We start from the raw sequence: 174580 nt of genomic DNA on the forward strand, positions 1-174580 counted from the left end.
CGGAGTCGTCATCGGCGGCCTCCCTCGGGGCGGGGATGTGGTGGCGGGCATGGACGGGTCGCACCAGCTCATTGGCGACGAACCCGACGACCAGCAGCCCGATCATGATCAGGAACGAGGTGTCGTAGAGCTGCGCGCCGTGCTTGCCCGCCGCCTTCTGGCGGTCCGCGATCCAGTTGACGATCAGCGGCCCGAGGACGCCGGCCGTGGACCAGGCGGTGAGCAGCCGGCCGTGGATGGCGCCGACCTGGTAGGTGCCGAAGAGGTCCTTCAGATAGGCGGGAATCGTCGCGAAGCCGCCGCCGTAGAAGGAAAGGATCACCAGGGCGCAGACGATGAACAGGGGCTTGGAGGAGTCCCCGAACTGCGAGATCAGCAGATACATGATCGCGCCCACGCCGAGGTAGACGCGGTAGATGTTCTTGCGGCCGATCAGGTCGGACGTGGAGGACCAGCCGATCCGGCCCGCCATGTTGGCGGCCGAGAGCAGCGCCACGAAGCCCGCGGCGGCGGAGACCGACACCGGGGTCGAGGTGCCCGCGAAGAAGTCCGTGATCATCGGGGCGGCCTTCTCCAGGATGCCGATACCCGCGGTCACGTTCATGCAGAGCACGACCCACAGGCACCAGAACTGCGGGGTGCGCACGGCGCTGTTCGCGGACACCTGCACCCCGTCGAGCGGCGCGGGTCCGGCCTTGACCGGCGGTTTGTCGTCGCGCGGCACCCGCACCAGCAGGACGCCGAGCGTCATGAAGACGGCGTACGACAGCCCGTGCACGAGGAAGGCGAGCGCGATGCCGGAGGAGTCGGAACCGAAGGACTTCAGCATCTGCGCGGACCACGGCGAGGCGATGAGCGCACCGCCGCCGAAGCCCATGATCGCGATGCCGGTGGCCATGCCGGGCCGGTCCGGGAACCACTTGATCAGGGTCGACACGGGTGAGATGTAGCCGATGCCGAGGCCGATGCCGCCGACGAAGCCGTAGCCGAACACGATCAGCCAGTACTGCTCGGTGGCGGCGCCGAGCGAGGCGATCAGGAAGCCGGTGGAGAAGCAGACCAGGGCGACGGTCATCGCCCAGCGGGGTCCGTTGCGCTCGACGAGGGTGCCGCCGAACGCGGCGGACAGGCCGAGCATGACGATGCCGAGCTGGAAGGGCAGCGCGCTCTGGGTCCCGCTGAGGCCGAGCGCGGATTCGAGCGGCGGCTTGAAGACGCTCCAGGCGTATGCCTGGCCGATGGAGAGGTGGACGGAGAGTGCGGCGGGCGGGACGAGCCAGCGGCTCCAGCCGGGTGGCGCGACGGGGGGACTCATGATCCCGGACGATAGGAAGCGGTTGCCCGGTTGTGAAGCCGTTCGACACCAACTCGTCGACGGTATGCGGTGAGCGGTATCCATCGCGCGACGAACGGTCGGCCGGCCCCCACGGCGGTCCCCCGAGGTGCTGCGCGAAGCCTTGCCGCCCCAAGTTCCATACTGTAGACAATATTTCGTCGACAGAGTTCGGCAGTTCCTCGGTACCCTCGACCGAACGGAGCGAGCCACAGTGAAAGTCGCCGTTCTCGGCGCCGGTGCGATCGGCGCCTACGTCGGCGCCGCGCTGCACCGCGCCGGCGCCGATGTGCACCTCATCGCCCGTGGACCGCATCTTGCGGCCATGAGGCAGCACGGAGTCCAAGTCCTCAGCCCGCGCGGCGACTTCACCGCGCACGCCCATGCCACCGACGACCCGGCCGAGGTCGGCCCGGTCGACTACGTACTGCTCGGCCTGAAGGCCAACTCGTATGCGGCGTGCGGGCCGCTGATCGAGCCTCTGCTGCACGACACCACGGCGGTGATCGCCGCCCAGAACGGCATCCCCTGGTGGTACTTCCACCGGCACGGCGGCCCGCACGACGGCCACCGTGTGGAGAGCGTGGACCCGAACGGCGCGGTCAGTGCGGTGCTCGCGCCCGAACGGGCCATCGGATGTGTCGTGTACGCCGCGACGGAGCTGGAAGGACCGGGCGTCGTACGGCACTTGGAAGGAACCCGGTTCTCCGTCGGCGAGCCCGACCGCACCCTCTCCGAGCGGTGCACGGCGTTCAGCGAGGCCATGACGGCCGGCGGTCTCAAGTGCCCGGTCGAACGGGATCTGCGCAACGACATCTGGCTCAAGCTGCTCGGCAACATCTCCTTCAACCCGATCAGCGCGCTGGCCCGCGCGACGATGCGGCAGATGTGCCTGCACGGCGGCACCCGCAAGGTCATCGAGATCATGATGACCGAGACGCTCGCGGTCGCCGAGGCGCTGGGCTGCGAGGTGGGCGTCTCCATCGAACGGCGGCTGGCCGGCGCCGAGCGCGTCGGCGACCACCGCACCTCCACACTCCAGGACCTGGAACGCGGCAAGCCGCTCGAACTGGACGTACTGCTGGCGGCGGTCGTCGAGTTGGCGGACATCACCGGCGTCGAGGTGCCCACCCTGCGCACCGTCCACGCCATCTCGGACCTGCTCGCGCTGAGGAGCGCCGCATGAGGAAACGTGAATCGAAGATCTACGCCCGGCTCACGCACCCCCTGGTCCGTGACGCGCGCGACGAGCCCTTCCGGCGGGCCACCTGGGACGAGGCCCTGACCCGCGCGGCGGCGGGACTGAGCGCCGCCCGCGGCGCCTTCGGCCTGTTCTCCTGCGCCCGCGCGACCAACGAGATGAACTACGTGGCCCAGAAGTTCGCCCGGGTCGTGATGGGCACGAACAACGTCGACTCCTGCAACCGCACCTGCCACGCCCCGAGCGTCGCGGGCCTGAGCGCCGCCTTCGGCTCCGGCGGCGGCACCTCCTCGTACGCGGAGGTCGAGGAGACCGACCTCATCGTGATGTGGGGCTCCAACGCCCGCTTCGCACACCCGATCTTCTTCCAGCACGTGCTGAAGGGGATCAGGAACGGCGCCCGGATGTACGCGGTCGACCCGCGCCGTACGTCCACGGCCGAGTGGGCGGAGAGCTGGCTCGGTCTGAACGTCGGCACCGACATCCCGATGGCGCACGCGATCGGCCGCGAGATCATCCACGCGGGCCTCGCCAACCACGCCTTCATCGAGCGGGCCACCAGCGGCTTCGAGGAGTACAAGGCGCTCGTCGAGCCCTGGACGCTGTCGCTCGCCGAGAAGGTGACGGGCGTACCGGCGGCGGCGATACGGCAGTTGGCGCACGCGTACGCCCGCGCCGAGCGCGCCCAGCTGTGCTGGACCCTCGGCATCACCGAGCACCACAACGGCACCGACAACGTCCGCGCGCTGATCAACCTGACCCTGCTGACCGGGCATGTGGGCCGCCACGGCTCCGGACTCCAGCCCCTGCGCGGGCAGAACAACGTGCAGGGCGGCGGCGACATGGGCGCCATCCCCAACCGCCTCCCCGGCTTCCAGGACATCCTCGACCCGCAGACGCGGCTGAAGTTCGAGTCCGCCTGGGACACCGTCATCCAGCCGCACTACGGGCTGAACCTGACGGAGATGTTCGAGGCCATGGAGGAGGGCACGCTCAAGGCCGTCTACTGCATCGGCGAGAACCCGGCGCAGTCGGAGGCCGACAGCGAACAGGCGGTACGGCGGCTGGGCGCCCTCGACTTCCTCGTCGTGCAGGACATCTTCCTCACGAAGACCGCCCAGTTGGCGGACGTCGTGCTGCCCGCGACCGCCGGGTGGGCGGAGACCGAGGGCACCACCACCAACAGTGAGCGGCGGGTGCAGCGGGTGCGCGCGGCGGTGACGCCGCCCGGTGAGGCCCGCGAGGACATCGACATCCTCTGCGACCTCGCCGCGCGCCTCGGGCACGACTGGAAGTACGCCGACGCCGAGGCCGTCTGGAACGAGCTGCGGTCGGTGTCGCCGGACCACTACGGGATGACGTACGAACGACTGGCGGAGCACCAGGGCATCCAGTGGCCCTGCCCCGACATCGGGCGGCTCGAACCCACCTATCTGCACGGCAGGTTGTGGGCCTCGGACCCCGCCGAGCGCGGCCGGCTCGCGCCGTTCGGGATCGTCCAGCACGACCCGCCCGTGGATCTGACGGACGAGGAGTATCCGATCCGGCTCACCACCGGGCGGCGGCTCGACTCGTACAACACCGGGGTGCAGAGCGGCGGCTTCGCCTCGCCGCTGCGGCGCGGCGAGTATGTCGAACTCTGCCCGGAGGACGCCGAGCACTACGGGGTCGTGGTGGGCGAGGAGGTCCAGGTCTCCTCGCGCAGGGGATCCGTCGTGGCACCCGTGTGGATCGACACCGCGCTGCGGCCCGGCCTTGCGTTCATGACCATGCACTTTCCCGACGAGGTGGACACCAACCAGCTGACGATCGAGGCGAACTGCCCGATCGCGGGGACGGCGGAGTTCAAGGCGTCGGCCATCCGGATCGAGAAGCTGCCGGTCGCGACTCAAGTGAGGTGATGTGGTGGATCTGCACTTCGGTGACAGCAAGCCGACGGACGAGGAGCGGGCGGCGATCGACGCGCTGCTCGGTCCGCCGGAGTCCTCGTGGGAGGGCGCCGCCCGCGAGGAGATGAGGTCCGCCGACCTCAGGTGGGCGCGCGGCGGCCGGGAGGCACGCGAACGCCGCGACCTGCTGTTGCCGGGGCTGCACGCCGTCAACGACCGGATCGGCTGGATCAGCGAGGGCGCGCTCGACTACCTGTGCCGCCGGCTGACCGTGCCACCGGCGGAGGCGTACGGGGTCGCGACCTTCTACGCGATGTTCTCGGTGAAACCGCGCCCCGCGACCGTGCTGCGCGTGTGCACGGACCTCGCGTGCGCGGCGGAGGGCGCGGCGGACCTGTGCGCCGGGGTCGAGGCCCACCTCGGGCCCGGCAGCGGCGTCGGCGTCGAGCGCAGCCCCTGCCTGGGGTTGTGCGAGCGCGCTCCGGCGGCCCTCGCGGTCAGGGCGGGCGATCCGGTGCGTACGGCCGTGTCGGCGCCCACCACCGCCGCGCGGGCGGCACAGGCGGCGAGCGCCCCCGACTCGGCGCCCGAGGAGCCGCCCGCGGCCTTCGCGGTGCCCCAGGCGGGCGACCCCTCCCTCGTGCTGCTGAGCCGGGTCGGTGTGGTCGACCCCGCCTCGCTCGACGACTACCGGGCACACGGCGGGTACGCCGCGCTGCGGCGGGCCTTCGCACTCGGGCCGGCCGGGGTCATCCGCGAGGTCACCGACGCGGGCCTGGTCGGGCGCGGCGGCGCCGCCTTCCCCACCGGCCGCAAATGGCAGGCCACGGCGTCCCAGCCCGACCATCCGCACTACCTGGTGTGCAACGCCGACGAGTCCGAGCCGGGCACCTTCAAGGACCGGGTCGTCATGGAGGGCGACCCGTACGCCCTCGTCGAGGCGATGACCATCGCGGCGTACGCCGTCGGGGCGCACAAGGGATACCTCTATGTGCGCGGCGAGTACCCGCGCGCCCTGGGCCGCGTGGAGCACGCCATCGGGCAGGCACGCGCGCGCGGCCTGCTCGGCGAGGACGTCCTCGGCCAGGGGTACGCCTTCGACATCGAGATCCGGCGGGGCGCGGGCGCGTACATCTGCGGCGAGGAGACCGCCCTGTTCAACTCCATCGAGGGGTACAGAGGAGAGCCGCGTTCCAAACCGCCCTTCCCTGTGGAGAAGGGTTTGTTCGGCAAGCCCACTGCCGAGAACAACGTCGAGACCCTGGTGAACGTCCTGCCGATCCTGACGAGGGGGGCCGAGGCGTACGCGGCGATGGGCACCCCGGGCTCCACCGGCCCGAAGCTGTACTGCGTGTCGGGCAGCGTGGACCGGCCCGGAATCTACGAACTGCCGTTCGGGGCGACGCTGGGCGAGCTGCTGGAGTCGGCGGGCGTGCGCGAGCGGCTGCGCGCGGTGCTGCTCGGCGGCGCGGCGGGCGGCTTCGTACGGCCCGACGAACTCGACATCCCGCTCACCTTCGAGGGCACCCGGGCGGCCGGCACGACCCTCGGCTCGGGTGTGGTCATGGCCTTCGACGACACGGTCCCGCTCCCCCGCCTCCTGCTGCGCATCGCCGAGTTCTTCCGCGACGAGTCGTGCGGGCAGTGCGTGCCGTGCCGGGTCGGGACCGTGCGGCAGGAGGAGGCGCTGCACCGGATCGCCGAGCGGAGGGGCGCCGCGGCGGCCGACGACATCGCCCTGCTCAGGGAGGTGGGCCGCGCGATGCGGGACGCCTCGATCTGCGGTCTCGGGCAGACCGCGTGGAACGCCGTGGAATCCGCGATCGACCGCTTGGGAGCCTACGAATGACCGCGATACCGCTGGGAGTGCCGCGTCGGCTCGTCGAGTTCACCCTCGACGGGCAGGAGGCCAGGGTTCCCGAGGGCTCGACGATCCTCGACGCCTGCCGGGCGGCGGGCAAGGAGGTCCCCACCCTCTGCCAGGGCGACACGCTCGCCCCCAAGAACGCCTGCCGGGTCTGTGTCGTCGAGCTGGAGGGCGCCCGGACCCTCGTCCCGGCCTGCTCCCGCAAGGCGGAGGCGGGCATGGAGGTACGGACGGACACCGAGCGCGCCCGCCACAGCCGCAAGGTCGTCATCGAGCTCCTCGCCTCCTCGGTCGACTTGTCGACCACTCCGGAGGTGGCCGGGTGGATCAAGGAGTACGAGGCGAAACCGGACCGCTTCGGCCCCGACGCGGCGCGCCTCGACGAGGAACCGAAGATCGACAACGGCCTCTACGTCCGCGACTACGACAAGTGCATCCTCTGCTACAAGTGCGTCGACGCGTGTGGCGACCAGTGGCAGAACACCTTCGCGATCTCGGTCTCCGGGCGCGGTTTCGACGCCCGGATCGCCGTCGAGCACGACGCGCCGCTGACCGACTCGGCGTGCGTGTACTGCGGCAACTGCATCGAGGTGTGCCCGACGGGGGCGCTGTCGTTCAGGTCGGAGTTCGACATGCGGGCGGCGGGTACATGGGACGAGTCGGCGCAGACCGAGACGACGACGGTGTGCGCGTACTGCGGTGTGGGCTGCAACCTCACCCTGCACGTGCAGGACAATGAGATCGTGAAGGTCACCTCCCCGCACGACAACCCGGTGACCCACGGCAATCTCTGCATCAAGGGCCGCTTCGGCTACCAGCACGTACAGAACCGGGACTGATCAGGACATGGGACGAGTCACGGAACGACGCAAGGTGATCCGCATCCGGGACGGGGCCATCTCCACCCGCCCCGACACGCTCGTCGCGGAGGAGCCACTGGAGATCCGCCTCAACGGGAAACCGCTCGCGATCACCATGCGCACCCCGGGCGACGACTTCGCGCTCGCGGCGGGCTTCCTCGTCAGCGAGGGGGTCTTCGGCCGGGCCGACGAGGTGCAGAACATCGTCTACTGCGCGGGCGCCACGGTCGACGGGTCGAACACGTACAACGTGGTGGACGTCCGGACCTCGCCGGGCGTCGTGCTGCCCGACATCACGCTGGAGCGCAACGTCTACACGACCTCGTCCTGCGGCCTGTGCGGCAAGGCGAGCCTGGACGCGGTCCGTACGACGGCCCACTGGGCCATCGACGACGGCGCCGACGCTCCCCCGGTCCGGCTGGAGCCCGCTCTCCTCGCCGGCCTCCCCGACCGGCTGCGCGCGGCACAGCAGGTCTTCGACCGGACCGGGGGTCTGCACGCCGCGGCCCTGTTCACGGAGGACGGCGAGATGCTCGACGTACGGGAGGACGTGGGCCGGCACAACGCGGTCGACAAGCTGGTCGGGCGCGCCCTGCAACGCGGCGACCTGCCGCTCTCCCGCACGATCCTGCTGGTGTCGGGCCGGGCCTCCTTCGAGCTGGCGCAGAAGGCGGTCATGGCGGGCATCCCCGTACTGGCGGCGGTCTCGGCACCGTCCTCACTGGCGGTGGACCTGGCCGTCGAGACCGGTCTGACCCTGGTGGGCTTCCTGCGCGGCCCCTCCATGAACGTGTACGCGGGCGAGCACCGCATCGCCCTGCGGGCCGCGGCCGCCCAGGGCTGACCGGCTCCCCGCGGCACGGCGGCGGGGCCCCGACCGGCGGGGAGCGCCCCCTGCGCCGTAGGGGCCCCGCCTCAGCCCGCCGCGACCGGGCTCAGGGCTCCTCGGCCCGCGCCGGGTCGGCGAGGGGCGCGAGCGGGGCGAAGGCGGTGATCAGGGGCGAGCGCCGACTCGCCGCCCAGGCGAGCAGCACCTCGTCGCGCTCCGCGTCCGGCACCGGTACGTAGGTGATGTCCGGGCGCGAGTACTGCTCGGCGACGGATTCCGGTACGAGCGTGATCCCGGCCCCGCTCGCCACGGACTCGAACTTCTCTTCGATGGTGCGGATCGGCGGCTCGCCGGGACGAGGGTCGGCGTACCTCAGGCGCGGTTCGTCCGCCAGGTCGGCCAACGCGAGTTCCGGTTTGCCCGCGAGCCGGTGGTCGGCGGGGAGCATCGCCACGCGCGCCTCGCTGAACAGCGGCAGCAGCGTGAGGCCCTGCTCGCGGATCGGGCGGCGTACGTAGGCGAGGTCGACGGTTCCGTCGAGGATCAGCCGCTCCTGGTCGTCCCATTCGACGCGGCGGGCGAGCGCCTCGACGTCCGGATGGGCGGCCCCGAAGGCGCGCAGGGCGCGGGTCACGACGATGCCGGCCCGGAAGCCGACGACCAGTCGGCGCGGTCCGCCGGCGGCCCGGCGCACCCGGAGCCTGGTGGCGTCCGCGGTGGCGAGCAACTGCCGTGAGTCGTCGAGGAGTTGCTGCCCGGCCGCCGTCAGGGTCACACCATGGCTGTCGCGTTCGAGGAGCCGTGCACCCAAGTCCTTCTCCAGGGCACGGATCTGACGGCTCAGGACCGGCTGGGCGATGTGCAGCCGCTCCGCCGCGCGGCCGAAGTGGAGCAGCTCGGCGACCGCCACGAAGTAGCGGATCTTCCGCAGGTCGAGGTCCATGGCCGCCCCTTCCGTCATCGCGGTGGCGATGCCTTCAGGGTATCGCCCCTGACGAAGGGCACCGCGGGCATCGGGGACTTCGGCCACCGGTGTTCACCGCCGGGGAGTCCCTGCTGCTGGAAGAGCCGGCGAACACGGACATCGACCGGGCCCGGCGCTTCCTGGACACCGGGCACGACCGTGGCGGCCGGCCTGTGCTGGGCGAGGGAGTCCCTCACCCGCGCACCGGCACTGGAGCCGGCGCCGATCCGGGTCGACGTGGTCTCCCCCGGCGTGGTCCGCACCGCACTGTGGCGGGAGCTGCCGGAGGCCGACCGCGAGGGCCTGGTCGCGTCCGCCGCGCAGTCGCTGCCGGTCGGGCGGACCGGGGAGCCCGAGGAGGTGGCGCAGGCCCGCCGCTACCGGGATCCCCTGTTCCGCTCCGCGCCTCAGCCCGCGCTGAAGTGCACCTGCGCGCTGGTCACGACCGTGCCCAGGCGAGGGAAGTCGAGGCGGACCGACGCCTCGTGTTCGGGTGCGGTGAGGGCCGCCATCGCGTCCTCGGCGAACACGAGGTCGTAGCCGAGGTCGCCGGCGGCGCGGGCGGTGGACTCGACGCCGAGGTTGGTGGCGATCCCGCCGAAGACCAGGGTGGAGATGCCGCGTTCCCGCAGCCGCTCGTCGAGACCGCTGCCCTGGAACCCGCCGATGGTCCGCTTCACGACCTCGAGGTCACCCGCCACCGCGAGCCCGGCGACGAGTCCGCTGCCAGGCGGCTGTTCGGGCAGCCCGGGCCGCTCGCCCCGGACGAGCACGACGAGCGCGCCCGCCTTGCGGAAGGTGGCCGCCAGCTCCTCGGCGGCGGCGAGGACTTCGGTGCCCTTGCGGGGTTCCACGGGCAGTCCGACGATGCGCTCCATCAGATCCACGAGCACCAGGGCGGTGCGCGTGGGGTCGAGGGCGAGCCGGGGTTCGGTTTCGGGTGCGGTCATGACGGAACGTTAGCCTTCATCAGCCGTCCGTACCGGAAATCCGGATCAACAAGCCCGTGAACTGCTCCCGCTCGGCCTTCGAGAGTGGTGAGAGGAGCGCGTCGTTGGCCTCGCGCGCCGCCCGCTCGCAGCGCGCGAGGAGGCACGCGCCCTCCTCGGTGATGGACACCGCGTTCTTACGCCGATCCCTGGGGTCGGGTTCACGCAGGACCAGGCCCGCGCCCTGCGGAGAGCACCACGTGATCCCACATCTTCAGGCCCTCGGCCGCCAGCGCCTCGGCGACGAGGGCGCGGCCGCGGGCGGCGGTGCGGCCGAGGAGCCAGCTAAAGAGGGCGCGGATGGCCGGAGCAACCTGGGGAAGGTGGTGCTGCGCCCCTGACAGCCACGTTCGGATTTGGCGTGAACACGACCGGTGCTCGCTTCTTGTGGGGCCGCTGAGAGCCCAAGTAGCGTCTGCGGTATACACATTGGACGTCCGATGTCGGATGTCGAATGTCCAGATCACCCCGGTTGCCCAGACACACGAAGGGCAGGTCGCACCATGTCGGCACGTCTGCGCGCACGTCTCAGATCGACCCTGACCGCCGTCCTCACGGCCGCCGCACTGTGCGTGCTCGCGCTGCCGAGCCCCGCGAGGGCCTCCGCGGCCGACGCGTCCGGTCCGTCGGGTGCGTCCGGTGCGTTGTTCGAGCAACAGGTGCTCTTCAGGGCCTCCCAGGATCCCGGCTACGCCTGCTTCCGCATCCCGGCCGTCGTGCGGAGCACGCACGGCACTCTGCTGGCGTTCGCCGAGGGGCGCGTGCACGACTGCGGCGACGCGGGTGACATCGACATCGTGGTCAAGCGGTCCACCGACGGCGGCCGGACCTGGGGACCGCTCCAGGTCGTCAACGAGGGGGCCGGCGACACCCACGGCAACCCCGCCCCGATCGTGGACCGCGAGACCGGTCGCATCGTGCTGGCGGAGACGTACAACACGGGCCGCACGGACGGGCGCAGTTGCGACGTCCCCTGCGACCGCACCCCACATCTCCAGTACAGCGACGACGACGGCCTCAGCTGGTCCGCACCGCGCGACCTGAGCGCCGAGATCCTCCCGCCGAACTGGAACTCCTGGTACGCCACCGGCCCCGTGCACGGCATCCAGCTGACCCGTGGCAGGCACGCCGGGCGGCTCGTCTTCGGCGTCAACACCGAGACCTGGGACGGCAGCCGGGTCACGGCCAACAACGCCGCCCTCATCACCAGCGACGACGGCGGCGACCACTGGAGGGTCGGTGCGAGCGACTCCTGGCCGATCGCGGACGACGGCACCTTCCGTCAGAAGCCGTCCGAGCTGACGCTCACGGAACGCGCCGACGGGTCCGTCCTCGTCAGCGGGCGCGAGCAGGACGGCACCGACCTCGGCCACCGCACCCAGACCGTCAGCCGCGACGGCGGTGACAGCTTCACGGCGCCCTTCCGCGACCTCCCCGGCCTCTACGCGCCCCAGGTCCAGGGCTCCGTACTCCGCCTCGGCGACCGCATCCTGCTGGCCTGCCCCGGCGACCCCGACCGCCGCAGGACCATGATGATCCGCTCCTCGTACGACGGCGGGCGGACCTGGGACAGCGTGGACCGCGGCACGGTCGTGACCACCGACTGGTCGGGCTACTCCGACCTGGTCGGGATCGGCGGCGGCGCCGTGGGACTGCTGTACGAGGGCGGCGCGGTCGACGCACGCGACGAGATCCGCTTCGCCCGCTTCACCGAGGACTGGCTCACCCCGCGCCGCGGCCCCGACCCGACGACCGACGACCTCGCCCGGCACGCCGAGCCGGCCGCGGTCCTCGGCGGCGCCCAGGAGACGGCGGGCGTGCGCGGCGGCGCGCTGGAGTTCGACGGCGCCGACGACGCCGTACGCCTGCCGTATCAGGACCGGCTCCCGCTCGGGACAAAGGACTTCACCGCGTCGCTGTGGTTCCGCTACACGGCCACCGGCGGGGAGCAGCCGCTGCTGTGGATGGGCGGGATCGGGACGACACAGCCGCAGGTGTGGATGCGCGCCGAGCCCGCGTCCCACCGGATCACCGCGCTGATCACCGCCAGGAGCGGAGCCGCGGCTGCGACCTCCGTCTCCGTCCGCACCGCGAGCGCCTACAACGACGGCCAGTGGCATCATCTGGCCCTGCGTCGGGGCGGCGGACTGCTCACGCTCTCCGTCGACGGTACGGCGGTCGGCGCCGCGGACGTGCCCGGGTCGGTCAGCCGCAACTCGCCGTTCGGGGTCCATGTCGGGCAACGGATGGACAGCCGGGCGTACTTCACCGGAGCGATCGACGAAGTACGCGTCTACGACCGGGCGTTGAGCGACGAGGAGCTGTCCGCGCCGCCCTCCCGGGAAGTGACCCGGGACACCGTCCTGTATCTGCCCATGGACCGGGTGCGCGGCGGCCACTAACGTCCCGTCCGTGCCCGACGACGCACGAGCACGACGACGGCGGACCGGGGCCGGCCTCGGTGTCCTGCTCGCCCTGGTCTGCGCGGCCGTGCTGCTCACCGTCCTCCCCGACCACGACCGGGAGGGCGGCGGCGCGTGCACGGCCCGTACGCTGCGGTCCTGGAGCGCGGACGCGCGGCTCACGGGCGAGTTCGCGCGGTACGGCGACGACGCGAGCCGTGTCGACGACTGGACCGGCGGCGACGGCACGCACTCGGTGCGGCTGCCGGACGGGCGGGTGCTGTGGCTGTTCTCGGACACGTATCTCGGCCAGGTGCACGGGCCGCCGAACCCGGTCGGCGAGTCGTACGCGTGGCGCGACACGGGCGCGCCCCTGGTGCGGAACTCGGCCGTGGTGATGTCGAAGGACGGGCGGCTGGAGACGACACTGCCGACGCCGGTGTTCCCCGACCCCGGGCCGGGACGGTGGCGGTGGCCGGTCGCGGCCCGTGTCGAGCCCCGCTCCCCCGGCTCCTCCGAACAGGTCGTCCGCGTCCTGCTGTGGACCCGTACCGCCGGCCAGGCTCCCTGGATCTACGGCGTGCCCACGTCCACCGAGGTCGCCACGCTCGCGCTGCCCGACCTGCGGCTGGAAGGCATCGCCACGGTCCTGGACCAGAGTTCCGTGGCGGATCCCTCCCGGCGGGTACTGTTCGGCACCTCGACGGTCGACGCGGGCGCGTGGACGTACGTCTTCGGCGGCGACGACGGCCGGGCCGCCTTGCGCCCCGCCTCGCAGGCGTACGTGGCGCGGGTGCCGCGCGGCCGGCTCGGGCAGCCGGCGGCCTGGGAGTACTGGGACGGCGGCGGATGGGCGGTGCGGGCACGGCCGGGGCCGGTGCTCGGGGACGAACGGCGCACGGGGGTCGGCAGCGCGTTCACGGTGGTGCGGGACGGCGGGACGTACGTCCTGTTCACGATGGCGGCGGGCACCGCGGGGCTCACGACGATCACCTCGTACTGGGCGTGCGCGCCGACCGGCCCCTGGCACGGGCCCACCCGGAGTTTCAGTCCGTCCCTGCCGCAGGGGCAGGTGGCCGCGTACAACCCGCAGGTGCACGCGGCGCTGAGCGACGGCGACCGGCTCGTCCTGAGCTATGACGTGAACTGGCTGGACACGACGGGCGGTGTCTCGGCGCAGGCGAACCTCAGTCGGAACGTGGCGCTGTACCGACCGCGATTCGTGACGCTGCGGCTGGGGGATGCGGGGCCGTAGCCGCCTCGGGGTCGTGGGCGCGGCGCTTGGCGATCACCGCGCACACCATCAGCTGCATCTGATGGAAGAGCATCAGCGGCAGCACGGCGAGCGAGGCGTGCGCGCCGAACAGCACGCTGGCCATGGGAAGCCCCGAGGCGAGGGACTTCTTCGAGCCGGCGAACTGGATCGCGATGCGGTCCTCGCGGTGGAAGCCCAGCGCCCTCGCGCCGTACCAGGTGAGCGTCAGCATCACCGCGAGCAGCACGGCCTCGACCGCGAGCAGTCCCGCCAGTCGCACCGCGCTCACCTGGTGCCATATGCCCTGCACCATGCCCTCGCTGAACGCGGTGTAGACGACGAGCAGGATCGAGCCGCGGTCGACGTAGCCGAGGACCTTCTTGTGGCGCGTGATGAACCCGCCGATCCAACGGCGCAGCACCTGCCCGGCGAGGAACGGCACCAGCAGTTGGAGCACGATCTTGACCAGCGAGTCCGCGGAGAACCCGCCGCCGCTGCTGCCCAGCAGTGCCGCGGCGAGCAGCGGGGTGACGACGATGCCCGCGAGGGAGGAGAAGGAGCCGGCGCAGATCGCGGCGGGCACGTTGCCGCGGGCCATGGAGGTGAAGGCGATCGACGACTGGATGGTCGAGGGGACGAGTGTGAGGAAGAGCAGACCGGTGTAGAGGTCGTGTGTCAGGAGCACCGGTTCGAGGCCGCGGGCGGCCAGCCCCAGCAGCGGGAAGACGACGAAGGTGCAGGCCAGGACAGTGACGTGGAGCCGCCAGTGCTTGAGGCCCTCGACCGCCTCACGGGTGGAGAGCCGGGCCCCGTAGAGGAAGAAGAGGAAGGCGATGGCGGCCGTGGACGCACCCGACGCGACGTCGGCACCCGTACCCCTTGCCGGGAGCAGGGCCGCCAGGCCCACTGTCCCGAGCAACAGCAGGATGTACGGGTCGATCGGCATCCAACTCGGCCACTGCAGGCGTTTCACGGTGCTCCACTGCTCAGACGTCGTACGGGGCGGCCCCGGGGCAAGGGGTCCCGGGGCGGGTCGTGCCCTCTCCATCGTCCTCTTCCGGCCCGCGATCGGGAATCCGTCATACCGTTCTGACTGTCATCGCGATCCGCGATAACGTGGAGGTGTGTACGACCCCTCCCAGCTGCGTACCTTCCTGGCGGTGGCCCAGACCCTGAGCTTCACGCAGGCCGCACGGCGGCTCGGGCTGCGCCAGTCGACCGTCAGCCAGCACGTGCGCCGCCTGGAGGACGCGGTGGGAAGGCAGCTGTTCTCGCGGGACACGCACTCCGTGGAGCTCACCGAGGACGGCGAGGCGATGCTCGGCTTCGCGCGCCGCATCCTGGCGGTGCACGAGCAGGCGACCGCCTTCTTCACGGGCACCCGCCTGCGCGGCCGGCTGCGCTTCGGCGCCTCCGAGGACTTCGTCCTGACCCGGCTCCCGGAGATCCTGGAGGGCTTCCGGTACGACCATCCGGAGGTGGACCTGGAGCTGACGGTCGAGCTGTCCGGCACGCTGCACGAACAGCTCGCGGCGGGCAGGCTGGACCTGGTGCTGGCGAAGCGGCGGCCCGAGGATCCACGCGGCGAGCTGGTCTGGCACGACCGCCTGGTGTGGATCGGCGCGGAACGCCTGCGGCTCGACCCCGACCGCCCGGTCCCCCTGATCGTCTACCCGCCCCCGGGCATCACCCGCGCCCTCGCCTTCGAAGCCCTGGAGCGCCAGGGCCGCGCGTGGCGCATCGCCTGCACCAGCGGCAGCCTGAACGCCCTCGTCGCGGCGGCCCGCGCTGGCCTCGGCGTGATGGCCCACTCACGCGGACTGATCCCTCCGGGCCTCGTCCGCGTCCCCGACCGCGCGGGCCTGCCGGAGCTGGGCGAGGTCGACTTCGTCCTGGTGCACGGGCAGCGGCGTACATCCGCGCAGGGCGCGGCGGACGCCCTCGCCGCCGCGATCCTGGGAGGCGGGGACCGCCTGCTCAGGGGCGGCGGCCCCAGCGGGTCGGTCTCGCGTACGTGAGCTGCTTGACGCGGCACGGGAACGGGGTCGTCTCGACGTGCTGGACCCCTTCGAGGGTGCCGAGACGGCCGCTCAGGTAGGCGTAGAGGCCCGCCGTGTCACGGGCGACGGCGGTGACGACGATGTTGGAGGGGCCGGCCGTCGCCGCGGCGAAGGCGATCTCGTCGTGGGTGGCGAGGGGCTCGGGGTGGTACTCGACGTCGACGTACACGGCGCCGGAGGCGAGCAGCGTGGCTGGACGGTGCTGGTGCCGGGCCTCGTGCTGGTCGGCATCGGCACGGGCTTCGTGTCCCCCGCCATCGCGGGCGCCACGCTCGCCGCCGTACCGCCGGAGCGGGCGGGCATGGCGGGCGGCGCGGTGAACACGGTCCGCCGGCTGGGGTACGCGCTCGGGGTCGCCGTCTTCGGCACGGTGCTGACCTCCCGCATGCAGGACACGCTCTCGGGCGACGCGGCCCACACCCTGGCCGGTGGCGGCGCCGGGGCACTGCGCGGCCTCTCCGAACACGCCCTGCGGGCCGCGTTCGCCTCGGGGTTCGACTCGGCGTCGGTGGCGGCGGGCGTGACGGGGATGGTCGCCGGGGCGCTGGTACTGGTGTTGGTGCGGACGCCGCGCGCTGTGACGGACACGGCCGAGGCACCGGCTGAGCGGGCGACGGCGTCCCGCGCATGACACCGGTGAGGGCCCGGTCATGACACCGGCGGAGCCGGTCCCGGAGCCACCGGGACCGGCTCCGGCGGTAGCCGCACAGCGCGGAATCAGAGGTTCCGCGTCCGGTATCCGGCGCCCCGTGCCCCGTAGGAGGGTCGTACAGATTCCGTGGAGATTACGGGACCGAAACCTACGGAACCGTACGGGATTCTGTCCGGCCCTTCCCCATGTGCGGGCATTTTCTCGGCTGACCTGTGCCTATGCCGCACACACCCCCGCCACGGCACCCCTCCCGCCCGACGGCGCGGTGGGGTAGCTTTCACGGCGCTGTGCGGAGCGCCACTAGGAGCGGGATTGCGCGAGTTCACCAACCCTCCGTTGGCGTCGGCGCCGCCGGTGGGCGGCCTGGCCGACGTCGTCTTCGACCATGCCCAGGAGGACCCGCTGCGGGCCGCGTTCGGCCGCAAGGACGAGAACGAACAGTGGCGCGATGTGACGGCCGCCGAGTTCCGTGACGAGGTCCTCGCACTGGCCAAGGGACTGCTCGCCCAGGGAATCCGATTCGGCGACCGGGTCGCGATCATGTCCCGTACCCGCTACGAATGGACACTCTTCGACTACGCGTTGTGGACGATCGGCGCCCATGTCGTCCCCATGTACTCGACGTCCTCGGCCGAGCAGGTCTTCTGGATGCTGCACGACGCGCAGGTGTCGGCCGCGGTGGTCGAGCACGAGGACCACGCGATGACCATCGCCACGGTGATCGACCGGCTGCCCCAGCTGCACAAGCTCTGGCAACTGGACTCGGGCGCGGTGCAGGAGCTCTACGAGGCGGGCGCGGGCATCGACGACGAGGTCGTGCACCGGCACCGGCGCGCTGTCACCCCCGAGTCGATCGCGACGATCATCTACACCTCGGGCACCACGGGCCGCCCCAAGGGCTGCGTCATCTCGCACGCCAACTTCATGGCCGAGGCGAGCACGGTCATCGGGCTCATGGAACCGATCTTCACCTCCAAGCGCGACAACGCGGCATCCACCCTGCTGTTCCTGCCGCTCGCGCATGTCTTCGGGCGGATGGTCCAGGTCGCGGGAGTCCTCGGGAAGGTCAAGCTGGGCCATCAGCCGCAGATGCACGCCGCCGTGCTGCTGCCCGACCTGGCCGCGTTCCAGCCCACGTTCATCCTCGCGGTGCCGTACATCTTCGAGAAGGTCTTCAACGCGGCCCGCCGCAAGGCCGAGAAGGACGGAAAGTCCGGACCCTTCGAGAAGGCCGTGGAGGTCGCGGTCCGCTACGCGGACGCGATCGAGGCGAAGGCGTGGGGGATCGGCGCCGGGCCGTCGGCGAGCCTGCGGATGCAGCACCAGTTCTTCGACAAGGTCGTCTACACCAAGATGCGCGCCGCCCTGGGCGGCCGGGTCAGACACGCGGTGTCGGGCGGCTCCGCGATGGACCGTCGGCTCGGGCTGTTCTTCGCCGGCGCGGGCATCCAGATCTACGAGGGATACGGGCTCACCGAGACCACCGCCGCCGCGGTCGTCACCCCGCCCGAGCGGACCCGGTACGGGACGGTCGGCCAGGCCATTCCGGGCACGACCGTGCACATCGCGGACGACGGCGAGATCTGGCTGCACGGCGACAACATCTTCAAGGGCTATCTGAACGACCCCAAGGCCACCGACGCCGCACTGCACGACGGCTGGCTCGCCACCGGCGACCTCGGCACCCTCGACGAGGACGGCTTTCTCACCATCACCGGGCGCAAGAAGGAGATCCTGGTGACCTCCGGCGGCAAGAGCGTCTCACCGGGTGTCCTGGAGGAGCGCGTGCGCGACCATCCGCTGGTCGCCCAGTGCATCGTGGTCGGCAACGACCGGCCCTACATCGCGGCACTCGTCACCCTCGACGCCGAGGCCGTCGAACACTGGCTCCAGATGCGGGGCAAGACGCGGCTGTCCCCGTCCGACCTGGTGCGCGACCCGGACCTGGAGACCGAGGTGCGGCGGGCGGTGGTCGCCGCGAACACCCTGGTCTCACAGGCCGAGTCGATCCGTACGTTCCGGATACTGGCGAACCAGTTCACCGAGGAGCACGGGTTGCTGACGCCTTCCCTGAAGTTGAAGCGGAAGGCGATCGAGAACGCGTACGCGACGGAGGTGGAGGCGTTGTACCGGGCATGAGCCCGCCGCAACGCCTCGGTCCGGCTAGTTGATGCTCACCTTGAAGATCTTGTCCGAGCCGTCCGCCGCCCCTCCGTTGTTGTCGCAGTTGGTGGTGGAGAGCCAGAGCTGATCGGCGCCGGGCACCTTGGTGACCGTGCGCAGGCGGCCGTAGGTGCCGACGTAGTACGCCGTCGGTGTGCCGACGTTCTCCGTGTCGCCGGTGATGGGGATGCGCCACAGCCGTTCGCCGCGCAGGGACGCCATGTAGACGACGTTACGGACGATCGCGATGCCGCTGGGTGATGCCTCGGAGACGTTCCAGGTCGCCTTCGGGTTGGTCATCCCGGAGACGCTGCAACTGCCCTCGCAGGTCGGCCAGCCGTAGTTGGCGCCCGGTTTGATGAGGTTGAGTTCGTCCTTGGAGCTGTTGCCGAACTCCGCTTCCCACAGGCGGCCGTTGCGGTCGAAGGCGAGGCCCTGGGGGTTGCGGTGCCCGTAGCTGTAGACGTAATTGCCGAACGGGTTGCCGGGCGCGGCCTTGCCGTCCGTCGTCATCCGCAGGATCTTGCCGTTCAACGACGTCTTGTCCTGGGCCAGTTCGGGCGTCTGGGCCTCGCCGGTGGAGACGTACAGATAGCCGTCGGGGCCGAAGGCGAGGCGTCCGCCGTTGTGGTAGCGGTTCTTCTTGATGCCCTGGAGGAGGATCGTGTAGTTGGTGAGGGAGCTGCCGTCGTAGGTCATGCGGACGACGCGGTTGCCCTCCGAGGCCGTGTGCATGAAGTACACGTAGTGGTTGGTGGCCCACTTCGGGTCGACGGCCACGCCCAGCAGGCCGCCCTCGCCGTTCGTGGTGACGGCGTTCGGCACGGTTCCGACCTGGGTCCTCGTGCCGTCCTTGGTGACCTTCCAGACCCGGAAGTCGTCCCGCTCGGTGACCAGCGCCGTCTGTCCGTCCGGCATCCAGTACGTGCCCCAGGGGATCGTCCAGCCACTGGAGACGGTCCCGATGGACGAGGGGACCCCGCCGTCGGTGGCACAGGCCTTGGTCGTGAAGGTGACCGTGTTGCTCTGCGGCGACACGTTGCCGGCCGCGTCGCGCGCCACCACGTTCAGCGTGTACGGGCTGTTGCAGGCGAGCCCGGTGAGTGTGGTCGACGTACCGGTGACGCTCTTGTAGACCGTCGTGTCGCTGCGCACGTCGTAGCCGACGACCGCCTTGTCGTCGGTCGAGGCGCCCCAGCTCAGGTCGGCGCTGGTGGCCGTGACGTTCGAGGAGGTGAGGGTGCCGGGCTGGGTGGGTGGGGTGGTGTCGGAGCTGGGCCGGGTCGTGCAGTCGACGACCGGGCTGGCCTGGGAGGCGTTGCCGGCGGCGTCGCGGGCGATGACGGTGAGGTTGTAGGTGGTGTTCGGACTCAGGCCCGTGAGCACCTTGGAGGTCACGTCACCGGCCGCCTCGACGAGCTTGTTGCCATGCTCGTAGAGGTCGTACGCGGCCACGCCGACGTTGTCCGTGGAAGCGCCCCAGGAGAGGGTGAGGGCGTCCTCGCCGATGGCCGGGCAACTCGGCTGGCCCGGCCGCGAGGGTGCCTGGGTGTCGGCGGCGGCACCGACGCTGACGCGGTCGAGGTTGGGGCCGCCGTTCGCCGTGGTGGCGGTCGCGCGGATCTTGTTGGAACCCGCGTTGAGCTGGACGTTCACACTCTTCGTCGCCCAGGTGTTCCAGTCGGTGGTGGCCGGGAAGGAGACCCCGGAGGCGACGACCGTGCCGTTGACGGAGAGGTCCATCGGGCGGTCGACGCTCGTGCCGTTGGCGTAGCGCAGGGCCAGCGAGGAGGTGCCCGCCGTGGCCGCGCTCACCGTGAACTCCACGTACGAGCCGGTGATGTTGGTGTAGTCGACGAAGCCGGTGCCCGTGTAGCCGGTGTGGTTGGTGGCGACGGCGCCCTGCGAGATCGTGGCGTCCTCGGCCTGGTAGTCGGTGGCCGCCTGCGCCGCCGTGCCGGTCAGTGCGACGAGCGGCACGGCCAGGGCGAGCGAGAGGCACCAGGGCAGCGCTCTGCTGAGTTTCATGATGTCGTCCCCTCAGCCCGTGTACTGGGCGAAGACCTTGAGGTAGTCGTACGGCTGCTGCGACACGCCGCTGCAGGAGTCACCGTCGGAGCCCGAGCCGCAGGCCCGGTCGCGGTTCACTGACCAGTAGGTGAGGCGCCCGATGTGGTGCTGCTGGGCGTAGGCGAGCATGGTCTTGAAGTCGGCGACGCGGACCCGTTCGCCGGAGTCGTCGGTCTTGCCGTTCATGGACGACAGGCCGATGTGCGCGTACGCCGTCGCGTCGCTGTATCCATAGGCCGACTTGACCCGTGCCTTGAGGCCCTCCATGGCCTGGGTGGTGAGCGTGCCCATGTTCGTGGCGGCACCCCCGAAGTCGAACGGCATGATGCACCAGATGTCGTTCGCGAGGCCCGAGGCGGCGCCACGCTTGATCATGTCGACGCCGGTGGAGTCCGGGCCGCTCGTCGTCGTGCCGAAGGTGATGATCGTCTTGAGCCCGGGGTTGCCGGCCTTCACGATCTTCAGCGCGTCGATCACCCGTTGCCGGACCGTGGCGTTGCTCCACTCGGTGTTCTCGATGTCGATGTCGATGACCTTGAGGCCGTAGGCGTTGACGACCTTCTGGTAGGCGCCCGCGAGCGCCGAGGCGCTGGAGCACTTCTCGCCGAGCTTGGCGCCGCTCCAGCCGCCGATAGAGACCACGACGTCACCGCCGGCCGCGCGGATCGCGTTGATCTTCGACTGGTCGTTGCCGCCGGTCAGCGGGCGCGAACCGTCCCACTTCGGGTTGCAGGAGCCGTCGGAGAGGACGAAGGCGAGCGTGAACCACTTCACCCCGGTCGCCGACATGACCGCCGTCGGGTTCTGCGGGCTGCCCCAGCCGAGGTACTCGTAGGGCGCCACCGCCATGCCGGGTGAGGCCGCGGCGGTCTTCAGGGCGGTGCTCACCGGCTTCACCCGGATCAGGCGCGTCTCCCCGGGGCGCAGGGTGGCGCTGTAGGAGTCGGCGATCGTGCCCTTGTGGGAGCCCGACCACAGGTCCGTGACGTCGCCGGAGCCGGTGAAGCCGACCTGCGACCAGTTCACACCGACCGTGGAGTTGCCGGACGTGCCGGTGTTGAAGAGGGCTACGACGTACTGGCCGTCGCTCTCCTTCTTGCTCCAGACCTGCTTGACGCCGCTGCTCACGATCCGCTTCGCGGCGACGCCGTCCTGGTCGACACCGATGAGGCGGTCGTTGGTCAGCATCGGCTTGTCGACGGAGTCGAGGTTGGTCAGGTCCGTGCCGAGGAGCAGGGGCGCGCCCGCCATCGCCCACAGGGTGAAGTGCGAGCGGCGCTGGTCGGCGGTCAGGCCCGCCTGGTCACCGTTGCCGATCTCCAGGGAGTCCAGGTCGTTCCAGCCGCCGGGGCCGGCGTACTGCTGCCAGTTGGCGGCCGAGGTGAAGCGGGCGGAGACGTGGGACCAGTCGGTCAGCGGATAGCCGCTGCCGTTGTCGCCCGAGCCGCAGTAGCACTCGACATCGCCCTGGGTGCGCCAGCTGTTCGCCAGGGACTTCCAGGTGGAGGCGCCCGCGATGGGCAGGTTGTTGGAGAGGGCGAAGGTGATGGGCCGGCCCGTGGCGCGCAGCGCCTTGTCCCAGGCCTGGACGTCGGGGATGTCCGCGCTGCCCACCCCGTCGATCTTCAGGTAGTCGACTCCCCAGGAGGCGAACTGCTTGGCCCACGAGTTCACGAACTCCTGGGCGCCCGGCTTCCCGTAGTCGATGTAGTACATGTTCTTGCAGTTGTAGTTCTTCTCGGTCTTCGAGGTGTCCGCGATGTCGGCCGCGTGGTACGAGGTCCCCTCGATCGGTGTGTTCCTGGTGACGGCGTTCTTGGCGATGCCCGGCGTCACGTAGAAGCCGAACTTCAGCCCTTTGGAGTGGATGTAGTCGGCCAACGCCTTGATCCCGCCGGGGAATTTGGCGGTGTCGACGCTCCAGCGTCCGTAGGAGTCGACGGTGAACCCGTCTCCGTCGCACTTCTGCCAGAAGTCGTCGAGGTTGACGTACACGAAGCCGTGGTTCTTGAGCCCGCTCGCGACGAGCGCGTCGGCCTGGGCCTTGATCTTCGCCTCGGTCGGCCATCGGCGCACGAAACTCCAGCTGCTCCAGCCCATGGCGGGGCGCAGGGCCTGGCCGTTGTCCGAGTACGTGGTGACGGTGGCCGCCGGGGTGGCGTACGACGTGCCGATCCAGGCCTCGTCGATCCGCAGCCGCTTGTAGCGGGTGGTGTCGGTGGACGCGGCCCAGGTGGTGTCGACTTCGAGGCGTACGTATCGGGCGTTCGCGGCGGTCAGGTCGATCCCCTGGATGCCCCGCCGACTGGCGAGCTGACCGGTCTTGACCGCGCTGCCCCAGGTGGTCCCGTCGTTGCTGAGGAACACCTTGTAGTCCTTGATGCGTGCGGACTGCTCGGTGTCGGAGCGCGCGTAGGCGACGGAGTCCTCGCGCTGGTTGAGGCCGATGTACTGGACCTTCTTCGCGCTGCCCAGGTCGAAGGTGAGGTTGACGGGCAGCGTCTTGTTGCTGTCCCAGTAGGAGAGGTAGTTGCCGTCGCCCGCTGCCGCCGCGCCGTGACCGCTCGCCGAGGCGCTCGCGGACATCGTGACGCCGGACGCGATGCCCTGGCGGCCGGCCGTGGTGACCTTGAAGACGGTGTCGTAGGGGTCCCAGTTCGCCAGGCCGTTCAGGGTGAGCACGCCGCCCGACTGGGACCACGAAACAGCCGCTCCCGTACGGAGGTTGGTCACGGAGGCGATGCGGTATCCGTTGTCGCGGATGCGCAGGGTGCTGGTGCTGGGCGGGGTCAGTACGTGGATGTACTGGAGGTCGGGGTCGGTCTTGCTGACCGTGGTGACACCGTGGGCCCCGTCGTTCCAGAAGCCGGGCTTGAGGCCGCCGTACATGTAGCCGCCGCCCTCGGTGCCGTGCAATGACTGCCAGATGGGGCCGAGATAGGAGTTGGCGAAGTTGTTGAAGGCCTCCTGGTTCGTCGGGAACTTGCCGTTGACCTGCGCGGTCTCGGCCATCAGCGCCTTCACGGAGGAGCCCGCGTTGGTGATCAGCCGGCCGAGGGTGAGCATCTTGTCGACGGAGGGGTTGGAGCCGTCGTACCACCACGCCCCGCTCGACGGCAGCTTGAAGTCCGCTTCGGCGAGACGGGGTTGGGCCGTGTAGACGGCCTGGGGGTAGTCGTAGGACGGGGTCATGCCCGTCTTCTGCTCATTGCTGATCATGTCCATGATCGGCGTGTCTTCGTTGTTGTTGCTGAGCGTGTAGTTCGGGCGCTTCTGCTGGATCTGCGCGTAGAGGTCGTGGCTCTCCCAGTACGCGTTGTCGTTGTCGATCCAGAAGCCGCCGAGGTCCGGATAGCGGTCCATGACCTCGAAGAAGTTGTCGTAGCTGAAGCGGCCGAAGCCGTCGCGGGTGGTGAGGTCGACGTCGGTGCCCTTGTAGGCGGAGTACGCGGCCGAGTCGAGCCACTCGTGGCCGCCCTCGTCGTGCCACTGGGGGTCGTCGGTCATGTAGAGGATGACCTTGAGGCCCTTGGCCTTGGCGGCGGTGATGAGTTCGCCGAGGAAGTCCCGCTTGGTGGAGCAGCTGCCCGGGATCTTCGAGGGCCAGGGGCGGGCGTAGCCGAGGCGGCTGTGGAAGGTGGCGAGGACGAGGTACTGGGTGTGCAGTTTCTGGGCCTCGTTCACCCAGTAGTCGGGAGTCCAGCCGCCGTTGGTGACATCGTTCTCCCAGGCGGTGCAGCTGGTGTGGGCCGGGGCGGTGCGTTCGCCCCAGTGCAGGAAGAGTCCGCCGACGGAGCCGCGCAGAAAGGCCTGGCGGGGGTTTTCGAGGTCAAGCGGTTTCACACCTGTGTGCGGGCGCTGCACGGCGGTGGCCGCCGTCGCCGTGCTCTTGGCCGGCGTACCGCAGTTCTCACTGGAGCCGCTTGCGGAAACCCGCAGCGCGCCGCCCGAGGTGTTGTGACTGTCCGTCAGGCAGTAGCCGGTGACGTTCTGGAAGCCCATGTCGTGGGGCGAGCTGCTCCCCCGCTGGGCCGTGAACCGGGTGAACCTGATCCCGTTCGCGGCGTTCGCGATGACGGCCGGGCGTCCGTCGTCGGCCGCGTACTTCACCGAGCTGTCCGTGAAGCTGACGTTGTCGGCGTTGTGGACGTACCAGCCGTAGGCGGGCCGGGTGCCGATGGCCTTCGGGTTGTAGTCGCCCGGGTCGTTGCTCGGCACGGCGGTGGACATGGTGCCGTTGCCGCCGGGGACGGTGATGTCGACGTTGGTGAAGGTGACCCCGTTGATCCGGTGCCCGCTCTCGCCCCACAGCGTCGGGCTGAAGGACGGACTCACCCCGGTCGCCGTGATGTTGTCGTACGTGACATCGCTGATCGAGCCGACGCCGGGACTGTTGCCGCAGCGCTTTCGGGTACCGATCTTCTGCATGATCGGCGAGCGGACACCGGTCATGGTGATGTCCCGGTAGTGGACGTCGGAGATCTTCGCGCCGTCCATGGAGACCATGCCGAGACCGGACTTGTCGGAGCCCTCGATGCGTATCTTGGCGAACTGGTAGTCGGAGAAGTCTCCGCAGGTCTCGGACCCGAACATCAGGGCGTTGCAGCACACCGCCGACAGATACGAATCGCTCACCCGCACATGGCCGTTGGGGAGCTTGGCGCCGAGCGCGTAGTCGCTCTTGAAGACGAGGGCGTCGTCGTTGGCCCTGATGGTGGCGTTCGTGACCGTGACGTTGGTCGTGCTGATGATGTTCCAGCCGTCGCGGTCGCTCGCGGTGTCGATGGTCAGGTGGTCCGAGGTGACGTTCGTACAGCCGTTGATGAGGGCCGCGAAGTGGCCGCCGCGACGCAGGGTGAGGCCGTCGCCGAGACGCAGGCCGTCGCAGCGGGTCAGCGAGAGGATCTTGTCGGCCTCACCGGACTTGGGGTTGCCGGTGATGAGGTTGCCGAGGCCGTCGATGGCGCCCTCGCCCACGAAGCCGATGTTCTTCAACTTGTCGCCGTAGATCATCGCGTTGTGGAAGTGGCTGTGCCCGTAGTCCTGGTAGGCGTCGTTGGGGTTGGCCTCGGGCGGGTCGTAGGTGTCCGCGCTGGAGCCCTGGAGCGTGGCGCCCTTGTCCACTTGAAGAGTGACCTCGCTCTTCATGTGGATGGTGTTCTTGGACTTGTACTGGCCGGCGGGGAAGCGGACGGTGCCACCGCCGGCCGCGTTGGCGGCGGTGATGGCCTTGTTGATGGCGGGGCTGTCGTTGGCGGAGCCGTCGCCCTTGGCTCCGTAGTCGTGGACGTCGAAGACGGCGGCGTGGGGTGCGGTGGTGGACGTGGGTGCCGTGGTGGACGTGGGTGGGGTGGCGGTCCGGGGGGCCGCGAGGGCCTCGGGGTGGGTCAGACCGAGTACGACGGCGAAGGCGAGGAAGACGCTCGCCGCCCAACTCCGCTTTCTCATGGGTGGTTTCATGGAACGGCTCCTCATACCAGTTGGTAGCCGCGCAGGTTGGTCAGCAGCAGGTAGCAGTCCTGCAGAGACCCGGAGGTGTCGCCGAGGGACCGGTAGATGCCCCACTTGGGGCGCACCCGGTCGGCGAGGAAGGTGTCGACGCCCGTCCTGGACTTGTCGATGATCGTGGTCGAGCCGCTCTTGAGGATCCAGCGGACCGAGCCCGACGTGCCGTCACCGACCTTGATCTGGAAGTCGACGTCCGTCCACTTGTCGTGCAGCGGATCGAGGTCCGTACGGCCGATGAGGATGTCGTCGATGGCGAGCTTCAGCTCGATGGTCTGCACGCCGTTCACCCGGCGCAGCGACTGCACGACGATCGGCGAGGTGCCGGTGCCCGGCTGCTTCATCTGCATGATGTGTGTGAAGGTCGTGGTCGCCTTCAGCGAGCTCGGGATGTACATCGAGTACGTGAGCCGCCAGGTCTGCCCGGCGGTCCACTTGAGATAACTGCTGCCGCTCGTACGCAGCCCGGTGACCTCCTGGCGCTGACGGTCGGTGGAGGTGTCCCGGTCGACGGTGTGCATGTTGAAGCGCCAGTTGTCGCCGGTGGCGAAGATGTGCGGCGCTCCGGCGGGATGCGAGTCCGCGCGGTCGTCCTCGATCGTCTCGAAGGCGCCGAGCTTGTCGCCGCTCGCCGAGGGGGACCACTTCAGCTGCCAGGAGGCGGCGTGGGCGGCGGTGGCCGTCGCCGGGATGCCGACCGCGGCTCCGGCGGCGCCGCCGAGCGCCGCGCCGAGCAGGGTCCTTCTGGTGGTGCTCATGGCTGACTCACCTCGTCCTGAGTGGGTGGGCTGTGAGCTGTTCGTTCATGATCAGAAAGGCGCCGAGGCCGTGGAAGTCGTTCGTGGCCCGGTCGCGGGCGATGTAGTACGCGTAGTCGCCGACATTGGTGCCGATGGAGATGTCGGTGAGGTTGGTGCGGCCGTCGGAGCCGACCGACATCCTGGCGAGGACGCCCTGGTAGCCGCGTTGCGCGACGGTCGCGTAGTGCGGGTCGAGGTATCCCTGCTGAGCGCCGCGGGAGAGGGCGTAGGTGAACATGCTGGAGCAGGACGTCTCGGTCCAGTTGTCGCTGCGGGCGCCCTTGTCGATCACCTGGAACCAGCGGCCGGTGGCCGGGTCCTGGTACTTCTCAAGACCGGCGGCCAACCTCCTGAAAATTCCCACGAGTTGGGGCCGCCTGGAGTGGTTGACCGGGATCGCGTCGAGCACGTTGACGATCGCCATCGCGTACCAGCCGACCGCCCGGCACCAGTGCTCCGGGGCGAGGCCGGTCGCCGGGTCGGCCCAGCCCGCCGTCCTCGACTCGTCGTAGGCGTGCTTCAACAGGCCGTTCGCCACCTGGAGGTGGTTGCCGTAGACGTAGAGCTGCTTGGCGGCCTCGTCGTTCGCGTAGGTCGCGTCCCCGAACTCCTTGCCGTACTCGACGAGGAACGGGTTCACCATGTAGACGCCGTCCGACCAGAGCTGGTGGGCCCGGCTGCTGGTGTCGGCGTGCCAGAAGCCTCCGTCGGAGGTCCGCGGGTAGGTGTTCAGCCGGTTCCGGATCTTCAGGGCCGCCTTGCGGTAGCGGTCCTGGCCCGTCTCGTGGTGCAGGATCGTCAGCAGCCGGCCCGCCTGCATGCTGTCGAGACTGCTGAAGCTCTGGCCGATCGAACCGTCGCTCGACACGAAGCGGTCGACATAGCTCTTGATGTAGGTGAGATAGCGGGCGTCGTGCGTGCGCTGGTACGTGAGGTACTGGCCGTAGAGGTACAGCCCGACCGGGTACGACCAGCCGCCGATCGTGCTCGGGGTGTAGCGGGCCATGGTCGAGTCGATCAGGGCGACGGACCAGTCCTGTGCGGCGGCGGGCCTTCCCGCAGGCGCTTGGGGTAGAGGTGCCGGGGGTGCGGTGGCGGCCACCGTGGTCAGGCCGGCGGTGGTGAGCACGCCCGCCATCAGCGCTGCCCGCAGTCGTCGTCTCATGTTCCTCCCTCTCGGTAGGCGTAGGCGGAGTTCCTGAGCGGGGCCTCGTCGACGAGCGCGCGGACGAGGTGGTGGTCGGGTGCGTGGCGGCAGGCCGGGTCGGTGCGGGAGGCGTCGCCGGTGAGCGCGTACGCCTGGCAGCGGCAGCCGCCGAAGTCGGTCGTGCGCAGGGCGCAGCCGCGGCAGGGGTCCGGCATCCAGGCCTCGCCCCGGTAGGCGTTGAAGGCCTTCGACTCGCGCCAGATCCAGTCGAGCCGGTGTGCACGCACGTTCGGCGCGTCGAGTGCGGGGAGTGTCGCGGCGGAGGGGCACGGGAGCGCGGTGCCGTCCGGGGCGACGGTGAGGGAAACGGCGCCCCAGCCGCCCATACAGGGTTTCGCGGTGGCGTCGAGCAGGTCCGGGGCGACCCAGACCAACTCCAGGGAGCCGGTGAGTTGTTCGCGTCGGCGGCGCACGGTGACGCGAGCCTGTTCGACCTGGTCCCGGGTCGGCAGCAGGGCGGCGCGGTTGCGGGCGGCCCAGCCGTAGTACTGCGTGTGGGCGAGCTCGATCCGGTCGGCGCCCCAGGCGAGGGCGAGCGTGATCAGGTCGTCGACGGCGTCGATGTTGGCCCGGTGCAGCACGACGTTCAGACCGAGTGGCAGCCCTGTCGCCCGCACCAGCCGTGCGGCGCGCTCCTTGGCGGTGAACGCGCGAGCTCCCGCGATGAGTTCGGCGGCCTGGGCATCGGGGTGCTGTACGGAGAGCTGGACGCTGCGCAGTCCCGCGTCCAGCAGCTCCGCGAGCCTTCGCTCGTGCAGGCCCACTCCGCTGGTGACGAGCTGGGTGTAGAGGCCCGCGGTGTCGGCGGCGGCGACGATCCGGGTGAGATCGCGCCTGAGGAGGGGTTCGCCGCCGGACAGGTGGGTCTGGACAACGCCCAGGTCAGCGGCTTGACGAAAGACGTCGGTCCATTGTCCGGCGGTCAGCTCTCTTGACCGACTGATCAGTTCGACGGGGTTGGAGCAATACGCGCAGCGCAGCGGGCAGCCGTGGGTGAGTTCGGCCAGCAGGGCCCAGGGGGGATCGACGGTCGCGGTCATCGCAGCCAGCCCTTCTCGTGCAACGCCGAGAGGAATCGGGGCACTTCGTCGGCGACCGGCGCGCCGGGAAAGCGTGCGGCGAGCGCGGCGACGATCTCGGGCACCTCGCGCCTGCCGTCGCAGAGCCGGACGACACTCCCTGCGTGGCCACGCAGGACGACGACGCGTTCGGGCATGAGCAGCAGGTCGGTGTCGCGGACGTGGTCATGACGGAGCATCACGGAACGGGCGAGAACGGGACGCCAGGTCACGGCGGGCCTCCTGCGGGGCCGGGCACCACCGGGGGGTCCGTCTGCGCGGGCGCACCGGGGTGGCGGGCCGGGACCTTGGTCGGCATCGACGCGCCCGAGGTCCGCGCCTGCGCCGTCGCGCCCGAAGCCCCGGAAGCCAGGTCGCCGCCGGCTAGGTTCCGCGCGGCGCGGGGGCACCCCTGCGCGGGCCCGCACGCATGCGAAGTCGCCACCGGATCCGCCAGACTCGCGGAGGCGCCTCCGGCCGAGACATCCCCTGACGCCGACTCGGACACGAGGGGTGAGGCATCCCCCGGCGCGCCCTCGGCCACCAAGGGCAAGGGATCCCCCGGTACACGCTCGGACACCAGGGGCAACGCATCCCCCGACACAACCTCGGACACCAAGGGCAACGCGTCCCCCGGCACATGCTCACACACAAGGGATGAAGCACCTCTAGGCGCGCCCTCGGACACCGAGGGCAACGCACCCCCCGGTACACGTTCAGGTCCGAGGCCCGCGGCATCCCCCGGCGCACCCCCGGTCACGAAGAGCGAGGCATCTCCCGGCGCACCCCCGGACACGAAGAGCGAGGCATCTCCCGGCGCACCCCCGGACACGACAGACAAAGCATCCCCCGGCGCACCCCCGGACACGACAGACAAGGCATCCCCCGACCTCCCGTCCAACGCGCCCGTCGGCGCCGAGTCGCTCGCTCGGTCCACCGCGTCCAGGAGCGCCCACAGCACCTCGCACTTGAACGTCAGCGCCGCGACGGCCCGTTCCTGCTGCTCACGGGTGCGGGCCCAGCCCTGGACCAGGGCGAGCGCCTCCTCGCTGTCACGGCCGCCCTGCCCGATGCGGGTACGGAAATACGCGAGCCCCTCTGCCTCGATCCAGGGGTAGTACCGCTCGAACGCGGCGATCCGCGTGCGCATCAGCCCCGGTGCGGACAGCTCCGTGAGGGAGGCGGCGACCGCGTCGAGCGCGGGGCGCAGGCGGCAGAAATTGACGTAGCCCTCGACCGCGAGCCGGACGCCGGGCAGCACCCGGGCGGTGTTCCACAGCGCCGGCCGTTCGAGGCCGGCGGCCTCGCCCAGCCGCAGCCAGCGTTCGATGCCGCCCCGCCCGACGGCCGTGCCGTCGTGGTCCTGGATCCTGCGGACCCACACCCGCCGCAGTGCGGGATCGTCGAACTTGGCCAGGATCAGGGCGTCCTTGACGGGGATGTGGCGTTGGTAGTGGAAGCGGTTGATGATCCAGCGCCGCAGCTCGGCCTGGGTCAACTCGCCTTGGTGCATGCGGATGTTGAAGGGATGACGGTCGTGGTAGCGGTCCTCGGCGACGGCGCGCAGCCGCTCGGTGAACTCGGCGGTTCCCCAAGGGGCCGCGGCACCGTCGTCGCGCGCCGGTGTCGCGGTCATGGTTCGACAACCGTGGGGCTAGGCCGTACGTGCCAGGTGCGGCCCGGCGGTGGCCCGTTCGGCCACCGGGCCCAGGCGGTCGCCAAGGGCGTACGCGGTGACCTCGAGGGCGGTCTCGACGACCAGATACCCGGGGGTCTCCCAGACCCTTTCCTCCGATGTTTCCCGAATGGCGTGCTCCGCGCGACGGCCTTCGAGGGCGCTCATGTTCATGTGCGCGTACCTGCTTTCCTGATGGGTGGGGGGTGTAGAGCCCAGACAGGCGCTGGTGTTCACATGCGTGCACCGGGTTCATGAACCCGTTCGGTGACGCCCTACAGAGTGGTCGGATGACGGAACTCGGTCAATGGTCCGGACCGATAAGGTCGGATCCATTTCCGGCCAATCTCCGACCCTCACCAGGAATCCACAGCGAATCCGCCGGTCAGGAATGCATAACGACCGGTGATCGTTGACCATGGGAGTACCACCCGACGACTTAAGGATCAAAAGCTCGTGAGCAAGGTCCCCCCGATCATCCTGAACAACGGCGTCGAGATGCCGCAGCTGGGCTTCGGTGTCTGGCAGGTCCCGGACGACGAGGCGGAGCAGGCCGTCGCCACGGCGCTGGAGTCCGGATACCGCAGCATCGACACCGCGGCGATCTACGGCAACGAGGAGGGTACGGGCAAGGCCATCGCCACCTCCGGCATCCCCCGCGAGGAACTCTTCGTCACCACCAAGCTGTGGAACAGCGACCAGGGGTACGACTCGACGCTCCGCGCGTTCGACGCCTCCCTGGAGAAGCTCGGCCTGGACTACCTCGACCTGTATCTGATCCACTGGCCGCTGCCGACCCGGGGCAAGTACATCGACACGTACAAGGCCTTCGAGAAGCTCTACACGGACGGCCGGATCAAGGCCATCGGTGTCTCCAACTTCTACCCGGAGTACCTGGAGCAGCTGATCGAGGCGACGTCCGTCATCCCGGCCGTCAACCAGATCGAGCTGCACCCGCACCTCCAGCAGCACGCGGCCCGCGAGTACCACGCGCAGCAGGGCATCGCCACCGAGGCCTGGTCCCCGCTCGGCTCGGGCAAGGGCCTGCTGGAGGTCCCCGCGATCGTCGCCATCGCCCAGAAGCACAACCGCACTCCGGCCCAGATCGTGCTGCGCTGGCACATCCAGCTGGGCAACGTCGTGATCCCCAAGTCCGTGACCCCCTCCCGGATCAAGGAGAACATCGACGTCTTCGAGTTCTCGCTCGACACCGAGGACATCGCGGCGATCAGCGCGCTGAACGAGGACCGTCGCCTGGGTCCCGACCCGGCGACGTTCGACATGGGCTGAGCCCGGCCCCCATGGGCTGAGCTGCCCTGATCCCGCCGCCGGCCCGGACGCGCACCGCGTGTCCGGGCCGGCGGCGTTTTCCCCCGCACGCGCCGACGCGCTTCTCCACCCCTCTGCGGCGGTTTCCACCCTTGGACCGGACCAACTCGGCCGGAGGACTTGACGCGCTCATGCAAGAGGGCCACCTTGTACGGCAACCCGGTAAGGAAACTTTCCTAACAGAAGGGTCCCCCACAGTGCGCTCTCGAACACTGACCCTCGCGGCCGTCGCCGGCGCCGCGCTCCTCGCCACCGCGGCACTCCCGGCCAGCGCGTCGGGCTCCGTCACCCCCCGTTCCGCCCAGGAGGGTTCGGTCAGCGCGGCCGACCTGCTCGCCAAGGTGACATCCTGTTCGCAGATATCGAGTGGCAAGTACAAGACCGACGACGAGACCTCGGCCACCGTCCCCGTGTGCGGCAAGAACGGCGCGGTGTTCTGGAAGGCCGACATGGACATCGACTGCGACGGTCAGGTCACCGCCAAGTGCAACGGTGACGCCGACCCCTGGTTCCAGGACGACACGGCGTTCCACCAGTCCAACGGGAAGCCGCTGCGCGCCGAGTCACTGCCGTATGTCGTCGTGCCCAGCACCAGCAGCATCTGGAAGTACACGAGCTACGGCATCAAGGGCGGCGGTGTCGTCGCCGTGATCTACAACAACAAGGTCGAGTACGCGGTGGTCGGCGACACCGGGCCCACGAAGATCATCGGTGAGGCGTCGTACGCCACGGCGAAGGCCCTCGGCATCGACCCCGACCCTGCCACGGGCGGGGCCGACTCCGGCGTGACGTACATCCTGTTCAAGAACTCCCAGGTGTCGCCGATCGAGAGTCACAGTGCAGCGGTGTCGCTCGGGGACTCGTTGGCGAAGCAGTTCCTGCAGAACAACTGAGGCCTCCGCAACGACTGAGGCCTCCGCGACAATCAAGGTTGCCGCTACAACCGAGGCGCCCGCGGGTCCGACGTCAGTTGGGCTGGCCGATCGGACGTACCACCACGGTGTTCACATCGACGCCCGAAGGCTGTCCGATCGCCCAGACGATCGACTCGGCGAGCTGGTCCGCCGTCAGCAGATGACCGGGTGGCAGACTCCCGTAGCTGTCCCAGAACGGGGTCTCCACCCGGCCCGGCGAGATCAGGGTCACGCCGACACCGAACTCGGTCACCTCGCGGCGGGCGTTCTCCGCGAGCCCGGTGACGGCCCACTTGGTGGCCCCGTAGATGTTGCCGGGGCCGTGGACATGGCCCGCCACACTCCCGACCAGCACGATCCGGCCCTGCGTCTCCTTCAGGGCGTCGATGGAGGCCCTGATCAGCAGCGCGGGACCCAGCACATTGGTCAGCACCATCTCGGACCAGCCCGCCGGGTCACCCTCGGCGACGGTGTCGTGCGTGGCGAAGCCCGCGTTGGCCACAACGGTGTCGAGGCGTCCGAACTCCTTGAGCGTCAGCTCGACCGCGGCGCGCACCTGGTCGTACTCGGCCGCGTTCCCGACGACCGTCAACAGGCCCGGTGGACGCCCGAGTTCCTCGGCGAAGGCACGTAGCCGCTCCGCGCCGCGGCCGGTGACCGTGACCCGGTGGCCGGCGTCGAGCAGTCGCCGCGCGACCGCGGCGCCGATGCCGCTACCGCCCCCGGTGATGAGCGCGACAGGTGAGTCGGTCATGGATACCCCCGTATGTGTGCGACAACGAACGGGAGTACATCACTTGAAGCGCTCTCGAAGTCAAGGCCGGCACCGCCGGCCTCCCTCAACACGTCCGCCGGTAGGACACGTCGGGCAGATATCGGCGCCACTCGGCCCGGGTCGCCCCGCCCCCCGTCCGGGCGCAGACATCGCCCGCCGCACGGGTTGGCGTCAACTGCGCCGAGCGCAGGGGAAGATGAGCTGTCGCGATGCGCAACTCCGTTGCGTCCTTGGTGAATCCGATCGCGAGAACTGGCCCGTCACCGGTGGGCAGACTCGCCCCCTCCAGTCGCGGGGATGCAGTCTCCCACACGCGGACCGAGCCGTCGGCCCGGCTCGCGGCCAGCAGCGAGCCGTCGGCCGAGAAGGCCAGGGCGGGCCGCTCGACGGTGGAGTCGGCGGCTGCCAGGACGGCGATCCGGTGCTGTCCGCCCGCGTCCCACAGGGTGAGGCGCCCTTGGGTGTCGGCGGCGGCCAAGTAGCGTCCGTCCGGGCTGAAGACCGCGGTCGGCAGGAGATCCTCGCCCTGGAGTCCCTGTCTGCGCCCGCCCGTCGCGACATCGATCAGGACTCCCTCGGCGGTCACGACCGTACGCCCCGCCGGGTCGATCGCGGCGGGGCCTTCGCTCCTTCGTCCGACGACGTGGGAGACGGGGTGCGCGCCCTGACGGGTGACGAGGATCCCGTCGCGGGTGCTAACGGCGGTGTGCACCGTGCCGTCCGCGGCGACGGCACGCACCGCGGGCCGCACGGCGGGGTCGGCCGGCTGCCCGTCGGCGTCGAACGCGGCGTCGGTCCGCGCCTTCTTCCGCCACGCCGGGCCGATGAGCCCGTGCAGCGAGAGGGTGCGTACGACTCCCGCCTGGGAACCTTCGCGGTAGCGCACCACGCCCTCGCGCGGGTCGAGCCGGATGTCGGTGACGGCGGGGGTCTCGACGGGGAACGTGATGAGCGGTCGGCGCGGCCCGCCGTCCGCCGGGGCCGGGCTGTCCGTACGCCACAGGGCGAGGCCGGCCGAACCCCAGGTAAGGACATAGGCACCCGTGGGGTCGAACTCCACCGAGTTGACGCCCTCCCCGGGCATCGGCAGCAGGGGACGTTCCCGGTCGGCGTGGAAGTCCCAGGTGACGACGCCGTCGGCGGTTCCGGCGGCCAGCGCGCGGTTGTCGGGGGTGAAGACCGGCTCGTCCGAGCGGCACAGGAGCCGCTGGGTCCGCGCGGGCGGCTCGGTCGCGACCCGGCGCCGCTCGACGACGTCCCAGACGCGCAGTTGTTCACCGTCGTGGGTGCACCAGGCGAGAAAGCGGTCGTTCGGGCTCAGAACCGGCAGCGGTCCGTCCCCGTCGCCTCCTGGATATCGGAAGAGGACCCGCTCCCGTCGTACGTCCCACACCTCGACCGTGGCCCGCTCGTCTCCGGTCCCCCGCCCCTCGCGCCGTACGACGAAGGTGCGTCCGCCCGGCCCGAACGCCCCGCCCGTGTCGGTCCAGGATCCCGGCGCGACGCGGTGGCTCTCCCCGTTCGTGAGGTTCCTGACCGTCGCGCCGTCGCGGCCGCGGTACGCGATCCAGCGGGCGTCGGCGCTGACATCGATGATCCCCTCCGAGAGACCGGGCAGCGCGACCTCGCGCAGGCGCCGCTGACGGCGTACGTCCCACTGAACCGCCTTGTCCCGTACCACCGTTGTCAGAATCCGGCCGTCCGCGCCGAGCCAGTGCGGCGCGTCGGGGGCGCCGAGCCGCGCGGGCTCGGTGAAGGCGGCCTGGTCGCTCTGGGCGGCGGCCGTCCGGACCGCCTCACGGGTCTCGGGCAGGTCCGCGGTGCGCCAGGCCGCGAGCGCGAGGCGCATCGCCGTGCGCGGATCCGTCGTCCGGAGCGTGTCCGCGAAGGCGGCGACCCGCCGGGCCTGCGCCTCGTCCCGCTGCCGTGCGCTGACCCCGCTCTGCCGCCAGGCGCTCGCACCCGCGACGACGGCGAGACAAAGCAGCACGGCGAGGGACACGGTCAGACTCCGCAGACGGCGGGCCGCGCGGGCGGCGGCACGACGACCCGACTCGTACGCCGTCACGCTCGCGGACAGGAAGTCCCGCTCCAGTCGGCTCAACTCGCCCCGTTCGGAGCCGAATTCCTCGCGCGCCGCCGTCAGTCGCACCCCCCGGTAGAGGGCTCCGGCGTCCCGGTCCAGCTGCTGCCAGGTACGGGCCGCCTCGGTGAGCCTGCGGTGCAGCCGCAGCCGTTCGCGGTCCTCGTCCACCCAGCCGCGCAGCCGGGGCCAGGCGCTGATCAGGGCCTCGTGCGCGAGGTCCACGGTGTCGCCGTCCACCGTCAACAGGCGTGCCTTCACCAGCTGTTCGAGCACCCGCGCCGTGGTGCCGGAATCCCCCAGCTCCTCGCGAACGACGGGCCGCCGGGTGTCCTCGGCCCCGTCACCGGGGTTCACGAGCCGCAGCAGCAGCGCCCGTACCGCCGCCGCCTCGACGGGGGTACAGCGCGCGTACATCTCTTCCGCGGTGTGCGCGACGGCGCCCTGGACGCCGCCGATCGCCTCGTACGCGGCCAGGGAGAGGGTTCGGGCGCTGCGGCGCCGCCAGATCTCGCGCAGCGCGTGGGCCATCAGGGGCAGACCGCCCGGCTCGTCGGCCACGTCCGCCACGACGCGTGCGGTGAGGGCGCGTTCGACGACGACCCGTCGCGCGACGGCCGGCCGGACGACCGCCTCGCGCAGCCGCTGCGGGGTCATCGGCCCGACGAGCAGGGTGGAGTCCCGCAGCGCCTCGGCGAGCGGGCCGTGTTCGGCACACCGTCCGTAGAAGTCGGCGCGGACCCCGATGATCACGCGCAGTCCGCTGTCCGGGTCCAGCGCCGTGAGCAACCGCTCGATGAACAGGGCCCGTTCACCTGGGTCGGCGCAGAGCGCGAAGAGCTCCTCGAACTGGTCGATGACGAGCAGGGTGTCGCCGGGCGCGTCGTGCGGGACGAACAGCGCGCCGTGGGTGCGGGCCGGGTGGGCGCCGGGGGTGAGGATGCGGATGGCGGCCGGGGCCGAAGGGTGAGTGGCGGACAGCGGGGCGGGGACGGCGGGCGGAGCGGGCTCGGTGGCCCTGGTCCCGAACTCGGCCATGGTGCCGCTGCGTTGCCCGGGGAGCGACACGCGCGTCCGCACCGCGGCGGCCGGCTCCGTTTCCCTCGTGTCGGCCGAGGTGCGCAGCGCCGGTATCAGCCCCGCCCGTAAGAGGGACGACTTGCCGCTGCCCGAGGCGCCGACGACGGCCGACACCCGCCTGCGGCCGACGAGTCGCAGCAGTTCCGCGATCAGGTCGTCGCGGCCGTGGAAGCGGTCCCGGTCGGCGGGCTCGAAGCGGGCGAGTCCCGGGTACGGGCCCTCGGCGTCGTCCGGTGCGGGCGTGCCCGCCTCGTCCGCGAGCGCCGCGCGCCAGCGCCGCTCCCACCCGGAGGTGTCCCCTCCGCACGCGCTGACGTAGGCCAAAAGCACCGGCAGTGTGGGCAGTTTCCCGCCCGCCGCCGCGGCGGACAGTGTGGGCCCCGAGTAGCCCGCCCGGCGGGCCATCGCGCGGTAGGTCGGGGCGCCCGCCTCGTCGCGGAGCCTCCGCAGCTCGAAGGCGAACCGCGCCACCGCGCCCTGCGCCGGATCCAGCGGCTTCTCTCGGCGTCCCACCGGTGACTCCCCCCGTCCGCGGCGGCCCGATCCGTCGGCACCGCTCCCCACCTGCATTGATAGGTGCCCCGCGACGGGGCTGCCCATCAATCGTCCGGCGGCTGGACTCGACCGTGCACGTCCTCGGGGCCCCCGCGAAGGGGACCGCGAGGCATCGACCACGCGCCGGAGTCAGCCATCGCCACCACACACACTTCCAGACCGCCGCTCGCCCCCGCACGGTTGTCGTCGCCCACCCCGCACACCCCACGGACGGTGTACGCCCCCGTCCTGCTCTCGCTCTGCCTCGGACTGTGGGGCGTTCGGCGCGGCGGCACCATGTGGCGGGACGAGGCGGTGACCTACGACATGGCGCGGCGGTCCCTGCCCGGTCTGTGGTCGACACTGGCCGATGCCGACGCCGTACACGGTCTGTACTACCTGCTCATGCACCTGCTCTTCGAGGTCACCGGCGGGCTGGACCCGCTCCTGGTGCTGCGGCTCCCGTCGGTCCTCGCCACGGCCGCGGCGACGGGAACGCTGGCTCTCCTCGGACACCGGCTGGCCGGACCCCGCGTGGGTCTCCTCGCCGGATCCGTCTTCGCACTGCTGCCGCAGGTCCAGCGGTACGCGCAGGAGGGCAGGTCGTACGCGATCGTGTGCGCGCTGGTCGTCTGGGCGACGTATCTGCTGGTGCGGGCGGTGGCGAGCCGGGACGGCCGCACCTGGGTCGCGTACGCCGCGGTGCTGGTGGCCGCCGGGCTGCTGCACGAGTTCGCCGTGCTGGCGCTCACCGCGCACGCGGTCGCCGTGCCGCGCGGCGCCCGCCGGGCCTGGGCCGGGGCGGCGGCGCTGGTCCTCGTCACGGTGGCGCCGCTCGCCATGCTGAGTACGCGGCAGTCGGATCAGGTGTCGTGGATCGGCAGACCGGGCGCCGGTGAGCTCGCGGGGTTCGCGGGAACGGCCGTCCTCGCCCTGGCCTGCGCGGCGCTGTGCCGCAACCCCACCGCGCGGGTGCTCCGGGGCGTCCGGCTGCCCGCTCTCGCGCTCGGGCTCCTCGTGCTGCCCGCCCTGCTGCTCCTGCTGGTCTCGCTGGTCACCCCCCTGTATGTGGACCGGTATGTGCTCTACGGCCAGAGCGGCACCGCCCTGTTGACCGGCGCGGCGCTGGCCCGGCTCACCCGGGCCCGGCGGACCCGCGCGGCGGCGCTGGCCTGTGCGGGCGCCGCCGTTCTCGCGCTGCTCCCCGTCACGCTGCACCTGCGGACACCGCAGAGCCGGGTCGACGACGTGGGCGCGATCGCCCGGGCCGTGGCCGAGGCCGGTGCGCCGGGTGACGGGGTCCTCTATCTGCCGGCGCGGCGCCGGGTGTGGTCCCTGCCCGACCCCGGGGCCCTGCGCGGGCTGCGCGATCTGGCCCTCGACCGCGCACCGGCCGCCTCGCACACCCTGTACGGCACCGAGGTTCCGGCGCCGGTCGTCCGCGCCCGCATGATCACGGCGACCCGTGTCGTCGCCGTGAGCGATCCCGCGGGGCAGCCGCTCGACGCGACCCCGGGGGAGATCGTCAAACGGCGGGTCCTGGCCACGTACTTCGAGCAGTGCGGCACGCGCCGGGTCCAGGGTGCCCGGGTCACCGTGTACGCCCGCCCCGGCACCTGCTGACCGGACGGGGACTACTCCGGCTTCACCGCGACGTGCACGGTGTGCGCGGTCAGCAGGAAGACGTCCGGCCGGTGGTACACGCTCGCCTTGTCGTCCGGGTCGAGGAGACGGTCGAGGGTGGCGAGGTCGTCCGCGTCGAGGCCGGGAGCGAGGAAGGTGCGGCGGTGGGTGAGGGAGGTGACGACGAAGGCGCGTGTCTCGTCCGAGAGCGGGGCGGGGAGGTCGACGAGGAAGGTGCGGGTCGCGGTGTGGCGCAGGCCGACGGCGGTCATCAGGGCGGGCCAGTCCTCCGTCTCGGCCACCGCTCCGGGCAGTTCGTCCCGCATCCGGCCGAACCACTCGTCGTGGACCGCCTCGACACGGGACTGGAGGCCGGGGCGACCGATGCCGATGTCGCGCGGCAAGTAGCGCGTGGGCAGGCCGCCCTCCATGAGGGCGAGGGTGCCGCCGGGCGCGAGGGCGCGCGCGAATCCGGCGAGCGCGGCGCGCTGGTCGCCCACGTGGTGCAGGGACCTGCTCGCCCACAGCAGGTCCGCCGGGTACTCCAAGTCGCCCAGTCCGCTGCCGAGTTCGGCTCGCAGGGTGCTGAACCGGTCGCCGAGGCCGAGCCGGTCGGCGCGGGCGCGGGCCCGCTCCAGCAGGGGTTCCACCTCGTCCACGGCCACGACCCGCGCCGTGGGGAAGGTGTCCGCGAGGAGACAGGAGATGACACCGGGGCCACTGCCCGCGTCCACGATCAGCCCGGTCTCGGACCGCTGGTCCCGCAGCCAGCCCGCCGCCTCGGTGTAGAGCGGGCTGAACAGCTCCGCCTCCTGCTCCAGCATGGGGATCATCTCGGCGAAGTCCACGTGGGTGTGGTCATGAGCGTGCTGGGCGCTCTCGTGGTCGTGGTGGTCGTGTGCCATGGTGGTCCGCCTCTCGTCCGGGTGCGTGCACAGCGTGCTCCTCGGCTCCCGGAAACAGCCAACGATGTTGCGCAAACGGCAAACCCGGCCGCGGAAAAACCTGATGCGTCCGAAACGGTCCGTCCCCGAGCATGACCCCATGGACGACGAGATGGTGGAACGGTTCCTCGAGGACGGGTTCGTGAAGATCGAGGGCGCCTTCCCGCCGCGCGTCGCCGAGAGCTGCGCCCGGCTGCTGTGGAAGGAGACGGGGTACGACCCGGACGACCCCGGCACCTGGAAGGACCCCGTGCACTGGGTGAGCAGCATGGCGCAGGGTCCGTTCGCCGCCGCGGCGAATTCCCCCGCGCTGCACCAGGCCTTCGACCTTCTGGTCGGCGAGAGACGCTGGGAGCCGCGCTACGCGCTGGGCAGCTTCCCGCTGCGGTTCCCGCACACGCAGGAGCCTGACGACGCGGGCTGGCACATCGAAGGGAGCTACCTCCCCGACGGTGAGGCTGAGGCGCTCTATCACTCCAATCTCCGCTCGCGGGGCCGGGCCCTGCTGATGCTCTTCCTGTTCAGCGAGGTGACCGAGGCCGACGCCCCGACCCGTATCAGGGTGGGCTCGCACCTCGATGTGCCGCCGGTCCTGGAGCCGTACGGCGAGGCGGGGGCCTCGTTCCTCGAACTCGGTCCGAAGGTGGCCGCGGCCTCCGCACACCGCCCGCTCGCCCACGCCACCGGCCGCCCCGGCGACGTGTTTCTCTGCCATCCGTTCCTGGTGCACGCGGCGCAGCCGCACCACGGCACGCGCCCGCGTCTCATGGCGCAGCCGCCGCTGTGTCCGGCGGTGCCCTACGAGCTGGAGCGGGCGGACGGCGACTACTCGGCGGTGGAGTTCGCGATCCGCCGGGGGCTGGCCCAGGAGGCCTGACCCCCGGCGGATCACCGGGCCGGGCGCCCTACAGCGGCGGATACGCGTTCGTCATCAGCTGCTGGAACTGCGCCGAGAACCAGTGCCCCGACAGCGGGGCGTTCGGCAGCGCGCCGGACATGTTGTTGTTGTTCCGGGGGTTGCCCGTGTAGGTCGGGTCGCACATCCGGTCGAAGCCCTTGCCCTCGTCGTTGGCGATGGCGGAGCTGGAACCGTCGGACTCGCCCGGGGGCTTCATCCACACATAGGCGTCGATCCCGGTGGCCGGGGAGGCCTGCGGGCGCTCGCCGAGCCCGGCACCGGCCTGGTTGCACCAGTTCCCGACGTGGATACGGCGGTCGTAGCGCCCGCCGTCGACGTAGGTGTCGACGCTGGTCGTCGCGCCGGGGCCGGTGGGCCGGGCGGTGCCGCCCCAGCCGTTCCTGGAGGTGTCGATCAGCATGCCGATGCCGGAGTTGAAGCCGACCGACACGAGCTGGGTGCGGAAGGCCTGGGCGAAGGACAGCTCGTCGACATAGCGGTTCCAGTCGACCCACTTGGACTGGCGGACGGAGGCGCCGTTCACCGAGTCGTTGATGGTGAAGTTGTTCTCCTTCAGGGCGCTGTAGTTCGCCGTGTTGGTGATGAACCCGGCGACGTCGTCGACCGTGGCGCCCTCGCTGGTGGCCGCCTGCTTGAACAGGGTGGCGGACGCTCCGAAGTTGTCGTCCCAGCCGATCCAGCCGTGATGGCCGGCGTCGAGGTAGTTGTAGACGTTCGGGATCGCGCCGAGCTTGGCGAGCGCGTAGCCCACGCCCTTCACGTAGTTGCCGTTGGCGAGCATGGTGTCGCACTGCGGGGTGGCGGTGGCCCGGCTGCCGGTGTTGGTGACGAGGTTCGGCAGCGAGTCGATCTCGAGGGTCGTGACGATCCGCAGCGAGGCGTACTTGCTGTCCGCGAGGATCGCCGCGATCGGGTCGATGAACTGCGTCTTGTACTTGTCGATCTCCGTCGGGCCGAGCTCTCCGTTGGAGGCGAGGGCCGCGCAGTCACGTCCGGGCAGATCGTAGACGACCAGCTGGACGACCTCTTCGCCGCTGCCCTTCTGCGCGAGCGCCGCGTCGAGGTGGGCCCGCAGGCCCATGCTGCCGCTGGCCCCGTTGATCGCGGCGATCCGGTCGAGCCAGACACCGGTGGGCTGGTTGGAGATCCGGCTGCCGCCGGTCTCCGCCGCCGCCTTCGCGGACCACTCCGGGTTCACGTACACCTTGGCACCGGCGTACGGGTTGTCGACTCTCCCGGAGGGGTCACTGCCCCCTCCGCCGCCTCCGCCACCGCTTCCGTCGTCGACGTTGCAGGTCACCCCGTCAAGGGTGAAGGAGGTGGGCAGCGCGTTGGTGCCGCTGTAGGAGGCGTTGAAGCCGAAGCTGACCGAACCGCCGGTGGCCAGCGTCCCGTTGTAGGTCTCGTTGGCCGCGGTGACGGCGGTGCCGCTCTGGCTGATCTTCGCGTTCCAGCCCGAGGTCACCTTCTGGTTCCCGGCGTACGCCCATTTCACCGCCCAGGAGGTCTTGGCGGCGCTGTTGTTGGTGACAGTGACGGCGGCGGTGAAGCCGGTGTCCCACTGGTTCTGCACCTTGTAGTCGACGGTGCAGGGGATGGCGGCGATCCCGGCGGGGTCCGCGGGAACGGCCGCCACGGCGGTTCCCGAGGCGCCGGCGAGCAGGACGAGCGCCCCTAAGAGCGCGGTTTTGGTACGGCTCATGAGTGCGGGTTCCCATCTCTTCTTGTGCGGGTGTCCGTTGACTTCTTGCGCGGGTGCGCGTCTGGTTCCCGCGCGGGTGTACATCTGGTTCCTGCGCGGGCGCGCGTGTGATTCCCGCGCCGGCTATCCGTTGAGGGCGCGCAGATGATCACGCAGCCCGGCTCCGTACGACGTGGGAGTGCCGTCGTAGTCGGAGATCAGGGAGGGACCGGAGGAGCAGTCCCAGGTGTTCCAGGTCCAGCCGAGGTAGGAGAGCCCCCGGTCGTCGAACCACTTCATCGCGGTGTCGACGAAGCCGTGGGAGCAGGTGTTCTCGCCGATCTCCCCCGCCACGAGCGGGACTTGGGCCGCCACCGGGGCGAGCGTCGAGTTCCAGCAGCTCTCACTGGCGCACGTGTTGAAGTTGTAGGTGTGGAAGGCGGCGACGAGGTTGCCCGTCGGATCGCTCGGCTTGTACGTCAGCCACTGGCTCAGGTCGTTGGAGTACGCGAGCCCGCCGGCCAGGATCAGGTTCCTGGCGCCGGTGCCGCGCACCGCGTCGACCAGGTCCTGCATCCCGGCGACCTCGTAACCGATGCCCGGGCAGCTGCCGCCGTCCTTCCAGCAGGCCCACGCCTGGGCGGTCGTGGAGGTCGCGCGGTCCGGGTAGGGCTCGTTGAACAGGTCGAAGGCGACGGCCTGGTCGTCCTTGAACGTACTGGCGACCGAGGACCAGAACGCCGGGCTGTACTGCGCGTCCGGCATCGGCTTCTGGCAGGTGGCGTGCACGTCGGAGCAGCCCGCCGAGTTTCCGGTGTACTGCCCGTAGTTCCAGTGCAGTTCGACGAGCGGGGTCATCCCGTGCGCCTCGACCTTGGCGACCAGGTCCTTGACGGCGGAGATGTAGTTGGCGCCCGCGTACTCCGGTTTGATGTTGGACAGGCCGAGCCAGCACTCCTCGTTGAGCGGAATGCGGACCGTGTTGGCCTTCCAGTCGGCGATCGCCTTGACCGAGGCGTCGTCGACCGGGCCGTCGAAGATGCCGTAACCCTGGACGCACATGAACTCGCCGCCGGAGCGGTTGACGCCGAGCAGCCGCCGCGTCGTGCCGTCGGCGTCGACGAGCTTGTTCCCGGAGACGTGCAGCTCGGGTGCCGTACCGGTCGTGGGCGGCGGATCCGTCGGAGGCGGCTGCGTGTCCACGTTGCACGTGGTCCCGTTGAGCTTGAACGTCGTGGGTACGGCGTTGCTCCCCGACCACGAGGCGAGGAACCCGGCGCTGACACTGGCCCCTGAGCCCAGCGAGCCGTTCCAGCTCTCGTTGGCCGCGGTGACCGTCGTGGCGGACTGGGACCACTTGGCGTTCCAGCCCTGGCCGACCTTCTGACCGTTCGCGAAGTCGAAGGTGAGACTCCAGCCGCTGAGCGCTGCCCTGTTGTTGGTGATCTTCACGGCGCCCTGGAAGCCGGTGTCCCACTGGCTCGTGACGGAGTAGTCCACCGTGCACGCGGGTGTGGCTCCTGAAGCCGTGACGACCGGCGCGATCGCGGTGCCCACGAGGGCCACCGCGGCGCCGACCACTAAAAGTCCTGAACGCGGAGGGTGTCGCATGAGCGACTCCTTGCAGCTCGGGCGCGTCGTGACGGACGCGTCGACTGATGGAACCGCTCCCACTGGTGCGGATGAAGTTAGCGCCAAGTGTCGGTAAAGGACAGAGGCGTCGCACTGTTGATCAATCGAACAATTTCGACTCTTCAAGCACCTTGACCCCTTCGACCCCCCTCTCCAATATGGGAGCGCTCCCACTGGTTCAAGGCTTGTTGCTGCTCCGCCCCCACTTCTCCGAGCCGCAAGGAGGAACCAGGACATGCACCCAAGCTCACGAAGCAGACGCCGGAGGGCCCGGCGGCTGTGGACCGCCGTGGTGGCCGCCCTCGCGCTTCCGCTCACCATGCTCACGAACGGATCGACTCCCGCCCAGGCGGCGGGAGTTCAGTGCAGCGTCGACTACAAGACCAACGACTGGGGCTCCGGCTTCACCGCGGATCTCACGCTCACCAACCGGGGCACGGATCCGGTCAACGGCTGGAACCTGACGTACGACTACGCGGGCAACCAGACGCTGACCAACGGCTGGAACGGGACCTGGTCGCAGGCCGGCAGGACGGTCACCGCGAAGAACGCCTCCTGGAACGGGACGATCGCCGCCGGGGCAGCGGTCTCCACCGGTGCGCAGTTCACCTACAGCGGCACCAACACGGCGCCCACCTCCTTCGCGATCAACGGCACCACCTGCACCGGCGCCCACCAGCCGCCGGTCACCGTGCTGACCAGCCCGGCCGCGGGCGCGGTCTACACGCAGGGCGACGCGATCCCGCTGGCCGCGACCGCGGCGGCCGCCGACAACGCGACGATCGCCAAGGTCGAGTTCTACGACGACACGACCCTGCTGGGCACGGACACCAGCTCCCCCTACACGCTCTCCACCTCCAGTTTGACCGTGGGCAGTCATTCACTGGTGGCCAAGGCGTACGACAGCCTGGGCGCCTCCGCGGCGTCCACGCCGGTCGGCATCACGGTCGCCTCGGGTCCCGCCGTGGTGGCCTCGCCGACCCAACTCGGGGTCCAGCAGGGCAAGTCGGGAACGTTCGCCGTGCAGCTTTCGAAACAGCCGGCCGCGAACGTGACGGTGACGACCGCCCGTACGGACGGCAATACGGGGCTGTCCGTGACCGGCGGCGCCTCGCTCACCTTCACCCCGGCCAACTGGAGCACGGCGCAGAACGTCACCCTCACCGCCGACGCCTCCGGCACCGGCGCCGCGACCTTCACGGCCTCGGCGACCGGGTACGCCAAGGCGACGGTCACCGTGACGGAGCTGGCCGCGTCGAAGGCGTACGACGCGCGTTTCCTGGACCTCTACGGCAGGATCACCAACCCGGCGAACGGCTACTTCTCGCCCGAGGGCATCCCGTACCACTCGGTGGAGACGCTGATCGTCGAGGCGCCGGACCAGGGTCATGAGACGACGTCGGAGGCGTACAGCTATCTGATCTGGCTGCAGGCGATGTACGGGAAGGTCACCGGCGACTGGTCCAAGTTCAACGCCGCGTGGACGACCATGGAGACGTACATGATCCCCACCCACGCCGACCAGCCGACGAACTCCTTCTACAACGCCTCGAAGCCCGCGACCTACGCGCCGGAACTCGACACCCCGAACGAGTACCCGGCCAAGCTCGACACGGGCGTCTCCGTCGGCTCGGACCCGATCGCGGCCGAGCTGAAGAGCGCGTACGGCACGGACGACGTGTACGGCATGCACTGGCTCCAGGACGTCGACAACGTCTACGGCTACGGCAACGAGCCCGGCAAGTGCGAGGCCGGACCGACCGCGACCGGACCGTCGTACATCAACACCTTCCAGCGCGGCGCGCAGGAATCGGTGTGGGAGACCGTGCCGCAGCCGACCTGCGACGCCTTCAAGTACGGCTCCACCAACGGCTACCTGGACCTCTTCACCGGGGACTCCTCGTACGCCAAGCAGTGGAAGTACACCGACGCGCCGGACGCCGACGCGCGGGCCGTGCAGGCCGCCTACTGGGCCGACGTGTGGGCCAAGGCGCAGGGCAAGGGCGGCGAGGTGTCCACGACCGTCGGCAAGGCGGCGAAGATGGGCGACTATCTGCGCTACGCCATGTACGACAAGTACTTCAAGAAGATCGGCAACTGTGTCGGCCCGTCGACCTGTGCGGCCGGCACCGGAAAGGACGCCTCGCACTATCTGCTCTCCTGGTACTACGCCTGGGGCGGCGCGACCGACACCTCGGCGGGCTGGGCCTGGCGCATCGGCTCCAGCCATGTCCACGGCGGCTACCAGAACCCGCTGGCCGCGTACGCGCTCAGCTCGTACGCGGACCTGAAGCCCAAGTCCGCGACGGGGGCCGCCGACTGGCGGACCTCCCTCACCCGCCAGCTGGAGTTCTACCGCTGGCTGCAGTCCAACGAGGGCGCGATCGCGGGCGGCGCGACCAACAGCTGGGCGGGCCGTTACGCGACCCCGCCGGCCGGGACGCCGACCTTCTACGGCATGTACTACGACCAGCAGCCGGTGTACCACGACCCGCCGTCCAACCAGTGGTTCGGCTTCCAGGCCTGGTCCATGGAGCGGGTCGCCGAGTACTACCAGCAGACGGGGAACGCGAGCGCGAAGGCGGTCCTCGACAAGTGGGTGTCCTGGGCGCTGTCCAAGACCACGATCAACCCGGACGGCACCTACCAGATCCCCTCCACGCTCCAGTGGTCCGGCGCGCCCGACACCTGGAACGCGTCAAGTCCCGGCGCCAACACCGGACTTCACGTGACCGTCGCCGACTACACCAACGACGTCGGTGTGGCGGCCGCGTACGCCAAGACCCTGTCGTACTACGCCGCCAAGTCCGGCAACGCCCAGGCGAAGACGACGGCGAAGGCACTCCTCGACGGCATGTGGAGCAACTACCAGGACAGCCTGGGCATCGCCGTCCCGGAGACCCGCGCCGACTACAACCGCTTCGACGACACGGTCTACGTACCGAGCGGCTGGAGCGGCAAGATGCCGAACGGCGACACGATCAACTCCGCCTCGACCTTCACCTCGCTCAGGTCCTTCTACAAGAACGACCCGAACTGGTCGAAGATCGAGGCCTATCTCGCGGGCGGAGCCGCGCCCTCCTTCACGTACCACCGGTTCTGGGCCCAGGCGGACATCGCCATGGCCATGGGCTCGTACGCGGAGCTTCTCGAATAGCCCCCGCCGGGCGCTCCGCGGGTCGGGCGGTACCTGAGCTGCGGGCCGGTTGTGGCTGGTCGCGCGGTTCCCCGCGCCCCTGACGGGCGCGAGGCCCAGGACCGCGCCTCTCCGGGCGCCCGAAGCTCCGCGTGCGTGGTCCCGTCACCTGACGACGGGACCACCTGGCCGGGCGGCCCCCACCCGCACTGGGGGCCGCCCGGTCGTCATGCCCTCCTTCAGAGAGGACCCCACCGTGCGAAGAACCCGCATCCTCACGGCCGTACTGGCCCTCGCCGCAGGCTTACTGGCGGGCAGTCCGCCCGCCCTCGCCGCGAGCACCCCGACAACGACGCTCGCCGCCGACACGTACACCTGGAAGAACGCCCGGATCGACGGCGGCGGCTTCGTCCCCGGCATCGTCTTCAACCGCTCCGAGAAGAACCTCGCCTACGCCCGCACGGACATCGGCGGCGCCTACCGCTGGCAGGAGTCGACGAAGACCTGGACCCCGCTCACGGACTCCATCGGCTGGGACCGGTGGGGCCACACCGGGGTGGTCAGCCTCGCGTCCGACTCCGTCGACCCGAACAAGGTGTACGCGGCGGTCGGCACGTACACGAACAGCTGGGACCCCGGCAACGGTGCCGTACTGCGCTCCGCCGACCGGGGCGCGAGCTGGCAGCGGACGGACCTGCCCTTCAAACTGGGCGGGAACATGCCGGGCCGGGGCATGGGCGAGCGCCTCGCGATCGACCCCAACAAGGACAGCGTGCTGTACCTCGGCGCGCCGAGCGGCAAGGGTCTGTGGCGGTCCACGGACTCGGGTGTCACGTGGTCGCAGGTGACCAGCTTCCCGAACGTCGGCAACTACGTGCAGGACGCGACCGACACGAGCGGCTACGCCAGTGACAACCAGGGCATCGTGTGGGTGACCTTCGACGAGTCCACGGGCACCTCCACCAGCGCCACGCAGACGATCTACGTCGGGGTCGCCGACAAGGACAACGCGGTCTACCGCTCGACGGACGGCGGCACGACCTGGTCACGGCTCGCCGGGCAGCCCACCGGCTACCTCGCCCACAAGGGCGTCCTCGACGCCACGAACGGCTACCTCTACCTCGCCTACAGCGACAAGGGCGGCCCGTACGACGGCGGCAAGGGCCAGCTGTGGCGGTACGCGACCAGGACCGGGACCTGGACGAACATCAGTCCGGTCGCGGAGGCCGACACCTACTACGGATTCAGCGGACTGACCGTCGACCGTCAGCATCCGGGCACGGTGATGACCACGGCGTACAGCTCGTGGTGGCCGGACACCCAGATCTTCCGGTCCACCGACAGCGGCGGTACCTGGACGAAGGCCTGGGACTACACCTCGTATCCGAACCGCTCGAACCGCTACACGATGGACGTGTCGTCCGTGCCCTGGCTGACCTTCAACGCGAACCCGTCACCCCCCGAGCAGTCCCCCAAACTCGGCTGGATGACCGAGGGTCTGGAGATCGACCCGTTCAACTCCGCCCGGATGATGTACGGAACGGGCGCGACGATCTACGGCACCGAGAACCTCACGAACTGGGACAGCAACAGCCAGTTCACCATTCGGCCCATGGTCCAGGGCCTGGAGGAGACGGCCGTCGACGACCTGGCCTCTCCGCCCTCCGGGGCCTCCCTCCTCAGCGCCCTCGGTGACATCGGCGGCTTCCGGCACACGGACCTCACCAAGGTGCCGTCGATGATGTACACCTCGCCGAACTTCACCACGACGACGAGCCTCGACTACGCCGAGACCAGCCCGAACACCGTGGTGCGCGTCGGCAACCTCGACTCGGGCCCGCACATCACCTTCTCCACGGACAACGGCGCCAACTGGTTCGCGGGCACGGACCCTTCGGGCGTCAGCGGCGGCGGTACGGTCGCGGCGGCATCCGACGGCAGCCGTTTCGTGTGGAGCCCGGTGGGCGCGGGCGTGCAGTACGCGACCGGCTTCGGTACGTCGTGGTCGGCGTCGGCCGGGATCCCGTCCGGCGCGATCGTGGAGTCGGACCGGGTCGACCCGAAGACCTTCTACGGGTTCAAGTCCGGCAAGTTCTACGTCAGTTCGGACGGCGGTGCCACCTTCACCGCCTCCGTCGCCGGCGGCCTGCCGAGCGGTGACAGCGTGCGCTTCAAGGCGCTGCCCGGCACGAAGGGCGACGTGTGGCTGGCCGGCGGCGCGAGCGACGGCGCGTACGGGCTGTGGCACTCCACGGACGGCGGCGCGAGCTTCACCAAGCTGTCGAACGTCGACCAGGCCGACACCATCGGCTTCGGCAAGGCGGCGACCGGCGCCTCGTACCAGACGCTCTACACCAGCGCGAAGATCGGCGGGGTGCGGGGCATCTTCCGCTCGACGGACAAGGGCGCGAGCTGGACCCGCATCAACGACGACGCCCACCAGTGGGGTTGGACGGGCGGCGCGATCACGGGAGACCCGCGGATCTACGGACGCGTGTACATCGCGACCAACGGGCGCGGAATCATCTACGGCGACAGCTCCGACACCGGTGGCGGGGGTGGCGGCACGGATCCGACGCCCCCGCCGACGGGCGCCTGCGCGGTGAGCTACAAGATCACCAACCAGTGGTCGGGCGGCTTCCAGGCCGACGTGGCGCTCACCAACACCGGCACCACCGCCTGGAGCGGCTGGTCCCTCTCCTGGGCCTTCGCGGACGGACAGAAGATCACCCAGGCCTGGAACGCCGACGCCACCCAGTCGGGCACGACGGTCACGGCGAAGAACCTGGCCTGGAACGCGAACGTGGCAACGGGCTCGTCGGTGAGCTTCGGCTTCACGGCCGGCTGGACGGGCGTGAACTCCACACCCACAACCTTCAAGCTGGGAGATCAGGCCTGCTCGGTGAGCTGATCCGAGAGGGTGGGGCGCGCGCCGACCTCGGCACGCGCCCCTTCTCTCTGCTGCGGACCTACGGCGTGTAGACCGTCGGTCGGGGCGGCGTCGGCATCCCGTCGCCGAGGAAGAAGCTCGGGTGCGGGGGTTGGTTGTACGCCGTGTTCTGCCAGGCCAGGGCGGTGCGGTACTGGGTGTCGTGGAGGAGGGTGGTGATCCTTGTGGTCGTCTCGTACGGGGTGGAGTAGATCCTGAGGGCCGTGTTGTCGGTCGTCGGCCAGACGACCTCCTCCCGCCAGTCTCCGAGAATGTCGCCGGACAGTGACGGAGTCGCCTTCGTGCTGTTGTTGGAGTGGACGCCCGAGCCGGTCAGCAGACGGGTGTCGGACGCGGTGCCGTACTTGTCGATGTGGGTGTCGTCGAGGAGTTCGCGGACGGGGTCGCCGTCCCACCAGGACAGGAAGTTGATGCTGCCCGGCTTGCGGGTCGCCACCACCGTGCCCTGCGGGTTGCGGACGCCGTCGGCGTGCGAGGACCAGGACTCGGCGCCCGCGCTGCCCGCCCAGATGTCACCGGAGACGCCTCGGCCGTTGTCGCCGTTGGCCGCCGTGGACCAGAGGATCGCGCCCGTCTTCGCGTCCGCCATCCAGGACGCCGGTTTCGAGGAGTCCTCGTCGACCTTGAACTCCTCCAGGCCGGGGCGGGACGGGTCGAGGTCGCCGACGTGCATGGCGTCCCCGTGCCCGTTCTTAGTGGTCCACAGGCCGTTGCCGTTGTCGTCCACGGCCATCGAGCCGTACACGATCTCGTCCTTGCCGTCCCCGTCGACGTCCGCGACCGACAACTGGTGGTTGCCCTGACCGTCGTATCCCTTGCCGCTGTTGGTCGAGGAGTTGGTGTCGAAGGTCCAGCGCCGGGTGAAGGCGCCGCCCCGCCAGTCCCAGGCGGCGATGACGGTACGGGTGTAGTAGCCGCGCGCCATGATGAGGGAGGGCCGGGAGCCGTCCAAGTAGGCCGTTCCCGCGAGGAATCGGTCGACCCGGTTGCCGTACGAGTCGCCCCAGGAGGAGACCGTGCCGCGCGCCGGGACGTAGTCGACGGTGCCCATGGCGGCGCCCGTCTGCCCGTTGAACATGGTCAGGTACTCGGGCCCGGACAGCACGTATCCGCTGGAGTTCCGGTAGTCGGCGGAGGAACTGCCGATCACCGCGCCCCGGCCGTCCGTCGTCCCGTCCGCCGTCTTCATGGCGACCTCGGCCTTGCCGTCGCCGTCGTAGTCGTACACCTGGAACTGTGTGTAGTGCGCGCCCGAGCGGATGTTCCGGCCCAGGTCGATGCGCCACAGACGGGTGCCGTCGAGCTTGATGCCGTCGATGACGGTGTTGCCGGTGTAGCCGGACTGGGAGTTGTCCTTGGCGTTGGTGGGCTGCCACTTGAGGACGAAGTCGAGCTGGCCGTCCCCGTCGAGGTCGCCGACGGAGGCGTCGTTGGCCTCGTAGGTGTAGGCGACTCCGTCGGGAGTAGTGCCGCCCGCGGGCGGGGTGAGGGGCACGTCCTTGTATCCGGTGCGGAACTGGACGGCGTGGACGGAGTCGGCCTGCTCGACGCCGTTCACGATCGCGCGCACCGTGTAGTCGGCCTGGGCGGGCGCGCCCGAGTGGAAGTAGTTCGTGGAGCCGGTGATCGGCGTCGGGTTGACCAACGTACCGGCCCGGTAGACGTTGAACGACACGTCGTTCGGGTCGGTGCCGAGCCAGCGCCAGCTGACCAGGTTGCCGCTGTCGGTGTGGACACTGACGACGCCCCGGTCGAGGGCCTCCACCATGGGGGTCCCCCCTGTTCGAGCGAAGCCGAGAACTTGGGGGAGGGCGGTGGCCGCCTGCGCCGTGCCGGTGCCGAGGGCGGTGAGCCCGGCGGCGATCAGGGCGGCCGTGGCCACCAGGGCCGAGCCGATGGCGCGTCTGCGGTGCTGCCTGTGCGGGTGCTGCACGATGGTTACCTCCTGGGAGGACAGACTGCTTCTGTTCCCTCAGTTGCCGCCGTGCGCAGGGGAGTTGCCGCCTTGGGGCGTCTGTGTGCGGGCGCTCACTACGCGTACAGGCGGGCCAGTGCCGCCACCGTGCGCGCGATACGCTCCCGCAGTTCGGCGGGCTCCAGGACCTCGATGACCGCGCCCCGTCCGAGGAATGCGTCGTGGGCCTGGTCGATGGACTCGATGGGGACGATGGCGCGCGTCCAACCATCCTTGTCCACACGACCGTTGACCTCGACCGCCCGGGCCGCCGGGCCGGTGAGAACGGTTCCCGGCGCGATCCGGATCACGGCCTCGGCGCCGTGCAGCCGGTCGTGGAACTCCTGCTGGTACGCCGTCCAGTACGCGGCCAGGTCGAATGTCTCCGGGCGGCTGAACTCCTCGTCGGTGGAGGTGAGTTCGATGATCTGGTCGACGCGGAACGTACGCGGCCCTGGGCCCGCGACGACGTACCAGCGGCCCGCCTTCAGGACCAGGCCGTACGGTTCCAGGCGGCGCCGCACATCGGTGGGCTCGCGCCAGCGGCGGTACAGGACGTGCAGCACCCGCGCGTTCCACACGGCGTCGGCGACGGCGGGGAGGTACGGGGTGTCGTCGGTGTCCGCGTACCAGCCGGGGGCGTCCAGGTGGAAGCGGCCGCTGATCCGGTCGGCGTGCGCGCGCAGGTCGCGCGGGAGGGCGGCGCGCACCTTCAGCTGGGCGGCGGCCAGGACCGGGCCGAGGCCCAGCTCGGCGGCGGGGCCGGGGACGCCGGCGAGGAAGAGGGCCTCGGCCTCTCCCTCCGTGAGGCCGGTGAGACGGGTGCGGTAGCCGTCGAGGAGGCGGTAGCCGCCGGCGTGCCCCGCGTCGCCGTACAGCGGGACGCCCGCCGCGCTCAGTGCCTCGACGTCCCGGTAGACCGTGCGCACCGAGACGTCCAGTTCCTCGGCGAGGTCGGCGGCGGTCATCCGGCCGCGGGTCTGGAGCAGCAGGAGGATCGAGACGAGTCGGCTGGACTTCACTGACACAGGATGTCAGTGAAGTCGGCCTAGCGTGCGCGTCATGGCTTCCACGACCTTGCCGAACGCCTCGGACTTCCGGGAGAAACTGCTGACCGTGCCGCCGCCCATCGAGGTGGCGGGGCGACGGATCAAGCGCTACCACGTCACCGCGGACCCGGCCGGTATCGCACCCGACGTCGAGGCGGCGGCGTACGCGATGCTGCCGAAGCTGCTGCCGGAGCCCGACGGCACACCGCCCGCGACCTTCGTCGTACTGCACCGGGGCGGCGATGACGGCGCCTACCTCAACGCGTACAGCTGGGTGTGGGACAACGTCCTGCACTTCCGCGGCGCGTCGGCGGGCCAGCCGGTCCTTGGCTGCCCGGACCGGGACCCCACGCACTTCATCACACCCGACGTCCCCTGGATCGGCTGCGTCTGGGAGCTGCCGCCGATCCTGCACGAACGCGATGCCTGGGTGCGGCACATGCTCGCGCCCGACGCCCCCGACCTCGACGCCTACCTCGCCGACTCCCTCCCCGAGGGCACGACTGGAGACCGCTCATGAGCAGCCCGCACGACTTCGACTTCTTCCACGGTGAGTGGGACGTCCACCACCGGCGTCTGACCGACTTCCTCGACCCCGAGAGCGGCTGGGAGGAGTTCGGGGCCACGAGCCGCTGCTGGAGCCTGTTCGAGGGGGCCGCGAACATCGACGAGATGACGGTGCCCGGTCAGGGCTGGCAGGGGCTCACCCTGCGGCTCTTCGACCCGGCGGCGCGGGTGTGGTCGCTGAACTGGTCGTCGAGCCGCAGCGGGAAGCTGTTTGCGCCGGTGGTGGGGCGGTTCGGGTCCGACGGGCGCGGTGAGTTCCACGGCGACGACACGCACGACGGGAAGGACGTGCGGGTGCGGTTCGTGTGGTCGGGAATCTCCCCGACCACGGCCCGCTGGGAACAGGCCTTCTCCGTGGACGGGGAGAAGACGTGGGTGACCAACTGGGTCATGGAGTTCGCGCGGCGGGGATCTTCCTGAACGCGCGGAGGGTGAACTGCGGGTCGGGGCGCGGGACTTCCTGATCGGGCAGCCCTTCGAGCAGCGTGACGAATCGCTCGGCCAGCGGGTCGTCCGCGGCGATCTGGGTGAACCAGCCGCGGCGCAGGTCCGCCACCGTGCTGCGCGGGCTGCGGCCCTGGCCGTGGCCCCGGAAACGGGCCCGGCCGGCCGGGGTGAGGCCGTGCTCGACGGCGTACGCCTCGACGTCCTCGGTGCCGTCCTGGGCGGGGCGGCGCGGGCGGGAGGCGAGTACGGCGTCGATGTCGCTGCCCACGTCGTGTGCGGCGGCCTTGTCGACGGTGGTGACGTACACCCCGCCCGGGCGCAGGACCCGCGCGCACTCGGCGACGATGGCGCGGACGTCCTCGGCGCCGTCGACCAGATGGAGCAGCCAGACGCTGGTGACGGCGTCGAACGAGGCGTCGGGGAAGGGCAGTCGACGGCTGTCGGCGTGGACCACCGAGCCCGGGAGCCGTGCCGCCGCCATCCGGGCCATGCCCTGCGCGGCGTCCGCGCCCGTCACCCGGAGCGCCGGGCGGGCGGCGGCGAGGCGACGCGTGACGATTCCGGTGCCGCAGGCGACGTCGAGCAGGGCCTGTACGCCGTCGGGGACGAGGCCGAGTACGGCGTCCGCGGCAGCCGCCGCTCTGGGCTCACCGCCCCTGCTGGCGTCGTATGCGTCGGCTTCTTTGTCGTAGTCCAGCATGTGGATCAGTGTGCGCCATGTCCCGGAGCGAGTGCCTCCACCCTGCGGGCGAGCTTGAGGTCGAGCTCGGTGACGGCGCCGCCGACGCTGTGGGTGTTCACGGTGAGGGAGATCGTGTTGTAGCCGAGGGTGAGGTCGGAGTGGTGGTCGAGCTCCTCCTGCACCTGGGCGATGTGTACGACCATCGCGGTCGCGGCGAAGTGGGAGGGGAGGCGGTAGGAGCGGGCGAGGTGGTCGCCGTCCAGCGACCAGCCGGGCAGCTCCGCGAGCTGATCCTCGATCTCCTTCTGCGACAGGGGTTCGACGGGCATGGCCTCGCTCCGTTCTTCTTGCGGTGGGGTGCGGTGGGGACTGTTCCTCAGCCTGCCACAGTCCCCCGACCAGGGCTCTCCGGCGCCCCGGCCCCATCTCCGGGGGCTTCGCCCGAAAGTCCCGGCCGTCCGGCGTTCGAGGGCCAGGTCCAGGCTCCATCCACGGCGTTCCTCGGTTACGGTCGGCGTATGTCCCTCGTCGCGTCCGGTCCGGCCAGACCCTCAACCCACCCCGGCGGCAAGGGCGTCGGCCCGCTGCTGCGCGGCTGGCGGGAGCAGCGCCGGGTCAGCCAGCTGGAACTGGCGCTGCGGGCCGACTCCTCGGCCCGCCACATCAGCTTCATCGAGACGGGCCGCTCCCGCCCGAGCGAGGAGATGGTGCTGCGGCTGGCGGAACACCTCGACGTCCCCGTACGGGAACGCAACGCGCTGCTGCTGGCCGCCGGCTACGCGCCCCACTACCCGGAGACCCCCCTCGACGACCCCTCGATGGACGCCCTGCGCCAGGGCATGGAACGGCTGATCCAGGGCTACGAGCCCTACCCGGCGCTGGTGGTCGACGCCACGTACACCGTGCTCGCCGCCAACCGTGGCATCGCCATGCTCCTGGAGGGCGTCCGCGAGTCGCTGCTCACGCCGCCGCTGAACGCGATGCGGCTGACCCTCCACCCGGAGGGCCTGGCGCCGCGGATCCGCAACCACCGCGAGTGGCGCGACCATCTGCTCGCGCAGATGGAACGGCAGATCGCCCTGGACCGCTCCGAGCCACTGCGTGCCCTCTACGAGGAGGTGGCGGCCTACCCGGTACCGGAGCAGGAACAGGGACAGGGGCACGGAAGGGAACTGGACGGCGGCGTCGAGCCCGTTCCCTGTTTCGCGCTCCCCCTGCGGATCGAGCACGGCGGGTGCGTGCTGTCCTTCATCTCCTCCATCTCCACTTTCAACACCCCGATGGACGTGACCGTCGCCGAGCTGGCCATCGAGACGTTTCTGCCCGCGGACCCGGCGACGGTCAAATACCTTCAGTCACTGGTCTCTTGACGGAGCGTCGTCGATCCGTTTGAGTGGTGGCTTCGGCGCTTGGGGAGGGCGTGGCGTGAGTGAGCGGCGGGCTGCGCCCACCGTGGGGCAAGTGGTGCTCGGGCGGCGGCTGCAGGAATTGCGGGAGGCCACCGGGCTGAAGCGCGAAGAGGCCGCGCGTGTCCTGCGTGTCGCCCCGGCGACGGTGCGGCGGATGGAGATGGCCGAGGTCGCCCTCAAGATCCCCTACCTCCAGGTGCTGCTGACGACGTACGGCGTGGCCGACGCCGAGGTGGCCGCCTTCGTCACGCTCGCCGAGGAGGCGAACCAGCCGGGCTGGTGGCAGCGATTCCACGATGTGCTGCCGGACTGGTTCAGCATGCATGTCAGCCTGGAGGGCGCCGCCCGTCTGATCCGCTCGTACGAGCCGCACTTCGTGCCCGGGCTGCTGCAGACCGAGGAGTACGCGCGCGCCGTGCTGGAGGCGGGGACGGTGGGCCAGACGGGGCCCGAGGCCATCGAGCGGCATGTGACGCTGCGCATGACGCGGCAGCAGCTGCTGCTGGGGCGCGAGCACCGGCCCCACCTCTGGGTGATCATGGACGAGACCGTGCTGCGGCGTCCGGTGAGCATCCGTGGCGAGGTCATGCGGGACCAGATCGACCGGCTGCTGCGGGAGATGGAGAGCGACGACATCTCCGTCCAGGTCGCCGAGTACGCGAGCGGCCCGCACCCGGGGACGTACACATCCTTCGCGCTGTTCCGCTTCGCGGAGCCGGAACTGCCCGACATGGTCTACAGCGAGTACCTGACCGGTGCCCTCTACCTCGACTCGCGCGCCGAGGTGGCCATGCACCTGGAAGTGCTGGACCACATGTCCGCCCACGCCGCCTCCGTGCCCCGTACCAAGGAGATCCTGCGGGAGATCCGGGACTCCTACTGAGAAGGGTCCTTACGCCGCGCCGCCCCGCGTCTCCCTCTCGTCGTCCACGATCTCGGCGTCCACCACACCCTCCTCCTCCGCCGCCGTGGTGTGCTCGGCGGCCGGCTCCTCCCGGGGCGTCTGCTGGGCCTGGGCGTACATGGCCTGGCCCATCCTCTGGCTCACCGAGGCCAGATTCTCGACGCCGCCGCGCAGGGCGGTGGTGTCGGTGGCGGAGTCCTCCAGGAGGCGCTTGAGGCCGGCGATGGCCGACTCGACCTCGGGTTTCGTCTCGGAGGGGATGCGTTCGTCGTTGTCGCGGAGGAACTTCTCGGTCTGGTAGACGAGTTGTTCGGCCTGGTTGCGGGTCTCGGCGGCCTCGCGGCGCGCGCGGTCCTCCTCGGCGTACTGCTCGGCCTCGCGCATCATGCGGTCGATGTCGTTCTTGGGGAGCGCGGAGCCGCCCGTGACGGTCATCTTCTGTTCGCGCCCGGTGGCGAGGTCCTTCGCGGAGACGTGCATGATCCCGTTGGCGTCGATGTCGAAGGCGACCTCGATCTGCGGGACTCCGCGCGGCGCGGGCGGCAGCCCGGTGAGGTCGAAGACGCCGAGCTTCTTGTTGTACGCGGCGATCTCGCGTTCGCCCTGGTAGACCTGGATACCGACCGAGGGCTGGTTGTCCGCGGCCGTGGTGAAGATCTCCGAACGACGGGTCGGGATCGTGGTGTTGCGCTCGATGAGCCTGGTCATGATGCCGCCCTTGGTCTCGATGCCGAGGGACAGCGGGGTGACGTCGAGGAGCAGGACGTCCTTCACGTCCCCCCTGATGACACCCGCCTGGAGGGCCGCGCCGAGCGCCACGACCTCGTCCGGGTTGACACCCTTGTGCGGGTCCTTGCCGGTGAGTTCCCTGACCAGGTCCGTGACGGCGGGCATCCGGGTCGAGCCGCCGACCAGGATGACGTGGTCGATCGCGGCGAGCTTGACGCCCGCGTCCTTGACCGCCTGGTGGAAGGGGGTCTTGCAGCGGTCGAGCAGATCGGCGGTCAGCTCCTGGAACTGGGCGCGGGTCAGTTTCTCCTCGAGATGCAGGGGGCCGTCGGCGGTGGCGGTGATGTAGGGCAGGTTGACGGTGGTCTCGGAGGAGCTGGACAGTTCGATCTTGGCCTTCTCGGCGCCCTCGCGCAGCCGTTGCAGCGCCATCTTGTCGTGGCCGAGATCGATGCCGTACGAGGCCTTGAAGCGCTGTGCGAGGTGCTCCACGATCCGCTGGTCCCAGTCGTCGCCGCCGAGCCGGGTGTCGCCGTTGGTGGCCTTGACCTCGATGACGCCGTCGCCGATCTCCAGGAGCGAGACGTCGAAGGTGCCGCCGCCGAGGTCGAAGACGAGGACGGTCTGCTCCTCGCCCCGGTCGAGGCCGTAGGCGAGGGCGGCGGCCGTGGGCTCGTTGATGATCCGCAGCACCTTCAGGCCCGCGATCTCGCCCGCCTCCTTGGTGGCCTGGCGCTGGGCGTCGTCGAAGTACGCGGGCACGGTGATCACGGCGTCCGTGACGTCCTCGCCGAGGTAGGCCTCCGCGTCCCGCTTCAGCTTCTGCAGGACGCGCGCCGACAGTTCCTGGGCGCGATAGCGGGTGCCGTCGACGGAGCCCTTCTCCGGGAAGCGCCAGCTCGCGTCGCCCATGTGGCGCTTGACCGAGCGCGCGGTGCGCTCCACGTTCGTCACGGCCTGACGTTTGGCGACCTCGCCGACGAGCACCTCGCCGTTCTTGGCGAAGGCCACCACGGAGGGGGTGGTGCGCGCGCCCTCCGCGTTGGTCACGACGGTGGGGTCGCCGCCTTCCAGGAGGGCCACCACCGAGTTCGTCGTACCGAGGTCGATCCCGACCGCACGTGCCATGTCCGTCCCCTTCCGCCAGGGCGCTGCCCACCTTCAAGCACAAAACTTGAGTGCGTTCTTGTCAATGGGGCGGACATGACAGCGCCGCGGGCCCTGCGCGGGGACCGCGGCGCCGTACTGCTCCCGGACGTCAGCCCAGCTTGGCCGACAGGGTGATCGTCGTGCCGGTCAGCGCCGCGCTGACCGGGCAGTTCTTCTTCGCGTCCTCGGCCGCCGCGACGAAGCCGTCGTTGTCGAGGCCCGGCACCGTCCCCTCCACCGTCAGATGGATGCCCGTGATGCCCTCACCGGGCTGGAAGGTGACGTCGGCGTTGGTGACGAGCTTGGTGGGCGGGGTGCCCGCGCCCGCGAGGGCGTGCGACAGCGCCATGGAGAAGCAGCTGGAGTGGGCGGCGGCGATCAGCTCCTCGGGGCTGGTCTTGCCGTTGGCGTCCTGCGCCCGCGACGCCCACGTCACCGGCTGCTGGCCGATGCCGGAGGAGTCGAAGGTGACGACGCCGCTGCCCTCGAGCAGGTTGCCTTCCCACACGGTGTGCGCGGTGCGCGTGGTTGCCACGATGATTCCCTTCGATGGGGTCCCGTTTTCGGGGTCCGTGCGCACCATCCGATCACACCTGCACGCAACTCACCCAGAATGACGGCTCACCAAGTCCGCGAAGACGGCTCGACGCGGCCGCGAGGGTGGTTCACCGCACCCGGAAGACCGGTCCCCGCGCCGTGAACGGGAGCCGCGCGCCCTGCGGAATCAGATACGCGTGCTCGCGCCGCACCCGCAGCACGTCGCACCCGCCGTCCGTGATGACCAACAGCGGCGCGCCCGGCGGGAAGTCGTCCGCGCGGTGCAGCAGATCGATGCCGGGCTGCAGCACCGTACCGCCGCGCCCGTGCACCCGTACGCGACCGGCGACCTCGGTGACCGGGAGATAGCCCGCGTCGTGCGGCGCCGCGTCGCAGAACACCACCCGCACAGCCGGTACGTCCCGGGCCTCGGCGTACGAGGCGATGGCGCCCAGCGCCTTGCCGAGCAGCATGCGGTCCATGGAGCCGGAGGTGTCGAGGACGACGCCGAAGGTGCAGCGGGCGATCTCCTCGGGCGGGAAGTACCGTCCCGCGCGCGGGATGTCGGGGGTGGACGCCTGACGGCGCGAGGGGCGCGCGTACGTCCGTACCGGCTCGGGGCGGGGCACGAACTCGTCGAACCAGCGGGCCAGGCGGGCGTCCCAGGGCAGCGGCGGATGGTCGAGCGCGCGGATCTCCTCGACCAGACCGCCCGGCAGATAACCCCGCTCCAGCTGCTGGTGCAGGTCGAGGCCGTGGCTCAGCCCGCGCCGGTAGAGCTCGTCCAGGTCCACGTAGTCGCGCGGGGAGCCGAGCGGGGCGCCGAGGATGTCACCCATGCCCTTGCCGCGCAGCGTGGACAGCCGGCGCATCCGGCGCAGGTCCTTCGCGATCCGGTCGTACACCTCCTCCGCCGAGAGGTCCTTCAACTCCGCGTCGTACAGGAGCCCTTCGGGCATCGTGCCGACCTGCATCTCGCACAGCCAGCCGTTGATGACGTAGTCGGCCGCGATGTTGAAGAGGTACGGGTCGCGGGGGCCGCAGCGGTCGCCGTGCCGCAGGGCGGCGTGCAGCATCTCGTGGGCGAGGACGAACCGCCATTCCTCGTCCTTCAGTTGACGCAGCGGGTTGATGTAGATCTCCCCCGCCTCCGCGTTCACCGCGGCGACGGAGATGCCGTGGGCGCGGGCCAGTTCGGCGTCGGCGACCAGGGTGATACCGGCCGCGACGCCGCCGAGCAGCGGGTAGGAGGAGATGAACCAGCTCAGCGCCCGCTCCCAGGGCTGGAGCCGGGTGGGCCCGCCGCGCATCGAGCCTCGGCGGCCGCCGGCCACGTCCATCGCCGTGGCGACGGTACGGGTCAGGGCGTGCGCGAACTCGAGCTGCCAGTCCGGGGCCCGGCCGCCCTTCCAGGTGTCCCACGGCACCAGCAGCTGGTCCGGCTCGCCGCCGGCCGTACCGCAGCGCTCGTACGGGGCCGGAGTGCCCTCGCGCCGCCAGCGGGCGGCGAGTTGCTCCTCGTCGCCGTCGGGGTAGCCGGGCGGCAGGTCCTCGGGGGTGAGGCCGATGGGGAAGCCGAGCAGGAAGCGGTTGACGACCGCGCAGCGGGCGGCGAGGGCGTGGCGGTCGGGCTGTTCGCGCGTCTTCGGCGCCGCCGGGACATGGCCGAAGCCCAGGTGGATGACGGCGTGCGCGACCGCCCAGGCCCACTCGACGGGCTCGGCGCGGCGGGTGGGGTGGACGTGCAGCACACCGTTGGAGTCGACTCGGACGAGACCCTCGCGAGGCGAGTCGGGGCAGTCCTCCTGGCGGCAGGTGCTGAAACCGACGGCGGCGAGCGCCCGGTTGGCCCGCACCAGCCGCATGCCCTCCGCGAAGGCCTCCGCCGCCAGGTCCTTCTTCGGCTGTCCCTTACCGCGGCTCGTCGGGGTCCGGCTCACTGTCGCGCCTCGACCAGCCGGGGCATGTCACGGGCCGCCTCGACCAGGAACCAGGCGGGCAGGAGGGGATTGCCGTCGGTGTCCGGGGCGATGACGCCCTGTGCGACCTCCACGGAGATCTCGGCGAGCTGCACGAGCAGCGACTTGGCGCGGTACGCGGTCTGCTGTCCGCTCGCCGAGAGGTGCTCCTTGCTGGCGGGCAGCTCCTTGACGAGCCGGCCGCGGAAGGACTCGGCGAGGTAGTAGAGCAGGTCGCGGTCCTCGGGGCGGTGGGGCCAGCGTGCGTCGCCCTTGACGATCGCCTCGATGCCGAACCGGCTGCGCACGATCTTCACGTAGCCGCAGAAGGCGACCGCGTGCGCGGGCGTCAGGGTGCCGTGCGCGATCACCTTCAGGGTCGGCTCGTCGAGGGCCGGCCCGAAGGAGTGGAGCGCGTCGGAGAGCATGTGCCAGGAGCGGGGCGTGGAGAACGGCTCCTCGGTCTTCGGCGGCTTGGACCACAGGTGGTCGGGCCGGTCGGTGAGGTGGTCGACGACCCAGGGGTGAATGCCGTTGCCGGCGGCCCAGGCGAGCCAGTCCTTGGAGGAGGCCTCCAGGTGCACATGCGTGAGGCGGTTGATCAGCGCGGAGGCGATCGGGCGGGCCAGCGCGTTGTCGGTGGCGCGGTTGCCCGCGCCGATCACGATCGAGCCCTTGGGCAGCTCGTAATTGCCGATGCGGCGGTCCAGGATCAGCGAGTAGAAAGCCTTCTGCACATCCGGCGTCGCCGCGTTCAGCTCGTCCAGGAAGAGGCAGTAAGGCTCGTCCCTGGCGATCGCCTCCGGCGGGCAGAACACCGAGCGCCCGTCGCGGATCTGCGGGACGCCGATCAGGTCCTCGGGTGCGAGCTGGGTGCCGAGCAGGCTGACGCACTCCAGTCCCAGCGACTCGGCGAACTCCCTCACCAGGGAGGACTTTCCGATGCCGGGGGCGCCCCACAGGAAGACCGGCCGCACGGTCGCGAGACCGAGCAGCAGTTCCGGTATCCGGGCGGGGGTGACGGTCACGACTGCCTGCACGCAGCATCCTCGGGGGTCGGGAAGTGCCCCGCGGGTGCGCGGTGCTCCATGCGAACAGTGTGTGCGCGGGGCTCGCCGACCGCAGCCCATTTTCCGCCGCCACCGACCGCGGCCCGTTGTCCGCCGCCTCGGTCCCGCCCTGGCCGTGGCTCAGGCGGCGCGCTCGTCCGCGGGCGCCGCCAGCGGCACTTGGGGGCCGTCGCACTCGCGCAGCCAGCGCCGCAGCACGCGGTGCACCTGCTCGGCTCCCACGAGATCCGCGTCGTCCTCGACCGGCACGGACAGGGCCACCGGTGACAGCAGGAAGGGGCGTGCCTGGGCCCCGCCGAGTCCGCCGTGCGAGCCGATCTGCTCCTCGAAGGCGAGGACCTCGCCCTCCTGCGGGTCGTACGAGGAGTTGACCATGATGTCGGCGACGTGCGGGAAGGCGTGGGTACGTCGTACGGCGTCGGCGGCGCCGGGGCCGAAGTCGGCGAGCGGGCCCTGACGCACGTCGTCGAGCTTGTCGACCGGTACCTCCGCGCCGTTCGCGCCCAGCACGAGTCCGCCGTACTCCTCGCTGCGGACCAGCACGAAGCCGACGCCGGGGTGGTTGGCGAGGGTGGACAGCAGCGCGGGGTGGCGGCGGTCGATCTCCTCCCGGCTCATCCGGTGCGGCACGTCGGGGAAGGAGACCAGGCCGAGATTGCCCGAGGCCAGCACGATGGGCTCGGAGCGGCGTGAGGGACGGTGACGCTCGCCACGCTCCTCGACGGGTCTGCGCAGCGCGGCCCGTACCGCCGCCCGCGCCTCGGTGCCGCTGTGGGTGCGCTGCGCCTTGCGCGGCACGGGCAGCCCGCACCCGGCCCGGACCAGGTTGCCGAGGCTCAGGCCGTAGCGGGTCAGGAAGGTCTCGCCGGGGCTCTGCCCGTGGTCCGACAGCACCACGATCCGGTAGGGCCGCGGGGCGTGTTCGGCGACCTTGGCCACCAGGGCGAGGGACCGGTCGAGGCGCTCCAGGACCTTCTCGGCGTCCCGGCTGCGCGGCCCGGAGTGGTGGGCCACCTCGTCGTACGCCACCAGGTCCGCGTAGACCGCGTTGCGCCCGGCGAGCATGTCGCCGATCACCGCGGCGACGACGACATCCCGCTCGACGACGGTCGCGAAGGCCCGCACGAGGGGGTACAGCCCGCCGCGCTTGACCCGGGGCCGCCGCTTCTTCATCCGGGCCCACGAGGACTGGCCCATCTCACGCAGCACCTCGGCGACGAAGGACATGGCCGTACGGACGGCGTTGGCGGGGTCGCTGAAGTAGGCGAAGTAACCGGAGCGGGAACGGTTCTCCCGGCCCCTTCGCGCGGCGATGGACAGCACCAGGGCCAGCTGGTCGGCGCCACCGCTGAAGAGATTGCCGCGGCTGGCGCCGTCGACGGTGAGCAGGCCTCCGTCGCCGGTGTACTCGATGGCCCGGCGCTGGAGTTCGGCGGCGCTGGAGGGCCGGTTGCACACCATGACCTCGTGCGTGTCCTTCTCGTACCAGCGGAAGGCCGGCACGTCGTGGTTGCTGCCGTGCAGGATGCCGAGCTGGCTGGCGCCGGTCTGGCTGGACCAGTCGGTGCGCCACGGGGTGAGCCGGTGGGTGGGGCAGCCGCCCTCCCCGGGGCCCTGGAGCCACTGCGCGACGGTGGGCATCAGCCCCTTGCCGACCGCTTCCCGCAGCACGTCGTGGCCGACGCCGTCGAGCTGGAGGAAGACGGCGCCGGGGGTCGAGGGCCAGGCCCGCCCGTCACCGCGTCTGCGGCGCCGGTCGGCGAGCCGGTAGAGCCTGCGCCGGTAGGCGTCGTCGTCCCGCACGGCCAGGGCGCCGCCGGTGGCCGAGGCGACCGCGGACATCACGGCGGCGACGACCACGGCGGTCTCGGGCGCGGCCTCGCCCTGCCCGGAGGGGTTGATGCGCAGGGCTATCAGCAGCAAGGACCCGTTCAAGAAGAAGACGAGCAGACCCAGCACGAGGGCGGGCACCAGGAGCAGCGCCCGTACGAGCAGGGGCCACACGAGCGAGGAGAGCAGACCGAAGACGGCCGCGCCGGCCCCGGCGGTGACGGCGATCCGCGTGGCGCTGTCGCCGTTGCTGGACTCCAGCTGGAAGTCGGGCAGCACACCGGCGAGGACGAGCATGGTGACCGTGGACACGGCCCACACCGCGATGCTCCGCCACACTCCGCTGAGAAGCCGTCGCCAACGCCTTCCGCCCACGCCCTGTCCACCTCACGTCCCGGCCCGCCCGGTGCGCGAGGCCTGCTCCCACCCTGTCACAACGGTCGAGCGGCCCGCGGTGTCCCCTTCAGCGGCCGTCGTAACCCGCGGTCGGCATCGACAGGCGGCGGTGGACCCGGGCCTTCATCTGGGCGTCGTACGACGGTTCCGCGCACCCGACCGTCTCGATCCGTACTCCGCGGCGGGCGCACTCGGCGGTGAACTCGTCCACGGAGGCGAGGGCGCGCTCCAGGACGCGGTGGCTCGGCGCGACGAACAGGTCGACGAGGCCCGCCTCGACGTCCGCCCACAGGGTGCGGTGGTCGGGGCGCAGACCGCGGACGAGGAGCTCGCGGGTGACGACGTATCCGCGCTCGGCGGCCCAGCGGGCGCACATCGCGTACTGGCTGCGGGAGTCCACGAGGAAGGGGTCCGCGTCGAGCTCCTCCAGGGGCGTCAGGCTCGCGATGGCCGTGACGCGGACCACGGTCGGTACAGCCGGCACGGTCGGCACCGCGGAGGCGCTGCGCGCGTGTCCCATGGCGTCCCCCTCACCTCCGGGTTTCGCCGCCGACCCTACTCCTGCACGTAGGCTCGGGGGGAGTCGCACGGAGGAGGCAAAGAAGTGCCGGTGGAGATCACCTGGTGGGGGCACGCCACTTGCACGCTGGAGGACTCCGGCACACGCGTCCTCACCGATCCGCTCTTCGCGCGCCGGCTCGCGCACCTGCGGCGCAGGCGCGGGGCGCCGCCCCCTCCCGAGGCGGCGGTCGCGGACGTGGCGCTGGTCTCGCATCTGCACGCCGACCATCTCCATCTGCCCTCGTTGCAGCGGCTCGCGCCGGGCACGCCGGTACTGGTGCCGAGGGGCGCGACGCGTGTGGTGCCGGCGCTGCGCAGGCTGGACCATCTGCGGTTCGTCGAGGTCGCGCCCGGGGATCTGACCCAGGTCGGCGATCTGGTCGTACGTACGGTGTCGGCACGGCACGACGGGCGGCGACTGCCGGTCGGACCGCACCGCTCCCCCGCGCTGGGCTTCGTGGTGGAGGGCGAGGCGCGGACGTATTTCGCCGGGGACACCGGGCTGTTCGAGTCGATGGCCGAGGAGGTCGGACCGGTCGACGTGGCCCTGCTGCCGGTCGGCGGGTGGGGCCCGTTCCTCGGGGAGGGACACCTGGACGCGGGGCGGGCAGCCGAGGCGCTGGCCCGGCTGATGCCGAGGAGCGCGGTGCCGGTGCACTACGGCACATACTGGCCCATCGGCATGGACAGCGTGCGCCCCCATGAGTTCCATGCGCCGGGTGATGAGTTCGTGCGCCTGGCTGGGGAACGTGCGCCCCTGGTGGCGGTGCACCGGCTCGAACACGGCGAGAGCGTGCGCCCGGAGGTCGCGCGGTGACGCCTCTGACCGCCATGGGCGCGGCCCCCGCGATATTCCTGTCCGCCAAGAGCACCACCCCCGCCCTGTTCCTGTCCGCCGCGGGCGCGGCCGTGTCACCCGAGAGCACGCAGCAGGCGATCGGCTATCCGTCGCTGTTCGTGCTGGTGCTGATCGGCGCGCTGGTCCCGGTGGTGCCGACGGGCGCGCTGGTCAGTTCGGCGGCCGTGGTGGCCTTTCACGAGACCGCGCCGTTCGCCCTGCTGCTGGTCTTCGCGGTGGGCTCGCTCGCGGCGTTCCTCGGTGACGTGGCGCTCTACTGGCTCGGCCGGCGCGGCATGGAATCCAAGAACGGCTCGCGGTGGCTGGAGGCGATCCGGGTGCGCGCCCCGGAGGACCGCCTCACCCAGGCCCAGGAGAAGCTGGACGACCACGGTGTCGCCGTCCTCGTCCTGTCCCGCCTCGTCCCGGCGGGCCGCATACCGGTGATGCTCGCCTGCCTGCTGGCGAAGATGCCCCTGCGCACCTTCGCCCGCGGCGACATCCCCGCCTGCCTCGCCTGGGCGGCCACCTACCAGGTCATCGGCATTCTCGGCGGCTCCCTCTTCGACGAGCCGTGGGAGGGCGTGGTGGCGGCGGTGGTCCTGACACTGGCGATCAGTGCGGCGCCGGGGGTGTGGCGGAGGGTACGCGGGACCGCCCCTCGGTAGGCACCCCCACCGCCGTCACCCCAGGACCCGAGAACCCCCCACCGCCAGATCCCACAGATTCCCCCGCTCAAGACCCACCCGCTCCCAAGCCGCCTTCACCCGGGTCAACGGCTCCAGCACGGGCTCCGCGGACAGCACGAACGTCCCCCAGTGCATCGGCGCCATCCGCCGAGCGCCCACGTCGACGGCCGCCCGAACAGCCTCTTCCGGGTCGCAGTGGACGTCACTCAACCACCACCGGGGGTCGTACGCCCCGATGGGAAGCAGGGCCAGGTCTATCCCCGGGTACCGCTGCCCGATGGCCGCGAACCAGTGCCCGTACCCCGTGTCCCCCGCGAAGTAGACCCGCTGTCCTTCCGGCGCCGTCAGCACCCAGCCGCCCCACAGCGTGCGGCAGGTGTCGGTGAGACCGCGCTTGGACCAGTGGTGCGCGGGGACGAAGTCGAAGCGCACGCCGTCGAGTTCGACCGCCTCCCACCAGTCCAGCTCGGTGACCCGGGTGAACCGCCGGCGCCGGAACCAGCGCCCGAGCCCGGCCGGCACGAACACCGGTGTCTCGCGCGGGAGTCGGCGCAGGGTCGGCGCGTCCAGATGGTCGTAGTGGTTGTGGCTGATGACGACCGCGTCGACGCGCGGCAACGCGCTCCAGGCCATGCCGACCGGGGTGATCCGGGCCGGGGTGCCGAGGATCTTGCGGGACCAGACCGGGTCGGTGAGGACGGTGAGCCCGCCTATGCGGATCACCCAACTCGCGTGCCCCGCCCAGGAGACGGCGACGGTACGGGTGCCCACCCGCGGCAGCGGACCCGGTTCGAAGGGCAGCTGCGGAATGTCGGCGAGCCCCTCGGGCCTCGGCCGCAGCGCCCCCTCACGGGCGAACCGCGCGAAGGCCCGCAGTCCCGGCAGCGGCGCGGTCAGCCGGTCGACGAACGACCGCGGCCACGCACGGCGCTCACCGAGCGGACGGGGTTCGGCGAGAGGTGGGGGCTCGACGAGCGGACGGAGGGGAACGGCCAGTGAGGAACGCCCCGCCGTGGGGGCCATGGAGGACGCCGGCTCCTCGGCGTCCTGCGTGTCCGTGGACACGGACGTGCTCATGGATATGCACGTGCTCGTTGATATGGACGTGCTCGTGGACGTACCCGTGCTCGTGGTCGACTGGGACTGCTGCGTCATCGAGGAGGCTCCCATCGCTGAGCGTCGTCACGGAGATCGTCGAACGCCGACCCCAAGAGGGTCAACGCGCGTTGCACCTGTGGCAGTTCCAACGGTGAGGGTGAACTGAGGCATTCCGCCCGCTCCTCGTCGGTGGCGCCGAGCAGCGGTCCGGTCGCCAACCGCACGCGCAGCGCCTCGAGATCGTCCCCGAAGCGGTGGCCGCCCGGCGCGGGCATGCCGAGCCGGGCGGTGAGGAAGTCCTCCAGTTCCTGTGCGTCCCCGACGCCGAGGGCGGTCAGCGCGGAGCTCAACGGGCCGAGATCCACGTACAGATGCCGACCGGCCTGCGGCGGCCGTGCGAGGGCACCCGACCCGATCACCGCGCGGTGCGCGGCGAGAGCCACGCGCGCGTGCAGGCGTACGGCGGCGGTCAGCCGCTCGGTGACCGCGTCCGGCTCGCCGAGCGCGTACGCGGCCGCCGCCGCGACCGGTTCGGCGACCCGGGCGCTGAGCACGGTGAGCACGTCGAGGACGCGGGCGCGCAGCCGAAGGCCCTCGTCGGTGTCCGGGAAGCGGGCGACGGCGGCCGGCCAGCCCTGCGGCAGGAAGGCGCCCGCGAGGTCCGTCAGCACGGTGACCTCGCCGGGGAGCATCTCGGCGGGGCTGAGCAGCACGGTGTCGTGCGGCCGGTGCAGGGTGTCGCGCCAGGTCTCGTCGCTGACCACGTGCAGTCCCTCGCCCACCGCGGCCTCCACGGTCTCGTGCACCACCTCGGGCGGTGCGACGGTGGCGGTGGGGTCGTCGGCGACGGAGAGCACGAGCAGGCGCGGGTCGCCGCCCTCGGCACGGACCCGGCGGACGGTCTCCAGGAGTGCGTACGGATCCGGCAGGCCACCGCACTCCGCGGGCGTCGCCGCGTGGAACACGGACCGGCCCAGGAGGCGGACCTGCGGTGCCCACCAGGCGGCGCAGGGGCGCGGCACCAGGACGTCGCCGCCGAGTGCGCCGGTCAGCGCGAGGAGCAGCGCGGGGGCGCCGGGGGCGGCGACCACCCTGTCGCGGTCGGCGGCCAGGCCACGCCGGGTCCAGTAGCCGCAGGCGGCGTCGAGGAGCGCAGGGCCGCCGCCGGAGGGCTCGGCGTGGGCGTGGCCCGCCGCGTCGGCGAGCACGGCGCGCAGCTCGGCCAGTACCGGCAGGCCCTGATCGGGAAGGGGCGGACCGTAGCGGACCGGACCGTGCCCTTCCGGAACCGTCCGCCGCATACGTGCCTCCGTGCAGTCCGTGGTGCCGTGCCCTGTCGTTACCCGGGCTCCCGCCCGGCCATGGGCGCCCGGCCGGGTTGCGCCCGTCACAGCGTCAGCGGTGGGAGGAGCCCTTTTGGCGCAGCCGGTGGGCGGTCGCGCCCAGCGCGCCCACGATCAGGACGCCGCCGGTGATCAGGGCCGGGACGGAATCGGTGAAGGTGCCGCCTTCGCCGCCCTGTACTCCGTACTGGGAACCGGTGGGGCGCTCTTCGGTGTCGTGCCCCGTGCCGGTGTCACGCCCGGTGCCGGTGTCGTGAGCCGCACCGGTCTCGCGCCCGTCTCCCGTGTCATGAGCCGCTCCGGTGTCGTGCGTCGCACCGGAGTCGTGCGTCGCACCGGAGTCGTGCGTCGCACCGGTGTCACGACCCGTACCCGTGTCACGCCCCGTACCGGTGTCGTGCGTCGCACCGGAGTCACGACCGGCGCCCGTGTCACGAGGCGCACCCGTGTCACGAGGCGCACCGGTCTCGCGCCCCGTAGCCGTGTCACGCCCGACACCTGTGCCCGTGCCGAGGCCGTTGCCGATGCCGTTGCCCGTGCCGTTGCCGATGCCCGTACCGGTGCCCGCGCCCGTACCCGTGCCGGCGGCGCGGGACACGGTGTACGAGGCGTTCCACGGCCGCTCCTGGCCACCCGGGGCGACGGGGCACACGCCGTTGACGCCCCATTGGGCCTCACGGTCCCCGGCGACGGAGTCGCTGTTGAACTGCTCGCCGGCTGCCGCTCCGGATCCTCCCACCAGTCCGGATCCACCGGATCCAGCGTCGGAAGTCCCACCCGCCGGGACGCGGGCCGTCCCGCGATACGAGGTGGCGCCGCCCGTCTTCTCGTCGCCGCCGGTGACCCGGTGCAACTGGACCTTGCCCCCCTCGAAGCCCTGGGAGCGGGCGTCGATGGACTCGGGCGGGGTGCCGCCGATCGCGTCGCAGGTGACGGAGATGGAGAGGAGACCACCGGGGCCCACGGAACGGGGATCGACCTCCGCGCCCGGATCCGCGGACGCGGCCGTGGCGGCCGCCCCCAGGGCGGCGCAGGCCAGGGCGGTGGCGGACAGGACACGGACGGTACGGCACATGGGTCGGGCTCCTTCGGACAGACACTGTCTGAAGGGGGCACGGCCGTCGCGCCCCCACCCCATCCCAGCCCGCCCCGGCGCGCGGCGCGCGCGGCCGGACACCATTCGCGCGACACGGACGCCCGAGCGGGTGACGTGGGTGACAGCGGCGGCTCGGCCGGCCGGGTCAGTTCGACAGGGAGGCGAGCTCCCGTTCCAGGCCGCGTCCACGCCTGTCCACGACGGCCGAGGCCACGTCGGACAGTTTGCGCTGGGTCGCCTGCGAGACACGGCGCAGTACGCCGAAGGCCGCGTCCGCGTCGCAGCCCAGTACGTGCATGACGATCCCGCACGCCTGATCGACGACGGGCCGGGTGCGCAGCGCGGCGCCGAGCTGGTCGAGCTCGGTGAGCGCGGCCCGGTAGGAGCGGTCGCGGACCAGGCAGGTGACGGCGAGGTCGCCGAGCGCGCGGGCGGGTCCGTGCGGGGCGTCCTCCAGGGCGCCGGGCCGGAAGCTGTAGAGGCTGAGGGCCACGGTCAGCCCGGAACGCCGGAAGGGAATCGTCACGCTGGAGCGGACACCCGAGTCGAGGGCCATCGCGCGGTACGCCGGCCAGCGCTCCTCGCGCAGCAGGTCCGCCGAGTCGACGGGCTCACCGCGTTCCAGCGCGGCGGGGATCGGACCGTCTCCGGAGCGGAGTTGGACCGAGACGAGTGCGGCGAGGTCGGGGTGGGTGACCGCGGCGGGGCGTTCCGGGCCGCCCTCGGAGACCAGGCAGCTGGCGCCGCAGCAGTCGGTGGTGCAGCGGGCCGCCTGCTCGGCGAGCTCCGACAGCCGTCTGCCTGGAAGCGTGGATTCCGGCGACCGCGTTCCCAGGTGTCCGAGTCGACCGCCTCGATCGTTGTGACCGTGTTGTTCAAGTCGCCCCGCATCCGGCATGGTTCACCCCTCCTCCCTCCGCGCCTTCCCGCTCACCTGCGCGGAAAACAGGCCCGGTGGGTTACACCCCCGCCACACCCGGAACCAATCCTTCGGGTTACGTTCATCGCATGGCGCAGACGGACGAATTCGGTGAAGAACTCGCGGATTTCGTGCGCCGCGTGGCGGAGCTCAAGGCGGCTCGATCGGTACCGGCCGACGACCTGCCGACGGTGCTCGACGCGGCGATCTTCGAACTCGACCATGTGGCGGGCCAGTTGTGGCCCTGGTACGAGAGTCTGTCCTCGTCGGGCCCGTCCGGGGTCGTCTCCGTCGACCGTCAGGAGCAACAGCTCCTCAAGGCGCTCTTCCAGCGGGTGCCGGTGCCTGTCGCGCTGGTGGACCGCGAGACGGTGGTGCGCAGGCTGAACTTCGCGGCATCCTCGTTCACCGGCGTACGGGCCGGCTACGCGACGGGCCGGCCGCTCACCGGTTTCCTCGCGCACGCCGACCGTGCCGCGTTCCGCTCGCAGGCGGCGGCGGTGGCGCGCGGCGAGGGCGATCGCAGTCTCACCGTGCACCTCCAGCAGCAGCCCGCGGTGCCGGTGCGGGCGACGCTCACCGCGGTGCGGCCCAGCGGCGAACCCCGCACCGCCGTCCTCGTCGTCCTGCAGCCCGCGGACAGCCGGGTGCCGTCCCCCGAGCGCGTGCCCGGACCGGTACCGAACCTGACCGAGACGACCCGGCACGCGGCGCTGATGGACCTGGTGGACGCCATGACCACGGCGCTGCTCAGCGGTCCGGTCGGCGATCCGTCCGGGGTACTGGAGCGGGCGGCCGGGGTGCTGCACGGGCGGTTCGCCGACTGGGTGGTGGCCGACCTGGCGGGAACGGCGCGGCTGTCCCGTACGACGGTGCTGGCCCCCTCCGACAGCGTGGAGGCGGCCCGGGGCGTGGCCGCACAGGATCCCGCCGGGTGTCCGCTCGTCGTCGAGGCGGCCCGTGGCGGATCCACGGCGCTGCCGGTGCGCCCCGAGGATCCGGACGCCTTCGGCCGCGACACCTCGGGCGCCGCGATCCTCGTACGCGCGAACGTGACGTCGCTGCTGTGCGTGCCCCTGACCACCGCGCCCGGCCCCGTACAAGGCGTGCTGACCCTGTTCCGCAGCGGCGCGCGCCGGGCGTTCTCGATGGCGGAGGCCCAGGCGGTGGACATGATGTCCCGCCATCTGGCCCTGGCGATGAGCGTGCCCCGGTAGGGCTACGCCGCGTCGCGCATCACCTGGTCGCGCAGCCGATGGCAGCACCGGCTGATCAGCCGCGACACGTGCATCTGCGAGATCCCGAGTTCGTCGGCGATCCGGCTCTGCGTCATGTCGCCGAAGAACCGCATGTAGAGGATGGTGCGTTCACGCTCGGGCAGGGCCTGCAGCCGGGGCTTGACGGCCTCGCGGTCGATGACGACGTCGAGCGCGGGGTCGGCCGAACCGAGGGCGTCGCTGAGCGAGTAGCCGTCGTCGCTGCCGGAGACCTGGGCGTCCAGGGAGAGCGCGGTGAAGCTCTCCAGGGCCTCCAGGCCGGCCCGGACGTCCTCCTCGCTCATCCGGGCGTGCTCGGCGATCTCGGCGACGGTGGGCCCCCGGCCCGAGATGGTCCCCGAGAGTTCCTGGACGGCGAACCGCACACGGTTGCGCAGGTCCTGGACGCGGCGCGGCACGTGCAGGGTCCACATGTGGTCGCGGAAGTGCCGTTTGATCTCGCCGGTGACGGTCGGCACGGCGTAGCTCTCGAAGGCGTTGCCGAGCTCGGGGTCGTACCGGTCCACGGCCTTCACCAGACCGAGCGCCGCGACCTGGCGCAGGTCCTCCAGGCTCTCACCGCGGTTGCGGAACCGGCCCGCGAGCCGGTCCGCCATCGGCAGCCAGGCCTCGACGATCTGCTCGCGGAGCGCGTCGTGCGGCCGGCCCGGAGGGAGCGAGGCGAGCCTGCGGAATGCCTCCGTGGTGTCGGGGGCGTCGTCGTGCGAATGGTGTTTCGCGCTCACTTGGTTTCGCATGGTGCGTCGCAACTCCCTTGCAGGTGCCTTGGGTTGGACGGTCACCGTGGGAGCGCACGGGTGCGTCGAACGGCACACCCGTGGCGAGGACTTCCCCGCTCCCACGGACGTGCCTCCTGTCCGAAGCACTTGAATTCCGCCTGCCCCGGCCTGTGCGGGGCAAACACTCGCGCCTGTCGGCGCCTTGGGCTCAGGGAAGGGCGAGCAGGTATTCGATCGCGGCGCGCAGCTCCTCGTCCTGGAGGAAGGCCTCGTAGTTCCGTTCCTGTGCCAGGCGGCCGTCGAAGCCCCGTACCGTCCGCAGTGCGGCGCGCGTCGCGGGGGTGAGGGTGCCGATCCGGGCCAGGGCTCGCAGCGCCTCTCCGAAGAGCCAGTAGTCGTCGCCGCCGTCGGCGATGGGCAGGACGAACTCCGCCAGGACGGAGATGCTCGGCTCGGGCTCGCCCGTGCCCGACCAGAGGGCGAGCGCGGCCTCGATCCGGCGAATGCCGTCGGTGTTCTCCATGATGTGCCGCACCCGGTCGGCGTACGGCGCGGCCGCGGGACCGAACTCCGTCAGCAGGTGGACGGGCCCGTAGTAGGGGCCCTCCTCGGTCAGCACCGCGTCGCCGATGAGCCGCAGTGCCGCCGTACGGTCTCCGCCCATCTGCGAGGCGGCCCACGCCACGTTCCACTGGTATTCCGGCCAGTTGAGCGGCTCACAGGCGCGCAGGGCGGGCTCGGCGGACGCGGCGCCCGGCCCCATCGCCGCCAGCACCTCGACGATCGAGAGCGAGCCGCTCTCCTTGTCCAGCAGCGCCACGACCTCCGGCAGCGCGGGCAGCCCGTCCGGCCCCCACGCCTTCAGGGCCTTCAGGAAGGCGCCGGTCAGCGGGCCGTGGCCGCCGTAGTGCGTCGCGTGGTGCCGCATCACTTTCCGCAGGCCGGACAGCAGGACGCCGACATGCGCTCGCAGCGGAACCAGCACGGCGTCGACGTCCGGAAGGCGCGGGTCGCTGACGCAGTAGCCACGTCCGTAGTGCTCCCGATAGGGCTCGTAGAGCCGTTCGACGAGCCCCGGCATCGCGCGCGGGTCGCCGATCCGGGTGAGCGCCCAGCGCGCGTAGTCACCGACGGTCCCCTCCAGGCAGGGGTCCTTCCCCGGGTCGTCGAGCAGCATGGCGAGCCGGTCGGCGTACCGGGCCGACTGCCGGCCGAGCACCGCCAGAAGGTGCGCCGCCCGCAGACGCACGGGGTCGGCCCGGTCGTCCAGCAGCCGGCCCGCCACCGGCAGCAGCGCGGGCGCCGCGGACGGCCTGAGCACCAGCAGCCGCCATGCCTCGTCCAGCACCGCCTCGGACAGTTCGGTGTCTCCGGTGCGGGCCGCCGCGTCGGCCAGCCGGACCACGAAGGAGGCGGCCGTCCGGGCGTCGTGGTCGAACAGCTCGACGGCCCAGGTGACGACCGCTCCACAGCTGAAGGGTTCCTCGACGCCCACGACGTACCAGATCTCCTCGAACCTGGGCCGTACGGCGAGGTCGGAAAGCGTCTCCAGCAGCAGGTCGATCCGCCGGACCGGCTCCTGCGGGTCGAGCTGCGCCCAGGCGATCACGGCCGCGACCTTCATGACGGGCTCGCCGTCACGCAGGACGCCGTCGAGCACCGCCCGCGCCTCCTCGACCGACCGGGCATCCGCTTCCGCCGCGGCGGCGGCCGCCCATCCCAGCTGCAGCAGCACCGGCAGACGCACCGCCGGGTCCGTCTCGGCCCGCCACCGCTCCAGGAGCGGTACGACACCGTCGGCGAGCGCAATGGCCTCCCGCCGCACATCGGGGTCCGGGTCCGCCAGCAGCGCCAGGACCGCGCCCTGGTGGCGGCTCCACGCCGCGGGCCACCCCTCGTCCACCAGGTCCGGCCGGGCCGTCCTGGTCGCGTGCGCGAGAGCCACCAGCAGTCCCACGAGGTCGACTCGTGCGCCCGCCCCCGGATCGGCGGCGAGCGCCACCACGAAGGGCAGGGCCGCGGTCGCGGCGGAGGGCACCCGGCCGTCGCCCGCGAGCAGGCAGTCATAGAGCGGGTGGCAGTACTCCTCCGTCGCGGCCCCGCCCGCGAGCGCCAGCCGCCGCAGCGCGCGAGGCACCTCCTCGACCGGATGCCGGGGCATCCCCGACTCGAGCCGGTCCCACGGCACCGCGTCCAGCGCCTCGAGCGATATCCCCGTCACTTCCACCCCCATGACCTCGGAGAACCGGTTCTCCGGCGGACATCATGCCGCCTGGCGGTGGAGCTCGTCGTGCCGTTTCCCACGGACGTGTCGACCCCGGGACGACGAGATGAAACACGAACTGCGGGGCCTGCTCAGGTCGGGTCACCCCACCGGACCGAGGACTGGCAGGCGGTACTGGACGCGGGCGGCACCTGGGTCGACCGGCAGGTGCGGGTGTGCGAGCAGGGGCCCAACACCCTGATCACCGGCCGCAAGCCGGGCGAGCTCAAGGCATTCGACGAGGCGTTCCTGGACGCGTTCGCGCGGCAGGCCGCCTGACGGAGTGTCCGCCCTCTCGGAATCCGGCACCGTCCGGCGCGCCTCGGTTCACCGGCGCCGACGGGGACCGAGGAGCGCCGGGTGTGGGCGGCAACGACGAGTGCGGGCGGCAACGGCTGTGCGGGCCGGGCGAGTTCGGCCCGACGTCGTCACTCGTGTCCCCCTGACACCCTCCTGACGCCCCGACCCGTCATGTCGCCCCGACCCGTCGTTCAGCGCTCCGCCGCGAGGCCCCGCTCCCGGGCACCCTCGCGTGTACGGCCCGGGGCGACGCGGCGGCGCGGATGGCGGCGCAGGTACTCGCCCTCCAGCTGCGCCATGCGCATGTTGTGGGTCCGCAGGGCGTCGTTCGAACCGTGCAGCAGTGTGTCGTGGCGGGTGCGGTGGATCGTCTCCAGCTCTTTCATCAGCTGCTGGTCGTTCAGCCGGTCCGGGTCGACTCCGGTCATGGTGATACCCCGCTCGTCGTGTCCTGCGGCGCGGTCCGGGCAGCCGCCGGGCAGGCGCTGCCGTGCGCGGCGCCCGAGCGGCGTCCGGGAGGGAGCCGTGGATCTCGCCGTCCTCCCTCCACTCTACGAACTTCCGGGCCCCCGGTCCTCCGGGAAGCACCGGACGACCGGGACCGGGACCGAGTCCCGGCGGGCCCGAGTCGTAGCGGACCCGAGCCCTACCGGGCCCGCTCGACGCGCCGCTCGTCCCACACCGGCTCCGCCGTCTCCCGGATCCTGCCGTCCGAGCCGAAGACCAGATAGCGGTCGAAGGAGCGGGCGAACCAACGGTCGTGGGTGACCGCGAGCACCGTCCCCTCGTATGCCTCCAGGCCCTCCTGGAGCGCCTCGGCCGACTCCAGGTCGAGGTTGTCGGTGGGCTCGTCCAGCAGCAGGGCCGTGGAACCCTCCAGCTCCAGCAGCAGGATCTGGAAGCGTGCCTGCTGGCCGCCGGAGAGCTTCTCGAAGCGCTGCTCGGCCTGGGCGGTCAGCTCGTAGCGGCGCAGCCGGGACATGGCGGCGCCCCGGTCCTGGGAGTGCTCGCTCCACAGGATGTCGAGAAGGGTGCGGCCCTGGAGCTCCGGGTGGGCGTGCGTCTGGGCGAAGTGTCCGGGTACGACGCGCGCGCCGAGCTTCCACTCGCCCGTGTGCGCGACGGTGTCACCGGCGAGCAGGCGCAGGAAGTGCGACTTGCCGGAGCCGTTGGAGCCGAGCACGGCGACCCGCTCGCCGTAGAAGACCTCCAGGTCGAACGGGTTCATCAGCCCGGTGAGCTCAAGTCCCTTGCAGGTGATGGCCCGTACGCCGGTACGCCCGCCGTGCAGACGCATCTTGATGTCCTGCTCGCGCGGGGGCTCCGGCGGTGGGCCGGCCTCCTCGAACTTCCGCAGCCGGGTCTGCGCCGCCGCGTACCGGGACGCCAACTCATGGCTGATGGAGGCCGCCTGCCGCAGATTCAGCACGAGCTTCTTCAGCTGGGCGTGCTTCTCGTCCCAGCGCCTGCGCAGCTCCTCGAAGCGGGCGAACCGCTCCTGTCGCGCCTCGTGGTACGTCGCGAAGCCGCCGCCGTGCACCCATGCGTCGGCGCCGGTGGGGCTGGGCTCGACGCTGACGATCTTCTCGGCGGCGCGGGACAGCAGCTCCCGGTCGTGGGAGACGAAGAGAACGGTCTTGCGGGTCTCCTTGAGCCGCTCCTCCAGCCAGCGCTTGCCCGGGACGTCGAGGTAGTTGTCCGGCTCGTCGAGGAGCAGTACCTCGTCGGTGCCGCGCAGCAGGGCCTCCAGCACCAGCCGCTTCTGCTCTCCGCCGGAGAGGGTGCGCACCAGTCGCCACTGCGCCTTCTCGTACGGGACGCCGAGCGCGGCCATCGTGCACATGTCCCAGAGCGTCTCGGACTCGTAGCCGCGTACCTCGGCCCAGTCGGAGAGTGCCTGCGCGTAGCGGAGCTGGGCGGCCTCGTCGTCCACGGTCATCATGGCGTGCTCGGCCGCGTCGACGGCCTTGGCGGCCTCCTGTATGCGGGGCGACGCGACGGAGACGAGCAGCTCCCGCACGGTCGTCTCGTCTCGCACAGACCCCACGAACTGACGCATCACGCCCAGGCCGCCACCCACGGTGACGGTGCCGCCGTGCGGCTTCAGCTCTCCAGAGATCAGCCGCAGCAGGGTGGTCTTGCCCGCTCCGTTGGGGCCCACCAGTGCGACGACGGCCCCTTCCCCCACCCGAAACGACACATCGCCGAGCAGCGCCCTCCCGTCGGGAAGGTAGTACTCAAGATGCGCGGCTTCGAGATGTCCCATGGGGAGGCATTCTCCGGCCACCCGGCCCACGGAGCAAACGCATATCCCCCGGCTCTCCTCGCCCCCGCCGCCCCTGCCCGTCCCGTCCCTCTGGGGCTCCGCCCCAGACCCCGCCAGGGGCGCGGGGAACCGCCCGACCAGCCCCCACCCGCCCGCAGCCGAAAACCTACCCGGGGGGCTGGGGGCGGAGCCCCCAGGCTGGGGATGGGACGGGCAGGGGCGGCGGGGGCGAGGAAACGGCGGTTCGGCGGGTACGGGGAGTTCATGACCGTCACCCCGGACATCGACCTCACCACCCGCCCCCCGCACCACCACACCCTCCGCAACCACTTCCTCGCGGCCGACTCCCGCCTCTTCGAAGCCATCGCATCCCGCCACTGGCCGGGCTGCGACCCCCTCCTGCCCAAACTGAGCCGCAGCGCGAACCACGGCCTGCTGTGGTTCGCCACAGCGGCGGCGCTCGCAGCGACCCGCACCCCCCACGCCCGCCGAGCCGCCGCGACCGGCCTCGCCTCCCTCACCCTCGCCTCCGCCACGATCAACACCGTGGGCAAGCGCTCGGTACGCCGCCCCCGCCCACCCCTCGCCCCGGTCCCCCCGGCCCGCCGACTCAAGCGCCGGCCGATCACCACCTCGTTCCCCTCGGGCCACTCCGCGTCGGCCGCCGCCTTCGCCACGGGCGTGGCACTGGAGTCGCCCGGCTGGGGCGCCGCGGTGGTGCCGCTCGCCACCGCCGTGGCCCTGTCCCGCATCTACACCGGCGCCCACTTCCCGAGCGACGTCCTCGCGGGCGCGGCACTGGGTACGGCAGCCGCGTACGCCGTACGAGGCCTTCTCACCCGCCGCCACCGACCGTGACCCCTCCGGACACCTCACCCCTGTCAACGCCCGAGCCCCACCACGCGACTTGTCCATATAACAAGACATGGGTCTCACCATGCGACATGCAGGCGTACGGTGATGCGCAACCGACGAGACGACGCGAAGGGGAATCGGTCATGTCGAAGTCGCAGGAGACCGCCGTCTACACCCACGGCCACCACGAGTCCGTACTGCGTTCGCACACCTGGCGCACGGCCGCCAACTCGGCCGCCTACCTGCTCGGCTCGCTGAAGCCCCACATGAAGATCCTGGACATCGGCTGCGGTCCGGGCACCATCACCGCCGACCTGGCGGAACTGGTCCCCGAAGGCCACGTCACCGCCGTCGACCACGCCCCGGGAATCCTGGACCAGGCCCGCGCCGTGGCCGCCGAACGCGGCCTGGACAACGTCGATTTCGGGGTCGCGGACGTACACGCCCTGGACTTCCCGGACGACACCTTCTGCGTGGTCCACGCCCATCAGGTGCTCCAGCACGTGGGCGACCCGGTGCAGGCGCTGCGCGAGATGTACCGGGTCACCAAGCCGGGCGGTTTCATCGCCGCCCGCGACGGGGACTACTCGGCGATGGCCTGGTACCCCGAGGTACCGGGCATGACCGACTGGCAGGGCCTGTACCTGCGCGTGGCCCGAGCCAACGGGGGCGAACCGGCGGCCGGACGCCGTCTCAAATCGTGGGCACTGGCGGCCGGCATCAGGAACATCACGGCGACGTCGGACACCTGGACCTTCGCCACCGACGACGAGCGGGAGTGGTGGGGCGGGCTGTGGGCCGATCGCACGCAGGCCTCCGCGTACGCGGAGCGCGCCACGGAGGGCGGACACGCGACCACCGCGCAACTGCTGGCCGTTTCGGAGGCGTGGCGGGAGTGGGCACGGCAGGAGGACGGCTGGTTCTGCGTCCTGCACGGAGAGATTCTCTGCCGAAAGGAAGCGTGATCCGCCCGCGCTTCCCTTCGGCGCCGGATTCAGCGGGTGCGGCTCAGCGCACGATCGCCGTCTCCACCAGCAGCCGCGCCGCCGCCGCGATCGACTCCGCGTCGATGCCCGCGGCGTGCAGTTGCTCGGCGGGGGTCGCCGAACCCGGCATCGTACGGACGGCGAGGCGGACCAGGCGCGGCACCGGACGGCCGTCGAGGAAGGCGTCGAGGAAGGCGTCGAGGATCGCGTCGCCGATGCCGCCCTCCTCGCGGTGGTCCTCGACGGTGACGAGGCAGCCGGTCTGTTCGGCGGCCTCGCGCAGGGTGTCGCGGTCGACGGGCTTGACCGAGTAGAGGTCGATGACCCTGACCTGGATGCCCTCGCGGTCGAGCGACTCGGCGGCGGCCAGCGCCTCGTGCAGGGTGACGCCCGCGGCGACGAGCGTCAGCCGGTCCTCGTCACCGGCGCGCAGCACCTTGCTGCCGCCGACGGGGAACTCCTCGGTGGGGCTGTAGATCACCGGGGTCTCCCCGCGTGAGGTGCGCAGATAGCGGATGCCCTCGCGGTCCGCCATCGTGGCGACGAGCTTGGCCGTCTGGTTGGCGTCGCACGGGTAGAGCACGGTCGTGCCGTACAGCGCCCGGAACATCGCCAGATCCTCCAGGGCCATCTGCGAGGGGCCGTCCTGGCCGATCGAGACGCCCGCGTGCGAGCCCACGAGGTTGATGCCGGAGCCGCTGATCGCCGCCATCCGGATGAAGTCGTGGGCCCGGGTGAGGAACGCCGCGAACGTGGTGGCGTACGGCACCCAGTCGCGCGCGGCCATACCGACGGCGGCCGCGACGAGTTGCTGCTCGGCGATGTAGCACTCGAAGAAGCGGTCGGGGTGCTCCTTGGCGAAGAGCTCGGTGCGGGTGGAGTCGCCCACCTCACCGTCCAGGGCGACGACGTCACCACGAGCCGTGCCGAGGGCGGCGAGCGCCTGTCCGTAGGCGTCGCGGGTGGCGACCTTGTCCCCGGTGTCGTAGCGGGGCAGTTCGAGGTGGCCGGAGCGGACGGCGTGCAACACCCTTGCCGGGGGCGGATGTTGAACCTCCACGTGCAGGTTGCGCACTCCGCCGAGTTCGGCGATCGCCTCCTCGGCGTCCGGCAGCGGTTTGCCGTGCAGGCCCTCGCGGTCCTGGACGGACTCCACGCCCTTGCCCTTGAGCGTACGGGCGATGATCACGGTGGGCTGTCCCGCGGTGGACTCGGCCTCGGCGTACGCGCGGTCGATGGCGTCGACATCGTGTCCGTCGATCTCCACCGTGTGCCAGCCGAAGGCCCCGAACCGGCGCGCGTACGCGTCGAGGTCGTGGCCGTGCCGGGTCGGGCCGCGCTGGCCCAGCCGGTTGACGTCGATGATCGCGACGAGGTTGTCGAGGTGCTCGTATCCGGCGTGCTCGGCGCCCTCCCAGACGGATCCCTCGGCGAGTTCGCTGTCGCCGCACAGCACCCACACCCGGTAGCCGGTGTGGTCGAGACGTTTGCCGGCCAGTGCGACGCCGACCCCGACGGGCAGCCCCTGACCGAGCGAGCCGGTGGCGGTCTCGACCCATGGCAGCCGTCGGGGTGTCGGATGCCCTTCGAGGCGGCTGCCGAGCCTGCGGAAGGTGAGCAGTTCGGACTCGCTGATGGCCCCGGCCGCCCTGTACGCGGCGTACAGGAGCGGTGAGGCATGCCCCTTGGAGAGGATGAAACGGTCATTGCCGTGATGCCGGGGGCGCTCGAAGTCATAGCGCAGGTGCTTGGCCAGCAGGACCGCCATCAGGTCGGCCGCCGACATCGAGGACGTGGGGTGCCCGGATCCCGCGGCGGCGGCAGCGCGCACACTGTCGACACGCAACTGCTGTGCCAGTTCCTTGAGTTGACGGGTTTCCATGGCGTTCACAGTGGTGTTCATGACTCTCCTTCCGGACGGCTCGCGAAGTCGCAGAGGGAACCGGCCGGCCGTGCCGGTTTCCGGCGAGGGGGCCGGACTGCGGGATGCCCAGGGGTCGGGTCGCGTGGTCCCGGAGGTACAGCGCCTCGGGCAGTCCGCGGAAGCCGTGCGCGTACTCGGCGACACCGGGCACGGGCAGCAGCTTGTTCACGCCGCCGACGGCCAGCACGAAACGATCGTACGTCAGCGTGGTGACACGGCGTGGCTCCAGGATGTCGGCGGCGACCTGGGGCAGCAGGGACAGATACAGAAGGTAGTCGGTCCGGTCGCGCAGGGTGACGGCGGCCTCGTGCCGGGTTCACGGTCTCGCCTCCGTCGATGTCGCTCGTACCTCGTGCGGGGCTTTCCGCGTCCCCGTGGTCGGGGCGCCCGAACCCGGGGGCTCCGGTGTTTCCTCCTCACCCCCGGGCTCGCTCCGCCCTCCGCAGGAGACGTCCGAATCGATCTCGCCCTCCGGCCTGCCCAACTAAGCTCGTCCGCATGGAGATTCTGGGAGCCACGTTGCGGATCTGCGTCGACGACCTGGAGGCTTCGGTCCCCTTCTACGAAAGACTTGCGGGTGGGCGGGCCCTGCGGTTCGAGCGCGGCGGTGTGTCGGTGGCGGCGGTGGGCTGTTTCCTGCTCATGAGTGGACCCGAGGCCGATCTGGAGGTCCTGCGGAAGGTCTCCGCGACCATCGCCGTCAAGGACGTCGAGGACGCGCATCGGGTGCTCAGTGAACTGGGCGCGCGAATTCTGGCGGGCCCGGTGGGGACGCCGGCCGGGCGCAACCTGATCGCCATGCATCCGGACGGCGCCGTGTACGAGTACGTCGACCGCGGATCCCCGACCCCCTGACCGCCCCTCGGGACTTCACCCCGAACCCTGGTGTCGTCGTCGACTGCGGGCGCCTGGGCCAGGGCCTGTCCGGCCCTAGTCGGAGGACGGGCGCATGCGGAAGTCGTAGTGGGGTGGGAGTGGCTCGTCCGTCAGGCGGGTCCACAGGGCGGTGACGGTCTCCGCCCCCTCCCGCAGGTCGGCGACCTCGAACGCCTCGTCGAAGACGGCCCGCGCCCCGTCCCGGTCCCCCTCCGCGAGGAGCAGTTCCACCTCGAACAGACGGAACCGGCCGCGCGCCCGCGTGGCGGGCCGCAACCGGTCCCAGACCCGCCGCGCCTCCCCCGTACGCCGCACCGCGAGCAGCGCCCCCACCGCCTCCCGCCCGAGCGCGGCCGTGGCCGCGGTCCAGGCCGGACCCTCGTCACGCCGCTCCTGGCACAGGTCGTCGAAGGCCTCGGCGTACCGGTCGGCGGCCCGTTCCCGGTTGCCGGCCTCCTGGTCGGCGACGGCCAGACACCGCAGCAACGGCCAGAGCGACGGGGCGAGTTCGAGCGCCCGCTCCCAGCTGCGCACGGCCTGCGCCAAGTCCCCGGCATGCCACTGCGCGACGCCGAGGTGGTACTCGGTGAGCGGTTTGGCGGGCGCGGTCTCCAGCATGTCCCGCCAGTGCGGAGCGACCAGGCTCTCACCGGGTGGCCCGACCCGCCGTGGCTCCGGGAAGGCGCCGGTCCGCAGGAGTTCCACCCAGGGTGCCTGCGGCTCCCCCAGCGTGGACTCGTCGAACGGCGTCCCGGCCAGCTTGTGGGAGGCGCGCAGCACTTCGAGCGCACCCCAGCCGGACCCGACGGCCAGCACCTCACCGGGCTCGGTGTCGGCGTACGGCAGCCACGCCTCGTACGCCGCGTCGACGTCCCTCCGCGGCAGGACCTCCGACAGCCGGCGCTCCGTCTGCGCGCACGCGAGCGCCCAGTCCGCCCCGTGCACCACCCCCGCGTCCGTCGCGAGCGGCCCGTACGCCTCCAGCCACGACACCTCGCTCTCCGCCTCCAGCCGGACATGCTCCAGCTGGGTACGGGCGAGCCCGGCCTGGATCTCGCAGTAGCCGCCGGTGCCGGGTTCGGTGAGCCATTCCTGCCAACGCCGTCCGCCCGGCCCTGAGCCCCAGACGAACAGCTTGCGCCCGCGCAGCACGTCGGTGGAGGTCTGCACGAGCCCGTCGCCCTTGTCGTCGAGCGCGGCGATCCAGCGGCGCTGCCCGTCGGGCACCTCGTAGAAGTAGTCGGCGGGGAACACGCTGCGCGGCGGATACGTGCGGTCCACCCCCTCGTGCTCCGGTACCGGCACCCTCCGCAGCCGCCGCTCGTACCCGAAGTGCCAGGCCTCGTCCGCGGGGGCCAGCACCCGGCGTTCCTCGGGGACGGCGATGTTGGACCACCAGTACAGGGGCGCGGGCCTCTCGTGCGGATTGCGGACGCGGACGCCGACATGGAGGAAGTCTGATCCGTCCGGGAGCCACAGATCGACCTGGAAGGGCATGTCGCGCAGCCTCTCCCACTCCCACAGGCGGAGCATCTCGCCGCCGTCGGGGGCGGGCACCCGGGCGGCGTGCACGGGGGCGCAGGACAGGGTGGTGTGACCGGTCGCGCCGATGTTCCACTCGATGCCGCCGGAGAACCAGGCTCCGTTGAGGGCGAAGCAGGCGGGCTGCACCACCGGGTTGCGGTAGAGGAGTTCGCGCTGCGAGGGCTTGTGGAACAGCGAGACCACCCGGCCGCCGTGGCCCGGCAGCACCACCGCCCGCAGCCGGTCGTTCTCGATCACGATCGTGTCGATCCCGCGCGGCTCGCGCCGTCTGTCGTATCCGTCCCGGATGCGCTCGGGCAGGACGCTCCGCAGCGGCTCGTAGCGGATCTGCCGGGCCATGTCGCGCGGCAGGTCGGCGCTCTCGCGGTCGTCGATGCGGTGTGTCTCGTCGAGCGGCCGCAGGGGTGGCAGCGGGTTGTCCGGGCCCAGCTCCGCGACCGGCAAGGTCAGTACGTCACGTCGGATCGTCGTCACGATGACCATGGAACAGCGACATCGACCACCTGACCAGGGTGTCCGCTCGTCAGGATCCGGTCAGGATTCCGCAAAGGCGACGACGACGCCGGTACTCGAGGGGAGGTCCGGCTGGAGGGGAGGTTCAGCTCGGCGGGAGCATCTCCGAGGTGATCGCCCATCGCTCGTGGTCGCGCCAGGCCCCGTCGATGTAGATGAAGTCCGGCGAGAACCCCTCGAGCCGGAATCCGCAGCGCCGGGCGAGGGCGATCGAGGCCGCGTTGCGGGGCTGGACGTTGATCTCCAGGCGGTGCAGCCCCATCGCCCCGAAGGCGTACCGGACCACGAGCCCGAGCCCCTCGGCCATCAGCCCGCGCCCCGTGGCGTGTGCGAAGGCGCCGTAGCCCAGCGCCCCGCACAGGAAGCCGCCCTCGACGATGTTGTTGATGTTGATGAAGCCGGCAATGGCCCCGTTGTCCCGTTCGCAGACCAGGAATCCGGCCTTCGTACGGTCCTCGATGAGCCGCCCCGCGTAGGCGGCGTAGGCGTCGACGCTGCGGGGCGGGAAGAGCCAGGGCTGGTGCAGTGCCTTGCTCTCCCGGGCCCGTGCGGTGAACTCGGCACCGTCCTCGTAGGTGAAGTGCCGGATGCCCACGCGGGGGCCCTCGGCAAGATAGGCGGAGGCTTTCTCAGGCATCCCGACACAGTACGCGACGGCGGCCGTCACGCCAGGCCCTGGAGGAGCGCCGGCTCCTCCAGCGTCAGGGTCCCCGCGTCCGCGTCGAGTTCGGCCCGTACCCCGAAGGGAATCGTCAACGCGCCCTCGCTGTGTCCGAATCCGAACTCCTCGACGACCGGCACCCCGAGCCCGCCGAGCCGGTCGGTGAGCATCGTCCGCACGCGCTCGTACGGCGAGCAGCGCGACCAGGAGCCGAGCAGGATCCCGGTGACCCCGTCCAGCCAGCCGGCCCGCAGGAGTTGGGTGAGCGCCCGGTCCAGGCGGTACGTCTCCTCGCCGACGTCCTCCAGGCAGAGCAGGCCGCCGCGCGCGGAGGTCCGGGCGTGCGGGGTGCCCAGGTCGGCGGCGAGCATGCTCAGGCATCCGCCGAGCAGGACACCCGAGGCGCGGCCGGGCACGAGCGGTGCCGCGCCCCCGCCGGACTCGATCACCCGTACCGTCTCCGGTTCGAAGAGCGTCGCCCGCAGGTGTTCCTGTGCCCGCTCGTTCTTGACGAAGTCGACGGCGGCGACCATCGGCCCGTGCAGCGTCGCCAGCCCCGCCCGGTTGGCGAACGCCTCGTGCAGTGCCGTGATGTCGCTGAAGCCGAGGAGCACCTTGGGCCCCGCGGCCCGTATCGCGTCCCAGTCGAGGAGGTCGACCATGCGCTGGACGCCGTAGCCGCCGCGGGCGCAGAGCACCGCGACCACGTCCGGGTCGCACCAGGCGGCCTGGAAGTCGGCGGCCCGGTCGGCGTCGGTGCCCGCGAGGTAGGCGAACTCGGGGTGCCGGTCCAGGACATGGGGTGCCACGACGGGGTCGAGGTCCCAGCCGCGCAGGATGTCGAGGCCCGCGGCCAGCCGCTCCTCGACCAGGGGCCCGCTGGGTGCGACGACGGCGACGCGGGCCCCGGGGGCGAGACGGGCGGGACGGGTCAGGGCTTTCACTGGGTGGACTCCACGATCGGTGGGACGGATCCCGTCGGCGCCGCGACAGGCTCTTCCTGGGCGGTGAGGTGCAGGGTGGGGATGCCGGGCGGACGCAGGCCGAAGACCTGGGCGTACAGGGAGAGTTCGGCCTCGAGGGCCCGCACCATGGTGTCGGCCCGCCGGAACCCGTGGCCCTCTCCCTCGAAGGTGAGATAGGCGTGCGGTACGCGTCGCCCGGTCGACCGGGCCAGCCTGGCCAGGAACCGTTCGCACTGCGCGGGCGGACAGATGACGTCGTCCAGGCCCTGGAGGAGGAGGAAGGGCGCGGCGATGCGGTCGGCGCGCTCGGTGGGCGAGCGTTCCGCATAGCGGCCCGGCACCTCGGCGATCGGCCCGATCAGCGTCTCCAGGTACTGCGACTCGAAGTCGTGGGTCTCCCCCGAGCCCCATTCGCCGAGGTCGAGCACCGGATACAGGATCGCGCCGCAGGCGTAGACGTCGGTGCTGGTCAGGGAGGCGGCGGTGGTCCAGCCGCCCGCGCTGCCGCCGCGGATGGCGAGCCGGCTCCGGTCGGCGGTGCCCTCCTCGGCGAGCGCGAGCGCGACGGCCGCGCAGTCCTCGACGTCGACAACACCCCACTGCTCGCGCAGCCGGTTGCGGTACTCCCGCCCGTGCCCCGCCGATCCCCCGTAGTTGACCTCGGCGACGCCGATGCCGCGCGAGGTGAAGTAGGCGATCTCCAGGTCGAGGACGAGGGGCGCGCGGCCGGTGGGCCCGCCGTGCGCCCACACGACGTAGGGCGGCAGTTCGTCGCCGGGTGCCACGTGGTCGGGGTGGTGCGGCGGGTAGATGTGGGCGTGGACCTCGCGCCCGGCGGGGCCGGTGAAGGTGCGGATCTGCGGCTCCGGGTAGTGCGCGGGGTCCACCGGGTCGGCGTGGCCGGCGCCGATCACCCGGGCGCGGCCGGTGCGGGCGTCCAGTTCGACGACCTCGTACGCGCTGCGGGGGCTGGCGGCGACGCCCACGATCCGGCTGCCGTGGACCGCGAGTGTCGGGGTGAACTCGGTCCAGGGGCCGGCCGCGTCGACGACCTCGCCGGTCTCCGGGTCCAGTATCCCGAGCGCGGTCGCGCCCCGGCCGTGCACGACGGCGACGAGCCCGCTCTCCAGCGGCGCGAACCAGCGGTATCCGATCTTCCACAGCGGCCCGCCGAACTCCTCCTCCCGGAGGCAGACCGGCGTGTCCTGCCCGAGCCGGTAGAGGTTCCACCAGCCGGTGCGGTCACTGGCGTACAGGAGACTGCCGTCGGAGGTCCAGTCCGCCTGGGCGATCGACTCCTCCGGTCCGCCCGCGACGGGCCGCGCGCCGTACAGGATGCCCTGCTCGGAGACGTCGGCGAGGATCAGTTCGGTGCCGTCCCAGGGCATGCGCGGGTGGTCCCAGGCGAGCCAGGCCGCCTGCGTGCCGTCGGGCGAGAGCCGGGGTCCTGTGACGAAGCGGTGGCTGCCGTCGGTGAGTTCGCGCACCGCGTCCTCGTCCTGCGCCGCCGACCCGTCGAGCGGCACCGCGGCCACGACCCGGCGTACGTCGGTGGGTCCTTCCCCGGTGAACTCCTCCAGCACACACCACACTTCGCCCAGCTCGGGGCGCAACTGCGGGTCGACCCAGCGCAGTCCGCCGCCCACCGGGGACACGGGGGTCAGCGGGCGGGGCCGCGCGTCCGGGGCGTCGGGCTCGTAGGCGTAGAGCCGCTGGTCGGCGAAGTCCACGAACACCACGAACGGCCCCTCGGGGCGCATCTCGCCGGCCCAGGGGTGTCCGCCGTACTCGATGACCCGGCTGCGCACGTTCCAGGGGGCCGGCAGCACCGGCTCCTGCGTGCCGTCGGCCCGTCGGCGTACGAGCGTGCGCCGTCCGCCCTCCGTGGGCCGGGGCTCGGTCCACCACGCCTCGTCGCCGACGAAGCCGACGAACTCGGGATGCCCGTCGTGCGCGGCGGCGAGCGCCGCGTCGATGGGCGAGGGCCACGATCCGTACGCCAGGTTCTGCATCCTGTCCTCTCTAGGCCGTGCGCAGGAAACGGTCGAGGACGCGCACGCCGAAGTGCAGCGCCTCGACGGGAACGCGTTCGTCGACTCCGTGGAAGAGGGCCTGGTAGTCGAAGCCCTCGGGGAGCTTGAGCGGGGCGAAGCCGTAGCCGGTGATGCCGAGGCGCGAGAACTGCTTGGCGTCCGTACCGCCCGACATGCAGTACGGCACCACGTGCCCCTCCGGCGCGAACTCCTCGACGGCGGCACGCATCTTGGCGTACGTCGGCGAGTCCACCGGCGACTGGAGGGCCACCTCGCGGTGGTGGAACTCCCACGCCACGTCCGGTCCGGTGAGCCGGTCGAGGGTCGTGCGGAACTCCTCCTCGCCGCCGGGCAGATAGCGGCCGTCCACGTGGGCGACGGCCTCCCCCGGAATCACGTTGATCTTGTAACCGGCGCTGAGCATGGTCGGGTTGGCACTGTTGCGGACGGTCGCCTCGACGAGCGCGGCGGCGGGCCCGAGCTTGTCGAGGAGGCCGTCGACGTCGTCCAGGTCGGCGTCGACGCCGTACAGCGTGGCGAGTTCGGTGAGGGCGGCGCGGACGGTCGGGGTGAGCCTGAGGGGCCACTCGTACGCGCCGATCCGGGCGATCGCCTCGGCCAGCCGGGTCACCGCGTTCGCCCGGTTCACCTTGGAGCCGTGGCCCGCCCGCCCGTGCGAGGTGAGCTTGAGCCAGCCGGTGCCGCGCTCCCCCGCCGCGATCGGGTACAGCTCCCGGCCCGCGCCGTCGTGGAAGGTGAACGCCCCGGACTCGCTGATGCCCTCCGTACAGCCCTCGAACAATTCCGGATGCCGGTCGGCGAGGAAACCGGAGCCGTCCTGCGCGCTCGCCTCCTCGTCGGCCGTGAACGCGATCACCAGGTCGCGCCTGGGCCTGACGCCGAGGCGCGCCCACAGGCGTACGACCGCAAGGATCATCGCGTCCATGTTCTTCATGTCTACCGCGCCGCGGCCCCACACAACCCCGTCGCGGATCTCCCCGGAGAACGGGTGCACGCTCCAGTCGTCGGCCTGCGCGGGCACCACGTCGAGGTGACCGTGGACGAGCAGCGCGTCGGCGGACGGGTCGGTGCCTTCGAGACGGGCGACGACGTTCGTACGGCCCTCGGTGCGCTCCAGCAGGGTGGGTTCGAGGCCCGCTTCGGCGAGGCGCGCGGCGGCGTACTCGGCGGCGGGGCGCTCCTGGCAGTCGCCGCCGCCCCGGTTGGTGGTGTCGAAGCGGATGAGATCGGAGGTGAACCGTACGACCTCGTCCAACGCCTGCTCGTCCACGGCCCGCTCATCCGTGGCCCGTTCGTCCACAGCCCACTCGTTCATGGCCCTCCGCTCAGCCATACTGCTCCTCCACCGCGGCCGAGACGATCGTGGTGACCGCCTTGAAGGTGCGAATCCCCTCGTACATGGTGTCGCTGGTGTACACCACCTTGCGCTCCCCGACGCGCCGCACGCCCGGCACGACGGTGGCCGCCATCGACAGGTGTTCGGCGTCGAATTCGAGCGCCACCGTGAACGGGCCACCCACCAGCGGTTCCTGACGTACCGCCAGGGCTGCCGCCGCCTTGGCCGCGGCCCGGATGTCGGCGGCGGTCCTGGCCGGCGTGCGGCAGACCGCCGTGTACCGCGACACATGGTCCTTGACGGCGACCTTGAGTGCCTCCGGCGCGTAGCCGAGCGCGTCCTCGCAGGTCAGGTCGTCGCCGGTGACGAGCACGACGGGCACCCCGTACTCGGCGACGACATGGGAGTTGAGCAGTCCCTCGCTGGCCCGTACGTCGTTCACCCACACGCCGGTGATCGAGTTGGGGAGGTAGGTGTGGGCGAGGACGCCCTCCGTGCCGGCGCCCGTGTGGTAGCCGACGAACGCGATCCCGTCGACGTCTCCGTGCTGGACGCCCTCCACCATGGACAGCGTCTTGTGGCGTCCGGTGATCATCTCGGCCCGGTCGTCGAGCTGCTCCAGCAACAGATTGCGCATGGACCAGTGGGCCTCGTTGATCAGTACCTCGTCGGCGCCACCGTCGAAGAAGCCGAGGACGGCGGCGTTGACGTCCGAGGTGAACATCGGCCGGCAGCGCTCCCACTGCGGGGTCCCCGGCAACACGTCGGCGGGCCAGGTCACCCCGGTGGCGCCCTCCATGTCGGCGCTGATGAGGATCTTCACGACACACCCTTCCGGCACAGGTCAGCGGCTGTCTCCATGTCGTGTCACGTTACGTGGCGCCGCACGGCCGGGCCAGGAGGCCCACCACCGACGTCGCCGGCGCCGGGCCGGGCGCGCCACCGGGCGCAGGAGACGAGACCCGGAACGAGGAGGTCCGGGCCCTCGAAGAAGGTGGTGACCTCCGCGCGGTCACGGGCGGTGACCGGCGGGGTCGCGCACGTGGGCGTCGAGGTGGCCGGTGGCGCCCTCGGGCGTGCCGGTCAGCAGCGCGCGGGCGTGGGCGAGCACCACGGGGTGGTTGCCGACGTACACGATCCGCGACGCGGGGGCGCCGGTCCAGTAGTTCCACGGCAACGGCTCAGCGGGCGAGCATCGCCCGGATCAGTCCTCGTAGACGGTCAGCACGACACCGTCGAGTTCGATGCGGCGCGGGGTGCCGCCCTCGCCCCGGACGAGGGCGTCCAGGCAGCGCCGGAAGAGTTTCAGCTCCTCCTCGTCGAGGACGGCCGCGGCGAGGTCGAGGAGTTCGGTGAGTGCGCCCTCGGTCAGTATGGCGGGCAGCTCACCGGAGAGGAGGACGACGGACTCTCCCGTACTGCCCCGCACCACTGCGGTGGTGGGTCCTCCGTGCACGAACAGCACATGTCCCCCTGGGTGACACAGGGGTCGTGCGGCTCACGTGCCCCGAGCAGAATGAGAGACTAGCTGCGGATCTTGGGGGTTTCGGCCGTTCTGGATTCTTTTACCGGGAACCCCGGGAAGCGGAACCGGAGCACTCGGACGGGCGTCTTCGCCGTACGGCCCTTGACCGGGCCAAAGCCTCCGGGGCCCCTCCGACGGAGCGACCGTACGGACCGATCCGAGGTCAACGTCTCCTTGACGAGGAGGTCCGGCATCGGACGCAGACCCCCGCAGCACCGCCGACGCCCAAGTCCACCCGCCCCTACGACGCCACTCCGCCCCCCATCACCCGAATGCGAGCCGCCCTCGTAGACGCGGACGCACCCCCCTCCGGAGACGACCGCCACCCCGCCAGGACGGGCCACTGCCCACCGACCGGGCACCCCTGCGGCACAGAGGACCCCGGAGCCGCGGACGCCTGCCGACGCACCACCCACCCGGCGCGGCGCGCCCCGGCAGGGGCTAGCCGCGTCGCGCGTCGCGGCCCAGCAAAGACTCGACCAGGGCGGCGACATGGCGGCGGTCGTCGGCCGAGAGTTGCTGGACGCTGGCGATGAGCAGGTCGACCTCGGGGTCGGCCGGCGCGCCGGGCGCGCCTTCGGCGGGCGGGGCGTCGGCCGCGTAGACATGAATGCCGCACGCCTCCGCGGCGGCCCGCCGCACGGTGTCCAACGACAGTCCAAGCCCCTTGGACAGTCCTTCCAGGGTGCTGGGCTGGGGCATGCGCACCACCCGCTCGGCCGTGGCCAGGTGGTGGACGGTGGAGCGCGGAATGCCGCCCCGACGTGCCACCTCGCCGTAGGACCAGCCTTCGCGGTCGAGGCGATCTCTGATGATCTGCTGCAGTGCGTTGGCCACCGATGGTCACTTCCTGCTCGCCGCCGGGCGGAACTCTTCCAAGCGGGATCGATTCTACGGGGGGCTTCGCTCCGGCCCCAGAAGTCTTTCCCCGAACCGCTTGCGCGGCGAGCTCCAGGCCTACTACTGTCCAATCTCGTTGGACAGCACGTCCGACCAGATTGGACAGAGTTTGGGGGGAACCAGCCTCTGTCCGATCGGAAATGCCCATCCCTGAGGGGGAATTGATCATGATGGACAACCGTGAACTCGACACCGAGACCGCTGAGCTGCTTCCGGGTCGCGAGGCCCTCGGCCGGCTGAAGTTCAGCTTCGGCAAGACCGTCAACGTGACCAAGCACGTCGCGAACATCGACGCCTCCAACCAGTCGGCCGCCCTGAACGACCACTCCAGCTGGTCGGACGCGTCGTCGGGCGCCTCGCAGGCCATCAACGTCCACCAGTAGTCGGCATCGGAGGCTCGCCCGCCTCCGCGTCACCGGATGCTCGCCCGCATCCGCCTCTGTGCCATCACCACACCCGCATCAACGAACCACGTCCCGAAAGGACATCCCATGAGCATGGACATGAACGAGCTGCAGTCCGAGTCCGCCGAGCTGCTCCCCGGCCGCGAGGCCCTGGGCCGCCTGAAGTTCAGCTTCGGCCGCACCACCAACGTGACCAAGCACGTCGCCAACATCAGCGCCCACAACGAGTCGGCCGCTCTGAACGACCACTCCAGCTGGTCGGTGGCGGAGTCCAGCGCCAACCAGGCGATCAACGTCACGCAGTAACACCCGCCGCGCACAACGGCTGTTCGGCGGACCGCGCCCGGGGGCGGGCGCGGTCCGCCCTTGGGGGGGAAGGACCAGAAATGACGGCACTGGGGGACGGGCCCGCGTTGCTGTACGACACCGGGTCGCCGGTGCCGGGGCCGGGGGGAATCCCGGTCACCTACGAGCAGTTCGCCACGGGAAGCCTGCCGGTTGTCGGCGCCGGCGTCGAGGCGCTGCCGGTGCCTCGGCTGAGCTCCGGGCTCAAACTGCACGGGGAGTACCAGGGTTCGGGCTTCACCGAGCCGAAGTACATCGCGCGCCGCGGAGACGGCCAGGTCGTGCAGCTGTCACGGCTGCTGTACCTGGTCGCCTCCGCGATCGACGGCGTGAACGACATCGAGACCATCTCGCACCGGGTCAGCGCCCGCTACGGCCGCGAGCTCAGCGCCGACAACGTGCGATTCCTGGTCGAGGAGAAACTCGACCCGCTCGGCGTCACCGTGCCGGAGGGCAAGGAGGAGGACGAGGTCTCGGCGCCGCGCTCCGACCTGCTCCTCGCTCTCAAGGGGCACCGGATCATCTTCAACGAGCGCAGGTCGGGCCGGATCGCCCGCTCGCTGGCCTGGCTGCACCGCCCCACGGTGGTCGTGCTGATGCTGGCGGCGGCCGTGGCCATGGACGTCTGGCTGTTCGGCTTCTTCGGCGCGGTGGAACCCGTGCTGCAGGTCCTCGACCAGCCGGTCCTGATGCTCGTCGTGTTCGCGCTCACCGTGGCCTCGCTGGTCTTCCACGAGTTCGGCCACGCCTCGGCGTGCAGATACGGGGGCGCACGGCCGGGCTGCATCGGCTGCGGGCTCTTCCTCATCTGGCCGTCCATGTACACCGACGTGACGGACATCTACCGGATCGGCCGGGCCGGACGGCTCCGTACCGACCTGGGCGGGGTGTACTTCAACGTCGTCTTCATGCTCGGGATGGCGGGCGCGTACTTCGCCACCGGGCAGCAGTTCTTCCTGGCCACGGTCTATCTCGGGCACTTCGAGATCCTGGAGCAGCTGATGCCGGCCGTCCGGCTGGACGGCTACTACATCCTGGGTGACCTCGCCGGCGTCCCGGACCTCTACGGCAAGATCAAACCGATTCTGCTCAGCACGGTGCCGGGCCGGCGCGGCAAGGCGGCGCGCGCCGAGGTCGTCGGGCTCAAGAAGTCGTCCCGGACCATCATCACCACCTGGGTCCTCACCATGGTGCCGCTGCTGATCGGCGAGCTCGGGTACGCGCTGTGGAACCTGCCGCGGATCGTCGCGACGATGGTCCGCTCGCTCACCGACCAGGTCGTGGGCACCGGGGACGCCTTCGCGGGCGGCCAGATCGCCGCGGCCCTGATGGGCGTGATCGGCTGCTTCATGCTGCTGTGCCCGATGGCCGGCGTGGTCTATCTGTCGCTCAAGATGGGCGGCCGGGTCTTCCGCGCCGCGAAGCGGTCGACGGCGGACAAGCCCCGGCTGCGGGTGGCACTGTGCGCGCTGGCACTGCTGGGCCTCGGCTCGCTGAGCTACGCGTGGGTGTCCGGTGTGACACCCGAGCCACTGCCGAAGCGTCCGCCGATCGCGCCGATCCTCCAGCCCGGCGTGTCCACGGCCGAGCCGCCCGCCCGGCCCGCGACCGCGCCCCGGCCGCACACGTCACCGTCCGACACCTCGGCGGCTCTGCCGTCCGGCGTCGCGTCCCCCGGCTCCACGGCCACCACCGCGCCGAGCGCGTCGGCCTCGCCCAGCGCGGACGCCTCCGCCTCCACGTCACCCGGCGCCTCCCCGTCCACGAAGCCGACCACACCGGGCGGCGGTCCGGGCACGACGGGTTCCGTCTCGGCCGGTCCGTCCGCGGGTCCGTCCGAGCCCACCGGCCCATCGCCGTCCGTCTCGTCGTCCGCACCGGCGCCCTCGACGGATCCGCCGACGCCGACCGAATCCGTCAGCGCGACCGGCGCACCGAGCCCGGCCACCCCGTGACCGCCCTCGGCGATCACCGGCCCGGTGGCCGTCGTCCCGCCGAACCACGACCGCAGGAGACCCATGTGAGTATCCATCCCAACACGCACCGCAAGCCTCGCCCGGCAGGCCGGGGCCTCTCCCAACGAGCCATGCGCATAGGCCTGTTCGCGGCCGGCGCGGCCGGTATCGCCGCGGCCGTCCCGGCCCAGGCCGCCACCGCGTCGGCGGGCTCGGTCGCCCGCCACGCCGTCGCCGAGGACCACACCTTCAGTCACGCCGACCGGGCGCATCCGACCCAGGTCAAGGACTCCTTCACCGTGCGGCAGCTCGGCACGGCGAAGGCGGTGGGTGTGCGCAACCAGGCGGGCGCGGTCTCCGTCGGCTGCTCGGTCGACGCGCACTGCCGGTCGGTCGCACTGTCCTTCCAGATCGTCACGCTGGCGGGCCAGAACACCCACCTGAACGCGGTGAACCTCAGCGACGCGACCAACGAGCACTGCGACGGCTGCCAAACCCTCGCCGGTGCCTACCAGTTCGTGGTGTCCACCGCCCGTCCGTTCACCCTGGACGCCACCGCGCAGCGCAAGCTCGCCGACATCCATCGCAGGCTGGACGACCTGACCCGGTCCAAGATCCCGGCGGCCGACCTCAAGACGCAGGCCGACTCGCTGGCCGCGGAGGTCACCGACGTCCTGCACGACGCGGTGGCAGGCGCACCGAAGGCCCCGGACGCGCCCGCCGTCGCGGTCCACCGTCACCTGGACGGCTGGCCCGGCCACTGACCCAACGGCCACCATGAAGGGGTACGGCGTCACCGACCGGCAGGTGACGCCGTACCCGTGCGTGCGGCTCAGCCGGCCGTGCGTCCTGCCACCAGCCACTTCGACGGCAGCTCGATCCGCGCACCCTCGGGCGTGAACTCGGTGGTCACAAGGGGGAGTTCCCCGCTCGCGAGGACGGTGAGCCCCGCCGCGCCAAGGTAGTCGGGGACCGCGTCGTCGGACACCTCCCCGGGCGCGATGCCGTGCCGGAAGATGGGGGCCAGTTTGGGCGGCGGTCCGTCGGAGCTCCGGGCCAGTCCCATCAGGACCGGCCGGGCGGCTTCGGAGAGTTCGACGAGAAAGACCCGGCCGCGCTCCCCCACCAGGGTGGCGAGGGCGTCCACCAGCGGCTGGCGGTCGTCCGGCTCGCACTGGTGGAGCACGCCCCGCATATAGACGTTGGCGTCGCCCAGCTCCGCGTGCAGGGTCTGCGCCTCGGTCTTCTCGGCCGCGTCGAGCAGCCGGTACGTCGCCTGGCCCGCCGGATCGGCGAGGCGGGCGTGCTCGAGAGCGGCGGCCGAGAGCTCGGCGCCGACCACATGGCGGAAGCGGTCGGCCAGGAAGCGGGTCTGGGTGCCGTTGCCGCAGCCCAGGTCCACGACCGGCAGATCGTGAGCCGACAGGTACGGCTCGAAGAGGGCGAGGTGGACACCCGCGGTCAGTGCGGGGTCGGCGTCCCAGAAGACGGCTCCCTGCTCGTCGGGGGCCTCGCGCCAGAAGCCCTCCCAGGCCTCCCTGTACCGATGTGTCACGCTCATGCCCACTCCCCAGGTCGCCACCGCGGCCCGCCGACGATGACGGGCGGGATCGGTCTATCGCGCCGGGCGTGCGTCGACAAGCCTGCGGCGCATTCCTGCACGGTTCATTGCGATCCGTGTACGCCGGTACGCGCCCCCGGGTCAGCGCCTCGGCAGGGTCAGCTCGAACCACACGGTCTTGCCGGCGCTGGTACGGCTCGTGCCCCACTCGCGGGCCAGCGTGCTGACGATACGCAGACCGCGGCCGAACTCGTCGCCGGGGCTCGCGCTGAGCAGCGTCGGCAGGGTGTGGTCGTCGTCGGCCACCTCGCACAGCAGAGTGTCGCCGCGCACGAGCCGCAGTTCGATCCGGCGGCTGTGCGCGTGCCGTACGGCGTTGGTCACCAGCTCGCTGACCATCGACTCGGCCGGGTCGGCCAGCCGGGCCAGGCCCCACTCGTGGAGCTGTTCGCGGACCACGGCGCGGGCCCGGCGGGCCTCGACCGGGTCGAGCGAGAGCCGCCACTCGGCGACGTCCTCCGGTTCGATGCCGTTGAGCCGGGCCATCAGCAAGGCCACGTCGTCCTTGCGGCCGCCACGGGTGTTGAGGGAGCGGATGATCGTGTCGCAGGCGTCGTCCATGGACGCGGCCGGGTGGGCGGCGGACTCGCAGAGCGTGGCGAGGCCGACGCCGATGTCCTCGCCACGCACCTCGACCAGGCCGTCGGTGCACATCACGAGCCGGTCGCCGGGTGCCACCGGCACGCGTACCGACTCGAAGGGCACGCCGCCGACCCCGATGGGCGCGCCGGTCGGCAGGTCGAGCAGTTCGCTGTGGCCGTCCTCGGCCCGGACCAGGACGGGCGGGATGTGGCCCGCGTTGGCGATCTCCAGCTCGCCGGCGATAGGGTCGTAGACCGCGTACAGACAGGTCGCGAGGTAGTGCTCGCCGAGCCGCTGGGCCAGATCGTCGAGGCTGCGCAGGAGTTGGGCGGGCGGCAGGTCGAGCGCCGCCATGGTCTGCACCGCCGTACGCAACTGGCCCATCATCGCGGCCGAGTTGAGGCCGTGGCCCATCACGTCGCCGACGACGAGGGCGGTGCGGGAGCCGGGCAGTTTCACCGAGTCGAACCAGTCGCCGCCGACGCGTCCCAGCAGGGTGCCGGGCAGATAGCGGGTGGCGATGTCACAGCCGGCCATGCGGGGCGCGATGTGCGGCAGCATGCTGTCCTGGAGGGTCTCGGCGACGCTCTCCTGGTAGGTGTACATGCGCGCGTTGTCGAGGACGAGGCCCGCGCGGGCCGCGAGTTCGGCGCCGGTGGCCCGGTCCATGTCGTTGAACTCGACGCGCTCCGGGTGGCGCAGCAGGATCATGAACCCGAGGACCACGTTGCGGGCCTTCAGGGGCACGACCAGCATGGAGCGGTGGGTGATCAGCGGCCTGATGTCGCGCTTCTCGAACTGCGCGGCGATCATGTGCCCCATCTGCTCGCTGATGCGCGGCACGAGGACGGTTTCACCGGTGGTCATGCACTGGAAGAACGGTGTGTGCGCGGGGAACGGCATGGCCTCGCCGACCGGCACGACGTCGTCCCAGCGGCCCGGCTCGTCGGTGTGTTCGAGGGCGACGCGGTGCCACATGGTGGTCGTGTCGGGCACACCGTCGGGGAAGCCCTCACCGGCGACGACCTGTTCGCGCAGATAGGTGCCCGCCACGTCCGTGAAGCGTGGTACCACGGCCCGGCTGACCTCGAGGATCGTCTGCGCGAGGTCGAGCGAGGTACCTATGCGCCCGCTGACCTCGTTGAGGAACTCCAGGCGTTCGCGGACGGCGACGTACTCGAGGTCCTCGACCTCCTCGTCCTGGAGTTCCTGCGGCAGGAGCTCGCCGGTGGCCGCCGCGCGCGCCGCCCGCTCACGGCGCGCCTTGCGTTCGGCGCGCCGGGGCACGCCCCAGTCGGGAGTCACCGGCACCCGGTCGTTCTGGCTGAACTCCAGGACGGGGTAGCCCAGTTCGAGGACCTGGGAGACGATGCGGGCGCCCTCGCCCACGCTCATGCTGGGCAGGATCTCGGGCAGTCCCCGGGCCAGTTCCTCGGCGCCGGGGAAGTCGGTGTGCAGCGCGAAGCCGGGCGCGATGCGCTCGACGGCCACCTCGTCGTCCTCGTGGCGAAGCGCGTCCGCGTCGGCGGCGAGCACCAGCAGCCGCTCCGGCCCGGGGCCGACCAGCGGGTACGCCCACCACAGGACGTCCACGCGGTCCCGCTCGGGCACGGTGAGCCGGGCGCGTCCGGCGGCCGGGTAGGAGAACCGTCCGCCGAGGGAGGACTCCAGGCCGGGGCCGAGTCCGTCGTACGCCGCGTACGCCCCGTAGGGCGCGATCTCGTCCTCGGGGAGCGCGCCGGAGACGGGGAGCAGGTCGACGGCGGGGCGGCCCACCGCTTCCTCCTTGGGCACACCGAACTGGCGCCGGGCGCCCTTGCTCCAGTGGGACACCAGTCCGTCGCGATCGACGACGACCACAGCCAGCGGGATACGCCCGGCGTCGGTGTGCTCCACCACGCCGTTCCCAGCCCAGGGGCCAGGAAGCGAACCCGTCTCGGTGCCATGGTCCATGGCTCAGGCCCTCTTTTCCCGAGTCCGCAAGATCTGTGCCGCCACGACCCACGGTACGACCACGGCCGGTCGCGATGTGTGGCATTACGCGAATTGCGCCCGGGGGCGCCTTCGGCGCCCCGCGAGGGGCGCGGGGAACGGCGCGACCAGCCACGGACGACCCGCGGCCGACGGACTCGGCCGGTCCTCGCCCTCCTAGTCCTCGTGCCCCAACTGCAGATCCCGCTCGGTCCTGCCACCCCCGGCCACCTGGAGCACCGTGGCCACCGGCGGGTACCCGGCCGCGATGACGGTGTACTCGCCGGAGGACAGGTCGACGAACCGGAACGCCCCGTCCGCACCGGTGGTGAGGGTGTCCACCACGTTCCCCGCGGCGTCCAGGAGCGTCACCCGCGCGTCCTCGACGGGCCGGCCGCCGCCCGCCCGCACGGTGCCGCGCAGCACGGCGCCGCCCGCGAGTTCGACGTCCTGGCGGGTCTCGCGCGAGGCCTGCACGCTGACGGGCAGGGCGGCCGGGCGGAACGCGGGCGCGCTGGCGGCGAGGGTGTACTCGCCCGCCACCAGCTCCGTGATGACATAGCCGCCTTCGCGCCCGCTGCGGGTGGTGGCCACGACTTCCCCGTGGACGTTGGTGAGCGTGACGGTGGCGTCGCGCACGGGGCTGCCGTCCGCGGTCAGCACGCTCCCGGCGAGGCGTCCCGCGCCGCCGAGGACGACGTCCAGTTCCACGGGGCGCTCGCCGATGGTCACCGAGACGGCCTGCGGCTGGTGGCCGCCGGCCGCGGCGATCAGGACGTACGACCCCGATCCGGGCGTGGACAGCGCGTACCGGCCGTCCTCGCCGCTGGCGCCCCGTCCGATCTGCTGTCCTGCGATGTCGATGAGGGTGAGCGCGGCGCGCGGCACGACGGTCCCGTCGGGGTGCTGCACGGTGCCGCAGACGGGGATCCCGGCGGTGTGGGACGAACGGGCCTGCGGGATCGGGGCGTTCATCCGTGGGGCTTCCGGGTCGGCGATGGGGGCGTTGTGGGACACCAGCGGTTTCTCCTTGAGGAAGCAGGCGATGAGCAGGCCCAGGACGAGCACCGGGACGAGATAGAGGAAGATCCGCGGCATGGCGTCCGCGTAGGCGCGGACGTAGGCGTCGCGCAGGGCCCCGGGCAGGGAGTGGACGAGCTGCGGGGTGATGGACTCGGGGTCGGGCAGGCCGGTGCCCGCGCGCCGGGGCAGGCGGTCGGCGAGCGCGTCCGAGAGCCGGTGGGCGAACAGCGTGCCGAAGATGGCGGCGCCGACGCTGCCGCCGATCTGCCGGAAATAGTTGTTGGCGCTGGTCGCGGAGCCGAGGTCGGCGGGGCGCACGGAGTTCTGCACGGCGAGGACCAGGACCGGCATCACCATGCCGATGCCCGCGCCGAGGACGGCCATCCAGATGCTGTACTGCAGTCGGGGCGTGTCGACTTCGAGGCGGGACAGGAGCCACATGCCGAGGGCCGACAGGGCGCTGCCGAGGACCGGATAGATCTTGTAGCGGCCGGTGCGGCTGATGAGCTGTCCGCAGACGACGGAGGCGCCGACGATGCCGCCCATCATGGGGAGCATCAGGAGTCCGGACTCGGTGGCGCTGGCCCCGTCGACCATCTGCAGGAAGGTCGGCAGATAGCTGGCCGCTCCGAAGAGGGCGACGCCGATGACGAGCCCCACCAGGGCGGTGATGTTGAAGACGCCGTCCTTGAACAGCCTCGGCGGGATGAGGGGTTCGGTGGCGAAGCGCTCGGCGGCGAAGAAGAGGACGGTCGCGAGGAGCGCGCCCGCGCCGAGCCCCATGATGACCCGTGAGCCCCAGGCGTACTCGGTGCCGCCCCAACTGGTCAGCAGGACCAGGCAGGTCGACGCGGCGGCCAGCAGCAGCACACCGAGTACGTCGACGCGTCCGCGCGCGGGGGGCCTGGGCAGTTTCAGCACGACGGTGACGACGGCCAGGGTGAGCAGGCCGAAGGGCACGTTGATGTAGAAGCACCAGCGCCAGGAGAGGTGGTCGGTGAAATAGCCGCCCAGGAGGGGCCCGGCGACCGAGGCGAGGCCGAAGGCGGCGCCGATCAGGCCCATGAAGCGGCCGCGCTCGCGAGGCGGCACGATGTCCGCGATGATCGCCTGCACGCCGATCATGAGGCCGCCTGCGCCGACGCCCTGGATCGCGCGGAAGGCGATCAGCTGGTCCATGCTCTGGGCGCGTCCCGAGCACGCCGAACCGGCCACGAAGACGACGATCGCGAACTGGAAGACGCCCTTGCGGCCGAAGAGGTCGCCGAGCTTGCCGTAGACGGGGAGTCCGACGGTGGAGGTGAGCAGATAGGCGGTGATCGCACAGGACATCCTGCCCAGGCCGTGCAGCTCACCGACGATCTTCGGGAGCGCGGTGGCCACGATCATCTGGTCGAGGGCGGCGAGCAGCAGCGCGAGCATGAGCCCGAAGAAGACCAGCCGTACCTGGCGCGGGTTCAGCCGGGCGGTCCCGGGGGCCGGTGGAGGGGAGTGCCGCGGCGGCGCGGCAGCCGGTTCGTCCTGCACCAGAGTGATCCCGCCCACGTACCGCTCCCCTCGTCGCGCCCACCGCACAATTCCCGCTTATCGCGACAACTGTGAGCAAGCGCGACGAGTTACGGCGTACCGCCGCGTCGCGAGGAGATCCACTCGAACCGGTGAGAGTGACAACGCGCCCCGGAAAGTTGCCTCTTGGGCCGTGCGGCCGTCAAAGAGGCGTAGGTCCGGGCTACTTCTGCGTCTCGGTGGCGAGCTTGTCGAGCACCAGGTCGTAGATCCTGCCGAGACCCTTGGGCGCGAAGGTCTTCTCGAAGAAGCCGCCGATGCCGCCCGCACCGTCCCAGACGGTGGTGACGACGACGCGGGACTTGCCCTCGCCGGCCGGGGTGACCCGCCAGGTGGTGACCATGGAGGAGTTGCGGTCCTTCTCGACGAGCTCGCCGTCGGTGGGCTCGGTGACCTCGAGCAGGCAGTCGCGCACGCGCTTGCTGGTGGCCTGGAGCGTCCAGTGGACGAGGGTGCCCTCGCCGTCGCCGCCCTCGCGCACCTCGTACTCGCTGAAGTGCTCGGGCAGCAGTTTCGCGCGCGTGCCGCTGTAGTCGGCCAGGGCGTCGAACACCGCCTCCGCGTCCGCCGCGATGACCCGCTCCGTCGTGGCCTCGACCTGCGCCATTGCACTTCCTCCAGCACTTGGTGACTCGGGGTGTGCGGCAAGCCAACCACCCGGCGGCCCGACGCCCCAAATCGGGGCCCCGAAATTGCGGTCGCACGATCAAGGGAACATGTGTTCTATTCTGTGGCCAGTGCTATCGAGGAGGCGTCATGCGCTGGGACAACCTCACAGCGGACCCCGCCGGGGACCGCGCCCGGGACGCCGCGCTGTTCGGCGCGGACGCGGTGACCACCCGTACGTTCGACACCCCGGAGTTCCGTGGCATCACCTTCCACGAGATCCGGGCCCGCTCGATCGTGAACCGGGTACCGGGGGCCTCGCGCATGCCCTTCGAGTGGACGGTCACCCCCTACCGGGGCTGCACACACGCGTGCTTGTACTTCACTGCCTGACCCTATTGAGCCCAGGAGGGCCGATGCTCAGCACTCCGAACGCGGACAACGCCTGGAAAGGCATGACGAGGTCCTTCCCGACCCCGGAGGCGCCAGGCCAGTATGCCGCCCCCAGCAAGGCGGAGAGGGCGGCCTACGCCGTGCTGCTGCACGGACCGGCCGCGCGCTCAGGCGGCCCCGACGCCAGTCAGTGGCTGCTGCTGCGCGACCGCACAGCGAAGCGCCTGTAACCGACGCACCAGCAGCAGCCACACTTCAGGAACGCGTCAGTCGCCCAGGACACCTCTGCATGCGATGCGCTGGCCGAATGAAGCCTGTGATCCGGCCGTCGTCGGACCGCCCAACGAGCCGAACGCTACGTCGCCCATCGTCTCCGAGGTAGAGCCGGGTGATCGTCACAGCGCTGGCGACCTCGGGGTGTCTGCGCAGGCGGCCTTGGTACGCCGCCGGGAGGACGGGCGGGCATGGGCAGGGCCACCCGCCCGAGCGCGACGAACAGCATGGTCTTGCCGACCCCGGGCGGTGAGCGCAAGTGACTGGTGATACCTCGCGCATCGGTATCCGTGCGCTGTGCAGCTGCCGGGCAAGGCGGAGTTGGGTGTGGGCGGCGATGATCAGCCACGTCCACAGGTCGGCCGTGTGCGGATCGCGGACCTTGGGGACGGTCCAGCCCAGGGTCTGTTTGAACAGCCGGAAGGTATGTTCAAGATCGAACCTGCGGAGGAACGCCTGCCAGCGCACATCGACGTCCTGGCCGGTCATCCCGGTGCGCGAGGACCACAGCCATACCGGCTTCGGGTCGCGGTCACCGGGCAGGTGCTCGACCTTCAGCCGGATCAACGTGCCGTGGACCAAGGGGAGTTCGCCACAGTGGTCGAGCCAGGGGCCACGGGCCTGCAATCGGGGGTGCATCCGGTCCCAGGCGAGGGCTTCGGCCGTGCCGTAGCGAGTGGTGTCGCACGGCGTGGCTTGATCAGGGGTGTGCCATGTTTCGGGTTTGGCGAAGGTGAGGACGCCGCCGTGCTTGCGGGGCTGTCCGCCGCGCGGGGTGGAGCGGCGTGGGCCGGCATCCCGGAGCATGACACGGTCCGAGCGCAGCCGGCCGACCAGCTCGACGGGCAGGTCGGCCAGGACATAGGCGAGGCGGGCGACGTCGTAGCCGGTGTCCATGACGACTAGGATGTCCGCGTCGCCCGGCCGCCACTGCCCGGCGTGCACCAGCCGGGTGACCACCTCGCGCAGCTGGCTGGCGGTCACCACGGTGGCATCGTCGCACGGCCCCAGCCGGATCGCGTCCAGCACGGCCGTCCAGGACGTGCGTCCCGTCTCCAGCGCGGCGATGAAGGAGTAGGGCCGGCCGGGGATGAACTGATCCGCGCTGCGGCCCCGCCCGTAGACGTGGCAGAACAGCAACTCCGGGCTGGTGGGGGCGTCGGGACGCAGCCAGTTGCTCACGTCCACCGCGAGCACGATCCGCCCGTCGGCGGCACGCGGCAGCGGCGTGGAGGCCGGCAGCCTGCGCAAGCGGCGCGGCTCCAGCCAGCCGTGGTTGACCGCATCGTACATCGCCCCGTGCCCACGCCGGTGCTCAGCCGTGAGCGTCAGCTCGACCAGCGAGGTCACCGGGCCGTCCGAGCACAGCACCGCGTCGGTGAGCTCGAAGAGCGCATCCGCCCGGGTGTAGAGGCAGTCGTAGAACTGGACACGAAAGTGGGACAGGACACCCAACGCGGCATCAGCGGACCGTTCAACGGCGAGACTCTTCACCAGCGGCCGTTCCTTCACGCGACGTTGCTCGACACCTCGAAGCGTGAAGAACGGCCGCCCTGCTGTCCCGGGAACAAACCAAGATCAGCAGGTCGGGTGACCGGCGAGGTTAAAGATCAAGCTCAGCGAGGCCGACACAATCGACAAGATCACGCCGGTGATCCAGCAGGGGCGGTACCTGCCTGTCGACCACGCCCGGAAAGCGCTGACGTCCGGCCACCTCGTCGTCCCCACGCTTGACGAAGCATTCCCCGCCAGGAATTGACCCCCACCGGCCTGACGTCGGGATAGTCCGCGGTGACCGTCTGCCCCGGACTTGCTCGGAAGGAGGCGAGGGGCCAAGCGAGTCGAGACGATGCGGGAGGCTCAGCCCACTCTTGATAGCGGGTCGTCGAGGTTGTTCGGCATTGACGCCCAGCACGATCACATTGAGCTCAGGTCAACGAGCGCGGCCGGGGTCGGCTCGTGCACGTTTGCGAGCTCGCCGGGGGCTTGGCGTCCCGTCCATCAGGGGTGGCCGTCACGGCGTGGTGCACGGCTCCTTCGGCTGCGGCGCCTCCGCCTCGCGGAGCACGTGGTAGACGTGGGTGAGCAGTTTGCGAGCCACCCCGACGGTGGCGATCTTCCGGCGGCTCGAAGCCGCAGCCCTGGAGCGGCTCGATCAGCCAGCCCCAGCCGAACACGACCTCGCACGCCACCGGCGGGCCCACGGGCAGATCCCCGATCGCTCCCAGCACCGCCTCGCGCCCCTTGAGCACATTCCGGTTCACCGCCGTCCGACCGCTCCCGTCCCGCACGGCGATCTGCGACCGGCAGCGATGCACATCAATCCCGACGTAAGCCTACATCTCGGGCCTCCTGACCCCGGACTCGGCTCCCCCTCACGGATAGAGTGCTCCGAACGCACCGGAAGGGGAAGCCCCAGCCCTCATAGGGCCAGGTCAGCACGGCCCATCCCGGCGGTCGATGCTCGTGGACTGTGCGTTGCGTGCGGAGTGTGTCACGGCCCGCCGGTAACCGTGAGCGTCTGCACGGGACCGACCCCCGGCGGCAAGCGACGGCTTCCTGTCTCGGTACAAGACTTCCGTGCCGCGCGGTTCGCCGGTGGGCGGTCGGGGGTCGGCGGTCGGCGGTCGGCGGTCGGCGGTCGGCTGTGAATGACCCAGGACGGGTCTGGGGAACCGGGTGATCGACGGGCTCGGTCCGGACGGTTCAAAGTAGCCTTGACTCTCCAGTGGCTGGAGACATCAGGGTAGGAGACATGGACGGCGCGACTCTCTACTCAATCGGGGAACTCTCCCGGCGCACCGGTTTGTCAGTAAGGACAATCCGGTTCTACTCCGATGCGAAGGTGGTTGCGCCGACCAGTCGCACTCCCGCCGGATACCGGCTGTACGACCTCGACGCACTGCTTCGTCTGGAACTCGTTCGCGCGTTACGTGAGTTGGGGATCGACCTCACCACGGTCCAACGGGTGCTGAACTGCGAACTCTCGATGGCGGAAGTCGCCTCGGCGCATGCCGATGCCATAGACGTCCAGATCCAAATGTTGCAACTGCGTCGGAGTGTCCTGCGAGCTGCGGCCAGATTCGGATCCAGTCCCAAGGAGACCAAGCTCATGCACAAGCTCACGCAATTGTCCCGCGAGGAGCGCCGACGCCTGATCGACGATTTCATCGATGGCACCTTCGGCACGGAGAGCGCCGACCCGAGTGCGGTGGCCATGGTTCGCGCTGCCACCCCTGATCTTCCGGAGGATCCGTCCACCGACCAGGTCGCCGCCTGGTTGGAGCTCGCCGAGCTGCTCGGTGACGAGGACTTCCGGACCCGTATGCACCGGACGGCCAGCTACCAGGCCAATCAGCACACGCTCAGCATCGAGACCGAAGTCGGCGACGAACTGATGGAGTTCACCCGTCAGAAGCTCGCCGAGGTCAGGGAGTCTGGCATCGACCCGCTCAGCGACGAGGCCACGCCCATCATCGACGACCTCGTGCAGCGATTCGCCGAGGTGTTCACACGCGCCCCTGACGCGGAATTTCGGGACTGGATGGCCCAGCAGTTCGAAGTGGCCTATGACCCCCGCGTGGATGAGTACTGGCGGCTGGTGTGGATCGTCAACGACTGGCAGGTGGTACCGGGCCTGATCCCCGTGTACACCTGGCTCATCCAGGCCTTGCGAAGGGATCGCTGAGCGTCTCCACCGCGACGGCGGCCGTACTCGCCCGCGCCTGGATCCACCGTGCAGAAGTCGGTGAATAGATGTGGGTGTGGTCCGTCTCCAGAGACGGACCACACCCAGGGAAATGTCGTTGCGAGGTGGCGCACAGTTTCGGTGCCGCAACCCTTCGGGCGTCAGGCCCCTTCGCACATGGTCCGTGGCTGTGCGGCGGGGCCTTCACTCAGTCTCTCGGCTCCTCGGCAGGCTTCCGGAAACGGTTGATGGCGTCGAGGTGCTGTGTGCGCAGTTCCTCGTCGCGTACTCCCAGGCCCTCCCGGGGGGCGAGGCCGAGCACTCCGACCTTGCCCTGGTGCAGGTTTCTATGGACGTCATAGGCCGCTTGTCCGGTCTCCTCCAGGGAGTAGGTCCTGGAGAGTGTGGGATGGATCTTGCCCTTCATGACAAGGCGGTTGGCCTCCCAGGCCTCACGATAGTTGGCGAAGTGTGAGCCGACTATCCGCTTGAGTGACATCCATAGGTACCGGTTGTCGTATTCATGGGTGTAGCCCGACGTGGAGGCACAGGTCACGATGGTGCCGCCCTTTCGGGCGACATAGACGCTGGCCCCGAAGGTCTCACGACCCGGGTGCTCGAAGACGATGTCCACGTCCTCGCCTCCGGTCAGATCGCGAATCCGTTTACCGAAGCGCTTCCACTCCCGCGGGTCCTGGGTGTGCTCGTCCTTCCAGAACTTGTAACCCTCGACGTTGCGGTCGATAACCGCCTCGGCCCCCATGTCACGGCAAATCTCGGCCTTCTCCGAACTGGAGACCACACACACCGGGACGGCACCGCCGGCCAGCGCGAGTTGGGTCGCGTACGATCCTAGGCCACCGCTCGCGCCCCAGATCAGCACGTTGTCGCCCTGCTTCATGCCGGCGCCGTTGCGGGAGACCAACTGGCGGTAGGCGGTGGAGTTGACCAGGCCCTGGGAGGCGGCCTCCTCCCAGGTCAGGTGCCTGGCCTTGGGCATCAGCTGGTTGGACTTGACCAGCGCGATCTCGGCGAGCCCGCCGAAGTTGGTCTCGAAGCCCCAGATGCGCTGCTGAGGGTCGAGCATCGTGTCGTTGTGCCCGTCCGACGACTCCAGCTCGACCGACAGACAGTGCGCGACGACCTCATCGCCCGGCTGCCACGCGTTCACACCCGGGCCGGTGCGCAACACCACGCCCGCGAGATCCGAGCCGAGGACGTGATACGGCAGGTCGTGGCGTCGGCCCTGCGGCTGCTGCTTTCCGTAGCGCTCCAGGAAGCCGAAGGTGGGCAGCGGTTCGAAGATCGAGCTCCACACGGTGTTGTAGTTGATCGAACTGGCCATCACCGCAACCAGTGCTTCGCCGGGTCCCAGCTCGGGAACCGGCACCTCGTCCAGGTGGAGGGATTTGCGCGGGTCCTTGTCCGCGGAATTCATACCCTCGAAGATCTCGGCCTCGTCCTTGCGGACGACTGTCGCCCGATAGCTTTCGGGGATCGGCAGGCTGCGAATGTCATCAGCGGTCGCTTCCCCCGAGAGGATGGCACTGACTATGTCCTTCACGTGTTCTCCTCAGATGAGCTGAGCTACGGACATTCATCGGGACAGAAACCCCGCTCAGGGCGGGCAGGACGATCGAGGTGCAGAGCAGTCCGTCTTGAACGCTCCAGCGTCCGGGCAGCCAGCGACCCGTGGGCCATGGACCTTCGACGAGGAGCTCGGCCCGGAAGCCACCCGACGTGTTCGTGCGGCTGCCGCCCGGAACATCCCAAGTGATCGACGCATCCTCGAAGGAAAGGAACCGGCCGGTCAGCGGAAACCACGCCTTGTAGACGGACTCCTTCGCACTGAACAGCAGCCTGTCCCAACACACGCCTGCGTTCGCGCGCCGAAGCGCGCGAATGGCCACTGCCTCCTGCGGGAGGGCGATGGCCTCCAGGACTCCGTCCGGCAAGGGTTCGTTCGGCTCGGCATCGATGCCAATGGTCAAGGCCTCACCCGAGCGGGCCACCGCCGCGGCGCGGTAGCCAGCGCAGTGAGTCATGCTGCCTACAACGCCCACCGGCCACTGCGGCGCACCCCGCGGCCCCGGCAGGATCGGTACGGACGGAACGCCCAGGTGGGCCAGCGCCTTGCGCGCGCAGGCGCGTGTCGTGGTGAACTCCCGTCGACGACTGTCGACCGACAGCGCGATGTGACGTTCCTCATCCGGGTGGAGCGGCTCATCCATCAGGTCGGTGCGGGACTCCGCGTAGTGGACGCCGGCCGGGAGCAGGTCGCCTATCATCCGCGCGCCTGTTCCGGAAGTACCGGGCGCAGCAGCGTCCTCGGCAGACCCCTCCTGCGCCACTCGCGGGGATATCCGAGTGAGACCTCCATGAAGGGCACACCGTCATAGCTGGTGGCGCGCGGGATGTGCAGGTGTCCGTACACCGCAGCCACGGTACGGAACCTGCGATGCCAGTCGGCGGTCAGCTCGGTACCGCACCACTGGGCGAACTCGGGGAAGTACAGCACCGAGGTGGGCTCCCGTACGAGGGGGAAGTGATTCACCAGGACCAAGGGGCTTTCCGGATCACATGCGGCGAGCCGCTTCTCGGTGGCCCGGACGCGGGCGTGGCACCAGGCCTCGCGGCTCGGGAAAGGATCCGGGTGCAACAGGAACTCGTCGCTGCAGACCACTCCGGCGTCATAGGCGCGGGCGAGCGCCTGTTCCTGGCTGAGCCCGGGCGCCCGGAAACTGTAGTCGTACAGCAGGAACAGCGGAGCCACCGTCACCGGGCCGCCGGCTCCGTGCCAGACTGGATAGGGGTCTTCTGGTGTGTGCACTCCCAAAGTCCGGCAGAGTTCGACCACATGGTCGTAGCGGGCTTGCCCGCGCAGCTGGACCGGGTCCGCTGGGTGGGTCCACAACTCGTGGTTCCCCGGCGCCCACACCACACCGGCGAAACGGCCGCTCAGCTGGGTCAGGGCCCACTCGATGTCCGTGGTCAGCTCACCGACGTCGCCAGCGACGATCAGCCAGTCGCCCTCGGATTCCGGCTTCAGTTCCTCGACGATACGCCGGTTCTCGGCGTGAGAGACATGCAGGTCACTCACCGCGAGCAGTCGGCCGGGCCGTGGGTCGTTCATGGGTCTCACGCCTAGGCTTCCGTGCGCGGAGCGATCCTGCGCAGGTACTCCGCGATCTGGGCGTTGACGGCACGCTGCTGCGGCGCCAGGTAGAAGTGGCCGCCCGGGTGCACCAGGAGCTCGAACGCGCCGCTGGTCTCCTCTGCCCAGCTCCGCGCTTCGTCGATCGTCACCCTGGGATCGGCGTCACCGGTCATCGCGACGACGGGGCAGCTCAACCGCGGCCCCGGGCCACGCTGATAGGTCTCCACGAGCCGGTAGTCGGCGCGGATCGCCGGCATGATCATTTGCAGCATCTCCTCGTCGTCCAGCAGAGCGACGTCGGTGCCGTTGAGTTTCTTGACCTCCTCCAACAGACCCGCGTCGTCGCGCTGGTGGACGGATTCGTTGCGCACCCGGGACGGGCCCCTGCGTCCGGAAGCGAAGAGCACGGCAAGTGGGCGCCCGGCGGCTTCCAGACGGCGGGCAAGCTCGAAGCCGACGACAGCGCCCATGCTGTGCCCGAACAGGGCGAGGGGGGTGTCGTCCTGGGGGTCCAGCACGCTGAACAGCTCGTCCGCGAGGGCCTCGACGGACTCGCAAGGAGGATCCAGCCGCCGGTCCTGGCGGCCGGGATACTGCACCGCGAGGACTTCCACCTCTGGCGCCAGCGCTGCCGATACGGGGAAGTAGAAGCTCGCGGAGCCCCCCGCGTGCGGCAGACAGACAAGGCGCGGTGCGCCGGGCGACGGCGGATGGAAGTTCCGCATCCATAGCTTGTGTTCCGCGCTGGATCGGTTCGCCATCAATTCCCCTTATGTAATACGTACAGTCGGATCAAACGGTACGGAGGGCGGGACGGTGTCCCGCCCTCCGTACCTTGCGTGCCGACCGCCCTCGGGTCGGTCGGCACGCAAGGTGGCTCAGACGTCCACGGTCACGTCATAGGAGGTCAGCCATCGGTTGAGCCACAGAACCATCTCCAGGCCGCCGCGATCATGCGGGAGGCTGACGTCCTCCAGTTCGCGGTTCAAGACCCGAGTGACCCTGGTGGTGTTCAGCAAGGGCCGCACGGGGGAGTCCGGGTCGGCCAGCACCTCGCGCAGCTCGGCGCGGAGGGCCTGCTCGTACCGGGTGTCCTGGGTGGCCGGAAACGGCGTCTTGGTGCGCTCCAGGATGGAGTTCGGCAGCACGTCGCGGGTGGCGGCGCGCAGCAGGCTCTTCTCCCTGCCGTCGAAGGACTTCATCGCCCACGGCACGTTGAACACGTAGTCCATCAGGCGGTGGTCGCAGAACGGGACGCGGACCTCCAGGCCGACGGCCATGCTCATACGGTCCTTGCGGTCGAGCACAGCCTGCATGAACCGGGTGATGTTGAGGTAGGTGACCTCGCGCATCCGCCGGTCGACGGCATTCTCGCCGGGCAGCACCGGCACCTCGGCGACGGCGTCGGCGTAGCGGTCCTGGCGGTAGCCCGCGAGGTCCAGCTTCTCCAGCAGGCCCTGGTCGATCAGCGAGCTGCCGCCGAATATGCGCGCCGAGCCCGGGGTGAGCCACGGGAACGTCGGCGCGTTGACCGCTTCCTCCCGCTGATACCACCGGTAGCCGCCGAACAACTCGTCGGCGGACTCGCCAGACAGGACCACGGTCGCCCGCTGTCGTATCTCCCGGCACAGCAGGTACAGCGACGGCCACAGGTCGCCCCAGTACGCGGGCGGCAGGTCGGTGGCGCCGAGGATCGCCGCCCGTACGGCCGGGTCGGCCAGCTCCGCACTGTTGAGGAGCACCTCACGGTGGTCGGTGCCCACCTGGGCGACGAAGTCGCGCACGTACGGCGCGTCGGCCGTGCCGCGCACCGCGTCGGGCTCAAACTGGTCAGCCGCGCCCTGGAAGTCAACCGAGTACGACCTCAACGGGCCACGGCCCTCGGCGGCGAGCGCGCGTTGGGCCAGCGCGGTGATCGCTGACGAGTCCAGGCCGCCGGAGAGCAGCGTGGCGACCGGGACGTCCGCGATGAGCTGGCGGGACACGATGTCCTCCAGCAGGCCGCGGACGGTGCCGATGGTGGTGTCGAGGTCGTCGGTGTGCTCGCGAGCGGTGAGCTGCCAGTACCGCGTCTTGGTCACGCCGCCCTCGGTCACCCGCAATATCTGGCCGGGCCGGACCTCGGAGAGGCCGGAGAACGGGGTGATCTCCGGGGTTTTGACCATGTCGAGGATCTCGGCGAGGCCCTGGGCATCGACACGGCGCGGCACGGCGCGGTTGGCCAGCACGGCCTTGGGCTCCGAGCCGAACAGCACACCGTTCGGCGTGCGCGCGTAGTACAGCGGCTTGACACCGATCGGGTCGCGCACCAGCAGCAATTCGCGGGTGGCCGCGTCCCACAACCCGATGGCGAACATGCCGTTGAGCCGGGCGGCGAAGCCCGCGCCCCACTGCAGGTAAGCGGTGAGCACGACCTCGGTGTCGCTGCGGGTGCGGAACTCGTGCCCCAGCGCCGCCAGTTCCTGGCGGAGCTCCTGGTAGTTGTAGATCTCACCGCAGAACGTCAGCACGGCCAGCGTCTGGCCTTCGCGCTCGGCGACCATGGGCTGCGTACCGCCCGCAGGGTCGATGATGGAGAGCCTGCGGTGGCCGAACGCGGCTGGCCCGTCGATCCAGACTCCCTCCGCGTCGGGGCCGCGGCAGCCCATGGTGTCGGTCATCGCCTGCACGACCGGGCGGTGCCGGGCGAGGTCCTCGCCGTGCGCCACCCATCCGGTTATCCCGCACATCGCCGTTCCTCCTCAAACGCCGGTGAGGGCGGTGTTGACGCGGTCGAGCAGTTGGCGGGGGGTCCTCGCCTCGCTGACCACGTTCTCTCCGAGCTCGATGCCGTGCTTGCGCTCGATCCGCCGCACGGCGTTGAGCGTGGTCAGCGAGTCGAAGCCGAGCGCGGCGAACGTCAGGTCCGACGGGTCGCCTTCCGGCTCGACCGGGTCCTGGTCGCCGATGCTGCGGTTGAACACGTCGATCAGGTCCTGGATGGTCAGTTCCGCCATAGCGCTTTCCTCTTTTGGTGTCGGTTGCCAAGTCGTCGGTTGCTGGGTCACGGGGTCAGACGGCGAGCAGCGTGCAGTACCAGTGCATGCCGATGGAGATGCCCGCGAGGGCGACCACGTCGCCCTCGGCGAGCTCACCGCGCTCCAGATAGGTGTCGAGGCAGATGAGCTGGTCGGCACCGCCGCAGTGGCCGAGGTCGGCGCCGAGCGCGGCGTTGGTGCGCTCCAGCGGTATGCCGATGGCCTTGGCGATGTCGGCGAGGCTGTCCTGGTTGTCGTTGAGGAACAGGAACTTCGCCACCTGGTCGGTGTCCACGCCCGCGCGGTCGCAGGCGCGCTCGTAGACCGTGCGCACCCGGCTGTTGAGGGTACGGACAAACCGCGCCAGGTCCTCGGGCTCACGGCGGAAGTGCTGGTACACAAGCGCGAGCGGGTCGACGTCGAGGTTGCCGGTGCCTTCGGGCGCGAAGGGCGCGGCGGCGCCGCCGTACTCGACGCGGTAGAAGTTGTTGTACGTCGGATCGGTGATCTGTTCGGTGGCCAGCCACCGCCCCCTGCCGTGGCCTCTGCGCAGCACGGCTGCCGCGGCTCCGTCACTGGAAAGCAGCGTGTTGCTGCGCATGCGGTTGGTGTGCGCCTCGCTCGCCTGGTTCACGGCGACGAGCAGCACGGTGTCGACGTCGTCGCGGGTGGCGAACACGCCGGCGATGTGCTGGAAGGCGGTGACGCCGGACGCGCAGCCCTGGGTGAGCAGCAGCGTGGGCGACGCGGTGGCGCCGATCTCGGAAGCGAGCGCCGTGGAGGCGTCCCACAGCAGGTAGTCGGGGACGCTGCTGTCCGCGACCACGACGAGGTCAAGGTCCCTCGGGTCGACGCCCGCCTTGGCGAGCGCCTTCGTGGCGGCGCGGGCGGCGAGCGCGGTGGGCGTGGTGCCCTCGGGCGACCGGTGGTAGGTGCGGTAGCCCCAGAGCAGCACCCGGTCGGGGTCGTCGACGTAGTCGGCCGCGGTGGCGGTGACGTCCCTCGGGTCGCCGAGGGCGTGCGCGAGGCCGAAGATCCCGAAGTCGGCGGGAGGCATGGTCGGTCGGTACTCCTTCATCGTGGGCGGCTCAGCGGGGGAACACGCCGTCGGCGACCCAGCCGCCGTCGAAACGCAGGGTGGAGGCGGTCATGTACGCGAATCGGTCGCCGGTGAGGTCGAGGACGAGGTCGGCGACCTCGCCGGGCGTGGCGAGCCTGCCCAGCGGGGTGCGGGCGACGATGGCGGCCTCGTCGAGGTTGCCGTTCTCGAAGCCCTTCTCCACCAGCGGCGTACGCACATAGGCGGGGCTGACGGCCAGGACGCGCACCCCGTGCTCGGCCCACTCCACGCCGAGCACCTCGGTGAGCATCACAACGCCCGCCTTGGAGGCGCAGTAGGCGGCGCGGCCCGGAACGGCGCGGTGCGCCATGACGGAGGCGACGTTCACCACGAGTCCGCCGCGCGCGGCCAGCGCGGGGAACAGGGCCTGGGCACAGTAGAACGTGCCGCTGAGGTTGACTCCGAGGACGCGCTCCCAGGTCTCCGGCCGCAGCTCGGCCGACGGCGCGATGGCGCCCACGCCCGCGCTGTTGACGAGCAGGTCGGCCTCGGGCACCGCCTCGGCGGCGGCGTGCACGGCCTCGGCGTCGCGGACGTCCACCGTGTGCCAGTCGATGCCGGAGTCGGCGCCAGGCCTGCGGTCCCAGCCGGTGACCGCCCAGCCCGCCCGGAGCAGCCGCCCGGCGACGGCCGCGCCGATCCCGCTGGCCACACCCGTCACGACTGCTCGACGTTGCTCGCTCACACCTGCCCCTTCCAGTTCCGGTAGACCTCGTCGATGGACGCACTGACGGTGGCCATGGCCGCCTCGTAGGCGGCGGCCACGGTGTCGCCGCCGGGCGCGGCCAGGCCGAGCGCGCCCAGGTCGGGGGCGCGGCCCTCCGCCCAGAGCGCGGCTGCGGCCCAGCGCAGCTGGTCGAGTTGCGGCCGGGTCGTGGACCCGGCGCTGACCACCGCGTGGGGGTGGTCGGCGAGCGTGGCCGCGACGAAGCGGGGGAGGCTTCCACAGCCGACTTGGACGAACACGCGGGCGCCGTCGTCGTAGAGGCGCTCCACCACCGAGCGGAAGAGGACGGGTTCGAGCAGGTGCCGTTCCAGCAGCGCCCGTAACAGCTCCTCGTCGTCCGGGTAAGGTCGGACCGTGGTCGCGGACCAGACGCGCACGGCGGGCCGCTCCAGCGGTATCCGGTCGAACACGGCGGCGAAGCCGGGCAGGTACGGGGCCAGCATCGGCGTGTGGAACCCCGACCGGAACGGCAGCATCCGGCGCGGGACCGCCGGGTCGGCGATCTGGTCCAGGCAGCGCGCCACGGCGTCCTCGTCTCCGCAGAGCACGCTCTGGTCGGGCGCGTTGTCGTGGGAGAGCACGACGCGGGCCTCGCCCTCGGCCAGCCGGGCGGCCGCTTCGGCGGGCAGGCCGACGGCGGCGAAGACCACGTCCGGCACGGGCGAGGTGCCCATGTCGCGGGCCAGCGCCTCGAAGGCCGACGCGGGGAACGTGCCCGCGGCGAACAGGGCGCTCCACTCTCCCGCGCTGTGGCCCGCCACGGCGTCGGGGGCGATCCCGACGCGGCGCAGCGCGGTGTCGAGGACCCGGTTCAACCGCAGCGCCGCCTGGGTCCGAGCGCCGAGGGTGTCGTCGCTGGCCCCTGGTTCGGCGGGCAGGCCCAACCAGCCTCTGACGTCGTCGGGGGCCGGACCGGTGCGGGCGTCCAGGCCCGGGAAGAGGAACACGACGCCGCCCGCGAGCCCGGGGCCCGGGGTGAACCACAGGTCGTTGCCGCCGCGCCAGGGCTCACCGCGTGCGACGAGCAGGGCGGCTTGTTCCACGCGCTCGGGCGTGGGGTCGAACACGGCGACCCGGCAGGGCCCGGTGCCGACGGGGCGGCGCGAGCGCAGCGCGTCGAGCAGCTCGGCGGGCGTGCGCCCGGCGGCGAGGAGCACGTCAGTCAAGGCCGCCCCCGAAAGCGGCGAGGTCGCCGACGGCGTGCAGCACCTGGAGGTCGCGGCCGAACGCCAGCTCGCGCAGGAACGCCGCCACGCCCTCGTCCGGGTCGATCAGGCCGATGCCGCTGCGTACATACGCACGCTCCAACTCGGGGGTGACCATGCCGCCCGCGTCCGCGGCCCACGGGCCCCAGTCCAGGGCGAGCACCCGGTCGGCGACCCGGCCGGACCACTGGCGGGCCAAGGTGTCGAGGGCGTCGTTGGCGGCGGCGTAGTCGCTCTGGCCCCGGTTGCCGAGGACGCCCGCGATGCTGCCGAACAGCACCAGGTGACGCAGCCCGGGGCGCAGGTGCGCCGCCAGTGCGCGGGCGCCCGCGACCTTGGTCTCGAAGACCTCGGCGAATGACTCCGGGGACTTGTCGCGCAGCATCTGGTCGTGGACGATGCCCGCCGCGTGCACGACGGTGTCGAGGCGTCCATGCCGGGCGTACACGTCGTCGAGGACGGCACGGAGCCGCTCCGGGTCACGTACGTCCGCGCGGTGGTGGCGCACCGACGCGGCTGTCCCGGCGAGGGCGTCAAGGCAGAGCCGGACTTCGCGGGACGCGGCGTACGCGCGCACCTCACGCTCGATCTCGGCCGGGGTGCGCCCGCCCTCGGCGATCAGACGGGCCCGCAGAGCGGCCTCGTCCAGGGCGGCATCGGCGGCGGCCTCGCTGCGGCCGACCAACTCGATGTGGCAGCCGGTGCGTTCGGCCAGGACGGCCGCGAGGCGGGCGGTGATGCCGCGGGCGCCACCCGTCAGCAGGACGACGCTTTCGCTGTCGAGCCCGAGGTCCGCGGCGGTGACACCGCCGGCTGGTGTAGCGGGCAGCGCGGCGGGGGTCGTGCGCCAGAGGGCGCGGTGCCCGTCGAGGTGACCGACGGACGGCCCAAGCGCGCCGAGTTCGTCCGCCAGCGTCCGCGCCGCCACGGAGGGGGGCTGCCCATCAGGCAGATCGACCGCAACCACGGCGAGGCCGGGGTGCTCACGGGAGATGGCACGGGCGAAGCCGTGCAGGCCCGCGCCGGCCGGACCTCTGTCATGGCACGTGGCCAATAACAGGGTGCGTACGCCCGCTAGGACGGCCGCCCGCAGGGCGGCGAAGCGGCCGGGCAGGACGGGGTCGCCACCGCCGAGCGCGTCGAGCAGCAGGAACGTGTCGCAGTCGGCGGGGTCGTCCACGACCTCGGTGCCGCGCTCCTTGAGCAGCAGGACCAGTTCAGCGGCGACCTCGCCGCCTCCGCTGATCGCTGCGCGTTCGATCCGCCACTCCCCCGCGACGTGCGGCGCGGGCACCAGCTCGACCACGTGGCGACGCGTGCCGCCGTCGGTGCGGGCGGCCAGCCAGTCGGACATCTCCCGGATGGTGCGCAGGTCGGCGAGGGCGCCCACGGACTCGGCGTGCGGGGTGCCGCCGAGGAGGGTAGCGGCTATCTCGGTGCGCTTGAGCGAGTCGACGCCGAGCGCGGCCTCCAGGTCCAGGTCCGGGTCGAGCATGTCGGCCGGGTACCCGGTCCGCCGCGCGATCAGTTCCAGCACCGTCGGCGCGGCAGCGGAATCGGGAGCGGATGCGGGTACGGACTCGGCGGGCGGCTTCACCACTGCGGGGGCAGGGTCGGGCGCGGGCGCGGGAGTGCCAGCGGAGGCTTCGCCGCCGAGGTAGCGGAGCATGACCTCCTGCTGAGCGGCGACGATGTGCTGGGTGCCGCGCAGGAACTCGATGACGGTCTCGTCGCGTTCGCCGCCCGTGGTGGTGAGTGCGACAGGCGGTTCGACGGGCCGCAGGCCGCCCGGGACGGGCTTGCCGTCCGCCGTACGGACCAGGTGGCCGTCCACAGTCCACCGCGCGGAAGCCGCCGGTTCCGGTGCCGTCGTAGGGTCCCCGGTCAGCTCGTCCGGCCGCACCGGAACCCCGCGTACGGCGAGGGCGGCGAGGGTGCCGAGCAGGTGTGGCAGGCCGGGGCGGCCGGGCGCCTCCACGGACAGGGCCGTGTGCGGGCGGTCGCCAAGGACGGCGCCGACCAGGCGGGTCAGCACGGTGCCGGGCCCCGCCTCCACGAAGACGCGGGCCCCGGCGGCGTACATCCGCTCGATCTGCTCGGCGAACCGGACGGGCTTCGCGAGGGCGCCGGCCAGCAGCGCCCGTGCGGCGGCCGGTTCGGCCGGGTACGGCTCCGCGGTGGCCCCGGACCACACGGGCACCTCGGGCGCGCGGAACTCCTGGGCCGCCAGCACCTCGGCGAACGCCTCGGCGGCGGGCGCCATCCGGGGGCTGTGGAACGCGGCGGCGACCGGGAGCCGCTTGGCCGTGCGCCCTGCGGTGCGCAGCGCGGTGACGGCGGCGTCGATCCCGGCGCCGGATCCGGCGAGCACCACCTGATCCGGCGCGTTGTGGTTGGCGAGGACCACGTCCTCGGCCAGGCCGTGTTCGGTGAGCAGCGCGGCGACGGCGTCGGCGGGCGCGGCGACGGCGGCCATCGCGCCCGCGTCCGTACCGGCGGCGGCGTGCATGGCCTCGGCGCGGGCGCCGCTCAGCGGCAGCACAGCGCCCTCGGGAAGCACGCCGGCGGCGGCGAGGGCGACGAGCTCGCCGTAGCTGTGGCCGCCCAGCAGGTCGGCCTCGACACCACAGGCGCGCAGCAGGTCGAGCGCGGCCAGGCCGCCGATGCCGAGGGCGGGTTGCGCGAGGCGGGTGTCCACCAGGCGCGGGGCGTCGCCGTCGAAGACGCCGGGCGGGAACACGGCGTCGGCCAGGGCCGGGTCGGCGCGCAGGAAGCGGTGCAGGCGGGGGAAGGCCAGGAACAGGTCGGCGAGCATCCCCGGCCGCTGGCTGCCCTGTCCGGGGACGAGCAGCGCGACGGGCCTGCGGGTGCCGTCGCCCACGTGGACGCCGCGCTCGGGCGCGTCCTGGAGGCGCAGCGCCAGGTCGATCTGTTCGCGCAGCCCGGCCGTGTCCTCGGCGACGATCGCGACCCGTGTCGGGCCGGTCCCGGTGACACCGGCCAGGTCGCGGAGCGCGGTGCCGTCGGCCCGCCGGTCGGCGAGCGCGCCCAGGGAGGTTCGTACCTCGTCCTCGGTGCCTCGGAACAACAACAGCCGGGCCTTCGAACCGGCGGACGCGGGGGCATTCGTGCGCGGCTCGGAGGCGGCGACGACCGCGTGGTAGTTGACGCCGCCGAACCCGAACGCGCTGACCCCGGCGACCCGTTCGATGTCGGTCCACGGCCGGGCGGCGCTGTCGAAGGCGAAGGGGCTGGTCTCGGCGGACCAGGCGGCGTTGGGGGCCTTCACGTGCCGCGTCGGCGGTCGTACGCCGGTGTGTACGGCAAGCACCGCCTTGATCAGTCCGGCCATGCCCGCCGCGCACTTGGCGTGGCCGATGAGCGACTTCACCGAACCCAGCGAGCACGCGCCGGGTTCGGCGCCCGCCTCGTTGAACACGCCGGTCAGCGTCTCCAGTTCGGTCCGGTCGCCCAGTACCGTGCCGGTGCCGTGCGCCTCCACGAGGCCGACCTCGCGCGGCGAGACTCCGGCGGTGGCATAGGCGCGCTCCAGTGCGCGCCGCTGACCCTCGGGGCGGGGTGCGGTCAGGCCGAGCCCGCGCCCGTCGCTGGCCGCGCCGACGCCCTTGATCACGGCGTAGACGCGGTCGCTGTCCCGCTCGGCGTCCTCCAGCCGCTTCAGGACGAGGCAGGCCACGCCCTCGGCGAGCACGATGCCGTCGGCGGACGCGTCGAACGGACGGCACCGCCCCGTCGGCGAGAGCGCCTTCACCGAGCCGAACATCAGGTAGTCGTGCAGGCCGTTGTGCGTGTCGACGGCCCCGCACAGGACCATGTCGCTGGTGCCCGCGAGGAGTTCCTTGCAGGCCTGGTCCAGCGCGGCCAGCGACGACGCGCACGCGGCGTCGACCGTGTAGTTCGGTCCGCCGAGGTCCAGGCGGTTGGCCACCCGTCCCGCGATCACGTTGGCCAGCGTGCCGGGGAACGAGTCCTCGGTCAGGTGCGGCAGCCGCGCGTCGAGCTCGGCGGGTAATTCGTCCAGGTGCAGCGGCAGCAGCGACCGCATCGCGTAGGCGGAGGCGAGGTCGGCGCCCGCCTCCGCGGCGAAGACGACGGACGTCGCCTCCCGGTCGAAGGGCCGGTCGGCGTAGCCCGCGTCCGCGAGCGCCCGGGTGGCGGTCTCCAGGGCCAGCAGCTGGGCGGGCTCGATGGCGCCCAGCGAGGCCGGCGGCACGCCGTGGCTCAGTGCGTCGAAGGGCAGGGGCGGCAGGAACCCGCCCCACTTCGACGGCGACTGCTCCGCCGACGGGGCCTCGGCGCCCGCCCAATGGCGTTCGGTCGGCCAGCGCTCCGCGTCGACCTCGGTGACCGAGTCGACGCCGGCGACGACGTTCGCCCAGTACTGGGCGAGGTCGGGCGCGCCGGGGAAGGCGCAGGCCATGCCGACGACCGCGACGTCGAAGGATCGGGCGCTCATCAGGTCAGTTCCTCCCGGCGACGGAGAACAACGGGAAGTATCCGTCGAGGTCGTCGCGGCTGTAGGCCTCGGCCAGTTCGGGTATCCGGTCGAACGGCGTCACCGGGCCGTCGGCGATGTTGGGCAGCCAGCCGGTCTCCTGCATCACGTCCCGGATGCGGGGGCCGTCCTGGAACCGCCACGCGTGCGTATGGACGTGGATGTGCCGGGTGATGCACTCGGTGGCGCGCAGGTTCCACAGCCGCATGCCGGTCTTCCAGCCCACGGTGGACACCACGCCCTCGCGCGCCAGGCTCTTCAGCGTGGCCCGGTGGAGGCCGCCGCCGAGGTTGTCCAGGAAGACCGAGACGCCGAGGCCGCCGGAGAGTTCGCCGACGATCTCCAGGAACCGTGCCTCGGAGGCGCGGTAGCGGTCCATCGCGTCGGGCTCACCGGACTCCTTGGCCCAGGTGTAGTCCAGGTCGGGGAACTCCCGGCGGTCGACCGGGATCGCGCCCGAGGCGGCGATGTCCTTGAGCCTGCTGTCCCGGCCGGAGACCATCGCCGTACGGAATCCCTCGCGGCGGGCCAGTTCGAGCTCGGCGTAGACCACGCCGCCGCCCCAGCCGAGGACGAGCGGCTGCTCGTCCCAGGCGTCGTCGACCTGGCTGCGCCAGCAGCGGCTGGTGACCCGCCAGTTGTCCCAGGCGGTGAAGTAGCGGGCGAACGGAGCCCAGCGCTCCACAGGGTACCGGCCGTCCTCCGGCAGCGGTACGAGCCGGTCGGCGGGCACGACCATGCGCTCGGCGAGCAGGCCGGGCGAACCCGGCGCGTCGTAGGCGGAGATGGTCTCCGCGTAGCCGTTGCGGTCGATCCGGCCGAACGGGATCCACAGGCAGTCCTGGCCCTCGCGGAGCCCGCGCACGGCGGAGCCGACGGACAGCACGCGCACCACGCCGCACGTGCCGACCGTGATCTGCCCCTCGCCGCGCTGGCGGACGATGTCGACGGGGCTGCGGGCGAGCGCGTGCTCCATGTTCGCCTCCCAGCAGCCCACGAGGGGCTCGACGAGCACCTCGTGTTCGCCGGGCGACGCGATCGGGATGCGGCTGAGGGTCAACTCACCGCGCACCGGCCCCTTCGAACGGTCCTCCGGGCCGGCGGGCAGAACCCATGCCCTGACTGTCTCCATCAACTCCCCCAGATGTGCGTGCAGGTTGTGGACGTGACGAGCCGTCCTGCGCCTGAGGTCGACGCTATCAGGACGACCACGTTGTTGATCATCAGCGCTTCCACCTCACCACGAGGCCGTCCAACAGCTCCGCGATCCGTGCCCGTTCCGGGCCGTCGGCGGGCAGTCGGGTGATGGCCTCGTCGAGTTGGCCGAGCTCCTCCAGGACGAGAACGGCCGTCGCGGCGTCCTCGTCGGCGAACTCCACCGGCGCCTCTGGGTCGGCCGGTGCCAGTTCGGCGAGGAGGTGCCGGGCCAGCTCGGCCGGGGTCGGGTGGTCGAACACCAGCGTCGGCGGCAGCCGCAGCCCGGTGACCGCGGCGATCCGGTTACGCAGCTTCAGCGCGGCCAGCGAGTCGAACCCCTGCTCCAGGAACCGGTGGTGGATCTGGACGTCGTCGCCGCTCGGGTGGCTGAGCACCAGCGCGGCCTCGGCGCGGACCAGATCCAGCAGGAGCGCCTCCTGCTCCGCTCGCGGACGGCCGGCGAGATCGCGTCCCAGGGTGGGAGCGGTCGCGATCTCCGCCTGCGCCGCGGCCCGGCGGGCGGGTACGCCCGACAGCGCGCGCAGCATCGGGGGCAGTTCGTCGGCGGCGGCCCGCAGCGAGCGCGGGTCCAGCGCGCTCGCCGCGACGAAGGGCTCGTCGCCCCGGCACGCCGCGTCGAAGAGCGCGAGGCCGCGCTCCTCGGTCAGCGGCACCATGCCGTTGATGACGGCGGTCTCGTCCGGGGCCACCTCGTGGCCGCTCTTGGTGGCGCGCTCGGCCCACCAGCCCCAGGCCACGGAGGTCGCCGTCAGGCCGTGGGCCCTGCGGTGCCGGGCCAGGGCGTCGAGGAAGGCGTTGCCCGCCGCGTAGTTGCCCTGGCCGAGGCCGCCGAGCGTGCCCGCCATCGAGGAGAACAGCACGAACGCGGCCAGGTCGAGGTGCCGGGTCAACTCGTGCAGATGCCAGGCCGCGTCGGCCTTCGGGCGCAGCGCCGTGTCCATCCGCTCCGGGGTGAGCGCGGCGACGACGCCGTCGTCGAGGACCGAGGCGCTGTGCACGACGGCGGTCAGCGGGTGCTCGTCCGGGATCGCCGCGAGCAGCTCCGCGAGCGCCTTTCGGTCGGCGACGTCGCACGCCGCGTGGATGACCCGGGCGCCGAGCGTGCCGAGCTCCTCGCTCAGCTCGACCGCGCCCGGGGCGGCCTGGCCGCGCCGGGAGGCCAGCACGAGGTGCCGGACGCCGTGTTCGGTCACCAGGTGGCGGGCGACCAGCGCGCCGAGGTCGCCGGACGCGCCGGTGACCAGGACGGTGCCGGCCGGGTCCCACGGCGCGGGTCCTTCCGGTTCGGCGAGGCGGGCGAGGCGGGGCACCAGGGCCGCGCCGCCGCGCAGCGCGAGCTGGGGTTCCCCGGCGGCCGACGCGCCGGGCAGCGCCCGCCACGACTCGGGCTCGCCGTCGGTGTCGACCAGGACGAACCGGTCGGGGTGCTCCGACTGGGCCGAGCGCACCAGGCCCCAGGCGGCGGCGCCCGCGAGGTCGGACGCCCGGTCGGCCGCGGCGCCGCGCGTGAGCACGACGAGCGGGACGGCGGCGAACCGGTCGTCGGCCAGCCATGCCTGGACGGCCGCAAGGGTGGCGTGCGCGACGGAGCGCGCCTCGGCGGGCACGTCGCCCTCGCCGCCCACGGCAGTGACCAGGACGGCGTCGGGCACCTCGCGCAGGGCCGCCGAGTCCGCGGCGCCGAGCACGGTGTGGCCGAGGCCGCGCAACTCCTGGGCGGCGCCCAGCGGATCGGCCCCGAGGACCGCCCACCGGCCGGGCGTGGCCCCGGCGTCGGTCGCGGCCAGCGGCACCCAGTCCATGCGGAACAGCGCGTCGCGGCCGATTCGCCCGGGGGCGGTGCGGTCCGTCACGGCGCCGAGCCGGACCGCGTCGACCGTGAGCACCGGGTCGCCTGCGGGGTCGGCCAGGGTGAGGGCCACGGTGTCCGGGCCCGTGCGCTCGGCGCGTACCCGCACTGCCCGCGCGCCGGTCGCGTGCAGGCGTACGCCCGACCAGGCGACGGGCACCCGGTCGGTGTCGAGGACGGTGTGCAGGGCGGCGTCGAGGAGCACGGGGTGCAGGGCGAAGCCGTCGGCCCGTTCGGCGGCTTCGGCGTCGAGCGCCACGTCGGCGAACACGTCGTCGCCGCGCCGCCACGCGGCCCGTACGGCACGCCAGGCCGGGGCGGGACCGACGCCGGCCGCGTCGAGTTCGGCGTAGAGGTCGTCGACGGGCTCGGCGCCCGCCGGCGGCCAGGGGGTCAGCGCGGCGCCGGGCGCGGTGTGGGCCACGAGCGTGCCTTCGGCGTGGCGCACCCACGCGCCGTCGGTCCGGGAGTGCACGCCGACCGATCGCGTGCCCTCCCCGTCGGGCTCGCCGACGCGCACCTGCACGGTGACGCCGCCTTCTGCGAGCGCGAGCGGCGCGTACCCGGTCAGTTCGCCGATGCCCGCGCCGCCGACCCGGTCGGCGGCGGCCAGGACGAGGTCGACGAGGACCGCCCCGGGCACCTCGCCGGGCAGCCACGGCTGGGCCGCGGCGGAGAGCCTGCCGGTGAGGACGAGCCCGCCGCCCGCGAGGTCGACCTCGGCGCCGAGCAACGGGTGCCCGGCAGAGGCCAGTCCGGCCGCCGTCATGTCGCCGGTGCCCACCGAGGGCTCCAGCCAGTGCCGGGCGCGCTGGAACGCGTACGTCGGCAGCTCGACCGTGGCCGCACCGGTGCCTTCGAAGACGGGCCGCCAGTCGACGGTGGCGCCCGCCGTGTGGGCCTCGGCGGCGGCGCGCAGGAACTGCTCGCGCCCGCCCTCGTCCCTGCGCAGGGTGCCGAGCGCGGCGGCCCCGCTGCCCGCGTCCTCCAGCGTCTGCTGGAGCGCCACGGTGAACATCGGGTGCCCGCTGACCTCCAGGAACGGTCCGTGGCCCTGCTCGGCCATGGCGCGCACGGCCTGCTCGAACTCCACGGTCCTGCGCGCGTTCTCGTACCAGTAGTCCGCGTCGAGGCCCGCGGTGTCGAGCAGGCCGCCGGTCACCGTGGAGTAGAACGGGATCGCGGACGAACGGGGGGCGGTCGGCGCCAGCGTCTCGACGAGGTGGTCGCGCAGGACGTCCACGTGCGCGGTGTGTCCCGCACCGACGATCTGCCGGACGCGGCGCACCCGTACGCCCTCGCCCTCAAGGCCTGTGAGCAGTTCCTCCAGCGCGTCGAGGTCGCCTGCGACGGTGACGGAGCGGGGGTCGTTGACCGCCGCGACGTCGAGGCGCGTCCCCCACGGCTCGAGGCGCCGGAGCGCCTCCGCCTTGGGCAGCGCGACGGCCGCCATGCCGCCGGTGCCCGCGAGGGTCAGCCACGCCTTGCCGCGGGTGGCGACGATCCTGGCCGCGTCACGCAGGGTCAGGGCGCCCGCCACGTACGCGGCGGCGACCTCGCCCTGGCTGTGGCCGACCACCGCCGAGGGGTGCACGCCGTGCGAACGCCACAGCGCGGCGAGGGAGACCATCATCGTGAACAGCGCGGGCTGCACGACGTCCACGCGGTGCAGCGGCGGCGCGCCCTCGACGTCGTGGAGCACGTCGAGCAGGTCCCATTCGACGAACTCGGCGAACGCTTCGGCGCAGGCGTGCACGCTCTCCCGGAAGACCGGGAACTCCTCCAGGAGCCCCTTGGCCATGCCGGGCCACTGGGCGCCGTGGCCGGGGAAGACGAACGCGACCCGGTCGGCGCCCGCGGCGACGCCCTGGGCCGCCGCCGGGTGGGCGGTGGCACCGGCGACGGCGTCGAGGCCGCTCAGCAGCTCGGCCGTGTCGGCGCCGAGCACGACGGCCCGGTGGTCGAAGGCGGCGCGGCCGGCCGCGAGGGACCAGCCGACGTCCGCCGGGCGGGCGTCGGGAACGGCGGCGACATGGTCACGCAGCCGCGCCGCCTGGGCGCGGAGGGCGGCCTCGGTACGGCCGTGCACCGGCCACGCCACAACCGGCTCGGGCGCGTCGGCGACGGGCTCCGGCGCCTCCGCGACGGGTGCGTCCTCCTCCGGCGCCTGCTCGATGATCACGTGGGCGTTCGTGCCGGACAGGCCGAACGACGAGATGCCCGCGCGACGCGGACGGTCCACGGTGGGCCACTCCAGCGGCTCGGTGAGCAGCGAGACGGCGCCGGTCGTCCAGTCGACCTGCGTGGAGGGCGCGTCAACGTGCAGCGTCCTCGGCAGCAGTCCGTGCCGGATGGCCTGCACCATCTTGATGACGCCTGCGGCGCCCGAAGCCGCCTGGGTGTGGCCGACGTTGGACTTCACCGAGCCGAGCCAGAGCGGCTCGGTCCGGTCGCGGCCGTACGTGGCCAGCAGCGCCTGGGCCTCGATCGGGTCGCCGAGGCGGGTGCCGGTGCCGTGCGCCTCCACGGCGTCCACGTCGGACGGCCGCAGGCCTGCGTCGCCCAACGCGGCGGTGATAACGCGCTGTTGGGCCGGGCCGCTGGGCGCGGTGAGACCGTTGGACGCGCCGTCCTGGTTGATGGCGGAGCCGCGGACGAGCGCGAGCACGCGGTGCCCCTGGGCCCGGGCCCGGGACAGCCGCTCGACCAGGACGAGGCCGACGCCCTCGGCGAGTCCCGTGCCGTCGGCCGCGTCGGCGAACGCCTTGCAGCGGCCGTCGCCGGACAGACCGCGCTGCGCGGAGAAGCCGATCAGCGCGGCCGGGCTGGACATCACGGCGACGCCGCCCGCGAGGGCGAGGTCGCTCTCGCCGCGACGCACCGACTGGCAGGCCAGGTGGAGCGCGACCAGCGACGACGAGCAGGCCGTGTCGACCGTGACGGCGGGGCCCTCCAGGCCGAGTGTGTAGGAGATCCGGCCGGACACCACGCTCGGCACGTTGCCGGTGAGCAGCTGTCCGTCGGAGCCGCCGGCTCCGGGGCCGCGGCTGGACGCGTAGTCACCGACGTTGGCGCCCGCGAACACGCCCGTACGGCTGCCGCGCAGGCCGGCCGGGTCGATGCCAGCGTGCTCGAACGCCTCCCACGCCGCTTCGAGGAGGAGGCGCTGCTGCGGGTCGGTGGCGCGGGCCTCCAGCGGGGAGATCCCGAAGAACGAGGCGTCGAACTCGGCGAGGCCGGGGAGGAAGCCGCCGTTGCGCACGTAGCTGCGGCCCCGGGCGTCCGGGTCGGAGTCGTAGAGCGCGTCGAGGTCCCAGCCCCGGTCGGTGGGCAGGTCGCCGACCGCGTCCCCTTCCGCCACCACGAGCCGCCACAGGTCGTCCGGTGACTCGACGCCTCCCGGGTACCGGCAGCTGAGGCCGACGATGGCGATCGGGTCGTCGTCGGCGTCGGCCCGTGCGGTGACGACGGGCGCGGACGTCGCGGCTCCGAAGGCCTCGGCGAGGAGGTGCTCGGCGAGCGCGGCGGGCGAGGGGTGGTCGAAGACCAGGGTCGCGGGCAGCGTCAGTCCGGTGGCCGCGCCGATCCTGTTGCGCAGCTCGACGGCGGTGATGGAGTCAAAGCCGACGTCGCGGAAGGCCCGGTCGGCGGGGAGCGCCGACGGCGAGGCGTGGCCGAGGACGGCGGCCGCGTGCTCACGAACCAGCTCGGTCACGGCCCGCGTGCGCTCCCCTTCGGGCAGCGCGGCGAGCCGTTCGCGCAGCGCCAAGGCCGTACCGGTGTCGACGACGGCGTCGCGCAGCAGGGCCGCGGCTTCCGGTACGCCTTCCAGGAGGGGCCTGCGCCGCGCGGAGCAGAACACCGGCACGAACCGGGTCCAGTCCACGTCGGCGAGCGCCACGGTGGTCTCGTCGTGGTCGAGCACCTGCGCCAGGCCCGCGACGGCCAGGTCCGGGTCGAGGAAGGGCAGGCCCTGCCTGCGGACGCGCTCCGGGTCGACGCCCTCGCGGATGCCGTCCCAGTCGTTGACGGCGGCCCAGATGCCCCAGGCGACCGAGGTCGCGGTCAGGCCCCGGGCCCGGCGGTCCTCGGCGAGCGCGTCGAGGTAGGCGTTCGCGGCGGCGTAGGGGGCGTGTTCGCCGCTGCCCCACAGGCCCGCGATGGACGAGAAGAGGACGAAGGCGTCGAGGTCCGCGTCGGCCCCGAAGAGCTCGTCGAGGTGGCGGGCGCCGAGCACCTTGGCGGCCACCTCGTCGGCGAACTCGCCCACCGGGGTGTCGGCCAGCGGGCGCAGCTCCAGCGCGGTGGCGGCGTGCAGGACGCTGCGTACCGGCGTACCGGCCTGGGCCAGTCCGGCGACCAGTGCGGCGAGTTGGTCGCGGTCGGCGACGTCGCAGGCCGGGAACTCCAGGGCCGTGCCGGACCCGGCGAGTTCGGCGGTCAGTTCCGCCGCGACCGGGGCGGCCGCGCCGCGCCGGCTGGGCAGCACGACGCGCTCGGCGCCGTGGGCGGCCAGCCAGCGCACCAGGTGCGGGCCGAGCGCGCCGGTGCCGCCGGTGAGCAGCACGGTGCCGGTGGGCCGCCACTGGCGAGGGGCGGGGGTGGCGCCGAGCGGTGCGCGGACGAGGCGGCGCACCGAGAGGCCGGTGTCGCGCAGCGCCACCTGGTCCTCGTCGCCGGCGTCGCCCGCGAGGACGGCGGCGAGCTGGCCGACCGCGCGGTCGTCCAGTGCGGCGGGCAGGTCGACGAGGCCGCCCCAGCGGTCGGGGTGTTCCAGGGCGACGACGCGGCCCAGGCCCCAGGTCTGGGCCTGCGCGGGCGCGGTGACGCGCTCGGCGGGGCCGGCCGCGACCGCGCCGCTGCTTGCGCACCACAGCGGGGCGTCGACGCCCGCGTCGCCGAGGGCCTGCACGAGCGCGACCGTCAGGGCCAGGCCCACCGGCAGGGCGGGGTGTTCGGGGTGCGGCTCGTCGTGGAGGGCGAGCAGGGACAGCACGCCGGCGAAGCGGACGTCGGCGGCGCCTGTGTCCGCGCCGTCGGCGTCCGCGCCGCGGGCTCCGGCGAGGCGGGCGGCGAGCGCGTCGCGCCCGGTGTCGCCGTCGGCGAGCGTGAGGGTCGTGACGTCGGCTCCCCGTGCGGCGAGCACGCGGGCACAGTCGGCGGGCAGCGGGCCCGTGTGCCCCTCGGGCACGACGAGGAGCCACGAGCCGGTCAGGCGCGCGTCGTCGAGGACGGTGCCGCGCTCCCACTCCACCGCGTACCGCCAGGTGTCGACGGTCTGCCGTCCGTGCCGGTCCCGGTGCCACTGGGACAGCGCGGGCACGACGGCGCTGAGCGGTTCGTCCGTGTCGACGCCGAGGGCGCGAGAGAGCGCCTCGACGTCGACGCGGTCCACGACGTCCCAGAACCCGGCCTCCCACGGGTCGGCGCCCGCCGCCGCGACCACGGCGGCACGGCGCTGCGGCGTGAGCCAGAACCGCTCGCGCTGGAAGGCGTACGTGGGCAGATCGACGCGGCGCGGGGCGTACGGGGCCAGTTCGGCCGCCCAGTCGACGGGCGTGCCGAGCACGGCGGCCTCGGCGAGCGCCGTACGGAACCGGCCCAGGTCGCCCTTGTCGCGGCGGAGGGTGGCCACCGAGGCGACGGGTACGGCGAGGGCGTCGGCCGTCTGCTGCACGCCGACGGTGAGCACCGGGTGCGGCCCGGCCTCGATGAAGACGCGGTAGCCGTCCTGGATCGCCCGGCGGGTGGCCTCCTCGAAGCGGACCTGCTCGCGCAGGTTGCGATACCAGTAGTCGGCGTCGAGCCCGGTGGTGTCGAGGGGCTCGCCGGTGAGGGCGGAGAGGAAGGCGACCTCGGTGCGGCGCGGGGTGATGCCGGCCAGGTCGGCGGCGAGACGCTCGCGGATCTCCTCGACCTGCGGCGAGTGCGAGGCGTAGTCGACGGGTACGCGGCGCACCCGGACGCCCTCGGCGTCCCACGCGGCCTGGGCCGCGTCGAGGGCGGCAACCGCGCCGGAGACGACCACCGCCGAGGGGCCGTTGACGGCGGCCACGCCGAGACCGGGCCACTGTGCGAGCCGGGCCCGCACCTCGGCCTCCGGCAGCGGTACGGACAGCATGCCGCCCCGGCCCGCGAGCGCGAGCAAGGCCTTCGCCCGCAGCGCGACGACCTTCGCGCCGTCCTCCAGGGACAGCGCGCCCGCGACGCAGGCGGCGGCGATCTCGCCCTGCGAGTGGCCCAGGACGGCGTCGGGCCGTACGCCCGCCGTACGCCACAGTTCGGCCAGGCTCACCATGACGGCCCAGAGCACGGGCTGGACGACGTCGACGCGCTCCAGCGCCTCCGGCGAGCGGACCGCCTCGTCGAGCGACCAGTCCGTGTACGGGGCGAGCGCGCGGCCGCACTCGGCCCAGCGGGCCGCGAACGCGGGCGACGAGTCGAGCAACGGCACGGCCATGCCCGCCCATTGGGCGCCCTGGCCGGGGAAGACGAACGCGGTCCGCCGGACGCCCACCCCGGCGGTGCTGGTGACGACGGCCGGGCTAGGCCGCTGCTCGGCGAGCGCGGCGAGCCCTTCGAGCAGCCCGTCGCGGTCGTCGGCCACGACGACCGCGCGGCTGGACAGGGCGGTACGGCCGGTGGCGGCGCTGTACGCCACGTCCACCGGGGCCAGATCGGGGTGGTCCGCGAGGTGCGCGGCAAGGCGTCGGGCCTGCGCGCGCAGCGCGGGCTCCGTCGCGCCCGACAACACGACCGGGACCGCGACGGGTTCGGCCCGTTCCGGGGCGGGCGCGGTGGGCGCGGTGGTCTCGGCACGTGCGGCGGGGACGGTGGCCGACGCGGGTGCGGACGGGGCGGGGGCCGCCGGGACCGGGGCGGCCTGGGTGGCCGGGGCCTGTTCCAGGACGATGTGGGCGTTGGTGCCGCTGATGCCGAACGACGACACCGCCGCCCGGCGCGGCCGGTCGACCTCGGGCCAGGGGCGGGCCTCGCGCAGCGGCTCGACCGCGCCGGAGGCCCAGTCGACCTGCGGGGACAGTTCGGACAGGTGCACGGTGCCGGGCAGCACGCCGTGGCGGAGGGCCATGACGGCCTTGATGATCCCCGCGACGCCGGCGGCGGCCTGGGTGTGGCCGATGTTCGACTTCACCGAACCGAGCCACAGCGGCTCGTCCCGATCCTGACCGTAAGTCGCGAGCAGCGCCTGCGCCTCGATCGGGTCGCCCAGGGCCGTACCGGTGCCGTGGCCCTCGACGAAGTCCACGTCGACCGGGTCGAGCCGGGCGTCGGCGAGCGCCTGCCGGATGACCCGCTGCTGCGCGGGCCCGTTGGGCGTGGTGAGGCCGCTGCTGGCGCCGTCCTGGTTCACCGCGGAGCCGCGCAGGACCGCGAGGACCGGGTGGCCGAGCCGCTCGGCGTCGGCAAGGCGTTCGACGAGCAGCATGCCCGCGCCCTCGGACCAGCCGACGCCGTCGGCCTGGGCGGAGTAGGGCTTGCAGCGGCCGTCGGCGGCGAGACCGCGCTGCCGGGAGAAGTCGACGAAGACGGCCGGGGTGGAGAGCACGGTCGCGCCGCCCGCGAGGGCCATCGTGCACTCCCCCGCGCGCAGCGCCCGTACGGCGGAGTGCAGCGCGACCAGGGACGACGAGCACGCCGTGTCGAGCGTGACGGCCGGGCCTTCAAGGCCCAGGACGTACGCGACGCGACCGGAGGCGATGCTGCCGGCGGTGCCGAGGCCCAGGTAGCCCTCGACCCCCTCGGGCAGCGGGTCCGCGCCCGTGCCGTAGTCGTGGTACATCACTCCCGCGTACACGCCGGTACGGCTGCCGCGCAGCGACGCCGGGTCGATGCCGGCCCGCTCGATCGCCTCCCACGCGGTCTCCAGGAGGAGGCGCTGCTGCGGGTCCATCGCCAGGGCCTCGCGCGGCGAGATGCCGAAGAAGGACGGGTCGAACTCGCCCGCGTCGTGCACGAAGCCGCCCTCGCGGGCGTGCGAGGTGCCGGGCCGGTCGGGGTCGTCGGCGAAGAGCGCGCCGAGGTCCCAGCCACGGTCGGTGGGGAAGCCCGCCACCGCGTCGCGGCCCTCGGCCACGAGCCGCCACAGGTCGTCGGGGGAGGCCGTGCCGCCGGGGTAGCGGCACGCCATGCCGACGATCGCGATGGGCTCGTGGCCCCGGTCCTCGGCCTCGCGCAGGCGCTGCTTCGTGCGGCGGAGGTCGGTGGTGAGCCGCTTCAGCGTCTCCAGGACCTTCTGGTCGCCGCTCTGTTCGTTGGACAACGCTTCTGCTCCTCGTACCCTGCGGTCTGTGGGGTTCGTACGGTCTGTGGGGTGGGTGCCGGCCGTGCCGTGTGCACGGTCCGGGCGGTCGTGGTCGGTCATCTAGAGGTCCCGCAGCTCCTGGTCGGCGAGGTCGAGCAGCTCGTCGAGGCTGACCTCGTCGAGCGCGTCGTCGCCGTCCGCGTCGTCGACCTTGTCGCCCCCGTCGCCCTCCAGCGTCCGCAGCAGCGCGCGCAGCCGGGACCGCACGGCGTCGCGCAGCTCCAGGTCGGCGGCCAACTCGGCCGATGCGCCCTCCAGTTCGGCGAGCGTGCTGGTGCGCAGCGAGGACACGGTGACCCGGCCGGGGGTGAGACCGGCCATCAGGTGCGCCGCGAGCGCGGTGGGGGTCGGGTGGTCGAAGATCGTCGTGGCGGGCAGCCGCAGCCCGGCCGCGGCGCTGAGGCGGTTGCGCAGCTCGACCGACATCAGTGAGTCGAAGCCGAGTTGCTGGAAGCCGCGGCCCGGGTCGACGCCCTCGGGCGCCGCGTGGCCGAGCACGTCGGCGGTGTGCCGCAGCACGGCGTCGAGCGCCGCCCGCTCCCGCTCGGCGGCGGGCAGCGCGGCGAGCGTCCGCATGAGCGGCTCGGCCGCCTCGGTCACCGGCCGCGCGGGCGCGGGGACCAGGGACCGCAGGACCGGAGGGAGTTCCGCCGCGCGGGCCCGCATCCCCGGCAGGTCGAGGCGTGCGGCGAGCGTGACCGGAGCCCCGCCCCGCGCGACGTCGAACAGGGTCAGGCCCTGCGCGGCGTCGAGCGGCAGCATGCCCGCCCGGGCCGCCCTGCGCGTGTCCACCTGGCCCGCCATGCCCTCGGCCCACGGACCCCAGGCGATCGACGCCGCGGTCAGTCCCTCGGCCCGCCTGAGCGCCGCGAGGGCGTCGAGGAAGGCGTTGGCGGCGGCGTAGTTGCCCTGGCCGGGCCCGCCGAGCAGGCCCGCGGCGGACGAGAACAGCACGAACGCGTCCAGGTCGCGGGTCAGTTCGTGCAGGTGCCAGGCGGCGTCGGCCTTGGGCCGCAGCACCGTGTCGAGCCGGTCCGGGGTGAGCGACTCCACCACGCCGTCGTCGAGCACGCCCGCGGCGTGCACCACGGCCGTCACGGGGTGCACGGGATCGACGCCCTCGAGCAGGGCGGCCAGGGCCGCCCGGTCGCCGACGTCGCACGCGGCGAACTCGGCGACCGCGCCCCACTCGGCCAGCTCCCGGGCGAGTTCCGGGTTCTGCCCGGACCGGCTGACCAGCAGCAGCCTGCGTACGCCGTGTTCCGCCACGAGGTGGCGGGCCACCAGCGCGCCCAGCGCACCGGTCGCGCCGGTCACCAGGACCGTGCCGCGCGCGCCCAGCGGCGCGGCCGGCTCGGTGGTGGCGGAGCGGACCAGGCGGGCCGCCCGCACGCCGCCGGCGCGGACCACGAGCTGGGGCTCGGCCGTCGTCAGGGCGGCGGGCAAGGCCGCGAGCGACGCCGGGGCGTCGTCGGTGTCGACGAGGACGATCCGGCCGGGGTGTTCGGACTGCGCCGCGCGGACCAGGCCCCAGGCGGCCGCTGCCGCCAGGTCGGGCCGCTCGCCGTCCTCGGCCGCCATGGCGCCGCGGGTGAGGACGACCAGGCGCGCGTCGGTGGCGTGGTCGCCCGTCACCCACGACCGCACCAGCTCCAGCGTGTCGCCGAGGACGTCCCGTACGGCCGACGGCACGTCCCCGGAGCTCTTCGCGGGCAGCGGGGCGACCACGACGGCCACGCCCTCGCCCACGGCGTCCAGGTCCTGACGCTCCTCGATGTCGGCAACCGGGCGCAGCGCGTCGGACAGACCGTGCTCCTCCCCGCCGAGCAGCGCCCAGCGGCCCGGGGTGGCGCCGGTGGCGGCGACGGGCACCCAGTCGAGGTCGAAGAGCGCGTCGGCCACGGTGGGCGCGGCGCGCAGGTCGTCCGGGCCGAGCGGCCGCAGCCGCAGCGACTCGACGCTGACCACCGGTTCGCCGTCGTGGTCCCACGCCTGCAGGGACACCTCTTCGGCGCCGACCGGTGCGAGCCGTACCCGCACCGAGCGGGCGCCCGTGGCGTGCACGGTGATGTCGGTCCAGGAGAACGGCACGCCCTGGGCGCGCAGTTCACCGGCGCCGATCGCGTGCAGCGCCGCGTCCAGGAGCGCCGGGTGCACGCCGAAGCCCGCGGGCTCGGCCACGGACGGCAGCTCGACCTCGGCGAAGACCTCGGCCGTCGCGTCCGTACCGCGCCGCCAGAGGGCGCGCAGGCCGCGGAAGACCGGCCCGTAGCCGAAACCGGCCGTGGCCAGGTCGTCGTAGACGCCGTCGGTCGGCACCGGCTCGGCGCCCGTCGGCGGCCACTCCCGCGAGCCCGGGGCGGGCGCCGGGGCGCTCGCCGCGAGGACACCGGTCGCGTACCTGGTCCACTCCTGCGCGCCGTCGGCGCGACCGGAGACCGTGACCGGCCGCTCGCCGTCGGCGGGAGCGCCGACCTGGACCTGCACGAGCACCGAGCCGTCCGCCGGCAGCACCAGCGGTGCGGCCAGGGTCAGTTCGCGCACCCGGGGCGAGCCGACGTGTCCGCCCGCCGTGACGGCCAGCTCGACGAAGGCGGTCCCGGGCAGCAGGACACTGCCGAGTACGGCGTGGTCGGCCAGCCAGGGGTAGGTCGCCGCGTCGAGACGGGCGGTGAGCGTCACCCCGTCGGGGGACTCCACGACGGCCCCCAGCATCGGGTGGTCCGCGACGGCGAGCCCGGCGGCGGAGAGGTCGCCGACGCGCGGTGTGGACTCCAGCCAGTAGCGCGTGCGCTGGAACGCGGTCGTGGGCAGTTCGACGCGTCGGGCGCCGAGGCCCGCGAAGAACGCTGCCCAGTCCACGTCGGCGCCCCGGTGGTGCAGGGTGCCGAGCGCGGTGACCACGGCGGGCACCTCCGGCCGTCCGGCGCGCAGCACCGGTACGACAGCGGTGGTACCGGGCAGCAGCTGGGCCGCCATCGCAGTGAGCACAGCGTCGGGGCCGAGCTCCACCATGGTGTCCACGCCCGCCGCGTCGAGGGCGCGCACGCCGTCGGCGAAGCCCACCGCGTCCCGCACGTGCCGCACCCAGTAGGCGGGGGTGGCGAACTCCTCGCCGACGACCTCACCGGTGACCGTGGACACCACGGGGACGCGCGGCTGCCGGAACCCGACGGATGCGAGGACCTCCGCGAACTCCGCCAGCATCGGCTCCATCAGCGGCGAGTGGAACGCGTGGCTCACCTTCAGCCGCCGTGTCCTGCGCCCCCGTTCGGCCCAGAGCGCGGCCGTGGCCAGCACGGCGTCCTCAGCGCCGGAGACGACGACCGACGCCGGACCGTTGACCGCGGCGACGACCGCCCCGGTCACCAGCTCGGCGGCGACCTCGGCCTCGGGTGCCTCGATCGCGGACATCGCGCCCCCGACAGGCAGCGCAGCCATCAGACGGCCCCGCGCGGCGACGACGGTCACCGCGTCGCGCAGCGACCACACGCCCGCCAGATGCGCGGCGGCCAGCTCGCCGACCGAGTGGCCGAGCAGGAAGTCCGGCGCCACGCCCCAGGAGCCGAGCAGCCGCGCGAGAGCGACCTCCAGCGCGAAGAGCGCGGGCTGCGCGTACGCGGTGTCGTCCAGCCCCTCGCCGGAGGCGACGACCTGCCGCAGGGGGCGGTCGAGCACGGCGTCGAACTCCGCGCACACCTCGGCGTAGGCGTCGGCGAACACCGGGTACGTCGCCGCCAGTTCCTCACCCGTGCCGGCGCGCTGGGCGCCCTGGCCGGTCAGCAGGAACGCCGTACGGCCGGTGCCCTGCTCGATGGCCGGACCGCCCGGCGCAGCCAGGCCCGCGAGCAGCTCGGCGCGGGTGCTCGCCACGACCGTGGCACCGCGTCCGAGACGTCCCCGGCCGGTGGCGGCGGAGTAGGCGACGTCGAGCGGGGTGAGCACCGGATCGGCGGCCAGCGCCGCGGCGAGCCGGTCGGCCTGCAGGCGCAGCCCCTCGTCCGTCCGCGCCGACAGCGTCACCGGGACCACGACGGCGGTCCGCTCGACGGCGGGCCCGTCGGTGGGCTGCTCCGTGGGTTCCTCGGCGGGCCGCGTCTGCGGCTCGCCCTGTTCGAGCACCACATGGGCGTTGGTGCCGCTGAGGCCGAAGGACGACACCGCCGCGCGGCGGAGCCCCTCGCCCTCGGGCCACTCCCGGGCCTCGGTCAACAGCTCCACCGCGCCGGCCGACCAGTCCACGTGCGTCGACGGCTCGTCGACATGCAGCGTCTTGGGCAGCACGCCGTGCCTCATGGCCTGGACCATCTTGATCACGCCCGCCACGCCTGCGGCGGCCTGGGTGTGCCCGAGGTTGGACTTCACCGACCCGAGCCACAGCGGCTGGTCCCGCTCCTGGCCGTAGGTCGCGAGCAGGGCCTCGGCCTCGATCGGATCGCCCAGCGACGTGCCGGTGCCGTGGCCCTCGACGGCGTCCACGTCGGTCGGCCGCAGGCCGGCCTCGGCCAGCGCGCTGCGGATGACCCGTTGCTGCGACGGACCGTTCGGCGCCGTCAGACCGTTCGACGCACCGTCCTGGTTCACCGCCGAGCCGCGTACGACGGCCAGCACGGGGTGGCCGTTGCGGCGCGCGTCGGACAGCCGCTCGACGAGCAACATGCCCGCGCCCTCGGCCCAGCCGGTGCCGTCGGCCCCGGTGGAGTAGGACTTGCAGCGGCCGTCCGCGGCGAGGCCGCGCTGCCGGGAGAAGTCGACGAACACGCCCGGCGTCGCCATCACGGTGACACCGCCCGCGAGCGCGAGGTCGCTCTCGCCCGAGCGCAGCGACTGGATGGCCCAGTGCAGCGCGACCAGCGAGGAGGAGCACGCCGTGTCGACCGTCACCGCGGGCCCTTCCAGACCCAGGGTGTAGGCGACGCGGCCCGACGCGACGCTGCCCGAGTTGCCGGTGCCGAGGTAGCCCTCGACGCCGGCCGGGAGCGTGCCCACTCCGGCCACGTAGTCGTGGTACATCACTCCCGCGTACACGCCGGTACGGCTGCCGCGCAGCGAGGCCGGGTCGATGCCCGCCCGCTCCACGGCTTCCCAGGAGGTCTCCAGGAGCAGCCGCTGCTGCGGGTCCATCGCCAAGGCCTCGCGCGGCGAGATGCCGAAGAAGCCGGCGTCGAACTCACCCGCGTCGTGCAGGAAGCCGCCCTCGCGGGTGTGGCTGCTGCCCGGCCGGTCGGGGTCCTCGGCGAAGAGCGTCGCGAGGTCCCAGCCGCGGTCGGCGGGGAATCCGGACACGGCGTCGACGCCCGCGGCGACCGTGGCCCACAGCTCGTCCGGCGACGCGATGCCGCCGGGGTAGCGGCACGCCATGCCGACGATCGCGATCGGCTCGTCGGCCGGGGCGAGCGGTGCCGCGACCCGTTCGACGGGCGGCGTGGTGCCGAGGACGCGTTCCAGGAGGTGCGCCGCCAGGGCCGCCGGGGTCGGGTAGTCGAACACGGCGGTGGTGCCGAGCCGCAGACCGAGCGCGGCGCCGAGCCGGTTGCGCAACTCCACGGCGGTCAGCGAGTCGAAGCCCAGGTCGAGGAACGCGCGGTCGGCGGCCACCGCCGTGGCGGACACGTGGCCGAGGACCGCCGCCACGTGCTCGCGTACGAGGTCGACGGCGGCTCGCTCCCGCTCTACCTGGGACAGGCCGGCGAACCGGTCGGCGCCCGCACCGGTCCCAGCGCTCGCGGCCCGACGGGCGGGCTGCCCGACAAGGCCGCGCAGGAGCGGCGGGAGCGCGTCGCCGGCCGCCCGCAGCGCGGGGAGGTCCCAGAGCGCGGCCACGGACAGGGCGTCGCCGCCGTGGACGGCGGCGTCGAACAGGGCCGTACCGTCCTCGGCGCCGAGCGGCCGCATGCCCGCGCGGCCGACGCGGCGCACATCGGCGTCGCCGAGGCCCGCGGTCATGCCGCCGCGCGTCTCCCACAGTCCGTACGCGAGGGCCACGCCGGGCAGGCCCTGGGCGCGGCGACGGGCGGCGAGGGTGTCGAGGAAGGCGTTGGCTGCGGCGTAGTTGCCCTGGCCGGGGGCGCCGAGGACGCCGGCGGCCGAGGAGAACAGCACGAACGCGGTCAGGTCGAGGCCCGCCGTCAGCTCGTGCAGGTTCCAGGCGGCGTCGACCTTGGGTCGGAGCACCGTCCGTACCCGCTCGGGGGTCAGCGACTCCACGGTCGCGTCGTCGAGGACGCCCGCCGCGTGCACCACACCGGTGAGCGGCGGCTCGATGCCCGCGAGCAGGTCGGCGAGCGCGTCCCGGTCGGCGGCGTCGCAGGCCACGACCCGGGCCGCTGTGCCAAGCTCGGCCAGTTCGGCCACGAGCTCGGCCGCGCCGGGGGCGTCCGGGCCGCGACGGCCCGTCAGGACCAGGTGCCGTACGCCGTGCTCGACGGCGAGGTGGCGGGCGACGACGGCGCCGAGGGTGCCGGTGCCGCCCGTGACGAGCACGGTGCCGTCCTGGTCGAAGACCGCCGTGGGGGCGGATGCGGGCAGCGCGCGGGCCAGTCGCGGCGCCCGTACGGCCGCACCGCGTACGGCGAGTTGCGCCTCGCCCGTGCGGAGCGCGGCGGCCACGTCGGAGCGGTCGCCGTCCGGGGCCAGGTCCACGAGCGTGAACCGGTCGGGATGCTCCGACTGGGCCGAGCGCACCAGGCCCCACACGGCGCCGGCCACCGGGTCGGGCGCCTCGTCGGCACCCGCCGCGACGGCGCCGCGCGTGACGAACGCCAGGCGTCCGGGGCGGTCCTCGTCGAGCCAGGCCCGGATCCGGGCCAGCGCGTCGACGACGGCCGCGTGCGTCTCGGCCACCACGTCACCGCCGGGCGTCCCGCCGGGGACGAACAGCTCGGTGACGTCGTCGGCCGCCGGGGTTCCGGAGGTGACGGTGTCGGTCGCGACGGGCGTCCACTCGATCCGGTGCGGTCGCGCGGTCCTACGGGTGGTGGGCGCGTCGGCCACGGGTCGCAGGCGGACGCCCTCGACCGTGACCACCGGCTGCCCGGTGGGGTCGGCGGCGGTCAGCGTGATGCCGCCGCCCTCGGCGGTGAGCCGCACGCGCAGGGCCCGCGCGCCGACGGCGTGCACCCGTGCGCCGGTCCAGGCGAACGGAAGCTGCCCGCGCCCCCAGTCCGCGACCAGGTCGCCGAATCCGAGCGCGTGCAGGGCGGCGTCGAGCAGCGCGGGGTGCACGCCGTACTCGTCGGTCGACCCTGTGTCGTCGGGCAGCGCGATGTCGGCGTATACGGCGCCGTCACGCCCCCATACGGCGCGCAGGCCGCGGAAGACGGGGCCGTAGCCGAAGCCCGCGGCGGCCAGGTCCTCGTACAGGTCGCCGATCGGGAGCGCTTCGGCGCCCGGGGGCGGCCACTCGGTCAGCGTCTCGGGGGCCGCGCCGCTGTCGGGGGCGAGGACGCCCGCCGCGTGCCGGATCCAGGCGTGCTCGTCGTCCTCGGGCCGCGAGTAGACGCCGATCTGGCGGCGGCCGTCGGCCTCGAGGGCCTCCACCCGGACCTGCAGGCGCACCGCGCCCTGCGCGGGCAGCGGCAGCGGGGCCTCGAGGCCGAGGTCGTCCACGCGAGGGCAGCCGATGTGGCGGCCGGCCGCGAGGGCGAGGTCGAGGAAGGCGGTGCCCGGCAGCAGCGCGGGACCGAGGATGGCGTGGTCGGCCAGCCAGGGGTGGGTGCGCAGGGACAGGCTGCCGGTGAAGACGACCCCGTCCGCGCCGGGCAGTTCGACGGCCGCGCCGAGCAGCGGGTGCCCGACGGTGGTCAGGCCCGCTCCCGCCAGACCGGCCGGGGTGGTCGCGGGCGGCGTGAGCCAGAACCGCGCGTGCTGGAAGGCGTACGTGGGCAGGTCGACGCGGCGGGCGTCCCTGCCGCGGAAGTACGCGGCCCGGTCGACCCGCGCGCCGCCGGCGTGCAGGGCGGCGAGGGCCGCCACGGCGGTCGCCGCACCGGGCCGACCCGCCCGCTGGACCGGGACGGCCAGGACGTCGTCCACGGTCTCGGCGGTCGGCGCGCTGAGCGCGGCGTCCGGGCCGAGTTCGAGGAACGCCGTGACGCCGGCGGCGCGCGCGGTCCGCACGGCGCCGGAGAACCGTACGGCCTGCCGGGCGTTGCGCAGCCAGTAGCCGGGCTCGGTGACGTCGTCGTCATCGGCCACGGTGGACACGATCGAGATCGTCGGCGCCTGGCTCCGTACCGAGGCCAGGACCTCGGCGAAGTCGGCGAGCATCGGCTCCACCCGGTGCGAGTGGAAGGCATGACTCACCGTCAACCGCTTGGTCCTGCGGCCGAGTTCGGACCAGTGGTCCGCTACGGCGAGGACGGCGTCCTCGTCGCCGGAGACGACGACCGACGACGGCCCGTTGACCGCCGCGAGGTTCGCGCCCTCGACGAGCGTCGGGACGATCTCCCCCTCCGTGGCCTCGACCGCCACCATCGCACCGCCCTCGGGCAGCGCTCCCATCAGCCGCCCGCGCGCGGCGACCACGGTCACCGCGTCACGCAGCGACCACACACCCGCGACATGCGCGGCGACCAACTCGCCGATCGAATGACCGATCAGCATGTCCGGGACCACGCCCCAGGATTCGACCAACCGGTAGAGGGCCACCTCCACCGCGAACAGCGCGGGCTGCGCGTACGCCGTGTCGTCCAGACCCTCACCCGAGGCGATCACCTCACGCAACGGACGGTCGAGCACCGTGTCGAACTCGGCACACACCGCGTCGAACGCCTCCGCGAACACCGGGTACGCGGCGGCCAGTTCCTCACCCATACCGACCCGCTGCGCACCCTGCCCCGTGAACAGGAACGCCGTCGACCCGTCCTCCCCGGCCGCGACCGGATCGAGGTCGGCCAGGCCAGCCAGCAGCCCGTCGTGGTCGGCGCCCGTCACCACGGCGCGGTACTCGAAGCGGGACCGCGCGGTGGCGAGCGTCAGTCCGATGTCGGCCGGACGCACCTCGGGGTGGGCCGTCACGAAGGCGTGCAGCCGCTCGACCTGCGCCCGCAGGGCCGGCTCCGTACGCGCCGAGAGCAGCCACGGCACCACGGCATCGCCCTGCGGCGGTTCGGCAGCCATGGGTGCGACCGGCTCGGTGGGCTCGGTGGGCTCGCCCTCCTCGATCACGACGTGCGCGTTGGTACCGCTCACGCCGAACGACGACACACCCGCGCGGCGGGGACGCTGCCCCGCGGGCCAGGGCTGCGGCTCGGTGAGCAGCCGTACCGCGCCCGCCGACCAGTCGACCTGCGGGGACGGCTCGGTGACGTGCAGGGTGCGCGGCAGCTCGCCCGCGTTCAGCGCGAGCACCATCTTGATGACGCCCGCGACCCCGGCGGCGGCCTGGGTGTGGCCCAGGTTCGACTTGACCGAGCCGAGCCACGCGGGTTCGGCGCGGTCCTGGCCGTACGTGGCCAGCAGCGCCTGCGCCTCGATCGGGTCGCCCAGCGTGGTGCCCGTGCCGTGCGCCTCGACGGCGTCCACGTCGGACGGTTCGAGGCCGGCGTTGGCCAGCGCCTGGCGGATGACCCGCTGCTGCGAGGGGCCGTTCGGCGCGGTGAGGCCGTTGGAGGCGCCGTCCTGGTTGATCGCCGTGCCGCGGACGACCGCCAGGACCTGGTGTCCGTTCCTGCGGGCGTCCGAGAGCCGCTCGACGAGCAGCATGCCCGCGCCCTCCGACCAGCCCGTGCCGTCGGCGCTGCCGGAGAAGGCCTTGCACCGGCCGTCGGCGGCCAGGCCACGCTGGCGGGAGAAGTCGACGAACACGTCCGGGGTCGCCATCACGGTGACACCGCCGACGAGCGCCATCGAGCACTCGCCGGCACGCAGCGACTGGACGGCCCAGTGCAGAGCGACGAGCGAGGACGAGCACGCGGTGTCGACCGTGACGGCCGGGCCCTCCAAGCCGAGGACGTACGAGATGCGGCCGGAGAGCACGCTGGCGGAGTTGCCGATGCCGACGTAGCCCTCGGCGCTCTCGACGCTCGGCCGCAGCAGCGACACGTAGTCCTGGCCGTTGGTGCCGAGGAAGACGCCGACGTCCTTGCCGCGCAGCGACTTCGGATCGAGACCCGACCGTTCCACGGCCTCCCACGCGGTCTCCAGGGCGAGCCGCTGCTGCGGGTCCATCGCGAGCGCCTCGCGCGGCGAGATCCCGAAGAAGCCCGCGTCGAACTCGGCCGCGCCGTCGAGGAACCCGCCCTCACGCACGTACGACGTACCCGCGTGCTCCGGATCCGGGTCGTAAAGACCCTCCGTGTCCCAACCCCGGTCACCCGGGAAAGGGGACAGCGCGTCACGGCCCTCCGCGAGCAGCCGCCACAGGTCCTCCGGCGTCTCCACGCCGCCCGGGAGGCGGCAGGACATGCCGACGACGGCGATCGGATCGTCGCCCGCCGCGCCGACGGCGACGGCCGCGACCGGTGCGACCCGCTCGCCCAGCAGCTCCCCGCGCAGGTGCTCGGCGAGCGCGCGGGGGTTCGGGTGGTCGAAGACCAGGGTCGCGGGCAGCCGCAGACCGGTCGCGGCGGCGAGGCGGTTGCGCAGTTCCACCGCCGTCAGCGAGTCGAAGCCCAGCTCCTTGAAGGCGTGACCGGGTGTCACGGCGTCGCCGTCCGCGTGGCCGAGGACCACGGAGGCGTGGCTGCGGATCAGGTCGAGCAGGAGCCGGTCGCGCTCGGCGGCGCCGAGCCCGGCGAGCCGCTGGGCGAGCGTGTCCTGCCCGGACGCGGCGTCGGCGGCGCGGCGCGCGGGCCCTCGGACGAGGCCCCGCAGCAGCGCGGGGACGGGCGTGCCGCCCGTGGCGAACGACCTCAGGTCCAGCCACGCGGGCACGAGGACGGGGTCGGCGCCGCCGGTGGCGGCCCGGTCGAAGAGGGACAGCGCGTCGGCCGTGGGCAGCGGCACCACGCCGTCACGGGCGGCTCGGCGCAGGTCGGCGGTGCCGAGGTGACCGGTCATGCCGCTGGCGTGCGCCCACAGACCCCAGACCTGGGACACGGCGGGCAGGCCGAGGGCGCGGCGGTGCTCGGCGAGCGCGTCCACGAACGCGTTGCCCGCCGCGTAGTTGCCCTGGCCCGGCGCTCCGAAGAGGCCCGAGGTGGAGGAGAACAGGATGAACGCGGCCAGGTCGTGGCCCTGGGTCAGCTGGTGCAGGTGCCAGGCGGCGTCGATCTTGGGCCGCAGCGCGCGGTCGACCCGCTCGGGGGTCTGGGAGGCGATGACGCCGTCGTCGAGGACGCCGGCGGTGTGGACGACTCCGGTCAGCGGCCGCTCGGCGGTGATCTCCGCGATGAGCGTGGCAAGGGCGGTCCTGTCGGCGGCGTCGCACGCGGCGACGGACACCTCGGCGCCGAGGCCGCGCAGCTCCTCGGCGAGCGCGACGGCCTCGGGCGCGGCGGCGCCGCGCCGGCCGGCGAGCACGAGCCTGCGCACGCCGTGGACGGTCACCAGGTGCCTGGCGCACAGGGCGCCGAGCGTGCCGGTGCCACCCGTGACGAGGACGACGCCCTCGGGATCCCATGCGGGCGCGGGCACGTCGGTCAGCGGGGCGCGGACCAGGCGGGGCACGGAGGCGCGTCCCGCGCGGACGGCGATCTCCGGCTCGTCGACGGCGAGCGTCCCGGGCAGCTCCTGCAGGGCGTCCGGGCTGTCCACGTCGACGAGGACGAGCCTGCCGGGGTGCTCGGCGCGGGCCGAGCGGATCAGGCCCCAGACGGGGGCGTGCGCCAGGTCGGTGACGTCCTCCTCGCCCACGGCGACCGCGCCGTGGGTGAGGACCACCAGCCGTGTGGCGGCCAGCCTGTCCTCGGCGAGCCACTCCTGGAGCACGGCAAGCACGCGGTGCGTGGCGGCGTGCGCGGCGCCGACGACGTCCTCGACCTGCGGCGGCCTGCACGGCAGGACCAGGACGTCGGGGACGGTGTCCAGGGCGGCGACGGCGGCGACGTCCGCGTGGAGGCGGAAGCCGGGCAGTGGGAGATCGCCGAGGACGGCGATCCCGTCGGCCGTGGCGGCGGGGAGCGGTACGGGCGTCCACTCGACGCGGTACAGCTCGCGGTCCCTGGCCGACTCCGTGGCGCGCGGCTGCCGCAACTCGACGGAGTCGACCGTCAGTACGGGCGCCCCGGTGCCGTCGGTGGCGTACAGGGCAAACGTGTCCCGGCCCTTGGGCGAGAGCCGTACGCGCAGCCGGCTCGCGCCGACCGCGTGCAGGGTGACACCGCTCCAGGCACCGGGCACCAGGCCGGGGCGGACCTCCGCGAGGGCGGCGTCGAGCAGTGCGGGGTGCACGCCCCAGTCGCCCGCGCCCTCAGCGGTCGACTCGGCGACGACGTCATCGGCGCGTGCCGGCTCATCGGGTTCGTCGACGGCGGTTCCTGCGGCGGTTCGGCTGGTGAGCACGCCGGTCGCGTGCCGGGTCCAGGCCCGGTCGTCCGCGGCGTCCTCCGGCAGGGAGAACACGGCGACCGAGGACGTGCCGTCGGCTTCCTCGGCGCCCACGGTGACCTGCAGCCGCAGGGCGCCGTCGGCCGCCGTCAGGGGCGCGTCCTCGACGAGTTCGGCCAGCGCACGACCCCCGCCGGCCCAGAGCGCAAGCTCCACCGATGTGGCAGCGGACAGAGTGGTGCCGGAGGCCACCCGGCCGGTGAACACCTGGCCGCCTAGGTCCGCGAGGGCGGTGGCGGCGCCGAGCAGCGGGTGTCCGGCGTCGGCCAGGCCGAGGCCGGTCGCATCGCCCGCCGCCACCGGTGCCTCCGGCCAGAAGCGGCTGCGCTGGAAGGCGTACGTGGGCAGCTCGACGCGGCGGCCGCCCTGGCAGACGGTGGCCCAGTCGACGGGCACGCCGCGTACGGCGGCCTCGGCGAGCGAGGTGAGGAAGCGGCGCGGGCCGTCCTCGTCGCGGCGCAGCGAACCGATCGCCGTGGCGGACGCGTCGACGGCGTCCGCCGTCTCCTGGACGGCCGAGGTCAGCACGGGGTGCGGGCTAACCTCCACGAAGACGGTACGGCCGTCGTCGAGCAGGGCGCGGACGACGGGCTCGAACCGGACGGTCTCGCGAAGGTTCCGGTACCAGTAGCCCGCGTCGAGCGAGGCCGTGTCGAGCGGTCCACCGGTCAGCGTCGAGTGGAAGGGGACGTCGGAGGAGCTCGGCCGCACGTCCGCGAGCACGGTCAGGAGTTCGGCCTCGATCGACTCGACGTGGGCCGAGTGGGACGCGTAGTCCACCGGGATCCGTCGCGTACGCACACCATCAGCCGCGCAGGCGGCCGTCAGCTCGTCCAGCGCGTCCGGATCACCCGACACCACCGTCGCGGCGGGCCCGTTGAGCGCGGCGACCGAGACACGACCGGCCCACGGAGCAATCCGCTCCGCCACGGCGTCGGCCGACAGCGCGACCGACAACATCCCACCCTGACCGGCCAACACCTCACCGATCGCCTGGGAGCGGAGGGCGACCACACGGGCCGCGTCGGACAACGACAGCGCCCCCGCCACGCACGCGGCGGCAATCTCACCCTGCGAGTGCCCGACCACCGCCGACGGCACCACACCGTGCGCCCGCCACACCTCGGCCAGCGACACCATCACCGCCCACAGCACCGGCTGCACCACATCCACCCGGTCGAAGCCGGGGGCTCCCTCCGCCTCCCTCACCACGTCCAGCAGCGACCAGTCGACGAACCGGGACAGCGCGGCGGCACACTCCGCCATCCGCGCCGCGAACACCGGGGAGGAATCGAGCAGGTCCACGGCCATGCCGCGCCACTGCGCGCCCTGTCCGGGGAAGACGAACACGACGCCCGGGTCTGCGGCGTCGGCGGTGCCGGTGACCACGGAGTCGGCGGGCTCCCCGGCCGCCAGCGCGGTCAGGCCGTGCAACGCCTGCGCGCGGTCGGCGGCGACGACGACCGCGCGGCGCGGCAGCGACGCGCGGGAGGCGGCCAACGACCAGGCCACGTCCACCGGTTCGAGCCCGGGCTCGGCCTCGATCCGCTCGGCGAGCCGGGTGGCCTGCGCGGCCAGGGCCGCGTCCGACCGCGCGGACAGGGTCCAGGGCACCCAGCGCGGGGCGACATCACGGTCAGCCGGCGCGGCCGGCTCCTCGGGGGCCTCCTCGAGGACCAGGTGCGCGTTCGTGCCGCTGGCGCCGAAGGACGACACGCCCGCGCGGCGCGGCCGGTCGGACCGGGTCCACGACTCGGCCTCGGTCACCAGCTCGACGGATCCGGACGCCCAGTCGATGTGCGGGGAGGGCGCGTCCACGTGCAGCGTCCTCGGAATCTCGCCCTCGCGCAGCGCGAGCACCATCTTGATGACGCCCGCCACTCCGGCGGCGGGGCCGGTGTGGCCGATGTTGGACTTGAGCGAGCCGAGTCGCAGCGGCCGTTCGCGATCCTGCCCGTAGGTGGCCAGCAGGGCGTTGGCCTCGATCGGGTCGCCCAGGGTCGTACCGGTGCCGTGCGCCTCGACGACGTCCACGTCGGACGCGGCGAGGCCCGAGGCGGCGAGCGCGGCGCGGATGACCCGCTGCTGCGCCGTGCCGTTGGGCGCGGTGAGTCCGGAGGACGCGCCGTCCTGGTTGATCGCCGAGCCGCGCACCACGGCCAGGACGTGGTGGCCGTTGCGGCGCGCGTCCGAGAGCCGTTCCAGGAGCACGACGCCCGCGCCCTCGGACCAGCCGATGCCGTTGGCGGCGGCGGCGAACGCCTTGCAGCGGCCGTCCGGGGAGAGGCCGCGCTGCCGCGAGAACTCCACGAACGCGCGCGGGGTCGACATGACCATCACGCCGCCCGCGAGCGCGAGCGAGGACTCGCCGCTGCGCAGCGACTGCCCCGCGAGGTGCAGCGCGACCAGCGACGAGGAGCAGGCGGTGTCGATGCTGATCGCCGGGCCTTCGAGTCCGAGGGTGTAGGAGACCCGTCCGGACAGCACGCTGGCGTAGTTGCCGGTGCCGAGCAGACCCTCGTCCACGCCGTTGCGCACCACGCCGTGGCGCGTGTCGTAGCGCTGGTCGGTGACGCCTGCGAACACGCCCGTGGCGGAGCCGCGCAACCCGAGCGGGTCGATGCCCGCGCGCTCGAACGCCTCCCACGCCATCTCCAGGAACAGGCGCTGCTGCGGATCCATCGCCAGCGCCTCGCGCGGGCTGACGCCGAAGAACGCGGCGTCGAAGTCGGCGGCGCCGTCGAGGAATCCGCCCTTGCTCAGATAGCTGCTGCCCGCCTTGTCGGGATCGGGGTCGTAGAGGCCGTCGAGGTCCCAGCCCCGGTCGGCGGGGAAGTCACCGATGGCCTCCCGGCCCTCGGTCAGTACGCGCCACAGGTCGTCGGGCCCGTCGACGCCTCCGGGGAAGCGGCAGGCCATGGCGACCACGGCCAGCGGCTCGTCCGTGGCGGGGGTGCGGACGGCAGGGGGCACGACGGCCCGGACGGGGGTGGCGGTGGGGGCAGGAACGGCGGCGCGTACGGGGTTACGGACCGTGGTGGCCGCCGTCGCCGGGGCGCCGTCCAGCTCGGCGAGCAGGTGCGCGGCGAGCGCGGCGGGGTCGGGGTGGTCGAAAACGACGGTGGTGGGCAGGCTCAGGCCGGTCGCCTCGTTCAGCGCGGTGCGCAGGCGCAGTGCGGCCAGGGAGTCGAAGCCGAGGTCGCTGAAGCCGCGCTGCGGCTCGACGGCCGCCGGGTCGGCGTGGCCGAGCACCACGGCGGTCCGGGCGCGCACCAGGTCGAGCGCCTTGCGGCGGCGGTCGGCCGCGGGCAGCCCGGCGAGGCCGTCGCGCCAGGTCGTCGTGGAATCGGCCTCGGCGGGCAGCTCCACGGGGGCGGCCACGACCGTCGGGCGCACGATGCCGTCGACCGGAGGCCAGTAGCGCTCGCGCTGGAACGCGTACGTCGGCAACTCGACCGCCCGCGCGCCCGTTCCGGCGTGGAAGGTGGCCCAGTCGACCCGTACACCGCCGACATGGGCCTCGGCCAGATTGCCCAGCAGGGTTGGCAGGCCGCCGCTGTCACGCCGCAGCGAGCCCACCACGACAGCAGGGGCGTCGGCAGCCTCGACGGCCTCCTGCGTGCCGACGGCAAGGACCGGGTGGGGGCTGGACTCGACGAAGCCCCGGTAGCCCTGGGCGAGAAGACCGGCCACCGCGTCGGCGTACCGCACCGGCTCCCGCAGGTTCCGGAACCAGTACTCCGCGTCCAGCGCCGTGCCTTCGATCCAGCCGCCCGTCACGGTCGAGAACAGCGGAACGGTTCCCGCCGTGGGGACGACGTCGGCGAGGTCGGCGATCAAGCGGTCGCGCAGCACGTCGACGGCGGGCGAGTGGGAGGCGTAGTCCACCGCGATGCGCCGGACACGCACCCCCTTTTCCCCGCAGAGGGCGGCCAGTTCGTCAAGGGCGGTCGCCTCGCCCGCGACGACGACGGAACCCGGGCTGTTCACCGCCGCGACCACCGCGCGGCCCGCCCAGGGCTCCAGCAGCTCCCGCGCCGTGGCCTCCGGCGCGGCGACGGACAGCATTCCGCCCGAACCCGCGAGGCTCACCAGGCCCAGCCCACGCAGTGCCACGACCCGTGCGCCGTCCGACAGCGACAGGGCGCCGGCGACGCACGCGGCGGCGATCTCGCCCTGCGAGTGCCCGACCACCGCCGACGGCACCACACCGTGCGCACGCCACACCTCGGCCAGCGACACCATCACGGCCCACAGCACCGGCTGCACCACGTCGACCCGGTCCAGGTCGACCCCGTCCCGGACCACATCGAGCAGCGACCACTCGACGTACGGAGCCAAGGCCTCGGCGCACTCCGCCATCCGCGCGGCGAACTCCGGGGAGGAGTCGAGGAGTTCCGCCCCCATGCCCACCCACTGCGAACCCTGCCCGGGGAAGACGAAGGCCACCCGGCCATCTCCGCCCGCGACACCCCGCACGACACCGGGCGCCTCAGCACCCGTTGCCAGCGCGGAAAGACCGGCCAGCAACTCGGCCCGGTCTTCTCCCAGAACCACCGCACGATGCCCCAGCACCGAACGCGTCGTACCCAGCGCGAACGCGACATCGCGCGGATCGGCTTCGAGCGCCGTGCTGTGCGCGGCGAGACGCTCCGCCTGGGCACGCAGACCCTCCGCCGAATCGGCCGACAGGATCCAGGGCACCACCGGCAGATCCCGCACCGCGGGCTCCGCGGGCGGGGCGTCGAACGGGGGCTCCTCCTCCAGCACCACATGCGCGTTCGTACCGCTCACACCGAACGAGGACACACCCGCCCGACGCGGAGCACCCGTCTCGGGCCACTCCCGCGCCTCGGTCAGCAGCTCGACCGCGCCCGCTGACCAGTCCACGTGCGGCGACGGCTCGTCCACATGCAGCGTCCGAGGCAGCACACCGTGCCGCATCGCCTGCACCATCTTGATCACACCCGCCACACCCGCAGCAGCCTGCGCATGGCCGATGTTCGACTTCACCGACCCGAGCAGCAGCGGCCGCTCACGACCCTGCCCGTACGCGGCCAACAACGCCTGCGCCTCGATCGGATCGCCCAGCCGCGTCCCCGTGCCGTGCGCCTCCACCGCGTCCACATCCGAGGACGCGAGACCCGCGTCCGCCAACGCCTGGCGCACGACGCGCTGTTGGGACGGTCCGTTGGGGGCGGTCAGGCCGCTGCTCGCGCCGTCCTGGTTGATGGCGCTGCCGCGCACGACGGCCAGGACGGGGTGGCCGTTGCGGCGCGCGTCCGACAGCCGTTCCAGGACCAGCAGGCCGACGCCCTCGCCGAAGCCGAACCCGTCGGCGGCCGCGGCGAACGCCTTGCAGCGGCCGTCGGCGGCCAGCGCGCGCTGGCGGCTGTACTCGGTGAACACGGCAGGGGTCGACAGCACGGTCGCGCCGCCCGCGAGCGCCATCGTGGACTCGCCGGACCGCAGCGACCTCACCGCGAGGTGTAGAGCGACCAGCGACGACGAGCAGGCCGTGTCGATGGACACGGCAGGGCCCTCAAGGCCGAGGGTGTAGGCGAGCCGGCCGGACAGCACGCTGGGCGAGGTGCCGGTGACGACGTAGCCCTCCAGCTGGGTGCCTGCCGCACCGGCGATGTCGGAGTAGTCCTCGCTGCTGAATCCGACGTACACGCTGGTCGCGCTTCCGCGCAGGCCGTCGGGGTCGATCCCGGCGCGCTCCAGCGCCTCCCACGCGGTCTCGAGGACCAGCCGCTGCTGCGGGTCCATCGCCAGCGCCTCGCGCGGGCTGACCCGGAAGAAGCCCGCGTCGAACCCAGCGGCGTCGGTGAGGAAGCCGCCTTCACGGGCGTACGAGGTGCCCGGCCGGTCGGGGTCCGGGTCGTAGACCGATGCCATGTCCCAGCCGCGGTCGGTGGGGAACGCCAAGACCGCGTCGGTCTCGTTCGCGATCAGCTCCCACAGGTCCTCGGGGGACGCGACGCCGCCGGGGTAGCGGCAGGCCATGCCGACGATGGCGATGGGCTCGCTGTCGCGGCTCTCGACCTCCCGCAGCCTGCGCCGGGTGGTCTGCAGGTCGCCGGTGACCTGCTTGAGGTAGCTGAGCAGCTTCGCCTCGTCGGCCTTGGGCGCACCCCCAGGTCGGTCGGTCTGCTCGGTCATGCGATCCCCCGGTCGATCAGGTCGAACAACTCGTCTGCGGTGGCGGCGTCCAGTGCGGCCGCGTCGGATGCTTCTGCGGACTCGGCGGCGTCCCAGCGGGAGGCCAGTCGGCGCAGGTGCTCCGCGACGCGCGTCCGGTCGGCTCCGTCGGCGGGCAGCGCGGCGAACGCCCCCTCCAGGCGGGCCAGTTCGGCGATGAGCCGGTCGGCGGCCGCCCCTTCGGCCTCGCTCGGCATCAGGGACGCGAGCAGGTGGTCGGCGAGCGCGGCCGGCGTCGGGTGGTCGAAGACCAACGTGGTCGCCAGGCGCAGCCCGGTGGCCGCGCCGAGCCGGTTGCGGAGCTCGACGGCGGTCAGCGAGTCGAAGCCCAGCTCCTTGAAGCCGCGCGCGAAGTCCACGGCGGCCGGTCCCGCGTAGCCGAGTACGTCGGCGGCGTGACCGCAGACGACGTCGAGCAGGGCGTGCGCGCGCTCGGTCTCGGGCAGCGCGGCGATCCGCGCGACGAGGGCTGCGGCGTCGTCGACGAGGCGTGCGGCCCGGGAGGCGGCCGGCCCGGCCGGGGCTCCGGTCACGCCGCGCAGCAGCCGGGGCGCCGCTCCCGCGCGCAGTGCGGCGAGGTCGAGTCGCGCGGTGACGGTCACCGCGTCCCCGGTGCGGGTGGCAGCGTCGAAGAGGGCCAGGCCCTCGGCCAAGGCCATCGCCACGATGCCGCCCCGGCCCGCCCGTGCCACGTCGGCGGCGTCGAGGTGACCGGTCAGGCCGGTGGCGTCGGCCCACAGGCCCCAGGCGAGCGAGGTCGCGGGCAGCCCCTCGGCGCGGCGGCGTTCGGCGAGGCCGTCGAGGAACGCGTTCGCGGCCGCGTAGTTGGCCTGGGCCGGCGTGCCGAGGGTGGCGGCCGCGGAGGAGAACAAGACGAACGCGGACAGGCCGCGGTCCCGGGTCGCCTCGTGCAGATACTGGACGGCGTCGACCTTCGGGCGCAGTACGGCGGGCAGCCGGTCGGCGGTCAGCGCGGTGAGCACGCCGTCGTCGAGGGCGCCCGCGGTGTGCACGACGGCGGTCAGCGGCTGCTCGGCGGGCAGGCTCGCCAGGAGCGCGTCGACGTCGGCGCGTTCCGTGACGTCGCACCGCGCGAACCGGGCGGTGGCACCCGACTCGGCCAGTTCCGCGACCAGTTCGGCGGCTCCCGGCGCGTCGGCGCCCCGGCGGCTGGCGAGGACCAGGTGCCTGGCGCCGTGCTCGGCGACCAGGTGCCGGGCCAGCATGCCGCCGAGAACGCCCGCGCCGGTGAGCAGCACCGTGCCGTCGGCGTAGGGGGCGACGGTGAACACGATCTTGCCGGTGTGGCGTGCCTGCGCCATGAACCGCAGCGCGGCGCGGGCGTCGGAGAGCGGCCAGGTGCGGGTGGGCAGGCCGCGCACCTCGCCGGCGGCGACGTGGGCGACGACCTCGGTCAGCAGGCCCTGGATGCGCTCGGGGCCCGCTTCCATCAGGTCGAAGGCGCGGTACGTGATGCCGGGCAGGGCCGCAGGGTCACGGCGGTCGGTCTTGCCGAGCTCGACGAACCGGCCGCCGTCGACGAGCAGTTCGAGGGAGGCGTCGGTGAGCTCGCCCTCCAGCGAGTTGAGCACCACGTCCACGGCCGGGAACCGCTGGGCGAACTCGGTGGTCCGCGAGGACGCGATGTGCTCCTCGTCCAGGCCTTCCGCGTGCAGCACCCCGTGCTTGGCCGGGCTCGCCGTGGCGAAGACCTCCGCGCCGAGCAGCCGGGCGAGCCGGACCGCGGCCAGACCGACGCCGCCGGCGGCGGCGTGCACGAGGACGCGGTCCCCCGGCCGTACGTCGGCGAGGTCGACCAGCGCGTAGCGGGCGGTGGCGTACGCGGACGGCAGCGCCGCGGCCTCCACCCACGTCCAGCCCTCGGGGACCGGTACGACGAGGCGTCGGTCCACCACGGCCAGCGGTCCGAACCCGCCCGGCACCATGCCGAGTACGCGGTCGCCCACGTCCAGGTCGGTCACGTCGGCGCCGACTTCGAGCACGGTGCCTGCGGCCTCGGAGCCGATGGCGTCGACCTCGTCGGGGTACATGTCGAGGGCGCACAGCACGTCGCGGAAGTTCAGGCCCGCCGCCCGTACGGCGATGCGGATCTGACCGGGTGCGAGCGGAGCGGTGGCGTCGGGCGCGGCGACGGCGTCGACGCCATCGATGGAGCCGGACCGCACGACGTCGACGCGCCAGGCGTCCGCCCCGGTGGGCGGCCGCAGCGTGTCGTCGGCCGCGCGGGCCAGCCGTGCGACGGACAGCTGCCCCTGACGGAGCGCGGACTGGGGCTCGTCACCGACGGTCGGCACGGCGCGCAGCGAGTCGGCCGCGCCGTCGGTGTCGACGAGCAGGAAGCGGTCGGGGTGCTCGGTCTGCGCGGACCGTACGAGGCCCCACACGGCGGCGGCGGCCGGGTCGGGCGCCTCGCCGGGCAGGACCGCGACGGCGCCGCGCGTCACGACGGCGAGCCGGGCGGCGGCGAACCGCTCGTCGGCGAGCCACTCCCGCAGCAGGCCGAGCACCCCGGCGGTCGCCCGGTGGGTGTCACCGACCGGATCGGCGCCGGTCGTCACCGGAGCGAGGACAAGATCCGATACGGAGGTGAGGTCGGCGAGCGTGGCGTGCAGGGGGCCTTCGAGGCCCGCCGCGTCCGCTCCGACCACGACGCGGCTCGCCGCGGTGCCCTGCTCGGCGGCCACCCAGTCCACGCGGAACTGCGCGTCCCGGGTGCCCGCGGCCGTCGCGGCGCGCAGCTGGTCGGCCGACGCGGGCCGCAGCCGCAGCGCGGACAGCTCCACGACGGGCATGCCGTCAATGTCGGTCGCGGTGAGCCGTACCTCGTCGCCGCCGACGCGTGCGGCGCGCACCCGCAGTACGCGGGCGGCGCTCGGGCGCACCGTCACGCCGCTCCACGAGAACGGCAGCAGCACCCGGGAGTCGTCAGGCTCGGCGGCGAGGACGGCCTGGGTGGCGGCGTCGAGCAGCGCCGGGTGGACCGCGAACCCCGCCGCGTCGACGCCCTCGGGCAGCTCGACCTCGGCGAAGACCTCAGCGCTCGCGGCGCCTTCGGTGTTCTGGGCGTTCTCGGCGGCGCGGCGCCACAGCGTCCGCAGCCCGCGGAAGGCGGGGCCGTAGCCTAAGCCGCGTCCGGCGAACCGGTCGTACACCCCGTCCAAGGACACGGGCTGCGCGTCGGCGGGCGGCCACGGCCCCTCGACGGCCGCGAGCGGCTCGTCCTGGGCAAGCACGCCCGACGCGTGCGGGGTCCAGTCGCCGTCGGCGAGCGCGTGGACGGCGACGGCGCGCCGGCCGTCCTCGTCGGCGCCGCGAACGGTCACGCGCAGGGCGAGCCCGTCGGCGGGCACACCGATCGGGGCGGCCAGGGTGAGTTCCTCGATCCGGCCGCAGCCCAGCCGGGCGCCCGCGTGGGCGACCAGCTCCAGGACGGCCGTGCCCGGCACGACGACCGTGCCCAGGACGGCGTGGTCGGCCAGCCACGGGTACGCGTCGGGGGTGATCCGGCCGGAGAGGACGAGGCCCCCGTCGTCGGGCAGTTCGACCTCGGCACCGGCCAGCGGGTGTCCGCCCGCGACGAGGCCGACGGCGGCGAGGTCGCCGGCGCCCGCCGTCCCGGGGGCGAGCCAGTAGCGCTCGCGCTGGAAGGCGTACGTGGGCAGCTCGACCGGTCGCGCGCCGGTGGCGTCGAACAGCGGCCGCCAGTCGACCGGCACGCCCGCCGCGGCCACCTCGGCCAGGGACAGGGTGAACCGCTGCTGGTCGCTCTCGTCCCGGCGCAGGGTCGCGGCGACGTGCAGCTCCACGCCCTCGGCCTCGGCGGTCTGCTGCATGGCGACGGTGAGGACGGGGTGCGGGCTCACCTCGACGAAGCCGCGGTAGCCCTCGGCCAGGAGTCCCCGTACGGCGTCGGCAAAGCGCACCGGCTCGCGCAGGTTCCGGTACCAGTAGCGGGTGTCCAGCTCGCTGCCGTCGACCCAGTCGGCGGTCACCGTGGAGTAGAGCGGAATCTCGCTGTCGCGGGGCCTGATGCCCTTCAGCTCGCCGAGGAGCCGCTCGCGGACGGCCTCGACCTGCGGGGAGTGCGACGCGTAGTCGGCGGCGACACGGCCCGCGCGCAGGTTCTCGTCGTCGCAGAGGTCGAGCAGCTCCTCCAGCGCCTCGCGCTCGCCCGCAACCACCAGCGACCGGGGGCTGTTGACCGCGGCCACGCCGAGCCGGCCTGCCCAGCGCTCCACCATCTTCTCGACGTCGGCGGCGGGCGCCGACACGAAGCCCATGCCGCAGCGGCCGGGCAGGTCGACGACGGCCTTCGCGCGCAGGGCGACGATCTTCGCCGCGTCCTCCAGGGTGAGGGCGCCGGCGACGCACGCGGCGGCGATCTCGCCCTGCGAGTGCCCGACCACCGCCGACGGCACCACACCGTGCGCCCGCCACACCTCGGCCAGCGACACCATCACGGCCCACAGCACCGGCTGCACCACGTCCACGCGGCGCAGCGGCGGCGCGCCCTCGACGCCGCGCAGGACGTCGACGACCGACCAGTCGAGGTACGGGGCGAGGGCGCGTTCGCACGCGGCCATCTTCTCGGCGAACACCGGTGAGGTGTCGAGGAGTTCGACGCCCATGCCGAGCCACTGCCCGCCCTGGCCTGCGAAGACGAAGACCACGCGGCCGTCGGCCCCTGCGGTGCCGCGCACGACGGCCGGGTCGGCGCCGCCGGAGGCCAGCACGTCGAGACCGGCGATGAGTTCGGCGCGGTCACGGCCCACGACCGCCGCGCGGTGGTCGAACGCCGTACGGCGGGTCACCAGCGACAGGCCCACATCGGCGGGCTTCAGCGCGGGGTCGGCGGCGACGAAGGTGCGCAGCCGGGCGGCCTGGGCGCGCAGCGCGTCCTCGGTGCGCGCGGACAGCGTCCACGGGAGGGGCACGGTCACGGCACCGGTCTCGGGAGCTCCGGCCTCAGGGGTCTCGGGCGCTTCTGCCGGTACGGCCTCCGGCGCCTCCTGCACGATCACATGGGCGTTGGTCCCGCTCACGCCGAACGAGGACACACCCGCCCGGCGCGGCCGGTCGGTGCGCGGCCAGTCCCGGGCCTCGGTCAGCAGCTCCACCGCGCCCGACACCCAGTCCACGTGCGGCGACGGCGCGTCCACGTGCAGGGTCTTCGGCAGCACGCCGTTCCGCAGCGCGAGGACCATCTTCATGACGCCGCCGACGCCCGCCGCGGCCTGCATGTGGCCGAGGTTGGACTTGAGCGAGCCCAGCCAGAGCGGCCGGTCGCGGTCCTGCCCGTACGAGGCGAGCAGTGCCTGCGCCTCGATCGGGTCGCCCAGCTTGGTGCCGGTGCCGTGGCCCTCGACCGTGTCCACGTCGGCGGCGTGAAGGCCCGCGTCGGCGAGCGCCTGCCGCACCACGCGCTGCTGGGCCGCGCCGCTCGGCGCGGTCAGGCCGTTGGACGCGCCGTCCTGGTTGGTCGCGCTGCCGGTCAGCAGGGCCAGGACCTCGTGTCCGTTGCGGCGCGCGTCGGAGAGGCGTTCGAGCAGCAGCACGCCGACGCCCTCGGACCAGCCCAGGCCCTCGGCGGCCTTGGCGTAGGAGCGGCTGCGGCCGTCGGCGGAGAGGCCGCCCTGCTTGGTGAAGTCGACGAACAGCTCGGGGGTGTGCATGACGGTCACACCGCCCGCGAGCGCCATCGTGGACTCACCCGAGCGCAGCGAGCGTACGGCCATGTGGATGGCCACCAGCGAGGACGAGCACGCCGTGTCGACCGTGACGGCGGGACCCTCCAGGCCCAGCACATAAGCGATGCGCCCGGAGAGGACGCTGGAGAGACGGCCGGTCAGGGCGTGGCCGTCGCCGCCCTCGGGGACGCCCGAGAGCAGCGAGGAGTACGACTGGGCGTTGGCGCCGACGAACACGCCGACCTTACCGCCGCGCCAGGAGCCGGGCTCGACGCCCGCGCGCTCCAGCGCCTCCCAGGAGGTTTCCAGGAGCAGCCGCTGCTGCGGGTCCATCAGCTGCGCCTCGCGGGGGCTGATGCCGAAGAACCCCGCGTCGAAGAGGGCGACGTCCTCCAGGAAGCCGCCGTGCCGGGTGAGGCTGGCCGTCGGTCCCGACTGGTCGGCGAGCGCGGCGAGGTCCCAGCCCCGGTCCTCGGGGAAGGACGAGATGGCGTCGCGCCCCTCGGCGACGACCTGCCACAGCTCGTCGGGCGTGGTGGCCCCGCCCGGGTAGCGGCAGGCCATGCCGACCACCGCGATCGGATCGTCGTCGTCGGCGCGCCGCACGGGCTCGTCGTCGGCGAGGGCGACGTGCTTCCCGCCCGCCGCGTCGACCAGCACGTCCGCCAGGGCGCGCGCGGTCGGGTAGTCGTAGATGGCCGTCGTCGGCAGCTTGACGCCGGTGATCCGGCTGAGCCGCAGCAACAGCTGTACGGCGGTCAGGGAGCGCAGTCCCAGCTCGCGGATGGCGCGGTCGGGGTGCACGTCATCGGCAGTGCCGATTTCGAGCACCTCGGCGACCTGGGCCAGTACGAGGTCGAGCACCAGTCGGCGCCGCTCGGGCTCGGGCAGACCGCCGAGACGGTGGGCGAGTGCGGGCAACTGACCGGCCGGTGAGGCGTCCAGCGACTCAGGCATGGGTGGTCCCCTCCAGCGGGTCCGAGATCGGGAGAGTGGAAACGGGCAGGGAGGGATCGGTGAGCGCGGCGGCCAGCAGCGCGGCGGTGTCCGCGAGGAGGACGTCGACGGTGGCCTGGTCGAGTACGGCGGCACGGTGCACGACGTGCCCGGTGAGGCCGCCGTCGGGGTCCTCGACGAGGTGCACTTCGAGGTTCCAGCGGGCGTACACGCGCTCGCCGGCGAACGGCTCGACGCGTACGCCGGGCAGGCGCAGCTCGCCCAGCTCGACGTTGACGAGCTGGAACACCACGTCCACGAGCGGCTGGTCCGGGTCGAGGCCCAGGCCCTCGGCGACCCGCTCCCACGGCAGGGCCTGATGGGCGTAGGCGTCGACCGAGGTCGTGTGGACGCGGCCGAGGAGTTCGGCGAAGGTCGGGTCGCCGTCGAAGCCGACGCGCAGGGGCACGAAGTTGGCGAAGAAGCCGATCAGGCCCTCCACCTCGGCCCGGGTGCGGCCCGCCACGGGCGACCCCACGGCGAGGTCGTCGGAGCCGGTGTGCCGGGCGAGCGTCGCGGTGAACGCGGCGAGCAGGGTCATGTAGAGCGTGGCCCCGTGCGCGGCGCCGACCTGCCGGGCGGTGTCGACCAGTTCGGCCGGCAGCCGCCACTCGGTCAGCACACCGGCGTCGTCCCGGGCCGTCGCGGTCCGGGCGCCGGGCAGCACCAGGGGCCGAAGCCCACCGAGCCGGTCGCGCCAGTGGTCGAGCTGCTCGTCGAGTACGGCGCCTGTCAGCCAGGACCGCTGCCATGCGGCGAAGTCTCCGTACTGCACGGGCAGTTCGGGCAGTTCCGGTGCGCGGCCCTCGCGCAGCGCCTCGTACGCCCGGGACAGCTCCGACCAGAGCACGCCCTGCGACCAGCCGTCCGTGGCGATGTGATGCACCGTCAGCATCAGAACGTGGTCGTCGGGGGCGATCCGCAGCAGCGACGGCCGGAGCACGGGGCCCCTGACCAGGTCGAAGGGCCGGGCGGCCTCCTCGCCCGCCGCGGCGCGCGCGGCCGCCTCGTCCGGCACGTCCACGGCGAGGAGTTCGATCTCGGCTGCGGGCAGCACGACCGTCGTCGGCTCGTCGCCCGGTACGAACACCGTGCGCAGCACCTCGTGCCTGCGGACGACCTCGGTCACCGCGCGGCCGAGCAGCTCCACGTCCAGGTCGCCCCGGATCCGTACGGCCAGCGGGATCGTCCACATCGCGTCGTCCGGGTCCGCCTCGTGCAGGCTCCACAGCTGGCGCTGGGGCAGCGAGAGCGGCAGCGGCCTGTCCCGCTCCACCGGCACCAGCGGCGGCACGGCCGAGCGCGGCGCGGTGGCCGCGACCTCGGCGAGCGCGCGCGGCGTGCGGTGGTGGAACAGTTCGCGCAGGGACACCTCGACGCCGAGCACCTCACGGATGCGGGCGACCGTGCGGGCCGCGACCAGCGAGTGCCCGCCCAGGGCGAAGAAGTCGTCGTCGACACCGACCCGTTCGGCTTCGAGGACCTCGCGGAAGATGCCGCAGAGGGCCTCCTCCTCGCGGCTGCCCGCCGCGGCGAAGCCCACGTCGAGGGCGGTGCGCAGGTCGGGCGCGGGCAGTGCGCCGCGGTCGACCTTGCCGGTGGTGGTCAGCGGGAACGCGTCGAGCGCGACGAACGCGGACGGCACCATGTAGTCCGGCACGGCCTCGGCGAGGTGCGCGCGCAGCCGCGCGGGCAGGTCGCGGTCGACTCCGGGGGCGGGTACGACGTAGCCGACGAGCCGCTTGACGCCCGGGGCGTCGTCGCGGGCGACGACGACGGCGCGCGCCACCTCGGGGTGGCGCAGCAGCACGGCCTCGACCTCGCCCAGCTCCACCCGGAAGCCGCGGACCTTGACCTGGTGGTCGAGTCGGCCCAGGAATTCCAGGCTGCCGTCCGGCCGCCAACGGCCCAGGTCACCCGTGCGGTAGAGGCGGGAACCCGCCGGCCCGAAGGGGTTGGGCACGAACTTCGCCGCGGTCAGCTCCGGCTTGCCGACGTAGCCGCCCGCGAGGCCGGGGCCCGCGAAGCACAGCTCGCCCGCCACGCCCACGGGCACGGGCCGCAGCTCGCGGTCGAGCACGTACGCACGGGAGTTGTCGACCGGCCACCCGAGGTGGGCGGTGCCGGGCCAGTCGGCGACATCGGCCGGCAGGGTGAAGGCGGTGACGACCTGGATCTCGGTCGACCCGTAGTGGTTGTGGATGCGCAGCTCCGGCCGGGCGGCGCAGAACTCCCGCAGCGCTGCGTCCAGCGACAGCGGCTCGCCGGCCTGCGACATGTGCCGCAGGGAGGTCAGCCGGGCGCGGCCCGCGTTGGCCTCCTCGGCGAGCGCGCGGATCATCAGGTTCGGTACGAAGACCTGCTCGACGGCCCGCTCGTCCAGCCAGCGGGCGAATCGCGCCGGATCGCGGCGCACCTCGTCGGCGGGAATGACCAGCGTCTCGCCGTAGAGCAGTGCGGAGAGGACCTCCTGCACCGAGACGTCGAAGGTGAGGGCGGTGAACTGCGCGGTGCGCGTGCCGGGGCCGCCGGGGACGGCCTTCTTCTGCCAGGCCAGCATGTTCACCACGCACCGCGCGGGCATGGCGATGCCCTTCGGGGTGCCGGTGGAGCCCGAGGTGTAGACGACGTACGCCAGCGAGTCGGGACCGGGGACGGCGTCCGGCTCGGCGTCGGTCTCGGTCTCGGTCTCGGTCTCGGACAGGCCGTCCAGCAGGACGAGCGCGGTGCCGTCGGCGAACACGCCCGCGTGGGCCCGCTCGGTGACGGCCACGGCCATCCCCGCGTCGTCCACGATGAGCCGGACCCGCTCGGCGGGGTGGGTCGGGTCGATCGGCACGTACGCCGCGCCCGCCTTCAGGATGCCGACGAGCCCCACGATCATCGCGGTGCTCCGGTCGAGGCAGAGCCCGACGAGATCGTCCGGGCGCACCCCTCGGGCGCGCAGCCGTCGGGCGACCCGGTCGGCGGCGCGGCCCAGTTCGGCGTAGGTGAGGGTGTCGTCGCCGTACTCCACGGCGCGGGCGTCCGGCGTGCGGGCGACCTGCTCGTCGAAGAGCTCGGCGAGCGACGCGTCCCGGTACGGCACCTCCGTGTCGTTCCAGCCCTCCAGGAGCTGGTGGCGGTCGGCGTCGTCCAGGAGGGAGACCGTGGACAGCGGCGCGTCCGGGTCGGCGAGCGCGGCGCGCAGGACGACGGTGAGGTGGTGCAGCAGCCTGCGTACGGTCTCGGCCTCGAAGAGCGCCGTGGCGTGCAGGACCGTGCCGCGGACGCGGTCGCCGTCCTCGGTCAGGTGCACCTCCAGGTCGACACGGGTGAACGCGTGCTCGTCGAGCAGCAGTTCGAGCCGCGCCTCGCCGAGCCGGTCGCCCTTGTCGCTGGGGGCCCGCATGAGCTGGAAGACCACCTGCACCAGCGGGTTGCGGGAGAGGTCGCGCTCGGGCGCGAGCGCCTCCACCAGGTTCTCGAACGGCAGGTCCTGGTGCTCCATGGCACCGACCGCCGACTCGCGTACGCGGCCGAGCAGTTCCCGGAAGGTCGGGTCGCCGGACAGGTCGGTCCGCAGCACGAGCATGTTGACGAAGAAGCCGATCAGCCGCTCCACCTCGGCGCGGGTGCGGCCCGCGACGGGCGTGCCGACGGCGACGTCCTCGGTGCCGGCGAAGCGCGCGAGGGTGAGGGAGAACGCGGCGAGCAGCGTCATGTAGAGCGTGGCGCCCTCGTCGTCGCCGAGCGCCCGCGCGGCGCGGACCAGGTCCTCGGGCAGCTCCCACGACTGGGAGGCGCCAGCCGAGGTGGCCAGGGCGGGACGCGGGTGGTCGAGCGGCAGTTCCAGCGGGCGTACGCCGGCGAGCCGGTCGCGCCAGTACTCCACGTGCCGGTCGAGCACGGCACCGTCGAGGTGCGCACGCTGCCAGACGGCGAAGTCGCCGTACTGTACGGGTAGTTCGGGCAGGACGGGCTCGCGCCCTTCGAGCGCGGCGGTGTACGCCTCGGCCAGCTCGCCCCAGAAGACCGCGTGCGACCAGCCGTCGGTGACGGCGTGGTGCGCGGTGATCAGGACGGCGTGGTCCTGCGGCGCGAGCCGCAGCACGCGGGCGCGGAGCAGCGGGCCCCGTGCCAGGTCGAACGGCAGGGCCGCGTCCGCGGCGGCGAGCGCCAGCGCCTCGGCCTCGTCGGCGACGTCGGTGACGGCGAGGGGGATCTCCCGTACGTCCTGGACGACGGCGACCGGCGTGCCGCCCCCGTCGTCGGGGAAGACCGTGCGCAGCGCCTCGTGCCGGGCGACGACGACCGACAGGGCGGAGCGGAAGGCGTCGACGTCGAAGGCGCCACGGGCGCGGACGCCCATCGCCACGTTCCAGAAGCCGCTGTCCGGGGTGAGCCGGTCGAGGAACCACAGCCGCTGCTGGGAGAAGGAGAGCGGCAGCGCGCCGTCGCGCGGCACGGGCCGGATCACGTCCACCTCGGCGGCGAGCTCACCCACCGCCTCGGCGAGCCTGCGGGGTGTGCGCAGCTCGAACAGCGACTTCAGCTCGGCGGCGGGCCCGAAGCGGGCACGGATCTTCGCGATCGCCCGGGTGGCGAGCAGCGAGTGGCCGCCGAGGGCGAAGAAGTCGTCGTCGGCGCCGATCGGCTGCACTTCGAGGACCTCGGCGAAGATCTCGCAGAGTGCCTTCTCGGGCTCGGTCGTGGGCGGTACGTACGCGGCCTCGGCGACGGAGCGCGCGTCGGGAGCGGGCAGCGCCCTGCGGTCGATCTTGCCGGTGGTGGAGAGCGGGAACTCGTCGAGGGCGACGAACGCCGAGGGGACCATGTAGTCCGGCACGCCGCCGACCGCGTGGGCGCGGAGCGCGGGCAGCACGTCCTCGGCGTGGCCGGGTTCGAGCACCACGTACGCCACCAGGCGCTTGTCACCGGGGACGTCCTCGCGGACGGCGACGGTCACCTGCGACACGGCGGGGTGGCGCAGCAGCACGGCCTCGATCTCGCCCAGCTCCACCCGGAAGCCGCGGATCTTCACCTGCGCGTCGCCGCGGCCGAGGAACTCCAGGGCGCCGCCGGGCAGCCAGCGCACGACGTCGCCGGTGCGGTACATCCGCGCGCCGGCCGGGCCCCACGGGTCGGGCACGAACTTCTCGGCGGTCAGCTCGGGCATCCCCACGTAGCCGCGCGCCACGCGCGGCCCGGCGATGACCAGCTCGCCCGCGACCCCCAGCGGCACCGGCCGCAGGTCGCCATCGACGACGTACACGCGGGTGTTGTCGATCGGCGCGCCGATCGGGACCCGGGAGCCCGCCAGGGTGAAGCCGGGTTCCATCGGGAACAGGGTGGCGAACGCGGTCGCCTCGGTCGGGCCGTAGGCGTCGACCACGGTCAGCTTCGGGTGGGCGGCCATGACGCGGGCGACGGTCTCGCCCGACACGGCCTCGCCGCCGGTCAGCACCTCGCGCAGGCCCTCGAAGCAGGGCAGGCACTCCTCGACGAGGAGGCTGAAGAGCGGCGCGGGCAGGCACATCGCGGTGACGCCGTGCTCGCGGATCAGCCGGTCGAAGGTCTGCGGCTCGACGTGCTCGTCGGCGGCGATGACGATCTGCTTGCCCGCAAGCAGGAACGGCCACAGCTCGTAGGTGGAGATGTCGGTGGCCAGCGGGTAGTGCAGCAGCACCCGTTCGTGGTTGCCGTTGCGCCACCGGCGGTCGGCGGCGAGGACCACGATGTTGCCGTGGGTCACCGCGACGCCCTTGGGCTCGCCACTCGATCCGGACGTGTAGATCACGTACGCCGTCGCGTCGCGGTCCGGGTCGATGCCGGGGTCGGTGTCGGGCGCGTCGCCCGGGTGGGCGGCATCGAGGACCGTCACGCCGGCGGTTCCGGGCACGGGCCGGTCGGCGATGACGACGCGCAGGCCGGAGGTGGCCACGATCCGCTCGGTGCGGCCCGAGGGGTTGCGCGGGTCGAGCGGCACGTAGGCACCGCCCGCCTTCAGGATGCCGAGGACGGCCGCGACCATGTCGACGGAGCGGCCGGTGGCGACGCCGACCGGCTCGTCCGGGCCGACGCCGTGGGCGAGGAGGATGTGCGCGAACCGGTTGGCGCGCCGGTCGAGTTCGGCGTACGCCACCCGCTCGTCGCCGCAGACCAGGGCCACGGCGTCAGGCGTACGGGCGGCCTGCTCGGCGTAGAGCCGTGGCACTGAGCCGTCCGGGAGCGGCGCGGCGGTGTCGTTCCACTCGACGAGCACGCGGTGCCTGTCGGCGTCGTCGAGCATCGTCGCCGCAGAGATCGGCCGGTCGGGGTCGGCCAGCACCTGGCCGAGGACCACGGTGACGTGGTGCATGAGCTGGCGGACGGTGTCGGCGTCGAACAGGTCAGCCGCGTAGAGCACGGTCGCGGTGACGTCGTCGCCGACCTCGACGGCGTGCACTTCGAGGTCCATCCGGGTGTACGCGTGGTCGAGGTCGAAGTGCTCGACCTCGGCGTCCGCCCACGAGGGCCACCCCGGGGAGCCGGTGAGCAGTTGGAACGCCACCTGCACCAACGGGTTGCGGGAGAGGTCGCGCTCCGGGCGGAGCCGCTCCACCAGGTGCTCGAAGGGCACGTCCTGGTGCTCGACGGCGCCGACGGCCGCCTCCCGTACGCGGCCCAGGAGTTCGCGGAACGTTGGGTCGCCCGAGGTGTCCGTGCGGACCACGACGACGTTGACGAAGAAGCCGATCAGCGCCTCAACCTCGGCGTGCGTACGGCCCGCCGTGGGCGAGCCCACGGCCACGTCGTCGGTCCGCGCGTAACGGGAGAGCACGATGTCGAAGGCGGCCAGCAGGGCCATGTACAGCGTCGCGCCCTCCTGGGCGGCGACGGCGCGGGCGGCGCGGACGAGGTCGGCGGGGACGGACCACGGAAGGGCGCCCGCCCGGCCGGTGGCGACGGCGGGGCGCGCCTTGTCGAGCGGCAGCTCCAGCGGGGGGAGGTCGGCGAGCCGCTCCATCCAGTGCTGGGCGCGCTGCTCCAGGACGTCTCCGGAGAGCCAGGACCGCTGCCATACGGCGAAGTCGGCGTACTGCACGGGCAGCTCGGCCGGCGCGGTACCGGAATACGCGGCCGCCACCTCCGCCCACAGCAGCGCCTGGGACCAGCCGTCGGTCGCCACGTGGTGCACGGCGACGACGAGCACGTGGTCGACCGGGCCGAGGCGCAGCAGGGTGGCGCGCAGCAGCGGGCCCCGGGCCAGGTCGAAGCCGGTGGAGAGCTCGGTGGAGGCCGCAGCGCGTGCCGCGTCGACGCCGTCCACCTCGATCAGGGGCAGCGGGACGGGCGCGGGAGGGTCGATGACCGCGACGGGGACGCCGTCCTCGATGGCGAAGGTCGTCCGCAGCGCCTCGTGCCGGGCGACGACGGCCGTCAGGGCGGCCGCGAGCCGCTCCGGGTCGACGGTGCCGCGCACCCGCACGGCTCCGCCGGAGGTGTAGGACGCGCTGCCCGGGGTGAGCTGGTCGAGGAACCACAGCCGCTGCTGTGCGAACGACAGCGGCAGCCGGCCGCCTCGCTCCACCGGTACCAGCGGCGGCGCGGTGGTGGCCGCCGACGCTTCCACGACGGTGGCGAGCGTGCGGGGCGTGCGCTGCTCGAACAGGTTCCGCAGCGGCACCTCGGCCCCGAGCGCGCCCGCGATGCGGGCGATGACGCGCGTCGCGAGCAGCGAGTGCCCGCCGCGTACGAAGAAGTCGTCCTCGACGCCGAACTCCGCGACGCCCAGCACCTCGGCGAAGATGCCGCACAGCGCCCGCTCGGTCTCGGTGCGCGGCGCGACGTGACCCGCGCCCGCCTCCTCCTGGGGCGCGGGCAGCGCGGCGCGGTCGACCTTGCCGGTCGCGGCGAGCGGCAGCGTGTCGAGCAGGACGTACGCGGACGGCACCAGGTAGTCCGGCAGGGCCGCCGAGGCGTGCGTGCGCAGCCCGGCGACGTCGAGTTCGGCTCCGGCTCGCGGGACGACGTAGGCGACGAGCCGCTTGCCCACCGCGCCGTCCTCCCGTACGACGACGGCGACGCGCGCGACGGCGGGGTGCCCGGCCAGCGCGGCCTCGACCTCGCCCGGCTCCACGCGGAAGCCGCGCAGCTTCACCTGGCCGTCGGCACGGCTGAGGAACTCGAGGACGCCGCCGGGGCGACGGCGCACCACGTCGCCCGTGCGGTACATGCGCGTTCCGGGCGGGCCGAAGGGGTCGGGCAGGAAACGTTCCGCGGTGGCGGCGGGGTGGCCGGCGTAGCCGCGCGCGAGGCCCACGCCGGAGACGTACAGCTCACCGGGTACGCCGAAGGGCACCGGCCGCAGCCGGTCGTCGAGGACGTAGGCGCCGGTGTTGTCGAGCGGGGTGCCGATGGGCACGCGGCCTGCCGGCGAGGGCTCTCCCGGTGCGAGGGCGTGCACGGTGGCGAACGTCGTGGTCTCGGTGGGGCCGTAGCCGTTGAGGACCATGAGGCCGGGGTGCGCGGCGCGCACGCGGGCCACGGTCGCGGGCTGCACGGCGTCGCCGCCGGCGATGACCGTGCGGAGGCCCGCGAGGCAGGCCACGTCCTCCTCGGCGACCAGGTCGAACAGGCCCGAGGTCAGCCAGAGCGCGGTGACGCCGTGTTCGGCGGCGGCGCGCGCGATCGCCCTCGGCCCGATCGCTCCGGGCGGGGCGACGACCACGCGGCGGCCCGACAGCAGGGGCGACCACAGTTCGTAGGTCGAGGCGTCGAAGGCGTGCGGCGAGTGCAACAGGACGCGCTCGTGCGCTCCGTCGGCCCAGCGCCGGTCCAGGGCCAGGGCGGCCACGGCGCGGTGCGTCACGGCGACGCCCTTGGGCGTACCGGTGGAGCCCGAGGTGGACATCACGTACGCCAGGCCGTCGGGGTGCGCGACCGTGTCGGGCGCGGTGTCCGGGACATCGGCCGGGTCGACCCGCAGGTCCACCACGGGCAGGTCCTCGGCGCCCGGGACTGCCTCGTCGCGGTCGGTCAGCAGCAACGTCGCGCCGGTGGCGGTGAGGACGGCTCGGGTGCGCCCAGCCGGGTTGCGGTCGTCCAGCGGCAGATACGCGCCGCCCGCCTTGAGCACGGCGAGGACGCCGACCACCAGGCGCGCGGATCGCTGCGCCGCCAGTGCGACGACGTGTTCCGCTCCGACGCCGCGGTCCTTGATGACGTGCGCGAGCCGGTTGGCGGCCCGGTCGAGTGCGGCGTACGTCCACAGGTCGGCGCCGTCGGCCACCGCCACGGCGTCCGGCGTCCGCGCGGCCTGCGCGGCGAACAGCTCCGGCAGTGCGGCCTCGGGCAGGGGCACGGTCGCGCCGTGCGCGGCCGTGAGCAGCGCGGCCCGCTCGTCGGCGTCCGTCATCGGCAGCCGGGACAGCGGCGTGTCCGGGGCTTCGGACGCCGCGCGCAGGACGGACGTCAGATGCCGGGCCAGCCCTTCGACCGTCTCGGCGTCGAACAGTGCCCGACTGTAGTTGGCCAGGCCGCCCACCCCGCCGTCGGCGTCCTCGCCGAGGTAGACCTCCAGGTCCATCCGTGTGAAGGCGCGGTCGCCCTCGAACGGCTCGGTGGTAGTACCAGGGAAGGGCGCAAGGCCCGACGTCGCCCTCGGCACGACCTGGAACACGACCTGGGCCAGCGGATTGCGCGACAGATCACGCTCGGGGACCAGCTTCTCCACCAGGTACTCGAACGGCACGTCCTGATGCGCCATCGCGTCCACAGACGCGGTACGCACGCGGTCGACCAGTTCGCGGAATGTCGGGTCGCCGGACAGGTCGGTGCGAGTCACGACGGTGTTGACGAAGAATCCGATCAAGCTCTCGACTTCGGACATCGGCCGGCCGGCGACAGGTTGTGCCACGGCGACGTCCTCAGTGCGGGCGTGCCGCGCGAGCACGATACTGAAGGCGGCTAGCAGCGTCATGTGCAGGGTCGCGCCCTGCTGCTCCCCCACGGCTCGGGCGGCCGCGACCACGTCTGCGGGCAGCTGCCACATGACGACCCCGCCCTCGGCCGACGCCACTGCGGGGCGCGGCCGGTCCAACGGCAGCTCGAGGGGGGTGAGGCCAGCAAGGCTCCCCCGCCAGAACACCAGGCGCCGATCCAGCTCGGCAGGTGACAGCATGCGGCGCTGCCACGCGGCGAAGTCGGCGTACTGTACGCGCAGTTCGGGCAGCTGTGGTTCCTGGCCGTCGGCCAGCGCGGTATACGCGGCAATGAGCTCGGCCCACAGCACGCCGTGCGACCAGCCATCGGTCGCTATGTGATGCACCGTTAACAGCAGTACGTGATCGTCCTCGGCCAGCCGCAGCAGACGGGCGCGCAGCAACGGGCCCTGGCGCAGGTTGAAGGGATGTGCGGCTTCCTCACCCGCCAGTCGCTCCGCATCGACCTCGTCGGCGACGTCGACCACGGGCACCGGCACCGGCGCGGCGGCCAGTACGACGGCGGATGGCACACCGCCGTCGTCGGTAAAGACGGTGCGCAGCGTCTCGTGCCGCGCCACGATCCGGCTCAGCGCCCGGCCGAGCACTTCGGTGCGCAAAGGACCGCGCACGCGTACGGCGGATCCGAAGTTGTAGAACGCGCTGCCCGGCATCAGTCGGTCGAGGAACCACAGCCGCTGTTGTGCGAACGACAACTCCAACGGCTGGTCCCGCGACACGGGGGTGATGCCCATGGACGCCGCGCCCGCCTTCGCCGTGCGCTCCCTCAGCCTGCTCAGCGCCGAGTGCAGACCCGGCCGCCCCCCTGCGTTTCTGGTCATACGAGCGACTCGGGCTCTTCGCCCGGGCAGACGATGCCCCGGGACCGCATCAGTGCGGCAAGATCCCGGTGTGTCCCCGACTCGCTGCCCTCGAAGTCCTCGACGATCCTCCGCCGCATCGGCGCCGGCTTCTCCTGACTGAGCTTGAACATCGTCTGTACCGACTCCACCTGTAGCTCGAAGGCACCCACACCGGGCGCGATCCTGCGGAAGTAGTCCACGGAGGACTCCTGGTCCCACCCCTGCCCGAAGTTGGCTTCCAACCGTCGTGCGGTGTCCCGCACGATCTCCAGCACCTCTGCGGGGTCGACGGTGGGGCGCAAGGAACCCACTATGTGCACTGCGGTGAAGTCCCACGTGGGTGCCGCCGGCGTGACCCCGTACACCGTCGGTGACACATAGCCGTGCGGGCCCTGGCACACCACCAGCGCCCGGTCGCCCTCTTGCATCGCGGTCCACTGCGGGTTGCGTACGTCCATGTGACCGACCAGCGTCGCACCGACCAAGGAAGTCCCGTCAGCCGCGACGGTCTCCTCGTCGGCACCGTCGGGCCCCTGGCGGAACAACACCGGCGCGTGCGTGCCCAACGGGGCCGGCTCCCCCGACGTCACCACCAGAGCCAGCGGGTTGGCCTTCAGTAAGGCCAGGATCGGACCACTGCGGTGGTCGGAATACTGCGGACGCTCGAGCATGTCAGTTCCAGTTCTCTGCTGCCCGCGCCCGCCGGTCGCCCGCCAGCGACTCCGCGATCTCGCCCGCGCGGACAGCGGTCATCGAAAGTAGGGTCGAGGAGATACCGTGCGTCGCCTCTGTAGCGCCCTGCACGTAGATGCCGCAACGGAAATCAGCGGTGGTGCGGAGCCGGTAGTCACGGCCGATCAGCAGTTCCCCCGTCTCATCGCGGCACAGCGAACCCGCGATACCGCCGAGCAGCTCCGCCGGGTCGGGCGAGGTGTACCCCGTGGCGTAGATGACCAGATCGGCTTCGAGATCGGTGACCTCGTCGGTGGGCAGGAACCGCACTCGCACCGCCACACTGTCCGCACGCAGGTCGACGGAGTCGATCCGGGAAGTGTGCATGACCCGGAGTCGCGGCTCGCCCGTCACCCTCTGTTCGTACTGCCGGCGGTACAGGCCATCGAGTACCTGCCCGTCGACCGCCGCGTAGTTGGTGGCTCCGTGGTAGCGCAGCAACGACTGCTTCACCGCCGACGGAGCGTTGTAGAAGTCCTCCACCGCGGCCGGGTCGAAGACCCGGTTGGCGAAGGGGCTGGCGTCGGCGATGCTGTAGCCGTAGCGGGTGAACACCGCACACACCTCGGCCGCCGGGTATCGGTCCATCAGGTGCCCGGCGATCTCGGCAGCACTCTGCCCCGCGCCGACCACCACGACCCGCTTCGGAGCCCGTTCGTCGAACTCGGGGAGCCGGTGCAGAAGTTGAGAACTGTGCCAGACCCGCTCTCCGGTCTCGACACCCTCGGGCAGGCGCGGACGCAGGCCCTGTGCGATGATCAGGTTCCTGGCCCGTGCGGCCACCCGGTCACCCGCCAATACGTCCAGCGCGACGACCGCACCGTCCGCCACCACTGGCCGGACACCCGTGATCTCAGCGCTGTACTCGACCATGTGGCGCACCCGGTCGGCAGCCCAGCTGAGATAGTCGTGGAACTCGGACCGCGAGGGCGTCAACACGGCGTGATTGATGAAATCCACCAGCCTGCCCTTCTCCTGTAAGTAGGAGAGGAAGCCGAAGTCACTCACCGGGTTCCGCATCGTGGCGATGTCCTTGAGAAAGGACACCTGCATCGAGGCGCCCTCCATGAGCATGCCGCGATGCCACCCGAAATTCTGCTGCTTTTCCAGGAAAAGCGCCCCAGCCGATTGGCCGGTTTCATGCAGTGCGGCGGCCAGCGCAAGATTCGCGGCACCGAACCCGATTCCTGCGACGTTCAGCACCACTGGCTTCACCGAGCGGTCACTCTCTAGGGCGTCTCTTTCAACCGCTGCACCGGTCACTTCGCAGCCTCCAGAAGTCGGTCGATGGACGCGTCATCGCAGGATTCCCAGAACCCGCCGACCACATCTTCCAAATGCGCCAGAGAGCGGGCACTGTAAAGGGTGTCCTGATACCGGGTGATGTCGTAGCTGGTACCGACCATGTCGGCGATGGCCAGCCTTCGGATCTCGGCGGAGCGGAACTGGTCCAGCTCGCCGTAGGAAGACACGATGCTGGCACCATAAGCGCGCGGCCCGTCGCGCGCATCAAGGAGGCCACACTCGATGGTGAACCAAAACACCTTGGAAATGAATTGCACCGCAGCTTCGGTTTCCACTCGCCGCACTGCCTCGCCGGCTAGCCTGTACAGGTTGGCGAACCGGCTGTCAGCTAAGGCACTGCCGTGCCCGATGACCTCGTGTAAGACGTCCGGTTCGGCCGAGTAGAACGGCGTCGCGCCGTCGCGAATGTACTGCGTGGAATGGAAATACCCGTCAGCCAGAGAGCCGCAGAAACGATGGAAGGGAACCACGCCCGCAGCAGGCTGCAGCCGGAACCCGGTCAGCCCGTTCAGTCGGTCAGCAACACCCTGTAGCTGCGGAATTCCTTCAACACCTACACCGAGCTGTTCGGCCGCTTCGAGAAATTCAGGTGCTGCGTGGGATCGATGCCGCTCGCGCAGTCGTTCGGCCACCAGTCGCCATACGGCGTGCTCGGCATCGGTATACTCCACCTCGGGGATGACATCACCGCGCACGTAAAAAGTCGCGAGAGCCGCGATCTCGTCACGTCGCCGCCGATAAGCAGAGTCATCTGTCGGTGTGCTGATTAATCGCTCATGCCCGTCCACAACGAATCCCAAAGACGTCGCCAACAAAACAGACCGCCTGGGAAATACCCCTGAACCAATATGAACGCTTTCAGAAAATTCCCCCGCGAACTTCAACGTACACCAGCACGCTATCACCTGCAAGACAAATGTTCGTTAGCGGTAGCTATGAATCCGCTTGGGGCCTCGGGGTCAGCCTCATAACCTTCGCTCTAATCGATTAATTCGAGAAGTTAACCCCAATGGCGACTTTACTTGCAGCATGATCGACTATGCGGCTTTTGCTCTGGCCGACACGGAGCCTCACTCAGATCTGGTTCAAGTCCTGCGGGTCCCGCTGGCCGTAACCGGCTCCGCAGCGGTAGTAGCGGCTGGCGCCTTGCCCCTCGTCCGGCACCCGCAACCGGGCGACCACGTGATGCACCGCTCGTGTGATCACCGTGGCCGAGTGCCGCGAGTTGGGCGAGCAGGCGTCGGGTCCGCCGTTCTCTGCCCAGTCGATCGGCGAAGTGATCTGGTCCCCCTATCCGCCCCGACCTCCGCGATCATCACCTGTGCCAGGACCAGGCTGATGCCGGGACTCGTGGTCAGCAGCCTGGCCTGGCACTGCAGCGGCTGCAGTTGACGGGTCGTCGGGCTCCTGGCTCGGTTGAGCAATCCGGGTGTCCGCCTGGTCGCTCGCCCGCAGTATCGCTGCTCCGCTTCCCCCTGCATGGGACCCGGATACATACCTTGCACTCGATCTGGCCCAGGTCGCCCCCGCCGCAGCGTTCCTCGAACACGTCCACCCGGAGCCTCATTGCACTCGTCCACCCTCCCGGGTGACGGCGAGCGTCGCGCCCCGCTCAACGCACGTATGCGGCAAGGCCAGTGCGGCAGGACTCGTGACCAACGAGGGCTCCTGGTCGACGAGTTCGGACGTGAGACAGCCATCCCAACCGATCGGTGGCTGATCTGAGAGGGCTCGGCCCAACAGGAACGCGTGGCGGCGACATCTTGGACTCGGGCTGGTTACTGACGGTACAACACGCCAGACCTTCCGGCGTCAGGCTGGCGAACCTTCGGTCACGGCCTCATTGAGTTCTTTCAGCGTGGCCACTGATCGGGTGATGGCGGCACGTCCTCAACGCACGAGGCTCCGGTGCCGTTGAGGGAGGTGTTGGAAATCTCAACTCACCGGCGCGGGAGCCTCGTTGGTTTCCCAATCCTGCCGCACTCGACCTGCCGCACGCCTTGGTCGAGTGGGTCACCATGCTCATCGTCACCCGCGATGGTGACTGGCGCTGCAAACTCCCGCCGCACCAACGGGCCTTGGTCGGCTTGGTGTACCTGCGCCGGCACGACACCCTCGCGCAGCTCGCTACCGGCTTCGGCATTTCGGTGGGCACTGCGTATGCCTACAGCACCGCGGTCATCGACCTGCTTGCCGACCTGGCGCCCGGCCTGCTCAAGGTGCTGCGCGAGGCAGATCCGGACTTCGTCCTCCTCGACGGCACCTTGGCTGAGTGCGACCGGGTCGGCGACGGCCAGGCAGACTACTCCGCCGAGCACCGCCGTCACGGCGTGAATGTCCAGGTCGTCACCGATCCGACCGGGCGACTGCTGTGGCTGCCGCCTGCTCTGCCCGGCCGCAGCCACGACCTGATCGCCGCCCGCACCCACCGCATCATCAGGATCTGCGAACGCCAGGGAGTCCCGATCCTGGCCGACCTCGCCTACACCGGCGCAGGTCGCTGGGTGACCACCGCGGTCAAGCGCCGACCCCGCCACGAACTCACCCCCACCCAGAAGACCGTCAACCGTGCGCTCGCCCGGACCCGAGCCCCAGTCGAGCGCGGCGTCGCCCGTCTCAAGACCTGGAGGATCCTCCGTCACGCCCGCTGCAGCCCGACTCGAATGACGTCAATCGCCAAAGCAGTGCTCACCCTGAAGCGGCAACGCGGAAAGAGCTCACTGCTCGACCTTGGCACTGATGATGACCACGGACTCCACCGGAACGTCCTGCAAGCCGTTACGGCGGCCGGTAGGGACTGCGGCGATCCTGTCAACCACTTCGAAGCCCTCGACGACCTTGCCGAACACCGCGTAACCCCACCCCTGCTGGGAAGGGGCGGTGTGGTCGAGGAAGCCGTTCTCTGCCGTGTTGATGAAAAACTGCGCCGACGCCGAGTGCGGGTCGGAGGTACGGGCCATGGCCACGGCATAGTGGGTGTTGCGCAGGCCGTTACCCGCCTCGTTCTCAATCGGGGCGCGGGTCGGCTTCTGCGACATGCCCTCGACGAAGCCTCCACCCTGGATCATGAACGTCTGGATGACTCGGTGAAAGATGGTCTGGTCGTAGTGTCCGTCATTGACATAGGCCAAGAAGTTTTCGACCGTCTTCGGCGCCTTCCCGGCGTCGAGCTCGAGTGTGATTGTCCCAAAGTTAGTGGTGAGCACGACCTGAGTCATATTCGCCTTCTTTCGTGAGCGATCAAGAAATCGCATTCACCCTATATGATCTGCGCCGGCCGGCTCCACTTGACGCTGTCGGAGCTGAAGCAGGGTCCGACAAGTTTCGCGATCTCTCTCAAGTCGTCCTTCCGGGGCACAACGCGCCGCCCACGACTACACCAACCCGCGCAAACCTCGCCCACGGTGCTGCGTGCCGGCGTCCCGCGGAGGCTTGACAGGTCCTTGAGATTCAACGAACCAGGAACCATGTCGCTTGGAGCCATTACCTCGCTATCGCCTTCACGCCGCGTTGGATCAGAGGCCTTGGCGCACTGACCGTGGGGTCAGATCCGTCCAGACCTCGGCGATATGTGCCAGGCACTCGCCCTTGCTGCCTGAGAACCCAATATCGTTCCAGCCCGCCGGAAGCTCCCTGCCGACGGGCCAGATCGAGTGCTGTTCCTCATCATTGGACACAACATTGTACTGCTCGTTGCCGCCGCTCACCGCTTTTACCTCACCTCTTCGCCGAAGAATTCCATACTTTCCTTTGACACACCACGCCGCTAATTAGTGTGTCGATGCTCTGTCTACGAAGTCCGGGATACCGGTGAGGGTTTCACAAGACTCCAGCGAGGTCCGCTCGAGTATAGCGCGCGACCACTGCAACCGTAGAATTCTGGCCACTGAGGAAAGTTGTAGCATTTCAGATCCTAGAGGGTCGTTGGTGACATTGTCCATGAGTGGCACCCATTAAGTGGAATATTGAATTCCGGATCCCGTAGCGACGCACCAGCCAGAACGTTCCTCCCCCTCCCGCTGGACGGCCCGCCCGGCAAGCCCCGCCTCTGCGGCTACGGCACCAAGTACTACAGCCTCAGGGGGCGTTTGATGCAGGCTAATTGATGCTTATGCCCTAAGGGCTGTCCCGTAACTGATCTTGAGATCGATGCAGCTGCGGCTGCGGCCCAAGGCGATGTGCCCCTCCTCCCTATCCGGCAAGGACGAGGT

Annotated in this window: 96 protein-coding genes and 17 pseudogenes (2 of these 113 cut by a window edge); 36 read left to right on the plus strand and 77 right to left on the minus strand. The window is 72.1% G+C overall.

Features of this window, described 5'->3' with window-relative positions; translation table 11 throughout:
* Window positions 1-12 carry the start of an MFS transporter small subunit gene (locus tag ACZ69M_RS09595; RefSeq protein WP_165853968.1) on the minus strand. 126 nt of this gene lie to the left of the window's left edge, so the window shows 12 of its 138 coding nt (coding positions 1-12); it begins with the start codon at window positions 10-12; the stop codon falls past the left edge of the window.
* A protein-coding gene (locus ACZ69M_RS09600) for an OFA family MFS transporter (protein WP_470048206.1) crosses the window boundary here: on the minus strand, window positions 1-1315 show its 5' portion. 23 nt of this gene lie to the left of the window's left edge; 1315 of the gene's 1338 nt are visible here — the first part of the coding sequence; the start codon lies at window positions 1313-1315; the stop codon falls past the left edge of the window. The genes ACZ69M_RS09595 and ACZ69M_RS09600 overlap by 35 nt, the downstream gene beginning before the upstream one ends.
* Window positions 1316-1547: 232 nt before the next feature.
* Between ACZ69M_RS09600 and ACZ69M_RS09605 the strand changes: the two genes are divergently transcribed.
* Genes ACZ69M_RS09605 through fdhD form a run of 5 tightly spaced genes read left to right on the plus strand, consistent with a single transcriptional unit; the run spans window position 1548 to window position 7994 of the window.
* Window positions 1548-2519 carry a 2-dehydropantoate 2-reductase gene (locus ACZ69M_RS09605; protein ID WP_470048208.1) on the plus strand — a complete coding sequence of 324 codons (972 nt, stop codon included), beginning with the start codon at window positions 1548-1550 and terminating at the stop codon, window positions 2517-2519.
* Complete coding sequence (locus ACZ69M_RS09610; protein WP_470048210.1) at window positions 2516-4435, plus strand: molybdopterin oxidoreductase family protein; 1920 nt, start codon at window positions 2516-2518, stop codon at window positions 4433-4435. The genes ACZ69M_RS09605 and ACZ69M_RS09610 overlap by 4 nt, the downstream gene beginning before the upstream one ends.
* A gap of 4 nt (window positions 4436-4439) precedes the next feature.
* On the plus strand, window positions 4440-6272 hold the full coding sequence (locus ACZ69M_RS09615; protein ID WP_470048212.1) for an NADH-ubiquinone oxidoreductase-F iron-sulfur binding region domain-containing protein: 1833 nt from the start codon (window positions 4440-4442) through the stop codon (window positions 6270-6272).
* Complete coding sequence (locus ACZ69M_RS09620) at window positions 6269-7129, plus strand: 2Fe-2S iron-sulfur cluster-binding protein (RefSeq protein WP_470048214.1); 861 nt, start codon at window positions 6269-6271, stop codon at window positions 7127-7129. Before ACZ69M_RS09615 ends, ACZ69M_RS09620 begins: the two co-directional genes overlap by 4 nt.
* 7 nt (window positions 7130-7136) lie before the next feature.
* A complete protein-coding gene (gene fdhD, locus ACZ69M_RS09625) occupies window positions 7137-7994 on the plus strand; it encodes a formate dehydrogenase accessory sulfurtransferase FdhD (RefSeq protein ID WP_470048216.1) in 858 nt (285 codons plus the stop codon).
* Window positions 7995-8085: 91 nt separating this feature from the next.
* Here the strand turns inward: fdhD and ACZ69M_RS09630 are convergent, their stop codons facing one another.
* A complete protein-coding gene (locus tag ACZ69M_RS09630; RefSeq protein WP_470048218.1) occupies window positions 8086-8922 on the minus strand; it encodes a LysR family transcriptional regulator in 837 nt (278 codons plus the stop codon).
* A 258-nt stretch (window positions 8923-9180) separates the two neighbouring features.
* On the opposite strand from ACZ69M_RS09630, the pseudogene ACZ69M_RS09635 reads away from it, so the two are divergent.
* Window positions 9181-9255 (plus strand): annotated as a pseudogene (locus ACZ69M_RS09635) (SDR family oxidoreductase); the annotation flags it as partial.
* A 95-nt stretch (window positions 9256-9350) separates the two neighbouring features.
* On the opposite strand, the gene ACZ69M_RS09640 reads toward ACZ69M_RS09635, so the two are convergent.
* Window positions 9351-9893: an isochorismatase family protein gene (locus ACZ69M_RS09640; RefSeq protein WP_470048220.1), complete on the minus strand. Its 543-nt coding sequence runs from the start codon at window positions 9891-9893 to the stop codon at window positions 9351-9353.
* Between the two features lie 19 nt (window positions 9894-9912).
* Window positions 9913-10276 (minus strand): annotated as a pseudogene (locus ACZ69M_RS09645) (MarR family winged helix-turn-helix transcriptional regulator).
* A 159-nt stretch (window positions 10277-10435) separates the two neighbouring features.
* On the opposite strand from ACZ69M_RS09645, the gene ACZ69M_RS09650 reads away from it, so the two are divergent.
* On the plus strand, window positions 10436-12334 hold the full coding sequence (locus ACZ69M_RS09650) for an exo-alpha-sialidase (RefSeq protein ID WP_470048222.1): 1899 nt from the start codon (window positions 10436-10438) through the stop codon (window positions 12332-12334).
* A 10-nt stretch (window positions 12335-12344) separates the two neighbouring features.
* Complete coding sequence (locus ACZ69M_RS09655) at window positions 12345-13589, plus strand: DUF4185 domain-containing protein (protein WP_470048224.1); 1245 nt, start codon at window positions 12345-12347, stop codon at window positions 13587-13589.
* Here ACZ69M_RS09655 and ACZ69M_RS09660 read toward each other — a convergent pair.
* Entirely contained in the window at window positions 13522-14562 is a 1041-nt protein-coding gene (locus ACZ69M_RS09660; protein ID WP_470048225.1) for a bile acid:sodium symporter family protein, read from the minus strand. The genes ACZ69M_RS09655 and ACZ69M_RS09660 overlap by 68 nt on opposite strands.
* A gap of 151 nt (window positions 14563-14713) precedes the next feature.
* Between ACZ69M_RS09660 and ACZ69M_RS09665 the strand changes: the two genes are divergently transcribed.
* A complete protein-coding gene (locus ACZ69M_RS09665) occupies window positions 14714-15607 on the plus strand; it encodes a LysR substrate-binding domain-containing protein (RefSeq protein WP_470048227.1) in 894 nt (297 codons plus the stop codon).
* Here ACZ69M_RS09665 and ACZ69M_RS09670 read toward each other — a convergent pair.
* Window positions 15567-15893, minus strand: a pseudogene (locus ACZ69M_RS09670) (Lrp/AsnC ligand binding domain-containing protein); the annotation flags it as partial. The gene ACZ69M_RS09665 and the pseudogene ACZ69M_RS09670 overlap by 41 nt on opposite strands.
* Between ACZ69M_RS09670 and ACZ69M_RS09675 the strand changes: the two are divergent.
* Window positions 15846-16280, plus strand: a pseudogene (locus tag ACZ69M_RS09675) (MFS transporter); the annotation flags it as partial. The pseudogenes ACZ69M_RS09670 and ACZ69M_RS09675 sit on opposite strands and share 48 nt — an antisense overlap.
* 333 nt (window positions 16281-16613) lie before the next feature.
* Window positions 16614-18440 carry an AMP-dependent synthetase/ligase gene (locus ACZ69M_RS09680; RefSeq protein WP_470048229.1) on the plus strand — a complete coding sequence of 609 codons (1827 nt, stop codon included), beginning with the start codon at window positions 16614-16616 and terminating at the stop codon, window positions 18438-18440.
* Window positions 18441-18464: 24 nt separating this feature from the next.
* Here the strand turns inward: ACZ69M_RS09680 and ACZ69M_RS09685 are convergent, their stop codons facing one another.
* The 8 genes and pseudogenes from ACZ69M_RS09685 to pqqA all read right to left on the minus strand — a co-directional run.
* Window positions 18465-20492: a PQQ-dependent sugar dehydrogenase gene (locus tag ACZ69M_RS09685; RefSeq protein ID WP_470048231.1), complete on the minus strand. Its 2028-nt coding sequence runs from the start codon at window positions 20490-20492 to the stop codon at window positions 18465-18467.
* 12 nt (window positions 20493-20504) lie between these two features.
* The gene (locus tag ACZ69M_RS09690) at window positions 20505-25994 is read right to left on the minus strand and encodes a glycosyl hydrolase family 28 protein (RefSeq protein WP_470048233.1); all 5490 of its coding nucleotides are present in this window, start codon (window positions 25992-25994) and stop codon (window positions 20505-20507) included.
* Window positions 25995-26005: 11 nt separating this feature from the next.
* Window positions 26006-26797 (minus strand): Tat pathway signal sequence domain protein, encoded by a 792-nt coding sequence (locus tag ACZ69M_RS09695; RefSeq protein ID WP_470048235.1) that lies wholly within the window; start codon window positions 26795-26797, stop codon window positions 26006-26008.
* Between the two features lie 7 nt (window positions 26798-26804).
* Window positions 26805-28004: a glycoside hydrolase family 88/105 protein gene (locus ACZ69M_RS09700; RefSeq protein ID WP_470048237.1), complete on the minus strand. Its 1200-nt coding sequence runs from the start codon at window positions 28002-28004 to the stop codon at window positions 26805-26807.
* Window positions 28001-29086 carry a pyrroloquinoline quinone biosynthesis protein PqqE gene (gene pqqE, locus ACZ69M_RS09705; protein ID WP_470048239.1) on the minus strand — a complete coding sequence of 362 codons (1086 nt, stop codon included), beginning with the start codon at window positions 29084-29086 and terminating at the stop codon, window positions 28001-28003. The genes ACZ69M_RS09700 and pqqE overlap by 4 nt, the downstream gene beginning before the upstream one ends.
* Window positions 29083-29337: a pyrroloquinoline quinone biosynthesis peptide chaperone PqqD gene (pqqD, locus tag ACZ69M_RS09710; protein ID WP_470048241.1), complete on the minus strand. Its 255-nt coding sequence runs from the start codon at window positions 29335-29337 to the stop codon at window positions 29083-29085. The genes pqqE and pqqD overlap by 4 nt, the downstream gene beginning before the upstream one ends.
* 692 nt (window positions 29338-30029) lie before the next feature.
* Window positions 30030-30740, minus strand: a pseudogene (pqqC, locus tag ACZ69M_RS09715) (pyrroloquinoline-quinone synthase PqqC); the annotation flags it as partial.
* A 75-nt stretch (window positions 30741-30815) separates the two neighbouring features.
* Window positions 30816-30911 (minus strand): annotated as a pseudogene (pqqA, locus tag ACZ69M_RS09720) (pyrroloquinoline quinone precursor peptide PqqA); the annotation flags it as partial.
* A gap of 366 nt (window positions 30912-31277) precedes the next feature.
* Between pqqA and ACZ69M_RS09725 the strand changes: the two are divergent.
* Both ACZ69M_RS09725 and ACZ69M_RS09730 read left to right on the plus strand, forming a co-directional pair.
* Complete coding sequence (locus tag ACZ69M_RS09725) at window positions 31278-32069, plus strand: aldo/keto reductase (RefSeq protein ID WP_470048395.1); 792 nt, start codon at window positions 31278-31280, stop codon at window positions 32067-32069.
* A 236-nt stretch (window positions 32070-32305) separates the two neighbouring features.
* The gene (locus ACZ69M_RS09730) at window positions 32306-33001 is read left to right on the plus strand and encodes a glycoside hydrolase family 75 protein (protein ID WP_470048243.1); all 696 of its coding nucleotides are present in this window, start codon (window positions 32306-32308) and stop codon (window positions 32999-33001) included.
* 73 nt (window positions 33002-33074) lie between these two features.
* On the opposite strand, the gene ACZ69M_RS09735 is transcribed toward ACZ69M_RS09730, so the two are convergent.
* On the minus strand, window positions 33075-33776 hold the full coding sequence (locus ACZ69M_RS09735; RefSeq protein WP_470048245.1) for an SDR family oxidoreductase: 702 nt from the start codon (window positions 33774-33776) through the stop codon (window positions 33075-33077).
* 85 nt (window positions 33777-33861) lie between these two features.
* The gene (locus tag ACZ69M_RS09740) at window positions 33862-37473 is read right to left on the minus strand and encodes an nSTAND1 domain-containing NTPase (RefSeq protein ID WP_470048247.1); all 3612 of its coding nucleotides are present in this window, start codon (window positions 37471-37473) and stop codon (window positions 33862-33864) included.
* A gap of 255 nt (window positions 37474-37728) precedes the next feature.
* Between ACZ69M_RS09740 and ACZ69M_RS09745 the strand changes: the two genes are divergently transcribed.
* Complete coding sequence (locus ACZ69M_RS09745) at window positions 37729-39117, plus strand: glycosyltransferase family 39 protein (protein WP_470048249.1); 1389 nt, start codon at window positions 37729-37731, stop codon at window positions 39115-39117.
* 11 nt (window positions 39118-39128) lie between these two features.
* Here the strand turns inward: ACZ69M_RS09745 and ACZ69M_RS09750 are convergent, their stop codons facing one another.
* Window positions 39129-40022: a class I SAM-dependent methyltransferase gene (locus ACZ69M_RS09750; protein WP_470048251.1), complete on the minus strand. Its 894-nt coding sequence runs from the start codon at window positions 40020-40022 to the stop codon at window positions 39129-39131.
* A 139-nt stretch (window positions 40023-40161) separates the two neighbouring features.
* On the opposite strand from ACZ69M_RS09750, the gene ACZ69M_RS09755 reads away from it, so the two are divergent.
* Complete coding sequence (locus ACZ69M_RS09755; protein ID WP_470048253.1) at window positions 40162-40938, plus strand: phytanoyl-CoA dioxygenase family protein; 777 nt, start codon at window positions 40162-40164, stop codon at window positions 40936-40938.
* 28 nt (window positions 40939-40966) lie between these two features.
* Here ACZ69M_RS09755 and ACZ69M_RS09760 read toward each other — a convergent pair whose 3' ends face one another.
* On the minus strand, window positions 40967-42682 hold the full coding sequence (locus ACZ69M_RS09760; RefSeq protein WP_470048255.1) for a glycoside hydrolase family 6 protein: 1716 nt from the start codon (window positions 42680-42682) through the stop codon (window positions 40967-40969).
* A gap of 123 nt (window positions 42683-42805) precedes the next feature.
* On the minus strand, window positions 42806-44272 hold the full coding sequence (locus tag ACZ69M_RS09765) for a cellulase family glycosylhydrolase (protein WP_470048257.1): 1467 nt from the start codon (window positions 44270-44272) through the stop codon (window positions 42806-42808).
* Between the two features lie 256 nt (window positions 44273-44528).
* Here ACZ69M_RS09765 and ACZ69M_RS09770 point away from each other — a divergent pair, with 256 nt between their 5' ends.
* Together ACZ69M_RS09770 and ACZ69M_RS09775 are read left to right on the plus strand one after the other, a co-directional pair.
* Window positions 44529-47450, plus strand: a complete 2922-nt coding sequence (locus ACZ69M_RS09770) for a glycoside hydrolase family 48 protein (RefSeq protein WP_470048259.1) — start codon at window positions 44529-44531, stop codon at window positions 47448-47450.
* A gap of 235 nt (window positions 47451-47685) precedes the next feature.
* On the plus strand, window positions 47686-50340 hold the full coding sequence (locus tag ACZ69M_RS09775; RefSeq protein WP_470048261.1) for a cellulose binding domain-containing protein: 2655 nt from the start codon (window positions 47686-47688) through the stop codon (window positions 50338-50340).
* A gap of 58 nt (window positions 50341-50398) precedes the next feature.
* On the opposite strand, the gene ACZ69M_RS09780 is transcribed toward ACZ69M_RS09775, so the two are convergent.
* Window positions 50399-52312 carry a rhamnogalacturonan lyase gene (locus tag ACZ69M_RS09780; protein ID WP_470048263.1) on the minus strand — a complete coding sequence of 638 codons (1914 nt, stop codon included), beginning with the start codon at window positions 52310-52312 and terminating at the stop codon, window positions 50399-50401.
* 98 nt (window positions 52313-52410) lie between these two features.
* Window positions 52411-53355 (minus strand): helix-turn-helix transcriptional regulator, encoded by a 945-nt coding sequence (locus ACZ69M_RS09785; protein WP_470048265.1) that lies wholly within the window; start codon window positions 53353-53355, stop codon window positions 52411-52413.
* Window positions 53356-53395: 40 nt separating this feature from the next.
* On the opposite strand from ACZ69M_RS09785, the gene ACZ69M_RS09790 reads away from it, so the two are divergent.
* Together ACZ69M_RS09790 and ACZ69M_RS09795 are read left to right on the plus strand one after the other, a co-directional pair.
* Window positions 53396-53902 (plus strand): hypothetical protein, encoded by a 507-nt coding sequence (locus ACZ69M_RS09790; protein WP_470048267.1) that lies wholly within the window; start codon window positions 53396-53398, stop codon window positions 53900-53902.
* On the plus strand, window positions 53899-54369 hold the full coding sequence (locus ACZ69M_RS09795) for a hypothetical protein (RefSeq protein WP_470048269.1): 471 nt from the start codon (window positions 53899-53901) through the stop codon (window positions 54367-54369). Before ACZ69M_RS09790 ends, ACZ69M_RS09795 begins: the two co-directional genes overlap by 4 nt.
* Here the strand turns inward: ACZ69M_RS09795 and ACZ69M_RS09800 are convergent.
* Both ACZ69M_RS09800 and ACZ69M_RS09805 read right to left on the minus strand, forming a co-directional pair.
* Entirely contained in the window at window positions 54338-55096 is a 759-nt protein-coding gene (locus ACZ69M_RS09800) for a class I SAM-dependent methyltransferase (RefSeq protein WP_470048271.1), read from the minus strand. The two genes, ACZ69M_RS09795 and ACZ69M_RS09800, sit on opposite strands and share 32 nt — an antisense overlap.
* Before the next feature lie 5 nt (window positions 55097-55101).
* Entirely contained in the window at window positions 55102-55407 is a 306-nt protein-coding gene (locus ACZ69M_RS09805) for a 4a-hydroxytetrahydrobiopterin dehydratase (RefSeq protein WP_099919776.1), read from the minus strand.
* A gap of 189 nt (window positions 55408-55596) precedes the next feature.
* Between ACZ69M_RS09805 and ACZ69M_RS09810 the strand changes: the two genes are divergently transcribed.
* Entirely contained in the window at window positions 55597-56448 is an 852-nt protein-coding gene (locus tag ACZ69M_RS09810) for a helix-turn-helix domain-containing protein (protein ID WP_470048273.1), read from the plus strand.
* 55 nt (window positions 56449-56503) lie between these two features.
* Entirely contained in the window at window positions 56504-57370 is an 867-nt protein-coding gene (locus tag ACZ69M_RS09815; RefSeq protein ID WP_470048275.1) for a helix-turn-helix domain-containing protein, read from the plus strand.
* Between the two features lie 9 nt (window positions 57371-57379).
* On the opposite strand, the gene dnaK is transcribed toward ACZ69M_RS09815, so the two are convergent.
* The 6 genes from dnaK to ACZ69M_RS09845 all read right to left on the minus strand — a co-directional run bounded on the left by dnaK (window position 57380) and on the right by ACZ69M_RS09845 (window position 65580).
* Entirely contained in the window at window positions 57380-59248 is a 1869-nt protein-coding gene (gene dnaK / locus ACZ69M_RS09820) for a molecular chaperone DnaK (RefSeq protein ID WP_470048277.1), read from the minus strand.
* A gap of 130 nt (window positions 59249-59378) precedes the next feature.
* Window positions 59379-59804, minus strand: a complete 426-nt coding sequence (locus ACZ69M_RS09825; protein WP_403690954.1) for an OsmC family protein — start codon at window positions 59802-59804, stop codon at window positions 59379-59381.
* A gap of 130 nt (window positions 59805-59934) precedes the next feature.
* The gene (locus ACZ69M_RS09830; protein ID WP_470048397.1) at window positions 59935-61671 is read right to left on the minus strand and encodes a vWA domain-containing protein; all 1737 of its coding nucleotides are present in this window, start codon (window positions 61669-61671) and stop codon (window positions 59935-59937) included.
* Window positions 61672-61742: 71 nt separating this feature from the next.
* Entirely contained in the window at window positions 61743-62804 is a 1062-nt protein-coding gene (locus tag ACZ69M_RS09835; RefSeq protein ID WP_470048279.1) for an ATP-binding protein, read from the minus strand.
* A gap of 150 nt (window positions 62805-62954) precedes the next feature.
* On the minus strand, window positions 62955-65039 hold the full coding sequence (locus tag ACZ69M_RS09840; protein ID WP_470048281.1) for a phage holin family protein: 2085 nt from the start codon (window positions 65037-65039) through the stop codon (window positions 62955-62957).
* Between the two features lie 88 nt (window positions 65040-65127).
* Window positions 65128-65580 (minus strand): hypothetical protein, encoded by a 453-nt coding sequence (locus ACZ69M_RS09845; RefSeq protein WP_352044700.1) that lies wholly within the window; start codon window positions 65578-65580, stop codon window positions 65128-65130.
* A gap of 84 nt (window positions 65581-65664) precedes the next feature.
* Here ACZ69M_RS09845 and ACZ69M_RS09850 point away from each other — a divergent pair, with 84 nt between their 5' ends.
* Entirely contained in the window at window positions 65665-66438 is a 774-nt protein-coding gene (locus tag ACZ69M_RS09850) for an MBL fold metallo-hydrolase (protein ID WP_470048283.1), read from the plus strand.
* Window positions 66435-67127, plus strand: a complete 693-nt coding sequence (locus ACZ69M_RS09855) for a DedA family protein (RefSeq protein WP_470048285.1) — start codon at window positions 66435-66437, stop codon at window positions 67125-67127. Before ACZ69M_RS09850 ends, ACZ69M_RS09855 begins: the two co-directional genes overlap by 4 nt.
* 15 nt (window positions 67128-67142) lie before the next feature.
* On the opposite strand, the gene ACZ69M_RS09860 is transcribed toward ACZ69M_RS09855, so the two are convergent.
* The 4 genes from ACZ69M_RS09860 to ACZ69M_RS09875 all read right to left on the minus strand — a co-directional run bounded on the left by ACZ69M_RS09860 (window position 67143) and on the right by ACZ69M_RS09875 (window position 71583).
* Window positions 67143-68303, minus strand: a complete 1161-nt coding sequence (locus tag ACZ69M_RS09860; RefSeq protein ID WP_470048287.1) for an MBL fold metallo-hydrolase — start codon at window positions 68301-68303, stop codon at window positions 67143-67145.
* Window positions 68300-69547 carry an aminotransferase class I/II-fold pyridoxal phosphate-dependent enzyme gene (locus tag ACZ69M_RS09865; protein ID WP_470048289.1) on the minus strand — a complete coding sequence of 416 codons (1248 nt, stop codon included), beginning with the start codon at window positions 69545-69547 and terminating at the stop codon, window positions 68300-68302. The genes ACZ69M_RS09860 and ACZ69M_RS09865 overlap by 4 nt, the downstream gene beginning before the upstream one ends.
* A 94-nt stretch (window positions 69548-69641) precedes the next feature.
* Window positions 69642-70664, minus strand: a complete 1023-nt coding sequence (locus ACZ69M_RS09870) for a hypothetical protein (protein WP_470048291.1) — start codon at window positions 70662-70664, stop codon at window positions 69642-69644.
* Window positions 70665-70830: 166 nt separating this feature from the next.
* Entirely contained in the window at window positions 70831-71583 is a 753-nt protein-coding gene (locus ACZ69M_RS09875) for an ANTAR domain-containing response regulator (protein ID WP_470048293.1), read from the minus strand.
* 110 nt (window positions 71584-71693) lie between these two features.
* Between ACZ69M_RS09875 and ACZ69M_RS09880 the strand changes: the two genes are divergently transcribed.
* Entirely contained in the window at window positions 71694-72821 is a 1128-nt protein-coding gene (locus tag ACZ69M_RS09880) for a PAS domain-containing protein (protein ID WP_470048295.1), read from the plus strand.
* Between the two features lie 2 nt (window positions 72822-72823).
* Here ACZ69M_RS09880 and ACZ69M_RS09885 read toward each other — a convergent pair whose 3' ends face one another.
* Entirely contained in the window at window positions 72824-73618 is a 795-nt protein-coding gene (locus ACZ69M_RS09885; RefSeq protein WP_470048297.1) for an RNA polymerase sigma factor SigF, read from the minus strand.
* Between the two features lie 190 nt (window positions 73619-73808).
* Window positions 73809-75821 carry a hypothetical protein gene (locus tag ACZ69M_RS09890; RefSeq protein WP_470048299.1) on the minus strand — a complete coding sequence of 671 codons (2013 nt, stop codon included), beginning with the start codon at window positions 75819-75821 and terminating at the stop codon, window positions 73809-73811.
* Between the two features lie 174 nt (window positions 75822-75995).
* Between ACZ69M_RS09890 and ACZ69M_RS09895 the strand changes: the two are divergent.
* Window positions 75996-76142: pseudogene (locus tag ACZ69M_RS09895) on the plus strand (protease); the annotation flags it as partial.
* A 212-nt stretch (window positions 76143-76354) separates the two neighbouring features.
* On the opposite strand, the gene ACZ69M_RS09900 reads toward ACZ69M_RS09895, so the two are convergent.
* Both ACZ69M_RS09900 and ACZ69M_RS09905 read right to left on the minus strand, forming a co-directional pair.
* Window positions 76355-76591 (minus strand): DUF6158 family protein, encoded by a 237-nt coding sequence (locus ACZ69M_RS09900; protein ID WP_470048301.1) that lies wholly within the window; start codon window positions 76589-76591, stop codon window positions 76355-76357.
* A 218-nt stretch (window positions 76592-76809) separates the two neighbouring features.
* Window positions 76810-78429: an ATP-binding cassette domain-containing protein gene (locus ACZ69M_RS09905; protein ID WP_470048303.1), complete on the minus strand. Its 1620-nt coding sequence runs from the start codon at window positions 78427-78429 to the stop codon at window positions 76810-76812.
* Between the two features lie 264 nt (window positions 78430-78693).
* On the opposite strand from ACZ69M_RS09905, the pseudogene ACZ69M_RS09910 reads away from it, so the two are divergent.
* Window positions 78694-79275 (plus strand): annotated as a pseudogene (locus tag ACZ69M_RS09910) (phosphatase PAP2 family protein); the annotation flags it as partial.
* 152 nt (window positions 79276-79427) lie between these two features.
* Window positions 79428-80249: a class I SAM-dependent methyltransferase gene (locus ACZ69M_RS09915; RefSeq protein ID WP_470048305.1), complete on the plus strand. Its 822-nt coding sequence runs from the start codon at window positions 79428-79430 to the stop codon at window positions 80247-80249.
* 43 nt (window positions 80250-80292) lie between these two features.
* Here the strand turns inward: ACZ69M_RS09915 and ACZ69M_RS09920 are convergent, their stop codons facing one another.
* Both ACZ69M_RS09920 and ACZ69M_RS09925 read right to left on the minus strand, forming a co-directional pair.
* Window positions 80293-82173 (minus strand): transketolase, encoded by a 1881-nt coding sequence (locus ACZ69M_RS09920; protein ID WP_470048307.1) that lies wholly within the window; start codon window positions 82171-82173, stop codon window positions 80293-80295.
* A gap of 94 nt (window positions 82174-82267) precedes the next feature.
* Window positions 82268-82510: pseudogene (locus ACZ69M_RS09925) on the minus strand (NAD(P)/FAD-dependent oxidoreductase); the annotation flags it as partial.
* 182 nt (window positions 82511-82692) lie between these two features.
* On the opposite strand from ACZ69M_RS09925, the gene ACZ69M_RS09930 reads away from it, so the two are divergent.
* Entirely contained in the window at window positions 82693-83049 is a 357-nt protein-coding gene (locus ACZ69M_RS09930; protein WP_054230276.1) for a VOC family protein, read from the plus strand.
* A gap of 75 nt (window positions 83050-83124) precedes the next feature.
* Here ACZ69M_RS09930 and ACZ69M_RS09935 read toward each other — a convergent pair whose 3' ends face one another.
* The 10 genes and pseudogenes from ACZ69M_RS09935 to ACZ69M_RS09980 all read right to left on the minus strand — a co-directional run bounded on the left by ACZ69M_RS09935 (window position 83125) and on the right by ACZ69M_RS09980 (window position 92506).
* Complete coding sequence (locus ACZ69M_RS09935; RefSeq protein ID WP_470048309.1) at window positions 83125-85098, minus strand: DUF5107 domain-containing protein; 1974 nt, start codon at window positions 85096-85098, stop codon at window positions 83125-83127.
* 115 nt (window positions 85099-85213) lie between these two features.
* Complete coding sequence (locus ACZ69M_RS09940; RefSeq protein ID WP_470048310.1) at window positions 85214-85765, minus strand: GNAT family N-acetyltransferase; 552 nt, start codon at window positions 85763-85765, stop codon at window positions 85214-85216.
* A 26-nt stretch (window positions 85766-85791) separates the two neighbouring features.
* Entirely contained in the window at window positions 85792-86733 is a 942-nt protein-coding gene (locus ACZ69M_RS09945) for a S66 peptidase family protein (protein ID WP_470048311.1), read from the minus strand.
* The gene (locus tag ACZ69M_RS09950; RefSeq protein ID WP_470048312.1) at window positions 86730-88766 is read right to left on the minus strand and encodes a prolyl oligopeptidase family serine peptidase; all 2037 of its coding nucleotides are present in this window, start codon (window positions 88764-88766) and stop codon (window positions 86730-86732) included. Before ACZ69M_RS09950 ends, ACZ69M_RS09945 begins: the two co-directional genes overlap by 4 nt.
* Window positions 88767-88776: 10 nt before the next feature.
* Entirely contained in the window at window positions 88777-90123 is a 1347-nt protein-coding gene (locus ACZ69M_RS09955) for a M20/M25/M40 family metallo-hydrolase (RefSeq protein WP_470048399.1), read from the minus strand.
* Between the two features lie 10 nt (window positions 90124-90133).
* The gene (locus ACZ69M_RS09960) at window positions 90134-90967 is read right to left on the minus strand and encodes a M55 family metallopeptidase (RefSeq protein ID WP_060896530.1); all 834 of its coding nucleotides are present in this window, start codon (window positions 90965-90967) and stop codon (window positions 90134-90136) included.
* A gap of 44 nt (window positions 90968-91011) precedes the next feature.
* Window positions 91012-91126, minus strand: a pseudogene (locus ACZ69M_RS09965) (hypothetical protein); the annotation flags it as partial.
* 48 nt (window positions 91127-91174) lie between these two features.
* Window positions 91175-91297: pseudogene (locus ACZ69M_RS09970) on the minus strand (SAM-dependent methyltransferase); the annotation flags it as partial.
* A gap of 51 nt (window positions 91298-91348) precedes the next feature.
* The gene (locus tag ACZ69M_RS09975) at window positions 91349-91600 is read right to left on the minus strand and encodes a hypothetical protein (protein ID WP_403690929.1); all 252 of its coding nucleotides are present in this window, start codon (window positions 91598-91600) and stop codon (window positions 91349-91351) included.
* Window positions 91601-92110: 510 nt separating this feature from the next.
* Window positions 92111-92506: a helix-turn-helix domain-containing protein gene (locus tag ACZ69M_RS09980; RefSeq protein WP_067362236.1), complete on the minus strand. Its 396-nt coding sequence runs from the start codon at window positions 92504-92506 to the stop codon at window positions 92111-92113.
* 230 nt (window positions 92507-92736) lie between these two features.
* On the opposite strand from ACZ69M_RS09980, the gene ACZ69M_RS09985 reads away from it, so the two are divergent.
* From ACZ69M_RS09985 to ACZ69M_RS10000, 4 genes are all read left to right on the plus strand, one after another.
* Window positions 92737-92952, plus strand: coding sequence for a hypothetical protein (locus ACZ69M_RS09985; protein WP_254649600.1), 216 nt, complete (start codon window positions 92737-92739; stop codon window positions 92950-92952).
* Between the two features lie 108 nt (window positions 92953-93060).
* Entirely contained in the window at window positions 93061-93279 is a 219-nt protein-coding gene (locus ACZ69M_RS09990) for a hypothetical protein (RefSeq protein ID WP_054230284.1), read from the plus strand.
* Between the two features lie 80 nt (window positions 93280-93359).
* The gene (locus ACZ69M_RS09995; RefSeq protein WP_470048315.1) at window positions 93360-95273 is read left to right on the plus strand and encodes a hypothetical protein; all 1914 of its coding nucleotides are present in this window, start codon (window positions 93360-93362) and stop codon (window positions 95271-95273) included.
* A 65-nt stretch (window positions 95274-95338) separates the two neighbouring features.
* Window positions 95339-96037: a hypothetical protein gene (locus tag ACZ69M_RS10000; RefSeq protein WP_470048317.1), complete on the plus strand. Its 699-nt coding sequence runs from the start codon at window positions 95339-95341 to the stop codon at window positions 96035-96037.
* Window positions 96038-96105: 68 nt separating this feature from the next.
* Here the strand turns inward: ACZ69M_RS10000 and ACZ69M_RS10005 are convergent, their stop codons facing one another.
* The 4 genes from ACZ69M_RS10005 to ACZ69M_RS10020 all read right to left on the minus strand — a co-directional run bounded on the left by ACZ69M_RS10005 (window position 96106) and on the right by ACZ69M_RS10020 (window position 102643).
* Window positions 96106-96834: a class I SAM-dependent methyltransferase gene (locus ACZ69M_RS10005; protein ID WP_470048319.1), complete on the minus strand. Its 729-nt coding sequence runs from the start codon at window positions 96832-96834 to the stop codon at window positions 96106-96108.
* Between the two features lie 141 nt (window positions 96835-96975).
* On the minus strand, window positions 96976-99429 hold the full coding sequence (locus tag ACZ69M_RS10010) for an ATP-binding SpoIIE family protein phosphatase (RefSeq protein WP_470048321.1): 2454 nt from the start codon (window positions 99427-99429) through the stop codon (window positions 96976-96978).
* A 195-nt stretch (window positions 99430-99624) separates the two neighbouring features.
* Complete coding sequence (locus tag ACZ69M_RS10015) at window positions 99625-102015, minus strand: MFS transporter (RefSeq protein WP_470048323.1); 2391 nt, start codon at window positions 102013-102015, stop codon at window positions 99625-99627.
* Between the two features lie 184 nt (window positions 102016-102199).
* Window positions 102200-102643 (minus strand): SRPBCC family protein, encoded by a 444-nt coding sequence (locus tag ACZ69M_RS10020; RefSeq protein ID WP_470048325.1) that lies wholly within the window; start codon window positions 102641-102643, stop codon window positions 102200-102202.
* 149 nt (window positions 102644-102792) lie between these two features.
* Here ACZ69M_RS10020 and ACZ69M_RS10025 point away from each other — a divergent pair.
* Window positions 102793-103023 (plus strand): annotated as a pseudogene (locus ACZ69M_RS10025) (Rv2578c family radical SAM protein); the annotation flags it as partial.
* A 35-nt stretch (window positions 103024-103058) separates the two neighbouring features.
* Window positions 103059-103265, plus strand: coding sequence for a hypothetical protein (locus ACZ69M_RS10030; RefSeq protein ID WP_470048327.1), 207 nt, complete (start codon window positions 103059-103061; stop codon window positions 103263-103265).
* A gap of 343 nt (window positions 103266-103608) precedes the next feature.
* On the opposite strand, the pseudogene ACZ69M_RS10035 reads toward ACZ69M_RS10030, so the two are convergent.
* Window positions 103609-104763 (minus strand): annotated as a pseudogene (locus ACZ69M_RS10035) (NF041680 family putative transposase); the annotation flags it as partial.
* Between the two features lie 1300 nt (window positions 104764-106063).
* On the opposite strand from ACZ69M_RS10035, the gene ACZ69M_RS10040 reads away from it, so the two are divergent.
* Window positions 106064-106996, plus strand: a complete 933-nt coding sequence (locus ACZ69M_RS10040) for a helix-turn-helix domain-containing protein (RefSeq protein ID WP_470048329.1) — start codon at window positions 106064-106066, stop codon at window positions 106994-106996.
* 208 nt (window positions 106997-107204) lie between these two features.
* Here the strand turns inward: ACZ69M_RS10040 and ccrA are convergent, their stop codons facing one another.
* The 20 genes and pseudogenes from ccrA to ACZ69M_RS10140 form a co-directional block, all read right to left on the minus strand.
* Entirely contained in the window at window positions 107205-108560 is a 1356-nt protein-coding gene (gene ccrA / locus ACZ69M_RS10045) for a crotonyl-CoA carboxylase/reductase (protein WP_470048330.1), read from the minus strand.
* Window positions 108514-109284 carry a 4'-phosphopantetheinyl transferase family protein gene (locus tag ACZ69M_RS10050; protein ID WP_470048332.1) on the minus strand — a complete coding sequence of 257 codons (771 nt, stop codon included), beginning with the start codon at window positions 109282-109284 and terminating at the stop codon, window positions 108514-108516. Before ACZ69M_RS10050 ends, ccrA begins: the two co-directional genes overlap by 47 nt.
* Window positions 109281-110129 carry a metallophosphoesterase family protein gene (locus tag ACZ69M_RS10055; RefSeq protein WP_470048334.1) on the minus strand — a complete coding sequence of 283 codons (849 nt, stop codon included), beginning with the start codon at window positions 110127-110129 and terminating at the stop codon, window positions 109281-109283. The genes ACZ69M_RS10050 and ACZ69M_RS10055 overlap by 4 nt, the downstream gene beginning before the upstream one ends.
* 11 nt (window positions 110130-110140) lie before the next feature.
* A complete protein-coding gene (locus ACZ69M_RS10060; protein ID WP_470048336.1) occupies window positions 110141-110914 on the minus strand; it encodes a thioesterase II family protein in 774 nt (257 codons plus the stop codon).
* A gap of 117 nt (window positions 110915-111031) precedes the next feature.
* Window positions 111032-112882, minus strand: coding sequence for an asparagine synthase (glutamine-hydrolyzing) (gene asnB / locus ACZ69M_RS10065; RefSeq protein ID WP_470048338.1), 1851 nt, complete (start codon window positions 112880-112882; stop codon window positions 111032-111034).
* 12 nt (window positions 112883-112894) lie between these two features.
* Window positions 112895-113149, minus strand: coding sequence for an acyl carrier protein (locus tag ACZ69M_RS10070; protein WP_470048340.1), 255 nt, complete (start codon window positions 113147-113149; stop codon window positions 112895-112897).
* Window positions 113150-113204: 55 nt separating this feature from the next.
* Window positions 113205-114227 (minus strand): 3-oxoacyl-ACP synthase III family protein, encoded by a 1023-nt coding sequence (locus ACZ69M_RS10075; protein ID WP_470048342.1) that lies wholly within the window; start codon window positions 114225-114227, stop codon window positions 113205-113207.
* A gap of 31 nt (window positions 114228-114258) precedes the next feature.
* Window positions 114259-114975 (minus strand): SDR family NAD(P)-dependent oxidoreductase, encoded by a 717-nt coding sequence (locus tag ACZ69M_RS10080; RefSeq protein ID WP_470048344.1) that lies wholly within the window; start codon window positions 114973-114975, stop codon window positions 114259-114261.
* Window positions 114972-116174 (minus strand): ACP S-malonyltransferase, encoded by a 1203-nt coding sequence (locus tag ACZ69M_RS10085; RefSeq protein ID WP_470048401.1) that lies wholly within the window; start codon window positions 116172-116174, stop codon window positions 114972-114974. The genes ACZ69M_RS10080 and ACZ69M_RS10085 overlap by 4 nt, the downstream gene beginning before the upstream one ends.
* A gap of 1 nt (window position 116175) precedes the next feature.
* Window positions 116176-120699, minus strand: a complete 4524-nt coding sequence (locus tag ACZ69M_RS10090; RefSeq protein ID WP_470048346.1) for a type I polyketide synthase — start codon at window positions 120697-120699, stop codon at window positions 116176-116178.
* A 4-nt stretch (window positions 120700-120703) separates the two neighbouring features.
* Window positions 120704-121870: a zinc-binding alcohol dehydrogenase family protein gene (locus ACZ69M_RS10095; protein ID WP_470048348.1), complete on the minus strand. Its 1167-nt coding sequence runs from the start codon at window positions 121868-121870 to the stop codon at window positions 120704-120706.
* 91 nt (window positions 121871-121961) lie between these two features.
* Window positions 121962-132086: a type I polyketide synthase gene (locus ACZ69M_RS10100; RefSeq protein WP_470048350.1), complete on the minus strand. Its 10125-nt coding sequence runs from the start codon at window positions 132084-132086 to the stop codon at window positions 121962-121964.
* 102 nt (window positions 132087-132188) lie between these two features.
* Complete coding sequence (locus ACZ69M_RS10105; RefSeq protein WP_470048403.1) at window positions 132189-134000, minus strand: type I polyketide synthase; 1812 nt, start codon at window positions 133998-134000, stop codon at window positions 132189-132191.
* Window positions 133980-152092, minus strand: a pseudogene (locus tag ACZ69M_RS10110) (SDR family NAD(P)-dependent oxidoreductase); the annotation flags it as partial. The gene ACZ69M_RS10105 and the pseudogene ACZ69M_RS10110, both read right to left, overlap by 21 nt.
* Window positions 152093-152122: 30 nt before the next feature.
* A pseudogene (locus ACZ69M_RS10115) lies at window positions 152123-154075 on the minus strand (polyketide synthase dehydratase domain-containing protein); the annotation flags it as partial.
* A 48-nt stretch (window positions 154076-154123) separates the two neighbouring features.
* Window positions 154124-157450 (minus strand): annotated as a pseudogene (locus tag ACZ69M_RS10120) (type I polyketide synthase); the annotation flags it as partial.
* Between the two features lie 28 nt (window positions 157451-157478).
* Complete coding sequence (locus tag ACZ69M_RS10125; protein WP_470048352.1) at window positions 157479-168311, minus strand: non-ribosomal peptide synthetase; 10833 nt, start codon at window positions 168309-168311, stop codon at window positions 157479-157481.
* Window positions 168308-169003, minus strand: a complete 696-nt coding sequence (locus tag ACZ69M_RS10130) for an FMN-binding negative transcriptional regulator (RefSeq protein WP_470048354.1) — start codon at window positions 169001-169003, stop codon at window positions 168308-168310. The genes ACZ69M_RS10125 and ACZ69M_RS10130 overlap by 4 nt, the downstream gene beginning before the upstream one ends.
* A 1-nt stretch (window position 169004) precedes the next feature.
* Window positions 169005-170327 (minus strand): lysine N(6)-hydroxylase/L-ornithine N(5)-oxygenase family protein, encoded by a 1323-nt coding sequence (locus tag ACZ69M_RS10135; protein WP_470048356.1) that lies wholly within the window; start codon window positions 170325-170327, stop codon window positions 169005-169007.
* A complete protein-coding gene (locus tag ACZ69M_RS10140) occupies window positions 170324-171157 on the minus strand; it encodes a phenylalanine 4-monooxygenase (protein ID WP_470048358.1) in 834 nt (277 codons plus the stop codon). The genes ACZ69M_RS10135 and ACZ69M_RS10140 overlap by 4 nt, the downstream gene beginning before the upstream one ends.
* Before the next feature lie 1230 nt (window positions 171158-172387).
* Here ACZ69M_RS10140 and ACZ69M_RS10145 point away from each other — a divergent pair.
* Window positions 172388-173077 (plus strand): annotated as a pseudogene (locus ACZ69M_RS10145) (transposase); the annotation flags it as partial.
* Window positions 173078-173086: 9 nt separating this feature from the next.
* Here the strand turns inward: ACZ69M_RS10145 and ACZ69M_RS10150 are convergent.
* Together ACZ69M_RS10150 and ACZ69M_RS10155 are read right to left on the minus strand one after the other, a co-directional pair.
* The gene (locus ACZ69M_RS10150) at window positions 173087-173587 is read right to left on the minus strand and encodes a peptidylprolyl isomerase (protein WP_470048405.1); all 501 of its coding nucleotides are present in this window, start codon (window positions 173585-173587) and stop codon (window positions 173087-173089) included.
* Window positions 173588-173884: 297 nt separating this feature from the next.
* Window positions 173885-174076, minus strand: a complete 192-nt coding sequence (locus tag ACZ69M_RS10155) for an MbtH family protein (RefSeq protein WP_470048360.1) — start codon at window positions 174074-174076, stop codon at window positions 173885-173887.
* Between the last annotated feature and the right edge of the window lie 504 nt (window positions 174077-174580).

The organism is Streptomyces sp. NPDC107454, assembly GCF_055582885.1.

What these genes read in the sequence shown, in the direction of transcription:
- ACZ69M_RS09955 (WP_470048399.1), bottom strand. Translation starts at nt 90,123, where the DNA reads ATGAACGAGTGGGCTGTGGACGAACGGGCCACGGATGAGCGGGCCGTG.
- asnB (WP_470048338.1), bottom strand. Translation starts at nt 112,882, where the DNA reads ATGTGCGGGATAACCGGATGGGTGGCGCACGGCGAGGACCTCGCCCGG.
- ACZ69M_RS09905 (WP_470048303.1), bottom strand. Translation starts at nt 78,429, where the DNA reads ATGGGACATCTCGAAGCCGCGCATCTTGAGTACTACCTTCCCGACGGG.
- ACZ69M_RS09770 (WP_470048259.1), top strand. Translation starts at nt 44,529, where the DNA reads ATGCACCCAAGCTCACGAAGCAGACGCCGGAGGGCCCGGCGGCTGTGG.
- ACZ69M_RS09940 (WP_470048310.1), bottom strand. Translation starts at nt 85,765, where the DNA reads ATGCCTGAGAAAGCCTCCGCCTATCTTGCCGAGGGCCCCCGCGTGGGC.
- ACZ69M_RS09795 (WP_470048269.1), top strand. Translation starts at nt 53,899, where the DNA reads ATGAGCAGCCCGCACGACTTCGACTTCTTCCACGGTGAGTGGGACGTC.
- ACZ69M_RS10060 (WP_470048336.1), bottom strand. Translation starts at nt 110,914, where the DNA reads ATGGCGAACCGATCCAGCGCGGAACACAAGCTATGGATGCGGAACTTC.
- ACZ69M_RS09870 (WP_470048291.1), bottom strand. Translation starts at nt 70,664, where the DNA reads ATGTGCCGTACCGTCCGTGTCCTGTCCGCCACCGCCCTGGCCTGCGCC.
- ACZ69M_RS10075 (WP_470048342.1), bottom strand. Translation starts at nt 114,227, where the DNA reads ATGCCTCCCGCCGACTTCGGGATCTTCGGCCTCGCGCACGCCCTCGGC.
- ACZ69M_RS10050 (WP_470048332.1), bottom strand. Translation starts at nt 109,284, where the DNA reads ATGATAGGCGACCTGCTCCCGGCCGGCGTCCACTACGCGGAGTCCCGC.
- ACZ69M_RS09790 (WP_470048267.1), top strand. Translation starts at nt 53,396, where the DNA reads ATGGCTTCCACGACCTTGCCGAACGCCTCGGACTTCCGGGAGAAACTG.
- ACZ69M_RS09695 (WP_470048235.1), bottom strand. Translation starts at nt 26,797, where the DNA reads ATGAGCACCACCAGAAGGACCCTGCTCGGCGCGGCGCTCGGCGGCGCC.
- ACZ69M_RS09650 (WP_470048222.1), top strand. Translation starts at nt 10,436, where the DNA reads ATGTCGGCACGTCTGCGCGCACGTCTCAGATCGACCCTGACCGCCGTC.
- ACZ69M_RS09920 (WP_470048307.1), bottom strand. Translation starts at nt 82,173, where the DNA reads ATGAACACCACTGTGAACGCCATGGAAACCCGTCAACTCAAGGAACTG.
- ACZ69M_RS10095 (WP_470048348.1), bottom strand. Translation starts at nt 121,870, where the DNA reads ATGGAGACAGTCAGGGCATGGGTTCTGCCCGCCGGCCCGGAGGACCGT.
- ACZ69M_RS09620 (WP_470048214.1), top strand. Translation starts at nt 6,269, where the DNA reads ATGACCGCGATACCGCTGGGAGTGCCGCGTCGGCTCGTCGAGTTCACC.
- ACZ69M_RS09630 (WP_470048218.1), bottom strand. Translation starts at nt 8,922, where the DNA reads ATGGACCTCGACCTGCGGAAGATCCGCTACTTCGTGGCGGTCGCCGAG.
- ACZ69M_RS09900 (WP_470048301.1), bottom strand. Translation starts at nt 76,591, where the DNA reads ATGACCGGAGTCGACCCGGACCGGCTGAACGACCAGCAGCTGATGAAA.
- ACZ69M_RS09990 (WP_054230284.1), top strand. Translation starts at nt 93,061, where the DNA reads ATGAGCATGGACATGAACGAGCTGCAGTCCGAGTCCGCCGAGCTGCTC.
- ACZ69M_RS09765 (WP_470048257.1), bottom strand. Translation starts at nt 44,272, where the DNA reads ATGCGACACCCTCCGCGTTCAGGACTTTTAGTGGTCGGCGCCGCGGTG.
- ACZ69M_RS09885 (WP_470048297.1), bottom strand. Translation starts at nt 73,618, where the DNA reads ATGCGAAACCAAGTGAGCGCGAAACACCATTCGCACGACGACGCCCCC.
- ACZ69M_RS09865 (WP_470048289.1), bottom strand. Translation starts at nt 69,547, where the DNA reads ATGCGGCGGACGGTTCCGGAAGGGCACGGTCCGGTCCGCTACGGTCCG.
- ACZ69M_RS09950 (WP_470048312.1), bottom strand. Translation starts at nt 88,766, where the DNA reads ATGCAGAACCTGGCGTACGGATCGTGGCCCTCGCCCATCGACGCGGCG.
- ACZ69M_RS09700 (WP_470048237.1), bottom strand. Translation starts at nt 28,004, where the DNA reads ATGAGACGACGACTGCGGGCAGCGCTGATGGCGGGCGTGCTCACCACC.
- ACZ69M_RS09995 (WP_470048315.1), top strand. Translation starts at nt 93,360, where the DNA reads ATGACGGCACTGGGGGACGGGCCCGCGTTGCTGTACGACACCGGGTCG.
- ACZ69M_RS09610 (WP_470048210.1), top strand. Translation starts at nt 2,516, where the DNA reads ATGAGGAAACGTGAATCGAAGATCTACGCCCGGCTCACGCACCCCCTG.
- ACZ69M_RS10030 (WP_470048327.1), top strand. Translation starts at nt 103,059, where the DNA reads ATGCTCAGCACTCCGAACGCGGACAACGCCTGGAAAGGCATGACGAGG.
- ACZ69M_RS10055 (WP_470048334.1), bottom strand. Translation starts at nt 110,129, where the DNA reads ATGAACGACCCACGGCCCGGCCGACTGCTCGCGGTGAGTGACCTGCAT.
- ACZ69M_RS09760 (WP_470048255.1), bottom strand. Translation starts at nt 42,682, where the DNA reads ATGAGCCGTACCAAAACCGCGCTCTTAGGGGCGCTCGTCCTGCTCGCC.
- ACZ69M_RS09735 (WP_470048245.1), bottom strand. Translation starts at nt 33,776, where the DNA reads ATGACCGACTCACCTGTCGCGCTCATCACCGGGGGCGGTAGCGGCATC.
- ACZ69M_RS10130 (WP_470048354.1), bottom strand. Translation starts at nt 169,003, where the DNA reads ATGCTCGAGCGTCCGCAGTATTCCGACCACCGCAGTGGTCCGATCCTG.
- ACZ69M_RS09810 (WP_470048273.1), top strand. Translation starts at nt 55,597, where the DNA reads ATGTCCCTCGTCGCGTCCGGTCCGGCCAGACCCTCAACCCACCCCGGC.
- ACZ69M_RS10090 (WP_470048346.1), bottom strand. Translation starts at nt 120,699, where the DNA reads ATGAGCGCCCGATCCTTCGACGTCGCGGTCGTCGGCATGGCCTGCGCC.
- ACZ69M_RS09690 (WP_470048233.1), bottom strand. Translation starts at nt 25,994, where the DNA reads ATGAAACCACCCATGAGAAAGCGGAGTTGGGCGGCGAGCGTCTTCCTC.
- pqqE (WP_470048239.1), bottom strand. Translation starts at nt 29,086, where the DNA reads ATGACCGCGACCGTCGATCCCCCCTGGGCCCTGCTGGCCGAACTCACC.
- ACZ69M_RS09935 (WP_470048309.1), bottom strand. Translation starts at nt 85,098, where the DNA reads ATGGTCATCGTGACGACGATCCGACGTGACGTACTGACCTTGCCGGTC.
- fdhD (WP_470048216.1), top strand. Translation starts at nt 7,137, where the DNA reads ATGGGACGAGTCACGGAACGACGCAAGGTGATCCGCATCCGGGACGGG.
- ACZ69M_RS10010 (WP_470048321.1), bottom strand. Translation starts at nt 99,429, where the DNA reads ATGGACCATGGCACCGAGACGGGTTCGCTTCCTGGCCCCTGGGCTGGG.
- ACZ69M_RS09685 (WP_470048231.1), bottom strand. Translation starts at nt 20,492, where the DNA reads ATGAAACTCAGCAGAGCGCTGCCCTGGTGCCTCTCGCTCGCCCTGGCC.
- ACZ69M_RS09845 (WP_352044700.1), bottom strand. Translation starts at nt 65,580, where the DNA reads ATGGGACACGCGCGCAGCGCCTCCGCGGTGCCGACCGTGCCGGCTGTA.
- dnaK (WP_470048277.1), bottom strand. Translation starts at nt 59,248, where the DNA reads ATGGCACGTGCGGTCGGGATCGACCTCGGTACGACGAACTCGGTGGTG.
- ACZ69M_RS10125 (WP_470048352.1), bottom strand. Translation starts at nt 168,311, where the DNA reads ATGACCAGAAACGCAGGGGGGCGGCCGGGTCTGCACTCGGCGCTGAGC.
- ACZ69M_RS09800 (WP_470048271.1), bottom strand. Translation starts at nt 55,096, where the DNA reads ATGCTGGACTACGACAAAGAAGCCGACGCATACGACGCCAGCAGGGGC.
- ACZ69M_RS09880 (WP_470048295.1), top strand. Translation starts at nt 71,694, where the DNA reads ATGGCGCAGACGGACGAATTCGGTGAAGAACTCGCGGATTTCGTGCGC.
- ACZ69M_RS09875 (WP_470048293.1), bottom strand. Translation starts at nt 71,583, where the DNA reads ATGCCGGATGCGGGGCGACTTGAACAACACGGTCACAACGATCGAGGC.
- ACZ69M_RS10040 (WP_470048329.1), top strand. Translation starts at nt 106,064, where the DNA reads ATGGACGGCGCGACTCTCTACTCAATCGGGGAACTCTCCCGGCGCACC.
- ACZ69M_RS09915 (WP_470048305.1), top strand. Translation starts at nt 79,428, where the DNA reads ATGTCGAAGTCGCAGGAGACCGCCGTCTACACCCACGGCCACCACGAG.
- ACZ69M_RS10005 (WP_470048319.1), bottom strand. Translation starts at nt 96,834, where the DNA reads ATGAGCGTGACACATCGGTACAGGGAGGCCTGGGAGGGCTTCTGGCGC.
- ACZ69M_RS10150 (WP_470048405.1), bottom strand. Translation starts at nt 173,587, where the DNA reads ATGACTCAGGTCGTGCTCACCACTAACTTTGGGACAATCACACTCGAG.
- ACZ69M_RS09805 (WP_099919776.1), bottom strand. Translation starts at nt 55,407, where the DNA reads ATGCCCGTCGAACCCCTGTCGCAGAAGGAGATCGAGGATCAGCTCGCG.
- ACZ69M_RS09985 (WP_254649600.1), top strand. Translation starts at nt 92,737, where the DNA reads ATGATGGACAACCGTGAACTCGACACCGAGACCGCTGAGCTGCTTCCG.
- ACZ69M_RS09725 (WP_470048395.1), top strand. Translation starts at nt 31,278, where the DNA reads ATGCCGCAGCTGGGCTTCGGTGTCTGGCAGGTCCCGGACGACGAGGCG.
- ACZ69M_RS10070 (WP_470048340.1), bottom strand. Translation starts at nt 113,149, where the DNA reads ATGGCGGAACTGACCATCCAGGACCTGATCGACGTGTTCAACCGCAGC.
- ACZ69M_RS09750 (WP_470048251.1), bottom strand. Translation starts at nt 40,022, where the DNA reads ATGGCACACGACCACCACGACCACGAGAGCGCCCAGCACGCTCATGAC.
- ACZ69M_RS09755 (WP_470048253.1), top strand. Translation starts at nt 40,162, where the DNA reads ATGGACGACGAGATGGTGGAACGGTTCCTCGAGGACGGGTTCGTGAAG.
- ACZ69M_RS09830 (WP_470048397.1), bottom strand. Translation starts at nt 61,671, where the DNA reads ATGCGGCTGGTGCGGGCCAACCGGGCGCTCGCCGCCGTCGGTTTCAGC.
- ACZ69M_RS10020 (WP_470048325.1), bottom strand. Translation starts at nt 102,643, where the DNA reads ATGGCGCAGGTCGAGGCCACGACGGAGCGGGTCATCGCGGCGGACGCG.
- ACZ69M_RS09860 (WP_470048287.1), bottom strand. Translation starts at nt 68,303, where the DNA reads ATGACGCAGCAGTCCCAGTCGACCACGAGCACGGGTACGTCCACGAGC.
- ACZ69M_RS09930 (WP_054230276.1), top strand. Translation starts at nt 82,693, where the DNA reads ATGGAGATTCTGGGAGCCACGTTGCGGATCTGCGTCGACGACCTGGAG.
- ACZ69M_RS09640 (WP_470048220.1), bottom strand. Translation starts at nt 9,893, where the DNA reads ATGACCGCACCCGAAACCGAACCCCGGCTCGCCCTCGACCCCACGCGC.